General features: G+C 74.6%; 210 protein-coding genes and 3 riboswitches (2 of these 213 only partly in view). Of the genes, 70 read left to right on the top strand and 140 right to left on the bottom strand.

Annotation, left to right across the window (positions count from 1 at the left end; genetic code table 11):
* Both GXP71_RS12850 and GXP71_RS12855 read right to left on the bottom strand, forming a co-directional pair.
* Window positions 1-700, bottom strand: the 5' portion of a protein-coding gene (locus tag GXP71_RS12850; protein WP_162352964.1) for a C40 family peptidase. It extends 80 nt beyond the left edge of the window; the window shows 700 of its 780 coding nt (coding positions 1-700); its start codon is at window positions 698-700; the stop codon falls past the left edge of the window.
* Between the two features lie 2 nt (window positions 701-702).
* A riboswitch (cyclic di-AMP (ydaO/yuaA leader) is annotated at window positions 703-899 on the bottom strand.
* Window positions 900-1,147: 248 nt separating this feature from the next.
* A complete protein-coding gene (locus GXP71_RS12855; RefSeq protein WP_162352965.1) occupies window positions 1,148-1,849 on the bottom strand; it encodes a metal-dependent transcriptional regulator in 702 nt (233 codons plus the stop codon).
* Window positions 1,850-1,963: 114 nt separating this feature from the next.
* Between GXP71_RS12855 and serC the strand changes: the two genes are divergently transcribed.
* Window positions 1,964-3,109, top strand: a complete 1,146-nt coding sequence (gene serC, locus GXP71_RS12860) for a phosphoserine transaminase (RefSeq protein ID WP_238402406.1) — start codon at window positions 1,964-1,966, stop codon at window positions 3,107-3,109.
* Window positions 3,110-3,310: 201 nt separating this feature from the next.
* On the opposite strand, the gene GXP71_RS12865 is transcribed toward serC, so the two are convergent.
* The 15 genes from GXP71_RS12865 to GXP71_RS12935 form a co-directional block, all read right to left on the bottom strand.
* Window positions 3,311-4,015 carry a peptidase gene (locus tag GXP71_RS12865; protein WP_162352966.1) on the bottom strand — a complete coding sequence of 235 codons (705 nt, stop codon included), beginning with the start codon at window positions 4,013-4,015 and terminating at the stop codon, window positions 3,311-3,313.
* Window positions 4,016-4,167: 152 nt separating this feature from the next.
* Window positions 4,168-6,159, bottom strand: a complete 1,992-nt coding sequence (locus GXP71_RS12870; protein WP_238402407.1) for a DUF4012 domain-containing protein — start codon at window positions 6,157-6,159, stop codon at window positions 4,168-4,170.
* Window positions 6,160-6,423: 264 nt separating this feature from the next.
* Window positions 6,424-7,767 carry an MFS transporter gene (locus tag GXP71_RS12875; RefSeq protein WP_162352967.1) on the bottom strand — a complete coding sequence of 448 codons (1,344 nt, stop codon included), beginning with the start codon at window positions 7,765-7,767 and terminating at the stop codon, window positions 6,424-6,426.
* A complete protein-coding gene (locus tag GXP71_RS12880) occupies window positions 7,764-8,186 on the bottom strand; it encodes a MarR family winged helix-turn-helix transcriptional regulator (protein ID WP_124341120.1) in 423 nt (140 codons plus the stop codon). The genes GXP71_RS12875 and GXP71_RS12880 overlap by 4 nt, the downstream gene beginning before the upstream one ends.
* A 174-nt stretch (window positions 8,187-8,360) precedes the next feature.
* Entirely contained in the window at window positions 8,361-8,972 is a 612-nt protein-coding gene (locus GXP71_RS12885) for a CAP domain-containing protein (RefSeq protein WP_162352968.1), read from the bottom strand.
* Window positions 8,973-9,008: 36 nt separating this feature from the next.
* Entirely contained in the window at window positions 9,009-10,334 is a 1,326-nt protein-coding gene (locus GXP71_RS12890; RefSeq protein WP_162352969.1) for a UDP-glucose/GDP-mannose dehydrogenase family protein, read from the bottom strand.
* Window positions 10,335-10,469: 135 nt separating this feature from the next.
* Window positions 10,470-11,258: a glycosyltransferase gene (locus tag GXP71_RS12895; protein WP_162352970.1), complete on the bottom strand. Its 789-nt coding sequence runs from the start codon at window positions 11,256-11,258 to the stop codon at window positions 10,470-10,472.
* A gap of 19 nt (window positions 11,259-11,277) precedes the next feature.
* Window positions 11,278-12,336, bottom strand: a complete 1,059-nt coding sequence (locus tag GXP71_RS12900; protein WP_162352971.1) for a glycosyltransferase — start codon at window positions 12,334-12,336, stop codon at window positions 11,278-11,280.
* The gene (locus GXP71_RS12905) at window positions 12,333-13,136 is read right to left on the bottom strand and encodes a glycosyltransferase family 2 protein (RefSeq protein WP_162352972.1); all 804 of its coding nucleotides are present in this window, start codon (window positions 13,134-13,136) and stop codon (window positions 12,333-12,335) included. The genes GXP71_RS12900 and GXP71_RS12905 overlap by 4 nt, the downstream gene beginning before the upstream one ends.
* 1 nt (window position 13,137) lies before the next feature.
* Window positions 13,138-14,415, bottom strand: a complete 1,278-nt coding sequence (locus GXP71_RS12910) for an oligosaccharide flippase family protein (RefSeq protein WP_162352973.1) — start codon at window positions 14,413-14,415, stop codon at window positions 13,138-13,140.
* Window positions 14,412-15,824 (bottom strand): O-antigen ligase family protein, encoded by a 1,413-nt coding sequence (locus tag GXP71_RS12915; protein ID WP_162352974.1) that lies wholly within the window; start codon window positions 15,822-15,824, stop codon window positions 14,412-14,414. The genes GXP71_RS12910 and GXP71_RS12915 overlap by 4 nt, the downstream gene beginning before the upstream one ends.
* A complete protein-coding gene (locus GXP71_RS12920) occupies window positions 15,821-16,981 on the bottom strand; it encodes a glycosyltransferase (protein ID WP_162352975.1) in 1,161 nt (386 codons plus the stop codon). Before GXP71_RS12920 ends, GXP71_RS12915 begins: the two co-directional genes overlap by 4 nt.
* On the bottom strand, window positions 16,978-18,114 hold the full coding sequence (locus GXP71_RS12925) for a glycosyltransferase (RefSeq protein WP_162352976.1): 1,137 nt from the start codon (window positions 18,112-18,114) through the stop codon (window positions 16,978-16,980). The genes GXP71_RS12920 and GXP71_RS12925 overlap by 4 nt, the downstream gene beginning before the upstream one ends.
* Entirely contained in the window at window positions 18,111-19,226 is a 1,116-nt protein-coding gene (locus tag GXP71_RS12930) for a glycosyltransferase (RefSeq protein WP_124341130.1), read from the bottom strand. Before GXP71_RS12930 ends, GXP71_RS12925 begins: the two co-directional genes overlap by 4 nt.
* Window positions 19,226-20,731 carry a sugar transferase gene (locus GXP71_RS12935; RefSeq protein WP_162352977.1) on the bottom strand — a complete coding sequence of 502 codons (1,506 nt, stop codon included), beginning with the start codon at window positions 20,729-20,731 and terminating at the stop codon, window positions 19,226-19,228. Before GXP71_RS12935 ends, GXP71_RS12930 begins: the two co-directional genes overlap by 1 nt.
* 265 nt (window positions 20,732-20,996) lie before the next feature.
* On the opposite strand from GXP71_RS12935, the gene GXP71_RS12940 reads away from it, so the two are divergent.
* On the top strand, window positions 20,997-22,568 hold the full coding sequence (locus tag GXP71_RS12940) for a polysaccharide biosynthesis tyrosine autokinase (protein WP_124341132.1): 1,572 nt from the start codon (window positions 20,997-20,999) through the stop codon (window positions 22,566-22,568).
* Window positions 22,569-22,616: 48 nt separating this feature from the next.
* A complete protein-coding gene (locus GXP71_RS12945; RefSeq protein WP_162352978.1) occupies window positions 22,617-23,063 on the top strand; it encodes a serine O-acetyltransferase in 447 nt (148 codons plus the stop codon).
* A 69-nt stretch (window positions 23,064-23,132) separates the two neighbouring features.
* Here GXP71_RS12945 and GXP71_RS12950 read toward each other — a convergent pair whose 3' ends face one another.
* The 3 genes from GXP71_RS12950 to GXP71_RS12960 form a co-directional block, all read right to left on the bottom strand.
* Complete coding sequence (locus tag GXP71_RS12950; protein ID WP_124341134.1) at window positions 23,133-23,651, bottom strand: peptidase; 519 nt, start codon at window positions 23,649-23,651, stop codon at window positions 23,133-23,135.
* 90 nt (window positions 23,652-23,741) lie between these two features.
* Window positions 23,742-25,601, bottom strand: coding sequence for a DUF4012 domain-containing protein (locus GXP71_RS12955; protein WP_162352979.1), 1,860 nt, complete (start codon window positions 25,599-25,601; stop codon window positions 23,742-23,744).
* A 170-nt stretch (window positions 25,602-25,771) separates the two neighbouring features.
* Window positions 25,772-26,296, bottom strand: coding sequence for a peptidase (locus GXP71_RS12960; protein WP_162352980.1), 525 nt, complete (start codon window positions 26,294-26,296; stop codon window positions 25,772-25,774).
* A 127-nt stretch (window positions 26,297-26,423) separates the two neighbouring features.
* Here GXP71_RS12960 and GXP71_RS12965 point away from each other — a divergent pair, with 127 nt between their 5' ends.
* Window positions 26,424-26,888, top strand: a complete 465-nt coding sequence (locus GXP71_RS12965) for a VanZ family protein (RefSeq protein WP_162352981.1) — start codon at window positions 26,424-26,426, stop codon at window positions 26,886-26,888.
* 7 nt (window positions 26,889-26,895) lie between these two features.
* Here GXP71_RS12965 and GXP71_RS12970 read toward each other — a convergent pair whose 3' ends face one another.
* Window positions 26,896-28,395 (bottom strand): NCS2 family permease, encoded by a 1,500-nt coding sequence (locus tag GXP71_RS12970; RefSeq protein WP_162352982.1) that lies wholly within the window; start codon window positions 28,393-28,395, stop codon window positions 26,896-26,898.
* A 134-nt stretch (window positions 28,396-28,529) separates the two neighbouring features.
* On the opposite strand from GXP71_RS12970, the gene GXP71_RS12975 reads away from it, so the two are divergent.
* Together GXP71_RS12975 and GXP71_RS12980 are read left to right on the top strand one after the other, a co-directional pair.
* Window positions 28,530-29,135: a low molecular weight phosphatase family protein gene (locus GXP71_RS12975; protein WP_238402408.1), complete on the top strand. Its 606-nt coding sequence runs from the start codon at window positions 28,530-28,532 to the stop codon at window positions 29,133-29,135.
* A gap of 9 nt (window positions 29,136-29,144) precedes the next feature.
* The gene (locus GXP71_RS12980; RefSeq protein WP_124342394.1) at window positions 29,145-29,402 is read left to right on the top strand and encodes a DUF2530 domain-containing protein; all 258 of its coding nucleotides are present in this window, start codon (window positions 29,145-29,147) and stop codon (window positions 29,400-29,402) included.
* A gap of 6 nt (window positions 29,403-29,408) precedes the next feature.
* Here GXP71_RS12980 and GXP71_RS12985 read toward each other — a convergent pair whose 3' ends face one another.
* The 12 genes from GXP71_RS12985 to GXP71_RS13040 all read right to left on the bottom strand — a co-directional run bounded on the left by GXP71_RS12985 (window position 29,409) and on the right by GXP71_RS13040 (window position 39,208).
* A complete protein-coding gene (locus GXP71_RS12985; protein WP_124342395.1) occupies window positions 29,409-29,897 on the bottom strand; it encodes a hypothetical protein in 489 nt (162 codons plus the stop codon).
* Window positions 29,894-30,256: a response regulator gene (locus tag GXP71_RS12990; protein ID WP_124342396.1), complete on the bottom strand. Its 363-nt coding sequence runs from the start codon at window positions 30,254-30,256 to the stop codon at window positions 29,894-29,896. Before GXP71_RS12990 ends, GXP71_RS12985 begins: the two co-directional genes overlap by 4 nt.
* A 76-nt stretch (window positions 30,257-30,332) precedes the next feature.
* Window positions 30,333-30,800, bottom strand: a complete 468-nt coding sequence (locus GXP71_RS12995) for a chemotaxis protein CheX (protein ID WP_162352984.1) — start codon at window positions 30,798-30,800, stop codon at window positions 30,333-30,335.
* Window positions 30,797-31,180 carry a response regulator gene (locus GXP71_RS13000; protein WP_124342398.1) on the bottom strand — a complete coding sequence of 128 codons (384 nt, stop codon included), beginning with the start codon at window positions 31,178-31,180 and terminating at the stop codon, window positions 30,797-30,799. Before GXP71_RS13000 ends, GXP71_RS12995 begins: the two co-directional genes overlap by 4 nt.
* Window positions 31,177-32,115 carry a protein-glutamate O-methyltransferase CheR gene (locus GXP71_RS13005; RefSeq protein ID WP_162352985.1) on the bottom strand — a complete coding sequence of 313 codons (939 nt, stop codon included), beginning with the start codon at window positions 32,113-32,115 and terminating at the stop codon, window positions 31,177-31,179. The genes GXP71_RS13000 and GXP71_RS13005 overlap by 4 nt, the downstream gene beginning before the upstream one ends.
* On the bottom strand, window positions 32,112-33,239 hold the full coding sequence (gene cheB, locus GXP71_RS13010; protein ID WP_162352986.1) for a chemotaxis-specific protein-glutamate methyltransferase CheB: 1,128 nt from the start codon (window positions 33,237-33,239) through the stop codon (window positions 32,112-32,114). Before cheB ends, GXP71_RS13005 begins: the two co-directional genes overlap by 4 nt.
* Window positions 33,236-33,655 carry a hypothetical protein gene (locus tag GXP71_RS13015; RefSeq protein WP_124342401.1) on the bottom strand — a complete coding sequence of 140 codons (420 nt, stop codon included), beginning with the start codon at window positions 33,653-33,655 and terminating at the stop codon, window positions 33,236-33,238. The genes cheB and GXP71_RS13015 overlap by 4 nt, the downstream gene beginning before the upstream one ends.
* 56 nt (window positions 33,656-33,711) lie before the next feature.
* Window positions 33,712-35,334 (bottom strand): methyl-accepting chemotaxis protein, encoded by a 1,623-nt coding sequence (locus tag GXP71_RS13020; protein WP_162352987.1) that lies wholly within the window; start codon window positions 35,332-35,334, stop codon window positions 33,712-33,714.
* Window positions 35,335-35,429: 95 nt separating this feature from the next.
* The gene (locus GXP71_RS13025; RefSeq protein ID WP_162352988.1) at window positions 35,430-35,849 is read right to left on the bottom strand and encodes a chemotaxis protein CheW; all 420 of its coding nucleotides are present in this window, start codon (window positions 35,847-35,849) and stop codon (window positions 35,430-35,432) included.
* Window positions 35,846-38,353 (bottom strand): chemotaxis protein CheA, encoded by a 2,508-nt coding sequence (locus GXP71_RS13030; RefSeq protein ID WP_162352989.1) that lies wholly within the window; start codon window positions 38,351-38,353, stop codon window positions 35,846-35,848. The genes GXP71_RS13025 and GXP71_RS13030 overlap by 4 nt, the downstream gene beginning before the upstream one ends.
* 48 nt (window positions 38,354-38,401) lie before the next feature.
* Entirely contained in the window at window positions 38,402-38,743 is a 342-nt protein-coding gene (gene csrA, locus GXP71_RS13035) for a carbon storage regulator CsrA (RefSeq protein WP_162352990.1), read from the bottom strand.
* 51 nt (window positions 38,744-38,794) lie between these two features.
* Window positions 38,795-39,208, bottom strand: coding sequence for a PLD nuclease N-terminal domain-containing protein (locus tag GXP71_RS13040; RefSeq protein ID WP_162352991.1), 414 nt, complete (start codon window positions 39,206-39,208; stop codon window positions 38,795-38,797).
* A gap of 241 nt (window positions 39,209-39,449) precedes the next feature.
* Between GXP71_RS13040 and GXP71_RS13045 the strand changes: the two genes are divergently transcribed.
* Window positions 39,450-42,899: a hypothetical protein gene (locus tag GXP71_RS13045; RefSeq protein ID WP_162352992.1), complete on the top strand. Its 3,450-nt coding sequence runs from the start codon at window positions 39,450-39,452 to the stop codon at window positions 42,897-42,899.
* 53 nt (window positions 42,900-42,952) lie between these two features.
* On the opposite strand, the gene GXP71_RS13050 is transcribed toward GXP71_RS13045, so the two are convergent.
* On the bottom strand, window positions 42,953-44,422 hold the full coding sequence (locus GXP71_RS13050) for an MFS transporter (RefSeq protein WP_162352993.1): 1,470 nt from the start codon (window positions 44,420-44,422) through the stop codon (window positions 42,953-42,955).
* A 377-nt stretch (window positions 44,423-44,799) separates the two neighbouring features.
* On the opposite strand from GXP71_RS13050, the gene GXP71_RS13055 reads away from it, so the two are divergent.
* Entirely contained in the window at window positions 44,800-46,017 is a 1,218-nt protein-coding gene (locus GXP71_RS13055; protein WP_238402409.1) for a PP2C family protein-serine/threonine phosphatase, read from the top strand.
* Between the two features lie 78 nt (window positions 46,018-46,095).
* Here GXP71_RS13055 and GXP71_RS13060 read toward each other — a convergent pair whose 3' ends face one another.
* From GXP71_RS13060 to purL, 22 genes are all read right to left on the bottom strand, one after another.
* Window positions 46,096-47,703, bottom strand: a complete 1,608-nt coding sequence (locus tag GXP71_RS13060) for a methyl-accepting chemotaxis protein (RefSeq protein ID WP_162352994.1) — start codon at window positions 47,701-47,703, stop codon at window positions 46,096-46,098.
* 151 nt (window positions 47,704-47,854) lie between these two features.
* Window positions 47,855-48,946, bottom strand: a complete 1,092-nt coding sequence (locus GXP71_RS13065; protein ID WP_162352995.1) for an acyl-CoA desaturase — start codon at window positions 48,944-48,946, stop codon at window positions 47,855-47,857.
* Between the two features lie 6 nt (window positions 48,947-48,952).
* Window positions 48,953-49,408 carry a hypothetical protein gene (locus GXP71_RS13070; RefSeq protein WP_124341201.1) on the bottom strand — a complete coding sequence of 152 codons (456 nt, stop codon included), beginning with the start codon at window positions 49,406-49,408 and terminating at the stop codon, window positions 48,953-48,955.
* 55 nt (window positions 49,409-49,463) lie between these two features.
* Window positions 49,464-49,838, bottom strand: a complete 375-nt coding sequence (locus tag GXP71_RS13075) for a lipopolysaccharide assembly LapA domain-containing protein (protein WP_162352996.1) — start codon at window positions 49,836-49,838, stop codon at window positions 49,464-49,466.
* 161 nt (window positions 49,839-49,999) lie between these two features.
* Window positions 50,000-51,220 (bottom strand): hypothetical protein, encoded by a 1,221-nt coding sequence (locus GXP71_RS13080; RefSeq protein ID WP_162352997.1) that lies wholly within the window; start codon window positions 51,218-51,220, stop codon window positions 50,000-50,002.
* On the bottom strand, window positions 51,198-53,255 hold the full coding sequence (gene flhA / locus GXP71_RS13085) for a flagellar biosynthesis protein FlhA (RefSeq protein WP_124343329.1): 2,058 nt from the start codon (window positions 53,253-53,255) through the stop codon (window positions 51,198-51,200). Before flhA ends, GXP71_RS13080 begins: the two co-directional genes overlap by 23 nt.
* Window positions 53,252-54,421: a flagellar biosynthesis protein FlhB gene (locus tag GXP71_RS13090; RefSeq protein WP_162354347.1), complete on the bottom strand. Its 1,170-nt coding sequence runs from the start codon at window positions 54,419-54,421 to the stop codon at window positions 53,252-53,254. The genes flhA and GXP71_RS13090 overlap by 4 nt, the downstream gene beginning before the upstream one ends.
* A gap of 47 nt (window positions 54,422-54,468) precedes the next feature.
* Window positions 54,469-55,230 carry a flagellar biosynthetic protein FliR gene (gene fliR, locus GXP71_RS13095; RefSeq protein WP_162354348.1) on the bottom strand — a complete coding sequence of 254 codons (762 nt, stop codon included), beginning with the start codon at window positions 55,228-55,230 and terminating at the stop codon, window positions 54,469-54,471.
* A 10-nt stretch (window positions 55,231-55,240) separates the two neighbouring features.
* Complete coding sequence (fliQ, locus tag GXP71_RS13100; protein ID WP_124343582.1) at window positions 55,241-55,513, bottom strand: flagellar biosynthesis protein FliQ; 273 nt, start codon at window positions 55,511-55,513, stop codon at window positions 55,241-55,243.
* Window positions 55,513-56,262 (bottom strand): flagellar type III secretion system pore protein FliP, encoded by a 750-nt coding sequence (gene fliP / locus GXP71_RS13105; RefSeq protein WP_162352998.1) that lies wholly within the window; start codon window positions 56,260-56,262, stop codon window positions 55,513-55,515. Before fliP ends, fliQ begins: the two co-directional genes overlap by 1 nt.
* Window positions 56,259-56,744 carry a flagellar biosynthetic protein FliO gene (locus GXP71_RS13110; protein ID WP_162352999.1) on the bottom strand — a complete coding sequence of 162 codons (486 nt, stop codon included), beginning with the start codon at window positions 56,742-56,744 and terminating at the stop codon, window positions 56,259-56,261. The genes fliP and GXP71_RS13110 overlap by 4 nt, the downstream gene beginning before the upstream one ends.
* A complete protein-coding gene (gene fliN, locus GXP71_RS13115) occupies window positions 56,744-57,451 on the bottom strand; it encodes a flagellar motor switch protein FliN (RefSeq protein ID WP_162353000.1) in 708 nt (235 codons plus the stop codon). Before fliN ends, GXP71_RS13110 begins: the two co-directional genes overlap by 1 nt.
* Complete coding sequence (locus GXP71_RS13120) at window positions 57,448-58,377, bottom strand: flagellar motor switch protein FliM (RefSeq protein ID WP_124343578.1); 930 nt, start codon at window positions 58,375-58,377, stop codon at window positions 57,448-57,450. Before GXP71_RS13120 ends, fliN begins: the two co-directional genes overlap by 4 nt.
* Window positions 58,378-58,511: 134 nt before the next feature.
* Complete coding sequence (locus GXP71_RS13125; RefSeq protein ID WP_162353001.1) at window positions 58,512-59,024, bottom strand: flagellar basal body-associated FliL family protein; 513 nt, start codon at window positions 59,022-59,024, stop codon at window positions 58,512-58,514.
* Window position 59,025: 1 nt separating this feature from the next.
* Entirely contained in the window at window positions 59,026-59,922 is an 897-nt protein-coding gene (locus GXP71_RS13130; RefSeq protein WP_162353002.1) for a flagellar motor protein MotB, read from the bottom strand.
* Window positions 59,919-60,704, bottom strand: a complete 786-nt coding sequence (locus GXP71_RS13135; RefSeq protein WP_124343575.1) for a motility protein A — start codon at window positions 60,702-60,704, stop codon at window positions 59,919-59,921. The genes GXP71_RS13130 and GXP71_RS13135 overlap by 4 nt, the downstream gene beginning before the upstream one ends.
* Window positions 60,704-60,964, bottom strand: coding sequence for a flagellar FlbD family protein (locus tag GXP71_RS13140; RefSeq protein ID WP_370520941.1), 261 nt, complete (start codon window positions 60,962-60,964; stop codon window positions 60,704-60,706). Before GXP71_RS13140 ends, GXP71_RS13135 begins: the two co-directional genes overlap by 1 nt.
* Window positions 60,965-61,207: 243 nt before the next feature.
* Window positions 61,208-62,290 (bottom strand): ribosome small subunit-dependent GTPase A, encoded by a 1,083-nt coding sequence (gene rsgA / locus GXP71_RS13145; protein WP_162353003.1) that lies wholly within the window; start codon window positions 62,288-62,290, stop codon window positions 61,208-61,210.
* 149 nt (window positions 62,291-62,439) lie between these two features.
* A complete protein-coding gene (gene gdhA, locus GXP71_RS13150) occupies window positions 62,440-63,774 on the bottom strand; it encodes an NADP-specific glutamate dehydrogenase (protein ID WP_162353004.1) in 1,335 nt (444 codons plus the stop codon).
* Between the two features lie 10 nt (window positions 63,775-63,784).
* Window positions 63,785-64,789 (bottom strand): MvdC/MvdD family ATP grasp protein, encoded by a 1,005-nt coding sequence (locus GXP71_RS13155; RefSeq protein ID WP_162353005.1) that lies wholly within the window; start codon window positions 64,787-64,789, stop codon window positions 63,785-63,787.
* A 10-nt stretch (window positions 64,790-64,799) separates the two neighbouring features.
* Window positions 64,800-66,347 carry a serine protease gene (locus GXP71_RS13160; RefSeq protein WP_162353006.1) on the bottom strand — a complete coding sequence of 516 codons (1,548 nt, stop codon included), beginning with the start codon at window positions 66,345-66,347 and terminating at the stop codon, window positions 64,800-64,802.
* Between the two features lie 376 nt (window positions 66,348-66,723).
* A complete protein-coding gene (purL, locus tag GXP71_RS13165; protein ID WP_162353007.1) occupies window positions 66,724-69,099 on the bottom strand; it encodes a phosphoribosylformylglycinamidine synthase subunit PurL in 2,376 nt (791 codons plus the stop codon).
* Between the two features lie 258 nt (window positions 69,100-69,357).
* Between purL and GXP71_RS13170 the strand changes: the two genes are divergently transcribed.
* Entirely contained in the window at window positions 69,358-70,077 is a 720-nt protein-coding gene (locus GXP71_RS13170; RefSeq protein ID WP_162353008.1) for a hypothetical protein, read from the top strand.
* 83 nt (window positions 70,078-70,160) lie between these two features.
* Here the strand turns inward: GXP71_RS13170 and GXP71_RS13175 are convergent, their stop codons facing one another.
* Window positions 70,161-72,362 (bottom strand): SpoIIE family protein phosphatase, encoded by a 2,202-nt coding sequence (locus GXP71_RS13175; RefSeq protein ID WP_238402411.1) that lies wholly within the window; start codon window positions 72,360-72,362, stop codon window positions 70,161-70,163.
* Between the two features lie 111 nt (window positions 72,363-72,473).
* Between GXP71_RS13175 and GXP71_RS13180 the strand changes: the two genes are divergently transcribed.
* The 3 genes from GXP71_RS13180 (at window position 72,474) to GXP71_RS13190 (ending at window position 75,066) form a co-directional block, all read left to right on the top strand.
* A complete protein-coding gene (locus GXP71_RS13180; RefSeq protein ID WP_202924248.1) occupies window positions 72,474-73,238 on the top strand; it encodes a DUF2599 domain-containing protein in 765 nt (254 codons plus the stop codon).
* Window positions 73,239-73,294: 56 nt separating this feature from the next.
* Window positions 73,295-74,227 (top strand): aldo/keto reductase, encoded by a 933-nt coding sequence (locus tag GXP71_RS13185; protein WP_162353009.1) that lies wholly within the window; start codon window positions 73,295-73,297, stop codon window positions 74,225-74,227.
* A 173-nt stretch (window positions 74,228-74,400) separates the two neighbouring features.
* Complete coding sequence (locus GXP71_RS13190) at window positions 74,401-75,066, top strand: pentapeptide repeat-containing protein (protein ID WP_162353010.1); 666 nt, start codon at window positions 74,401-74,403, stop codon at window positions 75,064-75,066.
* Window positions 75,067-75,214: 148 nt separating this feature from the next.
* Here the strand turns inward: GXP71_RS13190 and GXP71_RS13195 are convergent, their stop codons facing one another.
* On the bottom strand, window positions 75,215-77,296 hold the full coding sequence (locus GXP71_RS13195) for an acyl-CoA dehydrogenase (RefSeq protein WP_162353011.1): 2,082 nt from the start codon (window positions 77,294-77,296) through the stop codon (window positions 75,215-75,217).
* On the bottom strand, window positions 77,293-78,159 hold the full coding sequence (locus GXP71_RS13200) for a TetR/AcrR family transcriptional regulator (RefSeq protein WP_162353012.1): 867 nt from the start codon (window positions 78,157-78,159) through the stop codon (window positions 77,293-77,295). The genes GXP71_RS13195 and GXP71_RS13200 overlap by 4 nt, the downstream gene beginning before the upstream one ends.
* A gap of 114 nt (window positions 78,160-78,273) precedes the next feature.
* On the opposite strand from GXP71_RS13200, the gene GXP71_RS13205 reads away from it, so the two are divergent.
* From GXP71_RS13205 to GXP71_RS13215, 3 genes are read left to right on the top strand one after another with little or no spacing between them, the layout of a single operon-like run.
* Entirely contained in the window at window positions 78,274-79,608 is a 1,335-nt protein-coding gene (locus tag GXP71_RS13205) for an acetyl-CoA C-acetyltransferase (protein WP_162353013.1), read from the top strand.
* Between the two features lie 2 nt (window positions 79,609-79,610).
* A complete protein-coding gene (locus tag GXP71_RS13210) occupies window positions 79,611-80,990 on the top strand; it encodes a 3-oxoacyl-ACP reductase (RefSeq protein ID WP_162353014.1) in 1,380 nt (459 codons plus the stop codon).
* Window positions 80,987-81,868, top strand: coding sequence for a MaoC/PaaZ C-terminal domain-containing protein (locus GXP71_RS13215; protein WP_162353015.1), 882 nt, complete (start codon window positions 80,987-80,989; stop codon window positions 81,866-81,868). Before GXP71_RS13210 ends, GXP71_RS13215 begins: the two co-directional genes overlap by 4 nt.
* A gap of 48 nt (window positions 81,869-81,916) precedes the next feature.
* Here the strand turns inward: GXP71_RS13215 and GXP71_RS13220 are convergent, their stop codons facing one another.
* From GXP71_RS13220 to GXP71_RS13245, 6 genes are all read right to left on the bottom strand, one after another.
* Window positions 81,917-82,192: a hypothetical protein gene (locus GXP71_RS13220; protein ID WP_124342333.1), complete on the bottom strand. Its 276-nt coding sequence runs from the start codon at window positions 82,190-82,192 to the stop codon at window positions 81,917-81,919.
* Between the two features lie 201 nt (window positions 82,193-82,393).
* On the bottom strand, window positions 82,394-83,314 hold the full coding sequence (locus GXP71_RS13225) for a nuclease-related domain-containing protein (protein ID WP_238402412.1): 921 nt from the start codon (window positions 83,312-83,314) through the stop codon (window positions 82,394-82,396).
* A gap of 44 nt (window positions 83,315-83,358) precedes the next feature.
* Entirely contained in the window at window positions 83,359-84,006 is a 648-nt protein-coding gene (locus GXP71_RS13230; RefSeq protein WP_162353016.1) for a pyridoxal 5'-phosphate synthase, read from the bottom strand.
* 52 nt (window positions 84,007-84,058) lie between these two features.
* The gene (locus tag GXP71_RS13235) at window positions 84,059-84,907 is read right to left on the bottom strand and encodes a hypothetical protein (protein ID WP_162353017.1); all 849 of its coding nucleotides are present in this window, start codon (window positions 84,905-84,907) and stop codon (window positions 84,059-84,061) included.
* Window positions 84,908-84,947: 40 nt separating this feature from the next.
* Window positions 84,948-86,633 carry a bifunctional lysylphosphatidylglycerol flippase/synthetase MprF gene (locus GXP71_RS13240; RefSeq protein WP_162353018.1) on the bottom strand — a complete coding sequence of 562 codons (1,686 nt, stop codon included), beginning with the start codon at window positions 86,631-86,633 and terminating at the stop codon, window positions 84,948-84,950.
* A gap of 69 nt (window positions 86,634-86,702) precedes the next feature.
* Window positions 86,703-87,290, bottom strand: coding sequence for a GNAT family N-acetyltransferase (locus GXP71_RS13245; RefSeq protein WP_162353019.1), 588 nt, complete (start codon window positions 87,288-87,290; stop codon window positions 86,703-86,705).
* A gap of 36 nt (window positions 87,291-87,326) precedes the next feature.
* Between GXP71_RS13245 and GXP71_RS13250 the strand changes: the two genes are divergently transcribed.
* Window positions 87,327-87,917 carry a pentapeptide repeat-containing protein gene (locus tag GXP71_RS13250; protein ID WP_162353020.1) on the top strand — a complete coding sequence of 197 codons (591 nt, stop codon included), beginning with the start codon at window positions 87,327-87,329 and terminating at the stop codon, window positions 87,915-87,917.
* A 91-nt stretch (window positions 87,918-88,008) separates the two neighbouring features.
* On the opposite strand, the gene GXP71_RS13255 is transcribed toward GXP71_RS13250, so the two are convergent.
* On the bottom strand, window positions 88,009-89,424 hold the full coding sequence (locus GXP71_RS13255) for an aminotransferase class V-fold PLP-dependent enzyme (RefSeq protein ID WP_162353021.1): 1,416 nt from the start codon (window positions 89,422-89,424) through the stop codon (window positions 88,009-88,011).
* A gap of 41 nt (window positions 89,425-89,465) precedes the next feature.
* Window positions 89,466-89,580, bottom strand: a riboswitch (SAM riboswitch).
* A 120-nt stretch (window positions 89,581-89,700) separates the two neighbouring features.
* Window positions 89,701-89,795: riboswitch (SAM riboswitch) on the top strand.
* A 6-nt stretch (window positions 89,796-89,801) separates the two neighbouring features.
* Between GXP71_RS13255 and GXP71_RS13260 the strand changes: the two genes are divergently transcribed.
* Window positions 89,802-90,215, top strand: a complete 414-nt coding sequence (locus GXP71_RS13260; protein WP_162353022.1) for a rhodanese-like domain-containing protein — start codon at window positions 89,802-89,804, stop codon at window positions 90,213-90,215.
* Window positions 90,216-90,238: 23 nt separating this feature from the next.
* Entirely contained in the window at window positions 90,239-91,483 is a 1,245-nt protein-coding gene (locus GXP71_RS13265) for an O-succinylhomoserine sulfhydrylase (protein ID WP_370521015.1), read from the top strand.
* A 32-nt stretch (window positions 91,484-91,515) separates the two neighbouring features.
* Here the strand turns inward: GXP71_RS13265 and GXP71_RS13270 are convergent, their stop codons facing one another.
* Both GXP71_RS13270 and GXP71_RS13275 read right to left on the bottom strand, forming a co-directional pair.
* Window positions 91,516-91,914 carry a PIN domain-containing protein gene (locus GXP71_RS13270; protein WP_162353024.1) on the bottom strand — a complete coding sequence of 133 codons (399 nt, stop codon included), beginning with the start codon at window positions 91,912-91,914 and terminating at the stop codon, window positions 91,516-91,518.
* Complete coding sequence (locus tag GXP71_RS13275; protein WP_124342324.1) at window positions 91,899-92,153, bottom strand: type II toxin-antitoxin system Phd/YefM family antitoxin; 255 nt, start codon at window positions 92,151-92,153, stop codon at window positions 91,899-91,901. The genes GXP71_RS13270 and GXP71_RS13275 overlap by 16 nt, the downstream gene beginning before the upstream one ends.
* Before the next feature lie 105 nt (window positions 92,154-92,258).
* Between GXP71_RS13275 and GXP71_RS13280 the strand changes: the two genes are divergently transcribed.
* The gene (locus tag GXP71_RS13280) at window positions 92,259-92,714 is read left to right on the top strand and encodes a hypothetical protein (RefSeq protein ID WP_124342323.1); all 456 of its coding nucleotides are present in this window, start codon (window positions 92,259-92,261) and stop codon (window positions 92,712-92,714) included.
* A gap of 33 nt (window positions 92,715-92,747) precedes the next feature.
* On the opposite strand, the gene GXP71_RS13285 is transcribed toward GXP71_RS13280, so the two are convergent.
* The 3 genes from GXP71_RS13285 to GXP71_RS13295 form a co-directional block, all read right to left on the bottom strand.
* Entirely contained in the window at window positions 92,748-93,089 is a 342-nt protein-coding gene (locus GXP71_RS13285) for an ankyrin repeat domain-containing protein (protein WP_200829668.1), read from the bottom strand.
* A 64-nt stretch (window positions 93,090-93,153) separates the two neighbouring features.
* Window positions 93,154-94,800, bottom strand: coding sequence for an ABC-F family ATP-binding cassette domain-containing protein (locus tag GXP71_RS13290; protein ID WP_162353025.1), 1,647 nt, complete (start codon window positions 94,798-94,800; stop codon window positions 93,154-93,156).
* A 38-nt stretch (window positions 94,801-94,838) separates the two neighbouring features.
* Window positions 94,839-95,702, bottom strand: a complete 864-nt coding sequence (locus GXP71_RS13295) for a TetR/AcrR family transcriptional regulator (RefSeq protein WP_162353026.1) — start codon at window positions 95,700-95,702, stop codon at window positions 94,839-94,841.
* Between the two features lie 93 nt (window positions 95,703-95,795).
* Here GXP71_RS13295 and GXP71_RS13300 point away from each other — a divergent pair, with 93 nt between their 5' ends.
* The 6 genes from GXP71_RS13300 (at window position 95,796) to GXP71_RS13325 (ending at window position 102,099) form a co-directional block, all read left to right on the top strand.
* A complete protein-coding gene (locus GXP71_RS13300; RefSeq protein WP_238402413.1) occupies window positions 95,796-96,869 on the top strand; it encodes an ATP-binding cassette domain-containing protein in 1,074 nt (357 codons plus the stop codon).
* A complete protein-coding gene (locus GXP71_RS13305; protein WP_162353027.1) occupies window positions 96,866-97,696 on the top strand; it encodes an ABC transporter permease in 831 nt (276 codons plus the stop codon). The genes GXP71_RS13300 and GXP71_RS13305 overlap by 4 nt, the downstream gene beginning before the upstream one ends.
* A 147-nt stretch (window positions 97,697-97,843) precedes the next feature.
* Window positions 97,844-98,806: an NAD(P)-dependent oxidoreductase gene (locus GXP71_RS13310; RefSeq protein WP_162353028.1), complete on the top strand. Its 963-nt coding sequence runs from the start codon at window positions 97,844-97,846 to the stop codon at window positions 98,804-98,806.
* Window positions 98,799-100,094 (top strand): glycosyltransferase family 2 protein, encoded by a 1,296-nt coding sequence (locus GXP71_RS13315; protein WP_162353029.1) that lies wholly within the window; start codon window positions 98,799-98,801, stop codon window positions 100,092-100,094. The genes GXP71_RS13310 and GXP71_RS13315 overlap by 8 nt, the downstream gene beginning before the upstream one ends.
* Window positions 100,091-100,837: a hypothetical protein gene (locus GXP71_RS13320; protein WP_162353030.1), complete on the top strand. Its 747-nt coding sequence runs from the start codon at window positions 100,091-100,093 to the stop codon at window positions 100,835-100,837. Before GXP71_RS13315 ends, GXP71_RS13320 begins: the two co-directional genes overlap by 4 nt.
* On the top strand, window positions 100,834-102,099 hold the full coding sequence (locus tag GXP71_RS13325) for a glycosyltransferase (RefSeq protein WP_162353031.1): 1,266 nt from the start codon (window positions 100,834-100,836) through the stop codon (window positions 102,097-102,099). Before GXP71_RS13320 ends, GXP71_RS13325 begins: the two co-directional genes overlap by 4 nt.
* 108 nt (window positions 102,100-102,207) lie before the next feature.
* Here GXP71_RS13325 and GXP71_RS13330 read toward each other — a convergent pair whose 3' ends face one another.
* The 3 genes from GXP71_RS13330 to GXP71_RS13340 all read right to left on the bottom strand — a co-directional run bounded on the left by GXP71_RS13330 (window position 102,208) and on the right by GXP71_RS13340 (window position 105,437).
* Window positions 102,208-103,491: a F390 synthetase-related protein gene (locus GXP71_RS13330; protein ID WP_162353032.1), complete on the bottom strand. Its 1,284-nt coding sequence runs from the start codon at window positions 103,489-103,491 to the stop codon at window positions 102,208-102,210.
* An 88-nt stretch (window positions 103,492-103,579) separates the two neighbouring features.
* Window positions 103,580-104,416: an MBL fold metallo-hydrolase gene (locus tag GXP71_RS13335; protein WP_162353033.1), complete on the bottom strand. Its 837-nt coding sequence runs from the start codon at window positions 104,414-104,416 to the stop codon at window positions 103,580-103,582.
* A gap of 4 nt (window positions 104,417-104,420) precedes the next feature.
* A complete protein-coding gene (locus GXP71_RS13340) occupies window positions 104,421-105,437 on the bottom strand; it encodes a 3-oxoacyl-[acyl-carrier-protein] synthase III C-terminal domain-containing protein (protein WP_162353034.1) in 1,017 nt (338 codons plus the stop codon).
* A gap of 126 nt (window positions 105,438-105,563) precedes the next feature.
* Between GXP71_RS13340 and GXP71_RS13345 the strand changes: the two genes are divergently transcribed.
* On the top strand, window positions 105,564-105,932 hold the full coding sequence (locus GXP71_RS13345; RefSeq protein WP_162353035.1) for a cupin domain-containing protein: 369 nt from the start codon (window positions 105,564-105,566) through the stop codon (window positions 105,930-105,932).
* Between the two features lie 78 nt (window positions 105,933-106,010).
* A complete protein-coding gene (locus tag GXP71_RS13350; RefSeq protein WP_162353036.1) occupies window positions 106,011-106,544 on the top strand; it encodes a phosphoribosyltransferase family protein in 534 nt (177 codons plus the stop codon).
* A 23-nt stretch (window positions 106,545-106,567) separates the two neighbouring features.
* Here the strand turns inward: GXP71_RS13350 and GXP71_RS13355 are convergent, their stop codons facing one another.
* The 9 genes from GXP71_RS13355 to GXP71_RS13395 all read right to left on the bottom strand — a co-directional run bounded on the left by GXP71_RS13355 (window position 106,568) and on the right by GXP71_RS13395 (window position 114,110).
* Window positions 106,568-107,206: a hypothetical protein gene (locus GXP71_RS13355; protein ID WP_162353037.1), complete on the bottom strand. Its 639-nt coding sequence runs from the start codon at window positions 107,204-107,206 to the stop codon at window positions 106,568-106,570.
* Between the two features lie 178 nt (window positions 107,207-107,384).
* Window positions 107,385-108,113, bottom strand: coding sequence for a DUF72 domain-containing protein (locus GXP71_RS13360; protein ID WP_162353038.1), 729 nt, complete (start codon window positions 108,111-108,113; stop codon window positions 107,385-107,387).
* 19 nt (window positions 108,114-108,132) lie between these two features.
* Complete coding sequence (locus GXP71_RS13365; RefSeq protein WP_162353039.1) at window positions 108,133-109,140, bottom strand: GNAT family N-acetyltransferase; 1,008 nt, start codon at window positions 109,138-109,140, stop codon at window positions 108,133-108,135.
* Window positions 109,140-109,835 (bottom strand): phosphoribosylformylglycinamidine synthase subunit PurQ, encoded by a 696-nt coding sequence (gene purQ, locus GXP71_RS13370; protein WP_162353040.1) that lies wholly within the window; start codon window positions 109,833-109,835, stop codon window positions 109,140-109,142. Before purQ ends, GXP71_RS13365 begins: the two co-directional genes overlap by 1 nt.
* The gene (purS, locus tag GXP71_RS13375; protein WP_162353041.1) at window positions 109,832-110,101 is read right to left on the bottom strand and encodes a phosphoribosylformylglycinamidine synthase subunit PurS; all 270 of its coding nucleotides are present in this window, start codon (window positions 110,099-110,101) and stop codon (window positions 109,832-109,834) included. Before purS ends, purQ begins: the two co-directional genes overlap by 4 nt.
* Window positions 110,102-110,295: 194 nt before the next feature.
* Window positions 110,296-111,531: a hypothetical protein gene (locus GXP71_RS13380; RefSeq protein ID WP_162353042.1), complete on the bottom strand. Its 1,236-nt coding sequence runs from the start codon at window positions 111,529-111,531 to the stop codon at window positions 110,296-110,298.
* Window positions 111,528-112,070: a hypothetical protein gene (locus GXP71_RS13385; RefSeq protein WP_162353043.1), complete on the bottom strand. Its 543-nt coding sequence runs from the start codon at window positions 112,068-112,070 to the stop codon at window positions 111,528-111,530. The genes GXP71_RS13380 and GXP71_RS13385 overlap by 4 nt, the downstream gene beginning before the upstream one ends.
* Window positions 112,070-112,417, bottom strand: coding sequence for a PadR family transcriptional regulator (locus GXP71_RS13390; protein WP_202924249.1), 348 nt, complete (start codon window positions 112,415-112,417; stop codon window positions 112,070-112,072). Before GXP71_RS13390 ends, GXP71_RS13385 begins: the two co-directional genes overlap by 1 nt.
* A gap of 208 nt (window positions 112,418-112,625) precedes the next feature.
* The gene (locus tag GXP71_RS13395) at window positions 112,626-114,110 is read right to left on the bottom strand and encodes an amidohydrolase (RefSeq protein ID WP_162353044.1); all 1,485 of its coding nucleotides are present in this window, start codon (window positions 114,108-114,110) and stop codon (window positions 112,626-112,628) included.
* A 56-nt stretch (window positions 114,111-114,166) separates the two neighbouring features.
* Here GXP71_RS13395 and GXP71_RS13400 point away from each other — a divergent pair, with 56 nt between their 5' ends.
* Window positions 114,167-115,033: a DNA/RNA non-specific endonuclease gene (locus tag GXP71_RS13400; protein WP_162353045.1), complete on the top strand. Its 867-nt coding sequence runs from the start codon at window positions 114,167-114,169 to the stop codon at window positions 115,031-115,033.
* Between the two features lie 123 nt (window positions 115,034-115,156).
* Here the strand turns inward: GXP71_RS13400 and GXP71_RS13405 are convergent, their stop codons facing one another.
* The 5 genes from GXP71_RS13405 to GXP71_RS13425 form a co-directional block, all read right to left on the bottom strand.
* Window positions 115,157-116,008, bottom strand: a complete 852-nt coding sequence (locus GXP71_RS13405; protein WP_238402414.1) for an ABC transporter ATP-binding protein — start codon at window positions 116,006-116,008, stop codon at window positions 115,157-115,159.
* Complete coding sequence (locus GXP71_RS13410; protein ID WP_162353046.1) at window positions 116,005-117,057, bottom strand: iron chelate uptake ABC transporter family permease subunit; 1,053 nt, start codon at window positions 117,055-117,057, stop codon at window positions 116,005-116,007. The genes GXP71_RS13405 and GXP71_RS13410 overlap by 4 nt, the downstream gene beginning before the upstream one ends.
* A complete protein-coding gene (locus GXP71_RS13415; RefSeq protein ID WP_162353047.1) occupies window positions 117,057-118,100 on the bottom strand; it encodes an iron ABC transporter permease in 1,044 nt (347 codons plus the stop codon). The genes GXP71_RS13410 and GXP71_RS13415 overlap by 1 nt, the downstream gene beginning before the upstream one ends.
* A 106-nt stretch (window positions 118,101-118,206) precedes the next feature.
* Window positions 118,207-119,238: an ABC transporter substrate-binding protein gene (locus tag GXP71_RS13420; RefSeq protein WP_162353048.1), complete on the bottom strand. Its 1,032-nt coding sequence runs from the start codon at window positions 119,236-119,238 to the stop codon at window positions 118,207-118,209.
* 169 nt (window positions 119,239-119,407) lie between these two features.
* Complete coding sequence (locus GXP71_RS13425; protein WP_238402415.1) at window positions 119,408-120,340, bottom strand: phosphoribosylaminoimidazolesuccinocarboxamide synthase; 933 nt, start codon at window positions 120,338-120,340, stop codon at window positions 119,408-119,410.
* Window positions 120,341-120,434: 94 nt separating this feature from the next.
* Between GXP71_RS13425 and GXP71_RS13430 the strand changes: the two genes are divergently transcribed.
* The gene (locus GXP71_RS13430; protein WP_162353049.1) at window positions 120,435-121,853 is read left to right on the top strand and encodes an ATP-binding protein; all 1,419 of its coding nucleotides are present in this window, start codon (window positions 120,435-120,437) and stop codon (window positions 121,851-121,853) included.
* A gap of 55 nt (window positions 121,854-121,908) precedes the next feature.
* Here the strand turns inward: GXP71_RS13430 and GXP71_RS13435 are convergent, their stop codons facing one another.
* From GXP71_RS13435 to GXP71_RS13445, 3 genes are all read right to left on the bottom strand, one after another.
* The gene (locus GXP71_RS13435) at window positions 121,909-122,583 is read right to left on the bottom strand and encodes a DUF5701 family protein (RefSeq protein WP_162353050.1); all 675 of its coding nucleotides are present in this window, start codon (window positions 122,581-122,583) and stop codon (window positions 121,909-121,911) included.
* Between the two features lie 48 nt (window positions 122,584-122,631).
* Window positions 122,632-123,927, bottom strand: a complete 1,296-nt coding sequence (purD, locus tag GXP71_RS13440) for a phosphoribosylamine--glycine ligase (protein ID WP_162353051.1) — start codon at window positions 123,925-123,927, stop codon at window positions 122,632-122,634.
* A gap of 190 nt (window positions 123,928-124,117) precedes the next feature.
* Window positions 124,118-124,738, bottom strand: coding sequence for a helix-turn-helix domain-containing protein (locus GXP71_RS13445; protein WP_162353052.1), 621 nt, complete (start codon window positions 124,736-124,738; stop codon window positions 124,118-124,120).
* A 77-nt stretch (window positions 124,739-124,815) separates the two neighbouring features.
* Here GXP71_RS13445 and GXP71_RS13450 point away from each other — a divergent pair, with 77 nt between their 5' ends.
* Entirely contained in the window at window positions 124,816-126,288 is a 1,473-nt protein-coding gene (locus tag GXP71_RS13450; RefSeq protein WP_238402416.1) for an MFS transporter, read from the top strand.
* Window positions 126,289-126,382: 94 nt separating this feature from the next.
* Here the strand turns inward: GXP71_RS13450 and GXP71_RS13455 are convergent, their stop codons facing one another.
* Together GXP71_RS13455 and GXP71_RS13460 are read right to left on the bottom strand one after the other, a co-directional pair.
* A complete protein-coding gene (locus GXP71_RS13455) occupies window positions 126,383-127,669 on the bottom strand; it encodes an adenylosuccinate synthase (RefSeq protein WP_162353053.1) in 1,287 nt (428 codons plus the stop codon).
* Window positions 127,670-127,849: 180 nt separating this feature from the next.
* On the bottom strand, window positions 127,850-128,278 hold the full coding sequence (locus tag GXP71_RS13460) for a DUF3151 domain-containing protein (RefSeq protein ID WP_162353054.1): 429 nt from the start codon (window positions 128,276-128,278) through the stop codon (window positions 127,850-127,852).
* Window positions 128,279-128,470: 192 nt separating this feature from the next.
* On the opposite strand from GXP71_RS13460, the gene GXP71_RS13465 reads away from it, so the two are divergent.
* Window positions 128,471-128,836 (top strand): STAS domain-containing protein, encoded by a 366-nt coding sequence (locus GXP71_RS13465; protein WP_162353055.1) that lies wholly within the window; start codon window positions 128,471-128,473, stop codon window positions 128,834-128,836.
* Between the two features lie 109 nt (window positions 128,837-128,945).
* Here the strand turns inward: GXP71_RS13465 and GXP71_RS13470 are convergent, their stop codons facing one another.
* Window positions 128,946-131,102, bottom strand: a complete 2,157-nt coding sequence (locus GXP71_RS13470) for a SpoIIE family protein phosphatase (RefSeq protein WP_370520942.1) — start codon at window positions 131,100-131,102, stop codon at window positions 128,946-128,948.
* A gap of 86 nt (window positions 131,103-131,188) precedes the next feature.
* Here GXP71_RS13470 and GXP71_RS13475 point away from each other — a divergent pair, with 86 nt between their 5' ends.
* Window positions 131,189-131,626, top strand: a complete 438-nt coding sequence (locus GXP71_RS13475) for an STAS domain-containing protein (RefSeq protein WP_162353056.1) — start codon at window positions 131,189-131,191, stop codon at window positions 131,624-131,626.
* A gap of 106 nt (window positions 131,627-131,732) precedes the next feature.
* Here GXP71_RS13475 and fbaA read toward each other — a convergent pair whose 3' ends face one another.
* A complete protein-coding gene (gene fbaA, locus GXP71_RS13480; protein ID WP_162353057.1) occupies window positions 131,733-132,752 on the bottom strand; it encodes a class II fructose-bisphosphate aldolase in 1,020 nt (339 codons plus the stop codon).
* A gap of 155 nt (window positions 132,753-132,907) precedes the next feature.
* Here fbaA and GXP71_RS13485 point away from each other — a divergent pair, with 155 nt between their 5' ends.
* Window positions 132,908-133,504, top strand: a complete 597-nt coding sequence (locus GXP71_RS13485; RefSeq protein ID WP_162353058.1) for a hypothetical protein — start codon at window positions 132,908-132,910, stop codon at window positions 133,502-133,504.
* An 82-nt stretch (window positions 133,505-133,586) separates the two neighbouring features.
* Here GXP71_RS13485 and GXP71_RS13490 read toward each other — a convergent pair whose 3' ends face one another.
* From GXP71_RS13490 to GXP71_RS13525, 8 genes are all read right to left on the bottom strand, one after another.
* Window positions 133,587-134,291, bottom strand: coding sequence for a TrmH family RNA methyltransferase (locus GXP71_RS13490; RefSeq protein ID WP_162353059.1), 705 nt, complete (start codon window positions 134,289-134,291; stop codon window positions 133,587-133,589).
* Complete coding sequence (locus tag GXP71_RS13495; protein WP_162353060.1) at window positions 134,288-134,878, bottom strand: GNAT family N-acetyltransferase; 591 nt, start codon at window positions 134,876-134,878, stop codon at window positions 134,288-134,290. Before GXP71_RS13495 ends, GXP71_RS13490 begins: the two co-directional genes overlap by 4 nt.
* The gene (locus tag GXP71_RS13500) at window positions 134,875-135,729 is read right to left on the bottom strand and encodes an SDR family oxidoreductase (protein ID WP_162353061.1); all 855 of its coding nucleotides are present in this window, start codon (window positions 135,727-135,729) and stop codon (window positions 134,875-134,877) included. The genes GXP71_RS13495 and GXP71_RS13500 overlap by 4 nt, the downstream gene beginning before the upstream one ends.
* A gap of 146 nt (window positions 135,730-135,875) precedes the next feature.
* The gene (locus tag GXP71_RS13505) at window positions 135,876-137,417 is read right to left on the bottom strand and encodes an alpha-N-arabinofuranosidase (protein ID WP_162353062.1); all 1,542 of its coding nucleotides are present in this window, start codon (window positions 137,415-137,417) and stop codon (window positions 135,876-135,878) included.
* Window positions 137,418-137,500: 83 nt separating this feature from the next.
* On the bottom strand, window positions 137,501-138,448 hold the full coding sequence (locus tag GXP71_RS13510) for a carbohydrate ABC transporter permease (protein ID WP_124343359.1): 948 nt from the start codon (window positions 138,446-138,448) through the stop codon (window positions 137,501-137,503).
* Window positions 138,445-139,395 carry a carbohydrate ABC transporter permease gene (locus tag GXP71_RS13515; protein WP_124343360.1) on the bottom strand — a complete coding sequence of 317 codons (951 nt, stop codon included), beginning with the start codon at window positions 139,393-139,395 and terminating at the stop codon, window positions 138,445-138,447. The genes GXP71_RS13510 and GXP71_RS13515 overlap by 4 nt, the downstream gene beginning before the upstream one ends.
* A gap of 48 nt (window positions 139,396-139,443) precedes the next feature.
* The gene (locus GXP71_RS13520) at window positions 139,444-140,733 is read right to left on the bottom strand and encodes an extracellular solute-binding protein (RefSeq protein ID WP_238402754.1); all 1,290 of its coding nucleotides are present in this window, start codon (window positions 140,731-140,733) and stop codon (window positions 139,444-139,446) included.
* A gap of 299 nt (window positions 140,734-141,032) precedes the next feature.
* Window positions 141,033-142,046 (bottom strand): LacI family DNA-binding transcriptional regulator, encoded by a 1,014-nt coding sequence (locus tag GXP71_RS13525; RefSeq protein WP_124343362.1) that lies wholly within the window; start codon window positions 142,044-142,046, stop codon window positions 141,033-141,035.
* A gap of 122 nt (window positions 142,047-142,168) precedes the next feature.
* Between GXP71_RS13525 and GXP71_RS13530 the strand changes: the two genes are divergently transcribed.
* Together GXP71_RS13530 and GXP71_RS13535 are read left to right on the top strand one after the other, a co-directional pair.
* Window positions 142,169-142,930 (top strand): VTT domain-containing protein, encoded by a 762-nt coding sequence (locus GXP71_RS13530; protein WP_162353064.1) that lies wholly within the window; start codon window positions 142,169-142,171, stop codon window positions 142,928-142,930.
* The gene (locus GXP71_RS13535) at window positions 142,927-143,700 is read left to right on the top strand and encodes an HAD-IIA family hydrolase (protein ID WP_202924250.1); all 774 of its coding nucleotides are present in this window, start codon (window positions 142,927-142,929) and stop codon (window positions 143,698-143,700) included. Before GXP71_RS13530 ends, GXP71_RS13535 begins: the two co-directional genes overlap by 4 nt.
* Before the next feature lie 36 nt (window positions 143,701-143,736).
* On the opposite strand, the gene GXP71_RS13540 is transcribed toward GXP71_RS13535, so the two are convergent.
* Window positions 143,737-144,048 carry a hypothetical protein gene (locus tag GXP71_RS13540; protein WP_162353065.1) on the bottom strand — a complete coding sequence of 104 codons (312 nt, stop codon included), beginning with the start codon at window positions 144,046-144,048 and terminating at the stop codon, window positions 143,737-143,739.
* 259 nt (window positions 144,049-144,307) lie between these two features.
* Between GXP71_RS13540 and GXP71_RS13545 the strand changes: the two genes are divergently transcribed.
* Window positions 144,308-145,117: a YwiC-like family protein gene (locus GXP71_RS13545; protein WP_162353066.1), complete on the top strand. Its 810-nt coding sequence runs from the start codon at window positions 144,308-144,310 to the stop codon at window positions 145,115-145,117.
* A 54-nt stretch (window positions 145,118-145,171) separates the two neighbouring features.
* On the opposite strand, the gene pyrE is transcribed toward GXP71_RS13545, so the two are convergent.
* The gene (gene pyrE, locus GXP71_RS13550) at window positions 145,172-145,747 is read right to left on the bottom strand and encodes an orotate phosphoribosyltransferase (RefSeq protein WP_162353067.1); all 576 of its coding nucleotides are present in this window, start codon (window positions 145,745-145,747) and stop codon (window positions 145,172-145,174) included.
* A 146-nt stretch (window positions 145,748-145,893) separates the two neighbouring features.
* Window positions 145,894-146,688, bottom strand: coding sequence for an SDR family oxidoreductase (locus GXP71_RS13555; RefSeq protein WP_162353068.1), 795 nt, complete (start codon window positions 146,686-146,688; stop codon window positions 145,894-145,896).
* Window positions 146,689-146,891: 203 nt separating this feature from the next.
* Here GXP71_RS13555 and recQ point away from each other — a divergent pair, with 203 nt between their 5' ends.
* Window positions 146,892-148,967 (top strand): DNA helicase RecQ, encoded by a 2,076-nt coding sequence (recQ, locus tag GXP71_RS13560; RefSeq protein WP_370521016.1) that lies wholly within the window; start codon window positions 146,892-146,894, stop codon window positions 148,965-148,967.
* A gap of 14 nt (window positions 148,968-148,981) precedes the next feature.
* On the opposite strand, the gene GXP71_RS13565 is transcribed toward recQ, so the two are convergent.
* Both GXP71_RS13565 and GXP71_RS13570 read right to left on the bottom strand, forming a co-directional pair.
* Complete coding sequence (locus tag GXP71_RS13565; RefSeq protein WP_162353070.1) at window positions 148,982-150,250, bottom strand: hypothetical protein; 1,269 nt, start codon at window positions 150,248-150,250, stop codon at window positions 148,982-148,984.
* Between the two features lie 126 nt (window positions 150,251-150,376).
* A complete protein-coding gene (locus tag GXP71_RS13570) occupies window positions 150,377-151,135 on the bottom strand; it encodes a hypothetical protein (RefSeq protein ID WP_162353071.1) in 759 nt (252 codons plus the stop codon).
* Window positions 151,136-151,299: 164 nt separating this feature from the next.
* On the opposite strand from GXP71_RS13570, the gene GXP71_RS13575 reads away from it, so the two are divergent.
* Complete coding sequence (locus tag GXP71_RS13575; RefSeq protein ID WP_162353072.1) at window positions 151,300-151,830, top strand: TM2 domain-containing protein; 531 nt, start codon at window positions 151,300-151,302, stop codon at window positions 151,828-151,830.
* An 88-nt stretch (window positions 151,831-151,918) separates the two neighbouring features.
* On the opposite strand, the gene GXP71_RS13580 is transcribed toward GXP71_RS13575, so the two are convergent.
* A complete protein-coding gene (locus GXP71_RS13580; protein ID WP_162353073.1) occupies window positions 151,919-152,944 on the bottom strand; it encodes a LacI family DNA-binding transcriptional regulator in 1,026 nt (341 codons plus the stop codon).
* Window positions 152,945-153,136: 192 nt separating this feature from the next.
* Here GXP71_RS13580 and manD point away from each other — a divergent pair, with 192 nt between their 5' ends.
* The 3 genes from manD to GXP71_RS13595 are packed head-to-tail and all read left to right on the top strand — an operon-like array spanning window position 153,137 to window position 157,252.
* On the top strand, window positions 153,137-154,498 hold the full coding sequence (gene manD / locus GXP71_RS13585; RefSeq protein ID WP_238402417.1) for a D-mannonate dehydratase ManD: 1,362 nt from the start codon (window positions 153,137-153,139) through the stop codon (window positions 154,496-154,498).
* A 42-nt stretch (window positions 154,499-154,540) separates the two neighbouring features.
* Window positions 154,541-156,622, top strand: coding sequence for an alpha-glucuronidase (locus GXP71_RS13590; RefSeq protein WP_238402418.1), 2,082 nt, complete (start codon window positions 154,541-154,543; stop codon window positions 156,620-156,622).
* A gap of 48 nt (window positions 156,623-156,670) precedes the next feature.
* Window positions 156,671-157,252 (top strand): hypothetical protein, encoded by a 582-nt coding sequence (locus tag GXP71_RS13595; protein ID WP_162353074.1) that lies wholly within the window; start codon window positions 156,671-156,673, stop codon window positions 157,250-157,252.
* A gap of 56 nt (window positions 157,253-157,308) precedes the next feature.
* Here the strand turns inward: GXP71_RS13595 and GXP71_RS13600 are convergent, their stop codons facing one another.
* From GXP71_RS13600 to GXP71_RS13635, 8 genes are all read right to left on the bottom strand, one after another.
* Complete coding sequence (locus GXP71_RS13600) at window positions 157,309-157,578, bottom strand: type II toxin-antitoxin system Phd/YefM family antitoxin (protein ID WP_162353075.1); 270 nt, start codon at window positions 157,576-157,578, stop codon at window positions 157,309-157,311.
* Between the two features lie 51 nt (window positions 157,579-157,629).
* Window positions 157,630-158,331, bottom strand: a complete 702-nt coding sequence (locus tag GXP71_RS13605; protein ID WP_162353076.1) for a DUF624 domain-containing protein — start codon at window positions 158,329-158,331, stop codon at window positions 157,630-157,632.
* A 5-nt stretch (window positions 158,332-158,336) separates the two neighbouring features.
* Window positions 158,337-160,010: a xylan 1,4-beta-xylosidase gene (locus tag GXP71_RS13610; protein WP_162353077.1), complete on the bottom strand. Its 1,674-nt coding sequence runs from the start codon at window positions 160,008-160,010 to the stop codon at window positions 158,337-158,339.
* Window positions 160,007-162,064 (bottom strand): beta-galactosidase, encoded by a 2,058-nt coding sequence (locus tag GXP71_RS13615; RefSeq protein ID WP_370520943.1) that lies wholly within the window; start codon window positions 162,062-162,064, stop codon window positions 160,007-160,009. Before GXP71_RS13615 ends, GXP71_RS13610 begins: the two co-directional genes overlap by 4 nt.
* 97 nt (window positions 162,065-162,161) lie before the next feature.
* Window positions 162,162-163,829, bottom strand: a complete 1,668-nt coding sequence (locus GXP71_RS13620) for an extracellular solute-binding protein (RefSeq protein WP_162353079.1) — start codon at window positions 163,827-163,829, stop codon at window positions 162,162-162,164.
* 75 nt (window positions 163,830-163,904) lie between these two features.
* Window positions 163,905-164,834 (bottom strand): carbohydrate ABC transporter permease, encoded by a 930-nt coding sequence (locus GXP71_RS13625; RefSeq protein WP_162353080.1) that lies wholly within the window; start codon window positions 164,832-164,834, stop codon window positions 163,905-163,907.
* Window positions 164,828-165,910, bottom strand: coding sequence for a sugar ABC transporter permease (locus GXP71_RS13630; protein WP_162353081.1), 1,083 nt, complete (start codon window positions 165,908-165,910; stop codon window positions 164,828-164,830). The genes GXP71_RS13625 and GXP71_RS13630 overlap by 7 nt, the downstream gene beginning before the upstream one ends.
* Window positions 165,907-168,246, bottom strand: a complete 2,340-nt coding sequence (locus GXP71_RS13635) for a glycoside hydrolase family 3 N-terminal domain-containing protein (protein ID WP_162353082.1) — start codon at window positions 168,244-168,246, stop codon at window positions 165,907-165,909. Before GXP71_RS13635 ends, GXP71_RS13630 begins: the two co-directional genes overlap by 4 nt.
* Before the next feature lie 236 nt (window positions 168,247-168,482).
* Here GXP71_RS13635 and GXP71_RS13640 point away from each other — a divergent pair, with 236 nt between their 5' ends.
* Together GXP71_RS13640 and GXP71_RS13645 are read left to right on the top strand one after the other, a co-directional pair.
* The gene (locus GXP71_RS13640; RefSeq protein ID WP_162353083.1) at window positions 168,483-169,553 is read left to right on the top strand and encodes a LacI family DNA-binding transcriptional regulator; all 1,071 of its coding nucleotides are present in this window, start codon (window positions 168,483-168,485) and stop codon (window positions 169,551-169,553) included.
* Between the two features lie 131 nt (window positions 169,554-169,684).
* On the top strand, window positions 169,685-170,665 hold the full coding sequence (locus tag GXP71_RS13645; RefSeq protein ID WP_162353084.1) for an acetylxylan esterase: 981 nt from the start codon (window positions 169,685-169,687) through the stop codon (window positions 170,663-170,665).
* A 265-nt stretch (window positions 170,666-170,930) separates the two neighbouring features.
* On the opposite strand, the gene GXP71_RS13650 is transcribed toward GXP71_RS13645, so the two are convergent.
* Window positions 170,931-171,674 (bottom strand): alpha/beta fold hydrolase, encoded by a 744-nt coding sequence (locus tag GXP71_RS13650; protein ID WP_162353085.1) that lies wholly within the window; start codon window positions 171,672-171,674, stop codon window positions 170,931-170,933.
* On the bottom strand, window positions 171,671-172,708 hold the full coding sequence (gene mgrA / locus GXP71_RS13655; RefSeq protein ID WP_162353086.1) for an L-glyceraldehyde 3-phosphate reductase: 1,038 nt from the start codon (window positions 172,706-172,708) through the stop codon (window positions 171,671-171,673). Before mgrA ends, GXP71_RS13650 begins: the two co-directional genes overlap by 4 nt.
* Before the next feature lie 103 nt (window positions 172,709-172,811).
* Here mgrA and GXP71_RS13660 point away from each other — a divergent pair, with 103 nt between their 5' ends.
* Window positions 172,812-173,276: a tRNA (cytidine(34)-2'-O)-methyltransferase gene (locus GXP71_RS13660; protein WP_162353087.1), complete on the top strand. Its 465-nt coding sequence runs from the start codon at window positions 172,812-172,814 to the stop codon at window positions 173,274-173,276.
* 121 nt (window positions 173,277-173,397) lie between these two features.
* Here the strand turns inward: GXP71_RS13660 and GXP71_RS13665 are convergent, their stop codons facing one another.
* Complete coding sequence (locus GXP71_RS13665) at window positions 173,398-174,432, bottom strand: diguanylate cyclase domain-containing protein (RefSeq protein WP_162353088.1); 1,035 nt, start codon at window positions 174,430-174,432, stop codon at window positions 173,398-173,400.
* A gap of 185 nt (window positions 174,433-174,617) precedes the next feature.
* Here GXP71_RS13665 and GXP71_RS13670 point away from each other — a divergent pair, with 185 nt between their 5' ends.
* The 3 genes from GXP71_RS13670 (at window position 174,618) to GXP71_RS13680 (ending at window position 178,238) form a co-directional block, all read left to right on the top strand.
* On the top strand, window positions 174,618-176,423 hold the full coding sequence (locus tag GXP71_RS13670; protein WP_162353089.1) for a gamma-glutamyltransferase family protein: 1,806 nt from the start codon (window positions 174,618-174,620) through the stop codon (window positions 176,421-176,423).
* 188 nt (window positions 176,424-176,611) lie between these two features.
* Window positions 176,612-177,481 (top strand): amidohydrolase, encoded by an 870-nt coding sequence (locus GXP71_RS13675; RefSeq protein WP_162353090.1) that lies wholly within the window; start codon window positions 176,612-176,614, stop codon window positions 177,479-177,481.
* A 43-nt stretch (window positions 177,482-177,524) separates the two neighbouring features.
* Complete coding sequence (locus tag GXP71_RS13680) at window positions 177,525-178,238, top strand: FadR/GntR family transcriptional regulator (RefSeq protein ID WP_162353091.1); 714 nt, start codon at window positions 177,525-177,527, stop codon at window positions 178,236-178,238.
* Between the two features lie 177 nt (window positions 178,239-178,415).
* Here GXP71_RS13680 and GXP71_RS13685 read toward each other — a convergent pair whose 3' ends face one another.
* A complete protein-coding gene (locus GXP71_RS13685; RefSeq protein WP_162353092.1) occupies window positions 178,416-179,438 on the bottom strand; it encodes a LacI family DNA-binding transcriptional regulator in 1,023 nt (340 codons plus the stop codon).
* Window positions 179,439-179,577: 139 nt separating this feature from the next.
* Between GXP71_RS13685 and GXP71_RS13690 the strand changes: the two genes are divergently transcribed.
* Complete coding sequence (locus GXP71_RS13690; protein ID WP_162353093.1) at window positions 179,578-181,287, top strand: UxaA family hydrolase; 1,710 nt, start codon at window positions 179,578-179,580, stop codon at window positions 181,285-181,287.
* A gap of 411 nt (window positions 181,288-181,698) precedes the next feature.
* Here GXP71_RS13690 and GXP71_RS13695 read toward each other — a convergent pair whose 3' ends face one another.
* From GXP71_RS13695 to uxaC, 3 genes are all read right to left on the bottom strand, one after another.
* Window positions 181,699-182,802 (bottom strand): sugar kinase, encoded by a 1,104-nt coding sequence (locus tag GXP71_RS13695; protein WP_162353094.1) that lies wholly within the window; start codon window positions 182,800-182,802, stop codon window positions 181,699-181,701.
* 138 nt (window positions 182,803-182,940) lie between these two features.
* The gene (gene eda, locus GXP71_RS13700) at window positions 182,941-183,579 is read right to left on the bottom strand and encodes a bifunctional 4-hydroxy-2-oxoglutarate aldolase/2-dehydro-3-deoxy-phosphogluconate aldolase (RefSeq protein ID WP_162353095.1); all 639 of its coding nucleotides are present in this window, start codon (window positions 183,577-183,579) and stop codon (window positions 182,941-182,943) included.
* On the bottom strand, window positions 183,576-185,090 hold the full coding sequence (uxaC, locus tag GXP71_RS13705; RefSeq protein ID WP_238402419.1) for a glucuronate isomerase: 1,515 nt from the start codon (window positions 185,088-185,090) through the stop codon (window positions 183,576-183,578). Before uxaC ends, eda begins: the two co-directional genes overlap by 4 nt.
* 205 nt (window positions 185,091-185,295) lie before the next feature.
* Between uxaC and GXP71_RS13710 the strand changes: the two genes are divergently transcribed.
* The 4 genes from GXP71_RS13710 to GXP71_RS13725 all read left to right on the top strand — a co-directional run bounded on the left by GXP71_RS13710 (window position 185,296) and on the right by GXP71_RS13725 (window position 190,909).
* On the top strand, window positions 185,296-186,501 hold the full coding sequence (locus GXP71_RS13710; protein ID WP_162353096.1) for a LacI family DNA-binding transcriptional regulator: 1,206 nt from the start codon (window positions 185,296-185,298) through the stop codon (window positions 186,499-186,501).
* A complete protein-coding gene (locus GXP71_RS13715; protein WP_162353097.1) occupies window positions 186,498-188,012 on the top strand; it encodes a mannitol dehydrogenase family protein in 1,515 nt (504 codons plus the stop codon). The genes GXP71_RS13710 and GXP71_RS13715 overlap by 4 nt, the downstream gene beginning before the upstream one ends.
* Before the next feature lie 771 nt (window positions 188,013-188,783).
* Window positions 188,784-189,947 (top strand): Gfo/Idh/MocA family protein, encoded by a 1,164-nt coding sequence (locus tag GXP71_RS13720; protein WP_162353098.1) that lies wholly within the window; start codon window positions 188,784-188,786, stop codon window positions 189,945-189,947.
* A 65-nt stretch (window positions 189,948-190,012) separates the two neighbouring features.
* Window positions 190,013-190,909 (top strand): sugar phosphate isomerase/epimerase, encoded by an 897-nt coding sequence (locus tag GXP71_RS13725; RefSeq protein WP_162354361.1) that lies wholly within the window; start codon window positions 190,013-190,015, stop codon window positions 190,907-190,909.
* A 359-nt stretch (window positions 190,910-191,268) separates the two neighbouring features.
* Here the strand turns inward: GXP71_RS13725 and GXP71_RS13730 are convergent, their stop codons facing one another.
* The 3 genes from GXP71_RS13730 to GXP71_RS13740 form a co-directional block, all read right to left on the bottom strand.
* Window positions 191,269-192,576 (bottom strand): SGNH/GDSL hydrolase family protein, encoded by a 1,308-nt coding sequence (locus tag GXP71_RS13730; protein ID WP_162353099.1) that lies wholly within the window; start codon window positions 192,574-192,576, stop codon window positions 191,269-191,271.
* Window positions 192,576-194,789 (bottom strand): FAD-binding protein, encoded by a 2,214-nt coding sequence (locus GXP71_RS13735; protein ID WP_162353100.1) that lies wholly within the window; start codon window positions 194,787-194,789, stop codon window positions 192,576-192,578. Before GXP71_RS13735 ends, GXP71_RS13730 begins: the two co-directional genes overlap by 1 nt.
* Before the next feature lie 230 nt (window positions 194,790-195,019).
* Window positions 195,020-195,814, bottom strand: a complete 795-nt coding sequence (locus tag GXP71_RS13740) for a 3-ketoacyl-ACP reductase (protein ID WP_162353101.1) — start codon at window positions 195,812-195,814, stop codon at window positions 195,020-195,022.
* 214 nt (window positions 195,815-196,028) lie between these two features.
* Here GXP71_RS13740 and GXP71_RS13745 point away from each other — a divergent pair, with 214 nt between their 5' ends.
* Window positions 196,029-197,072, top strand: coding sequence for an AEC family transporter (locus GXP71_RS13745; protein ID WP_162353102.1), 1,044 nt, complete (start codon window positions 196,029-196,031; stop codon window positions 197,070-197,072).
* Window positions 197,073-197,155: 83 nt separating this feature from the next.
* Here the strand turns inward: GXP71_RS13745 and GXP71_RS13750 are convergent, their stop codons facing one another.
* From GXP71_RS13750 to GXP71_RS13770, 5 genes are all read right to left on the bottom strand, one after another.
* Window positions 197,156-197,542, bottom strand: coding sequence for a YciI family protein (locus GXP71_RS13750; RefSeq protein WP_162353103.1), 387 nt, complete (start codon window positions 197,540-197,542; stop codon window positions 197,156-197,158).
* Window positions 197,543-197,655: 113 nt separating this feature from the next.
* Window positions 197,656-199,215 (bottom strand): rhamnulokinase family protein, encoded by a 1,560-nt coding sequence (locus tag GXP71_RS13755; RefSeq protein ID WP_162353104.1) that lies wholly within the window; start codon window positions 199,213-199,215, stop codon window positions 197,656-197,658.
* On the bottom strand, window positions 199,212-201,269 hold the full coding sequence (locus GXP71_RS13760) for a bifunctional aldolase/short-chain dehydrogenase (RefSeq protein ID WP_162353105.1): 2,058 nt from the start codon (window positions 201,267-201,269) through the stop codon (window positions 199,212-199,214). Before GXP71_RS13760 ends, GXP71_RS13755 begins: the two co-directional genes overlap by 4 nt.
* Window positions 201,270-201,272: 3 nt before the next feature.
* Window positions 201,273-202,451 (bottom strand): L-rhamnose isomerase, encoded by a 1,179-nt coding sequence (gene rhaI / locus GXP71_RS13765; protein WP_162353106.1) that lies wholly within the window; start codon window positions 202,449-202,451, stop codon window positions 201,273-201,275.
* The gene (locus GXP71_RS13770) at window positions 202,448-202,897 is read right to left on the bottom strand and encodes an L-rhamnose mutarotase (RefSeq protein ID WP_124341428.1); all 450 of its coding nucleotides are present in this window, start codon (window positions 202,895-202,897) and stop codon (window positions 202,448-202,450) included. The genes rhaI and GXP71_RS13770 overlap by 4 nt, the downstream gene beginning before the upstream one ends.
* Window positions 202,898-203,134: 237 nt before the next feature.
* On the opposite strand from GXP71_RS13770, the gene GXP71_RS13775 reads away from it, so the two are divergent.
* The 8 genes from GXP71_RS13775 to GXP71_RS13810 all read left to right on the top strand — a co-directional run bounded on the left by GXP71_RS13775 (window position 203,135) and on the right by GXP71_RS13810 (window position 211,357).
* On the top strand, window positions 203,135-204,178 hold the full coding sequence (locus GXP71_RS13775) for a LacI family DNA-binding transcriptional regulator (RefSeq protein WP_162353107.1): 1,044 nt from the start codon (window positions 203,135-203,137) through the stop codon (window positions 204,176-204,178).
* A gap of 73 nt (window positions 204,179-204,251) precedes the next feature.
* On the top strand, window positions 204,252-205,394 hold the full coding sequence (locus GXP71_RS13780) for a Gfo/Idh/MocA family protein (protein WP_162353108.1): 1,143 nt from the start codon (window positions 204,252-204,254) through the stop codon (window positions 205,392-205,394).
* The gene (locus tag GXP71_RS13785) at window positions 205,391-205,543 is read left to right on the top strand and encodes a hypothetical protein (RefSeq protein WP_162353109.1); all 153 of its coding nucleotides are present in this window, start codon (window positions 205,391-205,393) and stop codon (window positions 205,541-205,543) included. Before GXP71_RS13780 ends, GXP71_RS13785 begins: the two co-directional genes overlap by 4 nt.
* A 70-nt stretch (window positions 205,544-205,613) precedes the next feature.
* Window positions 205,614-207,611: a beta-galactosidase gene (locus tag GXP71_RS13790; protein ID WP_162353110.1), complete on the top strand. Its 1,998-nt coding sequence runs from the start codon at window positions 205,614-205,616 to the stop codon at window positions 207,609-207,611.
* 183 nt (window positions 207,612-207,794) lie between these two features.
* On the top strand, window positions 207,795-208,208 hold the full coding sequence (locus tag GXP71_RS13795) for a hypothetical protein (protein ID WP_162353111.1): 414 nt from the start codon (window positions 207,795-207,797) through the stop codon (window positions 208,206-208,208).
* Window positions 208,209-208,310: 102 nt separating this feature from the next.
* Entirely contained in the window at window positions 208,311-208,973 is a 663-nt protein-coding gene (locus tag GXP71_RS13800; protein WP_162353112.1) for a GNAT family N-acetyltransferase, read from the top strand.
* A 229-nt stretch (window positions 208,974-209,202) separates the two neighbouring features.
* Window positions 209,203-209,493 carry a hypothetical protein gene (locus GXP71_RS13805; RefSeq protein WP_162353113.1) on the top strand — a complete coding sequence of 97 codons (291 nt, stop codon included), beginning with the start codon at window positions 209,203-209,205 and terminating at the stop codon, window positions 209,491-209,493.
* A gap of 163 nt (window positions 209,494-209,656) precedes the next feature.
* Window positions 209,657-211,357 (top strand): bifunctional 3'-5' exonuclease/DNA polymerase, encoded by a 1,701-nt coding sequence (locus GXP71_RS13810; RefSeq protein ID WP_162353114.1) that lies wholly within the window; start codon window positions 209,657-209,659, stop codon window positions 211,355-211,357.
* Between the two features lie 3 nt (window positions 211,358-211,360).
* Here the strand turns inward: GXP71_RS13810 and GXP71_RS13815 are convergent, their stop codons facing one another.
* Window positions 211,361-212,011, bottom strand: a complete 651-nt coding sequence (locus GXP71_RS13815; RefSeq protein WP_162353115.1) for a hypothetical protein — start codon at window positions 212,009-212,011, stop codon at window positions 211,361-211,363.
* A 60-nt stretch (window positions 212,012-212,071) separates the two neighbouring features.
* Between GXP71_RS13815 and GXP71_RS13820 the strand changes: the two genes are divergently transcribed.
* Complete coding sequence (locus GXP71_RS13820) at window positions 212,072-212,932, top strand: hypothetical protein (RefSeq protein ID WP_162353116.1); 861 nt, start codon at window positions 212,072-212,074, stop codon at window positions 212,930-212,932.
* Window positions 212,929-213,309: a GntR family transcriptional regulator gene (locus GXP71_RS13825; RefSeq protein ID WP_162353117.1), complete on the top strand. Its 381-nt coding sequence runs from the start codon at window positions 212,929-212,931 to the stop codon at window positions 213,307-213,309. Before GXP71_RS13820 ends, GXP71_RS13825 begins: the two co-directional genes overlap by 4 nt.
* Window positions 213,310-213,318: 9 nt before the next feature.
* Here GXP71_RS13825 and GXP71_RS13830 read toward each other — a convergent pair whose 3' ends face one another.
* A complete protein-coding gene (locus GXP71_RS13830; RefSeq protein ID WP_162353118.1) occupies window positions 213,319-213,903 on the bottom strand; it encodes a helix-turn-helix domain-containing protein in 585 nt (194 codons plus the stop codon).
* Between the two features lie 181 nt (window positions 213,904-214,084).
* Here GXP71_RS13830 and GXP71_RS20660 point away from each other — a divergent pair, with 181 nt between their 5' ends.
* Together GXP71_RS20660 and GXP71_RS13840 are read left to right on the top strand one after the other, a co-directional pair.
* A complete protein-coding gene (locus GXP71_RS20660) occupies window positions 214,085-215,887 on the top strand; it encodes a bifunctional NAD(P)/FAD-dependent oxidoreductase/class I SAM-dependent methyltransferase (RefSeq protein ID WP_162353119.1) in 1,803 nt (600 codons plus the stop codon).
* A gap of 215 nt (window positions 215,888-216,102) precedes the next feature.
* Window positions 216,103-216,732, top strand: coding sequence for a hypothetical protein (locus GXP71_RS13840; protein WP_162353120.1), 630 nt, complete (start codon window positions 216,103-216,105; stop codon window positions 216,730-216,732).
* On the opposite strand, the gene GXP71_RS13845 is transcribed toward GXP71_RS13840, so the two are convergent.
* The 5 genes from GXP71_RS13845 to GXP71_RS13865 all read right to left on the bottom strand — a co-directional run bounded on the left by GXP71_RS13845 (window position 216,702) and on the right by GXP71_RS13865 (window position 222,564).
* Window positions 216,702-217,316 carry a GNAT family N-acetyltransferase gene (locus tag GXP71_RS13845; protein WP_162353121.1) on the bottom strand — a complete coding sequence of 205 codons (615 nt, stop codon included), beginning with the start codon at window positions 217,314-217,316 and terminating at the stop codon, window positions 216,702-216,704. The genes GXP71_RS13840 and GXP71_RS13845 overlap by 31 nt on opposite strands.
* 111 nt (window positions 217,317-217,427) lie before the next feature.
* Window positions 217,428-219,098, bottom strand: a complete 1,671-nt coding sequence (locus GXP71_RS13850; protein WP_162353122.1) for a CHAP domain-containing protein — start codon at window positions 219,096-219,098, stop codon at window positions 217,428-217,430.
* Window positions 219,099-219,245: 147 nt separating this feature from the next.
* Complete coding sequence (locus GXP71_RS13855) at window positions 219,246-219,974, bottom strand: cupin domain-containing protein (RefSeq protein WP_162353123.1); 729 nt, start codon at window positions 219,972-219,974, stop codon at window positions 219,246-219,248.
* Window positions 219,971-221,098 (bottom strand): PmoA family protein, encoded by a 1,128-nt coding sequence (locus GXP71_RS13860; protein ID WP_162353124.1) that lies wholly within the window; start codon window positions 221,096-221,098, stop codon window positions 219,971-219,973. Before GXP71_RS13860 ends, GXP71_RS13855 begins: the two co-directional genes overlap by 4 nt.
* Window positions 221,095-222,564: a Gfo/Idh/MocA family protein gene (locus GXP71_RS13865; RefSeq protein ID WP_162353125.1), complete on the bottom strand. Its 1,470-nt coding sequence runs from the start codon at window positions 222,562-222,564 to the stop codon at window positions 221,095-221,097. Before GXP71_RS13865 ends, GXP71_RS13860 begins: the two co-directional genes overlap by 4 nt.
* A gap of 303 nt (window positions 222,565-222,867) precedes the next feature.
* On the opposite strand from GXP71_RS13865, the gene GXP71_RS13870 reads away from it, so the two are divergent.
* The 5 genes from GXP71_RS13870 to GXP71_RS13890 all read left to right on the top strand — a co-directional run bounded on the left by GXP71_RS13870 (window position 222,868) and on the right by GXP71_RS13890 (window position 228,370).
* Entirely contained in the window at window positions 222,868-224,391 is a 1,524-nt protein-coding gene (locus tag GXP71_RS13870; protein ID WP_162353126.1) for an alpha-N-arabinofuranosidase, read from the top strand.
* A gap of 359 nt (window positions 224,392-224,750) precedes the next feature.
* A complete protein-coding gene (locus GXP71_RS13875; protein ID WP_162353127.1) occupies window positions 224,751-225,830 on the top strand; it encodes a hypothetical protein in 1,080 nt (359 codons plus the stop codon).
* 84 nt (window positions 225,831-225,914) lie between these two features.
* Window positions 225,915-227,039, top strand: coding sequence for an FtsX-like permease family protein (locus GXP71_RS13880; protein WP_162353128.1), 1,125 nt, complete (start codon window positions 225,915-225,917; stop codon window positions 227,037-227,039).
* Window positions 227,036-227,734, top strand: a complete 699-nt coding sequence (locus GXP71_RS13885; protein WP_162353129.1) for an ABC transporter ATP-binding protein — start codon at window positions 227,036-227,038, stop codon at window positions 227,732-227,734. The genes GXP71_RS13880 and GXP71_RS13885 overlap by 4 nt, the downstream gene beginning before the upstream one ends.
* A gap of 18 nt (window positions 227,735-227,752) precedes the next feature.
* Window positions 227,753-228,370, top strand: coding sequence for a TetR/AcrR family transcriptional regulator (locus GXP71_RS13890; RefSeq protein ID WP_162353130.1), 618 nt, complete (start codon window positions 227,753-227,755; stop codon window positions 228,368-228,370).
* Window positions 228,371-228,373: 3 nt separating this feature from the next.
* Here GXP71_RS13890 and GXP71_RS13895 read toward each other — a convergent pair whose 3' ends face one another.
* Window positions 228,374-228,806: the 3' end of a helix-turn-helix domain-containing protein gene (locus tag GXP71_RS13895; protein ID WP_162353131.1), read on the bottom strand. 518 nt of this gene lie beyond the right edge of the window; 433 of the gene's 951 nt are visible here — the last part of the coding sequence; its start codon lies off the right edge, out of view; the stop codon is at window positions 228,374-228,376.

Here is a 228,806-nt window from a genome sequence, read left to right on the forward strand (position 1 = left end):
TCTGCTGGTTTCCACCGGCGTAGATCGAGATGTGACCGGGGCTCCAGATGAGGTCGCCCGGCTGCGCCTGGTCGCGGGAGATGACCGTGGCCGCGGCCTTGATGCCCGACGACGTGCGCGGCAGGGAGACGCCGAGCTGCGCGTAGACGTAGGACACGAAGCCCGAGCAGTCGAAGCCCGCGGGCGACGAGCCGCCGGAGACGTACGGGACACCCACGTAGCGGGCGGCGATCTCGAGGACCGCGTTGCCGGCGACCGACTGCGGGATCGGCGCGTTGGTCGCGGCCTTCGCCGTCGTGGTCGTGGCGGCACGGTCGGCGGTGCGCGACGTCGTGGTCGCAGTGGCGCGACGCGTCTCCGGCGGAGGCGTCGGCTTGACGGCCGTGACGGTCGGGGCGTCGAAGGTCCACGCGGCCTCGGCCGGGGAGCTCACGACGGGGGACGTGTTGAGCACGGCGCGCGCGGACGCGGTCAGTGCTGCGGTGTCGACGGAGTTCAGTGCGCCGGCGGCCGAGTCGGACGTGGCGCCCGCGGGCGCGGCGCCGATCATCGTCACGACGAGGCCGGAGGACGCGGCGACGACGGCCGTACGACGGCCGACGGTGCCCATCTGCTCCGAGGCGGCCGAAGCAAGCTCGGTCAGGGGCGTCGAGGGACGACGCGCAGACCGGTGCCGGGCGCGAGTGGTGCTCACGGTCACTAGGTGCCTCTCCTGTCGCCTGCGAGGTGAGCTGTCGGGTTCGGGTGGGAGAACACCCGGCGTCGGTGGCGGTCCTGCTGCCACCTCGGCTTCACCCCAAGGTCACCGTCTCCGGTGGACCACAAAACGTGGGTCCCCCGCCCCTGCCGGCGGTTCGTACGGACCTCGGGGCGGCGGCAGGGTTAGGCGTTCCGCTCGAGGGCTTCGCGGAGGAGGGTTCCTTGAAGCAGGTCGAACGTACAGGACCGCTCCGGCGATTGTCACGTTCCGATCACGAAGAGAAACGTCCGAAGTTGGACGGCCGTCCGGCGCGCCGGAGCGACACGCCGGGGCCACCTGGGAAGACGGCCTCCGACGCGTGGGAGCGCGCACACGGGCAGGTGGCCCATCTCACCCGGTCCGGTGAACGGCGCGTGCCACGCCCGACGGGCGCGTGTCGAGCAGGGGTCAGCGGACGCCGACGAAGATGTGCCGCGCGACGTCGTCGGGGAGGTCGAGGACCGTCGCCGAGCCCGGCACCGCGACGGTGACGACGCCGTCGCCCCGCTCGACGTCGATCTCGCTGCCCGGGCGCACCCCGGCGTCGGCCAGCCGGCTCAGCAGCTCGACGTCCACCTGCAGCGGCTCGGCGATGCGCGCGACGACCGCCCGGCCGCCGTCCTGGCCCACGGCCGGCGAGATCGCCGTCAGCGGCGTCACGCCGTCGAGGAACTCCTCGCGCGTGACCTCCTCGCCGATCTCGGCGAGGCCCGGGATGGGGTTGCCGTACGGGTCGTAGTGCGGGTGGTCGAGCAGCGACGCGAGGCGCTTCTCGACGCGCTCGCTCATCACGTGCTCCCAGCGGCACGCCTCCTCGTGGACGTACGGCCACTCCAGCCCGATGACGTCCGTGAGCAGCCGCTCGGCGAGCCGGTGCTTGCGCATCACGCGCACGGCCTTCGCCTGCCCCTCGGGCGTGAGCTCGAGGTGGCGGTCGCCCGTCACGACCACGAGGCCGTCGCGCTCCATGCGCGCCACCGTCTGCGAGACCGTCGGACCCGAGTGACCCAGACGCTCCGCGATGCGCGCCCGCAGGGGCGTGCGGCCTTCCTCGGTGAGCTCGTAGATCGTCTTGAGGTACATCTCCGTCGTGTCGATCAGGTCGCTCACCGCTACGCCTCCACCATCAGTCCGTGCCTCGGCGGGTGCTCACCGCCCGGACGCTGGGGACAGGTTAGTTGGTCGGTCCGACCGTCCGGGGTCGTGACCGCCTATCCTCGGGCCGTGCCCGCCGTTCCTGACGCCCCGCCCGCGGTGACGATCCCCGCGCACCTCCTGCCGCGCGACGGCCGGTTCGGCTCCGGGCCGTCGAAGATCCGCCCCGAGCAGCTCGACGCGCTCGCCCGGACGCGCTCGACGATCCTCGGCACCTCGCACCGGCAGGCGCCCGTCCGGGCCGTCGTCCGTCGCGTGCGCGAGGGCGTCGCCGCGCTGTTCGGGCTGCCCGACGGGTACGAGGTCGTGCTCGGCAACGGCGGCTCGACCGCGTTCTGGGACGTCGCGACGCTGTGCCTCGTCGAGCGCCGCAGCGCGCACGCGTCGTTCGGCGAGTTCGGCGCCAAGTTCGCCACCGCGGCGGCGCGGGCACCGTTCCTCGACGAGCCCGTCGTCACGAGCGTCGCCCCCGGCCAGGTGGCCGTGCCCGCGTTCGCCGACGACGTCGACGTGTACGCGTGGCCCCACAACGAGACGTCGACCGGTGTCGCCGCCCCCGTGCGCCGCGTGCCGGGCTCGCGCGAGCAGGGCGCGCTCGTCGTCGTCGACGGCACGTCCGGTGCGGGCGGCCTCGCGGTCGACGTCGCGCAGACCGACGCCTACTACTTCGCGCCGCAGAAGTCGTTCGCGTCTGACGGCGGGCTGTGGCTCGCGTGCCTCTCCCCTGCGGCCGTCGAGCGGGCCGCACGGATCGAGCAGGGCGACCGCTGGGTCCCGGAGTTCCTGTCCCTGACCACGGCCGTCACGAACTCGCGGCTCGACCAGACCCTCAACACGCCCGCGATCGCCACGCTCCTGCTGCTCGCCGACCAGCTCGAGTGGATCCTCGACCAGGGCGGGCTCGCGTGGGCCGCGGCGCGGACGGCGACCTCGGCCGGGCACCTCTACGGATGGGCGGAGTCGCGCGACTGGGCGACCCCGTTCGTCGCCGACCCGGAGGCGCGGTCGTCGGTCGTCGGCACGATCGACCTCGACCCCGAGGTCGAGGCCGCGACGGTCGCGAAGGTCCTGCGGGCGCACGGCGTCGTCGACGTCGAGCCGTACCGCAAGCTCGGCCGCAACCAGCTGCGCGTCGCGATGTACCCGGCCGTCGACCCCGAGGACGTCCTCGCGCTCACCGCGTGCGTCGACCACGTCGTCGAGCAGCTGTCCTGACGCCACCGCCGGCCACCGGCACCACGACGGCTCGCGAGAGCCACCGGCACACCGACGCGCGATGCCGGACGCCACGCACGCACGACCGCGACGCCCGACGGGCACCCGGACGCACGACGAGGCCCGCCCCGCGCGAAGCGGAGCGGGCCTCGTCGTCGACGGCCCCGGGACCGGTCCCCTCCGACCGGTCCCGGTGTCGCGTCAGGCCGCCTCGTGCCGGCGGCGGACCAGCGTCACGGCGGTGACGGCACCCGCGCCCACGACCAGCAGGCCGGCACCGGCCCACAGCAGCGGCGCGGTGTTGCTGCCCGTGGCGGACAGGACCTGGTTCGAGGCCAGGACCGCCTCGCCGGGCGGGTTCGTCGCGCAGTTCGGGCTCGACGGCGGGTAGGCGACCGTCGTCGTCATCTCCGGGTTGACGGCGAAGTTCACGCTCACCGACGGGCGGACCCAGTCGAACTCGTCGCCCTCGACCCACGAGCCGTCGGCGGCCTGCGACCAGCCCGGCCAGTCCGCGCCCTTGCCGTCGGCACCGACGACCGCACCCGGCCACAGCACCGTGCCGGACAGCGGCAGGCCGGACTGCACGACGTCAGGTCCCGTCGGGTTGATCCACGTGATGGTGACGGTCGTGTTCGGCGTGCCGTTGGGGACGACCGCGTACCGCAGCTTCGGCACGTCGTTGTCGCAGATCGGCGTCAGCACCGACACCGTCAGGTCGCACGGCAGCGGCGCGCCGTACTCGTCGGTGGCGCCCTCGCAGCCGTACTGCGGGCCGGACGGCTGCTGCGTCGGCGCGGAGGGAGCCTGCGACGGCGAGACCGCCGCCTGGGCCACGGCGGGGACGCCCAGGGCGGCGGCCGCCACCAGCAGCGCGGTGGCACATGCCCGGATGACCTTGCTCATGACCTTGCTCCTCGATGGGCAGAACGGACATTTCGTGCCCATCCTCCCCCGCGCCTCGCGCCTGCACCCAGGGGCGGATCGGGTGATTTCGGACAATCACCCGCTCGCGCGCCCCCAGGGGGCCCGCGGTCACCCGCGCGGGTGAGGACCGCTCAGCCGGCGGCGGTGGGGCAGGTCGCCGAGACGCTGCCGGGGCTGGTCAGGGTGGGTGTGGTCCACACGTCGACGCGACCGTCGCGCACGGGGACGTCGAACCGGTACGTCGCACGCCCGCCGGGGTCCAGGCGCGAACCCACGACGGTGACCGGCCGGTCCCCGACCGTCGCCGACTTCCCGCCGACGACGCCCTGGTCGGTCGTCAGGCCCTGCGGTGCGGCGCCGACCGGGCCGTACAGCGTGATGCTCGTCGCGAGCGACCCGACGGGGACCACCCCGCTCGTGCCCGTGACGTTCTCGGGGAACGTCGCGACGTCGGCCGGGGGGTCGTACGCCAGGTCGAGGCGGACCGTCGCCGACGGGTCCGCACCCGTGCAGCGCAGGTCCTCGACCGTCAGGGACGGGCGCAGGTAGTAGTCGAGCTTCCCGGCGGTGCTGTCGTTGAGGAAGACGCCGGCGGCGTCGTCGAACGGGCCCGACAGGAAGGCGCCGCCGAGCGTCGTCGCGACCAGGTGCTCCTGCTCCGCGGGGTGCGCCGACCACACGCGGATCCGCCCCTCCGCACCCGCGTCAGCCGCCGCCTCGACCAGGCCGCGCACGTCGCCGCCGCCCGACCCGAGCGCACCGAAGATCGTCGACGCGACGTCCGCGAAGAACGCGTCGGCCGCGTGCAGGTCGGGGTAGCGCAGGTACGCGTCGTGCAGCAGCGTCGCGAGCAGCGTGTCCGCGTCGAGCGGCGTCCCGCCGGGCTCCGTCACCGGCCCCACCTCGCGCAGCAGCGCCGCGACCGCGACCGGGTCCGTCGCGACGACACCGTCGACGGTCCCCCCGACGTCCCGCTGCCAGCGTGCGGCGAGGAGCTCCGCCGACCGCGGGAAGTCCGGCGTCATCACCGCGTTCTGCACGTACCGGCCCAGGCCTGTGCCCTCGACCGCGAGCTCCGCCTCCGAGAGCGGCAGCACCGGCTCCGCGAGGCCCTTGAGCTCGTCGGTGCTGCGCTGGTCGACGAGCGACAGCGCGCCGTCGTCCGCCCGCACCACCGCGAGGCTGCCGACGATCCCGCCGGCCGTCCGCAGCTCCGCGCTGTTGAGCGCCGCGACCAGGTACGTGCGCGGGCCGTCGGCACCGAGCATCGGGGGCAGCATCGTCGCGGCCTGCGCGCCCGCGTCGAGCGCGCCCGCGACCTGCGCGAGACCGTCGCGCGCCTCCTCGACCGGGCTCACCAGCGGACCGACCAGGTCCGCCGTGTCGATGCCCGCGACGTCGGCCGACGCGGCGCGCGCGACCGCTGCCGCGTCGACCAGCTCCGGTGCCGCCGCGACGAACGGCTCGAGGTCGATGCGCCCGTCCGCGCCGCGGATGCTCGTGCCGTCGCCCAGCAGGTCCGTGACGGTCGTCGCCGCCGGGAGCGCGTCCGTCGACACGTCGTCGAGCGCGGCCGCGACCGTGCTCACGGCCGCGAGCTGCGGCCCGACGCGCGGCAGGTGCTCCGCGAGCCGCCACACCGGGTCCGACGACGACGCGTGCGCGCGACCGGTCGCGTCCTGGATCTGGGGCAGCGCGGCGGCGAGGGTCTGCGTGTCGCCGTCGTCGAGCGCGCGCCGCACGTCCGCGACCGCGGCCTTCGCGTCGGTGAGCGCGTTCACCGTCTGGACCGCGCGGAACGCCAGCCAGCCCGCGACCAGCAGGGCGACGGCGAGCAGGACGACGAGCACGACGACGACACGTCCGACGACGCGGCGGCGACGACGCGCCTTGTCCGGACCCACGGGCGGGGTCGACGCACCCTCGGGTGCGGGCGGTTCGGCCGGAGGGGCAGTGCCGGCGGGCGACGCGGTGGCGTCGGGGTCCGGAGCCGTCTCGGCGGCCTGCGCGGCCGGGGCGTCGGGGTGCGCGGCGGCGGCGTCCGTGTGCGCCACGGTGGCGTCGGTCCCCTCGGCCGCGGTCCCCTCCGGACCGGGGCCTGGGGCGCCGACGTGCGTGCTCACCGGGCGATCGTGACATGCCGGACGAACCGCCCGACACGGGCTCCGGCGGGATTCACCCGGCCGCCCGGTGCGCGCCCGTCGACCGGGTGGACCGGGGGTCACCCGCCTGCCCGCGCCGCGGTCGACGGCCGCCCGTGCGGTCGGTGCCGTCTGGGCGTGCTCGTCCACGACGGGACGACGCCCGCACGCGACTCCGCGCCCGCGCTGCCCTGGCGGCGCGGCGGCCGAGGGCCGGAGGGGCTGACGGCACGCGGCCGCCCGCCGTCAGGCGACCGACCGCGAGTTCGTCGCGTCGTCGGCGCCCAGGCGCAGCGCGGTCTCGGACCGGTGCTCCGGTGCCTCGTCGTCCGGGACCGGGTGCAGGACCTGCAGGTGCGGGCGGGCACGGAGGCGGTAGCGCACCTGCACGTGCCACGCACGACGCGCCCACAGGGCCGCGCCCGTCGCGACGAGCAGCGCCGTGATCGAGCCGATCCCGACGGACCAGCGCGGACCGAACGTCTCACCGATCCAGCCGACGATCGGCGACCCGACGGGCGTCGCGCCGAGGAACACCATCATGTAGAGCGCCATGACGCGGCCACGGACGGCGGGGTCGGTGCTCAGCTGGATGGTCGCGTTGGCGGCGGTCATCATCGTGAGCGAGGCGAGGCCGACGGGGATCGCCGAGATCGCGTACGTGAGGTACGTCGGCATGAGCGCCATGACGCCCGTCGCGATCCCGAACGCGAACGCGGCGCCGATGACGAGCCGCACGCGCGGCCGCTCGCGTCGCGCCGCGAGCAGCGCACCGGTCAGGGACCCGATCGCGAGGACCGAGCCGAGGATGCCGTACTCCCCCGCGCCCCGGCCGAACTCGGTGCGCGCCATCATCGCGGACGTCATCTGGAAGTTGAGGCCGAACGTCGAGATCACGCAGACGACGACCATGATCACGAGGATGTCGCTGCGGCCCCGCACGTAGCGGATGCCCTCGCGGATCTGGCCCTTGGCCCGCGGCACCGTCGGCATGGGGCGCAGCTCGCTCCGGCGCATGCGGGTCAGCGAGAAGATCGTCGCGGCGAACGTCACCGCGTTGATCACGAACACCCAGCCGGTGCCGACGAACGCGATGAGCAGACCGGCCACGCCGGGCCCGATCAGGCGTGCGGCGTTGAAGGACGCGCTGTTGAGGCCGACGGCGTTGGAGAGCTGGCTGGTTGGGACGAGCTCGGCGACGAACGTCTGGCGCACCGGCCCGTCGATCGCGGCGACGACCCCCAGCAGACCCGCGAAGACGTAGACGTGCCACAGCTCGGCGTGCCCGGACAGCACGAGCGCACCGAGCCCGGCCGCGAGGACACCCTGGCCGACCTGCGTGGCGATGAGGAGCTTGCGGCGGTCGACGCGGTCGGCCAGCAGGCCGGCCCACGCGGACAGGAACAGCACGGGCGCGAACTGCAGGGCCGTGGTGATCCCGACCGCGACGCCGGACTCGTCGGACAGCTGGGTCAGGACCAGCCAGTCCTGGGCGACGCGCTGCATCCAGGTGCCCACGTTCGCCACCAGGGCCCCCGCGAACCACAACCGGTAGTTGCGGTGCTGGAGCGAGGAGAACGTGGGACTCATGAGGCGGCGATCCTCCGCAGGAGCTCGGCGGCGTCGGCGAGGAGCTGCCGCTCCTCCTTGGTCATGCCCTTGAGGCGTTCGGTCAGCCAGGCGTCCCGGCGACGTCGCGTCTCGACGACCTCGGCCTTGCCGGCCTCCGTGAGGGTGACCACGACCTGGCGCCCGTCCGTCGGGTGCTCGGCCTTCTGCACGAGCCCGAGCTCGACGAGGCCGTTGACCGTGCGGGTCATGCTGGGCGGCTGGATGCGCTCGGCCTCGGCGAGCTGGCCGGGCGTCATCGGGCCGTCCTTGGCCAACCAGGCGAGCACGGTGAACTGGGGGTCCGTCAGCCCTTGGGCGCCGCGCTCGGCGCGGATGCGCCGCGACGCCCGACCGACGGCGATGCGGAGCTCTCCGGCGAGAGCGGGGGCGGTGGGCATGATGATTACTCTAACTCATTACCTTGCGTAATGAGTGGTGGCGTGGGGCACGTTCGCGGAGGACGAACGGGGACGTCGTGGGACGAGCCGGGCACGCGTCAGCGACGCGGACCTGCGTGGACCGGGCACCCGGCCGCATCGCGAGGTGGGACGGGGCGGGCGGCACCGGCCGCGTCAGCCCAGGAACACCTGCGAGCACGTGAGGGAGTCGTCGGCCTCGCGCGCGCACGCGATCCCCACCGACGCCAGGTCGGGATCCAGCAGGTTCGCGCGGTGGCCGGGCGACGCGAGCCAGGCGTCGACGACGTCCTGCGCGGGCGCCGCCCCCCGGCTCAGGTTCTCGGCCGCGACCGGCACCGCGCACGTTGCCATGACGTCGTCCATCGGGGCATGCGTCAGCTCGTCGGCACCCACCAGCGCGGTCGCACGTGCGAGCCCTTGCTCGGCGGCACACTCCGACCACACGAGCACCGGCAGGCCCTCGTCGACCCGGGCCACGTTCGTGCCCGCGAGGAGCCGCTGCGCGTACGACCCCGGCTCCTCGTCCGCCGACCAGGGCGCGCGGGGATCGGCCGAGACCGGAGGCGCAGCCGGCGCCGTCGACATCGTCGGCTTCCCCGTGGCCCCGTCGCCGGGGCGCGTCGCGAACCAGGACACCACCGTCACGACCGCCAGCAGCAGGCCGAGGGCGACCAGCACCCAGCCCCACCGCGCCGACGTCGAGGCGGGCGCGGGCCGGTCGTCGGACCGACCCATCGCCCCACCCGTCGTCGGACCACCCGTCACCGGGTCACCGTAACGGCCCCCTGGACCGCGGGACCGTCAGGGGCGGCCGAGCGCCCGGTACGTCCACCCCGCCGCGCGCCAGCGCGCCGGGTCGAGCACGTTACGGCCGTCCAGGATGCGCTTGTGCGCGACCACGGTGGCCAGCTCGTCCGGGTCCAGGTCCCGGTACTCCTGCCACTCGGTCGCCAGCAGCACCACGTCCGCGTCGACCGCCGCCTCGAGCGCCGTCGCCGCGAACTTCATCTCCGGCCACTTCGCCTGCGCGTTGCCGACCGCCTGCGGGTCCGTCAGCGTCACGTGCGCGCCCTGCAGCTGCATCTGCGCCGCGACCGACAGGGCCGGCGAGTCACGCACGTCGTCACTGTCCGGCTTGAACGACGCCCCGAGCACCGCGACCCGGCGACCCACGATCGAGCCGTGGCACACCTCGCGCGCCAGGTCCACGACGCGCACCCGGCGCCGCATGTTGATCGAGTCGACCTCGCGCAGGAACGTCAGCGCGTCGCTCACGCCCAGCTCGCCCGCACGCGCCATGAACGCCCGGATGTCCTTCGGCAGGCAGCCGCCGCCGAAACCCAGGCCCGCGTTGAGGAAGCGGCGGCCGATGCGCGCGTCGTACCCGATCGCGTCCGCCAGGCGCGTCACGTCCGCACCCGTCGCCTCGCACAGCTCCGCCATCGCGTTGATGAACGAGATCTTCGTCGCGAGGAACGAGTTCGCCGCGACCTTCACCAGCTGCGCCGTCGCGTAGTCCGTCACCACCAGCGGCGTGCGGTCCGCGAGCGGAGTCGCGTACACCTCGTCGAGCAGCGCCTTCGCCGCGTCGCCCGCCGCCGTCGGGACCCCCTCGTCGTCCGTCGGCAGGCCGTAGACCAGGCGGTCCGGGTGCAGCGTGTCCTTGACCGCGAAGCCCTCGCGCAGGAACTCCGGGTTCCACACCAGCGTCGCGCCCGTGCCGTCGAGGCGGTCCGCGAGGTTCTCCGCCGTGCCGACGGGGACCGTCGACTTGCCCGCCACGACGTCGCCGCCCGACAGGTACGGCTTGAGCGCCTCGAACGCCGACTCCACGTACGACAGGTCCGCCCGGAACTCGCCGTGCACCTGCGGCGTCCCCACGCACAGGAAGTGCACCTGCGCACCCGCCGCGTCGGCCATGTCGGTGCTGAAGCTCAGCCGCCCGGTGGCCTTCGTCTCCTTCAGCAGCTCCGGCAGGCCCGGCTCGAAGAACGGCGCCTCGCCCGCCTCGAGCGCCGCGACCTTCCGCGGGTCGACGTCGATGCCGATGACCTCGTGACCGAGCTTGGCCATGCAGGCAGCGTGGACGGCACCGAGGTAGCCGCAGCCGATGACGGAGATGCGCATAGGAGTCCCCCTGGAAGAACGACGGTGTGTCACGCCACGCTAGCGTCGCCGTCGGCGCGCTGCCGCCGCCAGACGGGTGGAACACCGGCCATAACGGGTGAAACAGGCAGGTCGGGACATCCCGTACGGCGGAGCTCAGCGCAGGACGACATCTTCCCGGACCGTCGCAGCGCCGCGCAGACGCACAACCCGACGGAGCCCGTTGCCGACCTGGCGGGCGCTCTCGCGCCGCGGCACCATCTCCGGGTCGCGCACGACGCGGACCGCGGAACGCGTCGCCGCCAGCACGAACCCGGCCCACCCGTGCCGCTTGAGCACGAGCTGGCACCGCCCGACCTCACGCTCGGCGACGGCCCACCGGCGGCCCACGCCGGCCGAGCTCCCGCCCCCCGCGGTCACGGCGACGAGGTCGTCGACGCGCCCCGTCCGTCCACCCGTCGCGCGGATCCGCCCGGTGAGGTCGTCCTCCTCGGCGAACATGAAGAAGCGCTCGTCGAACCCGCCGACCGAGCGGAACACGTCCGTCCGGACGACGAGGCACGCGCCCGGCAGCGTCGCGGCGGCGACGGGTGCGGAGACGCGCCCGGGACGGCCGCCCGACCGCGAGGCCGCGAGCCGCGGCGCGACGCAGGCGAAGCCGTGCCGTCCGGCCGTCTCGCAGAGCGCGACCAGTGCGTTCGCGTCCACGTCCACGTCCGGGTTGACGAACGCGACCCAGGGCGTCTCGCACCCGGCCGCGCCACGGTTCGACGCCGTGCCGTAACCGACGTTCTGCACGACGGCGAGGAACCGGGCACCGGCCGTCCCGGCCACGCGCGCGGACTCCTCCCAGTCGGCCGAGCCCGAGTCGACGACGACCACGGGGAGCGAGGGAGCGAGCCGCGCGAGGAACGCGGGCAGGACCGCCGCGGACTCGTGGGCCACGGTCACCACGGTGACCACCTCAGCGGGCCGCACGAGTCCTCCCTCGACGGCCGCCCGCAGCGGCCGCGAGCACGGACCACGCGGCGCGGCCGACCTCGTCCCAGTCCGTCAGGGTCACGTGCGCCCGGTTCCAGTCGCTCAGGGCGCGCCGGACCCCGGCGTCCCCGACGACCGCCCGCAACGCCCCCGCGAGGTCGCCGATCGACGACGGGTCGACCGTCGCGTGCTCCGGTGCGCCCGCGAAGACGCGGCCCAGGTTGCCGGCCCGCCCGACGACGGTCGGTGCCCCCGCTGCCGCGAGGTCGAGCGCCGGGATGCACAGGCCCTCGTAGAACGACGGCTGCACGTACGCCGTGCACCCCTCCAGCAAGCGCGCGTACTCGTCGTCGGCGAGTCCCGCGACGCACTCCACGGCGACCTCCGGTCCGAGGCCGGCCAGCGCCCGCCGGATCCCCTCCGTCGCCTCCCCCGCGCGGCCGCACAGCACGAGACGCACGCCGGCGGGGCGAGCCTCGCCCCAGGCACGAACCAGGCGTTCCAGGTTCTTGTGCGGTTCCTGCACCGCGACGCAGAGCACGTACGGGTCGTCCTCGTGGGGCTGCCAGCGGACGGGGTGGAGCGCACCGAGGGGCAGGGCACGCAGCGCGACCCTCGACCGGGCGGCCACGACCTCGTCGACCGTGAACTCGGAGACCGCCAGCCCGCGCCGCGACCACCGCGCCGACCTGTCCGCGGCCCGCACCGGCCACGACGACCGGTACATCGCCCGCGCCCGCAGGAAGCCCACGTCGTGGAACACCGGGACGACGGGCACCGGACTGAGCAGCGGCCGCGCCTGCCGCGGCACGAGCACGACGTCGCTGCGCGTCGCGAGCGCCGCACGCGGCAGCTGGAGGTGCATGAAGCCAGGACCGGCGACGTCGACGTCGTAAGCCGGTCCGCGACCCGCCACGAGCAGCTCCTGCCCCGGGCCGGCGGTGGCGCGCAGCGCGTCGACGAGGCCCACGGCGACGTCCCGCACGCCCGAGTGCCCGGGGGCGAGCAGACGACCGTCGACCAGCACGCGCAGACCGCTCACCGAGCATCGCCCCGCACCACACCGGCCAGGCGCTCCCGGACGTCGGCCAGCAGCGCTGCGCCCGCACCAGGCACACCCATCCAGCGCCGGGCGTACCGCCGTCGGCTCCGGCGGTTCGCCTGCCGGAGGACGGCGGCCGTCGGTCGACCGTGCCCCTGGTCGTGCTCGGCCACGACTCCGCCGTCGATCGCGACGCCCCACCCGGCGGCGCGCGCCCGACGGCAGAGGTCGACGTCCTCGTAGTAGAGGAAGTAGCGCTCGTCGAACCCTCCGAGCGCCTCGAAGGCCGAGCGGCGCCACAGCATGAGCGCGCCGCACAGCCAGTCGGCGTCGACGAGGCCACCCGCGTGGTCGACGTCGTGCGCCCGCCCGCGCGCGACGTCCCACAGCCCGGGGAAGCTGCGGGCGCTGCTCACCGGTGACCCGTCGGGCCTGCGCAGGTCCGCCCCGACGCACGCGAGGTCGGGGCGGCCCTCCAGGGTCGAGACGAGCCGGTGGAGCCCGTCCGGCGGGACGGCGGCGTCGGGGTTCAGCACCAGCAGGTACGCGGCGCGGTCCTCGGGGTGGCGCGCCGCCAGGTTCACGGCGCGCCCGAAGCCGAGGTTCACGCCGGCGTCGACGACCGCGACCCTGCCGGGAAGGGCCAGCGACCGCGCCACGTCGGCGCTCCCGTCCGACGAGAGGTTGTCGACCACCGTCACGCTCGCCACCAGAGCGCCGCAGCGCCGCAGGGACGCGGCGAGGCTCGGCAGGTGCCCAGCGGAGTCGTGGGTCACGACCACCACGTCGACGTCGGCCACGTCAGCTCTCCCTCAAGGCGGCGATCGACCGGCGCGACGGCACGACGAACGACAGGACCGGCGCCCGGGTGACGTGCCGCCGCGCGAGATGGACGAGCACGCTCCAGCTCACCAGGTTGCCCGCGAGGTTCGCGAGGGCCGCCGCCACGATCCCGTACACCGGGTACGCCACGAGGACCAGCACCACGGTCACGACGAGGGCGAGCGCCTCACCGACGAGCGGAGCCCCTGGTCGTCCCACCGCGATGAGGCTCTGCGTCAGGACGATCACGGCGCCGAGCGGCGCCTGCGCGAGCAGCAGGACCGTCATCGCCCCCTGCGCCGGCAGGAAGTCGGCACCGAGCACGAGCGGGATCAGCAGCGGCAGCGCCGCTGCGACCACCCCACCCGCGACCAGGAGCAGCCCGAGCACCGCGGTCGACGCCCCCGGCACGATGTCGCGCTCTCCCCGGACGATCCGGTTCCGCAGCGGGATCGCGATCGACACCGAGACGCCGTTGAGCGTCGCGGCGAGCGTCGTCGCGACGGCGTAGAGCCCGAGGTCGTAGGACGTGGCCAGCACCGACAGGAGCAGCAGGTCGATCCGCTGGTTGAGGAGCGCGACGCTGCCCGCGGGCCAGCCGCGCAGACCGAACCGGACCGCGGCGACCGCCTCGGCGATCGTGGCCCGCCCCGTCGGGAGGGCCCCGCCGAGGACCCCCGGCAGCAGGCTCCCGAGCAGCGTCGTCGCGATGAGCAGCAAACCGACCGACAGCGGGGACGGGCCGACCGCGATGAGCACGACGAGGCCTGCGACCATGACCAGCTGCGGCAGGAACCGCGCGAGGACCACACCGCGCCAGGCCCCGTGCCCCGCGGCCACCGCGCTCGTGCACGACCCGTAGACGACCACCGGCGAGACCGCGGCGTACACGATCAGCAGCACCCGGGACACGGTGCCGGGGTCGGTCTGGAACCCCACGAAGAACAGGTAGGGCAGCGCGCAGACGAGACCGCTCACGAGGGCGAGAACTCCGGAGACCGACGCGAGCACCCGCCGGTCGGCCCCCTGCGCGGACCGGCGGCCGAAGTAGTCCGGCAGTCCGAAGCCCATGAGGATCGCGATGACGGTCGCCGGGGCGATCGCCACCGCGATCTCGCCGCGACCGGTCGGTCCCAGTGCCCGCGCCTGCAACGCAGCCGAGACGAGACCCAGGCCGACGCCGACGAGGTTGGCGACGACGAGCCGCGCGTCCGCGCGTGCCGTCAGCCGCCGTGCGACCTCGACGAGCACGCTCACGAGGTCGTCCGCGGTCGGTTGCCGTACGCCGCGGTCGCCACGTACAGGGCGAGCACGGCACCCATCCCGTTGACCGTCCACCACCACGGCACGGTCAGGCTGACGACGAGGACGGCGACGCACGCCCCCGCGAGCGCACGGCCGACCTCCCCCCCACGGCGGAACGCCCTCAGCGCTGCACGCAGGAGCGGGACGACGAACAGGACGACGCCGACGAGTCCCGTCTTGAGCGCGATCGTCAGGTACACGTCGTGCGAGTCCCGCTTGACCGAGTTGACGAACTCGCCGGCGAACGCGAGCTCCGTGCCGACACCCGGCCCGACGAGCGTCGTCAGGGGCGTCTCGGTGATGGCCGCCGTCATCGTCTGGATCTCGGAGAGCCGGTACTGGCCCGACACCTGCTCGCTCCGCTGGGCGAGGTCGTACCGACCGCCCGGGTCGAGCACGCCGCTGACCAGGGCGAGCGCGACGAGCAGCAGCACGGCGGCGCCGAGCCGCACGCCGAGGCTCGCCTTGTTCCAGCCGGCGAGGAGCGTCGCGCCGACACCTGCCGCGACGGCGAGGATCATGCTGAGGGTCTGCGACACGAAGAGCTCGAGACCGAGGAGCGCGACCAGCGCGGGGCGGGCGCGGCCCGCGACGCGGCGCGAGAGCAGCAGGACGACGGCGGCCATCACGACGACGATCTCCGCACCCGGACGCACGTCGCGCGCCGCCGCGCCCGAGAGGTTCACCACGGGGAGCTCGCCCGGGCCGACCATCCCCGACCGCAGCGCGACGGCGCCGACGGCGGCGATGACGGACGCGAGCGCGGCGAGCGCGACCAGCCCGCGGACGACCACGAGGGCGCCGCGGCGTCGCACGACGACGGCGAGGGGCACGAGCAGGAGGAACGCCTCGAGGAGGCGCAGGTCGACGAGCGCGGCGGAGCCGACGGCCGCGGTGCCGACCTCGGGCAGCGCCGCTCGGGCGACGAGCCACACGGGCCAGGCGAGCACCCACAGCCAGTCCGCCGACGTGAGCACCGTGGGCGCGACGTCCACCGTCCCGGTGAGCGTGCGGGGGCGCCCGTCCGGCCAGACGGCGACCACGAGGGCCGCGACGACCGTGAGCAGCACCGCGGCGTCCACGTCGGTCAGGACGAGGCCGCCGAGCTCGACGTTCACGAGCTCCGCACCGGGCCGGACCAGCAGCACCCACCCCAGCGACGCCACGAGCACGGGCCACGGGAAGGCGACCGTGAGGGCGAGCGCGGCGAGTATCCCGCCGAGCAGCGGCGACCTCACGGCGACAGCGCCCACGACGAGCGCGACGAGGCAGGCGGCGACGGTGACCAGCGTCGCCGTGGCCGTCGGACGGGTGCCGGCAGGGCGCACGGGGGCACGCAGGGGCGCGACGCGCAGGCTCATCGCGCACCTCCGGCGTGGACGAGACCGTCGAGCGCCCGGGCGTACGCAGCGCCGACGTGGTCGCGCGTGAGCGCCGCCGGCAGGTACGGGGCCCGGCCACGCGTGGTCGCTGCGCGCCACCCGGCGGCGAGGGCGTCGACGCTGGCCGCGACGACGGTGGCCCCCGCGGCGAGCTCGGCGGGCGCCTGCGCATGACGTGTGGCGACCACCGGGACACCGACGGCGGCGGCCTCGAGGAGGACGACCGGTGCACCCTCGGTGCGGAGGCTCGGGACGAGCAGGACGTCGGCGACCCGGAGCAGCGCGGCCACGGTGCCGCGCGGGACGGCACCGACGAACGTGACACGGCCGTCCAGCCCTCGCGCGCGGACGAGCGCGCGGAGCCGGTCGGCGTCGGGGCCGTCGCCCGCGACGACGAGGCGGTGGTCGCTCGGCAGCACGCCGAGCGCGCCGATCGCGAGGTCGACGCCCTTCTGCTCGTGGAGACGTCCGACGTAGAGGCCCGTCCGTCCGCCGTCGCGAGCACCGACCTGCTCGGCGACCGCGGCGACGTCGTCCGGGGCCGAGTCGAGCGCCCGGGGGTCGACGCCGTTGTGCAGCGTGGTCACGCGTCGCGGGTCGAGCCGGTAGGGAGCGCGCAGCAGCGCGTCGCGCAACGCGTCGGACACGGGCCACACGGCGTCTGCGCGCCGGACGAACAGCCGACGGCTCGGGAACCGGAGGACGTGCAGCGGCACCTTGAGCAGCTCGCGGCGGGTGCGCGCGCGCAGGCTGCTCGCGAGCTCGGTCCCGGTCGTGCCGTGGACCTGGACCGCCATCGGCGGCCGGCGGCGACGCAGCACGAGAGCGCCGCCTGCGTCGCCCACGCTCACGACGGCGTCCGGCTGCCACCGCGTCCAGGGACCGCTGCGGGACGACTCCCACCACCACCGCCACGAGTACCGCCCACCCGTCCGACCGGCGGTCCACACGACGGCCGCCTCCGACGTGCCGCCGCCGGGCGTGGTGAGCAGCGCGACGTCGTGCCCCGCCTCGCGTGCGGCGCGCAGGAGCTCGTCGAGGACGCGCTCCATCCCGCCGCTCCCGGGGTGGCCGGACGTGCTGCGGCACACGAAGAGCACGCGACCACCGCGACCGTCCGCGCGGCGCGCGCTCACGCGCCGAACCCGTCGACGAGCGCGACGGCGTCCGCGACGCGTGCGGTCCACGAGTGGCTTGCCGCTGCCGCCCGCCGGTCGGCGAGCACGACGGGGTCCGGGACGCCGCTCGCGGCGACCGCAGCGGCCCCGAAGCGGGACGCCTCGACGAGACTCAGCCCCGGCGCCGTCGTCTCCCGGAGGCTCGCGAGGGGCGTCGACACGACGGCCAGGCCGGCGGCGAGGTACTCGTACACCTTCAGGGGGAAGACGCCGGCGGTGTAGTCGTTCAGCGCGTAGGGCACGAGACCGACCGTGCAGCCGGCCACGACCTCGGCGAGCCGGTCGGGTGGCAGGTTGCCGACCGTGGTGACGCGGGGGTGGGACAGCAGTACCCCGACCCGGCCGTCGCGGCCCGCACCGTCGATCTCGTGCGGCCCGGCGAGCACGAGCTCGAGCCCGCGGTCGACGACGTCGAGGAGCAGGCCGACGTCCACCTTCGTCGGCGTGAGGTTCCCGGCGAAGACGGCTCGCGGCCGCCGCGGCACGGCGGCACCGGCGAAAAGCTCGACGTCGGCGACGTTCTCCCACAGCAGCACGTCGTCGCGCCCCTGCGCCCGGAGGTGTGCCGCGACGCCCGTGCTGCTCGCGACGACCCGGTCGGCCACGCGCAGGAGGTGGCGCTCCGCGTCGAGCAGCGCGGCAGCGGGGACGCGCGGCTGGGTGTGCAGGAGGTCCACCGAGTGGTAGACCACGTGCCGCGCACGATGCTCGAGCCCGTACGTCATCGGCGAGAACGTCCACAGCACGCCCTCGTCGAGCCCCGGCAGGTCGAGCCGCCTCACCAGCTGCGCGTTCAGTCGGCGTGCCGCAGCCGCCCCGTGGAACGGCACGACGCGGGGGCTGACGACGCGCAGCCGGTCGGGCCGGGACGGCGCCGTCCTCTGCCCGCCGCCCCGGCGCCCCGCGGCTCGCCGCGCGACGCGGCGGAGGTCGGCACCGCTGACGGTCGGCGCGCGCAGCCCGAACGACTCGACGTAGGTCACGTCCGCGTGGCGCGCGAGGCCGACGGCGAGGTGCTGCTTGTTGGTCCAGACCGCGCTGTCGAAGTCGGCCGTGGAGAGCACGACGACCGGTGGGGTCCCGAGCGTCACGCCACGGCTCCCGCCGTCGACGCGAACGCACGCACGGCGTCGAGGAAGCGCGCGCGGTCGAACGCTTCGGCGCGGGCCGCCGGTGCGTCCCCGCGCATCGTCGTCGCCTGCTCGACCGCCTGCGCGAGCGCGACGGCGTCGTCGAGGTCGACGGTCCGGCCGGTCACACCGTCCACGACCGTCTCCGTGACCCCGCCGACGTGGCCGCCGACGACCGCCGCACCCGCCGCCATCGCCTCGACGGGCATGATCCCGAAGTCCTCGACGGCCGGGAACACGTAGACGGCGCACGCCTGGTAGAGCGCGAACAGGAGCTCGTCGGACGGCGCGTCGACGAACGTGACGGGGACGCGCGCGGTCGCCGCGAGCGCGCCGAGCCGGGCACGCTCGGGCCCGCTCCCCGCGATCACCACGGGTCGTCCGGACGCCTCGCCGGCCCGCACGACCAGGTCGAGCCGCTTGTAGGGGACGAGCCGCGAGGCGCCCAGCACGAACCCGTCGGGCAGGCCGTCCAGGACCTGCCGCTCGGCACCGGTGACGCGGTCGGCCCACACGGGCACGGAGCGGATCCGCGCGACGTCGACCGGCGGGTGCACCACGGTCGCGTCCGTCTCCCACGCCCGGCGCACACGCTCGGCGACGAACCGGCTGTTCGCGGCGACGGCGGTGATCTCCCTGGCGCGGGCACGGTCGAGCGCGCGCAGCGGGGTGCCGGCCACCCGGGCGGCGGCCCCGGCGCCCCGGGCGTCGAGGTCCGGCTCCCACAGGTAGCGGGCGGGACTGTGGACGTAGACGAGCTTCGCGAAGTCCTGCGGCTGGCCGCGGAACGACACGTGGTGGGCGAACGCGTGCGAGCTCACGAGCGCCCAGTCGTACTCGCCTCGGCGGCCGCGCCAGGCGGCCGGCATCGCCGCGAGCGCGAGCGCCTTGCGGCGCCGCAGCGGCGTGCGGGCGAGCCACGTCTCGTCGAGCTGTCGGCCGGGGTAGCGGCCCGGGACGTCGTTCCAGAGGCACAGCAGGTCGGCGGCGGGGAACGCCTCGACCAGCGCGTCGAAGACGTTCTCGGACCCGCCGGTGCGCGCGAGCCACTCGTGGACGAGCACCCCGCCCATCAGTACGCCCCGCTCCGCGCGACGACGACCTTGACGGTGCGGGCGAGGATCAGCAGGTCGGTGAAGAGCGTCCAGTTCTCGACGTAGGAGACGTCGGCGCGCAGCCCGGCCTCGGCGCTGAGGTCGGAGCGCCCGGACACCTGCCACAGGCCGGTGAGGCCGGGCTTCACGAGGAGCCGGCGGTGCGCCGTGCGGTCATACTGGGCGACCTCCTCGGCGATCTGCGGGCGCGGGCCGACGAGGCTCATGTCGCCACGCAGGACGTTGAACAGCTGGGGCAGCTCGTCGAGGGAGAAGCGGCGCAGGACGCGACCGACGCGGGTGACGCGCGGGTCGTTCTTCGGCTTGTAGAACAAGGCGATGCCGGTGACGCCCTCGGCGGCGAGGACGTCGGACAGACGCTCGTGCGCGTCGGCGACCATCGAGCGGAACTTGTACATGCGGAACCGCCGGCCGTCCTTGCCGATGCGTTCCTGCGCGTACAGCACGGGGCCGCGACTCGTGGTGGCGACGAGGACGGCCAGGACGAGGAGCAGCGGCGAGAGCACGACGACCAGCGCGGCGGCGCCGACCCAGTCGACGACGGTCTTGGCGATGTACTTGGCACCGGTGAACCGCGGCTCGTCGACGTACATCAACGGAAGACCGGACACCGGCTGCATGATCACCCGAGGCCCGGCGACGTCGACCAGGGACAGGGTGAGCGCGAGGTCGACGTGCGACCCCTCGAGGTCCCAGCCGAGCTGCCGCACCGCCTCCGAGGTGATCGCGTCGGAGCCGGTCACGGCGACGGCGGACGCGTGCGTGGCGACGGCCACGCGGGCGGCGTCGCCCAACGAGCCGAGGACCGGGACGCCGGCGACGGTCTCGCCGGAGGCGACCTCACCGGACGGGACGCACACGCCGAGGACGGTGTACCCGGCACGCGGGCTGCGGTGGAGCTCCTCGATGAGCCGCGCGACCTTCTCGCGGTGGCCGATGACCACGACGCCCGACTGCATGCGGCCCGCGTCGCGGCGGCGGTGCAGCCACTGCCGCCACCCGTAGCGGCCGACGAGGATGAGGACGAGCCCGAGCGGCGCCGCGATCGCCAGGTAGCCGCGGCCGATGTCCATCTTCAGCAGGTAGGCGACGATCGCCACGACGGCGAACAGGCGCCAGGTGGCACCGAACACGCGGGCGTACTCGACGGGGCCGGTGCCGATGATGCGGCGGTCGCGGGACCGGACGACGGCGAGGGCGGCGAGCCAGGCGGCGGTGAGGACGCCGGAGACGGTGAGGTAGGACGGCGAGTACTCGCCGGAGACGAGCGTGGTGCCGCCGATGTCGAACCGGACGACGTACGCGACGCCGACGGCGAAGACGACCGCGAACGCGTCCGTGATCGTGAGGCGGGCGACGTACCAGGGCCACCAGGGGGTGGTCGCGCCCGCGGGCGCGTCGACCTCGACGACACCCGGACGGTCGTTGGCCCGGTCGGGTCCGACGGCGCGCGTCTCGACCACCGTTCCCCCCGTCTGCGGTGGACTTCACTAACCGCAGCATGCTACCTGTGGCACGGCGTTCCGGATCCGGACGAAGAATGACGAGCCGGACATCCGAGGGCACGACGGCGGCATTTTCCCGGGGATTCCACCCGCGCGCACGTGCGGGCCTCACGGTCGACGGCGGGGGGCTGGGCACCGACTGGCGTGGCGGTCGGCGAATGCATGTCCGTGAGAGAATTGCGCGCCGCGGGTCCGCCCCGCGCACCAAAGGGGAGGCATTTCGTTGGAGCTCCAGGACTATCTGCGCGTCCTGCGCAAGCGGTGGGTCTCGATCGTCGCGATCACGGCCCTGTGCGCGCTGGGCGCGGTCGGGGCGTCGCTGGCGATGACGCCGGTCTACCAGGCGACGACGCAGCTCTACGTCTCCGTGCAGGGCGGCGCGTCCACGTCGGACCTCCTCCAGGGGGCGAACTTCACGCGACAGCAGGTGACGTCGTACGCGCAGCTCGTGAACAGCCCGAGCGTGCTGGGGCCGGTCATCGACGACATGGGCCTCGACGTGCGCGCGGAGTCCCTCGCGGGCCGGGTGCAGGCGGACTCGCCGCTCAACACCTCCCTCATCAACGTGACGGTGACGGACGAGAACCCGGCCGTCGCCGCGGCGACGGCGGACGCGATCGCCGGCCAGTTCAAGGACGTCATCGGCGAGCTCGAGACGCCCGCCGACGGCGGCCCGTCGGCGGTCAAGGTCTCGGTCGTGCGCGAGGCGACGGCACCGACGGACCCGTCGTCGCCGAACCTCAAGCTCAACCTGGCGCTCGGCCTGCTCGTCGGCCTGGCGCTCGGCGTCGGCATCGCGGTGCTGCGCGAGGTCCTGGACACGCGCGTGCGCACCGAGGACGACATCGCGCGCGTCACCGAGACGTCGGTCATCGGCACGATCCCCTACGACGAGGACGCGCCGAAGCACCCCCTGATCGTGCAGTCGAGCCCGCACAGCCACCGGGCCGAGGCCTTCCGCCGGGTCCGCACGAACCTGCAGTTCCTCGACGTGGCGGACCGGCCGCGGTCGATCGTCATCACGTCGTCGCTGCCCGGCGAGGGCAAGTCGACGACGTCGATCAACGTGGCGATCACGCTCGCGGACGCGGGCACCCGCGTGGTCCTGGTCGACGCGGACCTGCGCCGCCCGGCGGTGGCCCGCTACATGGGCCTCGAGGGCGGCGTGGGCCTCACGACGGCGCTCATCGGCCGTGCGGACGTCACGGACGTCATCCAGCCGTGGGGCAACGGCAACCTGCACGTCCTGCCCGCGGGCCAGGTCCCGCCGAACCCGAGCGAGCTGCTCGGGTCGCAGGCGATGGCGCAGCTGCTCGCCACGCTGACGTCGCGCTACGACGTCGTGCTGCTCGACACCGCGCCGCTGCTGCCGGTGACGGACGCCGCGATCCTGGCGAAGCTCACCGGCGGCGCGCTGCTCGTCGCGGGCTCGGACAAGCTGCACCGCAACCAGCTGGCCGAGTCGCTGTCGTCGCTCGAGACGGTCGGCGCCCGCGTGCTCGGCATCGTGCTCAACCGCCAGCGCCGCAAGGCCGGCGAGCAGTACACGTACTACGACTACTCGCCGACGCCCGCGGTCGACGGGCGCGCGCGCAACGGGCGCCGCCGCAAGGCGCGCTCCGGCCCGTCGGCCCCGGCGACGACCCCGACGCCCGCGACGACCACGGGCGCGGTCCCGGTGTCGACGAACACCGGGTCGATCTGGCCGGGCGACGCGCTCAGCGAGTCCCGCCTGCGCGGCGCCGCGCCGACCCAGCCGCAGCCGCAGCACCAGCGCGGCGGTCCGCGCGCCTGAGCGCGCCGACCGTCGCGGCGCGACCGGCGTCTCCCTAGGATCGAGCGCGTGGAAGCCGTCGAGATGCTGGTCCGCCTCCGGCTGAGGCCGGGCATCGGACGCGTCGCCAACGCCGCGCTCCACGTGCTGGGCGTGGACTTCCCGGCGAGCGTCCGCGTCGGTCCGGGTCTGGCTCTGCCGCACGGCGCCGTCGGACTGGTCGTGCACGAGGACACCGTCATCGGCGCGAACGTGAAGATCTACCAGGGCGTCACCATCGGGCGGTCGGACACGCACCTGACGGGCGCCCGAGCGGACGGCGGCCGGGTGGTCGTCGAGGACGACGTCGTCATCGGTGCGGGGGCCGTGGTGCTCTTCCGCTCAGGCTCGACGACGACCATCGGCCGCGGCGCGGTCGTCGGCGCGAACGCCGTCGTCCTCCGCTCCGTCCCCCCGGGCGAGATCTGGGCGGGAAACCCGGCGCGACCGACTCGGCGGACCGGGCCGTCGTCGTAGCGGCTCGCACGACGCGAAGGCCCCCGCCGGGATCCGGCGGGGGCCTTCGTCGTGCAGGAGCAGTGCGCGTCAGGCGCGGACCTCGGAGCGACGACGGGCGAGGACGATCGCACCGGCGCCGACGGCGAGCAGCGCGCCCGCACCCGCGGCGATCGGCAGCGCGTTCGAGCCGGTCGAGCTGAGGGCCGCGGGCGTCCCTGCGGCGGCACCGGCGACGGTGACGGCCTGCGTCGACAGGACGGCGCCCGACGCGGCGTCGGTGACGACGAGCGAGAAGGTGCCGGGCTGCGCGAGAGTGACGGAGAAGACGGCGTTGCCGGCGGCGTCGGTCAGCTTGCTGAACGACTTGGTGCCGGCGATCTTCACGGAGTCGGCCGGGACCGACTCGGGCGTCGTGACGGTCAGCGTGACGTTGGTCTTCGCGGGGCCCTTGACGGTGACCTTGAAGGCCTCGCCGGCGGCGGGCGTCGAGTCGGAGACCGTGCCCTTGTCCTGGTAGTTCTCGGCGCCGTAGCCGAAGGCGGCGGACGGCGCGAGGACGAGGGCTGCGGCGGCGGCAGCGGTGACGAGCGCGCGACGGGTCTTCATGGAGCTCCCCCAGCATGGGACGGACGACAATGGCACGGAAATGACCTTTTCGGACGTTTCGCCGCCTGTGACCCTGGAAATGGGTCTGCGTCACCGTACCGATTCGCTGGAGCAACCGGAAGCGACGATCGTCGGCCCGGAACCGCTGGCCAAGGGCGTGGAACGCACCACGACGTCGCCCGTCGAGGACTTTCCGGTGACGATCTCGAGATCGAGCGTCCCGGATTGTCCGGGTGCGAGAGTGAATGTCCTCGCGACGACCCCGAGCTCGTCGTGCACCTGCGCGAGCACCCCCGACTCCTCGGAATTCACCCGCACCGTCTCGACGAATCCCCCGGACGGCGCATACACGAGGACGTTGGTCGTCACCTCGCCGGGCGGGACGACGCGGTCGGGCCCGACGACGTACTCCGGGAGCGTCGCGGCGTCGGCGGGCGCGGTGGACGTGAGCGTCACGGTGAGGTCGACGACCTGGGACCCGTCGGGCCGGCACTGCGCGACCTCACCCGTGACGTCGAGGTCGAGGTAGTAGCCCATCTTCGCCTGCGTGCCGTCGTTGAGGTAGACGCCGACGACGGACGAGTCGTCGCCGCCACGACCGCGCAGCGCGCCCGCGAGGACGGTCGGCGCGAGCAGCTCCTGCTCCTCGGCGTGCGCGGACCACAGCATGAGCCGGCCCTCGCGCGCGGCCTGCGCGAGCGCGTCGACGACCGCCCCCGCGTCGCCCTGGCCCCCCGCGACGGCACCGAAGACGGTCGCCGCGGTCGACGCGAAGAACGCGTCCTGGTCGGCCGGGTCCTCGAACCTCAGGTAGACGCCGTTGAGCAGCTCCGCGACGGCGTTGTCGCGCGACAGCGTGCTGCCGTCGGCCAGCCCGACGGGGCCGGTCGCCTCGAGGACGAGCGCGAGCGCACCGGGGTCCACGGACAGCACCCCGTCGACCTCGCCGCCGACCTGCTGCTGCCAGATCGCGCGCGCGAGCGCGGCGGACCGCGGGAAGTCCGGTGTGAACGTGACGTCGCGCATGTCGGTGCCGACGAGCGGGCTGAACAGCGCGTCCTCGGCGTCGCTCAGCGGCAGCGCGGGCTCGGTCAGGCCGGACAGGTCGCCGCCGCGCCGCTGGTCGACGACGTCGAGCCGCCCGTCCTGCGCGCGCAGCACGAGGACCGTGCCGGGGATGCCGCCGGTCGCCCGGGGCTCGGCGTTGTTCTGCACGAGCACGAGGTAGGTGCGCGGCTCGGCGGACCCGAGCATCGTGGGGAGCAGGGTCGCGGCGCGCGCGGCGGTCGCGGTGGTCGCCGCGACGTCGTCGACCTGCGCGCGCAGCTCGTCGACCGGCCCGGCGAGCTGGCCGACGAGCCGGGAGGTGTCGATCGCGTCGAGCTGCTGGACGGCGGCCTGCACGGCGAGGTCGGCCCCCACGACCTGCGGCGCGGCCCTGCGCAGCGGGTCGAGGTCCACCTGGCCGTCGACGGGCGCGAGCGCCGCGGGGTCGACGAGCGCGACGGCGTCGACGAGCGGCGGCAGGCCGTGCTGCGCGAGGTTGTCGACGACGTCGGCGACGACCTGCACGGCGCCCGTCTGGTCACCCACCCACGGCAGCGCACCGGCGAGGGACCACACCGGGCCGCGCGTGCGGGCGTGCGCGGTCGCAGCGTCCTCCTGGAGCCGGGTGACGGTCGCGCGAGCGGCCTCGACGTCGCCGCCGGTGGCCTGCTCCTGCAGCACGACGACCTCGCCACGCGCGTCGAGGAGCGCGGCGCGGGCCGCGAGGACGTCGGCGACGAGCCAACCGACGGCGACCAGCCCGAGGAGCACGACCGCGCCGACGGCACCCAGCACGGCGCGCCGGTCCAGCACGAGCCGCCGACGCCACCGCGGCTCGGCGGGCGCCTCCTGCTCCGGCACGACCTGCGTGGACCAGGCGTCGCCCCAGTCCGGATGTGTCACGCAGGTCCTTCCGCTCGGCTCGGGTCACGCTCCTGCCGCGCGGACGACCGCCCGGCGGCGCGCTCGATGGTAACCGCGCGGGCTGTGCACCCGGGCTCCTCGCCGCGGGCGTCCGACGGGCGCCGCGGCGCCGGGCGCGGTCTGCGCGGCCGGCGCGCGCGGCGCTCGGGTCAGCGGGTCGTGGCGCGGTGCCGGGCGAGCAGCAGCGCGCCTGCACCGACGACGAGCAGCGTCACGCCGCCGAGCACGTACGGCAGCGCGTCGGCGCCGGTCGAGCTCAGCGTGCCGCCCGTCCCGGCCGGAGTGACCGCGAGCACCTCGGTCGCGATGACCGCACCCGTGGCCGCGTCGACGGCGGTCAGCGTGTAGGTGCCGGCCTGCGCGAGCGTCACGGTGAACGTCACGGACCCGGCGGCGTCGGTCGTCTTGGTGAGCGACTTGGTGCCGGCGATCGTGATCGCGCTGTCCGGGACCGACGCCGGCGCCGTGATCGTGAGCGTCACGGGTGTGCTCGGCGTGTGCTGGATGGTGAAGCTGAACGACTGCCCGGGCGCGGGCGTCGGGTCGGACACGGTCGCGACCACGCTCGGCGCGCGGTAGCCGTCGTCGCTCGGTGCTGCGGTCGCTGCGCTCCCCGCGGACAGGAGCAGGCCGCCCGCGACGAGCGCAGCGGCGATGTGGCGTCGAACGAACATGTGAGCCCCCTCGGCTTCCCCCAGGCCGTCGGTGCCGCGCACGGACACGGCACCCGGTCCGACGGTACAACTGCCTCGGGCATCTGGAAACCGCTGGCACGACCGGCGTCACGGCTACCGTGACGAGGTGACGTCCTCCCCCGCCACCCGCCGCCGTGCCCTCGTGGCGGTGCTGGTCGTCTACCTGGCGGGCGTCGCGCGCCTCACCCTGTGGCCCGAGCCGGCACCGGACGCCACGTTCGGCCTCGTCAGGACCGTGCTCGCGTGGTTGCAGGAGCGCGGCTTCCCGGTGACGTACGCCGCGACGGAGGCGGTCGCGAACGTCGTGCTGTTCGTGCCGTTCGGCCTGCTGGTCGGCGTCCTGCTGAGGCGCGCGTGGTGGGCGGTGGCGCTGGGCGCCGCGACGTCGGCGGCGATCGAGCTCGCGCAGCGCGCGTTCCTCCCGTCGCGCGTCCCCACCGTCCAGGACGTCGTCATGAACACCCTGGGCGCGGCCCTGGGTGTCGCGGCGCTGCTCGTCGCCCGCCGCGTCGCGCGGAGACGGACGGGCCGGGCCCTCCCGGAGGAGGACCCGGCCCGAACCACCGGCTGAGAGGACCTCAGACGCCGAGCGCGTCCTTGATCGGGCCGAGCAGGAAGTACACGACGAACAGCGCGGCGGCGCCCCACATGAGCGGGTGCACGACACGGGCCTTGCCGAGCGCGAGCTTGATGACGACGAACGCGATGACGCCCGCGCCCATGCCGACGGTGATCGAGTAGGCGAACGGCATGAGGACGATGGTGAGGAACGCGGGGATCGCGACCTCCCAGTTCTTCCAGTCGATGCCGCTGATCTGCATGACCATGAGGAAGCCGACGACGACGAGCGCCGGGGTGGCGGCCTCGAACGGGATGACGTCGACGAGCGGTGCGAGGAACGTCGCGAGCAGGAACGCGACACCGGTCGTGATCGCGGCGAGGCCGGTGCGGGCACCGTCGCCGACGCCCGCGGCGGACTCGATGTACGAGGTGTTGGACGAGACCGAGCCCGCACCACCGGCGGCCGCGGCGAGCGAGTCGACGATGAGGATCTGCTTGGTGCGCGGCGGGTTGCCGTCCTTGTCGAGCAGCCCGGCCTCGCCGCCGATCGCGACCATCGTGCCCATCGTGTCGAAGAAGTCGGCGAGCAGCAGCGAGAAGACCAGCAGGATCACCGCGACCGCGCCGATGCGCTCGAACGAGCCGAACAGCGAGAACTGGCCAAGCAGCGAGAAGTCGGGGGTCGCGACGACCTGGTCGGGGATCGCGGGGGTGTTGAGCTTCCAGCCGCCGGGGTTGCTGCCGTCGGGCTTCGCGGCGCCGACCTTCGTGATCGCCTCGACGACGATCGACAGGATCGTGGCGGTCGCGATGGCGATGAGGATCGCGCCCTTGACCTTGCGGACCATGAGCACGATCGCGGTGATGAGGCCGACCGAGAACACGAGCAGCGGCCACGAGCCGAGCGAGCCGGCGATGCCGAGCTCGACGGGCGTCGCGAGGCTCGACGGGATGCGCACGAAGCCGGAGTCGACGAGGCCGATGAACGCGATGAACAGGCCGATGCCGACGGAGATCGCGGTCTTGAGCTCGACGGGGACGGCGCGGAACACGGCCTCGCGGAACCCGGTCAGCACGAGCACGAGGATGATGAGGCCCTCGAGCACGACGATGCCCATCGCGTCCGGCCAGGTCATGCCGGGCAGGAACGCGATCGAGTAGGTGACGACCGCGTTGAGGCCGAGGCCCGCGGCGAGCGCGAGCGGGAAGTTCGCGACGGCGCCCATGAGGATCGACATGACGCCCGCGACCAGGGCGGTGGTCGCCGCGACGGCGGCGAGGTTCGGGGCGTCGCCGCCGCCGAGAAACGCGCCGTTGCCGCCGTCCGACGGGACGGTGCCGATGATGAGCGGGTTGAGCACGATGATGTAGCTCATCGTGAAGAAGGTGACGAGACCGCCGCGGATCTCCGTGCCGATCGTCGAGCCGCGCTCGGTGATCTTGAAGTAGCGGTCGACCGCGTTGCGAGGTGGCGCAGGAGTCTCGTCCTGCGCGACGGGGGCGGAGGGGGAAGCCATGCGCAGATCGTAGGAGAACGATCGCGTCCGCATGCTGGTTCCCACCGTCCGCAACATGAACGTCACACAGTGACGAGCGCGACGCCCGCCCGGCGGTACCGGACGGCGCACCCCCGCCGGGCATCATGGTCGCCGTGACCGTCGACCCCGCCGCGCCCGTGCGCGTGCTCACCGTCTGCACCGGCAACATCTGCCGCTCCCCCGCCGTCGAGCGCCTGCTCGCCGCGGGTGCGGGCGGCGCGTTCCGGGGCGACGTGGCCGCCGGCGGGATCGAGGTCGGCTCGGCCGGCACGCGCGCGGTCGTCGGGTCCGCGATGAGCCCGCAGATGGCGGCGCTGGTCGCAAGCCGCGGGCTGGTCGCCGACCGGTTCGTCGCGCGGCAGCTCGACGCGGCCGCGGTCCGCGAGGCCGACGTCGTGCTCGCGCTCACCCGCAGCCACCGGTCCGCGGTCGTCGAGCTCGTGCCCGCAGCCGTGCGCCGCACGTACACGCTGCGCGAGCTCGCCCGGCTCGCCCCGCTCGTGGACCCGGCCGACCTCGCCGCGGCGGGCCCGACACCCGCCGAGCGGCTGCGGGCGCTCGCCACCCTCGCCGCCGCGCAGCGCGGCCGCGTGCACGCGACGCCCGACGAGGACGACGTCGTCGACCCGATCGGCCAGTCGGACGCGCTCTACGCGCGCGTGTTCGACCAGATGGCGCAGGCCGTGGACGTGATCGTCGGCACCCTGCGCCGGTCGTAGGCTTCGCCCGTGCCGTCGCTCCTCGACCGGCTGCTGCGCCCCGAGCGCACGCCGCCCCCGCCCGTGCAGGTGGACCTCGCGCACGTGCTCCTCGTCGGAACCGGCGTGTGGGTGGCCGGGCTCGTCGTCTGCGCGGTCCTCGGCTGGACCGGTGCGACCGACTGGGTCCCGACCGTGGTCTGCGCGACGGGCGTCGTCATCGGCCTGGGCGCGCTCGCGTGGGCCCGGAGGCGGCGACCGCAGCCGGGCACCGCCCCCGAGCGCTGACCGTCGTCACACGACGACCAGCGAGAACCCTCCGCGGCCGTACCCGGCGACGTCGACCTCGAGGTCGCACCGCCGCATGAACGCCGGCACGTGCCGCGCGACGTCCGCGGGCAGCGGGTGACCCGGCTCGTAGACGACGTCGAGGCGGACGTGCGGCGCCCCCTCCGCGTTGAGCAGCGAGCCCAGCACGTTGAGGATCTCGCTCGCGTTCTCGAGCAGGCCCGCGGGCAGCCCGCCGTGGTTCACGGCCTGCTGCGCCATCTTCACCGGGACCAGCCCGAGCGCCCCGCCGAGGTACGCGGCGGCGGGGACGTCGAGCAGGATCAGCGCGGCGACCTGCTGCGTGTCGTCGAGGTACACGCCGACCAGGCACCCGTCACCCTTCGCCGGGTCCTGGCTCGTCGCACCCGTGAGCACGTCGACCTCGCGGCCGACGAGGTTCTCGAGCAGGTCGCGGACCTCGACGGCACCGGCCAGCGGGGTCTGCGCGCTCATGCCAGCACCGGCTCGATGACCTCGCGGAACGACTCCGCGGTGAACGGCTTCGCGATGAGGAACAGCGCGCCGGCGGCGTCCGCGGTGGCCCGCATCTCGGGCGAGCCCTCGGACGTGACGAACCCGAACGGCGTCTCGAAGCCCTCGGCGCGCAGCGCCTCCAGCAGCTCGATGCCGGACACGTTCGGCATGTTCCAGTCCGACAGGACGACGTCGGGCTCGTCGGCGCGGACGGCCGCGAGGGCTTCCGCACCGTCGGACGCCTCGCGCACGTCCCAGTCGTAACCCGCCTGCCGGAGCGTGCGGATCACGATCTGGCGCATGACGCGGCTGTCGTCGACGACGAGGACGCGGATCATGATCGGTTCCTTCCTTCGGTGCGGCGCCGCGGGACGGTCGGCGCGGCGGTCGTGCCAGGGACGGTGGGGACGGGGCTCACTGCCCGGCCCCGGTCAGGAGCACCCAGAGCTCCACGACGATCGGGCGGCCGCGCCACGACAGCGCGAGCTCCTGCACGCGCAGCGCGCCCTCGAGCAGCGGGACGGTGTCGGCGACCGCGGGCAGACCGAGCTTGGCGGCGTCGGGCATGAGGGCCTTGATGTTGCCGCCGACGACGTTGGCGAGCTCGCCGAACGCGTCGACGAGGTCCTCGTGCGAGACCTCCTCGTCGGCCGGCAGGCCGAGCAGCGCGCGGGCCAGGTCGTGCGCCGTCGCGGTCGCGGTCGTGAGGACCGCACGCCCGCTCAGCTCGCCGAACAGGTCGACCCACGCGTGCACGGGCTCCTCGACGGCGGGCGTCTCGCCCTCCCAGGCGTTCAGGTGCCCGTCCTCGCCGTCGATCATCGACGCGAACACGTCACGGGCGATGAGCAGGACCTGGTCGGTCGCGACGTCGGTGCTCATGCGGTCTCCTCCACGGGGACGAGGCCGAGCAGGTCGAGCTTCGCCCGCAGCTCCTCGGCGGTGAACGGCTTGATCAGGTACTCGTGCGCGCCTGCCGCGAGCGCGCGCACGATCTGGGACTGCTCGGCCTCGGTCGTGACCATCATGAGCGTCACGCCGCGCCACTCGCGGTTCTTGCGGACGTGCGTGACCAGCTCGAGCCCGTCCATGACGGGCATGTTCCAGTCGACGGTGACGAGGTCCACGGCACCCTCCTGCTGGAGGGCGTCGAGGGCCTCCTGGCCGTCGGCGGCCTGGGTCGTCGAGAACCCGAGCCCTTCCAGGACGTTCGCGACGATGCGGCGCATCGTCCGCGAGTCGTCGACCACGAGTGCTCTCATCGGCTCTCTCCTCGGACGCTGTCGGACAGCGGGACGGCGGCGACGCGCGCGGACGGCACGACACCGAGGGGGGCTATCGGGGCGGGCGCGAACGACCGCAGGGTGGGCGTGAGCAGGCTCGGCACGGCGGCCGCCCGGTAGACCGCGCCGCGCTCGACAGGCACCCGCTCCCAGCCGTCGTCGAGGCCGATCGTCGTCTCGGCGGCGCCCAGGACGAGGAACCCGCCGGGGCGCATCGCCGCGAGGACGCGGTCGAGCACGGCCTGCTTGACGGGCAGGTCGAAGTAGATGAGGACGTTGCGCAGGAACACCACGTCGAAGCCGCCGCCGAACGGCGGCGCGTCGAGCAGGTTGTGCCGCAGGAACGTCACCTGCCGACGGAGGTGGTCCCGCACGCGCCAGCCGGTGCCGTCGGCCTCGAAGTGCCGGACGAGCATCGGGGTCGGCAGGCCGCGGTTGGTCTCGAGCCGCGAGTAGACGCCCTGCGACGCGCGGTCGAGCACGGTCGCGTTGATGTCGGTCGCGACGATCTCGACGGCCGTGTCCGGCACCGCGTCGGCGAGCGTCATCGCGATCGAGTACGGCTCCTGCCCGGTCGAGCAGGCCGCCGACCACACCCGCAGCCGCGGCAGGCTGCCGCCCTCGCCGCGCAGCGCGGGCACGACGTGCTCGGTGAGCGCGCGGAACGGCGCGCCGTCCCGGAAGAACGACGTCTCGTTGGTCGTGAGGGCGTCGACGACCGCGCGGACGTCGGCCTCACGCTCGGCGGCGCGCAGCTCGCGCACGTACGTCTCGACGCGCGCGTGCCCGGCCCGCTGCGCGAGCGGCTGGAGCCGGGACTCCACGAGGTACTCCTTGCCCGCGTCGAGGTTGATGCCGGCGCGTCGTGCCACCAGCTCCGCGACGTAGGCGAAGGCGTCGGGGGCGAGGCTCATCGGTGCGCTCCGGTGGGTTCGGCGGTGGCGTGGCTGAGGACGTCCTCCACGGCCGCGGGGATCTGGTCGACGGGCAGCACGCGGTGCGCGAGCCCGGCGGTGGCGACGGCTCCGGGCATGCCCCAGACGACGCTCGACGGCTGGTCCTGCACCAGCACGGTGCCGCCCGCGCCGACCACGTCGACGCAGCCCTGGCGACCGTCGACGCCCATGCCGGTGAGGACGACGCCGAGCAGCTCGCCGCGCACGGCGCGCACGGCGGAGCGGAACAGGACGTCGGCCGCGGGGCGGCAGAAGTTGATCGGCGGCGAGTCGTCGAGCGCGGTGCGCAGCATGCCGGTGCGGGTGTCGACGCCGAGGTGCCGGTCGCCGGGGGCGATGTACACGTGCCCGGCCTCGAGCGGCTCGTCGTCGCCGGCCTCGACGACCGTCGCGGGCCCGACGCGGTCGAGCCGCGCCGCGAGCTGCCGCGTGAACACGGGCGGCATGTGCTGCACGACGAGGACGGGGACGGGAGGCGGCACGGTGAGCCCGCGCAGGACGCGCGTGAGCGCGTCGGGGCCGCCGGTCGAGGCGGCGACGACGACGAGCTGCACGGGATGCGTCAGCGGCATCGGCCGCGTGACGGGGGCGGCACCGGGTGCGGGCGGCGCGACGGGCTCGGCGACCGGCGCGGCGTGCACCTGCCGTGCGGGCACCTCGACGACGTCCTCGGTGCGCGGGACGAGCGCGACGATCCGCGGGATCAGGTCGTGCGCGACGCGCGCGAGCGCCTCGTGCACCGACGCGGTGCCCGTGGGCTTCGTGACGTAGTCGGTGGCGCCCGCGGCGAGCGCGTCGAGCGTGGCCGTCGCGCCGCGCTCGGTGAGCGTGGAGAACATGATGATCGGCATGCGGTAGCCCTGCGCCCGCAGCGCCGCGACCGTCTCGATGCCGTCCATCTCCGGCATCTCGACGTCCATCGTCACGAGGTCGGGCTGGAGCTGCTCGACCTTCGCGAGCGCGAGCCGGCCGTTCGCCGCGATGCCGACGACCTCGATGCGCCGGTCCTGCCCGAGCACGTCGCTCACGATGCGCCGCACGACGACCGAGTCGTCGACGACGAGCACCCGGATCCGGCTCACGCGGCGCCGCCGAGCTGCGCCTCGACGCTCGTCACGACGTCGGCCTCGTACGGGACGACGACCACGCCGCGCAGGCGGGCCTGCTGGAGGACGTCGTCGAGCGTGCCCTCGGCCACCGCGACCGCGACGACCGCGTCGGCGCCGCCGTCGACGAGCAGGCGGACCTGCGCGACCTGCGTCGCCGAGTCGGGCGCGTAGTGCACGCGCACGCCGTACCCGAGCTGGGCGAGGCGCTGCACGAGCACGTCGCCCTCCACGGCCCAGCCGGTCGCCGGCAGCGTCACGCCGACGAGGCGCGTCGACTGCCACCGGGCGAGCGCGTCGCCGCTGACCTCGCCGCCACCTGTCTGGTGGGCGAACGCGGCCGCCACGGCGAGCGCCATGACGGACGCCGCCCATGCCTTGCGTCGCGACATCCCTGTCTCCTTCGTGCCGGCGGGCCGTCCCTGGCCCGGCGGTGGTGCACCTTCGGTCAGAAGGTGAACATCGACACCCGCTCGCGCAGGTCGGCGGACATGCGGGCCAGCTCGGTGACGGACCCGCCCATCTGGCTGAGCACCTCCGAGCTCGTGGCGGCGGACGTGGCGACACCGGTGATGTTCGCGGCGATCTCGCCGGAACCGGTGGCGGCCTCGGCCACGCCGCGGGACATCTCGTTGGTCGTCGCGGTCTGCTCCTCGACGGCCGACGCGATGGTCAGCTGGTAGTCGTTGATCGACGCGATGATCGTCCCGATCTCCCCGATCGCGGCGACGGCACCCGTGGTGTCGGCCTGGATCGCCTCGACGCGGCGCGCGATGTCCTCCGTCGCCTTGGCCGTCTCGGACGCGAGCTCCTTGACCTCACCCGCGACGACGGCGAAGCCCTTGCCGGCCTCCCCGGCACGCGCGGCCTCGATGGTCGCGTTGAGCGCGAGCAGGTTCGTCTGCTCGGCGATCGACGTGATGAGCTTGACGACCTTGCCGATCTCCTGGCTCGACGAGCCGAGGCGGGACACCGAGTCGTTCGCGCTCGCCGCGGCGCCCGTGGCGGCCTGCGCCACCTTGGTCGCCTCGGTCGCGTTCTGCGCGATCTCCCGGATCGACGCGCCCATCTGCTCGGCACCGGCGGCGACGGCCTGCACGTTGCGCGACACCTGCGCGGCCGCGGCCGCGACGACGCCCGCCTGCGCGCTGGTCTCGTCCGACCCGGCGGCGACCTGGCTCGACGACGCGGAGAGCTGCTCGGCCGCGACGGCGACCTCGTCCGCCGTGTGCTTGACCTCGGTGAGCGTCTCGCGGACGCCGGCCTGCGCACGGCCGAGGGCCTCGCGCATCTGCCCCATCTCGTCGCGCGACGTGCCCGGGACGGTCCGCGTGAAGTCGCCGACGGCCATGCCGTTGAGCGCGCGGCACATGTCCCACACGCTCTTGCGGATGCCCGACGCCGTCTTGAAGCCGAGGAACATCGAGATCGCGAGGCCCGCGAACAGGCTGATGCCGAGGATGTAGCCGGCCATGTCGACGCGGTCCTGCGCGGCCTCCGCGGTCGCGGTGACCTCCGCCGCCATCGTCTTCTCGACCTCGTCGAACTTCAGCACGAAGTCGTCGATCGCGGGCTGGCTCACGGTGTCGGAGATCGACGAGTACGCGTCGGCGTCGTCCGCGAGCGCAGCGGGGACGACCTTCTCGTCCCGCAGCACGACCCACTTCTGGTACGACTCGACGAAGCCCGGCCAGGCCGCGTTGCCGTCGGCGCCGCTCGACTTCGCGAACGCCTCGATGGCCTCGGCCATGTCCATGTCGTTGCGCCGCTGCAGCTCGACCCAGCCCTTGCGGATCACCGGGTTCTTCACCGCGGCGATCTGGGCGACGATGAGGCGCGCGTTGTGCTGGCCGTCGTCGACCGAGCGCGACAGCGCGGCCACCTCGGTGGCGACGACGTCGACGTCCCGCAGGTCCTGGGCGGCACGCTGGAGGGCGACGTAGGCGAAGGCGCCCGAGCCGAGGGCGACGAACGCCACGAGGCCGAGCAGCAGCATCATCTTCGTCTGGATGCCCAGGTTGCCCAGGCTCATGCGCCGGCGCGGGCCGCCGTCGCGGGAGGTCTTGCTCATCGGTGCTCCTTGTCAGGGCTTCGTCGCCGTCGTCCGTCAAGATCGGCCGCGGCGGCGGTGCTGTGAGGGGTCGGGGCGACTTCCCCCCGCGCGGCTCAGGCCGCGGAGGCCGCCTCGTCGACGTCGAGGACGAGCAGCAGCCGGTCCTCGAGCGTGCAGGCCGACCGGATGAGCGGCCGCAGGTCCGGGTCGAGCGTCTCCGGCGGCACGCCGACGTCGTCGACGGGCACGTCGAGGACGTCGCCGATCTCGTCGACGAGCAGGCTCACGGGCTCGCCGTCCACCTGGACGACGACCATCATCGGCTCGGCGTCCTGCGCGAGCCCCGGCAGGCCGAGCCGCGGCCGCAGGTCGACCGTGACGACGACCTGCCCGCGCAGGTTGACGACCCCCGCGATCCCGGGCGGCGCGAGGGGGACGCGCGTGCGGGCGTGCGCGCGCAGCGCCTCCTGGACGCGCAGCACGTCGACCCCGTACAGGTCGTCGCCGATGGTGAACGTCACGTAGCGGTTCACGCGGCACCCTCCAGCAGGTCGTCGGACTCGAAGTCGTGGTCCGCGGCGAGCAGCGCGGCGGGCAGGTCGAGCAGCTCGGTGACGCGCCCGTGCACGACGGTCGAGCCGACGAGGCCCGCGGCGTCGATGTCGGAGTGCTCGGCGTGGTCCTCGACGATGTCGACGATGTCCTCGACGACCAGCGCGGCGCTGCGCGACCCGCGCTCGTAGACGACGAGCAGCAGCTCGTCGCGGTCCTCGGGCGTCGCACCGACCAGGCTGTCGACGCGCGCGAGCGGCAGGATCGAGCCGCGGTACTGCACGACCTCGCGGTCGCCGACCGTCTCGACCTCGTCCGAGCGCACGTGCTCGAGCCGCGCGACGCCGGCGAGCGGCATCGCGACGAGACGGCCCTCGCCGATCCGTGCGACGAGCAGCTGCTCGGTCTCGTGCGCCTCCTCGACCGCGGCCGAGGCGTGGCCCACCGACGCGTGCTCGTGCTCGCGCGGCATCGCCTCGCGGGCGATCGACTGCATGTCGAGGATCAGCGCGACGCGCCCGTCGCCGAGCACGGTCGTGCCCGCGTAGGTGCTCACGGACTTGAGCTGCGCCGCGAGCGGCGTCACGACGATCTCCTCGGTCGCGAGCACGCGGTCGACGAGCAGGCCGAAGCGGTTGTCGTCCGCCTGCACCACGACGATGACCCCGGGCCGGGACCCGGCGGGCTCGCCGTCGGACAGCCCGAGCACGTCGTGCAGCGGCACGAGCGGCAGGAGCTCGCCGCGCAGCCGGTAGACGGGCGCCTCGTGCACGTGCTCGACGGACTGCTCGGCGCGGTCGTCGAGCGCGACGAGCTCGAGCACGTGGACCTGCGGCACCGCGTACACGTCGCCGTCGCACTCGACGGACAGCGACGGCATGATCGCGAGCGTCAGCGGGATGCGCAGGCGCCACGACGTGCCCACGCCGACCGTGGACTCGACGTCCACGGTGCCGCCGACCGCCTCGATGCGCGTGCGCACGACGTCCATCCCGACGCCCCGGCCCGACACGTTGGTGACCGCCGCGGCCGTCGAGAAGCCGGGCAGGAACAGCAGCCCGAGCATCTCGGCCTGGCCGAGCTGCGCGACCTGCTCGGGCGTGCGCAGCCCCTTGCGGACCGCCGACTCGGCGACCTTCTGCGGGTCGATGCCGCGCCCGTCGTCGCGGACCTCGACGACGACCTGGCCACCCGCGTGGAACGCGCGCAGCTCGAGCGTGCCGTGCGACGGCTTGCCCGCGGCGACACGCTCGCCGGGCGGCTCGATGCCGTGGTCGACGGCGTTGCGCACGAGGTGCGTCAGCGGGTCCTTGACGGCCTCGAGCAGGCTGCGGTCGAGCTCCGTGTCGCCGCCGACGAGCTCGAGGCGCACCTCGCGCCCGCACGTCGCGGCGAGGTCGCGCACGACGCGCGGCATCTTCGCCCAGACGTTCTCGATGGGCTGCATGCGCGTGCGCATGACGCCGTCCTGCAGCTCGGACGCGATGAGGTTGAGCTGCTGCGCCGACCGCGTGAGGTCGACGTCCTGCGACTCGGCCGCGAGGCGCGTGAGCCGGTTGCGGACCAGCACGAGCTCGCCGACCTGCCGCATGAGGCGGTCGAGCAGCTCGACGTCGATGCGCACCGACGACTCGCTCGCGCCGCGCAGCGTGCCGACCTCCTCGAGGGGCGCGGCCGCGGGGGCCATCGTCGGCTGGTACTCGTGCCCGCTCGACAGGTCGGCGAGCGCCGCGGCGGCGAGCGCCTGCACGGCGGCCGCCTCGAGCGCCTCGTCGGCGGCCCGCTGGGCGGCCGGGTCGACGTGCGGGGTGGGCAGCACCGGCGCGGGTGCGTCACCGGGCGGCGTGCCGTCGGCGGGGCCGGACGCTGCCGCGCCGTCCTTCGGGACGCGCGTGACGATCTGCTTGATCGCCGGGACCTTGTCCGGCGCGGCCGTCGCCGGGGCCTCGGTCGCGTGCTCGGCGGTCACGGCGGCGACGGCCGCGGCGACCGGCTCGGCGTTCTCGTCGGCGGGGGCCTCGCGCGGGTGGGGCACGTCGGCCGTGCTCTCGGCGGCCGCGGGCGCGGTCGCCGTGGCCGGCGGTGCCTGCGCGGCGGTCCGTCCCTCCTGCACGGCGACGATCGCCTCGACGACCACGTCGACGTCCACGTCGCCCTCGCCACCGGTGCGCTCGATCGCGTCGAGCAGCAGCCGGACGGTGTCGACCGTGCGCAGCAGCACGTCGGTGGTCACCTGGTCCATCTGGCGGCGACCGTCGCGCAGCTCGACGAGCAGGTTCTCGCCCGCGTGCGTGACGCGCTCCAGGCGCGAGAACGCGAGGAACCCGCTCGTCCCCTTGATGGTGTGGATCGTCCGGAAGACGCTGCTGAGCAGCGGCCTGTCGCCCGGGTTCTCCTCGAGCTCCACGAGGTCCCGGTCCAGCTGGTCGAGGTTCTCGTAGCTCTCGACCAGGAACTCGCGGACGATCTCGTCGATGTCCTCCACGCGTGCCTCCCCACCGGGAGGCATTCGGCGCCGGCCCGGCGCCCAACCTCATCGGCCGGTGGAGGTCCCTGCTGAGGGATCCGCGGGGGTCGCGCCGGTGGGGGGTGCGTCGGTCGGCGCGGAGGCCGCCGTGCCGGGGCCTGTGCCGGGCCCGGCGGGCGTGGCGGGCGGCTGGAGGCGGCGCAGCGCGGCCGCGGTGCTGTCGTCGGCCTTCGCGGCCTCGGCGTTGGCCGCGGTGAGGGCCTCGAGGACCTCGGCACGGTGGACGCGCACGTCGCGGGGGGCGTCGATGCCCAGACGCACGCCGTCGCTGCGGACCTCGATCACGGTGACGACGATGTCGTCCCCGATGACGAGACGCTCACCGACGCGTCTGCTGAGCACGAGCATGCGAGCGACCCTACCGTCCGCACGCGGCGGCGCCCGCGCGCCACGAGCGAGTCACGCGTTCGACGAGCCGCTCGTCCCGCCGTCGGGCTCGGAGAGCCGCTGCTCGCGGTCGCGCAGCTGCGCCTCCCAGTCCCGCAGCATCTGCTCGTGCTTGTTGTCGGACTCGCGGTCGCGGCGCAGGCGGTCGAGGAACTCGGGGTCGTCGTCGGGCGCGCGACGGGGCCTCTCGTACTCGGGGAAGCCCGCGGTCCCGGTGGACGGCCACGGCACCTGGCGGCGGCGGTCGTCCTTGGGGCGGCCCGCGACGAGCCAGGCGACGCCGCCCGCGACGGGCAGGATGACGATGAGGATGAGCCAGCCCGTCCGGGACAGGTTCCGGATACGACCTTCGTCGGACTGGATGCAGTCGATGAGGCAGTAGACGAGCAGCCCGATCTCGACCACGAACGGCAGGTAGCGGAGCACGACCCCTCCTCCGGTGCCGCAGGCCCCGCGCCTCGGCGGACGCAGGCTAGCGGAGCGCGGGACGCTCGCGGGCGCGTTCGGGTGACGGACCTGCACCGATGCTCGCATCGGGCGCCGAAGGGCCGTTGCCTTCCGCGTTGACACGTGTCACTGTAGGGGAGCGCTTCCACGGCCGCACCGACGCGGCCCGTCCGGTCGTCGACCGGTCGACCCGCGCCCCGGCACGAAGGACGATCAGGACATGGCGTCGCAGACCCTCACGCCCGCACGCACCGACGAGCCCGGCGACGCGCTCGCGACGAGCGGACCCGTGGACCTCGACGGCAGGCGGTTCTACCGGATCGCGTCGTACTCCGACCTCCCCCCGTTCTTCATGACGCTCGTCGGCGCGAGCGACCTCTGGCTGTTCGTCTCCAGCACCGGCGGCGTCACCGCCGGGCGCGAGCACGCCGACCGCGCGCTGTTCGCGTACGCCACGGACGACAAGGTCGCCGCGGGCGCCGGTCGCACGGGCGGGCTCACGCTGCTGCGCGTCGAGACTCCCGACGGCACGCGGGCGTGGCAGCCGTTCGCGGAGCGCCGCCCCGACGACCCGGCCGTCGAGCGGCACCTGTACAAGGACTACCTCGGCACGACGCTCGTCTTCGAGGAGACCCGCCCCGACGTCGGCGTGCGCGCCCGCGTCACGTGGCGGACGAGCGCGCGGTACGGGGTCGTGCGCGAGGTCGCGCTCACCGCGGTGGGCGGCGCGCCCGTGCACGCCCGCGTGCTCGACGGGTTCGTCGACCTGCTGCCCGCCGGCGTGACCGTGCAGACGCAGTCGGAGTTCAGCAGCCTGCTCGACGCCTACAAGCGCACCGAGGTCGACGCCGCGACGGGACTCGGGCTCGTCTACCTGAACTCGACGCTCACCGACAAGAGCGACCCGAGCGAGTCGCTCGCGGCGACGGTCGCGTGGCAGGTCGGGCTCGCCCCGGTCGCGCACCTCACGTCGACCCGGCAGGTCGCCGCGTTCGCCGACGGCCGCGCGGTCACCTCCGAGCCCGAGGTCCGCGGCGAGAAGGGCGCGTACCTGGTCGTCGCCGAGGTCGCGCTCGCGCCCGGCGAGACCCGGCGGTGGAGCGTCGTCGCGGACGTCGACCAGAGCGCCGCGGACGTGGTCCGGCTCCAGGGCGAGCTCGCCGACCACCCCGCCGCGGCCGCCGCGCTCGAGGCCGACGTCGCCGCGACGCGCGACCGGCTCGACCACCTCGTCGGCACCGCCGACGCCGCGCAGGTCACGGGCGACGAGCTAGCGTCGGCCCACCACGCCGCGAACGTCCTCTTCAACGTGATGCGCGGTGGCGTCTTCGTCGACGGCTACCGCGTGCCCGGCGAGGACCTGCGCGCGTTCGTCGCCCAGCGCTCGCCGCGCACCGCCGCGCGGCAGGCCGCCTGGCTCGACGCGCTCCCCGCGACCGCCGACCTCGACGCGCTGCTGGAACGCGCCGACGCGACCGGTGACCCCGACCTGCTGCGGCTCGTGCGCGAGTACCTGCCGCTCACGTTCAGCCGCCGCCACGGCGACCCGAGCCGCCCGTGGAACAAGTTCCAGATCGCGCTCACCGACGCCCAGGGCCGCACGCGCGTCGACTTCCAGGGCAACTGGCGCGACATCTTCCAGAACTGGGAGGCGCTGGCCTGGTCGTTCCCGGGCTACGTCGAGTCGATGGTCGCGGTGTTCCTCGACGCGACCACCGCCGACGGCTACAACCCGTACCGGATCTCGCGCTCGGGCATCGACTGGGAGGTCCCCGAGCCGTCGAACCCGTGGGCGAACATCGGCTACTGGAGCGACCACCAGATCGTCTACCTGGTGAAGCTGCTCGAGACGTCGCGGCGCTTCCACCCCGGCCGGCTCGACGCGCTCGTCGACCGCGCGCTGTTCACGCACGCCGACGTGCCGTACCGGATCGCCTCCTACGAGCAGACGGTCGTGGAGCCGATCGAGACGATCGCGTTCGACACGGCCGCCGAGGAGCGCGTGCAGCAGCGGGTGCGGACCGAGGGCGCCGACGGCCGGCTCGTGCACGGCGCCGACGGCGACCTCGTGCGCGTGTCGCTCGGCGAGAAGCTGCTGCTGCTCGTGCTCGCGAAGGTCGTCAACCTCGTGCCCGACGGCGGCATCTGGATGAACACCCAGCGCCCCGAGTGGAACGACGCGAACAACGCGCTCGTCGGCAAGGGGCTGTCCGTCGTGACGCTCGCCTACCTGCGTCGCGGGCTCACGCTCGCCCGCGACCTGCTCGACCGCGACCTCACGGTCACCGAGGAGCTCGCGGGGCTGCTCGCCGACGTGACCACCGCGCTCGACGCGCACACCGCGGCGGCCGACGGCGGGTTCGACGACGCGGGCCGACGCGCCGTCATGGACGCGCTCGGCGCCGCGGGCACCGCGTACCGCGAGCGCGTGTACGCCGGCTTCGGCGGCGCGCACCGGACGGTCGGCGCGGCCGACGTGCGGGCGTTCCTCGACGTCGCGCAGCGGTACGTCGACGCGGGGCTGCGCGCGAACCGTCGGCCCGACGGGCTGTTCCACTCCTACAACCTGCTCGACCTGCGCGGCGGCGTCGCGCGCGTCGGGCACCTGCAGGAGATGCTCGAGGGCCAGGTCGCGGTGCTGTCGTCGGGGCTGCTCACGCCCGCGGAGGCGCTCGGCCTCGTGCACGCGCTGCGCCGCAGCGCCCTGTACCGAGCGGACCAGCACTCCTACCAGCTCTACCCCGACCGCGAGCTGCCGACGTTCCTCGCGCGCAACACGATCACCCCCGCCCAGGCCGCGGGCGCGCCGCTGCTCGACGCGCTCGTCGCCGCGGGCGACACGACGCTCGTGCTGCGCGACGTGCGCGGCACGCACCGGTTCGCGCCGGGCCTGCACAACGCGCGGGACGTCGTCGCGGCCCTCGACGCGCTGTCCGCGGGCGCGCCCGGCGTGGCACCGCAGCAGGTCACCGACGGCCGCGCCGCGGTCCTCGACGTGTTCGAGCAGGTGTTCCGGCACGCCGAGTTCACGGGCCGGTCCGGGTCGTTCTTCGCGTACGAGGGGCTCGGCAGCATCTACTGGCACATGGTCTCGAAGCTGCTGCTCGCGGTGCAGGAGAACCACGAGCGGGCGGTCACCGAGAGCCTCGACGCGGCGGTCGTGCAGGGCCTGGCCGACGCGTACGAGGACGTCCGGCTGGGCCTCGGCTACTGCAAGTCGCCCGAGGTCTACGGCGCCTTCCCCGTCGACCCGTACTCCCACACGCCCGCCGGCCACGGCGCGCGCCAGCCGGGCATGACCGGGCAGGTCAAGGAGGAGGTCCTCACGCGGCTCGGCGAGCTAGGCCTGCGGGTCGAGGACGGCCGCGTCGTCGTCCGGCCCGTGCTGCTGCGCGCCGACGAGTGGACGACCGCACCGACGACGTTCCGCTTCCACGACGTCGCGCAGGCCGAGCAGACCCTCACGCTCGACGCCGGGTCGCTCGCGTTCACGTTCTGCCAGGTGCCGGTCGTCTACCGGCGCGGGTCGACGCTGCGGGTCGAGGCGACGCTGGCCGACGGCACGCGCGTGCCCGGCACCGACGGGGTGCTCGACGCCGACGTGAGCGGCCGGCTCTTCGCCCGGACCGGCGACGTCGTGCGCGTCGACGTCGAGGTCCCGACCACCTGACGGCACGGCCGGCGCCGCGACCCCGGCTCGTCCCGGCGTCGCGGCACGGGTCGTCAGGTGCGCGCGGCGGCCCCGTCGTCGGCCGACGTCGCGTCGTCGTGCCGCTCGGTCGGCGGCACCCCGACGCGCGGCGCGACGACCGCGGCGAGCACCGACAGCGCGACGGTCAGCCCGAAGGCCACGGCGAAGCCCGTCGTCCCGACGACGTCCTCACCCCCGCCCGTGCCGTGCCCACCCGCCGCCGACGACCCGGAGACGAGCGCGAACAGCACGCCGCTCACCGCGAGGGCGAGCGCGGCGCCCACCGCGTCGGCGATCGACAGCGCGGAGCTGTTGCGGCCCTGGGTCCCGGGGCCGGAGTAGCCGAGCAGCAGCACGTTGAGCCGCGACGACGCGAGCCCCATGCCGGCCCCGGCGAGCGTCCACGTCGTGACGAGCACCGCCGGGTGCAGCCCGGCCGCGGCCGTGAGCCACGCGCCGACGGTCGCGGCGACCACCAGGACGGTCCCGATGCGCACGGCGTCGCGGCTCAGGAGCCGCTGGCCGAGCCGCCCCTGCACGGCGGACATGCCGGACCACGCGAGCGCCGCGGTCGTGAGCGCGAGCCCGCTCGCGGCGGGTCCCCAGCCGTCGCGCGCGGCGAGCAGGTAGGGCACGTACGCCTGCGCGCCGAAGAACGCGCCGGACACCAGGAGACGTGTCGCCAGGACGCTCGGCAGGCCGGGCCGCGCGCGCAGCGACCCCGCCGGCAGGAGGGGCCGGACCGCGACGAGCGCGCCCACGCCCGCGACGGCGGCGAGCACCGCGGACGGCACGGCGGACAGCTCGACCGCGAGGTTGAGCGCGAGGACCGCGACGGCGACGACGACCGCGAGCAGCACCCGGACCCGCGCCTCGGCGGGGCTCACGTCGGACCCGCTCTCGGGCGGGCCCAGCGGTCGCAGCGTGCGCAGCAGGGGCAGGCTCGTCGGCACGACCAGCACGGCGACGGCGAGGAACACCCACCGCCACCCGGCGGTCTCCGCGATCACGCCCGCGACCGCCGGCCCGACCAGCGACGGCAGGACCCACGCGGCGGAGAACCAGGCGAAGGCCCGCGGGTGCAGCACCGGCGGGTACGCACGCGCGAGCGTGACGATGAGCGTGACGTTGACGGCGCCGCCGCCGAGGCCCTGCGCGAGCCGGCCGGCGACGAGCATCGGCATCGAGGCCGCGAGCCCGGCGACCACGAGCCCGACGACGAAGAGGACCGCGCCTGCGAGGAAGGGGCGGAACGGGCCGCTGCGGTCCGACCACGACCCGGCGACGACCATCCCGACGACGCCCGTCGCGAGCGGCCCGGCGAACGCGAACGCGTAGAGCGCGTGGCCGTCGAGCACGTCCGCGACGCGCGGCATGACGGTGGTGACGGCGAACGACTCGAACGCGACGAGGACGACCAGGGTCACGAGCGCCGCGGTCGTCGTGCGCCGCTCGCGCCAGAGCGCGTCGGTGGTGCGGGGGCGGTCGTCGGGCGGTGTCACCTGGCGACCCTAGCCCGCGGATCCGTTGCCGCGGGAAACGCATTTCCGCGCCGCGAGCCGTCCCGACCAGAGGGCCGGACGCCCCGTCCGGACGAGCAGTCCGGACATGCGGAAGGGCGGCCGGTACGCGACCGGCCGCCCTCCGCGAGGTGCGCACCGCATGACGCCTCTCGGCGCGTGGCCGCTCGTGGCGGCGAAGGGTAGAGCCCGGGGGTCATGGGCGGTGCGACACCCTCCACAACGGAGCGGCCCGGTCGGTCATTCCCGGCGTCCCGGACCTGCGGGGCGTGGCGGTGTCACGCGCCGCGGCGGCGTCGCGCCGACGGCGGCAGCACGCAGCGGGAGCGGCCGCACCCCCACGGACCTAGCGTGGCCCGATGACCGACGACCGCGACGCCCGCACCCTGGCCGCGCTCCGGGGCTTCCTCGACGAGGTCCACCTGGCGACGCCCGACGGGGTCGCGGAGGCCGCGAACCACGCGGCCGGTGAGCTCGGCTGGACCGCGCGGCTCTGGGTCGTCGACTACGAGCAGCGTCTCCTGGTCCCGATGCCGGCGCCGTCGCTGCCCGACGCGGACGCCGTCCCGATCACGGGGACGCTCGCGGGCCGCGCGTTCCAGCACGTCCAGCCGGTGCCGGCGTCCGGGGATCCGCTCACGCTGTGGGTGCCGCTCCTCGACGGCGTGCACCGGTTCGGCGTCGTCCAGCTCACGATGCCCGCGGGCACCGACGTCGACGACCCGCGCACGCAGGAGCGGTACGAGCTGCTGTGCCACCTGGTCGGCCACATGATCGCGGCCAAGAACCCGTACGGCGACTCGCTCGACATGCTCGCGCGCCGCCGTCCGCGGGCGGTCGCGACCGAGCTGCTCGCCGACCTGCTGCCGCCGCTCACGTTCGGCGCCGAGGGCCTCGTCGTCTCCGGCATCCTCGAGCCCTGCTACGACGTCGCCGCGGACGCGTTCGACTACGGCGTCGTCGACGGCACCGCGCACCTCGGCATCTTCGACGCGACCGGGCACGACCTGTCCGGCACGCTCGTCGCGGCCGTCGCCGTCGCGGCCTTCCGCAACAGCCGTCGCGAGCGCCGCACGCTCGCCGGCACCGCGGCGGCGATCGACGACGTCGTCCGTGACCAGTGGCGCGGTGCGCTCTTCGCGTCGGGCGTGCTCGCCGAGCTCGACCTCACGACCGGGCGCCTGCGCTACGTCAACGCGGGGCACCCCGTGCCGCTGCTCATGCGCGACGGCAAGGTGGTCAAGCGGCTCGAGGGCGGTCGACGCATCGTGCTCGGCCTCGGCGACGGGCAGATCGACGTCGCCGAGGAGAGGCTCGAGCCCGGCGACTGGGTCGTCTTCCACACCGACGGCGTCACCGAGGCGCGGGACGCCGACGGCACGTTCTACGGCGTCGAGCGGCTCACCGACCAGCTGCGCCGCTCCGCGGCGGCCGGCCACAGCGCGCCCGAGACGCTGCGTCGCGTCGTGCACGAGGTGCTCGACCACCAGCACGGGCAGCTGCAGGACGACGCGACGCTGCTCGTCGCGCAGTGGGCGACCCGCAAGGAGGAGGCGCTGCGCGCAGCACCGCGCTGAGCCCTCGCGCGCGGTCGGGCGGGGACCGGTCAGGCCCCCGCCCGGCGCAGCGCGACGTGTCGTGCCGGTCCGTCGTCGTCAGACGGTGAAACGCCCCACCAGCGCGTCGAGGCGCACGGAGTTGCGCGCGACCTCGTCCGCCGAGCCGCGGATCTGGTCGATGTGCCCGGCCGTGTACTGCGCGTTCTCGGCCATCGCGCGGACGTTGTCGGCGATCGTCGTGACGCCCAGAGCCGCGTCGGCGATGTTGGAGGTCATCTCCGACGTCGTGACGCTCTGCTCCTCGACGGCTCCCGCGATGCTGCTCTGGTGGTCGTTGACCTGGCCGATGACGTCGGTCGTCGTCGAGATCGCGGCGACCGCGTGCGCGACGTCGGACTGGATCTGCGTGATCCGGCCCGTGATCTCCTCGGTGGCCTTCGCGGTCTGCTGCGCGAGCTCCTTGACCTCGCCCGCGACGACCGCGAACCCCTTGCCCGACTCGCCCGCCCGTGCGGCCTCGATCGTCGCGTTGAGCGCCAGCAGGTTCGTCTGCTCGGCGATCGTGTTGATGAGCGCGACGACGCCGCCGATCGCGGCGGACGACTCGCCCAGGCGCCCGATGGTCGTGTTGGCGTCGTCCGTGCTGGTCACCGCGGTGTGGCCGGCGGTGTTCGCCTCGGCGGCGCTGCGCGCGATCTCCTGGATGGACGCGCCCATCTGCTCGCCCGCCACGGCGATGGTCTGGACGTTCGACGACACCTGCTCGGCGGCCGCCGCGGCGGAGGCGGCCTGCTGCGCGGCCTGCGTCGACTGCCGGGTCATCTCCCCCGTGATCGCCGACAGCTCCTGCGCCGCGGCGGACGAGGTGGCCGCGGTCTCGCCGATCTGGCGGACGAGCGCGGCGATGTTCGCGACGAAGCGGTTGAACACGCGGGCGAGGTCCCCGACCTCGTCGTCGCGCGCGCTGCTCACCTGCTGCGTGAGGTCGCCGTCGCCGTCCGCGATCTCCGTGAGCCGGGCGGTGAGGTCGCGGATCGGGCGCGTGATGCTGCGTGTGAGGAGGGCCGCGAGGACGACGACCAGTGCGACCGCGAGCGCCGAGCCGCCGACGATCACGACCTCGGTGGCGAGGGCTGCCCGGTCCGCCTCGGCGTCCCGGACGGTGAGGAGGGCCTCCTCGGCGCCGCCGATCTGGTCGAGCACGCCGCGGATCTGGTCCATGACGGCCTTGCCCGCGTCCGACATCACGATCTCCTGCGCGGCCTCGAAGCCGTCGGCGTCGCGGACGTCGATCGTCTGCTGCATCTCGTCGAGCTTCGCGGCGACCAGCGGCTCGAGCTCCTCGAGCCGTGCCTGCTGCGCAGGGTTGTCGGCCGTGAGGCTGCGCACCTCGGCGAGGTGCTCGCCGACCGCGGTCCGCGCGGCGGTGTAGGGCTCGAGGTAGGAGTCCGCACCCGTGATGAGGTACCCGCGCTGGCCCGTCTCGGCGTCCTTGAGCGACGACAGGATCGCGTTGTTCGCGCGGATGACGTCGTGGGTGTGGTCGACCCACGTGCTGCTGTCGACCAGCGCCCGGGTGTTGAGGAACGACACGACGCCGACGCCGATCATGAGGACGAGGGTGGCGACGAAGCCGGCGACGAGCCGGCGGCCGATGCTCCAGCGCCAGCGGCGCGGGCGGGTGGGGTGGGACTGGCCGGACACGATCACTGCTCCTGGGTCGGGGGGTGCACCCCTCCCTTCGGCCGCTGGTAGATCGATTCAAGTGGTCGCCCGGAGAATCTGTCGCGCGACCGGGACGCGTCGCACCCGCCCCACCGTGCCGTCGTCGGCGGGGGCAGCGGCAGGGGCCTGGCTACCGCGCGGACCGCAGCTCAGCGGCGAGCGGGCACTGGAAAGGGTCGCGCGCGGCGAGCCCGACGGCGTTCAGGTGCCGGACGACGATCCCGTAGGACTGCAGCAGGGTCGTCTCCGTGTACGGCACCCGGTGCTCGGCGCAGAACGCCCGCACGAGGGGCTGGACGCGCCGCAGGTTCGGGCTCGGCATGCTCGGGAACAGGTGGTGCTCGGTCTGGTAGTTGAGCCCGCCCATGAACAGGTCGGTCATGCGGCCGCCCCGGACGTTGCGGCTCATGAGCACCTGCCGGCGCAGGAAGTCGATCCGGGCGTCGCGGGGCACGAGCGGCATGCCCTTGTGGTTGGGCGCGAACACGGCCCCCATGTAGAGCCCGAACAGCCCGAGCTGGACGCCGAGGAACGCGAACGCCATCCCGACGGGCAGCAGCCAGAACACGAGCGCGAGGTAGCCGCCGAGGCGGAGCGTCACGAACGCGATCTCGACCGGCCGCCGCTTCACGGGCGCGCGGCCGAAGATCGTCTTCACGCCCGAGATGTGCAGGTTGAGCCCCTCGAGCAGCAGCAGCGGGAAGAACAACCAGCCCTGCCGCTGCGTCAGCCAGCCTGTGAGGCCCGTCCGGGGGGCCTTGAGGTCCTCGGTGTGGAAGACGATGACGTCGGTCGCGATGTCGGGGTCCGCGCCGATCTGGTTCGGCTTGGCGTGGTGGCGCGAGTGCTTGTGCTGCCACCAGCCGTAGCTCATCCCGGCAAACAGGTTCGCGATGACGAGGCTCGACCAGTCGTTCCACCGCCCGGACTCGAAGATCTGCCGGTGCGCGGCGTCGTGCCCCAGGAACATGACCTGGCCGAGCAGGACCGCGACGAGCGCGGCGATGACGAGCTGCCACCACGACGGCCCGACGACGACGAACGCGGTGAACGTCAGCGCCAGCAGCGCCGTCAGCACGAGGAACCGCACCCAGTAGTAGGCGTGTCGGCGACGCATGAGCCCGGTCTCCTGGACGGCCTTGCTCAGCGTCGTGAACTCGCTGACCTGGCGCTCGCGCGCGGACGGGGTGCGCGTGGTCGTGGCGAGCACGGGGGTGTCCACGGCGGCCTACTCGAAGCGGATCGTCGAGACGGCGGCGTGGGTCGCGTCGGACCGCCGTCGTTCCTCGACCACGCGGGCGTCGGCCGCGACGGCACGCTCGTCGCTCGCGGCGCGGAGCTCGCCGCCCAGGTCCCGCAGCATGGCGGCCAGCGCGGCGGCGAGGCCGTCACGGAGCTGGTCGAGGTTGGTGTTCTCGACGAGCAGGCGACGGTCGGAGACGGCGAGCCGGAGCGGCGGGCCGGTCGCACCGATCTGCTCGGCGAGCCGGCGCGCGGTCGCGGGGTCCTCGATGCGGGCGCGCTCGTCCCGGCCGACCTGGCGGGAGAACACGACCGGCACGGTGTACGTGGCGGGCTCGTCGGCGGTGCCGAGCTCGGCGGGGAGGCCGGACTCGAGGATCGAGAGCAGGTGCAGGTCGCCCGTCGAGGCGTCGGGTGCGTGCGGCTGGATGGCGGTGGTCATGATCGACCCCTTCGAGAAGACGAGGAAGGCGGTGGGGGGAGCCGCCCGGGAGGGTTCAGCGCGTCGGCGGCGTGGTGTGCCGGTCGGAACGGATGCGGCGACGCAGCTGGCCGATGCGCAGGGCACCGACGACGAGCGCCACGACACCGACGCCGAGGCCGGCGATGACGAGCACCAGCGCGAGGGGCGCGCTGCCGGCCATGCCGAGGAAGGCGACCTCGACGGGCGCGGTGTTCTGCATCATGAACACGACGAGTGCGACGAGGACGAGGGCGCCGACGCAGACCCCGAACCAGGCGGCGCTGGTGCGGCTGCGGACGGGCTTGCGCGCCCGAGCGCCGGGAACGGTGCGAGAGGGCCGGTCACCCAGCGGGAGCGGATGCTCGAGGTCGCTGGTGAAACGGGGCGTGGAGTTGCTCTGGACGGGCATGACGCCCTCCTTGGTGGTCCAAGGAGGGCGGGTCCTCGGCTGAGAGCCGGTTCATCCTGAGACTGCTTCGATCGTACGCCTGTTCGGTCACCCCGGCCTCCTGAACCGGCGTCGGGGGCGTCCCGCGGCCGACGACCGCGCGCTCGACCGGTCCGCGCGGCTCAGTCCCAGCGCGCCCGGTCGCCGAGGGCCTGGCTGAGCGCCGCGGCCCACGCGACCGGCGTCGCGGGGACGCCGTCGATCCACGCGACGGGCACGCCGACGGCCAGGGCGGCACCTGGCTCGGCGGTGTCCAGCAGGCCGCGCATCGCAACCGCGTCGACCCGGGGCGTGACCGACCGCAGCCAGCGGCGGGCGTCGGCGGTGCGCGTGCGCGCGTCGAGCACGGCCCACACGTGGTCGGCCTCGCACGCGGCGAGCAGCGAGCGTGCGAGCTCGCGGTCCTCGGGGTCGGCGCCGACCGTCAGCGCGACGACCCACGGGTGATCGGCGGACGGCGCGCCGGTCCGCCAGGCGGCGACCTGCTCGGCGCTCGACATCCGGCCGGGCGTGCGGCCACGCCCCCGACCACCCCGACCGGTGGGCGCCCCGGCGAGGCGCACGGCCTCGGCGGGCAGCCGCAGGCGTTCGGCGAGCAGCGCGGCGGCCGCGTCGGCGTCGTCGTCGGCACCGAGCACGACGAGCACGGACCCGGCCGTGCGCGGAGGCTGCGGCGCGGGCGGGACGTCCGCCAGGACGCCGGACAGCGTCACGTGCTCGCGGTCGAGCAGCGCGGCCGGCACACCGATCTCGGCGAGCGCGGCCCGCAGGTCGTGAGCGGCAGCGGGAGCCGGCGACGCGGCGGGCGCCACGACGGGGAACGTCACGGGCACGACGTCGACGGGCTCGCGCGGCGTCGGCACCTCGACGACGGGCTCGGCGACGGCGACGCGCGGGGTGACCGCCTGGAGCGCGCGGGCGGCGGGCGGGGCGGCCAGCCCCGGGTCGGGCAGCGGGTCGGCGGTCACCGCGCGCACCTGCTCGAGCACGTGTGCGAACGACGCCGCGTCGGGCTCGTCGTCGGAGCCCGCCCCCGCGCGCCCCGCTGCGACGCCGGCAGCCTCGGCCACCGCACCCCCGACCTCGTCCGCCTCGTCGGCCGCGGCCAGCAGCGCAGGCAGCCCGCCCGCGGGCACGGCGCGCAGCGCGGCGGGCCGGGCCTCCGGCGGCGGCGGCGGCACGTCGACGGTGATCTCGTACCGCTCGCGCGCGAAGAACCCGCCGATGCCGCCGCTGCGGACGCGCTCGGCGCGCACGACGCGTGCCTGCGGCCCGAACTCGGCGCGCACGTGCGCCATGAGCTCGGCGAGGCTGGTGCCCTCAAGCAGCAATCGCGTGGTCACCGCGCACCACCCCCACGGTCTCGACGGTCAGCCCGCCACCGGTCACCTCGGCGTAGGACAGGACGGGCAGGCGCGGCAGGCCGAGCGCGACGAGCCGGCGCAGCGCGGGCCGCACGACGGGCGCGCACACGAGCACGACCGCCCGCCCGTCGGCCTCGGCCTCGGCGACGGCCGCGCGGAGCTGGTGCAGCACGGACTCGACGCGCGACGGGTCGACGAGCAGCTGCGTGCCGCCGTCGCCGGGCCGCAGCGACTCGACGAGCTGCTGCTCGAGGCCGGGGTCGAGCGTGAGGACGCGCAGCGTGCCGTCCTGCGCGTGCTGCGCCGCGAGCGCGGGGCCGAGCGCGGCGCGCGCGGCCTCCACGAGCCCCTCGGGGTCGGTCGACAGCTTGGCGCGCAGCGCGAGCGCCTCGTAGATGCGGCCCAGGTCGCGGATCGGGACCTCCTCGGTGAGCAGGCCCTGCAGGACCCGCTGGACCTCGCCGAGCGACAGCAGCGACGGGACGAGCTCCTCGACGACCGACGGGTTGACCTTCTTGACCGACTCGGTGAGGACGCGGACGTCCTCGCGGCCGAGCAGGCGCGCAGCGTTCTGCGTGATGAGCGCACCGAGGTGCGTGATGAGCACGGACACCCGGTCGACGACGGTCGCGCCGGACATCTCGGCGGCGTGCCGCAGCTCGGACGGCACCCACTTGCCGGGCAGGCCGAACACGGGCTCGTGCACGACCGTCCCGGGCAGGGCACCGAGGTCGTCGCCGAGCGCGAGCATCGACCCGGCGGGCGCCTGCCCGCGGCCGACCTCCACGCCGGCGATCTTCACGACGTAGGTGGCCCGCGGCAGGTCGACCGAGTCCCGGGTCCGCACGGGCGGCACGACGATGCCGAGCTCCATCGCGGTCTTGCGGCGCAGGCCGCGCACGCGCGCGAGCAGGTCCTGGTCCGGGCCGGAGCCGACGAGGTCGACCAGGTCGGGCGCGAGCAGGATCTCGAGCGTGTGCACGCGCATGTCCTCGATGAGCTGCTCGGGGGTGTCCGTGGGCGGCGCGGTCACGGACGCGGCGGGCTTCGTGAGCGCCGCGGCGGCCTCGCGGGCCTCGCGCGCCTTGACCCGCTGCGCGACGAGCAGGAGCGTCGCGCCGACGAGCATGAACGGCAGCTTCGGCATGCCCGGCAGGAGCGCGAGCGCGATCGCCCCGCTGCCCGCGATGAGCAGCGCGGTGCGCGACTGGCCGAGCTGCTTGGCGGCGGCCGTGCCCATGTCGCCCTCGGCGGTCGCGCGGGTGACGACGATGCCGGTGGACACCGACAGCAGCAGCGCGGGGATCTGCGTGACGAGGCCGTCGCCGATGGTCAGCAGGCTGAACCGCTGCAGCGCGTCCCCCGCGGACATGCCCATCTGCACCATGCCGATGACGAAGCCGCCGACGAGGTTGATGACCGTGATGACGATGCCCGCGATCGCGTCGCCCTTGACGAACTTCGAGCCACCGTCCATGGCGCCGTAGAAGTCGGCCTCGGCAGCCACGTCGGCGCGGCGGCGGCGCGCCTCGTCCTCGTCGATGAGGCCCGAGTTGAGGTCGGCGTCGATGGCCATCTGCTTGCCGGGCATCGCGTCGAGCGTGAACCGCGCGCCGACCTCGGCGACGCGGCCCGCACCGTTCGTGATGACCGCGAACTGGATGACCACGAGGATCAGGAAGATCACGAGGCCGATGACGAGCGACCCGCCGATGACGAAGTGCCCGAACGCCTCGATGACCTGGCCCGCGTAGCCGTCGCGGAGCACGAGCCGCGTCGACGCCACGTTGAGGCCGAGCCGGAACAGCGTGAACACCAGGATCAGCGACGGGAAGACGGAGAAGTCGAGCGGCCGCTTGACGTACATCGAGGTCAGCAGGATGACGAGCGACGCGGTGATGTTGACGGCGATCAGCACGTCGAGCAGCGCGGCGGGCAGCGGCACGACGAGCAGCAGCACGATGCCGACGACGCCGGCGGGCACCGCCATGGGCGCGATGGACCGGGACTTCATCGGGTGGTCTCCTGACCGGTGGAGGTCTCAGCGGGGTCGGTGGGGGCGGCGGGCCGGCGGCCGGCGCGTGCGGCGTCGCGCACGGCGGCCCGCGCGGCCGCGCGGTGGTCGGTGGTGTCGTCCGCCGGCAGCGTCGAGCCGCCGGGGACGCGGTGCTGACCCGAGCCGGCGCCGCGGCGCCGCAGGGCCATGACGAACGCGAGCACGCGGGCCACGGCGGTGAACAGGTGCGCGGGGATCTCCTGGCCGAGCTCGCACGCGGCGTGCAGCGCACGCGCGAGCGGGACGTCCTCGACCATCGGGACCTGCGCGTCGGACGCGGCGGACCGGATGCGCGCGGCGACCGCGCCGGCACCCTTCGCGACGACGCGCGGGGCGCCCGTGCCCGGCTCGTAGCGCAGCGCGACGGCGACGTGCGTCGGGTTGACGAGCACGACGTCGGCGTTCGCGACCTCGGCCATCATGCGGTTGCGGCTCATCTGCAGCTGCTTCGAGCGGATCGCGCCCTTGAGCATCGGGTCCCCCTCCGTCCGCTTGTGCTCCTCCTTGACCTCACGGAGCGTCATGCGGGTCTGCTTGCGGTTGCGGCGGAAGACGACGGCGACGTCGGCGATCGCGAGGATCACGCCGGCGGCGATGCCGGTCCGCAGGAGCGTCGAGGTGCCGTCGGAGGCGATGCCGAGCAGGTGCGACAGGGGCAGCCGGCCGGACGCGAGGAGCGTCGGCACGAGCGCCTGCAGCGCGACCAGCAGGACGAGCGCGACCGCGGCCGTCTTGAGCAGCGTCTTGGTGCCCTGCCACCACGCCTGCCCGCCGACGAGCCGGGACGCGATGCCCTTGGGCTTGAGGTGCTCGGCGTGCAGGCGCAGGCGGTGCAGGTGGATGCCGCCCTGCGCGGCGCTCACGGCGATCGCGGTGATGACGCCGACGACGAACAGCGGCGCGAGCGTCGTGACGACCGTCATGAGCGCGTCGCCGAGCACCTGCACGACGTCGGTGCCGTCGGGGTCCGCAGCCGCGTCGCGCACCATGGCGAGCTGCCCGATCGCGGCCGCCCTGCCGTTGTCGAGCACGAGCGGCAGCACCGCGGCGGCGGCGCCGAGGCCGACCCACGCGGCGAGGTCCTGCGACCGGCCGAGGCCGCCCTTGCGGCGGACCTCCTTCATCCGCTGCGGGGTGGCCTTCTCGGTCCTGTCCTGCCCGTCGTCGCCGCTCACGGGATCACCACCCCCAGCATCTGCTCGACGGAACGCCCCGTCAGGGCCTCCATCACGGTCGGCAGGGCCAGGAACGCGAGCGAGCCGAAGACGAGCGTGAGCAAGATCTTCAGCGGGAAGCCCATCGCGAACGCGTTGAGCGCGGGCGCGACGCGCGTGAGCAGCCCGAGGCCGACGTCGGCGAGGAACAGCACGACGATGAGCGGCCCGGCGATCTGCAGCGCCGCGAGGAACATCTGCGTGAGGCCGTCGGTGAGGGTGTGCCCGAGCGCGGCGGGGTCGAGCATCGCGCCCAGCGGCAGCGCGTCGAACGTCCGGACCAGCCCGGCGAGGACCACCTGGTACCCGTCGGACGCGAACAGCAGCACCATCGCGGTCATCTGGTACAGCCGCCCGAACGGGCCGCCGCTGGTCTGGCTCATCGGGTCGTACGCGGTCGCGAGCTGGAAGCCGCCGAACAGGTCGACCAGCGACCCGGCCGACTGCACCGCGGAGAAGACGAGCGAGACGAGAAACCCGAGCGCGGCGCCGATGACGGCCTGGCCGACGAGCGACCCGACGAACGCGGGCGTCGTGTCGGACGGCAGCGGGTCGAGCCGCGGCGACACGGCGAGCGCGATCCCGAGCGCGAGCGCGACCTTGATCGTGGCCGGCACGGCACGCTGCGAGAACGGCGGTGCGATCACGAGGAACGCGGCGACCCGCACGCTCGCGAGCATCGTCGTCTCCACCGCCCCGACGGGCAGGGCGATGCTGATCGGGTCCACGTCAGCCGCCGACGAGCGCGGGGATGCGGTCGAACAGCTCGTGCGTGAAGGTGACGAGCTCGGAGATCATCCAGTGCCCGCACACGACGAGCGCGATCGCGGCGGCGATCGCCTTGGGCACGAAGCTGAGCGTCACCTCCTGGATCTGCGTCACCGACTGCAGCAGGGAGATGACGAAGCCGACGACGAGCGCCGTGACGAGCACGGGTGCGGCGAGCTTGGCGGCGAGGACGAGCGCGTCGACGCCGACGTCGAGGACCGCGGTGGTGTCCATCAGCCGCTCCCCACGTAGGAGCCCACGAGGGACGTGACCACCAGCCCCCAGCCGTCCACGAGGACGAACAGCAGGATCTTGAACGGCAGGGAGATCATCACGGGCGGCAGCATCATCATGCCCATCGACATGAGCGACGCCGAGACCACCAGGTCGATGACCAGGAACGGCACGAAGATGACGAAGCCCATGATGAACGCGGACCGCAGCTCGGAGAGCAGGAACGCGGGGGCGAGCGTCGTGAACGGCACGTCCTGCGGCGACGCCGGGTTCTCCTGCTGCGCGGCGCGGGTCAGCAGCGCGAGGTCCTGCTCGCGCGTGTGGCCCAGCATGAACTCGCGCAGCGGCCCGGAGCCCGCGTCGACGGCCTGCGAGAACGTCAACGACCCGTCGAGGTAGGGCTGGACCCCGATCGCGTTCACGTCGCTCACGGTCGGCGCCATGATGAACAGCGAGAGGAACAGCGCGAGCCCCGCGAGGACCTGGTTGGGCGGCACGCCCTGCAGGCCGAGAGCGTTACGGGTGAACGACAGGACGACGAAGATCTTCGTGAAGCTCGTCGTCATGAGCAGCAGCGCGGGCGCGACCGACAGCAGCGTGATCGCGAGCAGCACCACGATCGAGCTGCTGGGCGTCCCGTTGACGCCGTTGACCGCGACGGTGACGGTGTCGCCCACCGCGGGCGCGTCGGGCGCCGTCGGCGGCGTCGGGGCGAACCAGGTGACGGCGAGCGTGGTGAGCGTGCTCATCGGCGCACCGTGCGGTCCTGCAGCGTCCGCACGGCCTGCCGCCACGTCGCGGGGTCGAGCACCGAGCCGTGCAGCGCGCCGTGCTTGACGTCGCCCAGCGGCAGGTCGACCGGCGGGCGCGCGTCGCCCGCGGGGCGCGGGCGCGGCACGTCGGCGTCGACGACCTTCTTCGCGACGGGCGCGGGCTTGGTGGGCGCCGCCGCGGGCGGGGTGTGCACCTCGACGACGGGCGCGAGCTCGGTGAGGAACGTGACCTGCTGCTCGCCGTACCCGACGAGCAGGCGGCGCGACCCGACGGCCACGACCGCGACACCGGCGTGCCGGCCGACGGACTGCCGGCCGACGACCTGGACCTGCGGCTCCTTGGAGCGCGCGCTGCCCGCGGCACGCCCCGCCCCCCACCGGCGGCCGACCCACCACACGAGGCCGACGACGGCCGCGAGCGACAGGACGACGCGCAGGAGCAGCATGACGGAGTCCATCAGTCGTCCGAGCCGCCCGCGTCCGTGCCGGCCACGATCTCCGTGACGCGGATGCCGTACACCTCGTCGACCACGACGACCTCGCCGCGCGCGACGAGGCGCCCGTTGACGAGCACGTCGGCCGGGCTGCCCGCGGTGCGGTCGAGCTCGAGCACCGCACCGGGCGCGAGGTCGAGGACCTGCTTGACGGACAGGCGCGTGCGCCCGATCTCCGCGGTGAGCGTCATCTCGACGTCGTAGAGCATGCGCAGGTTCGTCCGCGGCGTCGGGACCTGCGACGTCGTGGGTCCCGCGACCTTGGCGCTGCGCACGCGCACCGCGAACCACGCGGCGGGCGCGGCACCCTCGGCGGCGAGCGCGAACACCTCCGCGTCCTCCGCGAGCACCTCCGCGACCGGAGCGGGCCGCACGGTCTCGAGGACGCCCGCACCGAGCGTGCGCGACGCCGCCTCCAGCGCGGGACGCAGCGCGTCCGCGAGCTCGAGCGGCACGCTCGACGACGCGACGGCCTCGGTCACCGCGTCGCCCGCGACAAGCACGAGCTCGGCGCTCGGCGAGCCGACGAACGACGCGACGAGTGCCGTCGCCCCCGCCGGGACGTCCCGGTGCGAGCCGCCCACCGCGGCGAGCGGCAGCGCCGAGGGCACCAGGGCGGCCGCGGCGTCGGCGGCGGTCTGGCCCGTGAGGGCGTCGGTGGTCTGGGTCATGCGGGGATCTCCTCGACGGTGACGACCTGGCAGGCCAGTCGGGGCCCGTGGGTGCCGGCGGCGCCACGGGCGAGCACGATCCCGTCGACGACCACGTCCAACGGGTCGGTCGACGGGTGGGACAGGGGCAGCACGTCGCCGACGGCGAGGTCGAGGACGTCGCGCGGGTGCACGGTGACGGGCCGGAAGCGGACGGCGACGTCCACGGGGACGCCGTGCACGGCCCGCTCGAGGTCGCCCTGCGCGGTCGCGACGGCGCGCTGCTCCTCGTCGGAGCGGGCGTCGCTGCCCTCGGACGAGCGCAGCGCGCCCAGCAGCAGGTCGGACGGCAGCATGAGCGTCATGCGGTCCTCGCGGTCGCCCACGCGCAGCAGGAACGCGGCGACGAGGACGGTCTCCTGCGCGGCGACGACCTGCACGAACTGCGGGTTGTACTGCACGGAGCGCAGAGTCGCGGACATCGACGTGAGGCCCGCGAACGCGTAGTCGAGGTCGCCGATCGCGTGCTGCAGGACGTCCTTGACGAGGGTCCACTCGATCTCGGTGAGCTCGCGGCCCTCGCGCTCGTCGCCGCGGCCGTCGCCGCCGAACAGGTAGTCGATCCAGACGAGGGCGGCACCGACGGGCATCTGCAGGACGGCGGGCTGGCGGCTCGGCTCGAGCGTGCACAGGACCATCGCCGTGGGCGACGGCAGGCCGCCCGCGTACTCGTCGTAGGTCCGCAGCTCCAGGTCCTCGAACGTCACCTGGCTGACGACGCGCAGGCGCGCGGTGAGCTGGGTCGCGAACTGCCGGGCGAGCCGCTGGAACGCCATCTCGAGGTGGCGCGCGTGCTCCCGGGCGAGGGTGAGCGGTCGACGGAAGTCGTACGGCTCGGGCTCGGCGGTGCGCACCCGACGGGCGGGCTGCGGCGCAAGGGGTGTCACGACCGCCCTATCGGCGGGCGCGCAGGGGTGCTGAGCGAAACCCCTGACTTCATCCCCTCCGTCGCCTCGTGCGACGGACTGCGGGGCGGTGCGGGCACCCTCCGTGGTGCCCTGGGTCGCCGGCTGCGGCCGGCCTACTGCGTGACGTAGTTCGTCAGGTAGACGTCCATCACCTCGCCCTCGTACGCCTCGACGAGCGCGTGCGCGAGCTGCTCCTTGAGCGCCGCGCGGCTGGTCGGGTCGGAGATCTCGGCGACCGACCGGCCCGAGAACAGCTCGATGGCCAGGTCGAGCGCGCGCGCCGGGTCGGGCGACTCGTGCGCGTCCTTGGTCAGCTGCAGCGCGAGGCCCAGCCGCAGGTAGTGCCCGTCGGCCAGGTTGAGGCTGATCGGCTCGACCTGCACGACCTCACCGGCCTCGGGCGCGGGCTCCTCGGCGGGGGCGCCGTCGCCCTGGAAGAACAGGAACCACGCGGCGGCCGCCGCGGCGAGGACCACGACCACGGCTCCGATGACCAGGAGCTTCTTCGACGGCAGGCGCCGCTTCTTCGGCTCGGGCTCGGGCGCCGGCGCGGGGGCCGCGGACGCGTTCCCGCCGATCTTGGCGCCGATCTTCGGGCCCGAGATGACCCGCTGCTCGATGGGCACGTCAGCCTCCCTGGGTCAGTGACGGCAGCAGCGCGCGGACCTGCTCGGGCGCGTTGCTGAGGACGACGAGGTCGACGCGGCGGTTGGCCGCGAGCGCCTCCGGGCTGTCACCCGCGACGAGCGGGCGCGTGTCGCCGAACCCGACGGCCATGATCCGGCCGCCCGGCATGCCGTCGACCTCGACGAGGTGCCGCAGCACCTGGGTGGCCCGGTCGGACGACAGCTCCCAGTTGGTCGCGTACCGCCCGGAGACCGGGATGACGTTGGCGTGCCCCTCGACGGAGATGTTCTCGCCGATGCCGACGAGCAGCGGCGCCGCGACGTCCAGCACGCGGTTCGCGGTGTCCGTGAGCTCGGCGCGCGCGGGGGCGAAGAACACGTCGTCGGCGACGAGGCCCAGCACGAGGCCGCGCTCGTCGATCCGCATGCGCACCGCGCTGTCCAGCCCGTTCGCGGCGAGCGCCTGCATGATGCGCGCCTCGAGGTCCTGCAGGTGCGCCGCCTCGGCCTGCGCGGCCGCGAGGACCGCGGGGTCGACGGACTCCTGCGGCGTCTGCGTGGTGGGGGTCATCGGGTCGGCGGCCTGCAGGCCGAGCCCGCTGTCCGCGCTCACCATGCCCGCGGAGCCGTCGGCGGGGGTCGTGTCCTTGTGCACGGTCGCGCCGTCGAGGTTCCCCGACGTGCCGTCGAGCACCGACGGCGACGTCGTGGTGTCCATGAACCCGGCCGCGAGCGAGTCGCGCAGCGCGATGTACTTCTCCTGGTCCACCTGGCTGATCGCGAACAGCACGATGAACAGCGCCATGAGGACCGTGATCATGTCGGAGTAGCTCACGAGCCAGCGCTCGTGGTTGACGTGCTCCTCCTCGACGTGGCGCCGCGGCCGCCGCCCGCTCATGCGGCCCTCGACTTCGCCTTGGCGTCCTTGCCCTCGGGCACGTCGGGCAGGAGGCTGCGCAGGCGCTCGCCGACGAGGCGCGGGTTCGCGCCCGCCTGGACCGACAGCAGCCCTTCGAGCGTCATCTCCATCTGCGTGCACTCCAGGTCGGAGATGCGGCGGATGCGCGTGCCCAGCGGGAGCCACACGACGTTGGCCGAGAGGATGCCCCACAGGGTCGCGACGAACGCGGCGGCGATCGAGTGCCCCAGCGACGCCGGGTCGGCCAGGTTCTCGAGCACGTGCACGAGCGAGACGACCGTGCCGATGATGCCGATGGTGGGCGCGTAGCCGCCCATGTCCTGGAAGTACTTGGCGTGCGCACGCTCACGGGTGCGCTTCGTGGCGATCTTGTCCTCGAGGATCATGCGCAGGTCCTCGGGGTCGGTGCCGTCGATCGCGGCCTGCAGCCCGGCACGCAGGAACTGGTCGTCGATCGTGCGCGCGGCGTCCTCGAGCGCGAGGAGGCCCTCGCGCCGGGCCCGGTCCGCGAGGCTCACGAGCGTGTCGACGGTCTCCGACGGGTCGGGGATGCCGCTGCGCAGTGCGCGCGGGACGGCCGCGAACGACTCCTTCGCGTCGCGCAGGGTGTGCCCCGCGAGGCCCACGCCGATCGTGCCGACCCACACCAGCAGCAGCGGCGCGGGCAGCATGACGGACATGGGGTCCGCGCCCTCGAGGATCATCGCCCCGAAGATCGCGACGAGGGCGACGACGATCCCGATGATGCCTGCCGGGTCCATCACACGCTCCTCGGTCGCAGCGGCACCGCCGGCGCGATCGGCGCCTGCGTGGTCCGGTCGTCGTCCTCGAGGTCGGGGACGAGCCCGATGTGCGGCGACGACTGGATCTCGCGCGCCCGGGCGAGGATCGAGGCGCGGTGCTCGTTGATGCGGTCGATGACCTCGGGCAGCGACTCGGTGACGATGTACTTCGTCCCGTCGATGAGCGTGAGGATGGTGTCCGGCGCAGAGTCGATGCGCTGGACGAGGTCGGGGTTCACCCCGATCTGTCCTCCGTTGAGGCGCGTCACGACGATCACTGCGGCACCCGTCCCTGGTCACCTGGTCCTGCAGGCGGCTGTCGCCGCCCCGGGCCCGTCCGTGGGCCCTGTGCTCATCTGATCGGTCGGGCTCCGCGAGGTGTGAGGGTTTGCGCGCGATCCGTCGCGATCGCCCTGGTCAGCACCGGTCGCCGGCCGGTCGGGCGCCGGTGCCGCGCGGTCGCGCGTCGGTCGTGCGCCCCGTCAGGACCGGGGACGGCCCGGGCCGCGCATCCCGCGCTGGTACTCCTTGGTGACCTTCTTCCACCGCGCACGCTCCTCGGCGGCGAGGCGCGCGTCGACGCGGCGCGCCTGGTACGCGGCCTCGCGCTCGAGGCGCCGGTAGGAGTCGAGCCGCCGGGGCGCCAGGTCGCCGGACTCGAGCGCCGCACGGACCGCGCAGCCGGGCTCCTGCTCGTGTCGGCAGTCGGAGAACCGGCAGGCGGCCGCGAGCTCCGCGACGTCGGAGAACGTGGCGTCGAGCGCGTCGGCGTCGGCCACCACGCCGACGCCGCGGATCCCGGGGGTGTCGACGAGCATCGCACCGTCGGCCAGCGGGACGAGCTCGCGGTGCGTCGTGGTGTGCCGGCCCTTGCCGTCCGAGCGGCGGTCGCCGACGTCCATGACCGGCCGTCCGGCCAGGGCGTTGACCAGCGTCGACTTGCCCGCACCCGACGGACCGACGACGACGAGCGTGTGCCCGGGTCGGACGACGTCCTGCCGGAGCGCGTCCAGCCCACGCCCGTCCTGCGCCGACACGGCGTGCACGTCGACCGCGAGCGCGACGCGCGCGACGTCGGCGGCCATGCCGTCGGGGTCGGGCACCAGGTCCGCCTTGGTGAGCACGACGACGGGTCGGGCGCCCGACCGCCAGGCCAGCGTGAGGAGCCGCTCGACGCGGCCCAGGTCGGGGTCCGGGTCGAGGTGCTCGACGACGAGGACCGCGTCGACGTTCGCGGCGAGCGCCTGGGTGCGGGAGGTCTCGCCCGCGGTGTCGCGCACGAGCGCGGTGGTCCGCGGCAGCATCGTCGCGACGCGCGGGCCGTCGGGGGTCTCGTCGAGGAGCAGCCAGTCCCCCACCGTCGGGGGTGTGCGGCCCTCGTCGCCGGCGACGCAGCCGTCGCGGTCGAGGGGCACGCGCCGCGGCTCGTCGGGCGCGTCGACGGCGCCGGGCGGGCGCTCGTCGAGGGGTACGAGCGCCTGCGCGGGCAGCACGAGGACCGCGCCCCGGTCGGCGCGGACCACGCGCACCGCCCCCGCGGGGACCGTGTCCGGTTCGGTCGTCATCGGGCCGACGGTAGGCGCGCCCGCGACGGGCGGGCCACGGATTTGGCGGCCGGGGACCGCCCGCGCACCGTCCGACGTCCGGCTCCGACGTCCGGCTCCGCCGACCGGCCGCGGTCGGCCGTGCCGTCGACCGGTCCGGGGACCTGCGGTCAGACCACGCCGAGGGCGAGCATCGCGTCGGCGACCTTGGTGAACCCCGCGATGTTCGCACCCGCCACGTAGCTGCCGGGCTGGCCGTACTCGTCGGCCGTCGCGAGGCACCGGTCGTGGATGCCGTGCATGATCCCCGCGAGGCGCTGCTCGGTGTAGTCGAACGTCCACGCGTCGCGGCTGGCGTTCTGCTGCATCTCGAGCGCGGACGTCGCGACACCGCCCGCGTTGGCCGCCTTGCCGGGCGCGAACAGCACGCCGGCCTCGGTGAGCAGCGCGACGGCGGCGGGCGTCGTGGGCATGTTGGCGCCCTCGGACACCGCGAGGACGCCGGAGCGCACGAGCGCGGCGGCGTCGTCCTCGTCGAGCTCGTTCTGCGTCGCGCACGGCAGCGCGACCTCGGCGCCGACCTCCCAGACGCGGCGGCCGGGCACGAACGTCGCGCCGCGACGCTCGGCGTAGACGGACACGGGCAGGCGCTCGGCCTCGCGGACCTGCTGGAGCAGCGGGAGGTCGATGCCGCGCTCGTCGAGCACGTACCCGGTCGAGTCGGAGCACCCGACGACGTGCCCGCCGAGCTGCTGCGCCTTCTGGATCGCGTACTGGGCGACGTTCCCGGCGCCCGACACGACGACGCGGCGGCCGTCGAACGACTGGCCGCGGGTGCCGAGCATGCGCTCGGCGAACAGGACCGTGCCGTAGCCGGTGGCCTCGGTGCGGACCAGGGAGCCGCCCCACGACAGGCCCTTGCCTGTGAGGACGCCGGCCTCCCAGCGGTTGGTGATCCGCTTGTACTGGCCGAACAGGTAGCCGATCTCCCGGCCGCCGACACCGATGTCGCCCGCGGGCACGTCGGTGTGCTCGCCGAGGTGGCGGTACAGCTCGGTCATGAAGGACTGGCAGAACCGCATGACCTCGCCCTGGCTGCGGCCGCGCGGGTCGAAGTCCGAGCCGCCCTTGCCGCCGCCGATGGGCATGCCGGTGAGCGAGTTCTTGAAGACCTGCTCGAAGCCCAGGAACTTGACGATGCCGAGGTAGACCGACGGGTGGAACCGCAGGCCGCCCTTGAACGGGCCGAGCGCCGAGTTGTACTCGACGCGGAAGCCGCGGTTGATCCGGACGCGGCCCTCGTCGTCGACCCACGGCACGCGGAAGATGATCTGCCGCTCGGGCTCGCACAGGCGCTCGAGGACGGCGGCGTCGACGTACTGCGGGTTCTTGCGCAGGACCGGCTCGAGGCTCTCGAACACCTCGCGCACGGCCTGGTGGAACTCGCGCTCCCCGGGGTTGCGTCGCAGGACCTGGTCGAGGATGTCGGCGAGCTGCTCCTTCATGGGGTCATGGTCACACGGCGGCACCGGTGCGTGAGGCAACCGTCTCACCGGCTCCGGCACGGGCTCCGGTGCGGGCGTCGAGGCGGACCAGCAGGTCGGCCAGGGCCGCGGAGATCGGCAGCCCGGTCGCGAGCTCGACGAACAGCCACTGCCCCGCCGGGTTCACCTCGAGGAACACGTGCTCACCGTCGGGTGCGACGCGGAAGTCGGCCGCGCCGTACCGCAGGCCCAGCGTCGCGACGAGGTCGACCAGCCGGCGCTCGACGTCGTCGGGCAGCCGGTGGGTGCTGATCGGCGCGTTCATCGTGTCGATCCGGAAGTCGAACTCGTACGCCGACCGGTCCGCGCGGATCTCCGCCGCGAAGACCTGGCCGTCGACGACGGTCGCCCGCACGTCACGGCCACCCGGGACGAGCTCCTGGAAGATCACCGGCGCGAACCTCACCGCGTCGATCATCTCGACGTCCTCCGCGCGGACCGGCCGGGTCTCGCGCCAGGTGCGCGGCGTCGCGGAGAACGACTTGTAGACGACGCCGGACGGCTCCGAGCCGACGAAGTCGCGCGCCTGCGCCGGGTCGTTCGTCATGCACGTGCGCGGGACGCGCAGGCCCAGGCGGGCGGCGAGCTGGAGCTGCCGCATCTTGCGCGACGCCACCTCGTCGCGGTCCGGGTCGTTGACCCACTCCGCGTCCATGCAGGCCCACAGGCCCGCGACCATCGCGGCGCACTCGCCGTGCGCGAAGCCGCGGTCGTGCGGGCGCGTCACCTCGTCGTGCAGGACGAACGGCTGCGGGCGACGCCACCACACGGCGCCGACGTCCGCGAGGTCGAGCGTGCCGTCGGTGTCCGCCCACGTGCCCGTCCACGTCCCGTCGGGACGCTGGCGGGTCGTGAGCGCGGCCGACGTGGGCACGCGTGACGTGTCGAGCAGCCGGTGCCCGGCACCTCGCTGGTCGAGGTGCCGGGCCACGGTCTGCGTGTGCAGGTCGCCCGCGTGGGAGACGATGCCGATCACGACGGCCTCGTCAGCCGTCCGCCTCGCCCGCCAGGGTCGCGTAGAGCGCCTGGAGCGAGCCGAGGACCTGCGTCTGGGTGGCGATGAGCGCCTCGAGCTCGGCGAGCACCGCGGCGAGGACCGTGTCACCGGCCTCGTCCTGACCGAGCGAGATGTACGGCCCGGCCTGCACGAACGGCCGCTGCCCGCCGACGAGGCCGCCTGTCAGCCCCGGGTTCACGACCGTCCCGCCGGGGTTGAGGATGCCGACGTCCGCCGCGAACAGCGTGCCCGGCTGGTCCGCCGCGCCCGAGTCGATCGCGACCGGCGTGCCCGCGTCGAGCGCGATGTGCGTGTCGCGGTTGAGCGACGTGAGGTTGTCCCGCTGGACGGGTGTGGCGAGGTCCTGCGCGAGCGGCGTGCCGAGGTGGTCCTGCAGCGTCGCGGTGCCGACGTCCGTGGCGTGCGTCGTCGCGAGGTCCTGGGACAGCGGCGTCCCGATGAGGTCCTGGATCTTCGGCGTCGCCGTGTCGGCGGCGATCGTGGTCGCGACGTCCTGGGCGATCGGGGTGCCGATCACGTCCTGGAAGCCCGTGTCCGTCGACGCGGCGGTGTCGGCCGACAGCAGCGTGCCGGTGACGTCGCTCGCGAGCGGGGTCGACAGGTCGAGGCCGAGGCCCGTGCTCGAGCTCGGCGTGAGGCCCTGCAACGTGGGCGACGCCGCGACGATCGCCGCGATCGCGACGCCCGAGTTGCTGCCGCCGGACGCCGTGCACCCGCCGTTGGTGTGCACGCCGACGACGCGTCCCGACGGGGAGTGCAGGATGCCCGAGCCCGAGTTGCCGCCGAGCGTGTCGATGTCGGCGTAGCGGATCGTGTTCGCGGTGACCTGCGTGGCCGGCCCCGCCTCGATGCGCTTCGGCGCCCCGACGGGGTGCCCGATGATCGCGAGCATGTCGCCGACCGCGGGGTTCGCGGTGCCGAACTCGGACCAGCCGTACGTGTGGCCGGGGTTGCCGGCGACGCGGAACAGCGCCATGTCGAGCCCGCCGAGCCGGTACTCGACGAGCTGCGTGATCGCGAACGACTGCTCGGCCTGGAGCGTGCCGCCCGCGTCGACCTGGTAGTTGAGGTTCACGTGCATGGCCTGCGCGGCCTGCTGCGGCGACAGCGGCGTGCTCGTGCCGTTCTGCCGCGGGATGGTCCAGCCGTTCGGGTCCGGGTCGAACAGGTGGCCGCACGTGAGGACGAGGTCGGGGCCGATGAGCGTGCCGGTCCCCCACCGCACGCCGTTGACGTTGCCCGGGTTGGTGAACGTCGCCGCCAGGTCGCTGTTCCACTGCACCTGCACGACGGGCCGCTCGTGGGCGTTGACGAACGCGACGGTCACGCCGAGCGTGCCGTCGTACTGCTCGACCTCCTGCGAGTCGTCCGTCGCGCCGCAGATGGACCGCAGCACCTCGGCGTACGGCACGCGCTCCCCGCCTCCGCGGGTCTCCTGCCCCGGCAGGTCCTCGAGGTTCGGCGGGTACAACCCGTCGCCGCCGAGGTCGGCCGGCTGCTTCTTCTTCGCTGGCATGGCCGTGCTCCTTCAGGTCGGCGACAGTCCCCCTGCCGCGCCACCGAGGAAGGAGCGCGTCGCCGCTCCCCGGATACCCGGTGAGCCCGGGGGACGCCTCGCGGTCGAAACGATTCGGGGGCGGGTCGTCCGGTTTCATGGACCCGCGCACACCCCGCGCGCGGACGGCACGCCTCCCGGTGCAGCGGCGTGCCGTCCGCACCTGCTCGCGGCCCGCGGCAGACGACGCGGCGCGACCCCGACGGGCCGCCACCGACGGTCGTCGCGGCGCACCAGGGCGTCCCGTCCGGACCGCAGCACGCACGACGACGCCCGCGCCGCACGAGGCGGACGCGGGCGTCGGGTGCTGCGGGGCCGGGACGGCCGTCGCGGCGGGTCAGCCGAAATACTGCGGGAGCGTCGCCGACCACGCCGCGCGGGCCTCGGCGAGCGGCAGCGTGAACAGGCCGCGCACCTCGACCGCCGGGGCGTGCTCGTGGTCCGCGTCGTCGACCGGCGTCCCGGCACCCGGGGTGCAGGTCTCGGCGGTCTCGCCGAGCCGCAGCGCGGGGACGCCGCGGGCGGTGCACAGGTCGAGCAGGCGCACCTCCTCCGAGCGCGGCACCGCGACGAGCACGCGCCCCTGCGACTCGGCGAACAGCGCCTCGAACGGCGTCACGCCGTCCCGCTCGCACAGGCCGTCCAGGTCGACCTGCACGCCCGTGCCGTAGCGCAGGCTCGACTCGACGAGCGCGATCGCGAGGCCGCCCTCCGACAGGTCGTGCGCGGAGTCGACCAGGTCGTCGCGGGCCGCGGCCACGAGGACCTGCGCCAGGCGCCGCTCCGCGGCCAGGTCCACGCGCGGCGGGGTGCCGCCGAGGTGCTGGTGCACGACGTCGGCCCAGGCCGACCCGTCGAGCTCCGCGCGCGTCTCGCCGAGGAGGTAGACGGCCTGGCCGGGCGTCGTCCAGCCCGATGGGACCGCGTCGGCGACGTCGTCGAGCACACCGAGCACGCCGACGACGGGCGTCGGGTGGATGGCCGAGTCGATCTTCCCGGGCTCGCCCGTGCCGTTGTAGAGCGAGACGTTGCCGCCCGTGACCGGCACCTCGAGCTTCTGGCACGCGTCCGCGAGGCCGCGGATCGCCTCGACGAGCTGCCACATCGAGTCGGGGTGCTCGGGGCTGCCGAAGTTGAGGCAGTCCGTCACGGCCAGCGGGCGGGCGCCCGTCGTCGCGACGTTGCGGTACGCCTCCGCGAGCGCGAGCTGCGCGCCCGTGTACGGGTCGAGCTTGCCGTAGCGGCCGTTCGCGTCGGTCGCGAGCGCGACGCCCAGGCCGGTGGACTCGTCGACCCGGATCACGCCCGAGTCGTCGGGCTGCGCGAGCGCGGTGTTGCCCTGCACGAAGCGGTCGTACTGGTTCGTGACCCACGACTTGTCCGCGAGGTTCGGGCTCGCGAGCAGGCGCAGGACCGTCTGGCGCAGGTCCGCGGCGGTCGACGGGCGGGCGAACCGCGACTCGTCGGCGATCGAGTCGGCGTTGAGCGCGTCCTGCCACGCGGGGCGCGCGTACGGGCGGTCGTAGACCGGTCCCTCGTGCGCGACGGTCTTCGGGTCGACGTCGACGATGCGCTGGCCGTGGTGGTCGATCGTCAGGCGGCCCGTGCCCGTGACCTCGCCGATCACGGCGGTCTCGACGTCCCACTTGCCGGTGATCGCCAGGAACGCGTCGAGCTTGTCGGGCGCGACGACCGCCATCATGCGCTCCTGCGACTCCGACATGAGGATCTCGCCGGCCGTGAGCGTGGGGTCGCGCAGCAGGACCTTCTCGAGGTCGACGTGCATGCCGCCGTCGCCGTTCGACGCGAGCTCGCTCGTCGCGCACGAGATGCCGGCCGCACCCAGGTCCTGGATGCCCTCGACGACCTGGGCCGCGTAGAGCTCGAGGCAGCACTCGATGAGCACCTTCTCCATGAACGGGTCGCCGACCTGCACGCTCGGGCGCTTCGACGGCTTGGTGTCGTCGAACGTCTCCGACGCGAGGATCGACGCGCCGCCGATGCCGTCGCCGCCCGTCCTGGCGCCGAAGAGCACGACCTTGTTGCCCGCACCGGACGCGTTGGCCAGGTGGATGTCCTCGTGCCGCAGCACGCCCAGGCACAGCGCGTTGACGAGCGGGTTGCCCTGGTAGGACGCGTCGAAGACGAGCTCGCCACCGATGTTCGGCAGCCCGAGGCTGTTGCCGTAGCCGCCGACGCCCGCGACCACGCCGTGCACGACGCGCGCGGTGTCCGGGTGGTCGACCGCGCCGAACCGCAGCTGGTCCATGACCGCGACCGGGCGCGCACCCATCGAGATGATGTCGCGGACGATCCCGCCGACGCCCGTGGCCGCACCCTGGTAGGGCTCGACGTAGGACGGGTGGTTGTGCGACTCGACCTTGAACGTGACGGCCCAGCCGTCGCCGATGTCGACGACGCCCGCGTTCTCGCCGATGCCGACGAGCAGGTGCTCCTTCATCGCCGGCGTCGTCTTGTCGCCGAACTGGCGCAGGTGCGTCTTGGAGGACTTGTAGGAGCAGTGCTCCGACCACATCACGGAGTACATCGCGAGCTCGGCGGCCGTGGGACGGCGGCCGAGGATGTCGCGGATCCGCTGGTACTCGTCCGGCTTGAGCCCGAGCTCGGCGAACGGCTGCTCCTGGTCGGGCGTCGCGGCGGCGTGCTCGACGGTGTCGGTCGTGGGCGCGGTGCGGGGGGATGCGGTGGTCATCGATTCCCTCGGTGGGGGCGCGGACGGCGGCGGGACGCCGGACCGCGGCGGGGTCGGCAGACGGGGACCAGGGTACCCGCGGCCGGACGGCGGGCCGGTGGGCGTCCAGGCGCGGCGAGGCGGGCACCGACGCGGCGCGGCGCACGCCCCTGACGTGCAGGTTCTCACCGGACTCTCATCGCCCGGTTCGTCCGTGATGTCCGGATCCCGCCTAGGGTCGTGCCCGCACGCCGTCCGAACCGATCCGCCCGAGGTCCGATGCTCCGCCGCGCCGCCGTCGTCGTCCCGCTGTCCTGCCTGCTGCTCGCGGGCAGCGCGGCCGCTGCGTCCGCCGGCGGCTCGGACGACCCGACGCCCTACACCGTGACCGCCGACGGGCTCACCCTGCCCGGCGGCCGCACGTTCGTGGAGCACGACCACGTCAACGTCCGGTACGTCGTCGACGGCCAGTCGCTCACCGCGCAGCTCCACGTCCAGGCCGCGACCGCGCAGGGGGCGTTCGCGGGCCGGACCGGGTTCGCGTGGACCGAGCTCGGCCTGCCCGACACGTACTGCGTCACGTGGGTCGAGGTCAGCGGGTACAACGAGCACTTCGGCGAGGGCGGTCAGCGGCCGGCGTGCACCGACGCCCCGACGACCGCCGAGCCGGTCGAGCCGATCCCGGCCGCGCCGGCCGGACCGCCCGCGGCCCCCGCGCCCGCCCCGGCGCCGAGCTCGAGCGGGACGCCCGCCCCGACGCCGAGCCCGACCGTGAGCGGTGCGGCGCTCGTCGCGACCCCAGGCCCGACGTCGTCCGCGTCCGTCGTGCGGTCCGAGGTCCTGAGCGCCGGTGCCGGGTCGGACGGCGCGCTGGCCCTCACCGGCAGCAGCCTGCTCGTGCCCGTCCTCGGCGTCGGCACGGCCGCCCTCGCCGCGGGCGTCGTGCTGCGGTCGGTCCACCGCCGCGGGCGGCGAGCCCGCCCCGCGCACCGCCTCTAGGTCGGCACCCGCGCCCACCCCGCGCCGCCGTCCGGGGGCGCGCGACGCACGCCCTCGGCGGACCCGGCCGGCGCCTCGCGCGGTCAGGCGGCCGTGGCCTGCGTGCCGGCGTGCGGCCGGACGTGCACCGCCAGGACGGCGACGTCGTCCTCGGCGTGGCCGTCGAGCATGCGCCCGACCAGCTCGTCGACGCCGCGACCCAGGCCGTCCTCGTCGTCGAGGGACACGCCCGCGAGCGTCTGCGTGAGGACCGCGCACAGCCGGGCCACCCCGTGCGACAGGTGCTCACCGCGCCGTTCGACGAGCCCGTCGGTGTAGAGCAGCAGGACGCTGCCCGGCGCGAGCAGCACCTCGTGCTCGGCACGCTCGGTTCCCCGGCCGACCCCGAGCAGCAGCTCGTGGCGGCCCACCTCGAGCGCGCGGGCGACCCCGTCGGGCGCCACGACGACGAGCGGCAGGTGGCCCGCGCTGGACCAGGACAGCCGCCGTGCACCCGCGTCGTCCGACGCGCCCGCGGGGTCGACGCGCGCGACGACCGCGGTCGCCATCGTGTCGACGCGCAGGCCCTGCATCGCCTCGTCGAGGTCGCGCAGGATGGTCGCCGGGGCGGCCCCGGACGTGTACCCGATGCCGCGCAGCAGCGTGCGGACCTGGCTCATCGCCGCCGCGGCCTGCGTGTCGTGCCCGATGACGTCGCCGACCGCGAGCACCGTCGAGCCGTCGCGCTGGAGGAAGGCGTCGTACCAGTCGCCGCCGACCTGCGCGGCCTTCGACGCGGGCAGGTACCGGACCACGACGTGCAGCCCCTCGGGCTGGACGGGCGCGGAGAGCAGGGCGCGCTGCAGCGACTCCGCCATCTGCCGCTGCTCCTCGTAGAGCCGCGCGTTGTCGAGCGCGAGCCCCGCACGGTCGGCGAGCTGCACGAGCATCGCGAGGTCGTCGGCCGTGAGGTCGCGCCGGCCCGCGTCGAGGAACAGCGTCATCGCACCGACCGTGCGGCCGCGGGCGCGCAGCGGGATCGCGTACGCGTTCTGCGGCGCGAGCTCGCCCAGCACGGCCCGGGCCTCGCCCACGGTGAGGACCTCGGAGATCGCGCGCGTCGCGTCGGGGACGGCGACGACCTCCCCGGTGCGCAGCGCCTGGTACAGGTACGACGACGGGTCGAGGGAGTTCAGCCGGAGCTGCGCGTACCGCGCGACGGTCTCGCGGCTCGCGGGGTCGCCGTGCCACGACGCGATGTCGCGCAGGTGGCGCTGGTCGCTCGAGAGCGTGATGAGGCACCACGACGCGAGGCTCGGCACCAGGTGGCGGGCCAGCCGCGCGACGGCGTCCTCGGTGTCGAGCGTCGAGGCGAGGTCGTCGCCCACCTCCGCGAGCAGCCGCAGCCGCGCCTGGCCGACCTCCGCGCGCTGGCGCGCCCACTCCGCGGCCCGCCGTTCGGCCTCGGCCCGGTCGCGGGCGCGTCGCGCCTCGTCCTGGGACCGGCGACGCTCGGTGCAGTCGGAGAAGTAGACCGACAGACCGTCGGTTCCGGGCCACGCGCGCACCTCGTACCAGCGGTCCAGCGGCGCCGGGTAGTAGGCCTCGAACGTGCGCGGCTCGCCGCTGCGGACCGCACCCCGGTAGTTCTCCTCGAACGCCGACCCGAGCGCGTCGGGGAACAGCTCCCAGACGACGCGGCCGACCAGCTCCGCGCGTGGACGGGCCAGCAGGACCTCGGCCTCGGCGTTGACGTAGGTGAACCGCCATGCGTCGTCGAGCAGGAAGAACGCGGCGGACATCGTCTCGAGCACGCGCGAGATGCGGGCGTCGGCGTCGCGCCGGTCGGTCGTGTCGTACGCCGCGCCGAGGACGCGCACGGCCGAGCCGTCGGGCCCCCGGAGCGCCTTGCCGCGGGCCTGCACCCACCGCACCGTCCCGTCGGGACGCACGACCCGGTACTCGGCGGCGTACTCGGCGCACGCGGCGATCGCGGCGCGCAGCGCCTCGTGCACCCGCCCGACGTCGTCGGGGTGCAGCATCGTCGCGAAGTGCTCGATCGTGCCGTCGAACTGCTCGCGCGGGACGCCGAAGAGGGCGTGCAGCTGGTCGTCCCACTCGAGCCGACCGGTCACGAGGTCCCAGTCGAAGCCGCCGACCTCCCCCGCCGTCACGGCGAGCTGCCAGCGCATGCGCTCACCCTCGAGCGCGCGGGCGACCGCCTCGACGCCGTCCGGGTGGACGACGCCGTCACGGCAGTCGACGGACGCCACGGGGGCGTCGTCGTCGGCGTCTCGGACGGGCACGGGCCCCCCTGGGCGGGCAGGTCGGTGCCGCGCGTCCGGACACCAGTCCGGTCAGCATAGGACGCCACAGGGTCGTGACCGGTGGTGACGCCGCGCTGCTAGCGTCCGGCCATGCGCCGCGCCACCCCGTCCGCCGCCGTCGCGGCCGGTGTCGCGCTGCTCCTGACGCTGGTCGCGTGCGGTCCGCGAGGCGCGGACGACGCGACGGCGAGCCCGCCCTCGTCGACCTCCCCGACGGACGCGGTGTCGCCCGATCGGACGCCGTCCGCGCCGGCCGTGCCCGACGCCGCGACGGTCCGCATGCAGGGCGTCCCGCTCGTCTCCGGGGCGGTGACCCTGACGCTCCTGACCGTGGCCCCGGCGACCGTGACGGTCGCCCCCGACGCCGACGGGAGCGCACGCGCGACCTCCTCGCCCGGCACCGTGCACGTCGCCGCACCCGCGGGCTGGTCGCTCACGGTGCTGACCGACGGGTCCGTGCTCGTGGCCGACGCCGCCGGGGTGCCGGTGGGTGGTCTGTCGGGCGGTGCGGCGGTGGCCGTCGCGCCGGACCTCGTGCGGGTGGACGGCACCACCGGGGCCGACCTGTGGCTCGCGTCCGCCACGGTCGCCGCGCTCTCCTGGGGCGACCGGGAGGGCGGCGAGTCGCTCGGCGTCACACCCACGGCCTGGGCGCGTGCGTCGGGCCTGGCCGCGCAGGACCTCACGTGGGCGCAGCTCGTCGCGCAGGAGCCCCGCGCCGACGCCCCGACGATGCACGACCAGCTGCTCTGCCACATGCTCGGCGCCCCCGACAAGGCGCAGTGGAACCTCGAGCCGTGGCGGCCCGACGTCGACGCGTTCACGATGATCGCCGCGCGCTGCAACCCGGAGTAGGACAGGACGCGCGCAGGGGTTGCGTTCGAGCGCGCTCGAAGCGGCACGGTGTCGTCATGACCGATCTGCGACTGGCACTGGGCACCATCCCCCTCGGCACCACGGTGGACGAGCGGGACTCGTTCGCCCTCCTCGACCGGTTCGTCGAGCTCGGCGGCATCCGGCTCGACACGGCCGACAACTACCCGTTCTGGCAGGACGGCTGCACGGGCGACGAGAGCGAGGCGACCATCGGCCGCTGGCTCGCCGCGCGCGGCAACCGCGACGCCGTCGTCCTCTCGACGAAGGTCGGCGCACGTCCCCGCACGCCGGGCGACCGGACGCTCGACGACGTCGAGGGCCTGTCCGCCGCCGCGATCCGGGCGGCCGTCGAGGGGTCGTTGAAGCGCCTCGGCACCGACCGGATCGACGTGTACTGGGCGCACGTCGAGGACCGCGCGGTCCCTCTGGAGGAGACCGTCGGCGCGTTCGGCGCGCTCGTCGCCGACGGCACCGTCGGGGTCCTCGGCGCGAGCAACCACGCCACGTGGCGCCTCGAGCGGGCGCGCCGCACCGCGCGCGACCTGGGCGTCGCGCCGTTCACGCAGGTGCAGCTCCGGCACACCTACCTGCAGCCGCGACCGGGCGTCCGGCTGCCCGAGGGCGGGCACACGCTCGCGACCCCGGAGACGTTCGACTACCTCGCCGCCGAGGGCGACCTGACGCTCTGGGCCTACAACACCCTGATGTTCGGTGCGTACACGCGGCCCGACAAGCCGATGCAGGAGCTGTTCGAGCACCCCGGCACGACCGCGCGGCTCGCGGTCCTCCACGACGTCGCGCGCGAGCTCGGGGTCTCGGCGAACCAGGTCGTGATCGCGTGGCTCGTCGCGAACGGCGTCGTGCCGATCGTGGGCGCGACGCGCGTCGAGCAGGTCGAGGAGGCGGTCGCGGGCGCGCGCCTGACGCTCGACGACGACCTCGTCGCCCGGCTGGACGCCCCGGCCTGACCGTCCGTCCCGCCGGGACGCGCGCCCGCGGACGTCGCCGCCCGACCTCGTCGGGCACCGCCTCCGTCGCCGCCCGACCGCCGCTCCCGCGTCCAGCCCGCGGGAACGCCCTGTCCGCGCACCCGGACCACCCGCCATGCTCGGGTGGTCCGGGTTCCGGCGGAGGGAGGCCCGTGACCGAGACGCTGGCCGCGCGCCTGGAGGCGCACCGGGCCTGGCTGCGCACGTCGGGGGCCGAGGGCGCGCGCCTCGACCTCGGCTCGGACCCGTCGCCGCCGGACCTCGCCGGGGCCGACCTGCGGGGCGCGGACCTCGCCGACGCGGACCTGTTCGGCGTGGACCTGCAGCGCACGGACCTGCGGGGCGCCAACCTGTCGGGCGCGCTGCTCGCGGGTGCCGACCTGCGCGGTGCCGACCTCACGCGCGCCCGCCTCGGCAAGGCCGACCTGTCGGGCGTGTGCGCGATCGGCGCGCGCCTCCACCGGACGTGGCTCGTCCGCACCGACCTGACGGGCTCCGACCTCACCGACGCGGACCTCAGCGGCTCGTACCTGGTCCGGACCGACCTGGGCGGCGCGGACCTGCGCGGCGCCGACCTGTCCGACGCGGACCTGCACGTCGTGCTCGTCGACGGCTCGACGTGGGGCGGCACGACCGTCCAGGGCGCCGCGGGCAGCGTCGGACCTGCCGACGGCGTCGTCGACCTCGCGGCCGACGGCGGCACGGTCCACCGCACGGTTCCCGAGCTCGTCGTCCTGCTGGCGACGGACGGCGCGACGCTGTCGACGGTCACGGACGAGCCGGGCGCACCACCGGCCTGGCGCGGCAGCATCGCCTGAGCCTGCCGGGAGGGACGCGGCGCGCCGACGACCCACGACCGACCTGCGGCTCGCGACCTCCGTCCACGGCGTCCCGGCCGCGCCGGGCACACGAACGGGCCCCGGGCTGCGCCTCCACCGCGCGCCCGGGGCCCGTCGTCGTGCCGGGTCAGCGGGTGTGCTTCTCCGGGATCGGGGCGTCGCCCGACGCGCGCTGCGCGCGGTACCAGGCGCGGGCCTCGTCCTGACGCTCCTGCTCGGCACCCGACGCGATGGGCGCGCGCAGGTGCGCCTGCTCGAAGCCGAACGCGTCGACGAGGTCCTGCGCGTGCGGGCGCAGGCGCGACACCAGCCGGTCGATGTACGACGTGACGGTCCGCGCACGGCCGGCCGACAGCCGCCCGTTGACGAGGTACCAGGCGAGGTGCCGCTCGACGAGCGTGAGCCCGAACAGGTCGCGCACCCAGGTGAGGACCTGCTTGGTGCCGGGGTCGTCGACGCGCGCGAGGGCGGCGGTGAACGACTCCCACTGGACGAGCTCGGCGTGCGCCCGCGCGGCCTCGACGATCGCGTGCTGCTGGCTGTTGAACAGCGCGGCGGACGTCGCGGCGTCGGCCTTCTGCGCCGGACGCAGGGCCTGCGCGATCTCGGCGACCATCGTCTCGACCCGGTCGACGAGCAGCGCCCGCTGGGTATCGGTCTCGCGGAGCTGACCGGCGCTGCGGCGGACGTCGCCGACGTCGGCGATCGTCTGGATCGCGCGGTGCAGCGGCGTGCGGAACCTTGCGGCGTCGGACGCGCGCTCCGCGACGAGCTGCGCGACCTTGACGGCGTCGAGGTGCTTGAAGCCCTGGGCGTAGTCCGTGAGGAGCCGCTTGCCCACCAGCTGGTAGAGGACGGTGTTGTCGCCCTCGAACGTCACGTACACGTCCATGTCGGCGCGCAGGCTGGTGAGCCGGTTCTCGGTGAGGAACCCGGCGCCGCCGCACGCCTCGCGGCACGTCTGGAGGGTCTTGAGAGCGAGCCAGGTCGACGTCGGCTTGAGCGCGGCGGCGAGCGTCTCGAGGTCCTCGCGCGTCTCCGGGGTGTCGTTGCGACCCGAGAAGACGTCGTCGAACGCGGCGAGCAGGTCCTCGTGCGCGAACCCGGCGGCGTACGTCTCGGCGAGCAGCGGCAGGAGGCGGCGCTGGTGCTCGGCGTAGTCGAGCAGGACGACCTCGTCGTTACCCGCGCCGGCGAACTGGCGGCGCTGGTTGCCGTAGGTGATCGCGATCGTCAGGCCGAGGCGCGACGCGGTGACGGCGGCGCCGTCGAGGGACACGCGCCCCTGGACGAGCGTGCCGAGCATCGTGAAGAACCGGCGCCCCGGGCTCGCGATGGGCGACGAGTACGTGCCGTCGGCGTCGACGTCGCCGTAGCGGTTGAGCAGGTTGACGCGCGGGACGCGCACGTGGTCGAACCACAGCCGGCCGTTGTCGATGCCGTTGAGCCCGCCCTTGAGGCCGTCGTCCTCGCCGCCGACGCCCGGCAGGAACTCCATGGTCTGCGGGTCGCGGATCGGGACGTAGAACGCGTGCACGCCGTGGTCGACGCGCGGCTTGCCGGCGGGCGACGTGATGAGCCGGGCGAACACGACGGCCGCGGTGCCGTGCTGGCCCGCGTTGCCGAGGTAGTCCTTCCACGCCGCCCGGAACGGCGTGTGGATGACGAACTCCTCGGTCTCGACGTCGTACGTCGCGGTCGTGCCGATCGCCGCGACGTCGGAACCGTGCCCCGTCTCGGTCATCGCGAACGCGCCCGGCACCGCGACGGACAGCGCGTCGGCGAGGAACTGGTCGTGGCTGCGCTCGGTGCCCAGGTGGTAGATCGCCGAGGCGAACAGCCCCCACTGCACGCCGGACTTGATCTGCAGCGACGGATCGGCGTGCCCGAGCTCCTCGAACCGCGCGAGGAACCCGCCGTGGTCCTCCGCGCCGCCGAACCGCACGGGGAACGACCGGTGCACGTCGCCCTCGGCGGCGAGCAGCCGCAGCTGGCCGAGCACCCGGTCGCGGTGCTCGGCCAGCGGCAGGCCCTCGATGCGGTGGAACCGCTCGTCGGCCATGAGCCGGCGCGCGCCCAGTCGCAGCTCGGGGTAGTGCCCGAGCAGCAGGTGCGCGAGGTGCTCGACGTCCAGGCGGACGTCGGCGTCGAGCCGGGGGTCGCCCTGCTCGGTCTCCGCCGGGGTCGGGCGGGGGGTGGTCGTCGTCATCGGGACTCCTCCGGGTCTGCGGGGTGCGTCGCGTCAGGGTGGGGTGCGTCGGGTCGGGTGCGGTCGCGGGCGAGCAGGCCGACGGGTCCGGCCCAGAGCCAGGCGGCGACCTGGGCGGTGAGGGCCTCGCGGTCGGGGGCGCCGGGCTGGTCGCGGTGCGCGAGCCACCACTCCCCCGCGCCGCGGACGAAGCCGACGGCGCCGGCGGCCCACGCCTCGGCGAGCGCCACACGCGCGGCCTCGTCGTCGTCGGCGGGGGCGGCCTCGTCAGGGGCGGCCTCGGGCCGGCGGGCGGTGCGGCGGCCGTCAGGCTGCTCCTGCGTGAGCCCGCGCGCGAAGGGGGCGGCGACGAGCGCGGTGACGGAGTCGAGGAAGTGGCCGAGCGGGCCGCCGGACTCGACGGACCCGTCGCGCGTCACGAACGCGTAGACGTTCGGCGAGGACTCGATCATCTCGAGGTAGACCGCGACCATCGCCCGCAGGCCCTCGCGCGGCGTCGGCGAGACGCGCAGGACGCCTTCGAGCGCACCCTGGATCTGCAGCACGACGGCCTCGGCGACCGCGATCTGCAGGCCGGTCTTGTCGGTGAAGTAGCGGTAGACGATCGACTTCGAGGTGCCGGCCGCTGCCGCGATCTCCTCCATCGACACGTCCGGGCCGTGGTGGTGGACGGTGCGGCGGGCGATGCGGACGAGCTCGGCGCGGCGGGCCTCGCGGTGGTCGGCCCAGCGGGTCGAGCGGCCGTCGACGGGCAGGTCGTGCGCGTCGGGCAGGGCACGGTCGGCCGGCGGCGGGCTTCCGGCGTCGGGGCGCAGGAGCGTGGGTGGCGTCGTCGTCGACGGCCCTCGTGTGATGGGGCTCACGAAACCGAAGGTATCAGGTACTGTGGGTTTCGGACACCACTTCGGGACGTAGGTCCCTCGCGCACCGGCACGAGGGCCGTCCGAGCTCGAGCGACGACGCGAGAGGAACCAGCCGTGGCACCCTCCCCCCGCACGACCCCCACCGAGGCGCCGACCACCCGGCGCGCCCTGGTGCTGGGCGGCAACCGGATCCCGTTCGCCCGCGCCGGCGGGAAGTACGCCCACGCGAGCAACCAGGACATGCTCACCGCCGCGCTCGACGGGCTCGTCGCGCGCTACGGGCTGCAGGGCGAGCGCATCGGCGAGGTCGCCGCCGGCGCGGTGCTCAAGCACTCGCGCGACTTCAACCTCACCCGTGAGGCCGTGCTCGGCTCCGCGCTCGCGCCGACGACACCCGCGTACGACGTGCAGCAGGCCTGCGCGACCGGGCTCGAGTCCGTCGTCGGGCTCGCCAACAAGATCCGGCTCGGCCAGCTCGACTCCGGCATCGCGGGCGGCGTCGACACGACGTCCGACGCGCCCATCGCCGTGAGCGACCGGCTGCGCCGCACGCTGCTCGACCTGTCCCGCGCGCGGTCCGTCGGCCAGCGTCTCGCCGTCGCGTCGCGCATCCGCCCGAAGGACCTCGCGCCCGCCGCACCCCGCACCGACGAGCCGCGCACCGGCCTGTCGATGGGCGAGCACCAGGCTCTGACGACCGCGCAGTGGGGCATCACGCGCGAGGCGCAGGACGAGATCGCGTTCGCGTCGCACCAGCGGCTCGCCGCGGCGTGGGCCGACGGGTTCTTCGACGACCTCGTCACGCCGTTCCGCGGGCAGACCACCGACGGCAACCTGCGCGCCGACACCTCGCTCGAGAAGCTCGCGACGCTCAAGCCCGTGTTCGGGCTCGGGCTCGACACGCCCGCGACGATGACGGCCGGCAACTCCACTCCGCTCACCGACGGCGCGTCGACCGTCCTGCTCGGCTCCGACGAGTGGGCTGCCGCGCACGACCTCACGCCCCTCGCCGTCGTCGTCGACGCCGAGGCCGCCGCGGTCGACTTCGTGCACGGCGTCGACGGGCTGCTCATGGCCCCCGTCTTCGCGGTCCCGCGGCTGCTGGCCCGCAACGGCCTGACGCTCGACGACCTCGACTACGTCGAGATCCACGAGGCGTTCGCGTCGACGGTCCTCACGACGCTCGCGGCGTGGGAGTCCGAGCAGTTCGGCAAGGAGCGCCTGGGCCTCGACGGGGCGTTCGGGTCCGTGGACCGGGCACGGCTCAACGTGCACGGGTCGTCGCTGGCCGCGGGCCACCCGTTCGCCGCCACAGGCGGACGGATCGTCGCCACGATCAGCAAGGAGCTGCACCGGCGCAAGCAGGCCGAAGGGCGCCCGGTGCGGGCGCTCGTGTCGGTGTGCGCGGCCGGCGGGCTCGGCCTCACCGCGATCCTCGAGGCGGCGTGACCATGACCGACACCTACCTCAACCTCGTCAACAGCGGCGTCACGAAGAAGATCGCGAAGCAGCTCGGCCTCCCCCAGCCGACGCCGCTGCGCCGCCACCGCCCCGGCGCCCCGCTCGTCGACGGACCCGTCCTCGTGCTCGGCCGCGACGGTGACGGCGACGCGCTCGCCGCGGTGCTGTCCGGGCCCGCGGGCGGCGCTCCCGGCGCGACGGTCCTCGACGGCTGGGACCTCGAGGTGCACCGGCACGCCCACCCCGACACCCGCTACGCGGCCGTCGTCCTCGTCCTCACGGGCGTGACCCACCCCGACCAGCTCGCCGAGCCCGTGCTCGCGGCGGCCGGCACCCTCAAGGGGCTCGCGCGCGGCGGTCGGGTCGTCACCGTCTCGCGCGAGGCGGGCGTCGACGACGCCCCCGCCCTCGCGGCGGCCCGGCAGGGCGTCGACGGGCTGCTGCGGTCGCTCGCCAAGGAGCTGCGCGGCGGCGCGACCGGCAACGGCGTCGTGCTGCGCGAGGGCGTGCCCGTGACCGCGCCCTCGGTGCTCGGTGCGCTGCGGTTCTTCCTGTCCGCCCGGTCCGCGTTCGTCGACGGGCAGCTGCTGACGGTCGCCTCCGACGCGGGCGCGCTGCCGGCGTCGTGGGAGACGCCGCTCGACGGGCGCGTCGCGGTCGTGACCGGTGCCGCGCGCGGCATCGGCAAGGCGATCGCGCAGACGCTGGCCCGGGACGGCGCGACCGTCGTCGCGGTCGACGTCCCCGCTGCGGGCGAGCAGCTCGCGGCCGTCGCCAACGAGATCCACGGCACTGCGCTCCAGCTCGACGTCACCGCCGACGACGCGGGCGCGCGCATCCTCGCGCACGCCCTCCAGCGGCACGGGCGGCTCGACGTCGTCGTGCACAACGCCGGGATCACGCGCGACAAGCTGCTCGCCAACATGACCCCCGACAAGTGGGAGTCCGTGCTGGGCGTGAACATCGCGAGCCAGCTGCGGATCAACGAGGCGCTGCTCACGTCGGGCGACTTCACCGACGCGCCGCGGATCGTGTCGCTCGCGTCGACGTCGGGCATCGCGGGCAACCGCGGGCAGACCAACTACGCGGCGTCGAAGGGTGGCGTCATCGGCATGGTCCGCGCGACCGCACCGCTGCTCGTCCCCTTCGGCGGCACCGCCAACGCGGTGGCGCCCGGCTTCATCGAGACCGAGATGACCGCGCGCATCCCCGCCGTCACGCGGCAGGTCGCCCGACGGCTCAACTCGCTCCAGCAGGGCGGGCTCCCCGTCGACGTCGCCGAGGCCGTCGCGTTCCTCGCGTCGCCCGCGGCCGGCGGGGTCGTCGGCGAGACGCTGCGCGTCTGCGGGCAGAACCTGGTGGGCCGGTGACGACGGTCGTCCTGCCCGCCGTCCCCTCCCTCGGCGGGCTCTACGCGCGCGGCGCGGCGGCGACCGGCCGACTGGCCGTGGCACGTCGCGTCGGCCGCGCGCCGACCGACCTGCCCGACGTGGTGCACGAGGTGCGCGGCGTGCGCGCCGACGCCGACCACATGACGGAGTACCAGCACCTCGTCGGGGAGTCCGCGTCCGACCGGCTGCCCGCCGGGTTCGTGCACGTCCTCGCGTTCCCCGTCGCGTTCGCCGTCATGGTGCGGCCCGACTTCCCGCTGCCGCTGCTCGGGCTCGTGCACGTCGCGAACCGGGTCACGCAGCACGCGCCCGTCGGACTCGGTGATGCGCTCGACGTCCGCGCCTGGGCCGAAGGGCTGCGGCCGCACCGGGCCGGCACGACCGTCGACCTCGTCGCGGAGGTCCGCGTCGGCGACGCGCTCGTCTGGCGGGGTGTCTCGACGTACCTCGCGAAGGGCGTGCGGCTCGCGGGCCGACCGACCGACGAGGGGGCGCGGTCCGACTTCGTCGCGCCGCAGCCGACCGGGCGCTGGAGGCTCGCCGCCGACACCGGCCGCCGCTACGCGGCCGTGTCCGGCGACCACAACCCGATCCACCTGTCCGCGGTTTCGGCCAAGGCCCTCGGGTTCCCGCGGGCCATCGCGCACGGCATGTACACCGCGGCCCGCGCGCTGGCCGACGTCGGCGCGTCGCGCGGCGACGCGTTCACGTGGTCCGTCGAGTTCGCGAAGCCCGCGCTGCTGCCCGGGACGGTCACCGTCCGCGTCGCACCCGACGGTGACCGCTCCACCACGTTCGCCGGCTGGGACGCCCGCACCGGCAAGCCGTACCTCACGGGCACGGTCGTCCCGCTCTGACCTCGTCCGCTGCGCGGCCGGGCGGCCCGTGAGGCGTCGCCCGGTCCGTCAGTGGTCGACGTCCTCGCCGAGGTCCGAGCGCAGCGGCGTCGACTCGTCGAGGATCCGCTCCAGCCGGCGCGCGCACCGCAGCCGGACCAGGCCGACGAACGCGAGCGTCATCGCGACCGTCACGACCGCGCCCTTCCCCGTGACCGACGGGACGCGCGCGAGCGCCATCACCGCCGGCAGGCACATGACCAGCGCGGCGTAGCCGACCATCCAGTGCCGGTCACGACGCAGGGACAGCTCACCTCGCAGGCTCAGGTGCGGTTCGCGGTTCATGCCTGATCCATCGGCGGCCAGGACCGTGGCTGTGAGTGCTCTCGCGGGTGAGTCGCCCGGGCGGCCGACGCCGGTCGCTCAGGGGCGACGCGGTCGATGTCCCGACCCCTCGCGGTGGTGGAGCACCCGCAGCGTCGCGTCGATGTCGAAGGCCCCGCACGAGCAGTGGCGGCCGATCGGCGGCGAAGCAGTCGCGGGCGGCTAGGCGACCGGGAACGCCGCGGCGAGACCGCGGTGCAGGCGGTCGATCTGCTCGTCGGTCAGGGGACCGTCACGGTTGAGCAGCTGGGCGAGCTTCTTGGGCCAGAGGACGTCGACGTCGTCGAGCGCGAACGCCCCGCCGATGAGCGGCCAGTCGGCGTCGACGAAGCACAGCTGACCCCGCACCCGCACGTCGGGCTGGACCTCCGCGAGCGCCGTGCGGACCAGGTCGACCTGCTTCTGCACGCCGGTGAGGAGCTTGGTGCAGTCCCGGCCGCCGACGGTCAGCGTCGCGGTGCGCGGACGGAGGATGCCGCCCTGCACGCGCAGGTCCGGCCGACCTTTGTACCGCTTGGCGTCGATCACGTACACGCCCGTCGGCGCCACCGCGATGTGGTCGATGTTCGCGCGCGTCCGCGGGATCCGGCGGTCGTGCAGCACGCGCACGCGCTCGTTCGCCCACGTGTCGAGGCTCCGCGCGACGACCCGCTCGCCCGCCGCGCCGGAGCTCCACGCGCGCGTGCTCTGCGGGTCGTCGGACAGCGCCAGGATCAGCCCGCCGAGACGCGGGTGCGCCGCACGCACGCGCTGCTCCCGCTGGGCGGCACGCCGCTCGAACTCGCGTGCGGCCGAGGCGCCGGCACGCCCGATCTCCACGACCGCCGCGGTCGCGTCGGCCGCCGGGGATGCGCCGACCGGTGGTGCGTCGGCCGTTGGGACCGGGTCGAGCACCGGCGTCGCGTCGGCGTTCGGGGATGCGTCGACCGAGTGGTCGCGACACTCGATGCAGCGGACGGACTTCGTCGACCGCTCGTAGACCGCGACAGTGCCCGCGTCCAGGCGGCAACCGCACAGCCGGCAGTCACCGGCGTAGCGCAGCCGCATCGTCTTGTCGCCGGTCCCGCTCGCCTGCGTGCTCACACGGCTCCATCGGCACGTCCCGGCCGGCGGATGACCTGTCGGCCTCACGGCTGGAGGCGGGTGGACTCCCACGTCGTGCCGGTGCGGACGTACTGGAGGCGGCGGTGGAGGCGGTCGGGGCTGCCGTACCAGAGCTCGACGGCGTCGGGGACGAAGCGGTAGGCGACCCAGTCGGCCGGCCGCTCGACGGGTCCGTCCGCGGCCGCGAGCCGCGCGGCATCGGCGCGCAGGCCGGGCTCCGAGGTCAGCGGGCGGCTCTGCCGGGAAGCGGCTGTCGCGGCCTGCGCGTCGCGCGTCCGCCGGGCGAACAGGGCGTCGGCGACGTCGTCGGGCAGGACCTCGACCGACCCGGTGACGTTGACCTGCTGGAGCGTCTCGCGCCAGTACACGGTGAGGGCGGCGCGCGGTCGGGCGGCGAGGTGCCGGCCCTTGCGGCTCGTCGTCGAGCTGCCGAAGACCAGGCCGTGCTCGTCGACGGTCTTGAGCAGGACGGTGCGGGTCCGCGGGTCGCCGTGCTCGTCGACCGTGGCCAGGGTGGCGGCGAACGGCTCGCGCAGGCCTCGCTCGCGCGCGGCGTCGAACCACGCGCGCACCAGGGGCATCGGCTCGTGAGGCGGGTCGTCGAACTCCGGGAGGACGAGCGTCGTGTCGCCCGACAGCGTCGCGTCGCGGGGCTCCTGCGCTTGGTTCATGCGCTCACCCAAGCACAGGGCGACGAGGCCCGGCTCGCGGTGGCGCGGGCGTCTACCCGGACCGCGCAGGCGTGCGGACGGCGTCGTCGCCTGGTGCGTCGCCCGACTCGGCGGCCGCGTTGGCGGGGCTCGTCGCGAGCGCCACGCACCCGGCGAGCGCGACGGCGAGCGCGGCCGCGGCGGGGACGGCCCACCCGTCGCGCACGAAGTCGCCGAGGACCGTCAGGCCGACGACGCCGGGGACCACGACCTCGATGACCGAGACGATCGCGGCGGCCGTCCCGACGGACCCACGCTCGAGCGCGCGGAGGTACGCGAGGGCGCCCGCGACGCCGCCGACGACGATCGGGATCGCGAGCGGCTGCAGGACGGTGTCGAGCAGGTCGCCGTCGGCGTGCGCGGCGCGCGCCCCGATCGCGGCGATCGAGTAGCCGAGGCCGCCCAGGACGGCGAGCAGCACGGGAGGTCCGGACCGGTAGACCGCGAGGGTGGCGACCGCGACGACGCCTGCGGCGGCGATCGTCAGGCCGACGAACCCGTCGGGCGGGTGGACCGCGGGCTGCTCACCCCCGGCGGCGGCGACCACGACGAGCGCGGCGACGACCGCGACGACGGCGGCGACGTCGAGCCGGCGCATCGTCGCGTGCAGGACGACCCGCGCGAGCAGCACGACGACCACGAGGGACGCCGCGATCACGGCCTGCACGACGAACAGCGGCAGGTGGTCGAGCGCCGCCAGGGAGAGCAGCCAGGCAAGGCCGTCGAGGACGAACGCCGCGACGACGAGCGGCTGCAGGACGGCGCCGAGCCCGCGCGCCCGGCGAGCGCCGACCGCCTGCATGATCGTGCTGACGCCGTAGCCGACCGACGACGCGATCGCGGCGAGCAGGGACCCGATCACGCCCGCCGCCTCGCGCGCGGTCCGGACGCGCGCCCGCCGGTCACGTCGGCTGTCCCACGTTGCCGAGGAAGCGCCCGATCACCGGGATCTCGGTGACCCCCTCCGCACCGGCCATGACGACGGCCTGCGTCGCGACGTACTCGACCGAGTCGAGGATCGTGTAGCGCGGCACCCAGCCCGGGTCGAACTTCTCGTTGAACTGCCCGAGCGTCGCCATCTGCGTGCCCTGCGAGAGCCGCTGCAGGACCGGTCGCGTGAGCTGGTCGAGGCGCGAGCCGCCGCCCTCCTCGTTCTCGAGGACCTCGCGCAGCACCGCGAAGTTGAGCCCCAGGCCGGTGTGGCCGCGCGCCTTGAGCTCACCGATGGTGTGCACGATGTTCGTGTCGATCAGCCCGTTGGGCAGGCCGTCGACGTCGAGGCGGCGGCGCATGACGTCGAGGGACCAGCCGCCGATCGCGGGCGCGGGCACCCACTGGCAGAACGCGTCGACACGCCCCGCGGGCGTCTGCGTCACCGACATGAGCAGCCCGGTGTCCGCCGGGTCGAACAGTCGCGACAGGGTCATCGAGAAGCCGCGCTCGGTCTCGCCGCGACGCGACTCATCGCTCATCGCCTCGATCTGCGCGCGCAGGTGCGGCTCCATCGCCGCCGGGTCGTGGAACGTCGTCGTGTACCCCGCGCGCTCGACGCGTCCGACGGCCTGCCGCAGCGACTTGTGCGACCCGCCCGCGGTCGTGAACGTCGTGCAGTCGACGATCGCCTCGTCGCCCAGGTAGACGACGCGCAGACCCGCGGCCTCGTAGACGCCGAGCCAGTCCTGCCCCGCGCCGATCACGGCGACGGACCAGCCGTAGTCCTCGGTGTAGTCGAGGAACTCCGCCCACGTCTGCTCGCGCTCCTCGGGCGGCCCGATCGGGTCGGGCGACACGAGCGCGACACCGCCGCGCACCGAGTGCGCGACCACCGAGCGCCCGACGAAGAACCAGTCCTTGTCGTCGCGCAGCGCGAAGTAGTCGAGCGTGCCCGTGCCCCACCGCTGCACGATCGCGCGGGCGCGCTCGCGCTCGTCGGCGTGGTCCGCCGCGCTGAGCCGCCGCGGGCGTCGCGGCGACGTGAGCGTCCACAGCAGCGTCAGCAGGAACGCGAGCTCGAGCACGAACTCGACCGGGCTGAGGATGCGCGCGAGCCGCTCGATCTCGTCCGTGCCCGGGTCCCGTACCAGCACCCACACGACGAGCCCGACCGTCGTGACCACGACGAAGACCACCGCGAAGACCACGAGCAGCACCGCACGCCGCACGTCCCGCCGGTTCGGCAGGACCGGGAAGCACGCGCCCTGCGTCGCCAGCCACACGGTGCCGACGACGACGGCGGCCGCGGCGAGCACGTCCGGACCGCGCACGAGGTGCAGCACCGCCGACGCGACGAGCAGCCCGAGCGTGAGGATCCAGGACAGCCGGTGGCCGCGCCGCAGCCCGCGGGCGGTGAACAGCAGGACGATCGACACGGTGATGAGCGCCGGGCGGGCCGACGCCGCGCCGGCGTCGGGGACGATGTCGTCGAACAGCGCCAGGTCGCGCCAGACCCCGCGCAGCAGGCTCGAGACGAGCCCGACCACGGCCAGGACCCAGACGGCCCGCGACGCGAGCACGCGCACGTGGACACGACGCCGCTGCTCGTCGAGGGCGGATCGGTCGACTCGCGGGAGGAGCACGCTGCCCGGCATGCGCCCCAGTCTGCCGGGGGTGACCGTCGGCGCACCCCTCGCGCGGGGTGATCCGTCCGTCGTGCGGCGTCAGACGTCCGGCGTCGTCCCCGCCAGCCGCGCGAGCAGGCCGGCGCGGACCGCGGGCCACTCGTCGGGCAGGATCGAGAAGTACGCGGAGTCGCCGCGCGTGCCGTCGGGGGCGAGGCGGTGGCTGCGCAGCACCCCCTCGGGAACCGCGCCGAGCCGACGGATCGCGCCGACCGAGCGCGTGTTGCGGGTGTCGGCACGGAACGCGACGCGCTGCATGCCCCACGTCTCGAACGCGTGCGTGAGCATCAGCAGCTTGCAGGCCGGGTTGTTCGACGTCCCCCACCAGCGCGGCGCGTAGTAGGTGTGCCCGATCTCGACGCGCAGGACGTGGAGGTCCAGGTCGTAGAACGACGTGCTGCCCCGCACCTCGCCCGTCGCCGCGTCCAGCACGCCGAACGCGACCCGCCCGGGCGTCGCCCGCGCGCGGTCCACCTCAGCACGCCAGCCGTCGAGCCCGGCGGGCAGCGGGGACGACATGCCCGCCCACACCCGGTCGTCGACGAAAGCGGCGAGCGCCTCCGCGTGGGTGTCGTCGAGCGGGACGAGCCGAGCACCGTGGCCTTCGAGCGTGACGTCGTGGAGCACAGCGGAAGCCTCGCACGGTCTGGCAGGGTGGCGACCATGGTCTTCTTGGAGCGCGACGGCGACCTGGACGCCCTCGACCTGGTCGGCGAGGACCTCGACGGGCAGGACGGGTCCCACTCCCGGATCCTCGAGTGCACCTTCACGGACTGCTCGCTCGACGGTGCGCGCCTGGACGGCACGCGCGCGTCGGACACCGCCTGGACGCGCGTGCGGGCCGGGTCGCTGTCCGCGGTGTCGACGACCTGGCTCGACTGCCGGTGGGAGGGCGCGCGGCTCGGTGCGGTCGAGGCGCACGGGTCGGAGTGGACCCGCGTCGAGCTGCACGGGGGCAAGGTCGACTACCTCAACCTGCGCGACGCGACGCTCACCGACGTGCGGCTGGTCGGCGTCATGGTCGACGAGCTCGACCTGGCCCGGGTGAAGGCGCGCAAGGTCGTCCTCGACGACTGCCGTGTCCGGCGTCTCGACGTGTCCGGCGCGCGGCTCGAGGACGTCGACCTGCGCGGAGTCGTCGGGCTCGAGCGCATCGACGGCCTCGACGGGCTGCGCGGCGCGCGCATCACGCAGGACCAGCTGCTCGACCTCGCCCCGCTCGTCGCCGAGCACCTGGGCATCGTCGTCGGCTGATCACGCGCCCGTCCCCCGCGGGCCGGGCCCCCTCGGCGCGCGCGACCGACGCGGCCTGACGACGAGCGGGCGCCGAGCCGTCGCGGGCGAGTCAGTCGTCGAGGGCCGGACCGCAGGCGGCGGCCGCGGTGGCGGCGAGGGCGTCGAGGCCGTGCACCTGCACGAGCGGGCGGGTGTCGTCGACGACGGTCCAGCAGGCGTCGACGACGTCGTACCGGGCGGTCGGGCCGTCGGCGAGGTAGCGGCGCAGCGCGTCGACGAGGCGGTCGACGGCCTCGCTCGTCGTGCCGACGCCGACGGACGCGCGGATCGCGCCGCCGGACGCGCCGAGGTGCGCGAGCAGCGGGTGCGCGCAGAACCGGCCGTCGCGGACGCCGATGCCGTGCTCGGCGGACAGGTAGGCGGCGACGAGGCCCGGGTCGTGGCCGGGGACCGTGAACGTGAGGACGCCGACGGGGTCGGCGGAGTCGGGCCAGATGCGCGCGACCTCGACGCCGTCGATCGTGCCCAGGCCGTCGACCAGGCGGGCGCGGAGCGCCTCCTCGTGCGCGAGCAGCGCGCCGGCGGGCAGGGCGGCGAGCCGGTCGCACGCCTCCGCGAGCGCGATCGCGCCGATGACGTTGGGCGACCCGGCCTCGTGCCGCGCGGGGGCGGGCTGCCAGACGGTCCGGTCGGCGCGCACGTCGCGCACGGCGCCGCCACCGGCCAGGTAGGGCGTGCCGGTGTCGAGCCAGTCGCGGCGACCGACGAGCGCGCCCGCGCCGAAGGGCGCGTACGTCTTGTGGCCGGAGAACGCGACGTAGTCGGCGCCGGTGCGGGCGAGCGAGAAGCCGCGGTGCGGGACGAGCTGCGCGCCGTCGACCGCCACGCGCGTGCCCTCGGCGTGCGCGAGCGCGACGACCTCCTCGATCGGCAGGGACTCGCCGGTCACGTTGGACGCGCCCGTGATCGTGAGCAGCGCGTACGGCTGGGTCGCGAGCTCGGCGCGCAGGGCGTCGAGGGTCTCGGCGACCGTCCGCGCGATCGGCAGGATCGTCGTGGTGTTGCCGTGCCGCTGCGACGACTGCACCCACGGCAGCAGGTTGGCGTGGTGCTCGACGTCGAGGACGAGGACCTTGCCACCGGCGGGGACGACACCCGCGAGCAGGTTGAGCGAGTCGGTCGTGTTGCGGGTGATGATCGCGACGTCGTCGGGGCGCGCGTCGACGAACCGCGCGATGCTCTGCCGGGACGACTCGTAGAGGGCCGTCGACACCTGCGACAGGTACCCCGCGCCGCGGTGCACGGACGCGTACAGCGGCAGGACCTCGGTGACGCGCGCGGCGACGGACTCGAGCGCGGGGGCGCTCGCGGCGTAGTCGAGGTTGGCGTAGACCCGCTGGGTGCCGTCGACGAGCGGGACGGTGGTGTCGCCACCGACGACGGGGAGGAGCGCAGCGACGGGCTCGCGGGTCGACACCGGGGCGCCGACCTCGGCACAGGACGTGGTCTCGGCGATGACGGACATGGTGCTCCTCACGGGTCCGTGGGACCCGGCACCGACGGCCAGCCCCGCGCTTGCCGTCCGCCGGTCGGCGGTCGGCCTGGTCGTCACCCGGGGCACCCCACCGCGGAGGAGGGTTGCCGGCCAGCGAGCCGGGGCTTCGCGCTGGCGCTCATGACCTGACGACGAGGGTTCCGCCGGGCGCCGGGGTGTGTCAACGGGAGGCCTCCGGCGTCTCGGATGGCGGGACGGCTTGTCCACTCCTTGGCGCGGCGGCCGTCGGCGCGCGTAGCATCGCCGCAACCATCCAGAGCGGCCGAGAGATCTGGCTCGACGACGCCGCAGCAACCCCCCGGTCCGCCGGGCGAGGGTGCTACCGCCAGGACCGATGGAGGATCGCGATGCCGTACGCCGGTGACCTGACCCCGCAGCAGGCGTGGGACCTGCTCACGAACGACGAGCGCGCGCTGCTCGTCGACGTGCGCACCGACGCCGAGTGGCGTCTGATCGGCGTCCCTGACGCCACCGGGATCGGCGGCCGTGCCGCGCTCGTCGAGTGGACGACCCCGCAGGGCCTCAACCCGCGATTCGTCGACGAGCTCGCCGAGGCCGGCCTGACGCCCGGCGACGAGCGGCCCGTCGTCTTCCTGTGCCGCTCCGGGGTCCGCTCGGTCGCCGCCGCGCAAGCCGCGACCGCCGCCGGGTTCGGCCCGGCCTACAACGTGCTGCGAGGGTTCGAGGGCGACGTCGGCCCCGACGGTCAGCGCGGGCACGTCGGGTGGCGTGCCGAGGGTCTGCCGTGGACGACGCTGTGACCGCCGACCGCGTGCCGGGCCGCGTGCCCGGTCCCGGCGACTGGGACGACCGCTCCGTCGACCGCTCGACGCTGCGGCCCGACACGCTCGCCGTCCGCGGCGGGCTCGTGCGGTCCGAGTTCCAGGAGATGTCCGAGGGCCTCTTCCTCACCCAGGGGTACGTGTACGACTCCGCCGCGCAGGCCGAGTCCGCGTTCGCGGGCGACGTCGACCGGTTCCTCTACTCCCGCTACTCCAACCCGACGGTGTCGACGTTCGAGGAGCGCCTGCGCCTGCTCGACGGCGCCGAGGCCGCCTACGCGACCGCGACCGGCATGTCCGCCGTCTTCACCGCCCTGGCCGCGCTCGTGCAGCAGGGCTCGCGCATCGTGTCCGCCCGCGCGCTCTTCGGGTCGAGCGTCGTGATCTTCGACGAGATCCTCGCGAAGTGGGGCGTGCGCACCGACTACGTCGACGGGCACGTCCTGTCGCAGTGGGAGGAGGCGCTCTCGACGCCCGCCGACGTCGTGTTCTTCGAGACGCCGTCCAACCCCATGCAGGACCTCGTCGACATCGCCGCCGTGTCCCGGCTCGCGCACGCCGCCGGTGCGACCGTCGTCGTCGACAACGTCTTCGCGACGCCCGTCCTGTCCCGGCCGCTCGACCTCGGCGCCGACGTCGTCGTCTACTCCGCGACCAAGCACATCGACGGCCAGGGCCGCGTGCTCGGCGGCGCGATCCTCGGCTCGACCGAGTACGTCCGCGGGCCCGTCCAGACCCTCATCCGCAACACCGGCCCGTCGCTGTCCCCGTTCAACGCGTGGGTGCTGCTCAAGGGCCTCGAGACGATGTCGCTGCGCGTGCGCCACCAGGCCGCGTCCGCCCTGACGCTCTCCGGCTGGCTCGAGCAGCACCCCGCGATCGCGTCCGTCCGCTACCCGTTCCTGCCGTCGCACCCGCAGCACGACCTCGCGCGCGCGCAGCAGACCGGCGGCGGCACGGTCGTCACGCTCAACCTGCGCGTCCCCGAGGGCGCGACGCCCGACGTCGCGAAGAAGACGACGTTCGCGTTCCTCGACGCGCTGCGGATCATCGACCTGTCGAACAACCTCGGCGACACCAAGTCGATCGTCACGCACCCCGCCACGACGACGCACCGCAAGCTCGGACCCGAGGGCCGCGCCGCCGTCGGGATCGCCGAGTCGACCGTCCGCCTGTCCGTCGGGCTCGAGGACGTCGAGGACCTCCGCGACGACCTCACCCAGGCCCTGGACGTCGCGGCCGGCTGAGCGCGGCTCCGAGCGGGGCGACGGCGCGACCGTCAGAGACTGACGAACTCCACACCCGGCAGGTCGGCGAACCGGGCGCGCGCGTCCCGGGACGCGAGGACCCGGCCGGTGTGCGCGGCGTGGGCCGCGATGATCAGGTCGTGCGCGCCGCGGCGGACGCCGGTGCGGCGCACGTGCGCGAGCAGGCGCGCGTGCTGCGTCGCCGTGTGCTCGGTGTAGTCGAGCACGGTGACGTTCTCCAGCACCGCGTCGAGGACGCGCGCGCGGTCGGCCGCTCGGGCCGCGGTGTCGGCGAGCTCGATGCCGGTGCGGAACTCGGCCACGGTCACCGCCGCGATCGCGAGGTCGTCCTCGTCGAGGACGGTCGTGTCGAACGCGCGGCGCTCGTAGGCGATGAGGGTCGTGGTGTCGAGGATCAGTCGCCGACCCACGGGTCCGTCTCGCTGGTCAGCAGTGCGGTCGCCTCCGCGATGTCGGCCTCGAACGCGTCGTCGAGCCGGGGCACCCTGTCGAGCGCCGCGCGCAGGCTCCGACCTGTGCCGGCGGGGACGGGAGCGATGCGCGCGATCGTCCGGTTGCCGCGCGTCACCATGACCGTCTCCCCCCGCTCGACGGCGTCGAGGAGGTCGGAGAAGCCCCGTGAGGCTTCGGTCGCGGTGAGGATGCGCACGCGCTCACGCTAGCATCGAATCAGATTCTCTGATCGATCCGGACGTCGCAGCCCGACGTCCGACCGCCGTTCAAGCACGCCCCCTGGACTGCCGATGACCTGCGCATGCGCACTCCGCGGCCGGTGTTCATCGTCTCGCTCGCCGTCGTCGCCGTCGGCGCGGTTGTGGCCGTGACCGTACCCGGGGTCCTGCGGGCCGTCGACGGGCACCTCCGGGCGGAGGCCGTCGAGCGCGGGGCCGCGCTGCCCATGCCCGACGGCGCCGTCGAGCAGACCGGGTGCCACGTCGACGACCTCGTCGCGTGCTGGGGCGTCGACCGGGCCGTCGCCGACGTCGCCGCCGACCTCGCCGCCGGGCTCGGCGCCACCGACGGCGGCACGCTCGAGCAGGACTGCTCGGCGACCCTCGTGGCGCCCGACCTCGAGTCCGACGCGTGCCACGTGTTCCTGCGCCTCGAACGAGGCCACGGGGTGTTCGCGTTCGTCGACCCGACGGTCGACCTCGACGAGGATGGCGCCTCCGTCGTGACGGGCGCCTCGGTGTCGCTCAGCGCCTGGTGACGAGCCGGGTCGCGCATCGGGGAGGTCGAGCCGTCAGAGCTCGGGGGTGCGGTGTCCGCCCTCGTCGACGCGCACGAACGCCTCCATGACCGCGACGGCGAGCCAGTGCCCGCGGAGCCGTGCCGTGTGCAGCGCCGAACCGGCTCCGCCGGGAGCGGGTGAGGCGAGCGGGTCCGCGCCGCGCGCGAGGAGGTAGGCCGTCAGGTCCACGTGGAGCGGCTCGCCGGTCTGGGTGTGCGCGTCGATCTCGACGTCGACCGCGTGCTGGAGCAGGGTCAGGCCGCCGTGGACCTCCTCGACGTCCGCGCCCTCGTCCAGGAGCGTCCGCAGGCGCGGGAGGTCCTCGTGCTCGACGGCGTCGTGCGCAGGTGTCATGGCGGACATCCCACCAGGTCCGCGTGCGCCGTGGAGCGTCCTCGGCAAGGCGCGCTCGGCCCGGTCAGTCCGGTGCGACCTCGGTGACGCGGCCGTCCTCGACGTGCCAGCGACGCGTCAGGCGGACGGTCTCGAGCATGCGGCGGTCGTGCGTGACCAGCAGGACCGTGCCGTCGAACGACTCCATGGCCTGCTCGAGCTGCTCGATCGCGGGCAGGTCGAGGTGGTTGGTCGGCTCGTCGAGCACGAGCAGGTTGACCCCGCGGGCCTGGAGGAGCGCGAGCGCGGCGCGCGTGCGCTCGCCGGGGGACAACGAGTCGGCCGGGCGGCCGACCTGGTGTCCCGCGAGGCCGAACTTGGCGAGCAGCGTCCGCACGTCGGCGGTCGTCCAGTCGGGGACCTCGCGCGCGAACGCGTCGCCGACGGGCGCGTCGCCCTCGAACGCGGCGCGCGCCTGGTCGACCTCGCCGACGAGGACGCCCGGGCCGAGCGCCGCGCTCCCCTCGTCGGGCGCGACCCGGCCCAGGAGCAGGGCGAGGAGCGTCGACTTCCCCGAGCCGTTGGGCCCGGTCACCGCCACGCGGTCCTGCCAGTCGAGCTGCACGTCGACCGGTCCGAGCGTGAAGTCGCCGCGTCGCACGACCGCTGCCCGGGCCGTCGCCACGACCGCGCCCGACCGGGGTGCCGCGGCGATGCTCATGCGGAGCTGCCACTCCTTGCGCGGCTCCTCGACGACCTCCAGGCGCTCGATCATCCGGTCCGTCTGGCGCGCCTTCGCGGCCTGCTTCTCCGACGTCTCGCCGCGGTGGTGCTTGACGTTCTTGTCGTTGTCGGTGGCCTTGCGGCGGGCGTTGCGCACGCCCTTCTCCATCCACGCGCGCTGCGTGCGGGCCCGCGCCTGGAGCGCGTCGCGCCGGGTCGCGTAGTCCTCGAAGGCCTCTCTCGCCTGGCGGCGGGCGGTCGACCGCTCGTCGAGGTACGCGTCGTAGGAGCCGCCGTAGGTCGCGACGCGCTGGAGGCTGCGGTCGATCTCGACGACCCGCGTCACGGTCCGCGCGAGGAACTCGCGGTCGTGGCTCACGACGACGACGGGTGCCTGCACGCGGTCGACGAACTCCTCGAGCCGGTGCAGGCCGTCGGTGTCGAGGTCGTTGGTCGGCTCGTCGAGCAGGTACAGGTCGAACCGCGACAGCAGCAGCGCCGCGAGGCCGACGCGCGCCGCCTGCCCGCCCGAGAGCGCGGTCATCGGCAGGTCCAGGTCGACGGTCAGTCCGAGGTCGTCCGCGACGACGCCGAGCCGCGCGTCGAGGTCCGCACCACCGAGCGACATCCACCGCTCGAGCGCCTCGGTGAACCGGTCGTCCGCGCCGGGCTCCTCGGCCGCGAGCGCGTGCGACGCGTCGTCCATCTCGGTCTGCGCGGCGGCGACGCCGGTGCGCCGCTCGAGGAACGTGCGGACCGTCTCGTCGTCCTTGCGCTCGACCTCCTGCACCAGGTAGCCGACCTGCGCGGTCGGCGGCGACAGGCTGACCGTCCCGGACTCCGGCGCGCGGCTGCCCGCGAGGATGCGCAGCAGCGTCGTCTTGCCTGCGCCGTTCGGCCCGACGAGCCCGACGACGTCCCCGGGCGCGACGACGAGGTCCAGGCCGGAGAACAGCTCGCGGTCGCCGAAGGCGGCGGACACCGCGCGGGCCTGCAGGGTCGCACTCATGCGCCCATCCTCCCCGACCTCGACGGCCCGGTCCGACGTCAGCGGGCGGCGTCGACGAGCACCGCGATGCCGTCGAGGAGCCGGGCGAGGCCGAACTCGAACGCGCGGTGCGGGTCGTACGCCGCCTGGTTCGCCTCGCCGGCGACCGGTCCGACGCGCGCCACGGTCGGGTAGGCGTCGGCGTCGAAGACCTGGTCGACGTAGGGGGCGGTCGCCTCCCACCACTGCTCCTCGCTGATGCCGGTCAGCTGCTCGGCCTGCGCACGGTCGAGCACGCCGCGTGCGGCCCCGCCGACGAACCCGTTCACGAGCGTGACGACCGCGTCCATCGTGACCTCGTCGAGGCCCGTGCCGTCGACCGCGCGGAGCTCGACCTCGTACTTCGCCATGACGTTCGGGCCGAGCGGCGGGCGGCCCATCGCCGCGACCTGGAGCAGCCAGGGGTGACGCGCGAAGACCGCCCAGTTCGCGCGGGCGACGGCCTCGAGGCGGTCGCGCCACGCGGGCGCCTCGACGGCTGCCGGGTCGGCGCGACCCGGCGCGGGAGCCGGTGCCGGTGCGACGGCGGGTGCGACGGCGGGTGCGACGGCGGGTGCGGCGAGACCGCCGAGCGCGTCGACGACCTCGCCGAGCACCGCGTCGACCATGAGGTCGACCAGCTCGCCCTTGCCCGGGACCCACGTGTAGAGGGTCATGGCGCCCACGCCGAGCTCGGTCGCGACGCGGCGCATCGACAGTGCGCCGAGCCCCTCGGCGTCCGCGAGCGCCACGGCGGTCGCGACGACGCGGTCCACGGACAGCCCGGCGGCGGCACCGCGGCCGCGCGGGGCGGCGGGCTCGGCGGTGCGCCAGAGCAGGGCCATGCTGCGGGCCGGGTCGCCGGTCCCGGTGTGCTCGGTCATGACCTCATCCTCCCTGCCGGGAACAGGTGGGGACGTCCGCGCGTTCTTGTCGTACGCTGTACGATAAGCGCTCCCGCCCGAGGAGGACCACTCATGCCCACGTCCACCGGATCCCCGACCACCCGCGCGGCCGGTCCCGCCGCGACCGCTGAGCCCGTCATGCCCGCCGTCCGCGTGCGCGGGCTCACCCGCCGCTACGGCGGCACCACCGTGCTCGACGGGCTCGACCTCGACGTCGAGCACGGCACCGTCCACGCCCTGCTCGGGCCCAACGGCGCCGGCAAGACGACCACCGTCCGGATCGTCTCGACGCTGCTCGACCCGCACGGCGGCACCGCGCACGTCGCCGGGTACGACGTCGTCCGCGACGCCGCGCGGGCGCGCCGCCGGCTCGGCCTCGTCGGCCAGCACGCCGCCGTCGACGAGATCCTCGGCGGGCGCGACAACCTCGTGATGTTCGGCCGCCTCTCGCACCTCCCCACGCGCGACGCCCGGCGCCGCGCCGACGAGCTGCTCGACCGGTTCGACCTCGCCGACGCCGCCGACCGGCCCGTCGGCACCTACTCCGGCGGCATGCGCCGACGGCTCGACCTGGCCGCCGGGCTCGTGCTGGACCCCCAGGTGCTGCTGCTCGACGAGCCGACCACCGGCCTCGACCCGGGCGGCCGGCGCGAGGTGTGGCAGGCCGTGCGCGAGCTCGTCGCCGGCGGGACCGCGGTGCTGCTCACCACCCAGTACCTCGAGGAGGTCGACCAGCTCGCGTCGCAGGTGAGCGTGCTCGCGCACGGCAGGCTCGTCGCCCGCGGCACGCCCGACGAGCTCAAGGCGTCCATCGGTCAGGACCGGCTCGACGTCGTCGTCCGCTCCGAGGCCGACCTGCCGGCCGCGCGGGCGGCGCTCGACGCCGTCGGCACCGACGTCGAGACGGACGTCGCCACCCGACGGGTCACCGCCACGGTCGTCGACCGGGTCGCGGCGCTCACGCGCGTCGTCCGCACGCTCGACGACGCACGCGTCCCCGTCGACGACGTCGCCCTGCGACGGCCGACCCTCGACGAGGCGTTCCTGCACCTCACCGGCGTTCCCGCCGACGCCCCGGCCGGGACGTCCGCCCGGTCCGCCTCCGACTCCCCCGCCGCCGCGACCGCCGAGGAGGCCTCCCGATGACCGTGACCACCACCCGAGCGCGCACCGCCCCACCCGTCCCGTCGGGCGGACCGTCGTGGGCGCTGCGCGACGCCTGGACCGTGACCCTGCGCGACCTCGGCCACTGGCGACGCCAGCCGTGGGACCTGCTGATCGGGCTCGCGTTCCCGCTGCTCCTGCTGCTCATGTTCGGGTACCTGCTCGGCGGCGCGATCGACGTCCCCGGCGGCTACATCGAGTTCCTGTTCCCCGGCATGCTGGCCGTCACGATGGCCTTCGGCCTCGAGTCGACCATGACCGCCGTCGCGACCGACGTGCAGCGCGGCGTGACCGACCGGTTCCGGTCCCTGCCGATGTCCCGGGGCGCGGTGCTGCTCGGCCGCGCGATCGCCGACATGCTCTCGTCGGTCGTCGGGCTGCTCGTCCTGCTCCTCGGCGGGCTGGCCGTCGGGTGGCGGTGGCACGAAGGGCTCGGGAACGCGCTCGTCGCGCTCGGCCTGCTGCTCCTGCTGCGGTTCGCGTTCTTGTGGCTCGGCATCTGGCTCGGGCTGCTGTTCCGCGGGCAGGGCGGCGTCACGGCCGTGCAGATCCTCGTCTGGCCGTTCGCGTTCCTGTCGAACGCGTTCGTCCCGATCTCGACGATGCCCGGGTGGCTCGAGGCGCTGTCGGCGTGGAACCCGATCACCGCGACGATCGCTGCGACGCGCGACCTGTTCGGCAACCCCACGGTCGCGAGCACCGGCTGGGCCTCGGAGCACGCGCTGCTGCTCGCGGTCGTCTGGCCCGTCGTGCTGGTCGCCGTGTTCGGCGTGCTCTCCGTGCGCCGGTGGACGCGCCTCGGCCGCTGACGGGCCGGTCGTGACCGGGTGGTGCGTCGTGCGTGCGCGGCGCACCACCCGGTGGTCGTGACTCCGGATCCGCCGCCGACGCTCCCGCGGGGACACGCCTGTGGAGGACCGGACTGCCGACGTCGTGACCGCCGTATCCTCCACGGCATGCGTCTCCTGCTCACCGGTTCCAACGGCTTCCTGGGGACGCGGATCGTCGCCGACGCGCACGCGCGCGGCTGGGACGTCGTCGGGCTCGGGCGGTCGGCCACCGCGACCAACGACGTCGACACCTACGTCCGGCACGACCTGTCCCGCCCGCTGCCCGACGACGCCGTCCCCGGGCCCGTCGACGCGGTCGTGCACTGCGCCGCGCTCGCGTCCCCCTGGGCACCCCCGCGCGCGTTCGTCGCGGCGAACGTCGACGCGACCCGCCACGTCGCGCGGTGGGCCGCCGACCACGGTGCGCCACCGCTCGTGCACGTCTCGTCGTCGTCCGTGCTCTACCGCGACGAGGACCAGCACGACCTCACCGAGGACAGCCCCGTCCCGCCCGACGACGAGCTGCTCAACGCGTACGCGCGCACCAAGCGGATCTCCGAGCGCGTCGTCGCCGGCTACCCCGGCCCGCACGTCGTCGTGCGACCGCGCGCCGTGTTCGGCGTCGGCGACACCGTCCTCCTGCCCCGGATCCTGCGGCTCGCCCAGGGCGGGCTGCTGCCCGTGCTCGAGCGTCGCGACGGGCCGCCCGTGCGCACCGACCTCACCGACGTCCACACCGCCGCGCACTACGTGAACGAGGCCGTGGAGCGCGGCGCCACCGGGCTCTACCACCTGACGAACGCCGAGCCCGTCGACCTGTACCCGTTCCTGCTCGGCATCCTCGCGCGGCTCGGCGCCCGGCCGCGGACCGTCCACGTCCCGCCGTCGGTCGTCCGTGGGCTCGCGGGCGCCGGGGAGCAGGTGTCGGCCACGCTGCTCGGCTGGCGCGAGCCACCGATCACGCGGTTCGGGGTGTCCGTGCTCTCGCGGTCCAAGACGTTCGACATGACGCGGACGCTGCGCGACCTCGGCGCCCCCGCGGTGTCGCTCGACGAGAGCGTCGACCGGCTCGTGCGCGCGCATGGGTGAGGCCGCGCTCGTCGTCGCGGCCCTCCTCCTGGTGATCACCGCCGTCCGGGGCAGCCTCGCCGCCGTCGCGATCGTCGCGCCCGCCCGTGCCGCATCCCCGCAGGACCTCGCCGACGTCACCGTCCTCGTCGCCGTCCGCTCCGGCGACCCGCTGCTGCCCGACGTCCTCGCGTCCTCCGTCCGGACCCTCGCGCCCGCACGGGTCCTGCTCCTGGTCGACGACGACGACACGGCCGGACGGGCCGCCGCGACCGCCGCCGCGCGGGCCACTGGCGCGACGGCTGCCGTCCTGGTCGACGCCGCCGCCGCGACCGCTGCCACCTGGCGGCCCGCGGCCCGGGAGGTCGCCGACGAGGTCGGTGCCGTGCGAGGCGAGGGCACGCGACGCCCGCACGTCGAGGTCGTCGTGTGCCCGCCACCGGGACCCGGCGTCAACCCCAAGGTCCACAAGCTCGCGCTGGCCGACGTGCGGAGCCGCACGGTCGTCCTGCTGGACGACGACACCGCCCTCCCCGCCGGCGGACTCGCGCGGCTCGTCGGGGCGCTCGGCGCCGCCGACCTCGCGACCGGCGTCCCCGTCTACCGCGAGCAGGGCGGGCTCTGGTCCCGGCTGCTCGCCGCGTTCGTCAACGGCTCGGCGCTCGTGACCTACCTGCCGCTCGCGCAGGTCGGACCTCCCGTCAGCGTCAACGGCATGGTCGTGGCGCTCCGGCGCGACCGGCTCGAAGGCGTCGGCGGGTTCGCCGCGCTCGCGACCGCCACGTGCGACGACTACGCGCTCGCCCGGCTGTTCCGCGCGCACGGCCTACGGATCGTCCAGACCTCGCAGCCCGCGATCGTCGCGACGACCGTCCCGACCGCGGCCGCCTACCTGCGGACCGTGCGGCGCTGGCTCCTCTTCGCGGGCGAGGTCGTCCGGCGTGACCTCTCGGCGCGGCTCCTGCTGCTCGTCCTCGTCCCGACGGCCCTGCCGCTCGTCGCGGTCGTGCTGGCCGTCGCCTCCGGCTCCCTCGCCGCCGTCGGCGCCGGGGTCGCAGCCCTCGCCGTCCCCGCGCTCGTCACCCGCGCGCTGCGCCTGCGGGTGATGGCCGCCGTGCCACCTGACGCTGCCTCGGCCGACCACATGGCGTCGCCGATCCACACCACCTCGCCCGGGTGGCTGGGCGTGCTGCTCGAGCCGGTCGCCGCCGTGCTCGCGCCGCTCCAGGCCGTCGCGGCGCAGCTCGGTCCCCGCACGGTGACGTGGCGCGGCCGGCGCGTGCGCGTCGGGATCGGGACCGCGCCGTGAGGTGGCTCGACGCGCACGCGTCGGCCCACGCGCTGGCCGACGTCGTCGACGCCCGCGTCGCATGGCTCACGGGTCAGAGCTCGTGGACGCACTCCGCCCTCTCACCCGCCCAGGACGCGATGCTCGACGCCCTCGCCGTCGACGGCTGGACGCCCGTGCGCGTCGGCTTCCCGTGGACCGACCGTGCCGTCGCGCCCTACCGTGCCGCTCCGCTCGTCCTCGCGTCGGTCCGGAACGCCGCCCAGTGGTCCGCGGCCCGGCCGGGCACCGCGTTCACGCGCGAGACCGCCCGGCACCTGCAGCGGCTGCTCGACGGGACGCGTCGGGACCTCCTGCTCCTCTGCGGCAGCACGGGTGCGCGGATGGCGGCCGCCGCGGCGCCCCTGGTCGGCGTACCCGACGGGCTGCGCGTGCACGTCGTCGGCCTCGGGCCGGTCGGCGCCTTACCGCGGCCGGGCGGCGGGTGGACGGTGCACGCCGTCCGCGGCTCCGCCGACCTGCTCAGCCGGTGGGGCCACCGCGGCCCGGTCGACGTCACCGTGCCCGGCGGGCACCTCGCGGCGGCGACGTCACCCGCGGCGATCGCCGCGGTGACCAGACTCGTCGGTCCTCCACGCGGCAGCGGCCCCCAGGCCCCGCCCACCGCCGACATCGCGGTGGCCCGCCCCGTCGGCGAACCCGGTCGCGTCCGGCCGTCCGCGTTCGCCAGACGTGCCGACGCACGACCGCGGAGCACGTCGTGACCGCACGGCTGCTGCTCGTCGCCCCGCCGTTCGCCGGGCACCTCAACCCGCTGGTCACGCTCGGTCGCGGCCTGCGGGACCGCGGGTTCGACGTCCGCTTCGCGACGGGCGCGACGAAGACCGACCTGCTGCGGGAGCACGGGTTCGCCGCCGACGCGCTCCTGCCGGACGACCCGCACGTGTTCGACCGGATCGCCGACACGAACGGCCCGGTCCGGTCGAACCCCCTGCTGCTCACGCGCCAGCTCGCGGCGAACCTGCGGCTGCTCCCCCGCGCCCGCACCGAGATCGACGCCCTGGTCCGGCGCGATCGACCCGACGCCGTGCTCGCCGACTTCACGGCGCCGGTCGCGGGCATGGTCGCGCTCGACCACGGCCTGCCCTGGCTCACGACCATGCCGACCCCCTTCGCGCTCGAGACGCGCACGGGTACGCCGTCCTACTGCGGCGGCTGGGGGCCGGCGCGGCACGCCGGCCACCGCGTCCGGGACGCCGCGGGCCGGGCCGCGACCCGCGTGACCAAGCGGGCGATGCAGCGGGCCCTCGCACCCGCGTTCCGCGCCGCCGGCACGGGCGTCTACCGGGCCGACGGGTCGGAGGCCGCGTACTCGCCGACCCACGTCCTCGGGCTCGGGATGACCGAGCTCGAGCTCGACCGCGACTGGCCGGCGGCGTTCCGCATGGTCGGACCGGTCACCGGCACCCCGGAGCGGGGACCCGCGCCGCGGCTCCCCCACGGCCCGCGCGTGCTCGTCACGCTCGGCACGCACCTGCCGTGGGCCAAGGACCGGCTCGTCGAGGAAGCCCGGGCGCTGGCGCACGGCCTGCCCGGGCACGCGGTCGTCGTGAGCCTGGGCGACGCCGCCCGACTCTCCCCCGACCCGCTCGTCGTCGACGGGCGGGTGCACGTCTACGCCCACCTTCCCTACGACGACGTCCTCCCCGGGTGCGCGGCCGTCGTGCACCACGGCGGCGCGGGGATCACGTACAGCGCGGTCCGCGCCGGGGTCCCCGCGGTCGTGTGCCCGCAGGACTACGACCAGTTCGACTTCGCCGCGCGCATCGTCGCGGCCGGCGCGGGCGTGCGCGTGCGCCGCCTGGAGGGTCGCCGCGTCGCCGAGGCCGTGCGCTCGGTGCTCGCCTCCGACCGCTCGCGGCTGGACGCGCTCGCCACCGCGGCCACCACGTACGACCCCGTCGCCGGGGTCGCCGACGCGATCGACGACGCACTCGAGGGCCATCGGTCCCCGGACGGTGGCTGACGCCCGTCCCTCGCGACACGCCACGCTCGGCGGCCCGCGGAGGTCGAGGCGACGCTCCGAGCGCGCGCCCGAGAAGGCGGCCGGGTCTCGACCCGGGCGCCGGACTGGTCACCGCGGGCCCGCGAGGACGGCGGGGTCGCGCCGGACGCGCCGGCGTTTGACGAGCGGGTCCCGCGGCTCGACCTCGCCGGGCACGACCGACGGCACGGCCAGCCCGGCGTCGGCGAGCGCGCGCTCGAGCGAGCGTCGGGCGGCGTCGAAGGCGGTCGCGGGCTCGACGGCGAGCCGCAGCGCGTCGGCCGCCGTCTGGTCGACCCGGAAGTCGTCGACCTCGGGCACCGCGAGCACCGCGGCCCGCACGAAGTCGGGGTGGAACGACCCGAGGGCCGACCCCGCCCCGCCGCTCCGCCGCAGCCAGAGGACGTCGTCGGACCGGCCGACGATCTCGCGGACCGCGAGCATCGGGGAGCCGCACGGGCAGGGGTCCTCGTCGGGCACCAGCACGTCCCCGACCCGGCGCCGCAGCACGGCCTGGCTGCTGCGGAACAGGTCGGTCACGACCGGCACGAACCGACCGTCGCCGACGTCCTCCCGCTCGACGACGACGAGGTCCTCCGCGAGGTGCAGCCGGCCGTGAGCGCAGCTCGCCCCGAGGAACCCCTCGGCGGCCTGGTAGACCTGGTCGACCCGCACGCCGAGCCCGTCCTCGACGGCGGCCGCGTCGTGCGGGTCGAGCACCTCCGCGACCGACAGCACCCTCTGCGGTCGCAGCCCGAGTCCCGCACGGGCGACCGCGACCAGCACGGACGGCGGCGCGACGAGCACGGTCGGGTCGGCCGCGCGGATCTCGTCGAGCAGGCGGTCCTCGTCGAGCGCGAGGTCGACGAACCGGAAGCTCACGCGTCCGCCGTCGACGCTCTCGTAGAGCGGCCCGCCCGCGCGCAGGACGAGCGTGACGCGGGCCCCGGCGAGGAGACCGTCGGGGAGGGTGCGGGCCAGGACCTCGCCCGCCCACCGGTCGCGCTCGGCGGCGGACGTGAGGAACGCGGTCTGCCGGCCCGTCGTCCCGGAGGACAGGCCGACGGAGAGCCCGCGCAGGGTCGTGCCGAAGTCGCGACCCCGTTCGGCGGAACGGGCCGCCGCGAGGCACTCGTCGAGGCCGACGCCCCGCACGTTGAGGTTGGCGAACCGCGCGAGCACGTCCGTCTTGTCGACGACCGGCAGGTCGGCGAGCGCGCGCGGCGTCGTCCCCGCGTAGAACGCGTACCGGCGCGGGGCGAGCCGAAGCACCCGGCGCAGGTGCCGGTCCTGCCACGCCTCGAGCGCGGCCCGGTCGGCGAACGTCCGCCGCCGCGCCCGCGTGTAGTGCCACACGACCCGTGCCCGGCTCACGGCTGCCGCTCCGGGACGCGCCGGCCTGCGGACGTGTCCGCCGGCGCGCCACGAACAGGGTGCGGGGCACGGGCGGCGTGCGGCCGGCTCACGTCGTCAGCTCCGCGCGGGCCTCGGCGATCGCGGCCTCGTCGTGCGCGGGCAGCACGATCAGGTCGGGCCGCCGCTCCGCCAGGCGGTGCAGGACGTCGATGGTCCGCGTGTACCGAGGCCAGTCGGCGGACAGCAGCCGGACGACGGGCGCGGGCAGCTCGCGGTGCGTCACGGCGCGACGGTCCCAGGCGGCGTCGCCGATGAGCAGCACGTCGCGCGTGGCCGTCCGCACGAGGACGCCGAGGTGGCCGGTGGCGTGCCCGGGCAGCGGCACGACCACGACCGTCCCGTCACCGAGCAGGTCACGCGCGCCGCCCAGCGGCTCGAGGTCCGCGCCGTCCGCACGTGGGAGCGTCATCGGGTCGAGGAGGCGGTCGGCCAGGTCGTCGGGGAGCAGCACCGGGGCCAGTCCGCGGCGGAGACGGCCGAACCCCCGGACGCGCGCGATCTCGTCGACGGCCCGCCGCGCCACCACGACGCGTGCGGACGGGAAGTCGCGCAGCCCGCCGACGTGGTCGGCGTGCAGGTGCGTGACGACGACATGGGTCACCTCGGCGGCGTCGATCCCGCGCGCGGCGAGCTGCGCGACCGCCGACTCGTCCGGTCCGACGTGCACCGGCAGCAGCCCGCCGTAGACGCGGTCGATCCCGTGCGAGAGCGCCTCGACGACGCGCGGCGCGTACCCGGTGTCGACCAGCACGACGCCGCCGGCGTGCCGCACGACCCCGACCAGCGCGGGGAACCGGACCGGTGCGCGGCCGGCTCCGCGGCGCGCGACGCCCGCGCTGTGCGTGGTGTGCCCGGCCTCCAGCAGCGTCAGCTCGACGGTCATCTCGTCAGTACCGCAGCATCGTGGCCGACAGGGCAAGGCCCGCGCCGGTGCCGAGCAGCAGCGCCGTCCCGCCACGTCGCAGCCGGCCCGACGTCACGGCGTGGTGCAGGGCCGTGGGCACCGACGCGGACACCTGGTTGCCGTGGTCGGCGAGGATGTCGACGACCGCGTCCGGCTGCACCCCGACGCGTTCGCGCAGGTAGCGCAGGCCCACGGCGCTCGCCTGGTGGGGCACGACGACGTCCACCTCGGCGACGCCGAGCCCCGCTCGCCGCTCGAGCTCCCGGAGGAAGCCGGGCAGGTGCCGGGCGACCTGCCGCAGCAGCGCGGCGCCGTCCATGCGGAACAGGTAGGCCGACGGGTCGTCGGGCGGGGTCGTCACGTTGAAGCGCGTCCCACCCGCGTCGATCCGGCAGGCGGACCGGGCGTCCGGCCACACCCCCGACACGCTCGCGAGCACCGCGGACCCGTCCTCCGCCGCGGCCGGACCCACGACGACCGCGGCCGCACCGTCACCGAACAGTGCCGACCCCTCGACCTCGCGGTGGTCGAGCCCCTTCGACGCGATCTCGGTCGCCACGACCGCGACGCGCTCCCACCGTCCGACGGCGACGGCAGCCGACGCGAGGTCGAGCGCGGAGAGGAATCCGACGCACGAGGCGTTCACGTCGAGGGCCGCGACCCGCCCGCCCGGGACACCGAGGTGGGCCGCGGTGAGGACCGCGGTCGTCGGCATCGGCTGCTCGGGGGCGACGGCCGACACGACCACCGCGTCGAGGTCCCCGACGTCGAGCCCGGCTGCGTCGAGCGCCTGCCGCACCGCCGCCGCCGCCATCACCGACGACGTCTCCTCCGCCGACGCCCAGCGCCGCGAGCGCACCCCGGACCGCGCCTCCGACGTGCCCGCGTCGCGCCCGTGCGCGGTGTCCAGCTCGGACGAGAGGACGACGCGGGAGGGGCGGTGGGCACCTGTCCCCAGCACCCGGACGGGCAGGGACGGGACGGCGCTCTGGCGTGGCACGCGGGCCAGGATGCCACGCGACCCGGGCCCGGCCCGCCGTTCCTCCCCAGGCCCGCCCGAGTCGTCCGGCGCCGTCCCGAACGTCGACCCGAGCGCCGCGGGAGGCCGTGGCCCTACCGTCGTGCCATGACGCACGACGGGGTCCGCAACGTCCGCTCCGCGCTCGGCGGCCTCCCGGCGCCCTATCAGCCGCACCGCCTCGCCACGGTCAACGACCACGACGTCAAGGTCGTGACGCTCGACGGCGAGTTCGTCTGGCACACCCACCCCGACACCGACGAGCTCTTCCTCGTGGTGGCGGGCCGGCTCACCATCCAGCTCCGTGACGGCGACGTCGACCTCGGCCCCGACGACGTGTTCGTCGTCCCCCGCGGCGTCGAGCACTGCCCGCTCGCGCACGGCGAGGTCCGGGCCGTCCTGATCGAGCGTGTCGGCACGACCAACACGGGCGACGCGGGCGGCCACCGCACCCGACCCCTGCGCGAGCTCGACTGAGACGACCGATGCGCCTGCACGCCCGACCCGGCACCAGACGTCCGCGCCGAAACCGCTCGACACGGCCCTACGGTCGCCGTGACCACCTCCGCCCTACGCGCCACCTTCCGGTGGCGCGGTGACCGTACCGACCCGACGTCGTACGCCGACGTCTCGGGCTGGTGGCGTGATCCCGCCGTCCTGGCCGCACTCGGTCCGGCACTCGCTGCCCTCGCCGGCGCGCCGGTCACCGCTGTCGTGGGTCCGCCGTCGCGCGGCTCGATGCTCGGGGTGCTGACGGCGCTGCACCTCGGCGCCGGCTTCGTCGAGCTCCGCAAGGACGCAGTGCCCAGCGCTGACAGCGACGCCTGGTGGCAGGTCACCACGCGTCCGGACTACCGGGACCGCCACCTCACCCTCGGTGTGCGCCGAGGGCTCCTGCGCAGCGGCGACCGGGTCCTCTTCGTCGACGACTGGATCGACACCGGCGCGCAGGCGCTCGCCTGCCGGGAGCTCGTCCGACTCAGCGGCGCGACGTGGGTCGGCGCCGCGGTGGTCGTCGACGGGTGCGCCGAGCCGTCGCTGCGCCGAGCGCTCGGCCTGCGCAGCCTCCTGCACCTGCGCGACCTCTGAGGGCGGGCCGGGCGGCGCGGTCGTCAGGCGGCCGTCGGGGTCGACGTGGCCAGGCGGTCCGCGTGCTCGCGGGAGCAGCCGACGAGCGCGAGGACGACGGCATCGACACCGGTGGCCGCGACGAGGGCGGCGGCGTCCGCGCGCACCCGGTCCGGGGTGCCGACGAGCCACGTCGACGAGGGTCGCCAGGCGAGCCCGGAGAACGCCTCGGCGTAGGACAGGTTCGCGCGTCGGCGGGCGGCGTCGGTCTCGTCGTCGGCGACCACGGTCTCGACCTCCAGCACGACACGGACGTCACCGCGCTGACGCCCGGTCGCGAGGAGGTGGCCTTCGAGCACCGCGACGAGCACGTCGACCGCCGTCGGCGTCGCGAGCGTGGGCGAGTAGCGGATGCGGACGGTGTCGGCCGAGGCGGCGGACCGCAGGAGCGTGACGTCGTCGAGCGCGGCGCTCGCGACGACGACCTCGACGCCCGGTGGGCGGGTCGCGGCGGAGGTGGCTTCGACGGTCGTGCGCCCCGCCCGGTCGACGGCGACGCGCTCGACGACCGGTGCGGCCTCGGCGGTAGCGACGCCTGCGCGGATGGGCACGTCGGCGGGTCGGTGCGGGCGGGCGACGGTGAGGGCGTGCGGCGCGCGGGTGCGCGCAAAGAGCTGAGTCACGGGAGGAGGTCCTCGGGTCGTACGGGGTGCGCGGCGAGGGCCGTCGGGCCACGGGCGCGCGAGGTCGTCAGCTCAGCGACAACACACCCGGGACGAGGACATGCGGGCAGGCTAACCGCAGCCTGTCGCCGCGCACCACCCCTGTCCGGGACCCGGTCACATGGCGAGAAGGCCCCGCTCAGGCGCCGAGGATCCACCGCAGCGTCCGGGCGTTGCGCACCGCGTTCCCGTCGCCGTCGTTGTTGAAGTAGACGAGCACGTCACGGCCCTGCGCGTCCCACTCCCGCACGCGGTCCGCCCACCAGCGCAGGTCGTCGTCGGAGTACGAGCCGCCGTAGAGCCACCGGTGGTCGGGCCCGTGCAGCCGCACGTACACGAAGGGCGCCGTCGCGCGGAGCACGCACGGCAGCCCCGCGCCGCTCATCACGCACGACGCGGCGCCGTGCCGCTCGAGGATCGCGAAGACGTCATCGTGCTGCCACGACGGGTGCCGGAGCTCGACGGCGACCCGCACCCACCACGGCAGCGACCCGAGGAACCAGTCGAGGCGGGCGTCGTCGCGCTGCTGGTCGGGCGGCAGCTGGACGAGCAGGACCTCGCGCCGGTCGCGCAGCGCGTGCCACGAGCGGGCGATCCGCTCGGACCACACCTCGGGCGCGTACAGCCGCTTCGCGTGCGTGAGCCCTCGTGACGCCTTGACGGACATCGTGAAGCCGTCGGGCAGTCGGCGGTTCCACGACGCGAACGTCGCGTCGCGGGGCCAGCGGTAGAACGACGCGTTGAGCTCGACGGTGCCGAACTCCTGCACGTACCGCGCGAGCCGGTCGTGCGGCGGCATGCCCGGCGGGTAGAGCACGCCCTCCCAGTGGTCGTACGACCAGCCGGACGTCCCGACGCGGATCGTCACGGTGCCGCCGGTGACGCCGTCAGAGCGTCTTCGCGAAGCAGAGGGACAGCAGGTCGCCGACGTACGGGCCGTACGGTGCGATCGGCCGGTAGCCCTCGTCGACGTAGAGGCGGACCGCCTCCGGCTGGCGGACGCCGGTCTGCAGGAGCAGCGACGTCATGCCGGCCACGCGGGCCTCGGCCTCGAGCGCGCGCATGAGCGTCCGCGCGAGGCCGGCGCCGCGGGCGTCGTCGTCGACGAAGAGCTTCTTGACCTCGCCCGAGCCCTCCGGGTAGCCGTCGCGCGGACCGCGCAGCGCGACGTGGCCGGCGGGCTCGCCGTCGAGCAGCGCGAGCAGCACGACCACGACGCCGACGCCCTGCGCCGCGTCGTCACCGTCGAAGCCGCCCGCGGCGTCCCAGATCGGCTGCAGCTCGGGGTACCGCCAGCCGTTGAACCGGTGCATCGCGCGGCGCAGCTCGAGCGCGCGCGGGTCGTCCCACGCGGTCCGCTCGACCGTGACACGCCCCTCGTAGCGCGGACCCCGCTCGGCCTGCGGCACCGGGACGAGGTACTTCGCGAAGCAGCGCGAGTCCACGACACCGACGTACTCGCCGTAGTTCTCGATCGGGAAGAAGCCGGCCCGCAGGTAGAGGCCGATCGCCTCGGGCTGCAGGGGGCCCGTCTCCAGGACGAGGCAGCGCACGTCCTGCGTCGACGCGAGCCGCTCGAGCTCGGTGAGGATGAGGCGCGAGTAGCCGCGGCCGCGGTGCTCCGGCACGACGTACATGCGCTTGACCTCGGCGGTCTGCGGCTCGAGGTCGTCGTACACCGCGTCGACGTCGCGCAGGGCGCCGATCGCGACCGGCTCGCCGTCCGCGTGCAGCAGCACCACGCCGACGATGTCGTCGCCCGACATCTCGTGGCCGATGTCGTCCTCGCCGTACCGCGCGCGCAGCTCGGCCTGCTGGGCGTCGCGCAGCCGCACCACGTCCGGGTGGTCCCAGGCGACGACGTCGACCGTGACGGCCGGGGCGTCCGCCGTCATCAGCCGACGAGCGCCTTGAGCACCGACGTGAAGAACCGCAGCCCGTCCGTGCCCGTGCGCGGACCCTGCGCGCCGTCCGGCCCGAAGCCCGCCTCGACCGCGTGCTCCGGGTGCGGCATGAGCCCGACGACGTTGCCCGCCGCGTTGCTGATGCCCGCGATGCCGCGCCGCGACCCGTTCGGGTTCCAGCCCTCGTAGCGGAAGACGACGCGGCCCTCGCCCTCGAGCTCGTCGAGCGTGCGCTCGTCGGCGACGTACTGGCCGTCCTGGTTCTTCAGGGGGATCGTGATGTGCTCGCCCTGCGCGTAGTCGCTGGTCCACGCCGTGTCGGTGCGCTCGACCGACAGCACCTGCTCGCGGCAGACGAAGTGCAGGTGGTCGTTCTTGATCATCGAGCCGGGCAGCAGGTGCGCCTCGGTGAGGACCTGGAAGCCGTTGCAGATGCCCAGCACCGGCAGGCCCTGGTGGGCGGCGTCGACGATCTCGCCCATCACGGGCGCGAAGCGGCTGATCGCGCCCGCACGCAGGTAGTCGCCGTAGGAGAAGCCACCGGGCAGGACGACCGCGTCGACCCCGTGCAGGTCGGCGTCGGCGTGCCACAGCGCGACGGGCTCGCCGCCGGCCAGCCGGACCGCGCGCGCCGCGTCGCGGTCGTCGAGCGTGCCGGGGAAGGTGACGACGCCGATGCGGCTCATCGGGCCGCGACCTCGGCGTCCGTGTCCTCGTACACCGCGACGACGTCCTCGATGACCGGGTTCGACAGGACCTGCTCACCCGCGGCGCGGGCTGCGGCGAGGATCTCCTCCGTCACCGGCCCGTCGACCTCGAGCTCGAACCGCTTGCCCTGGCGGACCGACGAGAACTGCGCGAAGCCCAGGCGCGGCAGCGCGCCCGCGACCGCCTTGCCCTGCGGGTCGAGGATCTCGGGCTTCGGCATGACGTCGACGACGACTCGTCCCACGGGGGTGCTCCCTGAGTTCGCGGCGGTGGGGATCGCGGCGAGTCTACCGACCGGCGACGCCGCGCCCGGTCGGCGTCCGACAGGCGACCGGTCTGGCCAGCGCGCGACAGGCGACCGGTGCGGCGCAGGACCCCGCCCGACCAGGCCCGTCGACCGCGGGACGTGCGAGCACGGGCGGTGCCGCGGGCGCCGGGTCAGACGAGCCCGGGCTGCGGCTCGTCGATGCGCGGCGGCCGACCGCGCAGCGCGACCGCCCACAGATCGACGGCCGCCATGTCCGGGCGGTGCGCGGTGCGGTGCGCGGCGCGCAGGAGGACGAGCAGCACGGGCAGCGTCGTGACGCAGACCGGCGCGGTGACGGCCGAGAACGTCAGGACGCCGATCTCGACGACCTCCCAGACCGCCGACGCGACGATCGCCGCCACGACGACGGCGACGCCGACGGGCGCCGTCCGGACGAGCGGCACGACCTCGCGCCACGGCTGCTCCGGCAGCGACGGCAGGACACGCCGCAGGCGTCGCCACGCCCCGAGCGCCAGGAGACCGCCGACGACGCAGGACGCCGCGAGCGTGACCAGCCACCCCGTCGGCGACGTGCGGGGCATCGTGACGCTCTCCGCGCACGCGACCACCGGCAGTCCGTCGGTCGGGCACGACACCCACGTCACGACGGACGGGACGAGCCAACCGGCGACGGACCACGCGACCGCGCCGACGCCGACGACCACCAGCGCCGCCACGGTCGACGGCACCGCCGCGACCCGCCGCCGCGGCAGCACGACCACGGGCAGCCGGGTCCCCGGCTCAGGGCCGCGGGACGCGACGAACCGCTGCGTCATCCAGCGGCGCGTCCGCTCCCCGTTCGTCAGGAGCACGAGGACGCCGTACAGCGCGACGCCCGGCGCGACGAGGGCGACGACCGACCGGGGGTCGTCGCGGACGCCGGGGACCGCGAGCAGCAGGAGGGCCGGGGTGCACCCGCGCAGCCAGCGCATGACGCGAAACCTCCGGGCGGCGACCGTGTCCCGCAGCCAGTCGCCGTAGCGCGCCGAGGGCGGGGTGTCGAAGACCCAGAAGGCGAGCCGCGCGGCCGGCGGCGGTCCGGTGCGCCACCGTGTGCGCAGACCGCCGACGACGAGCCCCGCCGCAGTCCGGGTGTCGACGCGGGTGGCCGACGGCTCCGCGAGGTCCGCGAGGACGTCGACGAGCTCGGCACCGTGCCGCGTGCGCCACGACGGCGGGTAGGCGAGCAGCCAGCGCTGCGCCGAGCGCACGAACGTCGTGGCACGCGCCTCGGGGTGCAGGGCTGCGGGGTGATCGGGCGTGGCCGACGTGCCGGCCGCCGCGCCGCCGACACCTGCGTCGGGGCCGTCCGTGGCGTCGGGGCCGTCGGTGCCGCCGGAGCTGGCAACCGGAGGCTGTGCGCTCACCGCGTACCCCCGTCCGGCGGGTCGAGCCGCACGTACGGGCCGAAGCGGCCGACGTCGCCCGCGACGGCCGGCCGGCGCGGGTCCTCGCGGCGCAGCATCCGCCGCGTCGCGCGGACGGCCTCGGACAGCACCATCACGACGGAGCCGAAGAGCACTGCCTCCCACGACAACCACCCGACGGCTGCCACGCCCCACGCCACGAGGCCGACGACGAGCACCTGCGCGAGTGCAGCACGGGCGTGGAACCACCGCCCGGTGACGTCGTCCTCGAGCCAGGCGGCGTGCTCGGGGCCGGGCAGCCGGCCACGGAACCGGAAGGTGAGGAACGTCCGCAGCGGCGGTCGCGTGCGGCGGCGGGTGGACCAGCCACCCCGGACCAGGCCCAGGGCGGTGCGCAGGTCGACCCGGCGGGCGTCGGCCGTCAGGTCGGCGAGCAGCGCGACGGCCTCGTCCGCGCGCTCGCGGCGCCAGCGGGGCGGGTAGGCGCGCAGCCAGCGTCGGGCGGAGCGCTCGAAGGCCCTCTCGACCGTGCGGTCCATCAGGCGCCGCCCAGCAGAGGGCGCGGGCGGACGGGGGCGGCGAGGACGCGCTGCGCGCGACGGGCGAGGCCGGCGAGGCGCGCGGTCTCGGCGGTGAGCACCTCGCGTCCGTCGGGCGTCAAGCGGTAGTAGCGCCGGACGCGTCCGTCGACGACGACCTCGCCCGACGCCTCCGCGTAGCCGGCGTCGACGAGCCGGTCGAGCACGCCGTAGAGCGTGCCGGCGCCCAGGCGGACGGTGCCGTCCGACAGCGTGCGCACCTCCTGCACGACGCCGTAACCGTGCCGCGGCTCGTCGGCGAGCGCGAGCATGACGAGATACGCCTGCTCGGTCATCCGGAACGTCATGCCCGATATATATCGCGCGACGACCTGTCTGAGCCATCCCCCGGACGGGCGAAGTCGCAGGTCACGCACGCATGACGGGCGCGGCGCGCGGCCGAGCGAGCAGCACGACGACATCGCCCCTCGCCGCGCAGCGGGACCGTGCCGGGCGACCAGGGCGACGTGGCACGGCACCCGAGCCGACGAGGTCCCGTCCGGACCCGGTCTCGCGTCAGAGGGTGAGGTACGTCCAGCCGCCCGCGACGAGCGTGCCGGCGACGGGCATGTCGCGGAGGGCGCCCGCCGCCCCGCCCCGGGCGACCGGGTCGTCGTCGAGCAGCACGAGGTCGGCCGGGTCGCCGACCTGGAGGCCGAGCGGCCGCCCGTCGACGGAGGCCGCGAGCGCCGTCAGCAGGTCGAGCCGCTGCTCCTGGTGCCACGCGTCGCGGCCGTCGCGCGACCGCCAGACGGCGGCGTCGACCGCGACCCACGGGTCGAGCGGCGCGACGGGCGCGTCGGACCCGAGCGTGAGCGTGACGCCCGCGGCGTGCAGTGCGGCGAGCGGGAAGGCGCGGCGCGTGCGGCCGGCCCAGTGGTGGTCGGCGACGTCCCGGTCGTCCATCGCGTGCTCGGGCTGGACGCTCGCGACGACACCGAGCTCGGCGAACCGCTGGACGTCGTCGTCGTCGAGGAGCTGTGCGTGCTCGACGGACCCGGCCGCGCCGGACGCGGCGAACGCGTCGAGCGCGAGCGCGTTGGCGGCGTCGCCGATCGCGTGGACCGCGCACCGGAGGCCGTGCGACCGCGCGTACGTCATGAGGGGGACGAGGCGCTCGGGCGGGACGGACAGCACGCCGCGGTCGGACGTGCCGGGGTAGGGGTCGTGGCAGTAGGCGGTGCGCGTGTTGAGCGAGCCGTCGGTGATGACCTTGAGCGGTCCCTGCTCGACGAGCCCGGCGACGCGGTCGCCCGTGTGCAGGTCGTCGCGCACGACGCGGTCGAGGTGCTCCTCCCAGACACCGGCGCGGACCCGCAGCACGCCGGGCCGGGCGGCGGTGCGGCGGCGCCAGACGTCGAGGTTGTCGGCGATCTCCAGGTCGACCACCCCGACCACTCCACGAGCGGCCGCCGCCAGCGCGGCGTCGTGGACCGCCGCGTCGGCGACGTCGTCGGGCACGTGGTCGACCGCGCCCTGCAGCGGCATCCAGTCGCCCTCGCGCAGCAGCCCGCCGTCGTGCGCGCCGACGCCGAGCATCCGCAGCCCGGCGGTGGACAGCCACGCGCAGTGCAGGTCGCCCGAGACGAGCACGACGGGCACCTCACCGACGGCGGCGTCGAGCAGCGCGGTCGTGGGGTCGTCCGGCCAGAGGCCGTCGCGGAACCCGAACCCGACGAGCGGAGCCCCGGGCGCCGGCGGTGCTGTGTCGAGCCGCGCGCGCACGAGCGCGACCGCCTCCGCCGCCGACGCCGCGCGGGACACGTCGAGCCGCTGCCGCGCGAGCGCCCACTGGGTCAGGTGCACGTGGGCGTCCCACAGGCCGGGCAGCACGTGACGACCGTCGAGCTCGACGACCTCGACGCGCGGCCCGGCCGCGTCGCGGAGGTCCGGACCGAGCGCGGCGACGCGCCCGTCGCGCAGCAGGACGTCGACCGGGCCCGCGTGACCGACCCGGCGCCCCGCACGCAGGAGCAGAGGGTGATTTGTCGCGATTGTCATGTCCCGAGCGCCGAGCCCGCCGCTACCGTCGTCATGTGAGCACCGTAGGGGGCGGCATGGATCACGCAGGGTACGACCCGTTCTTCCTCGGCCCTCCGTTGCCGCTGCCGGTCACGCCGCGGCCCACGGAGGACCTCCCGTCGACGCACTTCACCGTGCTCTTCGACGAGCACCACAAGCTCGCGGCGGCGACCGCGGTCAACATCGACGGCAGCCAGCTGCTCGACCTGCCGCGCAACGACCGGTGGGAGCTCGACCCGCGCGTGCCGGCCGACCGGCAGGCCGGGCCCGACGTCTACCGGGCCAACCGCCTCGACCGCGGGCACCTCGTGCGCCGCGCCGACCCCGTCTGGGGCGCTCCGGACGTCGCGCAGCAGGCCAACGTCGACACCTTCCGGTACACGAACGCCGCGCCGCAGGTCGACGACTTCAACCAGGGCAAGCAGCTGTGGGTCGGCCTCGAGGACCACGTGCTCGAGTACGCGGAGACGTGGCGGCAGCGGGTCAGCGTCTTCACCGGTCCCGTGCTGCGCGACGACGACCCCGTGTACCGGGGCGTCGGTGTGCCGCGGCACTTCTGGAAGGTCGCCGTGTGGGCGTCGCCCGACCCCGACGCGCCGTCCGCGGGAGTGCCCGACGACAGGGCCCCGAAGCTGAAGCTCGCGGCCGCGGGGTTCCTCGTGGACCAGTCGCCGCTGCTCGCGGGCCTCGACCTCGACGAGGCGCAGCGCGCGGCGCGGGACGTCGACGCTCCCCCGCCGCTCGGGCCCTTCCGCACGTTCCAGGTGCCGGTGTCGACGATCGAGGAGCTCACCGGGCTCGACCTCGGCCCGGCCGTCGACGCGGACGTCCTGCCGCCGACGCGGGCGCTCGGCGAGCAGGCGTGGGTCACGCTGACGGAGCCGTCGGACATCGTCGTCTGAGGCGGGACATCCGTCGGCGGCCCGTCGTCCGCAGAAGCGAGCCCCTTGGCGGCTCGTCGTCCGCAGACGCGAGCCCCTTGGCGGCTGTCGTCCGCAGACGCGAGCCGTCGGGGCCTGTCGTCCTCAGACGCGCGACGCAGCCCCGCGCAACGGCACGACCATCGGCGTGCCGGTCTCGGGGTCCGGCACGACGCGGCACGCGAGCCCGAAGACCTCACGCACGCGCTCGGCGGTGACGACGTCCGCGGGTGCGCCCTGCGCGACGACGCGTCCGTCCCGCATCGCGACGAGGTGCGTCGCGTAGCGGGCGGCCTGGTTGAGGTCGTGCAGGACGGCGACGAGGGTGCGCCCCTCCTCGTGCAGGCGTGCGCACAGGTCCATGACCTCGACCTGGTGCGCGATGTCGAGGTACGTCGTCGGCTCGTCGAGCAGCAGCAGGTCGGTCTCCTGCGCGAGCGCCATCGCGAGCCACACGCGCTGCCGCTGACCGCCGGAGAGGTCGGAGACGTACCGGTCGCGCAGGTCCGCGACCTCGGTGGCGTCGAGCGCGGCAGCGACGGCACGCGCGTCGGCGGGCGACCACTGCCGCAGGATCCCCTGGTGCGGGTACCGGCCGCGCGCGACGAGGTCCCCGACGGTGATCGCCTCGGGTGCGACGGGGCTCTGCGGGAGCAGCGCGAGCCGGCGGGCGACGTCCTTGCCGCGCATCTTCTCGACGGGCTGCCCCTCGAGCAGCACCTCGCCGGCGCGCGGCTTGAGGGTGCGGGCGAGCGCGCGGAGCAGCGTCGACTTGCCGCACCCGTTGGGGCCGATGATGACGGTGAACGAGGCGCGCGGGATCGCGACGGACAGGTCGCGCGCGACGACGAGCTGGTCGTAGGCGAGCGTGAGGTCGCGCGCTTCCAGCGGCGACGCGGGGGTGGCCGGGCCGGTGGCGTCGCCGGTGGTTCCGGGCGCTGGGCGGGCGGTGCTCATGCGGCGCTCCTCCTCCACTCGCGCACCAGCAGGAACGCGAGGTAGACGCCGCCGAGGGCGGCCGTGACGACACCGACCGGGAGCTGCTGCCCGGGGACGGCGTACTGCGCGATCAGGTCGGCGACGACCAGCACAGCCGCCCCCGTGCAGGCCGCGGCGGCGATCCCGGGCCCGGTCGAGCGTGTCAGGCGACGCGTGATCTGCGGGGCGGTGAGTGCGACGAACGCGATCGGCCCGCACACGCTGACGGCGGCACCGGTCGCGAGCACGCCCACGACGACGGCCGCGGTGCGCACGGTCGACGGTCGGACGCCGACGGCGGTCGCGGCCTCGTCGCCCATCTCGACGACCTGGAGGGCGCGGGTCAGCACGAGCGCGAGCGGCAGGAGCACGAGCAGCGCGCCGCCGACGACGGCCGCGTCGGTCCAGGTCCGCGCGAGCAGCGACCCGTTGATCCAGATCGCGACCTCCTGCGCGTCCTCCCGGTTGCTGCGCGCGAGCGCGAGCTGGACGAACGCGAGCGCCATCGCGCCGACGGCGATGCCGGTGACGACCATGCGGTGCGGTGCGGCGAACCCGCGCCCGGTGCCGAGCCACACGGCGACGACGGCGACGACCGCGCCGATGACGGCACCGACCGGCACGGGGACGACGCCCGGCCACACGAGCGCGGCGGCCACGGCCCCCGCCGCGGCGCCGGACCCGAGGCCGATGACGTCGGGGCTGCCGAGCGGGTTGCGGGTGACGGACTGGAACAGCGCACCGGCGACGGCGAACGCGGCACCGGCGGCCGCGGCGACGGTGAGGCGCGGGAGCGCCTTGGTGAACAGCGCCCACTGCTGGATCTTCGTGCCGTCGCCCGCGAGCACGGTCGGCAGCTCGGCGAGCGGGATGCCGAGCCGACCGGCACTGACGGTCACGAGCGCGGCCACGACGGCCACGACCAGGGCAGCGACGCCCACGACGACCGGCCGCACGCGCCAGCGCAGCGAGACACCCCGCTCGGCAGACCCGAGACGCAGCACGCGCGGCGGTCGACCCTGGAGCATCACAGCCCCATCCGGCCGCGCCGCACCGCGGCGATGAGGAACGGCGCTCCGACGAACGCCGTGACGGCCCCGACCATGAGCTCGCCCGGCCGCGCGACGACCCGCCCGACGACGTCGGACACGAGCAGCAGCACCGGCCCGAGCAGCGCGCAGTACGGCAGCAGCCAGCGGTGGTCGGACCCGGTGAACGAGCGGACGACGTGCGGCACCGCGAGCCCGACGAACGCGATCGGGCCGACCGCGGCGACGGCGGCGGCGCACAGCAGCGTCGCGGCAGCACCGCCGAGCAGGCGCGTGCGGCCGGCGTGCAGCCCGAGCGACGTCGCCGACTCGTCGCCGAGCGCGAGCGCGTTGAGCGGCCGCGCGAGCAGCGCGCACAGCACGAGCCCGACGACGACGAACGGCAGGACCTGCGCGACGAGCCCGGGCGGACGCCCGGCGAGCGACCCGACGACCCACACGCGGTAGGAGTCGAACACGAGCGGCTGGGTGAGCGAGACGGCCTCGACGAGCGCGACGAGCACCGCCGACACGGCCGCTCCCGCGAGGACCAGCCGGACCGGGGTCGCGCGCCGCCCGCCCGACCCGATGAGGTAGACCGCGACGGCCGCGAGCAGCGCGCCCGGGATCGCGGTCCACACCGAACGCCCCGCCGCCGGGCCGAGCACGAGGATGCCGAGGACGACGGACGCCGACGCGCCCGCGTTGACGCCGAGCAGCCCGGGGTCGCCCAGCGGGTTGCGTGTGAGCCCCTGGATGACGACACCCGCGACCGCGAGCGCCGCGCCGACGAGCACCCCGAGCTGCGTGCGGTCGACGCGCGACGCGACGACGCTCGACGTGTACGAGTCGTCGGGGTGCAGCAGCGCGGACCAGACGTCGCCGAGCGGGACGGACTTCGCGCCGACGGCCAGGCTGAGCCCGACGGCGAGCGCGAGCAGCGCGAGCGCGCCCACGATCCCGGCGGTGAGCACGAGCGCGCGCGAGCCCCGCGCGCGCACCGGGTGCGCGTGCGGGGCTCGGGGAGCGGCGACGGTGCTCATGGGTGCACGGTACGGAACGGGTCACGCGGCGGCGGCGCAGGCCGACGGGTGACGTCCCGCGGGCGCCCGCCCGGCGCCGCGTAGGCGACCGGAAGGGCGGTCCCGGTCAGACCTTCTCGGCGCCCGCGGCGATGAGCGGCAGGTACGCGTCGAGCGCCCACGGCAGCGACAGCGGCGTGGCGGTCGTGACGGCCATGCCGAGCGAGCGGTCGAGCATCGGCACGTAGGCACCGGCGGCGAACGCGGGGATCTGCGCGAACAGCGGCTGCGCCTCGGTCGCGGCCTGCTCGGCCTCGTCCCCGAACCACGTGAACAGCAGCTGGACGTCGTCGAGCTGGTCCGCGTTCTCCAGGCCGAGGCTCGACGTGAACGTGTTCGGCGACGGCTCGAGGTCCGCGACCGACGGGGCGAGCTCGAGGCCGAGGTCGGTGAGCAGGTCGACGCGCGGGTCGCCCGGCAGGTACACGTCGAGGCTGCCCGGCGTGCCGGCGTAGACGTACGCGAACGAGATCCCGGCGAGCTCGGGGTTCGCGAGCGCGGCCTCGTCGATCGCGTCCTGCCGCGTCTGCAGCAGCGGTGCGGCCTGCTCGGGGACGCCGAGGGCGGTCGCGATGATCTCGACCTGCTCCTCGATGGTCGTCTGCCACGCCTCCTTCGGGTACGCCACGACGGGCACGACCTCGGAGAGCTGGTCGAAGACGTCCTGCTCGAGGCCCGACTGCGGCGCGAGCACCAGGTCGGGCTCGAGAGCGACGATCGCGTCGACGTCGAGCGGGTACGCGGCGATCGCCTCGGGCAGCTCGGCGTCGCGCTCCTCGATCGCCTCGCGGAACCACGGGTGGTAGCCGTCCTCGTCGCCGCCCCACGTGTCGGCCTCGATGCCCACGGGCACGGTGCCGAGCGAGAGGGCGATGTCGTCCGCACCCCAGCCGAGGGTCACGACGCGCTCGGGCTTCTGCTCGATGACGGCCTCGCCGAGCGCCGACTCGATGGTCACGGGGAACGTCGTCCCGTCGCTCTCGGTGCTGCCGGGCTCGGGGGTGGCGGCGTCGTCGTCGGTCGAGCCGGCGCACGCGGCGAGCGCGAGGGTCAGCGCGGTCGCGACGACGGCGACGGCGGAGCGGCGCAGGTGGCGCACGGGGGGACTCCCATCGGTGAGGGGCGGGCCGACGCGGTCATCCCGTCACGGCCGGCGGATGAGGCAAGCCTAACCTCGCCTTCGACCTCGCTGGCAGGACCCGGATGTCGCCCTGCTCACACCGGCCGGCGCGCCCCGGTCGCCCGGGCGCGAGCCCGACGACCACCGCTCAGAGCGGCAGCGGCGACCCCGTCAGACGCTCGAACGCCTCGAGGTACCGGTCGCGCGTGCGCTCGACGACGTCGGCCGGCAGGACCGGCGGCGGCACGTCGGACCCGCGGTCCCACCCGGACGCGGGCGACGTCAGCCAGTCCCGGACGAACTGCTTGTCGAAGCTCGGCTGCGCGCGGCCCGGCTCCCACGCGTCGGCCGGCCAGAACCGCGACGAGTCCGGCGTGAGCACCTCGTCGCCCAGCGTGACCGCGCCCGTCGTCGGGTCGGTGCCGAACTCGAGCTTGGTGTCCGCGAGGATCACGCCCCGCTCGCGCGCGACGGCCTCGGCCCGCGCGTAGACGGCGAGCGTGAGGGTGCGCAGCGTCGTCGCGGCCTCCTCGCCGACCTGTGCGACGACCGCCGAGAACGGCACGTTCTCGTCGTGGTCGCCGAGCTCCGCCTTCGTCGCGGGCGTGAAGATCGGCTCCGGCAACCGCGACCCGTCGACCAGGCCGGCCGGCAGCGGGATGCCCGTGACCTCGCCCGACGCGCGGTACTCGGCCAGCCCCGAACCCGTCAGGTAGCCGCGCGCGACGCACTCCACGGGGAACATCGACAGGCGACGGCACACCATCGCGCGGCCCGCGACGGCCTCCGGCACGTCCGTCGAGACGACGTGGTTCGGCACGAGGTCGGCCAGCTGCTCGAACCACCACAGGCTGAGCTGCGTCAGCACGACGCCCTTGCCCGGGATCCCCGGCGACAGCACGTGGTCGTACGCCGAGACGCGGTCGCTCGCGACGACCAGCACGACGTCGCCGTGCTCCGCGGTGATCGCCGCACCCGCGGCGGACTCGTCGGGGACGTACAGGTCCCGCACCTTGCCGGAGTACGTGTGCGCCCACCCGGGGAGCGCGACGGACGGTTCGGGCACGACGGCGGTGGTCACCGGCCTAGTGTGACGTGCGCGGCACCGACGCCGTGCACGAGTCCACCAGACGAGGCCACCGTCGTGGCCACCTGCACGGCAGGAGATCCGCGCGATGCCCGACGACCGGCTGGACGACTTCCTCCGCGCGTTCCGCACCCTCGCCGACGCCGCCCAGGCCGCGACCGCGCAGCCGACCGACAAGATCACGCCGCTCGTGCCGGTCCTGCGCGAGCACCTCGGTCGCGACCCGCGCGGGCTGCCGGTGCTGACCGAGGTCGTCCCGTTCCTGCGCCGCGTCGACGCGGACGTCGCCGTCGCGGCCGTGGTCGAGGCGCACGGCGGCGGGCGGCTGCTCGGCGTCGGCGGCGGCGAGCAGCGCATGCACTCGTCGCTCTCGGAGATCCTCAACACCGCCGGCCAGTGGGCGGCGCACTTCCCCGTCGGCGCGGTGGACTACGAGCGCACCGCGACCGGCCCGGACAGCGAGCGGCGCGTGGTGGCCTTCGGGCTGACCCTGCTCCGCGTCGACGACGAGCCCGTCGTCCTCGCCCAACGCCTCACGAGCCCTCGGCACGAGGGCCAGGGCACGATCGAGGTGCTGTGCGCCGACGACGACCTCGCGGGCGCGCTGCTCGCCGAGATCCGCACGGCGATGACCGAGCGGTCGGTGCTGCGCGGGCAGGTCGTCACGTTCCAGGGCTCGCCGTACCAGCCGGGCGCGGGCGGCGTGACGTTCGTGCGGCGGGAGACCGTGCCGCGGGCCGACGTCGTCCTGCCCGACGGGACCCTCGACCGCGTCGAGCGCCAGGTCCTCGCGGTCGCCCGGCACCGCGACACCCTGCGCGACGCGGGCCAGCACCTCAAGCGCGGCGTCCTGCTCTACGGGCCGCCCGGGACGGGCAAGACGCACACCGTCCGGCACCTCGTCGGCGCCGCCGACGGCACGACCGTGATCCTGCTGGCCGGGCCGTCGCTCGCGCTCGTGTCGCTCGCGGCCGAGACCGCCCGGGCCCTGCAGCCGGCGATCGTCGTCCTCGAGGACTGCGACCTGGTCGCCGAGGACCGCTCCTTCAGCCACGGACCGCAGCCGCTGCTGTTCGAGGTCCTCGACGCGCTCGACGGGCTCGCGTCCGACGCCGACGTGACGTTCCTGCTCACGACGAACCGCGCCGACCTGCTCGAGCGCGCGCTCTCGCAGCGACCCGGCCGCGTCGACCTCGCCGTCGAGATCCCGCTGCCCGACGACGACGCACGCCGTCGCCTGTTCGCGCTCTACACGCGCGGGCTCCCCTTCGGCGACGGCGCCCTCGACCGTGCGACCGCCCGCACCTCGGGGGTGACCGCGTCGTTCGTCAAGGAGGCCGCCCGGCGGGCGGTGCTGCTGGCCGCCGAAGCGGGGCGCCCGGTGGGCGACGACGACCTCGACGCCGCCGTCGACGAGATGCTCCAGGACTCCGAGCGGGTCACGCGCTCGCTCCTGGGCGCAGCACCCGAGAGCTTCGACGACCCGCTCGGCGCGGGCGCGTCCTGACCCGACCCTCCCGAGCCCTGAGCGTCCCGCGCCGTGACCGGCTCGGGCCCGGGCGTCAGCCGTCGAGCGGCACGGCGAGCCGGTCGACCCCCGACGCGAAGCCGAGCCACGTGTGCCGGTTGCGCCACCAGCACCATCCGACCTTCGGCGCTCCCCGACGCTCTCGCCCGTCACGGCCGGTGCCGAGCGAGATCCAGACGGCGGGCGTGCGCGCGTCGTACGCGCCGTCCGCCTTGCGCAGGCGCGAGCCGATCGTCATGTAGCAGAAGTTCCGCTCGACGACCTCCGGCACCTGCAGCGCCCAGTGCAGCCCTTCGGTGAGCAGCAGCGGCGAGCGGCCGCGCGCGGCGAGCTCGGGCAGCGCCTCCTCGGGCGACCAGTTCCCGAGGTCGTCCCCGCGGTCCGGCGCGGTCACGACGTAGACGGGCGACGGCGGGACGTCGAGCCCGTCGGTCGGCGCGAACGCGTCGACGTCGGTCATGTCCTCGACGACGAAGCCCGCCCGGTCGCCCAGCCGCAGCAGCGGCGTGAGCACGGAGGCGGGGACCAGGCCGCGGTCGACCACGAGGAGCCCCGGCGCGTCGACCGCCTGGACCGCGTCGTGCACGCGCGCCGCGTCGAGCCCGGCGGCGTCGAGCACGCCGAGCGCCACGAGCCGCTCGACCTGCGCGGCGAGCGGCGGGAGCGCGGGCGGACCGGAGGTCTCGGGGCGTGGTGCCGTCGCCGTCATCGTGCGTCCCTCCGTCGTGCGGTCGTCGTCGAGCGCGCCGAAGACGCGTCAGAGCCCGGCGGCGACGGCGGCGATGTCGGTCCGGTGGTGGGACCCGTCCAGCTCGATCTGCGCGACGCCCGCGTACGCGGCCGCGCGGGCGGCGGCCAGGTCGGCGCCGACGCCCACGACCGACAGCACGCGGCCGCCGTTCGACACGAGGTGCGCGCCGTCGACCTCGGAGTCGTCGTCGGCCGCCGGGTTCTGCCGGAGCGCCGTGCCCGCGTGCAGGACGTGCACGCCCGGGAGCGCCTCGGCGTCCTCGACTCCCGTGATCGGGTCACCGCCGCGGACCGTGCCCGGGTAGCCGTGCGACGCGACGACGACCGTCACGGCCGCCTCGTCACGCCACTCCAGCGGCGGCAGGTCGGCGAGGGTGCCCGTCGCCGCCGCGAGCAGCACGCCCGCGAGCGGCGTCGCGAGGCGGGCCAGGACGACCTGCGTCTCCGGGTCGCCGAAGCGCGCGTTGAACTCGACGACGCGCGTGCCCTTCGACGTGAGCGCGAGGCCGCAGTAGAGGACGCCGACGAACGGGGTGCCGCGGCGGGCCATCTCGTCGACCGTGGGGCGCGCGACGAGGTCCAGGACCTCGTCGACCAGGCCGTCGGGCGCCCACGGCAGCGGCGAGTACGCACCCATGCCGCCCGTGTTGGGCCCGGCGTCGCCGTCGAGCGCGCGCTTGAAGTCCTGCGCGGGGACCAGCGGGACGACCGTCGCACCGTCGGACAGCACGAACAGCGACACCTCGGGACCGTCGAGGTACTCCTCGACGACGACCCGGCCGCCCTCCTTCTCGACGCACGCGCGCCCGTGCTCGAGCGCGACCGCACGGTCGTCGGTCACGACGACGCCCTTGCCCGCGGCGAGGCCGTCCTCCTTGACGACGTACGGGGCACCGAACGCGTCGAGCGCGGCGGCGACCTCCTCGACCGTCGACGCGACGCGCGGCTCGGCGGTCGGCACACCCGCGGCGGCCATGACGTCCTTCGCGAACGCCTTCGACCCCTCGAGACGCGCGGCCTCGGCCGACGGGCCGAACACCGGGATCCCGGCCGCACGGACGGCGTCGGCGACACCCGCCACGAGCGGCGCCTCCGGGCCGACGACGACGAGGTCCGCGGCGAGCTCCGTCGCGAGCGCCGCGACGGCCGCGCCGTCGAGCTGGTCGACCGCGTGCAGCGTGGCGAGCGCCCCGATGCCGGGGTTGCCAGGCGCGGCGTGCAGCGCGGTCACGGCCGGGTCGAGGGACAGCGCGCGGACGAGGGCGTGCTCACGGGCACCGGTGCCGACGACGAGGATCTTCACGGGCGCCGAGCCTACCGAGCCGCCCACGCGAGCCCACGACCCGTCCGACGACCGGTCGCCCCCGCTCCGCTTCCCGCCGTCGACCCGGGTCTGGGTACCGCTTCGGCGTCGGCACCGGTGCTCAGCACCGGGTCGGCGGAGGGTCAGCGGTCGACGACCGGCGTCGGCAGGCGGCGGGTCAGGCGGTCGGCTACTCCGGGTCGTCGGCGGGGAGCGGGAGTCCGTCGAGGTAGATCCGGTAGCGACGACGGCCCTCGGTCTCGCCCGCGGCCTTGCGCGCCCTGGCCGCCTGGACGTGCTCCTCGATGACGTGCTGCACGGCGGCGATGACGTCGTGCGCCTCGGCAGGCGTGAGGTCGGTCGTGATGCGGTCGTTGATCTGCGCGTCGTCCCACTCGGGCTCGCGCGGGCCGGTCATCCAGCGGGTCAGCACGTCGGCACGGTCGGCGACGACCGACTGCAGCATGAGCCGCGCCGCGGGGGCCGTCGCCGGGTCCTCGAGCATCGCGCGGCCGTCGATGCTGAAGCCGACGGGCTTCCACCACCGCTCGCGGCCGCCGGTGTGCTCGGGGTCGTCCTCGACGAACCCGTACCGCTCGAGCTGGCGCAGGTGGTAGCTCGTCTGGCCGCTGCTCTCCCCCAGCAGCCGCCCGAGCCGGCTCGCGGTCGACGGCCCGACCTCGCCCAGCAGGTTGTACATCGCGATCCGCAGCGGGTGCGCGAGGGCCTTGAGCGCCTCGGGCGTGATCGGACGCTCGGCGAAGACGGACAGGGGCGCGTCGGCGTCGTCGGGGGTCTTGCGCTCGGCCATGTGCAGAGATACCTTTGCAAAGTTTTCTCTGCAAAGAACTCTTTGCAGAACTTCCTCTTCGATCCTAGGGGCGCACGATGAGCACGCCGCACTCCCCCGCCGCATCCGCACCCGTCGAGCCGCCTGCCGAGCCGCTGGGTCGCCGGTTCACCGCCGCCCTCGGCGCGACGGGCGCCGCGAACCTCGCCGACGGCGTCCTCGGCATGGGCGTCCCCCTCGTCGCCCTCACGCTGACCCGCTCGCCCGGGCAGATCGCGCTCATCACCGCCGCCGCGTGGCTGCCCTGGCTGCTGCTCGGGCTCGTCGCGGGCGTCCTCGTCGACCGGCAGGACCGTCGCGTCGTGCAGATCGTCGCCATGTCCGTCCGCGCCGCGGTGCTCGCCAGCGCCGTCGCCCTCATCGCGACCGACCGCCTCACCATGACGGCGCTCGTCGTGATCGCCCTCGTCTACGGCGCGACCGAGGTGTTCGCCGACCTCGCCGCCGGAGCGCTCGTGCCCGACCTCGTGCCCCGCGCGCGGCTCGGCGCCGCCAACGGCCGCACGCTCGCCGTCCAGACCGTCACCAACTCGTTCGTCGGCGCCCCGATCGCCGGCGCCGTCCTCACCCTCGGGACCGGCTGGGTGTTCGGCGTCCCCGCCGCGCTGGCCGTCGCCGCCGCCGTGCTGCTGTGGCGGGGCATCCCCGGCCGATACCGCCACGAGCGGACCGAGCCCAAGCGCGCGGGCCGCGAGGTCGTCGAGGGCATCTCGTTCCTCGCGAAGCACCGCGTCCTCGGCCCGCTCCTGCTGTCCGGCTCGCTCATGAACATGGCCAGCACCGGCTACTTCGCGGTCTTCGTCCTCTGGGCCGTCGGCCCCGGCTCGGAGCTCGGGATGCGCGCCGAGCACTACACGCTGCTCGCGGCCACGCTCGCCGTCGGAGCCGTCGGCGGGTCGTTCGTCGCCGAGGCCCTCACCCGACGGGTCGGCGAGGTCCGCCTCATGCTCGGGTGCTGGCTCGCCAACAGCCTGCTGCTGATCGTCCCCGTCCTCGTGCGCAGCGTCGGCGCCGTCGCGGTCACGCTGTTCCTGCTCGGCTTCACGAACACGATCGGCAACGTCATCTCGATGTCGATGCGCCAGCGGATCGTGCCCGCGACCATGCTGGGCCGCGTCGGCGGCGCCGGCCGCACCCTCGGCTACGGCCTCATGCCCGTCGGTGCGCTGCTCGCCGGGTTCGTCGCCGAGACCTGGGGCCTGGAGGCCGTGTTCGTCGGCGGCACCGCGGTCGCAATCCTCGCGACCCTCGGCTCGATGGCCGTCGTCCGCCAGCGCATGGTCGACGAGGCCGAGGCCGCCGTGCTCGCCGCCGCCGGCCCCCGCGACGAGGACGACGCCCCGCACGACGACACCCCGTCCGACGCCGACAACACCTCCGCGACGACGCGCGACGACGCTCGAACAACGGCCGGGGACGGCGAGACCGTCGCCGCGGCCCCCACGCCCGACGAGCCCGCCCGCACGGACGGTGGGCCCGGCACCCGGTCCCTCGTGGAGGCCACCGCCTGACCCCGAGGACACCGACGGCACCCGGCCACGGGAAGGGGCGGGTGCGGCGTGCGTGCTGCGGCCGGCCGCGAGGACGCGCGCCGGCGGGCGGAGGTCAGGCCAGGAGGTCGTGGCGGATGATCGTCGCCTCGCGGCCCGGGCCGACGCCGATGGACGAGATGCGGGTGCCGCTGATCTCCTCCAGGCGCAGCACGTAGCGCTGCGCAGCGGCGGGCAGGTCGTCGAACTCGCGGGCTCCGGTGATGTCCTCGGTCCAGCCGTCGAGGTACTCGTAGACGGGCTTCGCGTGGTGGAAGTCCGACTGGTCGGCGGGCATCTCGTCGTGCCGTGTGCCGTCGACGTCGTACGCGACGGCGACCGGGATGCGGTCCTTGCCGGTGAGCACGTCGAGCTTGGTGAGCACCAGGTCGGTGAGGCCGTTGACGCGCGCCGCGTACCGGACGACGACCGCGTCGTACCAGCCGGTGCGCCGCGGGCGGCCCGTCGTGGTGCCGAACTCGCCGCCGGTCTGGCGCAGCCACTCGCCGTCGTCGTCGAGCAGCTCGGTCGGGAAGGGCCCCTCGCCGACGCGCGTCGTGTAGGCCTTCGCGACGGCGACGACGCGGTCGATGCGGGTCGGGCCGACGCCCGAGCCGGTGCACGCGCCGCCCGCGGTCGCCGAGGACGACGTCACGAACGGGTAGGTGCCGTGGTCGATGTCGAGCATCGTGGCCTGACCGGCCTCGAACACGAGCGTCTTGCCGGCGTCGAGCGCCTGGTTGAGCACGAGCGGGGTGTCCGCGACGTACGGGCGGACGCGGTCGGCGAAGCGCAGCAGGTCCTCGACGGTCTCGTCGACCGTGATCGCGCGGCGGTTGTAGACCTTCACCAGCAGGTGGTTCTTCTGGTCGAGGGCGCCCTCGACCTTCTGCCGCAGGATCTTCTCGTCGAACAGGTCCTGCACGCGGACACCCACGCGGTTGATCTTGTCCGCGTACGTGGGGCCGATGCCGCGCCCCGTGGTGCCGATGCGGCGCGAGCCGAGGAACCGCTCGGTGACCTTGTCGAGCGTGCGGTTGTAGGGCGCGATGACGTGCGCGGCCGACGACACGAGCAGCCGGGAGGTGTCGACCCCGCGGGCCTCGAGCGCCTCGATCTCCTGGAAGAGCACCTCGAGGTCGATGACGACGCCGTTGCCGATGACGGGGACGACACCGGGCGACAGGATGCCGGAGGGCAGCAGGTGCAGCGCGTACTTCTCGCCCCCGACGACGACCGTGTGGCCGGCGTTGTTGCCGCCGTTGAACTTCACCACGTAGTCGATGCGCGAGCCGAGCTGGTCGGTCGCCTTGCCCTTGCCCTCGTCGCCCCACTGGGCGCCGAGCACCACCACTGCAGGCATCTGTCACCACTCCTACCTGCCTGCGATGCGGGGACGCACGGCGGAGACCGACCGAGAAGGCGCGGCGCTTGCACGTGGACCCGGGCACGGGCGGCAGTGACCCGGTACCTCCGAGAGGGTACCGGACGGTCAAGGAACGGTCATGGCCGAGCCCTCGTCCCGACCGTGCCCGCGGGCGGCTCAGCGCAGACCGGCGACCTCCTCGGCCGACGTCCCCGAGTCCACCAGGAACTGCTCGCAGCGCTGCGCCTCGTCGGTCTCGCCGAGAGCCTCGGCAGCCTCGGCGAGCGCGAGCAGCGCGCGCAGGAACCCCTGGTTCGGGGCGTGGTCGGCCGGCACCGGACCGCGACCGCGCCACCCCGCGCGCCGCAGCGCGTCGAGGCCACGGTGGTAGCCGGTCCGCGCGTACGCGTAGGCCGCGACGGGGTCGCCCTCGTCGGCGAGCGCCCGCTCCGCGAGCAGCGCCCACACGAGCGACGACGCGGGGGCGACGGCGACGACGTCGCGCGGCGACGAGCCCGCCGCGAGGGCGGCGCGCGCGTCCCCGTCGGGGCCGTCGGCGGGCAGGTGCGTCGGGGCGGGTCCGTCGAGGAGGTTCTCGTGGCTCATGGGCCCAGTCTCTCCCCGACAGGTCGGCGGCGTGGTCCCTCCGGGGGACATCTGCGCGCACAGCAGGCGATCCGGGCACCCGTCCAGGTGGCGCGGATGCGCAGGCGTGGGAGCGCAACTACAGTCGACCCGCCGGACCCCCTCCGGCGCCCCGCAGGAGCTGGGTGGCCCCCCCGAACCCGGTGGATGTCCATGATCGAGATCTCCACGTCGTCGACGACGACCACGCTCGTCATCGCCGGCGACCTCGACCTCGCGGAACGCGACCAGTTCCCCGAGGTGGCCGCCCGTGTCGTCGGCCTCCGCCGCCAGCTGCTCGTGATCGACATGTGCGGCGTGACGTTCATGGACTCGACGGGGGCCGCGTTCCTCATCTCGCTGGCCGACGCGAGCCGCAAGCGCGGCGGGGCGACGGTGCTGCGCGGCGCGGACTCGCGCGACCTCTTCGTCATCGAGATCTGCGGCGCGACCGAGCTGTTCCGCATCGACCCGGACCACCGGTGCGCGCACGGCACCGAGCAGGACGTCGTCCAGCCCGACGGTGCACCCGCGCACTGACGCCTCAGCGACCCGCCGGCGCACCCGCGCGCTGACGCCTCAGCGACCCGCCGGCGCACCCGCGCGCTGACGCCTCAGCGCCCCGCCGGTGCACCCGCGCGCTGACGCCTCAGCGACCCACCTCCGGCAGGCTCCCCGGCCGCACCTTCGCCCACACCAGCTTGCCGCCGCGCGACTGACGCCAGCCCCAGTCGGCGAGCCGCTCGACGATCTGCATGCCGAACCCGCCGACGCGCCCCGGGTGCCCGTCGGTCGACACCGGCGGCGCCGGGTTGCCGTCCTCGACCTCGATGCGCAGGCCGTCGCCCGTGTCGTAGAGCTGCAGCGACACGTGCCCGAACCCGTGCAGCACGGCGTTCGCGACGAGCTCGGACACGACCAGCTCGGCGTTCGCCGCGTCGGGGATCTCCCACGCCTGGCACGTGCGCACGACGGCGTGCCGCGCCCGCCCGATCGACGACGGCTCGTTCGGCAGCGACCAGCGCCGACGCCGCGGGCTGCGCGCACGCTCGAGGTGGTCGCGCGGGTCGGGGACGCGCACGACGACGACCGCGACGTCGTCCTCCGGGTGGTCCGCGAGCCGCGAGAGCAGCTCCTCGCCGATGCCCGCCGCGTCGCGCGCCGTGATCCGCGACGCGACACCCGCGAGCGCCGCCAGGCCCTCCCGGAGCCCGCGGTCGCGCCGCTCGATGAGGCCGTCGGTGTAGTAGACGAGGACGTCGCCCTCGACGAGGTCGAGCGTGCTCGTGCTCCGGACCCCGTTGCCGAACCCGATGAGCGCACCGCCCGCGTCCCGCAGCTCGGTCGCGACGCCGTCGCGCACGTGCAGCACCGGCAGGTGGCCCGCGCGCGACCACTCGAGCCGCCAGCCCTGCTCGCGGCGGGTCAGCGTCGACAGGACCAGACCGGCCGAGCGCGGGATCCGCATGCCCGTGACGAGCTGGTCGACGCGTTCCAGCACCGGCCCGGGCGTCGTGATGTCGAACGTGTAGGAGCGCACGACCGAGCGCAGCTGGCCCATCGCGGCGGCCGCCTCGACGTCGTGCCCCACGACGTCCCCGATGACGACGCCCGCGACGTCCGGGGAGATCTGCAGCACGTCGTACCAGTCGCCGCCGACCTGCACGTTCTCCGAGTTCGGCGCGTAGTACGTCCACACGTCGAGCCCGTCGACCTCGGCCTGCTCGGGCAGCATCGCGCGCTGCAGCGTCTCGGCCAGGCGGTGCTCGCGGTCGTACAGGCGCGCGTTGTCGAGCACGAGGCCGACGCGGCGCGCGGTGAGCTCGAGGATCGTCATCGTCGCCGGCTCGATCGCGCGCAGACCGCCCTCGTCGCGCGGGACGACCGCCATGAGCCCGAGCACGCGTCGACGGCCCGGCACGGGGAAGACGACGGCCCGGCCGCCCGACGGCGCAGGCTGCCCGTCCGTGGGGTGCTGGGCGTCGGCGCTGACGTGCTGCGCGAGCCACTCCGAGGCGCTGCCGCACGCGTACACGGCGTCGAGCGCGAGGTCGACGGGCCGGTCGCGCTCGCCGTCGAGCAGCAGCTGCACGACGTCCGGGGCGTCGGGCCGCGGGCCGCGCGTGGCCGTGCGGAACGCGTCGCCGCGGTGACCGCGACCCGGCCCGCCGTCGATGCCGTCCGCGGCCCGCAGCCCGCGGTCGTTGAGGAAGAAGCCCGCCCAGCCCACGACGGCGTGCCGCAGGACCATCGCGATCTCGCGCAGCGCGTGCGGGTCGTCGACGTCCATGAGCAGGTCCGAGACCTGGGCGATGAGCCCGAGGCTGCGGCGCTCACGGCGCTCGGCCTCGACGAGCGCGGCCTGCTCGGCGTCGTGCGACAGCTGCTCGGTCATGTCCTGGAACGCTGCGACCCAGTACTCCGGCTCGTCGTCCGCGCCCGGCACGGGTGAGAGGTGCACCTGGCAGACGAAGCGCGTGCCGTCGCCGCGGTCGAGCTCGAAGGTCGGCGAGAACGGCTGCCGGGCGAGCAGGGCCTCTGCGAGCTGCATCGCCCGCACCGGGTCCCGCGCCAGCTCCGTGCGGATCGTCGGCTCTCGCTCGTGCGCGCCCTCCAGCCCGTAGCCGACCGCCCGCTCGAACGCGTCGTTCACCCAGACCGCCGTCAGCACGGCGTCCCGTGACTCGAAGAGCCCCATCGGCACGACCGTCGCCGCGAGCGCGCGTGCGTGCAGGTCGAGGGTCCCCGACGGCCCCGAGGCGGGCAGACCGCCCGACATCGGATCCGCGTGGGAGTTGACCACCACCACCTCCGATCGTCTAGCGTGCCGAACGGGCGGGTCGTCGAGGCAGTCGACGGCGCGCCTTCGAGGCCGGCACCAGAAGGAGCACTGTGCGCGACGGTAACAGCAGCAACCCGGACGAGTCGGCGACGCCCGACGACGTGGCCGGTCGCGTCGTGGGTGAACCCGGTGCGGTCCACGTGATCGTCGGCACCGACCGCACCCGCATCGTGCTCTCGGGCGAGGTCGACGCCGACCTCGGACCGGAGCTGCAGGAGGCGACCACCGAGGCCGAGCAGGTCGGTCTGCCCATCGAGGTCGACGCCCACCACGTGACGTTCATGGACTCGTCGGGCGTCGCGTTCCTCGCGCGCCTGTCGATCCGCAGCCAGCACCGCGTGCGTCTGCTGCGTGTCCCGCCGACCGTGCGCTTCCTCCTCGAGGTCACGCGCATCGGCGAGCTGCTCGACGTGGTCGAGGGCACCGACGACGCGGCGTTCCAGCCGGTCGGCGACGCCCCGGCGACGAACGGGCCGACGACCTCCTGACGACGGCCCGCCGGCGCGCGTCGGCGGCGCCGACCGCCCGTGAGGCCCCGGACGTGACGACGGGCCCCGACCACCGCGGTGGTCGGGGCCCGTCGTCGTCAGTGCGTCAGAGCTTGTGACCCGCCGAGCGGAGCTGCTGCGCCGCCTCGACGATGCGCTGCGCCATGCCCGCCTCGGCGAGCTTGCCCCACGCGCGGGGGTCGTACGCCTTCTTGTTGCCGACCTCGCCGTCGACCTTCAGGACGCCGTCGTAGTTCTTGAAGAAGTGGTCGGCGACCGGACGGCTGAACGCGTACTGCGTGTCCGTGTCGATGTTCATCTTGATGACGCCGTTGTCGACCGCCTCGGCGATCTCCTCGGCCGTCGAGCCCGAGCCACCGTGGAACACCAGGTCGAACGGCGAGTCCTTGCCGACCTCGGCGCCGACGGCCCTCTGGATCTCCGCGAGGATCGACGGGCGCAGCTTGACCGCACCCGGCTTGTAGACGCCGTGCACGTTGCCGAAGGTGAGGGCCGTCAGGTAGCGGCCCTTCTCGCCGACGCCGAGCGCGCGGACCGTCGCGAGACCGTCCTCCGCCGTCGTGTAGAGCTTCTCGTTGATCTCGGCCTCGTGGCCGTCCTCCTCGCCGCCGACGACACCGACCTCGATCTCGAGAATCGTGCGGGCCGCCTGCGAGAGCTCGAGGAGCTCCGCCGCGATGACGAGGTTCTCGTCCAGCGGGATGTCCGAGCCGTCGAACATGTGCGACTGGAACGTCGGGTTCTCGCCACGCTTGACCTGCTCGGCCTCCAGCGCGAGCAGCGGGCGGACCCACGAGTCGAGGTTCTTCTTGACGCAGTGGTCGGTGTGGAGGGCGACGGTGATGCCGTAGCCCTTCGCGACCTCGGTCGCGTACGCGGCGAGCGCGATCGAGCCGGCGACGCGGTCCTTGACCGTCGCGCCCGACGCGTACTCCGCGCCGCCGACGGAGACCTGGAGGATGCCGTCCGACTCGGCCTCCGCGAAGCCCTGCAGCGCGGCGGTGACGGTCTGGGACGACGTGACGTTCACGGCCGGGTAGGCGAACTTGCCCGCCTTCGCCCGGTCGATCATCTCGGCGTAGACCTCGGGGGTGGCGATGGCCATCTGCAGCACTCCTGCGTTCGTAGGGCGGTGTCGCCCACAGTTTGCCACCGTTCGGCAAAGGGCCGGTCGGGACGTCCTTCCCACGGGACGGCGAGATCAGGCGCTAGCCGGGCCGCGCGCTCAAGTCGGCGGTCGCGCGTGCCGACCGGCTCGTCGTGACCACGTCCCGGACCTCGCGCCCCGCCCGTGCCGCCCGTGCCGCCCTCGTGGCGGCCCTCGCCCTCCCGATGCTCGCCGCGTGCGCGTTCGTCGTCCCGCTGTCCACCGACCAGGCGGCGCCTGCCGACCGAGGAGCCCCCGCCGACCGCGCCGCCCGCGCCCACCGCGGGGCCCCCGCCGACCCGTGCGCCCCGGAGGTCGCCCCGCCCGGGTCGTCGCCCGCGGCCGTCGCGTACCTCGCGGCGGCCGAGGCCACGTCGGCCGACCGCATGGCGCTCTCGGACCGCATCGAGTCGCAGGGCCGGAAGCTGTACGACGTGGACCTCGCGACCGAGGTCGCGATCGACGAGCGGTTCCTGGTCGACCTCCGGGCGATCACCTTCCCGCCCGAGGTCCGGCCCGAGGCCGACGCGTTCGAGGCGGCGCTCGTCGCGTACCTCGACTTCGTCCGGACCGCGGCCGCGCAGCCGGGCTACTACGGCGAGCACCCCGACGTCGCGACCGCGGTCAACAACGCGCGGGGGTCCGCGGGCTCCGCGCTGCGTGACGCCCTCGACCTGCCGCCGAACGGCTGCGTCGTCAACCGCCCCTGAGGTCGCACGTCTGGCGCTCGCGCGCACGCACGTCGTGCGGTCCCGTGCGTGCCCGGGCTCGCCGGCACCGGCGGCTCACCCGTCAGGCCGCCGGTCGCGGGCCCGCGTGCTGCGCGACCCACGCGTGCATCGCGATCGCGGCGGCCGCTCCCGCGTTGATCGAGCGCGTCGAGCCGAACTGGGCGATGTGCAGGACGTCCTGCGCGGCCGCACGCGCGGCGTCGGACAGCCCCACCGACTCCTGACCGAACAGGAGCACGCACGCGCGCGGCAGCGGGTAGCCCTCGAGCGGGACGGAGCCGGGGAGGTTGTCGACGCCGAGCACGGGCAGGGCCGTGCCGTCGCGCCCCGCGGTGGACGCCCACGCGAGCAGGTCGTCGACCGTCGGGTGGTGGCGGACGTGCTGGTAGCGGTCGGTCACCATCGCGCCGCGACGGTTCCAGCGGCGGCGGCCCACGACGTGCACCTCGGCCGCCAGGAACGCGTTCGCGGTGCGGACGACCGAGCCGATGTTGAGGTCGTGCTGCCAGTTCTCGATCGCGACGTGGAACGAGTGGCGGCGCGTGTCGAGGTCCGCGACGACGGCCTCGACCGTCCAGTAGCGGTACCGGTCGACGACGTTGCGCCGGTCGCCGTGCGCGAGCAGCTCGGGGTCGTAGCGGGGGTCGACGTCGCCCGTCGCCGGATCGCGCGGCCACGCGTCCGGTCCGCCGGGCCAGGGCCCGACGCCGACGTCCGCCGGCAGGTCCGGCGCGCGGTCGTCGTCCGGGTGGCGGTGGGGCGTCACGCGTCGCCCGAGTCCGACGCGACGCCCGCGGCCGCGGCCGCGGGCGACCGGTCCACGGCGGTCAGGCGGTACCGACGGCACGGCACGTCGACGCTCACACCCGGGGCGACCTCGACACGGTGGTCGAACGGGCCCTCGTCGGCCCAGCCCTGACGCTCGTAGAAGCGGCGGGCGCGTGCGTTGCCCGGGACGACCGCGAGCCAGGGGTGGGCATGGCCGGCCTCGGCGGCGACGCGGGCCGCGTCGGCGAGCAGCGCCGCCGCGACACCGGTCCCTCGTGCGCTCGCGTCGACGTACACCTGGTCCACCTGGTCGCCGATCGTGGTGGCGAACCCCACGACGTCCCCGCCCAGCACCGCCACGCGGGTGTGGGGCACGAGGCCCGGGGCACGGTCGACGAACGACTGCGGGGTGCGGTGCCGGCTCAGCTCCGCGGGGACGTGCCCGTCGTGGCCGTCGTGCCACCCGGCCGACCAGATCCGCGCCAGCCGGACCGCGTCGTCCGGGACCGCGTCGCGGAGCCTGACCGGGTCGGGCTCGCCGCCCGGGAGCGCGTCGTGGAGCGGGTCGTGCGGGCCGTGGCTCATGCGCCGGCCGTCCGGGCCAGCCACTCGTCGTACGTGACACGGCCGTAGCGGGCGTCGGGGGCGGTCGCGTCGCCGGACGAGAAGAACGCACCGTAGCCGGGGACCGGGAGGCCCACCGGGACGCGCCGGCTGCGGTGCGCGGCGGCCCAGCGGCGTGCGAGGTCGGCACCGTCGAGCTCCTCGGGGCCGGCCACGGTGACCGTCCGCCGACCGGGCTCGCCCTCGTCGCGGGCCTCCCCGTCGAGCGGGGCGTCGAGCGCCGCGGACACGTCGAGGAGCGCCCGCGCGACGTCGGTCACGTCGATCGGCTGGAGGCGCGCGCCGCGCAGGTACGGCACGGTGCCGACGCGGCTGAGCGCACCCGCGAGCGTCGGGCGGCCGAAGAACCGGTCGAAGAAGTCGTGGAACTGCGCGGCGCGCACGAGCGTCGTCGGGACCGCGCTCGCCTGGTAGACGCGCTCCTGCGCGACCTTGGTGCGGTAGTAGCCGATCGCGGTGCCGCGGTCGACGTTGACGATCGACAGCTCGACGGCGAGGCCGACGCCCGCGTCGCGGGCCGCGAGCGCGATCGACGCGGCACCGGCCGTCAGGACCTTCGCGGCGGCGGGCGTCTCCCCGTTGACGGTGTCGATCACGACGTCGGCACCGTCGAACGCGGCGCCGAGCCGTTCGGGGGCGTCGGCCGCGACGGCGTCGGCGGCCACGTACTCGGCCCCGACGACCTGCCGCGTCGCCGGCGGGACGTGCCGCGACACGGACCGCACGCGGTGCCCGCGCCGGAGCGCCTCCTCGACGACGGCCCGCCCCGCGAGCCCCGTCCCTCCCACGACCACGACCGTCCGCTGCGTCATGCCCCGATCATGCCGCTGCCCTCCCCCGCCGACGACCAGCGAGCTCGTCACACCGCGCCGAGCTCGTCAGCCTCGACCGGCGAACCCGGCGCGGACCGACGGGCTCGGCGCGGTGGGCGGTGGCGAGGCCGGGCCGTGACGCGGTGTCAGGCTTTCGTCACCTCGAGCTCGACGACCGCCCACGACAGGGCGGGCAGGCGGACGGTCGCCGTCGAGCCGTCGACCTGGACGTCGTCGAGGGGCACGAGGCCGACCGCGTCGGGGCGGTCCTGCGTGCTCGCGGTGAACCGGTCGCCGCCCTCGGGGATCGTCAGCACCTCGGCGCGGGTCACGCGCGCACCCGTCCAGCCGCGCAGGTCGACGGTGACGTCGGCGGCCGCGTCGAGGCCCCGGTGCGCGAGGAACAGCGCGACGCGCCCGTGCTCCTCGTCCCACGTGGCGGAGGCGTCGACGAGGTCGGTGTCGCCGAACTTCCCCGCGTCGTACCGGTCGGAGGTCGCCGCAACCCGCAGGATCTGCCCGTGGGCCAGCGCCGACATCCGCGCGAACGGCCAGAAGATCGACTGCCGCCACGCGGGCCCACCGGGCTCGGACCGGATGGGCGCGATGACGTTGACGAGCTGCGCCTGGTTGGCGACCTTGACGCGGTCGCCGTGCCGCAGGAGCGAGTTCAGGAACGTGCCGACGACGACGGCGTCGGTGACGTCGTACTCGTCCTCGATGATGCGCGGGTGCTCGCGCCAGACGCCCTCGCGCTCGATGACGTGCGGCTGGTCGGGGGTGTCCTTCCCGCGCTGGTACCAGACGTTCCACTCGTCGAACGAGAGGTTGATGCGCTTGGTGTGCTTCCCGGCGGCCCGCACGGCGTCGGCGGTCGCGACCACCGACTCGATGAAGTGGTCCATGTCGACGGCCGACGCGAGGAAGGACGCGTGGTCGCCCTCGTCCTCCTGGTAGTAGGCGTGCAGCGAGACGTAGTCGACGTACTCGTACGCGTGCCGCAGGACGGTCTGCTCCCACGTGCCGAAGGTCGGCATGCCGGAGTTCGACGACCCGCACGCGACGAGCTCGATCGTCGGGTCGACCAGGCGCATCGCCTTGGCGGTCTCCTGCGCGATCCGGCCGTACTCCTCGGGCGTCTTGGCGCCCATCTGCCACGGGCCGTCCATCTCGTTCCCGAGGCACCACAGCCGGATGTCGAAGGGTTCCGGGTGCCCGTTCGCGGCGCGCAGGTCGGACAGCGCGGTGCCGCCGGGATGGTTGGCGTACTCGACGAGCTGACGCGCCGCCTCGACGCCGCGCGTGCCGAGGTTGACGGCCTCCATGACCTCGACGCCCGCGACGCGCGCCCAGTCGACGAACTCGTGCAGCCCGAACGCGTTGGTCTCGACGGTGTGCCACGCGCCGTCGAGCCGCCGCGGGCGCTGGTCGACGGGCCCGACGCCGTCCTCCCACCGGTAGCCGGACACGAAGTTGCCGCCGGGGTACCGGACGACGCTCACGCCCATCTCGCGGACGAGGTCGAGCACGTCGGTGCGGAACCCGTGCTCGTCGGCCGCGGGGTGCCCGGGCTCGTAGATGCCCGTGTAGACGCACCGGCCCATGTGCTCGACGAACGAGCCGAAGATCCGGCGGGGCACCTCCCCGACGGTGAAGTCGCGGTCGAGGACGAGTCGTGCCTGGGTCATGGGTCTCCTCAGGGTGCTGCGGGTGGTGCGCGGTGCGGGGAGGGCGGCGGCCCGGCGGGTGGTCCGGGCCGCCGCCGGGGACGTCACTGACCGCCGAAGCCGGTGGTCGAGAAGCCCTTGATGATCTGCCGCTGGAAGAACAGGAAGACGACGATCAGCGGCAGCGCGGCGAGCACGGCGGACGACATCGTCTGCGCGTACTGCAGCCCGTACGCGCTCTTCACGGTCTGCAGGCCGACGGGCAGGGTCATCAGCGAGGCGTCGCTCGTGATGATGAACGGCCACAGGAAGTTGTTCCACGCGCCGATGAACACGATGATCGACACGGCCGCGAGGATGGGTCGCGACAGCGGCAGCACGACCGACCAGAACACCCGGAGGCGTCCGGCGCCGTCGATCCGGGCGGCGTCCTCGAGCTCGACGGGCACCTGCTCGAAGAACTTCTTGAGGACGAACACCATGGCCGGGTGCACGACCTGCGGGAGGATGATCGCCCAGTACGTGTCGACGAGGTTGAGCGTGAGCATCTCGTAGAACAGCGGGACGATCAGCACCGGCGGCGGCACGATGATCGACGCGATGATCAGCCAGAACAGCCACCGGCGGCCGCGGAAGTCGATGCGGGCGAGCGCGTAGGCGGCCAGCGACGACACGGTCAGCGTGATGACCGTGATCGCCACGGCCGTGACCAGGCTGTTCCACGTCCAGAGCGGGATGTTCCCCTCGCGGAGCACGCTCGCGTACGCGTCGGTGGTGAACCCGTCGGACGGGAACCACGAGACGGGCGTGGCGGCCGCGGCGGTCTCGGACTTGAACGACGTGAACACGGCCCACAGGAACGGCAGCAGCCAGAACACGGCGAGGACGACGAGCGTGACGATCGCGAGGATCCGGCCCGGGCTGGCGAAGTGCTCGCCGACACGCAGGCCCGCGGCGTGCGCGAATCTGCCCTGCGGGCGGCGACGACGACCGCCGGCGACGGCGGCTCCGGCGGCTCCGGCGTTCGGCTGCGGGGCGACGGTGGTGGTCATCGGGCGCTCCTGCGGAAGGTGAACGGGACCTGCGCGAGCGACACGATGATGATGACCGCGAAGAAGATGTACGCGATCGACGACGCGTAGCCGAACCGGTACCCGGTGAAGCCGGACTCGAAGATGTACTGGACGACGGGCCGCGTCACACCGCCCGGACCGCCCTGGGTCATGATGTAGATCTGGTCGAACACCTTGAGCGACGCCAGGATCTGCAGGATGACGATGAGCGCCGTGGTCGGGCCGAGCTGCGGGATCGTGATCGACCAGAGCTGCCGCCAGCGGCCGGCGCCGTCGAGCGCGGACGCCTCGTACTGCTGCTCGGGGATGTTCTGCAGCGCCGTCAGGTAGAGCAGGAAGTTGAACCCGACGGTCCACCACAGCGTCTCGACGACGACCGCGAGCATGGCCCACCGCGTGTCCTGCAACCAGGCCTGTCCCTCGACGCCGAGGGCGCCGAGCATGTAGTTCACGAGGCCGAGCTGGGGGTTGTACATCCAGATCCAGAACTGCGCGGCCACGGTGGACGCGAGCAGGAACGGCATGAAGAACGACAGCCGCCACAGCCACTGGCCGGGCAGCCCCTGGAACACGAGCAGCGCCATGACGAGCGCGACGAGCACGAGCGGCACCGTCGAGAGGACGGTGAACCACAGCGTGTTGAGCATCGAGCGCCACATGATCGGGTCGCGCAGGGCCTCGGCGTAGTTGTCGAAGCCGAGGAACGCGCCGCCGGCGCCGGTGATCGACTCGCCGGTGAACGACAGGTAGAAGCCGTGGATGAGCGGCCAGATCAGGAACATCGCGAAGACGACGACGAACGGCGCGACGAACAGCCAGCCGATGCGGGTGTCGCGCGATCGTGGGGTGCGGGTGGTGGATCGGTCGGACGTCGACGTGCCGGTACGGCTACGTCCGGCGCCGACGTCTACAGCGGCAGAGGACACGATCGGACTCCTTCGTCGGATCGGGCGGTCAGGTCGGCAGGAAAGGCGTCAGACCGGGTTCGGCTTCGAGAGCTGGACGTCGACGCGTCGCACGAAGGCGCCGAAGCCCTCCGCCGGGTCCGCGCCGTCGAGGTACACGTTCTGCACGGTCTCCAGGAAGTAGCTCTGGAAGTCGCTGCCGGAGCCCGTGAACCACGCCTCGGGGTCGTAGTTGAGGATCTCGGCCGCGGGTGCGTAGTGCGCCTGCGGGACGAGGTCCTGGTACTCGGGGCTCTGCACGACCGGCTGGAAGGCGGGGATGTGCCCGGCCTCGGCCCACGCGAACGAGCTCTGCAGGATGTCCGCGACGAACCGGTAGGTCGCGCGCCGCTGCTCGGGGTCCGGGTCGGACTGGTGGGGCAGCGTGAACGCGTGCGAGTCCGCGTACGCGGCGGGCGTGCCGAACAGCGTCGGGATCGGCATCGCGTCGAACGGGATGCCGGCGTTCTTGGCCGTCGGCAGCTCCCAGACGCCGGTGAAGAACATCCCGCTCTCCCCCGACATGAACTCCGCGACCGCGGTGCCGTAGTCGCCGTCGGGGGCGCAGATCGTGCCGTCGAGCAGCGTCTGGATGTACTCGAGCGACTCGACCGCGGCGTCGGTGTCGACCTCCGCGCGGGTGCCCGACAGGTCGAACTCGGCGTCGTGCTGCTTGTAGAGCGTGTAGAACAGCCGCCACATCTGGGCACCGTCGCCGAGGTACCCGTACGACAGCCCGTGCTTGCCGGTGACGCCCTGCATGGCGCGCGCGACCTCGAGGAACTGGTCGGCGTCCTCGATGGGGGCGAGCTGGCCGTCGGACCCGAGCACGCCCGCCTGCTCGGCGATGTCGGTGTTGTAGAACATCACGAACGGGTGCGAGTCGAGCGCGATCGAGAACTGCGTCCCGTCGAGCCCGCCCTTCTCCCAGACGCGCGGGAGGAAGTCCTGCTCGGTGACGTCGAACTCGGCGAGCAGGTCGAGGTCCCACGGGTCGAGCAGGCCACCCGGGGCGTACCCGGCGATGCGCGACGCGTGCATGATCGCGGTGTCCGGGGCGCGCCCGCCGACGCTCGCCATCGCGAGCTTGGTGTAGTACGGCGCACCCCACGCGAGGACGGTCTGCGTCGCGTGGTACCCGTGGTCGAGGGCGTTCACGTCCTCGACCAGGCCGGCCATGTTGATGCCGTCGCCGCCGGACAGCAGGTGCCAGAACGCGAGCTCGCGGACGCCGTCGGCGGCGGCGGTCGGGGACGCGCAGCCCGCGAGCGACCCCGCGGCCGCGACGCCGCCGATCGCCGCGAGCGAGCCGAGCAGCATCTGCCGGCGGGTGAGGCCGGTCAGGCCCGAGGACGGGCCGGAGCGGCCCGGGACGACGAACCCGGCGCGGTCGAGCGCGGGGGTGGAGGGGTTCGGGCCGCGCGGGGGCCCGTGGCGATCGGTCATGCCGTCACTCCTTCGTGAGACACGTGTCGAGGTCCCGCCACCGTCGGCTCGCGGACGGTTCGACGCCGTCCCCGGGGTTGGCCGTGGCAGGACCAGTCGTGAGCATTACATCGTTGAAACGGGTCGGCAAGAGGGACGCCACGCCGCCAACCGGACAGATCGCCGGGACCGGCTCAGGAGCGCGTCGTGCTCGCGCGGACGACCACGCGGTGCGGGACGGTGAGGCGCCGCGGTGCGCGGTGCGGGTCGTCGATGCGGTCGCGCAGCAGGTCGAGCGCCGTCGCCGCGAACGCGCGCAGGTCGAACGAGACCGTCGTCAGCGGGGGCACCGCGTACCGGCTCGGCTCGACGTCGTCGAACCCCGCGACCGCCACGTCGTCGGGCACGCGCAGCCCTCGCTCCCACAGCACGTGCACGACCGCGAGCGCCATCGAGTCGGTGAAGCAGAAGAACGCCTCGGGCGGCGGGTGCTCGTCGAGGAACGCCCGCACCGCGTCACGCGCCTCGTCGGCCGTCCAGCGCGGCGTGGCGATCTCGAGCACGGGGTCGTGCGCCACACCCGCGGCCGCGAGCGCCTGGCGGTAGCCCTCGGTCCGCTGCCGGGCAGCCGCCGTCTCGGCGTCGCCCGGGACCCCGACGACGGCGATGCGCCGCACGCCCGTCGCGAGCAGGTGCTCGGTCATGTCGCGCGCCCCCGCGACGCTGTCGACGCCCACCTGGTCCGTCCGGTCCTGCTCGACCTCGCCGATCAGGACCGTGGGCGGCAGCGGACCCCGCGCGACGTGCTCGTCGACGACCGACTCGGCCAGCGACACCGGGTTGAGGACGAGCCCGTCGACGAGGTGCGACCGGGCCCGGGACAGGAGCGCCTGCTCGCGGTGCGGCTCCGCGGCCGTCTCCTCGATCTGCACGCTCCACCCGCGCGCGTGCCCCTCCTCGACGAAGTGGTGCGCGACCTCCGCCGAGTACGCGGTCGAGAGGTCCGGGAGCGCGAGCGCGATCAGCCCGTACCGACCGTTGCGCAGGCCCCGGGCGCCCAGGTTCGGCACGTAGTCGAGCTCCGCGAGCGCCTCCTCGACGCGGGCCCGCGTCTCCGGCCGGACGAACGCGGTGCCGTTGATGACGTTCGACACCGTCTTCGGGGACACCCCGGCGCGCAGCGCGACGTCCTTCACGGTGGACCGCATCGCCGCCCTCTCCTCGACCGCCGGTGGGCGCCCATTGTCCCGACGACGACGAGCCGCGGTCCACACCGTTCCCACACAGGGACGCACGTCGGGGCCACGGGCGGGCACGTACCCTGGACGTCATGCTGACGACGACCCTCGGGGCCGCACTGCACGCCGCCGGCCCCGTCGCCACGCTCGGGCCGGACTTCCTCGACCCCGACCACATGATCTCGTCGTTCGGGACCGCGGTCGTCATCGGCATCGTCGCCGTCATCTTCGTCGAGACCGGGCTGCTGTTCCCCATCCTGCCCGGCGACTCGCTGCTCTTCACCGCGGGCGCGCTGGTCGCGCAGGACCTGTTCCCGGTGCACATCAACATCTGGATGCTGTGCGGGCTGCTGTTCCTCGCGGCGTTCCTCGGCGACCAGACCGCCTTCTTCATCGGCCGGCGGCTCGGCCCGCGCGTCTTCAACAAGCCCGACTCGCGCTTCTTCAAGAAGAAGTACATCGACCAGACGTACGCGTACTTCGACAAGTACGGCGGCCGGACGATCATCGTCGCGCGCTTCGTCCCCATCGTGCGCACGTACGCGCCCGTCGCCGCGGGCGTCGGCAACATGCGCTACCGCCACTTCGTCACCTACAACGCCGTCGGCGCGCTCCTGTGGGGCGTGGGCGTGACGATGCTCGGCTACCTGCTCGGCAACATCCCGTTCGTCAAGGACAACATCGAGGGCCTGCTCGTCCTCATCGTCCTGCTGTCGGTCGTGCCGATGGGCATCGAGCTGCTGCGCGCGCGCCGCCACCGCGACGACGCGCCGCTCGACGCCGACGGTCGCGACACCCGCTACGACGAGCAGTCCGAGCGCGAGGCCGTCGAGCGCAAGGTGTTCGGCGAGTGACGCGGGAGATCCGCTCCTGGCTGTCCGACATGGACGGCGTCCTCGTGCACGAGGGCACCGCCCTGCCGGGCGCCGCCGAGTTCGTCACGGCCCTGCGGGACGGCGACCGCCCCTTCCTGGTCCTCACCAACAACTCGATCTTCACGCCGCGCGACCTCGCCGCCCGCCTGCGGGCCAGCGGGATCGACGTCCCCGAGCGCGCCATCTGGACGTCCGCGCTCGCGACCGCGCAGTTCCTCACCGACCAGATGCCCGGCGGCTCCGCGTACACGATCGGCGAGGCCGGCCTCACGACCGCCCTGTACGAGGCCGGCTACACCCTCACGTCGTCGGACCCGGACTTCGTGGTGCTCGGCGAGACGCGCACCTACTCGTTCGAGGCGATCACGCAGGCCATCCGGCTCATCCAGGGCGGCGCGCGGTTCATCGCGACCAACCCCGACGTCACCGGACCGTCCGCGGAGGGCGACCTGCCCGCGACCGGTGCCGTCGCCGCGATGATCTCCGCCGCGACCGGCCGCCAGCCGTACTTCGTCGGCAAGCCCAACCCGATGATGATCCGGTCCGCGCTCAACCGGATCGACGCGCACTCCGAGACGACCGTCATGGTCGGCGACCGCATGGACACCGACGTCGTCGCCGGGATCGAGGCCGGGCTGCGGACCATCCTCGTGCTGTCCGGGTCGACGCGCCGCGAGGACGTCGAGCGCTTCCCGTTCCGCCCGAGCGAGATCGCCGACTCCGTCCAGGACCTCGTCGACCGCGTCTGACGTCGTCCCCGGAGGCAGCAGCTCGACCGGGCGGTGTCACCCGGCGTCAGGCGCCTCCCCGCGCGCGACGGGGTCGTCCGCCCACGCGCGCGCCAGACAGACGCCGAACGCAGTGCCGACCGCCAGCCCGGCCGTGAGGGCCGGTCCCGGCAGCACCCCGATGTCCGCCGCCCAGACCCCCAGCCAGATCGCGACAAGGACGTTGGCCGCGCCCCAGAGCACGTTGACGGGCGCCGACGCGGGCGACGCCCAGGGCACCTTGTGGCGGCCGCCGGTCAAGCCCTTCGTGAGGTGCGGGAGGGAGTTGAGCGCGAATCCGCCGGCGAGGGCGGCGACCAGGTACCCCATGGCGCGAGCATGCCACCGCACCGACCGGCGAGCCGCCGACGGAGACCGTCGACGTCGCGCGCACCCCGTCCCACGCGGCTGCCCCCGCCGCGCGACGGTGCCGTCGACCGATGCGTCCCTCGGGGCTCGTCAGACCGTCGCGGCCGTCCCGGCGCCGCTCGCGACGTCGGGGACGCACGGGCGGCCCCGGACCGTCGCCCGGCACCTCGGGGGGCCTAGGTCCCGTCGCACGGCGTGACCGACGGGGCATGCTCGCCGCATGCCGACGACCGCCCCGCACCGTGCCGGCACCGTCCGTCGCCGCCGCGGGCCGGGTTGGGTGCCGCAGCAGCACGGGGCGTGGGCGATGCTCGTCGTCCCCCTCGTGGTCGGCACCGTGCTCGCAGGGCCGACCTGGCGGCACGCGCTGCTGCTGGTCGCCTGGCTGGTCGCGTTCCTCGCGTACAACGCCGCCGGGCTGTGGCTCAAGGCGTCGCGCCGCCCGCGGTACCGGCCGCCGGTCGGAGCGTACGGCGTCGCGACGGCGGTGCTCGGCGGGCTCCTGCTGGCTGTGACGCCGTCGCTGCTGTGGTGGGCGCCCGTGTTCGGCGTGCTTCTCGCAGTGAGCCTCGTGTGCTCGGCCCGGCGCGCCGACCGGTCCTGGCTCAACGACGGCGTGACCGTCGTCGCGGCGATGCTCATGACGGTCGTGGCCGCAGGCCTCGGCTCGCCCGGGCCGCTGCCCGGCGCCGGCGACCCGCGGGCGTGGGCGGCCACGGGGCTGCTCGCCGCCTACTTCCTCGGCACGGTGCCGTACGTGAAGTCGCTCATCCGCGACCGCGGCGACCGCACCGTGCTCGCGGTCTCCGTCGGTTACCACTCGGCCCTCGTGGCCGGGGCGCTCGTGGCCGCCGGCGTGGCCGCGCCCCGCGTCGCCGGCGCAGCGGTCTGCCTGCTCGTCGGGCTCGGGCTGCTCGTCCGCGCGGTCCTGGTGCCCCGCCGTCGCCCGTGGCCGTCGGCGAAGGCGATCGGGGTCGGCGAGGTGGTCGCGACGGTCGTCGTGACAGCCGCGACGCTCGCCGTGGTCTGAGCGCGGTCCCGCCGACACGGACGAGCGGCCCGGTGGCCGCTCCCGTGCCGTCCGTCAGGCGAGGCCGAGGTCCGCGAGCGTGAAGAGGGCGTGGTACGGGACGCCGAGCGCCTCGATCTTCGCCTGCGCGCCCGTCGCGCGGTCGACGATCACCGCGACGCCCAGCACCTCGGCACCCGCCTCGCGCGCGGCCTCGACGGCCGCGATGGGCGAGCCGCCGGTCGTGGACGTGTCCTCGAGGACGACCACGCGGCGGCCGGTGATGTCCGGACCCTCGATGCGGCGCTGCATGCCGTGGGCCTTCGCCTCCTTGCGGACGACGAACGCGTCGAGGTCCTGCCCGCGCGACGCGGCCGCGTGCAGGAGGGACGTCGCGACCGGGTCGGCGCCGAGGGTGAGGCCGCCGACCGCGTCGATCTCGGCCGTGCCGAGCCCGACCTCCTCGAGCAGGTCGAGCATGAGGTGGCCGATCAGCGGGGCCGCGCGGTGGTGCAGCGTGACGCGGCGCAGGTCGACGTAATAGTCGGCCTCGCGGCCCGACGACAGCGTGACCTTCCCGTGCACGACCGCGAGGTCCTGGATGAGGGCGAGCAGCTGCTCGCGGGGCGTCGGCGAGAGGTCGTGGGTCACGGCCCCCAAGGCTAGACCGTGGGCCGTGGACGGACGCCGCCGTCTCGTCCGTCAGGCGGCGGTCGCCCGGGTGCCGTGGTCGTCCCCGTCCGACGGGGACGTGCAGCGACGGCCCCGTCGGCGTCCGGGTGCCGCGGTGGCCCGCCTCAGGCGTCGGCGTCGGCGTCCGCCGGGGCGTCGTCGATCGCGCGGCGGTAGCGGCCGATCGCACGGATCGCGGAGCGCGGGGCGATGCGGGCCAACGCCGACATCGTGCGGTAGCGCGCGCTCGGGGTCGAGATCACGACGCCGCGGCGCACGTCGGCCAGGGCCGTCGCGACGACGTCCTCGGCGTTCAGCCAGACGATCTCGGGGTACTGGCTCATGTCGATGCGGCCGCGCTCGTGGAACTCGGTGTGCGTGAAGCCGGGGTTCACGACGGTCGCGGTGACGCCGGTGCCCTTCAGCTCGACCGCGAGGCCCTCGGTGAAGGACTGCACCCACGCCTTGTGCGCCGAGTACGTGCCCGACGCCATGAGCGCCGCGACCGACCCGACGTTGAGGATCGCGCCACGACCGCGCGCGACCATCGCCTCGGCGGCCGCGTGCGAGAGGACCAGGACCGCGCGGACCATGACGTCGAGCGCCGTGAGCTCGCGCTCGAGGTCGCCGCCGACGAACTCCTGGTTGAGGCCGAAGCCGGCGTTGTTCACCAGCAGGCCGACGGGGCTCTCGTCGCTGCGCAGCCGGTCCGCCACGCGGGCGACGTCGTCGGACCTCGTGAGGTCGGCGACCAGCACCTCCGCGCGGATGCCCGCAGCGGCCTCGAGCTGGGCGGCGAGACGCGTGAGGCGCTCCTCGTCGCGGGCGACGAGGACGACGTCGTGCTTGGCGGTGGCGAGCTGCCAGGCGAACTCCAGGCCGAGACCGGCGCTGGCGCCCGTGACGAGTGCGGTTCCCATGCGGCCACCCTACGGACCGTCCGGGCCCTGTCGCAGCGCTTCGGCGAGCCGTCCCCAGCCCGGCCCTGCCCTCCGGTGTCCACGGCTCGCCCGGGCGGGTCCGCGGTGTGGGCCGGGGCTCGTAGGGTGGGCGGGTGCCCGCCGGACCCGCCCGACCCAGCTCCCGTGCCGTCGCGTCGGCGGCGTGGACGGACGACGTCCCGCTGCCCGACGAGCCGCCCTTCGACCCCGCGTACGACGAGCCGCCGTACGACGCGGCGTTCGACGAGCCGCCGTTCGACCCGGCGTACGACGCGGCACCGCCGGACCGGCCCTCCGGGAGCAGCCGTGCTGCGCGCGGCGCGTCGGCGGGCCGGTCCGACGACGCGGACCGGAGGGCCCGCGACGAGGCTGCGCACGGTGCACCCGTCCCGGGCCGCACGCGTCCGCGCGCCGTCCCGGAGCCCGACGACGGCCCGCGCCCGACGCCGCAGGAGGTCCTCCAGCGCGTCTGGGGGTACGACGCGTTCCGCGGCGACCAGGCGGAGATCATCGACACCGTCGTGGCCGGCGGGGACGCGCTCGTCCTCATGCCGACCGGCGGCGGCAAGTCGCTCTGCTACCAGGTGCCCGCGCTCGTGCGGCCCGGCACGGGCGTCGTCGTGTCGCCGCTCATCGCGCTCATGCAGGACCAGGTCGACGCGCTGTCCGCGCTCGGCGTGCGCGCCGGGTTCCTCAACTCGACGCAGCAGCCGCACGAGCGGCGGGCCGTCGAGCAGGCGTTCCTCGACGGCGAGCTCGACCTGCTCTACCTCGCGCCCGAGCGGCTGCGCGTGCCGGACACGATCGACCTGCTCGACCAGGGCCGCATCGCGCTGTTCGCGATCGACGAGGCGCACTGCGTCTCGCAGTGGGGGCACGACTTCCGCCCCGACTACCTGCAGCTGTCGATGGTGCACGAGCGCTGGCCCGACGTGCCGCGCATCGCCCTGACCGCGACCGCGACGGCCGCCACGCACGCCGAGATCGCGCAGCGCCTGCAGCTCGAGGACGCCCGGCACTTCGTCGCGAGCTTCGACCGGCCCAACATCCAGTACCGGATCGCCCCCAAGGACAACCCGCGCGCCCAGCTGCTCGACCTGCTGCGCACCGAGCACGCCGGCGACGCGGGGATCGTCTACTGCCTGTCGCGCAACTCCGTCGAGCAGACCGCCGAGCACCTCGTCGCGAACGGCGTCCCGGCGCTCCCGTACCACGCGGGTCTCGACCGACTGGTCCGGGCACGCAACCAGGCGCGCTTCCTGCGCGAGGACGGGCTGGTCATGGTCGCGACCATCGCGTTCGGCATGGGCATCGACAAGCCGGACGTGCGGTTCGTCGCGCACCTCGACCTGCCGAAGTCCGTCGAGGGCTACTACCAGGAGACCGGCCGCGCCGGACGCGACGGGCTGCCGTCGACCGCGTGGCTCGCGTACGGGCTCGCCGACGTCGTCCAGCAGCGGCGCATGATCGACACCTCCGACGGCGACGCCGCGCACCGCCGCCGCCTCACGCAGCACCTCGACGCGATGCTCGCGCTCTGCGAGACGGTGTCGTGCCGCCGTGTGCAGCTGCTCAACTACTTCGGCCAGACGTCCGAGCCGTGCGGCAACTGCGACACGTGCCTGACTCCGCCCGAGTCGTGGGACGGCACCGTCGCCGCGCAGAAGCTCCTGTCGACGATCGTGCGGCTCGACCAGCGCAACCAGCGGTACGGCGTCGGGCACCTCGTCGACATCCTGCGCGGCAAGACGACCCCCCGCGTCCAGCAGCTCGGGCACTCCTCGCTCAGCACGTTCGGACTCGGCACCGACCTGTCCGACGGCGAGTGGCGCGGCGTGGTCCGCCAGCTCCTCGCGCTCGAGCTGCTCGCCGTCGACTCCGACGGCTACGGCACGCTGCGGCTCGCGCCCGCGTCGGCCGAGGTGCTGCGCGGCGACCGCGAGGTCCGCCTGCGGCGCGAGCCCGAGCGCACCGGCCGGTCGCGCGGCGGCTCGTCGAGCCGTGACCGCCGCGCCACCGTGGCGGCCGACCTGAGCGACGACGCCGCCGAGCGGTTCGAACGGCTGCGGGCCTGGCGCGCCGGTGCCGCGAAGGAGCAGGGCGTGCCCGCGTACGTCGTGTTCCACGACGCGACGCTCCGGGAGATCGCGACGCAGCAGCCGGCCAGCGTCGAGGCGCTCGGGACGATCAGCGGCGTCGGCGCGACCAAGCTCGACCGCTACGGCGAGGGCGTCCTCGCGGCGCTCGCCGCGCAGTAGCCCGGGCCGCGTCGTCAGCCGTGCGCGGTGCCCCCGCGGACGAGGTGGTACTGCCGGTCGACCTTCCCCAGGCTGACGAGGTCGATGCCGCCGCCCGGCGGGAACGCGGTGAGCACGGCGGACAGCATCAGGACGAGCCACGGGTCGGTGATGGCCGCACCCGTGACCGGCACGGCGTCGAACTGGCCGTTGGGCGTGGAGATCTGCAGGACCCCGCCCACCACGGCGCACGCGGCCGGGGCGGCCGGGTCGACGGCCACGACGTGGGTGAGCGCCTGTGCCGCGAGATGGAGCTGCGCGGTTCCCCGTGCGTACGCGTCCAGCGCCGTGATGTCGGCGTCGACCAGGTGGGGGTTGCCCCAGAGGGCGTACCCGACGGCGGTGCGGCCCGTGGCGTGCGCCGGCATCGGGATCCCGTCGGCCTGCGCCAGGATGCCTGGGGACGGTGCGGCGCCGGTGCGGTCGACCGCCACGAGGTGCTGGAGCAGGTTCTCGGAGTGGATCCGGGCGTGCGTGATGATGCTGACCGCGCGCGCGAGCTGGCTCGCGACCGCCGGCACGGGCGCGCCGCCGCCGCCGGCCGCGGCGCCTGCGCCGGCGTCGGGGTTGCCGATCTGGAGCGCGCTCCGTGTGCCGTCGAGGAACCGGATCGCGAAGTCGAAGTGCGGGGCGTTGAACACCCGCTGCGGGCCCGTCATCACGCGGAACGCGGTGCCGCCGTACGCGAGGTCGATCACTGCGGCCCGCGCGCCGTGCGCCGACTCGTGCGCGAGCGTCATGGCGAGCTCGGCCGCGTCGTCGTGCTCGACCGTGTCCGGCAGCGTGATGGTCTGCGAGGCCGCGTGGGTCTCGGCGTCCCGGCCGAACCGGGCGAGCCAGCCGCTGACCTTGACCTTCGTGCGGTCCCGCGACCACAGGTCGAGGACTCCGAGCATCTCCTCGTACACGGCGGTGGCCTCGGCCACCTGAGCGAGGCCGAACACGCGTCGGATGAGCTGCGGCCGCGCGAGCACCCGCATGATGCCGACCTGGGCGACTGCGGCGGCCGCCTTGACGACGTCGTGCTGCGCGGCGGTCGCCAGCGTGATCTGCGGGAGGTGCGCGGTCCCGGCGCGCTGCACCGTGGGCGGCGACAGCAGGCCCGCGGTCGCGCGGTTGCCGACAGTTCGCTGCAGGCCGAGCGCGGACGTCGCGGTGGCCGCGGCCGGGCGTCTGCCCTGCGCAGGTCCGCGCGGCTGGTCCGCGGCCGGCGTCCTCGGGCGGGCGGCTTCTCCGTACGGCATGTGTCCCCCTCCACCCGCCGTCTCCGACCAGGGTGCACCCCGACGGCGGTCCGCGACAGCCGTGGGGCTCACGCGGTCCGGGAGCCGCCCCGCGACCCGGCCCGCCGCGCCGACCGGCGCCGGCGGTCACGCGAGGTCGACGTACACGTCCAGCGCACCGGCCGGTGCGAGACCGAGGCCGGCGAGCGTCACGGTCTCCTCCTCGGTGTCCGGGTGCGCCAGCGCGACGCGCGCGCCTGCGGTGAACGCGCCGCGCAGCAGCCACGCCCCGACCGCTGCGAGCACCGCCCGGTCCGGCACGTCCGGCAGGTCCGGCACGGCGGCGAGGCCGGAGAGGTACGCCGCGGGACCGGCGTGCCCGTCCGAGCGCAGCACGTAGCCGGTCGCGACCGGCGCACCGTCGAGGGACGCGAGCGCCACCGTCACGGGGCCAGGCGCGTGCAGGTGCGGCTCGATCCACGCGGACTCGAGCGCGGGGTCGCCGTCGAAGGCGGCGGCGTCGACGGCGACGACGGTCGACAGGTCGTTGGGACCCGCGACGCGGACCTGCAGCCCCGGCACCGCCGGGGCGTCGACCGGCCCGGCGTCGCGCAGGACGAGGTGCTTGCGGAACAGGAAGGTGCCGTGCGGCCACGCAGAGCCGGCGGGGACGCGGACGCCCCACGGGACGGCGAGCGGCTCGTACCAGGCGCGCAGGGCCGCGACGTCCACCAGGGCGGGGTCGGTCACGTCGCCGTTGTTCCACTGCGGGTGCGGCAGACCGCTCGCCATGAGGCGGACGCCGGGCGCGGCACCCGTCGCGCCGCCGCGACCGGTGCGGAGCAGACCGTGCTGCTCCCAGGCGTCGGCGTGCACCGTGCGGGCGAGGAGGGCGTGCGGTTCCACGGCTCGATCGTGCCTCGACGGGGTGGGGGCGCGCGGCCGACGCGCGAGACGACGGCGCGTACCGGTGCGCGCAGCAGCCGCGGGGCCCTAGCGTTGCGCCCGGTGCGCCGCTGCGGCGTCGCACCTGATGAGAGGCCCATCAGCACGCACGAACGGAGCCATGGATGTCGACGACCCCGCCCGAGGGCACCGGACCGGCCGAGCCGGTCGACCCGACGAGCACCCCCGCGCACGACCTGTCCAAGCCCCAGCCGCCCGCTGCCCCGCCGGCGCCCGCGTACGGCAGTCCCGCCTACGGTGCGCCTGGGTACGGGGCCCAGCCCGCGTACGGTGCGCCCGCCGAGTCCTCCAAGTCGTTCGTCGCGACGTGGCTGCTCGCGTGGTTCCTCGGCGTGCTCGGCGTCGACCGCTTCTACCTGGGCAAGGTGGGCACGGGCATCCTCAAGCTCGTGACCTGCGGCGGTCTGGGCATCTGGGCGCTGGTCGACCTGATCCTGACGCTCGCGGGTGTCCAGCGGGACAAGGCGGGCCTCCCGCTCGCCGGGTACCAGCAGCACAAGAAGCTGGCGTGGATCATCACCGCGATCGGCTTCGTCATCGGCCTCTTCGGGAGCGCCGCGAACCAGGCGACGATCGTCGACCAGCTCGACACGTCGTCGGCGGTCGTCGTCGTGGTGCAGGACGCCGCGCTCTGATCGCGCTGACGCTCGGCTGACGGGGTGCTGCTGCGGCAGCACCCCGTCGTCGTCCCGGAGGGGGCGTGCGGGAGGGCGGGTGAGCGGGTCAGGACGTGGCGCGTGCGGGGCCCGTCGTGCCGCGCACGACGAGGTGCGTCGGCAGCAGGTCGACCGTCGGCGGGATGCCGTCGTCGCCGGCGCGACCGTCGAGGCGCCGGGGCCGGTCGATGCGCGCGAGCAGGAGGTCGGCGGCGCGCTGACCGGCGCGCTCGAGCGGCGCGGCGACGGTCGTGAGGCCGGGTCGGACCAGGTCGGCGCCGAACACGTCGTCGCACCCGACGACGCTGAGGTCGCCGGGCACGTCGAGCCCGCGTGCGGTGAGGCGGTCGAGGATCCCGAACGCGAGCAGGTCGTTGAACGCGAGCACCCCGGTGACACCCGCGCCGCACGCGGCATCCGCTGCGGCGGCACCGGCCTCGCGCTGCGGGGCGTAGGGACCGAGGACGACGAGCTCGACGCCGAGACGCCGGGCGGCAGGACGCAGCGCCGCGCGACGGTGACGGTCCGACCAGGACGTGCGCGGGCCGGACGCGTAGGCGACGCGGCGGTGGCCCAGGGAGGCGAGGTGCTCGAGCGCCTGGACGGCGCCGCCGGGCGTGTCGAGCACGATGCCGTCGCCGTCGACGGGGCGGTTGATCGTCACGAGCGGCATGTCACGGGCCCACCGGGCGAGCGTCGAGTCCTCGAGCCGGGGGGCAGCGAGGATCGCGCCGTCGGCGGACGAGCGGATCATGCGCAGCGCGCGCTCCTCCGCGGGGACCGACTCCTCGGTGTCGACGAGGACGTGCGTGTAGCCGTCGACGCGCAGGCGCGACTGCACGCCGCGCACGATGCCGAAGAAGAACGGGTTGGTGACGTCGGGCAGCACGAGCGCGACGGTGCCGGTGCGACCCGAGCTGAGGGCACGCCCGGACGCGCTGGGGACGTAGCCGAGCTCCTCGGCGGCGGCCCGCACGCGCGCGGCGGTGTCCTCGGTGATGCGGCCGGGTCGCGTGAGGGCGCGCGACGCGGTGGAGACCGCGACGCCCGCCGCGTCGGCGACGTCGCGGAGGGTGGGCCGGGTGCCCGGCATCGATGGTCTCCTCTCGGCCGCGGGTCGTCCGGTCGTCGTCGTCCGGCCTCCTGCGGCGGTGTCCATGCTGGTCCACGCGGTGCCCGGTTGGCAATATCTGGCAAGCGATTGCCGCATCGCGACGACGGTGTCTAGGCTCGACGACGGAACGGACCGCACGCGGCGAGGGCGCCGCGCACGACGGGAGCACCGATGACGCCGCAGCACCCCGAACCCACGACCGACTCCGCCGCGAGCCCGACGACCGGCGCCGCCGACCCTCGCGACGTGACCACCCCCGCACCCGCCCCCGCGGACGGAGCCCGCCCCGCGACCCGTCCGTCGGGCAGCGCGATCCGGTCGGCGGAGGTGCTCGTCAGCAGCCCGGACCGCAACTTCGTCACGCTTCGGGTCACGACCGAGGACGGCGTGGTCGGTCTCGGCGACGCGACGCTCAACGGGCGCGAGCTGTCGGTCGTCTCCTACCTCCAGGACCACGTCGTGCCGCTGCTGATCGGCCGCGACGCGCACCGCATCGAGGACACGTGGCAGTTCCTCTACCGGTCGGCGTACTGGCGGCGGGGGCCCGTGACGATGGCGGCGATCGCGGCGGTCGACGTCGCGCTGTGGGACATCAAGGCCCGCTACGCGGGCATGCCGCTGTACCAGCTGCTCGGCGGTGCGAGCCGGACGGGGATCATGGCGTACGGGCACGCGTCGGGCCGCGACCTGCCCGAGCTGTTCGACTCGATCCGCCATCACCAGGAGCTGGGCTTCCGCTCGATCCGCGTGCAGACGTCCGTGCCGGGCATCGACGCGGTGTACGGGGTCGCGGCGCAGCCGAGCAGCGGCGGCCGGTACGACTACGAGCCCGCGCAGCGCGCTCCGCTGCCCGCCGAGGAGGACTGGGACACCCGCGCCTACCTGCGGCACGTCCCGCGGGTCTTCGAGGCGGTCCGGAACGAGTTCGGGCCCGAGCTGCCGCTGCTGCACGACGGCCACCACCGCATGACCCCGATCCAGGCGGCGCGGCTCGGCAAGGACCTCGAGCCGTTCGACCTGTTCTGGCTCGAGGACTGCACGCCGGCCGAGAACCAGGAGGCGCTGCGGCTCGTGCGGCAGCACACCACCACCCCGCTCGCGATCGGCGAGGTCTTCAACACCGTCTGGGACTACCAGACGATCATCCGCGAGCAGCTCATCGACTACGTGCGGTCCGCCGTCACGCACACCGGCGGGATCACCGCGCTGCGCCGGATCCTCGACTTCGCCGCGCAGTACCAGATCAAGTCCGGCATCCACGGCCCGACGGACATCTCCCCCGTCGGCATGGCCGCCGCGCTGCACCTCGACCTCGCGATCCACAACTTCGGCATCCAGGAGTACATGCAGCACGGCAGCCGCACCGACGAGGTGTTCCGGCAGTCGTTCACGTTCACCGACGGGTTCCTGCACCCCGGCGACCAGCCCGGCCTGGGCGTCGTCTACGACGACGAGGTCGCCGACCGCTTCCCGTACCAGCCGGCGTACCTGCCGTTCAACCGGCTCAAGGACGGCACCGTCCACGACTGGTGACGCGCCCCGCGCCGACCGGAACCGCACCACGGAAGGACCCGCGTGACCCGCACCGACGCCCACCCCATGTGGCTGCCCGACGAGGCGCTGCGTCCGCTCGGCGAGCGCCGCGTGCTCGTCGCCGTCGGACCCGACGACCCGGTCGGCGCGACCGTCGTGGCCGAGGTCCGCGCCGCGACCGCACGGTGGGGCGGGTCGCTCACGGTCGCCTCGCCCGACGCGTCGCTGCCGGTCGAGGAGGCGCGCGGGCACGACGTCGTGCTCGCGCTCGTGCAGCCGTCGACGCCGACGACCGCGTCCGACGCCCCCGTCCGCACGCTCACCGCCGACGTGCCGACCGCGTCTGGGTCGTTCGGCGTCCTGCGCGAGGGAGCGACGACGACGGTCCTGGGGCTCGACCCGGTGGGCCTGCTGTACGGGCTCCACCACCTCGTCCGGGCGGGCGCGGGGACGTTCGACGGCGAGGCCGCGCTGACCTGGCACGCGCCGGTGAACGAGCTCCGGATGCTCGACCACTGGGACAACGTCGACGTCCACCCCGTGATGGGCCAGGTCGAGCGCGGCTACGCGGGCGGGTCGATCTTCTACGCCGACGGTCGCGTCCGCGACGACCTGTCCCGCGTCGCTGCCTACGCGCGGCTGCTCGGGTCGGTCGGCATCAACGCGGTGTCGATCAACAACGTCAACGTGCACCGCACCGAGGCGCGCCTGCTCACGAACGGCCTGCCCGACGTCGCGCGCATCGCGGCCCTGTTCCGCCCGCACGGCATCCGCGTGCACCTGTCGGTGTCGTTCGCGGCGCCCATGACGGTCGGCGGCCTGCCCACGTCGGACCCGCTCGACGCCGACGTGCAGGCGTGGTGGGCGGCGCGCGTCGCCGACGTCTACGACGCGGTCCCCGACTTCGGCGGGTTCGTCGTCAAGGCGGACTCGGAGGGCCAGCCCGGCCCGTTCGCGTACGGCCGCGACCACGCCGACGGCGCGAACCTGCTGGCCCGGGCGCTCAAGCCGTTCGGCGGCACGGTGTTCTGGCGCGCGTTCGTCTACGACCACCGGCAGGACTGGCGCGACCGGTCGACGGACCGCGCCCGCGCCGCGCACGACCACTTCTCCCCGCTCGACGGGCGGTTCGACGACAACGTCGTGCTCCAGGTGAAGTACGGGCCGATGGACTTCCAGACGCGCGAGCCCGTCTCCCCCGTGATCGCCGCGATGCCGCGCACGCGCCTCGCCGTCGAGCTCCAGGTCACGCAGGAGTACACCGGCCAGCAGAAGCACGCCGTGTGGCTGGGGCCGCAGTGGTCGGAGATCCTGCGCTTCCGGCCGTGGGGGGACGGCGGCCGGACCGTCGCGGACGTCGCGGCGGGGACCGCCGGGCCGCCCGACGCCCGTCGCGCCGGGCTGGTCGCCGTGTCGAACGTCGGCGACGACGCGTTCTGGACCGGCCACCCGCTCGCGCAGGCCAACCTCTACACGTTCGCGCGGCTCGCGTGGGACCCGTCGGCCGACCCGCAGGCGCTGCTCGACGAGTGGATCGGGCTCACCTTCCCGGACGCCGACCCTGTCGTGCGCGAGACCCTGCACCGCGTCCTCGACGACTCGTGGCGCACGTACGAGGACTACACCGCCCCGCTCGGCGTCGGGTTCATGGTCCGCCCCGGCCACCACTACGGCCCGGACGTCGACGGGTACGAGTACACGCCGTGGGGCACGTACCACTTCGCCGACCGCGACGGCATCGGCGTCGACCGCACGCGCGCGACCGGCACGGGGTTCACCGGGCAGTTCCCGGAGCCGTGGCGGGACGTGTACGAGGACGTCACGACGTGCCCCGACGAGCTGCTGCTCTTCTTCCACCACGTGCCGTGGTCGCACGTGCTGCACAGCGGCGTCTCGGTCGCCCAGCACGTGTACGACACCCACTGGGACGGCGCCGCCCGCACGGTCGAGAACGCCGCCGCGTGGGACGCGGTCGTGGGTCAGGTCCCCGCCGACCTGCACGCACGCGTCGGCGAGCGGCTCGCCGAGCAGGTCCGCAGCGCGCACGAGTGGCGCGACCAGCTCCGCACGTACGTCTTCCGCCACAGCGGCATCCCGGACGCGACCGGCCGAACGGTGTACTGACCCGGTATCCACGAGCCGCGCCGGCGAGGTGGCGAGGAGACTGGCCGGATGCCTCGCCTCACCGATGCCGAGCTCCGCGCGACTCTGGCCGCCGCCGTCCGCGAGCGCACCGCCGTGCGGGTCACGCGGCGCATCCGGAAGGCTGCCTCGATCGACGGCTACGTCGTCGACGTCGGACGCGCGTGGCTGCTGGTCGCGGTGCTCGGCGACGACATCCGCCTCGACGGGTGGACCGCGGTCCGGTTGTCCGACGTCCGCCGAGTGCGTGAGCGGGTCGACGAGAGCGCCGCGTTCTACCGCGCCGCTCTCACGGCCCGCGGCGAGTGGCCCCCCGGCCCGCCCTCCTCGACGGGATCGCTGGATCTCGACGACGTCGGCGGGCTCGTGCGGACCGCCGGGGCTGCGGCTCCGCTCGTGACGATCCACGTCGAGGAGGACGACCCGTCGGTCTGCTTTGTCGGCCGGCCCGAGCGCGTCGGTCCGAAGAACCTGCGGCTGCGGGAGATCACCCCGGGCGCCACGTGGGACGACACGACCACGCGATGGCGCTTGCGCGACCTCACGCGGGTCGACGTGGGCGGCGGGTACGAGGACGCGCTCGCGCTCGTGGGCGGCGCGCCGCCGGCCTGAGCACGGGCCGGCTCGCGTCTCGAACGCCGACCTGATCGGGCCGTTCGTTGTGGGCTTCAGCCCTCTCGCGCGACGTCCCGCTCGAACGGGTCATCCACCGCGGAGTCGACCATTGCGAGGTCAGCGACGACGTCAGGATCGCCCACGGCGGGGAACAGAGCGGCGAGGTCGGCGACCGGGCGCCAGGTCGGACGCACCTCGGTGTGCGGGACGAGGTCCGCCACGGGACGGCCGTGCGGGGTGACGACGACACGCTCGCCCTGGGCGACGCGACGCAGCACGACAGACGCGTCCCGCCTGAGCTCCCCCACGCCGATCGTCGTCATGGAGCCAGGTGTAGCACCGAGTACCGCTCACCGGCAGCCCTGCGTCTTCAGTCAGGTGGTGAAGCGCGTGGTCGCGTCGGTGATCACCGGGGTGGCGTTGCGGACCAGGAGAGCGACCAGCGGGGACGCGAGCAGGACGAGGAGCCAGTCGGTGGCGAGCAGCGCGATGCCGACGGCGACGACGACGAGCGCGAGCACCCCGAGGCCGCTGACGGGCTTCGCGGCGAGGTAGTGCGCGGAGAGCCGGGCGACGTCGCGCGTGCGGAACGCGAACAGCGACGACAGGACGATCGCGTTGCCCGCCCACACGACGACCGCGACGGCGATCACGAGCGAGATGGTCGCGAACGCCCCGCCCGAGCCGCCCAGCGCGCCCGCGCCCGCGACGTTGACCGCGAGCACGGTCAGGACGGCGAGCGTCGGCACCCACCACCGCAGCACGTCGCGCCAGTTCAGCCGGTACCCGCGCCAGTAGTGCCGCGCCGGTGACAGGTCGCGGTCGCCGGGCGGTGTCGTGAGCCAGTCGCGCCACGCGAAGACCGCGGCGGCGAGCGACGGGCCGAGCGGCACGGCGGCGAGCGCGAACAGCGGCGCGTTGCCAGGGCTGCGGTCGAGCAGCACGAACGCCAGGAGGGTCGGCAGCGACGTGAGGACGAGCAGGCCCTCGACGACGACCGCCCAGTAGACCGCGGCGGACCCGCGGGAGAACGGTCCGCGGCCGACCTCGGAGAACCGCTCGGCGTCCGCGCCCACGGCGCTCACCCGGCCGGGCCGTCGTCGGGCGTACGCGGTGTCGGCAGCGCCGGGTCGCCCACGTCGACGTGCGCGCGCGCTCCGCTGAGGAGCGCGACCGCACGGCCCGTCCCCGGCGGGTCGGCGACCAGCCGGTCGTCGTCGACACCGAGCAGCCGGCGGTCGTCGAGGCCCTCGTGGAACGTCTCGACGACCGGCGTGACCTCGACGAACGTCACCTCGTGGCGCGCGAGGGACAGGTCGAGCGAGACCCGACCGGCGACGACCGGGTAGGCCGCGTGCGCCGACGACGGGCGGGCGAGGTCGCGCAGCACGTCGACCTGCCGCTCCGTCGGGGAGAACGGGCGGCCGAGCTCGCGCCACGCGGCGAACGCGTTGCCCTCGTTCTCGTTGACGCGCTCGCGCACGACGAAGGCGGTCGCCGGGCCGTCCCCGTCGTCCGCTGCCCCCGCGACGCCCCCGACCGGCACCGAGAGCCGCAGCTCGTGCCGCTCGTCGGCGGGCGCTCCGTCGGTGCCGCCGACCGGTTGCCAGGCGAGCACGGTGACGCGCCCGCCGTCGTCGACGCACACCAGGTGGTCGTCGCCGCGCGCGAGCACGTGCCGACCCATCCGGGCCAGGAACGCGAACAGGTGGTAGGTGGGCTTGGGGACCTGGCGGTGCGTGAGCAGCCCGAACCCGCCGTGGAAGAACGAGGTGGGGATCCACGCCTCCTCGAAGACGTCGCTGAACGTCCAGTAGGAGAACGAGTCGACGTGGTCACCGCCCCCCACCATGACGGGCGCGAGGTAGGCCGCGTTGTACGCGGTGTCGTGGATCGGGTTGTCCGGGCAGTACGAGGTGTTGAACTCCGTGACGTGCACGGGCAGGTCCGCGAGCGGGTTCCCGGCGAGCAGGCGGCGCGGGGTCGCGAACTGGTCGAGCAGGTCCTGCGGCGGCTTGAGCGTCTGGTAGCTGCCGAACGGGACGTGCTGCGCGGGGCCGGACGCGTACGCGTGCACGCTGAGGAAGTCGCACGGCACGTCGCGGCCGGTCACGAAGTCGGCGAAGGGCTGCCACCACTCGTCGGCCCCGGGCGAGATCGCGGGCCCGCCGACCTGGAGCGACGCGTCGACGTCCTTGATCGCGCGGGCCGTGACCTCGTAGAGCCGCAGGTACGCGTCCTGGTCGGCGTCCTTCCAGAACTGCACGAGGTTCGGCTCGTTCCACACCTCGATCGGCCACTGCCGCACCTCGTCGATGCCGTAGCGGTCGACGAGGTGGCGCACGAGCGTCGTCACCAGGTCGGTCCACCCGGACCACGACGACGGCGGCGTGATGTTGCCCTTCCACCAGAAGACGGTGTCGTCCCCCGACGCGAGCGCCGACGGCATGAACCCGAGCTCGACGAAGGGCTTGATGCCGAGCGCGAGGAACGCGTCGTGGACCTGGTCGACGTAGGTGAACGAGTGCCGGAGCCCGGACCGGTCGCCGACCGACCAGGGGCGCAGCACCCCCATGTCGTCCGACAGCAGCCCGTGCCCGCGGATGTGCCGGAACCCGATGTCACGCTGCACCATCGCCAGGGACTCGCGGTAGTCGGCGCGCAGCGCGAGGTTGAGCCGGCCGGTGCCGACGCAGTGCCGCCACGCCTCGGGCAGCGGTCCGAGCGGGGTGGCCGGGACGACGACACGGGTCACGGGGTCTCCTGGAGGACGAGCACGTCGGCGGGCGCGAGGGTCAGGGTGTCGCCGCGGCGCACGACGCGACCGGTGAGGGCGTCCCTGCCCTCGACCTCGGACGTCACCGTGAGCGGCGTGCTCCCATGGTGCAGCACGAAGCGGTACCGGGTGCCGTCGGGCTGGGCGCGGTCGACGACCTCGAGCGCGGGCTCGTCGGCGTGCGGGCCCATGAGCCCGTGCTGGTCGAGCACGTGCCGCAGGACGCGCGCGACGCCGTCGTCGTCGAGGCCGGTCCCGACGTGCCAGGCGGCGCCCTCGCCGCGCGCGGCACGCGTGACCGCGGGCGTGCCCGCGTAGAAGTCGGCGCCGTACGTGCCGACGACCTCGGTGCCGTCGTGCGGGACGAGGAGCTCGAAGACGAGCGTCGCCGGGTGGGTCGTGGAGCCGTTCCAGTCGATCGCGCCGTCGGTGCCGGGACCGCCGAGGCGCAGCGTGACGGGGTTCGCGACGTCGGGCGCGGCGGAGTCGGTCTCCTCGACGCGGACGCCGAGCAGGCCGTCGAGCGGCGGCTCGCCGAGGAACGCGTTGGTGTCCTCGTCGACGCGGCCGCCGTAGAACGTCGTGACGAGCGACCCGCCGCGGTGCACGAACGCGGTGAGCCGCTCGACGACGTCGCCCTTGAGCAGGTGCAGCAGCGGCGCGACGACGACGTCGTACGCCGCCAGGTCCGCGGTCACGGGCACGACGTCGACGGCGGCGTTCGCCGCCCACAGGGCTCGGTGGTACTGGAGCAGCGTCTGGACGTAGGAGACGTGCCGGTTGTAGCCGTCGGTCATCTCGACCGCCCACCACGAGTCCCAGTCGAGCAGCAGCGCGACGCGCGCGGGCGTGCGCGCACCGAGCACGCCGCCACCCAGGGTGCGCAGCGACGCGCCCAGGGCCGACGCCTCGCGGAACACGCGCGTGTCCGTGCGCCCGGAGTGGTCGATCACCGCGCCGTGGTACTTCTCGCACGCGCCCCTCGACTGGCGGAGCTGGAAGAACAGCGTCGCGTCGGCGCCGTGCGCGACCGACTGCCACGTCCACAGCGCGAGCACGCCGGGCCGCTTCACGGGGTTGACGTCGCGCGACGCGGTGATCGACGGCGTCTGCTCCATGACCCAGATCGGCGCACCGCCGCCGACCCCGCGCATCGCGGCGTGCGTCGCGGCCATGCGGGCGGCCGTGCGCAGCGGGGTGTCCGCGGGTGGGTAGTTGTCCCACGTCACGAGGTCGAGGTGCGGCGCCCAGCGGTGGTAGTCGACCGGCTGGTACAGGCCCATGAAGTTCGTCGTGACGGGCGTCGTCGCGTCGTGCGCGCGGATCGCGGCCTTCTCCGCGACGAACCCGCCCAGCAGGGCGTCCGACATGAAGCGGCGGTAGTCGAGCGTCGTGCCCTGGAACGCCGTGTGGTGCGGCCCGCGCCAGTGCTCGGACAGCATCGTCGGCGGCTGGATCTCGTCCCAGTCGGTGTAGGTGTGCGACCAGAACGTCGCGTTCCACGCGTCGTTGAGCCGGTCGAGCGTCCCGTACCGCGTGCGCAGCCAGTCGCGGAACCCCGCCGCGCACAGGTCGCAGTAGCACGCGCCGCCGTACTCGTTGCCGACGTGCCACGCGACGACCGCGGGGTGGCCCGCGTACCGCTGCGCGAGCTGCGACGCGAGCTCCACCGACAGCCGGCGGAAGTCCGGCGACGACGGGCAGTGGTTGTGCCGCTGCCCGTACACGTGCCGCCGGCCCTCGAAGTCGACCCGGCAGGCGTCCGGGTAGGCGCGTGCGAGCCACGGCGGCATCGCGCCCGACGGCGTCGCGAGCACGACCTCCCGCCCGGCCTGCGCCGCGCGGTCCACGATCGCGTCGAGCGTCGAGAAGTCGTACCGGTCCTCCGCGGGCTGCAGGTGCGCCCACGCGAACACGCCGACCGTGACGGTCGTGATGCCGGCCTCGTCGAACGCGCGGTGGTCGTCCTCCCACACGTCCTTCGGCCACTGCTCGGGGTTGTAGTCGCCGCCGTAGCGGACCTGGGTGCTCACGATCGACACGTCTCCCGGGGAACGGGGTGGAACAGGTGCGACACCGCCCGGCCGGCCCGCGCGCTGGGACGCGGGACCGACCGGGCGGCGAGGTGCGTCAGCCCTTCGCGGCCAGCGCCTGGTTGTAGGTGTCGACGTACTGGTCGACGTTGAGGCCCTTGAGCTCGGTCATCCACGCGTCCCACTCGGACATCGGGCGGCTGCCCAGGATGAACGCGGCCGTGTTCTGCAGCACCGAGTCGTTGAGGGCGGACTGCCAGAGCGTGACCTGCTCCTGCTGCATCTCGTCGAGGGGCGCGGTCGGCGCGAGCGGCAGCTCCTCCTTGTCCGCCATCGACGCGATGAACTCGCGCGTCGTGTCGGTCTGCATCGAGCCGATCAGCTCGTCGGTCGAGCCGTTCGCGAACATGAACGCACCGTTGCTGAACCCGAAGTCGGCGTTGAGCTTCTTGGTGCCGGCCGGGTTGAGGCCGTTCCAGTCGACGTCCGCGGCCAGCGTGCGGGTGTCGCCGTCCTTCGTGTACGTCGTGCCCTCGACGCCCCACTGCGAGAACTCGATGCCCTCGTCCGAGTAGTACAGCCAGTCGATCCACTGCAGCAGCGCGAGGAAGTGCGGGGAGTCCTTCGCGGCCGACGACAGCATGAAGCCGGACGCGATGCGCGAGCCCGAGGCGACGTTGTCACCGGCCGGGCCGGCGGGGACGCGGATGAGCTTGACCTCGGCGGACGTGTTGCCCGCGTCGGTGAACGTCTTGCGGTACGTCGTGACCTCCTGCGTGTTGCCGGAGATCGCGAGCGACTGGCCCGAGCCGAACTTCTGGATCGCGGTGTCGTCGTCCTGCGTCAGCGACTCGGGGTCGAGCAGGCCGTCCTCGACCAGGCTCGCGAAGTACTCGACGAGCTCCTTGTAGCCGTCGGTCGTCGGCGCGTAGACGAACTTCTCCTCGTCCTCGTCGAACCACAGACCCTGTCCGAAGCCCCAGCCGGCGATCGTGTCGAAGTTCGGCGCGGCGATGTTGAGCGTCGCGCCCAGCGGGCTGTTGTTCGTCGTCGACCAGCGGTCCGACATCGGCCACACGCCCGGGTTCGCCGCCTTGAGCTTCTCGAGGGCGTCGCGGAAGTCGTCCCAGGTCTCGGGGTCCTCGGTGAGGCCCGCCGCGTCCCACAGGTCCTTGCGGACCGCGATCGAGTACTGCGGCTGCGGCGACTCGTACAGCCCGGGGAGCATGTAGTACTTGCCGTCGGCCTGCTCGAGCGAGTCGAGGTAGTCCTGCATCCCCCACTCCTCGATCTTCTGCTGGAAGTTCGGCATGTACTCCACGTAGTCCGACAACGGCAGGATCGCGCCGCCCGACACGAACTGCGTCTCCTGGCCCTTGTACGTCACCGGGATGAACTCGGGGGCGTCGCCCGAGGAGATGATGAGCGACTTCTTCTGGTCCCAGTCGGACAGCGGCGCGCTCGTGATGTCGAACGTGACCTTGTGCTTGTCCTTCATCTCCGAGAAGAACAGCCAGTCCTCGTCGAGCGGGTAGTTCGGGTGGTCGCGGTAGAGCAGCCCGAACTCGACGGGCTCGGTGGCGACGAACTCCGTGCCGGCCGCGAAGTCCTCCATGGCGCCGACGCGGTTCGCCTCCGGGATGCCGACGTCGCCGCCGGTCTCCTCGGCCGTCGCACCGTCGCCGGACGAGCACGCCGCCGTCAGGGCGAGGGCGAGGACCGCGACCGACGCCGCGGCCCCTGCGCGCTTTCGTGCTGACCTCATGATTCTCCTTTTCGTGGAACTCCGTCGTCCTGCACGGGAGGGGATGGGGAAATGCGGTGCGTCAGCCAGGAGGCGTCACTGCTTGACCGCGCCGAGCATCACGCCCGACACGAAGTACCTCTGGATGAAGGGGTAGAGGCAGATGATCGGCAGCACGGTGAGGAGCATCGTCACGGACTGCACGTTCGCCGCGATCTGCGTGAGGCTGTCCGTCGAGCCGCCCTGGATCGACGTCCCCGACGTCACGCCCGCGAGCAGGTTCCGCAGGTACATCGTCACCGGGTAGAGCTTCGGGTCGTCGATGTAGAGGAAGGCCGCGAACCAGGCGTTCCAGAACGACACCGCGTAGAACAGCAGCATCGTCGCGACGACCGCCTTGGACAGCGGGAGGACGACGCGGAAGAAGATCCCGTACGTCGTCATGCCGTCGATCGCGGCCGCTTCCTCGAGCTCGCTGGGGAAGTTCTCGAAGAACGACTTCATCACCAGCAGGTTGAACACGCTGATCGCGTTCGGGAGCACGATCGCCCAGATCGTGTTGCGCATCCCGAGCTCGCTGATGAGCACGTAGTTCGGGATGAGCCCGCCGTTGAAGAACATGGTCGCGACGGCCACGCCGATGAAGAACTTGCGGCCCTTGAGGTTCCGCCGCGACAACGCGTACGCGTAGGTCGTCGTGAGCGCCATCGCGATCGTCGTGGCGACCACCGTGTAGACGACCGTGTTCCGGTAGTTGCGCCAGAACATGTCGTCGCCCATGACGACGCCGAACGTCGTGAGGTTGAACCCGCGCGGCACCAGGTTCACCTGGCCCGAGTTGATGTAGCCCTCGGACGAGAACGCCTGCGCGACGATGTTGACGAACGGGTACAGGACCAGCGCGCAGACGACGATCAGCAGCGCCGCGTTGACGAACCGGAACGACCGGTACGCGCGGGAGTCCTTGATGACGCGGGGCTTGGTGCGCACGCCCGCCCCCGGCTTCGACAGGTCGGTGGTCACCACAGGCTCGCCCCTACGGTCTTGCGCGAGATCGCGTTGGCGGACAGGACGAGCGTCACGCCGATGATCGCCTCGAACAGGCCGATCGCGGTGGCGTAGGAGACGCTGTTCGAGACGATGCCGACGCGGTACAGGTACGTCGAGATGACGTCGGCCGTCGAGTAGATGAGGGGGTTCTGCAGCAGCAGGATCTTCTCGAAGCCGACCGCCATGAACGTGCCGACGTTGAGGATGAGCAGCACGATCATCGTCGGGCGGATGCCCGGCAGCGTGATGTGCCAGGTCTGCTGCCAGCGGTTGGCGCCGTCGATCCGGGCCGCCTCGTAGAGCTGGTCGTCGATCGTCGTGAGCGCCGCGAGGTAGAGGATCGTGCCCCACCCGACGGTCTGCCAGACCTCCGAGCTCAGGTAGATCGTCCGGAACCAGGACGCCTCCTGCATGAAGGTGATCGTGTCCCCGCCCAGCGCGGTGATGATCTGGTTGATCGTCCCGTTCACCGCGGTGAGCTGGAACACCACGCCCGCGACGATGACGACCGACATGAAGTGCGGCAGGTACGAGATCGTCTGCACCGACCGCTTGAAGTGCCGCGAGCGGACCTCGTTGAGCATGAGCGCCAGCAGGATCGGCAGCGGGAAGACGATCACCAGCGTGAGCAGACCCAGCACGACCGTGTTGGTGAACGCGTGCCAGAACTGCTGGTCGTTGACGAACATCCGGACGTAGTAGAGGCCGACCCACTCGTCGCCGAAGATGCTCGACCCGGGCCGGAAGCGCCGGAACGCGACGACGTTGCCGAGGATCGGCAGGTACCGGAACACCAGCAGGAAGACGAGCGGCAGGACGAGGAACGTGTACAGCCGCCAGTCCCGCTTCAGCGCCTGCCGCCAGGTGGTGCGGCTGGGCCGGACGACGGTGCCACCCGGGGTCGTGAACGTCTGCGCGCGGCGAGGGCGACGCGGCTTCCGGGGTGCGGGGCTGCCCGCGGGGGGCGGGGCGTTGTCGGCGACGCCGAGGGGCGGCGGCGCCCCGGGGGTCGTCGCGACGCCCGCGACCACGGGCTCCTGGACGCTGCTCATGCGGTCACCACCTCCGGTGCGTCGGCGCCGGTGCGCACGGCCACCTCGGTGACGAGGCGGCGGGTGTGGTCGACGGTCCGCAGCGGGCCGTCGAGGCGCGCGGTCAGGGTGGCGTGGTGGTCGGCGCTCGAGCGCGAGACCCGCAGCTCGACGTCGCCCGGCTCGACGACCCGTCGCCCGTCGGCCCCGGTGAACGCGGTGACGTCGGCCGGGACGGTGAACGTCACGCGGGCCCGCTCGCCGGGTGCGAGGTCGACGCGGGCGTAGCCGACGAGGCGCACGACGGGCCGGGTCACCTGGGCGACCGGGTCGTGCAGGTAGAGCTGCACGACGTCGGCGCCGGCCACCTCGCCCGTGTTCGTCACGTCGACCTCGACGACGGCCTCGCCGTCGACCGGCCAGGCATCGCCCGTCGCGAGGCGGGCGTCCCAGTCGAACGACGTGTACGACAGGCCGTGACCGAACGGGAACGCGTGGGTCGGGTCGATGTTCGAGACCTGCGTGCGGCGGCCCAGCGGCGGCGACAGGTACGTGCCCGGCTGGCCCGACGCGTCGGCGGGGAGGCTCACGGGCAGACGGCCCGACGGGTTCGTCGCGCCGGTCAGGACCTCCGCGAGCGCCTGCCCGCCGCGCTGCCCGGGGAAGAACGCCTGCACGACGGCGGCGGCGCGGGTGGCGAGGTCGCCGAGCGCGTACGGGCGGCCGGTGAGCAGGACCAGGACGACCGGCGTACCGGTGTCGAGCAGCGCGCGGACGAGGTCGGCCTGGACACCCGGGAGGTGCAGGTCGGTCGCGTCGCACCCCTCCCCCGACGTGCCGCGGCCGAAGAGCCCGGCGCGGTCGCCGACCACCGCGACCACGACGTCGGCGGCCTCCGCCTGCGCGACCGCCTCGGCGAACCCGCTGCGGTCCGGGTCGGTGACGTCGCAGCCGCGCGCGGTCGTCGTCGTGACGCCCGCGGTCCGCAGGCCGTCGAGGACCGTGGGGATGTCGAGGCCGATCGCGTGGTCGGGGTGGTGCACGCCGACGTGCGCGGGGAACGAGTAGCAGCCGAGCATCGCGTACGGGTCGTCGGCGAGCGGTCCGACGACGGCGACGCGCTGCCCGGTGCGCAGCGGGAGGGCCGCGCGCGGGTTGGTGAGCAGGACGACCGCCTCACGGGCCAGGCGCAGCGCCACGTCCTGGCTCTCGGCGTCGTCGAACGTCAGGGAGTCGACGTCCGCCGGCAGCGGCTGCCAGCCGTCGTCGAGCAGCCCGAGCTCGACCTTCTGCCGCAGCACGCGGCGCAGCGCACGGTCGACGAGCACCTCGTCGACGTCGCCGCGGGCCAGGGCCTCGCGCAGCGGGCGGCCGTAGCAGTGCACGCTCGGCAGCTCGACGTCGACGCCCGCACTCAGGGCGAGAGCCGCGGCATGGCCGTCGTCGGCGGCGATCCCGTGCAGCGTGTGCAGGAACCGGACGCCGTAGTAGTCGGCGACGAGCGTGCCGTCGAAGCCCCACGTGTCCCGCAGGAGCGTCGTGAGCAGCCACGCGTCCGCCGCGGACGGGACGCCGTCGAGCTCGGCGTACGAGTGCATGACCGACCGGGCGCCGCCGTCGCGGACCGCCATCTCGAACGGCGGCAGGATCACGTCGGCCAGCTCGCGCCGCCCGATCGAGACGGGGGCGAGGTTGCGGCCGGCGCGGCTGGCCGAGTACCCGGCGAAGTGCTTGAGCGTCGCGACGACGCCGGACTGCTCCAGCCCGCGCACGTAGGCCGTGCCGACCGTGCCCACGAGGTACGGGTCCTCGCCGATCGTCTCCTCCGTGCGCCCCCAGCGGTAGTCGCGCGTGACGTCGAGGACGGGCGCGAGACCCTGGTGCACGCCCGCGGCCCGCATGCTCGCGCCGATCCGCGCAGCCATCGCCTCGACGAGCGCGGGGTCGAACGTCGCGCCCCACGACAGCGGCGCCGGGTACGCGGTCGCCTGCCAGGCCGCGAATCCCGTGAGGCACTCCTCGTGCACGAGCGCCGGGATGCCGAACTGGTTGGCGGCGACGACCTGCTCCTGCGAGGCCGCGAGGCTGCGGGCACCGGCGACGGGGTCGACCGGCGCGGAGCCGAACGGTCGGGTGAGCTGCCCGAGTCCGTCGGCGATGACCTGGTCCCAGGAGAGGTCCCCCGTCATGTCGGCCTGGTGCGGCGCGACGCCCCCGCCCGACGCGTCGGCCCCGACCCAGAGCCCGACGAGCTGCGACACCTTCTCGTCGACCGTCATCGCCGCCACGAGGGCGGCGGCGCGCTCGCCAGGGCTGCGCGTCGTGTCCCGCCAGGGGGCCTGTGCTGCGTCCGTCATCGGGTCGGTTCCCTCCCGCGCCCACGTCGTCGTGAGCATTCGCAACTATCGCCACCGTTGGCGAAAGGTCGACGCCTCGGAAACTAGACACTCCCGACAACGGCTGTCAATCGTTTGCCAAAACTTGCCAGGACCGTCGCGCTTCACCCGTCCGGCGTGACGGACGGCGTCGGAATGTGCCGTTCGCGGTGCTACGTTCGGACGCGATACTTGCGGTTCGCGGGAAGGTTGCGAGGATGACCAGCACGGATGCCGCAGGGGCGGCCGAGGGCGCCGACGGTCCCGCCTCCACCGCGGGAGGCACGGCCACCATCGCGCTCATCGCCGCCGAGGCCGGTGTCTCGGTCCCGACCGTCTCGAAGGTCCTCAACGGCCGCACCGACGTCGCCGCCGTGACGCGCGCCCGCGTCGAGGAGGTCATCGACCGGTACCAGTACCGGCGCCGGCGCGGCCGCACCTCGACCGGTCCCGGCCTCATCGACCTCGTCTTCCACGAGCTCGACTCCGCGTGGGCCACCCAGATCATCAAGGGCGTCGAGGAGGTCGCCGGACCCGCACGCGTCGGCGTCGTGCTGTCCGAGCTCGGCGGCGCGCACCGCCCGCGGCAGGAGTGGCTCGACGACGTACTCGCACGCCGCCCGCGCGGCGTCATCCTCGTGCTGTCCGACCTCGACCCCGCGCAGCGGCGCCAGCTCGAGACCCGGTCCATCCCGTTCGTCGTCGTCGACACCGCGGGCGAGCAGCCGCCCGGCGTCCCCGTCGTCGGCTCCGCCAACTGGGCCGGCGGCCTCGCCGCGACGCGTCACCTGCTCGGGCTCGGCCACCGCCGCGTCGCCGTCATCTCCGGACCCGTCGACGTGCTCTGCTCCCGCGCACGCATCGACGGCTACCGGTCCGCGCTCGACGAGGCCGGCATCGCGACCGACCCGGCGCTCATCCGCTACGGGGACTTCTTCGTCAACGGCGGCTACCGGCACGGGCTCGAGCTGCTGTCCCGTCCCGACCGCCCCACCGCGATCTTCGCCGGGTCCGACTTCCAGGCGCTCGGCGTCATGCGCGCTGCGCGCGAGCTCGGCCTGCGCGTTCCCGAGGACGTGTCGATCGTCGGGTTCGACGACCTGCCCGTCACCGAGTGGCTCGGCCCGGCGCTCACGACCGTCCACCAGCCGCTGCACGAGATGGCCGCGACCGCGACCCGCCTCGTGCTCGCCCTGGCCCGCGGCGAGACGCCCACCAACCAGCGCATCGACCTCGCCACCGAGCTCGTCGTGCGCGAGAGCACCGCCCCGCCGCCCGTCGCCGTCTGACGCCGCGCGGGTCCGCCCGTCCTTCCCGCGCGCACCGACGACCGCGGCGGTCGCGCGTCGGCCGCCGTCCCGCACCGACCACCACGCCCGACGAACCGTCGCGACGACGCGACCCGAACCGGAGGACCGCCGTGGCCCTGTTCGACCTCCCGCTCGCCGAGCTGCGCACCTACCGTCCCGACGTCACCGAGCCCGACGACCTCGACGCCTTCTGGTCGGCCACGCTCGCCGAGGCGCGCACGCACGACACGCCCGTCACCGCGACGCGCGTCGACACGGGGCTCACGCTCGTCGACACCTGGGACGTCACGTTCCCCGGCTTCGGCGGCCACCCCGTGCGCGCCTGGTACACGCGGCCCGCGGGCGTCGACAGCGACCTCCCGGCGGTCGTCGAGTACCTCGGGTACGGGCGCGGTCGCGGCGAGCCGATCGAGCGGCTGACCTGGGCCAACGCCGGGTACGCGCACCTGCTCATGGACTCGCGCGGCCAGGGCGGCCAGTACGGCAACGGCGGCGACACCCCCGACCCCGTCGGGTCGGAGCCCGCCGCGCCCGGCTTCGTCACGCGCGGCATCCGCTCGCCGCACACCGCCTACTACCGGCGGCTCTACACCGACGCCGTGCGCGCGGTCGACGCCGTGCGCACCCTGCCCGGGGTCGACGCGACCCGCGTCGCGGCGCTCGGCAACAGCCAGGGCGGCGGCATCGCGATCGCCGTCGCGGGGCTCGTCACCGACCTGACCGCGGTCGCCGCGAGCGCGCCGTTCCTGTGCCACGTGCAGCGCGCTATCGGGCTGGTCGACACCGAGCCGTACGCCGAGATCGTGCGCTACCTCGCCGTGCACCGCGACGCTGAAGACGCGGTGCTGCGGACCCTGTCGTACCTCGACGGCGTGCACCTGGCCCGCCGCGCCCGCGCCGCCGCGCTGTTCGGGACGGGCCTGCGCGACACCGTCTGCCCGCCGTCGACCGCGTTCGCCGCGTTCAACGCCTGGGCCGACGGCGACCCGTCGGTGCCGCGCGACATCGCCGTCTACCCGTTCAACCACCACGAGAACGGCGACGCGGTCCAGCACCGCCGCATCCTGACCTGGTTCGCGACCCACCTCTGACGGTCCGACGCCGTCCCGACCCGCGAGGACCGTCAGGACGACGACGGCCAGAACCGCTGTCGACCACCAGGACCGTCGAACCCCGTCGGGACCGCCGGAGCGCCCCTGATGTCGTGCTCGCCCCGTGAAACGGCGACGGGACGGCTTCAGGCGCACCTCGAACGCGCCATCACGGCCGTGTGAGGTGCCTCAGACGCACGTGATGGCGCGTTCGAGGACACGGGACTGTCGTCCGGCCCGGCCGCGGGCGGCGCGAGGTCCGGCGTCAGGACGACGCGAGGACCGTGTCCAGGGTGCGGAGGAACGCCGAGCGGGCGTCGCGGTGGACGCTGTGCCCGGTGCCGGGGAGGTTGACGATCGTCAGGCGGGCGGCGTCGGGTCCGGCCTCGGCGACGGCCGCGAGGGCGCGCGCGACGAGCGACGGGCCCACGATCGTGCGGTCGGGGGCGCCCGTGACGAGCGTGACCGGGATGCCCGACGCCGTGATCTCGCCGACGGACGCGGGCCAGTCACGCTCGGCCCACCGGTGCGGCACCGCAGCCAGCTGCGGGTGCAGGCCCGCGCGGGACGCCGCCCAGGGGGCGCGCTCGTCCTCGGGCCAGGTCGGGTCGTCGCGGCGCGACTGCGCCACCAGCTCCTCGACGGGCGTGTGCCGCGCCGCGACGGCGTCGGCCAGCCACTCGGGCGGGACGTCGCCGGCGGTCCACGCGGGGTCGACGAGCACGACGGACGCGACCAGGTCCGGCGCGACGAGCGCGACCTCCTGCGCGATCAGCCCACCCATCGAGTGCCCCACGACGACCGCCCGCTCGGTGCCGAGCTCGGACCGCAGCGTCGCGACGACGTCCGCGCCGAGCGCGCTGATCGCGAAGACGTCGGGCAGCGGCCGGCCGCCGTGCCCGAGCGCGGTCGGCGTGAGCACCTGTCGGTCGCGGACGTGCGCGACCACGCCCGGCCAGCAGTCGCCGGAGTCCGAGAGCCCGTGCAGCAGGACGAGCGGGGCGCTCACCGGCCGGTGCCGTCGACGGCGTGCGGCTCGATCGCGGCGATCTCGTCGTCGGTCAGCGGCGGCGCGGACAGCGCGGCGACGTTGTCCTCGAGCTGCGCGACCGACGACGCCCCGACGAGCGCGGACGTGATGCGCGAGTCCCGCAGCACCCACGTGAGGGCGAGCTGCGCGAGCGACTGCCCGCGGCCGGCGGCGATGTCGTTCAGCGCCCGCGCGCGCGTCAGGTACGTCTCGGACAGCGCCGACGGCTTCAGGAAGTGGCCGACGGCGGCGCGCGAGTCGGACGGCACGTCGCCGGACAGGTAGCGACCGGTCAGCAGGCCCTGCGCGAGCGGCGAGAAGACGATCGTGCCGATGCCGAGGTCGCCGACGACGTCGAGCAGCGACTCCGACTCCCCCTCGGCGACGTTCTCGACGTGCCGGTTGAACATCGAGTACGACGGCTGGTGGATGAGCAGCGGCGTGCCCAGGTCGGCGAGCACGCGCTGCGCGGTGCGCGTCTGGGACGGCGAGTAGTTGGAGATGCCCGCGTACAGCGCCTTGCCGCTGGTCACCGCGGTGTGCAGCGCACCCATCGTCTCCTCGACCGGGACGCTCGGGTCGGGGCGGTGCGAGTAGAAGACGTCGACGTAGTCGAGCCCGAGCCGCGCGAGCGACTGGTCGAGCGACGCGAGCAGGTACTTGCGCGAGCCGCCGTCGCCGTACGGGCCGGGCCACATGTCGTAGCCGGCCTTGGAGGAGATGACGAGCTCGTCGCGGTACGGCTTGAGGTCGCGCTGCAGGACCCGGCCGAAGTTCGCCTCGGCCGAGCCGTAGGGCGGGCCGTAGTTGTTCGCGAGGTCGAAGTGCGTGATGCCGAGGTCGAACGCGCGGCGCAGGACGGCCCGCTGCGTCTCGAGCGGCGTCGTGTCGCCGAAGTTGTGCCACAGGCCGAGCGACAGCGCGGGCAGGTCGAGGCCGCTGTGCCCGGTGCGACGGTAGGTCATGGCGTCGTAGCGCTCGTCCGCGGCGCGGTAGACGGGCTCGGTGGGCATCGCGGGGCGTCCTCTCGGCGGTGGGAGCGTGCGTCGCCACGCTAGCCGCCCGCACGCCGGTCGGCCGAATCGATCCGACCGGGCCCCCGCCTAGGATCGGCGCGTGCTGCACGTCGTGTTCTTCGAGCCCCGCATCCCCGGGAACACCGGCAACGCGATCCGCATGGCCGCGGGCACGGGCGCGACGTTGCACCTCGTCGAGCCGCTCGGGTTCGACCTGTCCGAGGCGCGGCTCAAGCGGGCGGGTCTCGACTACCACGACCTCGCGCACGTGGTCGTGCACGCGTCCTTCGACGCCCTGCTCGACGCCCTGCCGGACGCCCGGGTCCTCGCCTTCACGACGCAGGCGACCACGGCCTTCGCCGACGTGAGCTACCGCGACGGCGACGCGCTGCTCTTCGGCCCGGAGCCGACGGGCCTGCCCGCCGACGTGCTCGCGCACGACCGCGTCGACGTGCAGCTCCGGATCCCGATGCTGCCGGGGCGGCGTTCGATGAACCTGTCGAACGCCGCCGCCGTCGCCACCTACGAGGCATGGCGCCAGCTCGGCTTCCCGGGAGGCGCCTGACGGGAGTGCGGGCAAGGCCCCGGAGGGCCGCCGACGTCCGTGCGCCGGCGACCGTCCGCCGCCGCCGCACGCGCGTCGTCGGCCGGTGCGCGTCGGGCCGCTCCCGGGCGGCGCGCCGACGTCAGAGGTCGACGACCTCGACGAGCTCGTCGCCCCCGAGCAGCGACCGGACCTCGGGGAGACCTGACGCGCGCAGCCGCCAGCGGTCCTTCGCCTCGCCGAGCCGGCGCTGCGCGAGCCGCAGGAGCTCGTCGGGCGTCCCGCCGCCGGGCTCGGACCAGACGACGACCGCGTGCAGCGAGGGCCAGTCCGCCGCGTCGATGCCCGACGCGGGGACGGCGAGCCGCTCGACGAGCTGCTGCCGCAGGCCGTCGGCGACCTGCGCGGCGTGCTGCTCGTCGCGCGCGTGGAGCGTCGCGGCGAGCGCGAGCTCGTCGCCACCGATGCGGGCTGCGTCGGACCGGACGGGGGCGATCCCGCGCAGCCGGGCGCCGAGCGCGGCGAGGACCACGTCGGCGAACGCGAACCCGCGCGTCACGTTGAGGTGCCGGAAGCCCCGCACGTCGAGCAGCACGAGCACGACGCGACCCGCGGTGCCGTGCAGGTCCGCGCACCGTTCCGCGAGCCGGTGCTGGAGCATCGCGCGGTGCTCGAGGCCCGTGAGCGAGTCGTGCAGCGACCGGACGGCGAGCAGCGTCGACAGCGCGTGCACGAGGTCGGACGTGCTCGCGACCGCCCACACGTCGCCCGCGACGATCACGTCGTCGTAGCGGCGCTCGTCGTGCCGCTCCATCGCGCGGACCGCCACCTCGGAGACCGGTGCGGACGGCGGCGCGACGAGCGGGGCCCAGTCCGCGATCTCGCCGGTCTCGCGACGCGCGTGCACGGCGCGCCCGAAGCCGAGGCGGCCGGTCATCGCGGCGGTGAACCGGGTGCGGGTGACGAGGCCGATGCGGACGGGGTCGTCGGGGTCGCGGACCGCGACGGTCGTGACGTGGGGCGACCGGAAGAGGACCTCGAGGCGCGCGATCGGCATGTCGGCGTCGACCACGTCGACGGCACGCGCGAGCTCCTTCACGGTCGCGGCGGCGGTGGTCCGGTAGTCACCGAGGGCGTGCTGGAGCCGGTCGGCGAGAAGCGTCAGGTCGTCGTCCACCCGGGCATCATTCTCGCAGGTCAGCCGGCAGAACGGACAGGTCGTCCGAAGTTCACGGACCGTTCGCCGCGGGCTCGGCCAGGGTTCATCGCGCCGGGCGGACCGCTGCGCCGACCGGGGCGACGCGGCCCGCGGCGGCACCGCCCGGTGCGGCGACGACCGCGCACGTGGGAGACGATCGGTCGATGTTCACCACGCGCCCCGAGCTCACCGGGACCTTCGGCATGGTCGCATCGACGCACTGGCTCGCGAGCGGTGTCGGGATGCGGGTGCTCGAGGCCGGCGGGAACGCGTTCGACGCGGCCGTCGCCGCGGGGTTCGTCGTCAGCGTGGTCGAGCCGCACCTGTGCGGTCCCGGAGGTGACGCGCCGATCATCGGGCACCGCGCGTCCGACGGGCACACGTTCGTCGTCTGCGGCCAGGGCACCGCACCCGCGGGCGCGACGATCGACGCCTACCGCGACCTCGGCCTCGACCTCGTGCCCGGCACGGGCCACCTCGCGGCCGTCGTCCCGGGCGCGTTCGGCGCCTGGCTCGACCTCCTGGCGCGCTACGGGACCATGACGCTCGAGGACGTCCTGGCCCCCGCGGCCGGGTACGCGCGTGACGGCTTCCCGCTGCTGCCGACGGCTGCCCGAACCGTCGAGACGGTGCGGGACCTGTTCGCCGAGCACTGGCCGACGTCGGCCGCGGTCTACCTGCCGGGCGGTGCTCTGCCCGCGGCCGGCGCGCGGTTCGCGAACCCCGTCCTCGCGGACACGTTCGACCGGATCCTGGCCGAGGCGCGTTCCGCGGGGACGGACCGCGAGGCGCAGATCGAGGCGGGGCGGCGCGCGTTCTACGAGGGGTTCGTCGCGGAGGCCGTCGACGCGTTCGTGACCGGGACACCCGTGCAGGACTCGTCGGGCCGTGCGCACACCGGGTTCCTCACGGCCGACGACCTCGCCGGGTGGCGCGCGACCGAGGAGCCGACGGTGACCCTGCGGTTCGCGGACCGGACGATCCACAAGACCGCCGCGTGGGGGCAGGGGCCGGTCCTGCTGCAGCAGCTCGCGATGCTCGACGCGCTCGACGTGGGGCCGCTCGTCCGCGCCGCGTCCGGCGAGGCGCCGCCGTCGGGTGCCGTGGCGGAGCTCGTGCACACCGTCGTCGAGGTCGCGAAGCTCGCGTTCGCCGACCGCGAGGCCTGGTACGGGGACGCGCCCGACGTCCCGCTCGGGACGCTCCTGTCGGCGGCGTACGCGGCGGACCGGGCACGGCTCGTCGGGCCGGACGCTGCGGACGGCTTGCGTCCCGGGCGGCCCGACGACCGCGACCCGGTGCTGTCACACGTCCTGCAGCGGATCGAGCAGCCCGCCGCCGTCGCGGGCGTCGGCGAGCCGACCGTCTCGACGAGCGGGGTCACCACGGGCGACACCTGCCACGTCGACGTCGTCGACCGGTGGGGCAACCGCGTGTCCGCGACGCCGTCGGGCGGCTGGCTGCAGTCGAGCCCGGTCGTGCCCGGGCTGGGCTTCCCGCTGCCGACACGCGCGCAGATGTTCTGGCTCACGCCGGGCCTGCCGGGTTCGCTCGCGCCGGGACGCCGCCCGCGCACGACCCTCAGCCCGGGCCTCGTGCTCCACGACGACGGCACCGGCTTCGCGTTCGGCACCCCCGGCGGCGACCAGCAGGACCAGTGGACCGTGCCGTTCCTGCTGCGGCACCTGCTCGGCGGGCTCGACCTGCAGGCCGCGATCGACGCACCGTCCTGGCACTCGTCGCACGTCCCCGAGTCGTTCTACCCGCGCACGCACGTCGCCCGCGGGCTCGTCGCCGAGTCGCGCCTGGGCGCCGACGCGCTCGCCGCGCTCGCCGGCAAGGGGCACGCCGTTCAGGATGCCGGGCCGTGGTCGCTCGGCCGGATCAGCGCCGCCGGCGTGCGCGCGGACGGGTTCCTCGTGGCCGCCGCCAACCCGCGCGGCATGCAGGGGTACGCGGTCGGCCGCTGACACGGGCGTACCGGTGCACCGGAGGTCCGACGTCTGGCGCGGTCGAGCCGCTCCGCTGTGCGTCGGCTGTGCGCGAGCTGCACAAGTCGTCCGATGTCTGGGGCGGAGCAGGGCTGGTTGATGAGGGTTGCATGAGGATCTCCATGCGTACGGCGGCAAGAGGTCGGACCACTGCTAGCGTCCGAGCCATGCACGATGTCGTGGATGCTCATCTTCAGGTGTGGAACCCCGACGCCGTCCACTACCCCTGGATGACCGGGGATGTCGCCGCCGTCGAGCGCCCCTTCCGGGTCCCGGACGTCGAGTACGACCTGGCCGACGAAGGCGTCGGGAAGGTCGTCCTCGTGCAGGCCGCGGACAACCGGGCGGACTCCGAGCTCATGCTCTTCCAGGCCCTCTCGTGCCCCCGCGTCGCCGGGGTCGTCGCGTGGGTGCCGCTCACCCAGCCCGAGGACGCCGCCGCACAGCTCGACGCGTGGCGCATGGAGCCCGTCGTCGGTGTCGGCCACCGCGTCCACGAGGAGCCCGACCCGGCGTGGCTGCTGCAGCCCACCGTCGACGAGTCCCTCGGGCTGCTCGCCGAACGCCGCCTCACGCTCGACCTGCCCGCGCACACGCCGACCCTGCTCGGCCACGTCGCGACGCTCGCCGAGAACCACCCCAAGCTCACGTTCGTGATCCAGCACCTCGGCGCACCGCCGCTCGCCGCGCTCCGGCACGGTGAGCGCGACGCGTGGACCCACTGGTCCGCGATGCTCGGCGCCGTCGCCCAGCACCCCAACGTCGTCGCCAAGCTCTCGGGCCTCGGCGCCGCCGCCGGGCCCGGCTGGACGCCCGAGCACCTGCAGCCCGCCGTCGACCGCGCGCTCGACCTGTTCGGGCCCGACCGGCTCATGCTCGGCTCCAACTGGCCGTACGCGCTCGTCGACGGCGACTCCTACGGGCGCGTCTGGCACGGGCTCCGCAGCACCATCGACCAGCTGCCCGGCGACGCCCGCGACCTGATCCTCGGCGGGACGGCCAACCGCGTCTACGGCCTCCCGCTGGACGACCTCTGACCGACCGCGCCCGCGACGGCGCGCCACACGGAATACTGCAGACGTGTCCCGATCCGAGGATGTCGTCGACGGCATCAAGCAGATGATCCTGGACGGCCTGCTCGGGCCGGGTGACCGCCTGCCCGCGGAGAAGGAGCTCGCCGGCACGCTCGGCGTCTCCCGCGGATCCCTGCGTGAGGGCGTCCGCGCCCTCGGCACCCTCGGGATCCTCGACTCCCGGCACGGCGACGGCACCTACGTCACGACGCTCGACCCGGCCCGGCTGCTCGCGCCCGTCTCGTTCGTCGCCGACCTCCAGCACGACGCCGAGTTCCACGCCGTCCGCCGCCTCCTCGAGACCGAGGCCGCCGGGCTCGCCGCCCTGCACATCGACGACGAGGACGTGCAGCTCGCGCGCGCCGCGCTCGACGAGTCCGCGCGCGCCCTGTCCGCCGACCCCCTCGACCACGAGCGGCTCGCCGCCGCCGACGTCGCGTTCCACGCCGTCATCGCCAGCGCGTCCGGCAACTCCGTGCTCGCCGCGCTCATCGACGGCATCGCCGGACGCACCTCTCGACGCCGGCGCTCCCCGCACGACGACGGGCTCGAGGACCGCACCTTCGTCGAGCACGAGGCGATCCTCGCCGCGATCGTCGCGCGCGACCCCGACCGCGCACGGCTGCGCATGGCCACGCACCTGCTGAGCCTCGAGGACGCGCTCACCGGGTCAGACGTCGCGACCGCCGACGCCGTCGCGGAGCCCGTCAGCGCTCGCTGACGGGTGGACGGGCGCGTGCGACGCCGGTCACCGCACCGCGACCGCGTCGATCGTCGGCGGTGACGACGTCACGAGCGGGCGTGCGCGTCGTCGGCGGTGACGACGTCGCGAGCGGGCGTGCGCGTCGTCGGCGGTGACGACGTCGCGAGCGGGCGTGCGCGCCTCGCGGTCCGACCCTCAGCGCGGGGGCGTCGAGTCGCGCAGCACGACCTGTGTCGGGACGTGCGTGAGGCGGGGCTCGTCCGACGGCTCGGCGAGCGCGAGCTCGGTGGCCGCGATGCCGATGTCGACGAGCGGGATGCGGACCGTCGTCAGCGGCGGGACGACGTCGCGCAGCGTCGAGATGTCGTCGAAGCCGGCCAGCGCCACGTCGCGCGGGACCTCGACGCCCGCGTCCCGCGCCGCCGCGAGCGCGCCGAGCGCCATGACGTCGTTCACCGCGAACACGACCTCGGGCAGGTCACCGCCGCGCAGCAGCGCCCGCATCGCGTCCTCGCCACCCTCGTGCGTGAAGGCGCTCGCGATCACCGACTCCGCCGCGACCTCGACACCGAGCTCCGCGAGCGCGCCGACGAACGCCTCGCGCCGCTCGCGGGCGGTGAGGTGCCCGTCAGGGCCGCCGAGGACCGCGAACGACCGGTAGCCGCGCTCGTGCAACGCGCGGGCCAGGTCCGCCGCACCCTGCGCGTTCGCGACGACCACCGCGTCGACGCCGAGCACCGGCTGGCCGATGACCGCCGCCGAACCGCCGACCGCGCGGTAGTCGGCCAGCGCGTCGCGCAGCTCGCCCGTCGTCTCGGGGTCGTCGAGGCGCCCGCCCGCGATGACGATCGCGCGCGCCCGCTGGCGCTTGAGCAGGTCGACGAGCCCGGCCTCGCGGCTCGGGTCGTGCTGCGTGCTCGCGAGCGTGACCTGCAGGCCTGCACGGTCCGCGGCGCGCGTGACGCCCGCCGCGATCGAGGAGAAGTAGGGGTCGGCGATGTCGTGGACGACGAGGCCGAGCGACGTCGTCCGGCCCCGGGCCATCGCCTGGGCGTTCGCGTCGGGGGTGTAGCGGAGCTTCGCGGCGGCGGCGAGCACCCGGTCGCGGAGGTCGGCGCGGACCGTGCGGTTCGCGCTGCCGTTGATGGCGCGCGACGCGGTCGCCAACGACACGCCCGCCTCGCGCGCGACGTCGCTCAGAGTCACCGATCCCGCCATGGTCGCAAGGGTAGGGGCTCGCCGTGTCACAGCGGTGGCACAGTCCGGCACGGGATGGGCCGACGCTGATCAGCGGGCTGCTCGGCGTGGTGGGAAAGCGGTATCCTGGGGATCTTCCTCCTCGAAGGGGCTCTCGACGATGACGGCCACCACCGCTCTAGCCGACGCCGTGCTCGTGCTGCGGCCCGACGACCACGTCGGCGTCGCCACCCGCGACCTGCAGGACGGCACCGTCCTCACCCTCGGGTCCGCCGACGGACCCGGCACCGTCCTCGCCGCGCCCGCCAGCGCGCCGGCGGACCCGCCCGCGAGCACTTTCGGCGACGCCACGGTGCCCGCAGTCGGCGACGGCCACGACTCCGCCCCCGCGGGCGCTGCCGCCGCCGCTCCCCCTGCCGCTGCCGCTGCCGGTGCCGGTGCGGTCCTCGTGGTCCGGCAGAGCGTGCCTCGCGGGCACAAGCTCGCGCTCCGACCCGTCGCCGCCGGCGAGCAGGTACGGAAGTACGGCCAGTCCATCGGGCGCGCCACGCGCGACATCGCCGTCGGCGACCACGTGCACACGCACAACCTCGGCATGGACGACGAGGACCGCGAGTACGAGTTCGGCACCGCCCGCGTCAGCTCGCCCACGCCCGCCGGGCCCGCGCGCACGTTCGACGGGTACCGCCGGGCCGACGGTCGCTGGGGCACCCGCAACTACGTCGGCATCGTCACGTCCGTGAACTGCTCCGCGTCCACCGCCCGGCTCGTCGCGGACCAGTTCCGCGGCCGCGCGCTCGACGCGTTCCCGCACGTCGACGGGGTCGTCGCCCTCACCCATGACACCGGCTGCGGCCTCGTCCCCACGTCCGAGGGTGCTCAGATCACGCGGCGCACCCTGCGGGGGTACGCCGACCACCCCAACATCGCCGCGCTGCTCGTCCTCGGCCTCGGCTGCGAGATGCTGCCCGCCCAGTCGCTGCTCGACGGTCTCGACCTGCCCGCCGACAAGCCCGTCCGCACCCTCGTCATCCAGGAGAACGGTGGCATCCGCGCCACCGTCCGAGCCGGCGTCGCCGCCATCGAGGAGATGCTCCCGGCGATCGACGCGCTGCGCCGCTCCCCCGCCCCCGTGTCCGAGCTCGTGCTCGGCCTCAACTGCGGCGGGTCCGACGGCTACTCCGGCATCACCGCCAACCCCGCGCTGGGGTACGCGTCCGACCTGCTCGTCGCCAGCGGCGGCACGTCGATCCTCGCCGAGACGCCCGAGGTGTTCGGTGCCGAGCACCTGCTGCTGCGACGCGCCGTGTCCCGCGACGTCGGCCAGAAGCTGCTCGACCGCATCGACTGGTGGAAGCAGTACACCGCGGCCGGCGGCGGCACCCTCGACAACAACCCGTCGCCCGGCAACAAGGCCGGCGGGCTCACGACGATCCTCGAGAAGTCGCTCGGCGCCGTCGCCAAGGGCGGCACCGCCGAGCTCGCGGCCGTGTACGAGTACGCCGAGCCCGTTCGCGCCCGCGGGTTCACCTTCATGGACACGCCCGGCTACGACCCGGTGTCCGTGACCGGCATCGTCGCCGGCGGCGCGACCGTCGTCGTCTTCACGACCGGGCGCGGGTCCGTGCTCGGCTGCAAGCCGACACCCTCCATCAAGGTCGCGACCAACACCGCGACCTACCTGCGGATGCGCGAGGACATGGACCTCAACGCCGGGCGGATCGTCGACGGCACCGCGACCGTCGCGTCCGTCGGCGAGGAGCTGTTCGACCTGATCGTCGAGGTCGCCTCCGGTCGGCAGACCGTCTCCGAGGAGCTCGACCTGGGCGCCGACGAGTTCGTCCCCTGGCAGCTCGGCGCCGTCACCTGACCCGCCGGCGCCGTCACCACACTGTCGGCGCCGTCACCAGACCGTCGGCCGCGTCACCGACCCTCGGCGCCGTCACCACATCGCCGGCCCCGTCACCGACCCTCGGCGCCGTCACCACACCGCCGGCCCCGTCACCGACCCTCGGCGCCGTCACCACACCGTCGGCCGCGTCACCGACCCTCGGCGCCGTCACCACACCGCCGGCCCCGTCACCGACCCTCGGCGCCGTCACCAGACGGCGGCGCGGTCAGGTGGCCGCCTGTGCGTCGCGGGCGACGCTCAGGCCCCGCATGCGCGACGACGCCCCGCCCGGTGGGACCCGGGCGGGGCGTGCGCTCCGGGCGTGGTCTGCCGGTGCGAGGCGTGTGGTCGGCGGGCCAGGCGTGCGGTCAGCCGGTGCGAGGCGTGTGGTCAGCGGTCGACGCGGGCGCCGCCACCACCGGCGAGCTTGAGCACCTCGGCCTTCGTCACCATCGTCGTGTCGCCGGGCGTCGTCATGGCGAGCGCGCCGTGCGCGGCGCCGTACTCGACGGCCGTCGCGAGCCCGTCGCCGGCGATGAGTCCGTACGCCAGCCCGGACGCGAACGAGTCGCCGCCGCCGACGCGGTCGAGGATCTCGAGCCGCTCACGGTGGGTCGCACGGACGACACCGGTCTCCCGCGACCAGGCGAGCGCGCCCCAGTCGTTGACCGACGCGCTGCGGACCGTGCGCAGGGTCGTCGCGATGACCTTGAAGTTGGGGTACGCCTCGGCGACACGATCGATCATCGCGGCGAACGACCCGATCTCGAGCTCGCTGAGGTTCTCGTCGACGCCCTCGACCTCGAACCCCAGCGAGGCGGTGAAGTCCTCCTCGTTGCCGATCATCACGTCGATGAACGGGGCGATCGCACGGTTGACCTCCTGCGCCCTGGCCTGGCCGCCGATCGCCTTCCAGAGGCTCGGCCGGTAGTTGAGGTCGTAGGAGACGACCGTCCCGTGCTTGCGCGCGACCGTGACGGCCTCGATGACGGTCTCGGCGGCGCTGTCCGAGAGCGCGGCGAAGATCCCGCCGGTGTGGAACCACCGGACACCCAGGTCGCCGAACAGGTGCTCCCAGTCGATGTCGCCGGGCGCTAGCTGTGCGGCCGCGGTGTGCCCGCGGTCGCTCACACCCACGGCGCCGCGGACCCCGAAGCCTCGCTCGGTGAAGTTGAGGCCGTTGCGCACCGCGCGCCCGACGCCGTCGTACGGGACCCACGTGACGAACGACGTGTCCAGCCCGCCGGTGAGGATGCAGTCCTCGACGAGTCGGCCGACCTCGTTGTCGGCGAGGGCCGTGACGATCGCCGTGCGCAGCCCGAAGGCGCGTCGCAGCCCGCGCGCGACGTTGTACTCACCGCCGCCCTCCCACACGCGGAACGACCGCGTCGTGCGGATGCGGCCCTCTCCCGGGTCGAGGCGCAGCATGACCTCCCCGAGCGACACCGCGTCGTAGCGCGTCTCCTCGGCCGGGCGGATCACCAGGTCGGACATCGGTCAGCTCCTCGTGCTGTCGTGCCATCCGGAGGGACGGCGGTCGGACGGTCGTCCTGCGGGCCGTGAGGAACCGGCTGCCGGACGGTCAGGACGGGTGGTGGACGGGAGACGGCGGGTCGTGCCGAGAGGCGCTGGTCACGACCCCGTCGTCGCGAGGGCGACGGCTGCAGCGGTCAGCGCGCGGATGCCGTCGAGGTCGCCCGCGTTGACGAGATCCTTCGGCACCATCCAGGAGCCGCCGACGGCACGGACGGTCGGCAGCGCGAGGTACTCGGCGAGGTTGCCGGGGCCGATGCCGCCGGTGGGCACGAAGCCGACGCCACCGAACGGGGCGGCGAGCGCGGCGACGGCCGCGGCTCCGCCCGACGAGCCGGCGGGGAAGAACTTGACGGTCGACACGCCGACCTCGAGCGCGGCCATGACCTCGGTCGCGGTGACCGCCCCGGGGAGCGCGAGCACACCGTGCTCGTGGCACCGCTCGACGACGGCGCGGCTCGTCCCTGGCGAGACGACGAACTGCGCGCCTGCGGCGACCGCCTGGTCGACCTGCGCGACGGTGAGGACGGTCCCCGCGCCCACGAGCACGTCGCCGCGCGCGCTCATCGCGCGGATCGCGTCGGGAGCGGCGGCGGTCCGGAAGGTCACCTCGGCGACCGGCAGCCCGCCGGCCACGAGCGCCTTCGCGAGCGGGTCGGCGTGCGCCGCGTCGTCCAGGACGACCACGGGTACGAGGCGGTGCGCCCCGAGACGGTCGAGGATGTCGGTGTCGCTCACGCGTGCTCCTTCGCAGCGGTGGCCATGTCCGGCTCCGACGGGAAAGCGTTTCCCGTCCTCGGAGCAGCATACGCCTCTCGAGGGATCCGGTAGGCCAGGTCGACCGCGGACTCGATCGCCTCGTCGAGGTCCAGTCGGTGCTCGGCCACGAGCCGGGCGAGGAAGCCGGCGTCGATCCGACGGGCGAGGTCGTGCCGCGCGGGGATCGAGCAGAACGCGCGGGTGTCGTCCACGAAGCCGGTCGTGTTGTAGAGCCCGGCGGTGTCCGTGACCGCCTCCCGGTACCGCCGCATGCCGTCCGGGGTGTCGAGGAACCACCACGGCGCACCCAGCCGGACCGCGGGGTAGACGCCCGCCAGCGGTGCCAGCTCACGGCTGAAGGTGTCCTCGTCCACCGTGAACAGCACGAGCCGCAGGTTCGGGTGGTGCCCGAACGACTCGAGCAGCGGGCGCAGGGCGTGCACGTACTCGGTCGGCACAGGGATGTCGTAGCCGACGTCCGGTCCGCGCGCCGCGAACACCGCCGGGTCGTGGTCACGCAGCACCCCCGGGTGCAGCTGCATGACGAGCCCGTCCTCGGTGGACATGCGCGCCATCTCGAACAGCATGTGGCCCGAGAACGCCGCCGCGTCCCGCTCCTCGACCCGACCCCGCAACGCGTCGGCGACGATCCTCTCCGCGACCGAGTCGTCGAGCGGCACGGCGTCGGCGGACAGGTGCCCGTGGTCCGTCGCTCGGGCGCCGGCCGCGACGAAGGCCCGTCGACGCTCCTCGAGCGCCGACACCAGGTCCCGGTAGCTCCCGATGGTCGTGCCCGTCACCACGCCCAGCCGCTCGACGTCGGCACGCCAGCCCGGGCGCGCGACGTGCAGCAGGGCGTCGGGCCGGAAGGTCGGTACGACCCGGTCGCCCCAGCCCTCGGCCGCCAGCGCGGCGTGGTCGGGCAGCGTCGACGTCGCGGGGTCCGTCGTCGCCAGGATCTCGATCCCGAAGCGTTCGAACAGCGCCCTCGGGCGGTAGGCCGGGTCCGAGAGCCGCTCCACGAGGTGGTCGTAGACGCGGTCGGCCGAGTCGGCCGAGAGGCGCTCCCGCACGCCGAGCACGTCCACGAGCACGTGCTCCATCCAGTACCGCGTGGGAGTGCCGCGGAACAGGTGCCAGTGCGACGCGAACGCTCGCCAGACGACCCGCGGGTCCGTCTCGACCGGACGCCCGTCGAGGCGCGGGACGCCCAGGGCGTCGTGCGGGACCCCCTGCGACACGAGCATGCGGACCAGGTAGTGGTCGGGGACGACGAGCAGCGCGGCAGGATCGGGGAACGGCTCGTCGCGCGCGAGGAGGCCGGCGTCGACATGGCCGTGCATCGAGACGATCGGCAGCCGCAACGTGTGGTCGACGATCTCCCGCGCAATGGGACGGACGACGGGGTCGCTCGGCAGAGCACGGTCGGGATGAAGCGTCCAGTCGGCGTGCGCCATCGGTGCGACCTCCTCGTCGAGCCGGTCGCGCATCGGTGCGATGTCATGAACGGCGTGCAATCGGTTTCATCGCTGAGCCAAGCAGGTGGACGCACGATTCGCAAGAGCCGTCCGCACACGCGTTCGAATCGTGGGACCGGGTTGTCCCGTGGATCACGAACGTGCTGCAATCGTATTCATCGCTGCGGCATCGACGCGTCGTCGTCGACCGAGCGGTGCGACCGGGAGGAGAGCACCTGTGGTGGTGACGCTGCGCGACGTCGCGCGCCTGGCCGGGGTGTCCCCTGCCACGGCCTCCCGCGCGCTGAGCGCCCCCGACCTCGTCGCGCCCGAGCGCCGCGAACAGGTGCAGCGCGCCGCCCGCGAGCTCGGGTACCGGCCCAACCGAGCGGCGCGCGAGCTCATCACCGGTCGTACCGGGAACCTCTGCCTCGTCGTGCCCGACCTCGAGAACCCATTCTTCGCCGCCGTCGCCAAGGGGGTGCAGGCGCGCGCCCGGTCGCTCGGCCACGCCGTCTTCGTCGCGGACGCCGAGGAGGACCCGCGCTTGGAGTCCGAGCTGGTCGCGCACCTCGGCGGCCAGGTGGACGGCGCGATCCTCTGCTCACCGCGGATGGCCGACGCCGACCTGGACCGCCTCGCCGACGACGTCCCGCTCGTCCTGGTCAACCGCGAGCACGGCACCCTGCCCTCCGTCGTGATCGACAACGCCGACGGTGTCCGACAAGCCGTCACGCACCTGCACGCGCTCGGCCACCGGCGCATCGCGTACGCCGGCGGACCGACCGACTCGTGGTCGGACACCCGGCGCCGGCACGGGCTGCGGGACGTCTCGCACGGCCTGAGCGACGTCGAGGTGGTCGACCTCGGCCATTTCGCCCCGGTGTTCGCGGGCGGCGTCGCCGCGGCCGACCTCGTCGCGGCGAGCGGTGCGACCGCGGTCCTCGCGCACAACGACCTGGTCGCGCTCGGCATCCTGAACAGGCTCCAGGCGCGCGGACTGCGCGTGCCGGAGGACGTCTCCGTCGTCGGCTACGACGACATCCCCGCCGCGACGCTCGTGTCCCCCGCGCTCACGACGGTGACCGTGCCCTTCGCGCGCCTCGGTCGCGAGTCGGTCGACCTGCTCGTCGCGAGCGGCCTGCGCGCCGGGCGGCAGACGCCCGCCGAGCGCGCGATCGCCGAGGCCGTCGCGGCGGCGACCGGCACCACCGGCCGCACACGTCCGGCCGAGGCGCCGAGCGCCGCCGCCGCGTCCCGGCGCGTGGCGCCCACGACACCGACCACGTCCGCGACCGACCCGACCGCCTCGGACGGGACGACGACCGGCACGACGACCGACACGACGACCGACGCCTCCCCCGTCCGCCTGCAGGTCGCGCTCGTGGTCCGCAGCTCGACCAGCACCGCACCCCACCCGCCGACCACGGAGAGCGACCGATGACGCCCCGCCTGAGCCGCACGACGCTGTCCGGCGCCGACCTGTCCGCCGCCGGGCCGGCCGGCTCCAACCCGGTCCGCGGTCCCGCCGTCGACCCCGCCTCGACGACGATCGGCCTGGTGCACCTCGGGCTCGGCGCGTTCCACCGCGCGCACCAGGCGGTGTACACGGAGGACGCGGCGGCCGCCTCGGGCGCCTCGGGCTGGGGGATCCTCGGCGTCACGCAGCGCAGCGCGCGGGTGGCGGACCAGCTCACGCCGCAGGACGGGCTGTACGGCGTGCTCACCAAAGGCTCGGACGAGACGTCCCTGCGCATCATCGGCTCTCTGCGCGACGTCGCCTTCCCGGGCACGCGCACCCCCCACGTCGTCCGTACGATCGCGGCCCCCACCACGCACGTCGTCACGTTGACCGTCACGGAGAAGGGCTACCGCCGCGCTGCGGACGGCCGGCCCGACCTCGCCGACCCCGATCTCGCCGCCGACGTCGACGCGCTCGCCGCCGAGCTCGCGGGCGCCGCGCCCGAGCGACCGGCGCGGTCCCCGATCGGGCTGCTCGTCCGCGGGCTCGCACAGCGCCACCGTGCCGACGCCGGGCCGATGACCGTCGTCTGCTGCGACAACCTCGCCGAGAACGGCCCGGTCGTCGCCGACCTCGTGCACGCGATCCTCGCGGCAGTCCCGGGAGGAGACCGGCTGGCCGCGTGGGTGGCGACGTCCGTGGCGTTCCCCTCGACGATGGTCGACCGCATCGTCCCGGCGACGACCGATCAGCACCGGGCCGAGGCCGTCCGCCTGACCGGCCTCGAGGATCAGGGGCTCGTCGTCGGCGAGCCGTTCTCGCAGTGGGTCGTGGAGGACTCGTTCGCCGGCGACCGACCGGCCTGGGAGCTCGCCGGCGCCACGCTCACGTCCGACGTCGCGCCGTACGAGCGCGCCAAGCTGCGGGTGCTCAACGCGTCGCACTCCACGCTCGCCTACCTCGGGGCGCTGCGGGGCTACGAGACGATCGCCCAGGCCGTCGCCGACCCGACGCTCGAGGCGGTCGTCCGTTCTCTCGTCGACGAGGACGTCCTGCCGACGCTCCAGGCACCCGACGGGCTCGACCTGGCGCAGTACCGCGAGGACGTGCTCACACGGTTCGCCAACCCGAACACCGGCCACACGACGGTGCAGGTCGCGATGGACGGTTCGGCAAAGCTGCCGCAGCGGCTCCTGGGCACGGTGCGCGACCGGCTCGCCGCGGGTGCGGTCCCGACGGCCGCTGCGGCGACGCTTGCCGCCTGGATGTCGTACGTGCACGCGACGACGCAGACAGGCCTCGAGGTCGCGGGCCGGCGTGTCACGCTCGACGACCCGCTGGCGGGCGTGCTCGCGTCGGCTGCGGCTGGACCGCTCGACGGGCTGCCCGGACGGTTGCTGGCCGTGCGGCAGGTCTTCGGCGACGACCTCGCCGAGTCCGAGGTGCTCCGCCGGGAGGTGCAGGCGCACCTGCGCACGCTCTCCGTCGTCTGACACCGAGGAGCGGGTCCGCAACGCGAGGCGCCGGGTCGGCACGCTCGCTCTCGTCCGACATCAGGACCGGGTCGACGACGCAGAGCGGCGGTCGGGACGATCGCCGTCGTCTGACACCGGGCGCCGGGTCGACGACGCGAGGCGGCAGGTCAGCACGCTCGCCGTCGTCTGACACCCGGGGGTCGGGTCGACGACGCGAGGCGGCAGGTCAGCGTCAGCGCGCTCGCCGTCGTCTGACACCGGGGGCCGGGTCGACGACGCGAGGCGGCAGGTCAGCGTCAGCGCGCTCGCCGTCGTCTGACACCGGGGGCCGGGTCGACGACGCGAGGCGGCAGGTCAGCACGCTCGCCGTCGTCTGGCACCGGGGGCCGGGTCGACGACGCGAGGCGGCGGGTCGGCCCGCTCGCTCTCGTCCGACATCAGCGACCGGGTCGGCGATGCGAAGTGGCGGGTCGGCATGCTCGCCGTCGCCCGTCCCAGGAGCAGATCCTCACCTGGGGCGCAGGGGTGGGAGCGCCCGCGTCGTCTGCGGGGCAGACAGGTCGGCGCCCGAACCGGCCGGCTCACACCCGGCCGTCCGCCCCGCGAGCTCCACCGCCGGAGTACCGGGCCCGGGTCGCTCGACGTCAGCCTCGCCATCGGCCTCGCCGGGCGGCGGGCGGGTCGGGTACTCCGGCGTCCGGTCGGCACTTGACTCCGCCAGGTCCTGCGCTACGCTGGAAAGCGCATTCCCCTCCGACCGACAACGCGGTCCTGAACCTCGGAGCGACCATGACGTCCCGCACCCTGCGCATCGCCATGAACGGCATCACCGGCCGCATGGGCTACCGGCAGCACCTCGTCCGCTCGATCCTGCCGATCCGCGACCAGGGCGGCGTGACGCTCGAGGACGGGACGCGCCTGCAGGTCGAGCCGATCCTCGTCGGCCGGAACGCCGACAAGGTCAAGGAGCTCGCGGCGCTGCACGGTGTCGAGCACTGGACGACCGATGCCGACGCCGTGATCGACGACCCGACGGTGGACGTCTACTTCGACGCACAGGTCACGTCGCGTCGCTACGCGGCTCTGACGGCCGCGATGAAGGCCGGCAAGCACATCTTCACCGAGAAGCCGACGGCGGAGACCCTCGAGGAGGCCATCGACCTCGCGCGGCTGCGCGAGTCGACGGGCGTCACCGCGGGCGTCGTGCACGACAAGCTCTACCTGCCGGGCCTGGTGAAGCTGCGCCGACTCGTGGACGAGGGCTTCTTCGGCCGGATCCTGTCGCTGCGCGGCGAGTTCGGCTACTGGGTCTTCGAGGGCGACGTGCAGGAGGCGCAGCGGCCGAGCTGGAACTACCGCAAGGAGGACGGCGGCGGCATCGTCGTCGACATGTTCTGCCACTGGAACTACGTGCTCGAGGGGATCCTCGGGCAGGTCCGGACGGTGAACGCGCAGGCCGTCACGCACATCCCGACACGCTGGGACGAGCAGGGCCGCGAGTACGCGGCGACCGCCGACGACGCGGCGTACGGGATCTTCGAGATCGAGACGCCGGCCGGCGACCCGGTGATCGCGCAGATCAACTCGTCGTGGGCGGTCCGCGTGTTCCGTGACGAGCTGGTCGAGTTCCAGGTCGACGGCACGCACGGCTCGGCCGTCGCGGGGCTGCGCAACTGCGTCGCGCAGCAGCGCGCGCACACGCCCAAGCCGGTGTGGAACCCCGACCTGCCGGTGACCGAGCCGTTCCGCGACCAGTGGCTCGAGGTCCCGGCGAACGCGGACCTCGACAACGGGTTCAAGCTGCAGTGGGAGGAGTTCCTCCGCGACGTGGCGGCGGGCCGGACCCACCGGTTCGACCTGCTGTCGGCGGCACGTGGCGTCCAGCTCGCGGAGCTCGGGCTCCGGTCGTCGGCGGAGGGGCGCCGGCTCCCGGTCCCCGAGATCTCGCTGTGACGACCGGGCTCGCGGCGGAGGGCGCGGCCGTGGCCGCGGGGGCGCAGGACGTCCGCGCCGACGCCGTGCCCGGTGACCTCTCGCGCCTGTCGCTGAACACCGCCACGACGAAGCACTGGACGCTGCGCGAGGCCGTCGACGGCGCCGTGCGCGCGGGCCTGTCGTCGATCGGGCCGTGGCGTGACCGCGTGCAGGAGGTCGGCGCCGTCGAGGCGGCGCGGATCATCGAGGACGCCGGCCTGCGCGTGTCGTCGCTGTGCCGCGGGGGCTTCCTCACGACGGACGACGACGCGGCCGCGCAGGCGGCGCTCGACGACAACCGCCGGGCGATCGTCGAGGCGGCGACGCTCGGCACGCGCGAGCTCGTCATGGTCGTCGGCGGGCTGCCGGCGGCGAGCGGGCCGGGCGCACCGGCGCTGCCCTACCCCGCCGGAGGCGACGCCGACCCCGCCCGTGACCTCGTCGCCGCCCGCCAGCGCGTCGCCGACCGGATCGGCGAGCTCGCACCGTTCGCCGCGGGCCACGGCGTGCGGCTCGTGCTCGAGCCGCTGCACCCGATCTTCGCGGCGGACCGCGCGGTCGTCTCGACGCTGGGCCAGGCGCTCGACATCGCGGAGCCGTTCCCGGCCGAGGTCGTGGGCGTCGTCGTCGACACGTACCACGTGTGGTGGGACCCGGACCTGGAGCGCCAGATCGCCCGGGCGGGCGCGGCGGGCAGGATCGCGGGCTACCAGGTGTGCGACTGGATCCTCCCGCTCGCGTCCGACCCGCTGCTCTCGCGCGGGCACGTCGGCGACGGGTACGTGGACTTCGCCACGATCACCCGCTGGGTCCGCGACGCGGGCTACACCGGGGACGTCGAGGTGGAGATCTTCAACGAGTCCGTGTGGTCCGCGCCGGGCGACCAGACGCTCGCCACCATGGCCGAGCGGTACGTCCGGCACGTGCTGCCGCACCTGTGACGCGGTCCGCTCGGACGGTCCAGCAGGCCGCCCGAGCGGACCTTCGTCGCAGGATGCGGGGTCGCGTCACCTGCCGATCCGGGTGACGTGACGACGACGGCGGTGCGCCAGGGGAGGGGTCCCTCCGGCGCACCGCCGTCGTCGCGTCCGGCAGCGCTCGTCAGACGGCGGTCGCGTGGCGGACTCATGGCGCGACACGCCACCGTCCGGCACGGCCGGCGAGCGGAGTGCGGCCCGACGGCCGTCCGGCGATCGGGACCACGCGGCCACACGTCCGGCGATCAGGACCACGCGGCCACACGTCCGGCGATCAGGACCACGCGGCCGCACGCCGAACGTCTGGGGCGCCGACGTCGGCGTCAGGCCCGGGATGCGCCGCCCGCGTACCCCAGCAGCCCGCGCAGGACGTCCGCGAACCGCTCCCCCACGAGCCGCTGCGCGGCGGCGTCAGGGTGGAGCAGGTCGGCCATCGGCAGCGCGTCCCAGTCGGCGTCCCCGTACAGGTCGAGGCCGTCGACGAGGTGCAGCGCCGCGTCGCCGGCGGCCCGCCGTGACGCGACGACCTCCGCGAGCGCGGCGCGGATCACGCGCAGCGTCAGGCGTCCGTCCGCGACCTCCCCGGGCCGCCCGCGCGTCGCGAAGACGGGAGCACCCGGAGGCGACGCGGGGTCGATGAACGTCGGGCCCGGGGTGTCCTCGACGAGCGGGCAGAGCAGCGGCGAGACGACGACGAGCGGCGTCGTCGGGTGCCCGTCGCGGATCGTGTCGAGGAAGCCGTGCACGGCCGGCACGATGGCCCGGAGCCGCATCGCGTCGTGGTTGACGACGTTGATGCCGAGCTTGACGGAGATGACGTCCGCGGGCGCGTCGCGCAGCGTGCGGGCGACGAACGGGTCGAGCACCGCGTTGCCGGACATGCCGAGGTTGACGAGGTCGAGGCCGGTCGCGCGCGCGGCGACCACGGGCCACGTGCCCGTCGGCCGGTCGGCGGCGGCGCCGTGGCTGATGGACGAGCCGTGGTGCACCCAGCGCCGGCCTCGCGCGCGGGACGGCGCGAGCACAGGCGCGTCGGCGTGCAGGGCGACGAGACGCACGACCTCGCCGTACGGCAGCCACACCTCGACGTCGCGCACGACGCCCGACGCCCCGTGGGGCCCGGCGTCCGCGAGCACGGCCGTCCCGGCACGCGCACGCGCACCCGCACCTGCGCCCGCGCCCGCCTCGAGGGCGGTCGCGACGAGGGCGAGGTCGACCGACGCCGTCGGGCCGGGACGCTCGACGGTCGTGCCCTGGTGCGGCTCGAGCTCGACGACACCGCCCCCGGCGGCGACCCCACCACCGTCCGGCTGGGAGACGAGCACCCCGTCGACGACCACGTCGAACGGCTGGGGCGCACCGGGCGGCTGCGGGCCGACGGCGACGCGGAGCACGTCGACGTCGAGGCGCAGCCGGGTGGCGGCGGTGCGCAGGCGGAGCCGGACGCCCGCGGGCTGCTCGTCGCACAGCGCGACGAACCGGTCGGGGAACTGCGCGCGCGTCCACGCGGGCAGCCGGTGCGGCAGCAGGCCGCGTTCGGTGGTCTCGAGCCAGGCGGCGCCGCGGATCTCGACGCGCTCGTCGGGCAGCGGCACCACGACGCGCAGCGGGGCGACCGTCGCCGTCGACATCAGTAGACGTTCCCGTGCGCGCGAAACTCGCGCCACACGTTCTCGAAGAAGTCGTCGTCCTCGGGGATGGGCCGCCGCGGTCGCCAGCGGAAGACCGGCAGGCCCGCGGGGTCGTCGGACTTCCGCTCGACCACGGGCGACCAGTCCACGCCCGGCGTCTCGGACGCGGGCGGCACCCAGCCGGTCTCCTGGACGACGTCGTCGAGGGCGCCCCCGTCGAGGCGGAACCGGAACACGTCGGGCAGGTCGAGCTCGGCGTCGGCGGTCGGGCCGTACCCGACGTGCGGCAGCGTGCCCTCGGGGTCGCTGTAGAGGACGGAGCCGCGGGACCGCCCGCCGTGGGCGACGTAGTCGGCCATCGCGGAGAGGTAGACGTAGGCGCTCGTCAGGATGTCGCGGACCAGGAACGTGCGGTTCACCGAGCGTCGCGACGTGGCGTCCGCCGTGACCAGGTCGGAGTACGCCGCCAGCCACTCGTGCACCTGCACCAGCGCCTCGTGGATCGACGCGGCCGACCGCACCGGCCCGGCCTTGGCGCTCATCAGCACCTGGACGTCGCGCAGCAGGTCGCCGGTGTTGTCGGGCACGCCCGCCGCGGCCCGCGCCGAGGCCCGCGCGACGAGGTCGAGCGCGCCGTCGAGCACCGGCCCCGCCGCCGCGGCGAAGTCCGCGACCTCCACGGGGTCGACCGACCGGCGTGCCGCGATGAACTGCGCCGCGCGGGTCGCGCCGACCTGGCCGCTGTTGAGCGCCGCGCCGCCGGGCCGGTAGACGCCGTGCGCCCCGCCCGCCTCGCCGACGGGGAAGAAGCCGGTGACGTTGGACTGCCACCACGCGTCGACGACGAGCCCGCCGTTGTTGTGCTGCGCGCAGACGTCGACCTCGAGCAGGTCGGTCTCGAGGTCCACGTACGGGTTCTTCTGCAGGTAGAACTGGTAGGCGGGCTCGTTCATGCGGCGCAGGCGCTCGACGGGCGTGCCGAACAGGACGCCGGCGCGGTCGAGGTACTCGTACGCCTCGGGCGAGAGCGCGCTCGGGTCGAACACGTCCTGGACGGGGTTGCGGCGGAAGTCGAGGAACACGCGCCGCCCGCGCAGGACGGTCTCGCGGTAGACGAGCAGGTCGATCAGCGACGACCCGTCGAGCGCCTTCCGGATGTCGAAGGGCCACTGATAGCCCTTGAGGAAGACGAGCGACATGAGCCGGCCGTAGTCGCCGATCGCCTCCGTGAGGAACTCGCGCTCGTCGCCACCGTCGGCGTCGGTCGACACGAACCGCGGGACGACCTGCATGTACGTGCCGGAGACGTTCCACCGCGGGTGCGTCGACGCGAGCCCGAACTGCCACTCGGTGAGGTTCTTGCCGTGCACGCCCGCGCGGTACGCGGCCCCCGACGCACCCCACTGGCCGTTCGGGAAGACGCGGGTCGCGTACATGCCGGCAGGTCCGCCGGTCGCGTAGACGATGTTGGTGCAGCGGAACAGCAGGAACGGCGACCGCGCGCCGTCGTGCGGGACGTCGGTGCGCAGGACGAGCAGGCCGACGACCTCGGTCTCGCGCTCGACGGCCGTGGGGGCGCCGTCCACGGGGACACCGCCGGCGGGCCCCGCGTCGCCCGACGCCGGACCCGGCGCACCGACCGCCGCCGACGGCGCACCCACCGGGCGCACCACGACGTCCACCACGCGGCACTCGTCGAAGATCCGCGTGCCGTTGCGGTGCACCTTCTTCTCGAGCTGCTCGACCATCGACCGGCTCGTGTAGGGCCCGACGGACGTGGCCCGGCGGCGAGGGTCGTGGTCGGTCTTGTAGCCGATGAACTCCCCGAACCGGTTCTGCGGGAACGGCACGCCCAGGTCGCACAGCCGCAGGAACCCGCGCGCGGACAGCGCGGCCTCGGCGAGCGCGTTGTCGCCGTCCATCGCCCCGCCCGAGTACAGGGTCTCCGCCATCTCCCGCACGGAGTCGCCGTCGCCGCCGGACAGCGTGAGCTTGTAGTAGGTCTGCTTGTCGGAGCCGGCGTTGCGGGACGCGCCCGCGTTGACCTTGTCGGCGACCATGACGACGTCGTCGTGGCCGAGCTCCCACAGCCGGTCGGCGGCGCTGAACCCGGCGGAGCCGGTGCCGACGACGACGGTCCGCGCGGTGACGACGGGCACGTCGTGGCCGCCGATGCGCACGGTCTCGGGCTCGTGGCGGGTGGTGTCGCTCATCGCTGCGTCCTCGTCGTCGGGGTGCTCGTGGTGCTGGTCGTGCTCGTCGTGCTGGTCGTGCTCGTCCTGCTGGTCGCGCTCGCCGTGCTGGTCGTGCTCGCCGTGCTGCTCGCGCTCGCCGTGCTGCTCGCGCTCGCCGTGCTGGTCGCGCTCGCCGTGCTGGTCGCGCTCGCCGTGCGGTGCGCGCCGGGTGTCCGGGCCGTCCCGGGCGGCGGCGTCACCGGGACCGGTCAGAGGACCGGGATGTGCATGCCGCCGTCGACGTGGAAGACCTCACCGGTCGAGTACGGCGTCTGGCCGGACGCGAGGACCGCGACGGCGCCGGCGACGTCGGCGGGACGCCCCCAGCGGGCGATCGGGGCGAGCCCGCCCTCGAACAGCGCGTCGTACTTCGACGAGACGCCCGCGGTCATGTCGGTCGCGATGACGCCGGGCCGCACCTCGTAGACGACGATCCCCTCGGGTGCGAGGCGCGCCGCGTAGAGCTGCGTGGCCATCGCGACGCCCGCCTTGGAGACGCAGTAGTCGCCGCGGTTGGTCGAGACGGTCGTCGCGGACACGGACGACACGTTGACGACCGTCGCGACGGGGCCGGCGGGCGGCTCGGGGAGCGCGTCGAGCGGGCCGCGGAGCTCGATGACGCGGTTCGCGAACGTCTGCGTGAGGAAGTACGGGCCGCGCAGGTTGATGCCGAGGACGCGGTCGAACGACTCGGCGCCGGCCTCGAGGAGGTCGGCACGGACGGTCGGGGCGACGCCCGCGTTGTTGACGAGCAGGTCGAGCCGGCCCCACGCGTCGACGGCGTCGTCGACGTAGCGCCGGTGGTCGTCGAGGTCGGCGACGGACCCGCGGACGTAGCGCACGCGGTCGTCGGCGCCGGCGGTCTCGCGGAGCTCGGCGAGGACGTCGGTCGGCTCCTCGCGCGTCGCGAGGATGGACACGGCGTACCCGTCGGCGAGCAGCCGCCGCGTGATCCCGAGGCCGATGCCCCTGTTCCCCCCGGTCACCAGTGCGACTGCCGGCATCGTTGCCTTCTCCTGTCGAGTCGGTGCTCACCCCGGGCGGGCACCGCTGCCGGAGCGGCGGTGCGGACCTGCGCGGGGCCGTGCGGGCGGACCCGTCGTCGGGTGCCGCCGACGTCGATCGTGACACGGCGGACCCCGTCGAGGCAAGCGCTTTCCGGCTGCCGGACGGCCGTGACAGGATGGACGACGTGCACCTCACGAGCGACCGGACCTGATGGGCGCCGTCCTCACCGCGCTCGGCACGCTCACCGCCGTCGTCGTCGCCGGCTGGGTGCTCGGCCGGCTCCGCATCCTCGGCCCGCACGCGTCCGCGGTGCTCGCACGCCTCGTCTTCACCGTCGCGACCCCCGCCCTGCTGCTCGTGAGCATCGGGCGCACCGACCTGCACGTCCTCGCGTCCCGCGCCGCGCTCGCCACCTGGACCAGCACGGCCGCCGTCGCGGTCGTCGCCGCGCTCGTCCTGCGGTTCGCGCTGCGCCGCGACGCCGGCGACGTCACCATCGGGACGCTCGCGTCGTCGTACGTCAACGCCGGGAACCTCGGCCTCGCGCTCGCCGTCTTCCTGCTCGGCGACCCCGTCGCCGCCGTCCCGACGCTGCTCTTCCAGCTCCTCGTGCTCGCGCCGATCGCGTTCACCGTCCTCGACGCCCACCGCGACGGCACCGGTGCGACCTCACCGCAGCCCGCGGCGTCCTCCGGGTCCGCCACGCGCCCCGCCGACGACACCCCGCGCGACCTCGCACCCGACGACGGGACGGCCCCCTCCCCGGCGACGGGACCGCGTCGTGCGGCCGCCGCGCTCCGCGCGACCCTGCGGCGCACGCTGACCAACCCGATCATCGTCGGCACCCTGACGGGCCTCGTCCTGGCCGCGCTCCCGTGGGAGCTGCCCGACGTCGTCTACGGGCCCTTCGAGCTCGTCGGCGCGACCGCCGCGCCGCTCGCGCTGCTCACGTTCGGCATGTCTCTCGCTGTCCCGGCCGCCGACCGCGAGCGCGCGCCACGCGCCGACCTCACGCTCGCCGTCGTCCTCCGGTCCGTCGTGCACCCCGTCCTGGCGGCGCTCGTCGCGACCGCGTTCGGGCTGCACGGGGAGGCACGGCTCGCCGTCGTCGCGATGGCCGCGCTGCCGACCGCGCAGAACGTGCTCGTCTACGCGATCCAGTACGGCCGCGGCCAGGCGCTCGCGCGCGACGCGGGGCTGGTGACGACGCTGCTCGCGCTGCCCGTCCTGCTCGTCGTCACCGCACTCCTGTAGGACGCCCCTCAGAGGCCGGTCCGCGGGTCAGGGGTGCGCGGCGTGAACCGCCCCGGTGACCGACGGCGTCGGCGAGGGCTGCCTCAGGCCGGGAGGCTCGCGTCGGCTGCGGCGACGTCGGCGGAGTGGTCGACGAAGCCGCGGATCTCGACGCCCTCGGACAGCGTCTCGGCGAGCAGCGCCGCGAGGTCGCGCACGTCGTCGGTGTCGACGAGGTAGTACCCGCCGACCTGCTCGACGAGCTCGGTGTACGGGCCATCGCTCACGGTGCCCGTGCCGTCGACGCTGCGCCGCACGACGAGCGCGCTGCCCGGGTGCGTGAGCTCCTCGCCGCCGACGATGACGTGCCCGCGCGCCGGGGCCAGCCGGGCGAGCGCCGCGTGCCGGGCGCTGTTGCGCTCGACGTCGTCGTCGGTCCACGCGTCCCACGTCGCCTGGTCACCACGGAGCATCACGAGGTAGCGGGCCATGTCAGTCCTCCTCACCGGGGCACCCACTGTGCCCACGCACCCCCATGACGCGCGACCCCCACGCCGCTCGACACGATCGCACGGAGCAGCGGACGCGAGTCACGCCCCGCTCGTCAGACGAAGGCGCGCGCCTCGGCCGCCGACCACTGGGCGGCACCGGGCATGCCGGGGCCACCGGGCTCGTACCGGCGCAGGTCCAGGCCGCGGGCGCCGACGGCGCGCAGGTCGGCGAGCGAACCGGGCAGGACCCCGGCGGCGCGGGCCTGGACGAGCACGTTGCCGAGCGCGGCACCCTCGACGGGACCGGCGACGACGGGCAGGCCGGTCGCGTCGGCGGTGAGGCGGCACAGCAGCTCGTTGCGGACGCCCCCGCCGACGACGTGCACGACCTGCACGTCGCGACCGGACAGCTCGACGGCCTGCCGCACGGCGCGCCGGTACGCGAGCGCGAGCGAGTCGAGGACGCAGCGGACGACCTCGCCCTGCGTCTGCGGCGGGGTCTGGCCGGTCCGGGCCGCGGCGGCCGCGAGGCGCGCGGGCATGTCACCGGGCGGCAGGAAGTCGGGGGCGTCGATGTCGACGACCGTCGTGAGCGGCGGGACCTGCGCGGCGGCGGCGAGCAGGTCGGGCAGGTCGGCGGGCAGTCCCGCCTCGTTCCAGACGCGCAGCGCCTCCTGCAGGACCCAGAGCCCCATGACGTTCTTGAGGTAGCGGACGGTGCCGTCGACGCCGGCCTCGTTGGTGAAGTTGGCGGCGCGCGACGCCTCGGTGAGCACGGGCGCGTCGAGCTCGAGCCCGACGAGCGACCACGTGCCGCACGAGACGTACGCGAAGTCGGGTCGGGTCGCGGGCACGGCGACGACGGCCGACGCGGTGTCGTGCGAGCCGACGGTCCACACGGGCAGCGGCGCGTGGTGGCCGACGTCGGCGCGGACGTCGTCGCGGACGTGGCCGAGCAGGACACCCGGGTCGCGCAGCGGCGGCAGCAGGCGCGTGTCGATGCCGAGCCGGTCGGCGACGTCGAGCGCCCAGGTGCGGGTCGTCGCGTCGAGCAGCCCGGTCGTCGACGCGTTGGTGACCTCGGCGACCGGGACGCCCGTGAGCCAGGCGCCGAGCAGGTCCGGCACGAGCAGCGCCTGCCGGGCGGCCGCGAGCGCGGCGGTGCCCTGCGCGGCGACGAGCTGGAAGACGGTGTTGAACGGCTGCACCTGCAGGCCCGTGCGTGCGTAGAGCTCGGCGGCGGGGACGGTCGCGAAGACCTTGGCGGGGACACCGTCGGTGCGCGCGTCGCGGTAGTGCACGGGGTTGCCGAGCAGCCGCCCGTCGGCGTCGATCAGGCCGTGGTCGACGGCCCACGAGTCGATGCCGACGCCCGACAGCGTGCCGACCTCGCGCGTCGCCGCGCGCAGCCCGTCGAGCACCCCGCGGTAGAGGTGCAGCACGTCCCAGAAGAGCGTCGCCTCCCGGGTCGTCGCGCCCGGTCCGTCGGTGTCCGCGCCCCCGGTCGACGAGCCGGGTGCGCCGCCCGCCACCGCGGGGACCCGGATGGGACCGTTGGGGAACCGGTTGACCTCGTGCAGCGCGGCTCGCGGTCCGTCGACCCCGTCGACGACCCGTCCGACGATGACCCGCCCGGACGACGCCCCGAGGTCGACGGCCGCGAACGCGCTCATCGCAGGAAGGCTGCGGCGACGCCGGAGTCGACGGGGACGTGCAGGCCCGTCGTCTGGACGAGGTCGGGCCCGGTGAGCGCGAACACCGCGGCGGCGACGTGCTCGGGCAGGACCTCCCGCTTGAGCAGCGTGCGCTGCGCGTAGTAGGCGCCCAGCTCGGACTCCGGCACGCCGTAGACGGCGGCCCGCTGCGCACCCCACCCGCCGGCGAAGATGCCGGACCCGCGGACGACGCCGTCGGGGTTGACGCCGTTGACGCGGATGCCGTGCTCGCCGAGCTCGGCGGCGAGCAGCCGGACCTGGTGGGCCTGGTCGGCCTTGGTCGCCGAGTAGGCGATGTTGTTCGGGCCGGCGAACAGCGAGTTCTTCGACGCGATGTAGACGATGTCACCGCCGAGGCCCTGCGCGATCATGGCGCGCGCCGCCTCGCGGGCGACGAGGAACGAGCCGCGGGCCATGACGTCGTGCTGCAGGTCCCAGTCGCGGACGGTGGTCTCCAGCAGCGGCTTCGAGATCGACAGCCCGGCGTTGTTGACGACGAGGTCGACGCCGCCGAACGCCAGCACGGTCTCGCGGACGAGCGCGGCGACGGCCTCCTCGGACGTCACGTCGGCCTCGACGGCGACGGCGCGGTCCGGGCCGCCGAGCGCGTCCGCGACCTCCTGCGCGCCGGCGAGGTGGATGTCCGCGATCACGACGCACGCGCCCTCGGCCGCGAGCCGCTCGGCGATGGCCCGCCCGATGCCCGACCCGGCACCCGTCACGAGCGCGACCCGCGTCGCGAGCGGCTTGGGCGCCGGCATGCGCTGGAGCTTGGCCTCCTCGAGCGCCCAGTACTCGATGCGGAACTTCTCGGACTCGTCGATCGGCTGGTACGTCGAGATCGCCTCGGCGCCGCGCATGACGTTGATCGCGTTGACGTAGAACTCGCCCGCGACGCGCGCCGTCTGCTTGTCCTTGCCGAACGAGAACATCCCGACGCCGGGGACCAGCACGATCGCGGGGTCGGCGCCGCGGATCGCCGGGCTGTCCGGCGTGGCGTGGCGGTCGTAGTACGCCTGGTAGTCGCGCCGGTACTCGTCGTGCAGCTCGCGCAGGCGGGCGATCACGTCCTCGACGGGGGCGGTCGCCGGCAGGTCGACCACGAGCGGCGACACCTTGGTCCGCAGGAAGTGGTCGGGGCACGACGTCCCGAGCGCGGCCAGCGGCGCGAGCTTCTCCCGCGACAGGAAGTCGAGCACGACGTCGGAGTCGGTGAAGTGGCCGACCTGCGGGCGGTCGGCGGACGCGAGGCCGCGGATCACGGGCGCGAGGGCGGCGGCCCGCGCACGGCGCTCGTCGACCGGCAGCGCCTCGAAGCCCGGCACGACCGCGCCGAACGGGTGCCCGCCCTCGGCGGCCACCGCGCGCGTGCGCTCCTCGATGTACGCCTCGGCGGAGCGGATGATCTCGAGCGACCGCTGCTCGGCCTCGGCCGAGGTGTCGCCCCACGCGGTGATGCCGTGCCCGCCGAGCACGCAGCCGATGGCCTGCGGGTTCTTCTCCTTGATCTCGGCGATGTCGAGGCCGAGCTGGAACCCGGGCCGACGCCACGGCACCCACACGACGGAGTCGCCGAAGATCTCGTGCGTGAGCTCCTCGCCGTCGGCGGCGGTGGCGATCGCGATGCCCGCGTCGGGGTGCAGGTGGTCGACGTGCGTCGCGTCGACGAGCCCGTGCATCGCGGTGTCGATCGACGGTGCGGCGCCGCCCTTGCCGTGCAGGCAGTAGTCGAACGCGGCGACCATCTCGTCCTCGCGGTCGACGCCCGGGTACACGTCGACGAGGGCGCGCAGCCGGTCGAGCCGCAGCACGGCGAGGTGCTGAGCGGTCAGCGTGCCGAGGTCACCGCCCGAGCCCTTGACCCAGAGCAGCTCGACGTCCTGGCCGGTGACGGGGTCGGTCGCGACCCCCTTGGCGGACGTGTTGCCGCCCGCGTAGTTGGTGACGCGCGGGTCGGAGCCCAGGCGGTTGGAGCGGGCGATCAGGTCGGCCGCGGCCGTCGTCTCGGTCATCGGTCAGGCTCCCCATCCGGCCTGCGTGCCACCGACACGCTCGGCGACGATCGTCTCGGCGTACCCCGACCGCGCGTAGGCGGCCAGGGGCTCAGGGTCGAGTCCCTGCTCGGCGCGCAGCTCGGCGAGCAGCGGCCGCACGTCGGTGTTGTACGCGTCCATGAGGACGCCGTTGGCCACGAGCACGTCGCCGGCCGTCTGTGCGGCGAGCAGCGCGGACCGGTCGACGAGCAGCGCCTTGGCCGTCGCCTCCTGCACGTTCATGACGGACCGGATCTGGCCCGGGATCTTCGGCTCGATGTTGTGGCACTGGTCGAGCATGAAGTTGACGCCGCTGTCGGGCGCGAGCGCCCCGGCCTGCACGATCTCGTGCATGATCCGGAACAGCTGGAACGGGTCCGCGGCGCCGACCATGAGGTCGTCGTCGGCGTAGAACCGGCTGTTGAAGTCGAACGCCCCGAGCCGACCCGCGCGCAGCAGCTGCGCGACGATGAACTCGATGTTGGTGCCCGGCGCGTGGTGCCCGGTGTCGAGCACGACCATCGCCCGGTCGCCGAGCGCGAGGCAGTGCAGCAGCGACGTGCCCCAGTCGGGGATGTCCATCGAGTAGAACGCGGGCTCGAAGAACTTGTACTCGAGGATCAGCCGGTGCTGCGGGTCGAGCGCCGCGTAGATCTCCTGCAGGCCCTCGGCGAGACGGTCCTGCCGCGCGCGGATCGAGTCCTGGCCCGGGTAGTTGAGGCCGTCGGGCAGCCAGAGCTTGAGGTCCTGCGACCCCGTCGCGCGCATGACGTCGATGCACTGCAGGTGGTGCCGCACCGCCTTGGCGCGCACGGCCGCGTCCGGGTGCGTCAGCGAGCCGAGCATGTAGTCGTCGTCCTGGAACAGGTTCGAGTTGATCGCGCCGATCGTCACGCCGAGGTCCTTGGCGTGCCGCGCGAGCGCGTCGTAGTCGTCGACGAGGTCCCACGGGATGTGCAGGCTGACGCGCGGCGCGACGCCCGTGTACCGGTGCACCTGGGCGGCGTCGGCGATCTTCTCGAACGGGTCGCGCGGGACGCCCTGCTGGGCGAACACCTTGAACCGCGTGCCGGAGTTGCCGAACGCCCACGAGGGCAGCTCGATCGTCTGCTGGGCGAGGGCGCCGCGCGCGGCGGCGAGGGCCTCGGGGGTGGGGCTCATGCGAGGTCCTCCAGTCGGGCGGGGTCGGTCGTGGTGGGGCGGGGCGCGGCGTCGTCGGCGGCGCGGTCCGGGTCGGCGTGCGGCGAGCGCGCGGTCGACGGCGTCGTCGGGAGCCCGGCGGCGCGCAGCTGGTCCTCGAGGTGGAAGACCTCGTCGAGCACCTGGAACCCCTCGTCGGGGTTGCCGTCGTCGACGAAGAACGCGGCCATCTCGGCCTGCCAGCGCGGGTTGACGGCGGTGCGCGTCATCGCCTCCTGCGCGGCGGCGTAGTCGTCGGTCTCGAGGTGCCCGACGAGGAGCCCGTCGGGCGCCAGGTACAGGGAGTAGTCGCGCCACCCGGTGTCGCGGAGCGCCTCGAGCATCTCCGGCCACACGGCGGCGTGCCGTGCGCGGTACTCGTCGAGGCGGTCCGGGCGGACCCGGGAGACGAAGCAGACTCGCGTCACGGCCTGCCTCCGATCGTCGCGTCGTTGAAACGATTCATCGCGTAGCACTCTAGGAACGGGCCGTCCCGGGCGTCAACCCTTCCGGGCACATCGGTTCGGGAAGCCCTTTCCCGACGCAGCGTACTGCGCTCGCCCCGACCTGCGGCGCGCCGGGAGACCGCCGACCGGTCGTGCCGACGGTCGGCCCGTGGCCGCCGATACCATCGGGGCGCGAGGACGCAGAGCGGAGGACCACGGATGGCCACCACGACCCGGGGGCGAGCGGAACGCCGCCCGTCGATCACCGACGTCGCCAAGCGCGCGGGCGTGAGCGTCGGCACCGTGTCGAACGTCCTCAACCGTCCCGACCAGGTCACCCCGGCCACGCGCGACCGCGTGCAGGCCGCGATCGACGAGCTGCAGTTCGTCCGCAACGCGTCCGCGCGTCAGCTGCGGGCCGGGACGATCCAGACCGTCGGCGCGATCGTCCTCGACATCGCCAACCCGTTCTTCACCGAGGTCGCGCGCGGCGTCGAGGACCGGCTCGCGGCCGAGGACTACACGCTCATGCTGTCGTCGTCGGACGAGGACCCCGAGCGCGAGTCGCGCTACCTGCGGCTGTTCGAGGAGCACGGCGTGCAGGGCGTCATGGTGACGCCGTCGGCCGGGTCGATCGACGCGCTGCTCGCGGCGCGCGACCGCGGCGTCGACGTCGTCCTGCTCGACGCGACGTCGCCGTTCGACGACATCTCGTCGGTCGCGGTCGACGACGTCCGCGGCGCGGCCCTCGCGATCGAGCACCTCGTCGCGCTCGGGCACCGGCGCATCGCGTTCGTCAACGGCCCGCTGAGCATCCGCCAGTGCGCCGATCGCCGCGCGGGCGTGCTGCAGGCGCTGCACGCGGCCGGGCTGGACCCCGAACGGGCGCTGGTCGAGGTCACCATCGGGTCGCTCAACGCGGACGGCGGCGAGGAGGGCGTCGCGCGGGTGCTCGACCAGTCCGACCGGCCGACCGCGGTCTTCTGCGTCAACGACCTCGCGGCGCTCGGCGTGCTGCGCGGCCTGCGGGCGCGCGACGTCGCCGTGCCGGCGGAGATGGCCGTCGTCGGGTACGACGACGTGACGTTCGCGTCGATGCTCACCGTGCCGCTGACGTCGGTCCGGCAGCCGACGCACCAGCTCGGCTGGACCGCCGCCGACCTGCTGCTGCGCCAGCGCACCGAGGGCGAGCGGTTCCAGCACCAGCGCGTGCAGTTCCAGCCGGAGCTGGTCGTGCGGGGCTCGTCCGACCCGAACGCCTGACCGCCTCCCCTGGACAGGAGGCAAGCGCTTCCCCGTACAGTGAGACGATTCAATCCGTCGCAAAGGAGCGCACGTGACCGACTCGACCTCCGCGCCCGACGCCGTCCTGCGCGTCGCGATCGTCGGCACCGGCGCCATCGCGCACGCCCACCAGCAGGTCCTCGACGCCGACCCGGGCGCGGCCGTCGTCGCCGTCGCGGACCCGAACCCCGAGGTCCGGGACGTCTTCGCGGACCGGTACGGGATCGCCGGCCGGTACGGCTCGCTCGACGAGCTGCTCGCCGCCGAGGCCGTCGACGTCGTCCACCTGTGCACCCCGCCCGGCCTGCACCGCGACCAGGCGGTCACCGCGCTGCGCGCCGGTGCGCACGTCGTCTGCGAGAAGCCGCCCGTCCTGTCGCTCGCCGACCTCGACGCCGTCCTCGACGTCGCGCGCGCGGCCGGGCGCGAGTACGCGGTCGTGTTCCAGCAGCGCACCGGCACCGCCGTCGGGCACGTGCAGCGGCTGCTCGCCGACGGAGCGCTCGGCCGGCCGCTCGTCGGCGTCTGCCACACGCTCTGGTACCGCCGGCAGGAGGACTACTACGCCGTGCCGTGGCGCGGCAGGTGGGCGACCGAGGGCGGCGGGCCGCTGCTCGGGCTCGGCATCCACCAGCTCGACCTGCTCGCGTTCCTGCTCGGCGACTGGGCGGAGGTCGACGCGCGCGCGTTCCGGCTGGACCGCGACCTCGAGACCGAGGACACGTCGACGGCGGTCGTGCGGTTCGCGAACGGCGCGGTCGTGTCGGTCCTCACGACCGCGCTCGCGCCCCGCCAGACGAGCTACGTGCGCGTGGACACCACGCTCGGCACCGTCGAGGTCGAGCACCTGTACGGCCACGACGCCCGGTCGTGGCGGCTCACGCCCGCCCCGGCCGTGACCGGCGGCCCCGCCGAGCCCGCGCCGGACTCCTGGACCCTGCCCGTCGACGACGAGCCCAGCGGCCACACTCCCCTGCTGCGTGCCGTCTACGACGCGTTCCGCACCGGCGCACCGTTGCCGCCCGTCGCCGCCGACCCCGCCCGGTCGCTCGAGCTCGTCACCGCGATCTACGCGTCCGCCGCGCTGGGACGGCCCGTGACGAAGGCCGACCTCGCACCCGGGAGCGAGCTGCGCGGCGGCTTCCTGCACGGGATCGAGGACCTGCGGCCGGTCGCGGCGGGGACGGACACGTGAGCGGAGGCGTCACCGCCGGCGACACCCCCGCGACCCGGCGGGCGGTCGTGCAGGTCGCGGTGGCGCGCCTCGTCGACAGTCGTCTGGTGTGCGACCGCGACGAGCCCGTCGACCTCGACCTGCGCCGCGTCGCGCCCACCCTGGCCTGAACCTGCTCCCGACCCGCCCGACACCGCTCGACCCTGCACCCCGACCGCACCACCCTCGCGAGGTACTCCCATGACGAACCCCTGGCCGCTCGGCGTCGACGGCATCGCCTACGGCGGCGACTACAACCCGGAGCAGTGGCCGCTCGCGACCCGCGTCGAGGACGTCGAGCTCATGCAGCAGGCGGGCGTGACGCTCGTGAGCGTCGGCATCTTCTCGTGGGCGCAGCTCGAGCCGCGGCCGGGCGAGTACGACTTCGGGTGGCTCGACGACATCCTCGACCGGCTGGCCGCCGCGGGGATCAAGGTCGCGCTGGCCACCGCCACCGCCAGCCCGCCGCCGTGGCTGACCCGCAAGCACCCCGAGCTGCTGCCCGAGCTGGCGGACGGCACGGTGCTGCACCCGGGCGGCCGGCAGGCGTACCGGGTGTCCGCGCCGCTGTGGCGCGAGTACGCGGTCGCGATGACGCGGCGCATGGCGGAGCGGTACCGCGAGCACCCCGCACTCGCGCTGTGGCACGTCGACAACGAGCTCGGCTGCCACGTCCCGCACGACTTCTCCGACGACGCGGCCGCCGCGTTCCGCCGCTGGCTCGAGTCGCGGTACGGGACGGTCGAGGCGCTCAACGCGGCGTGGGGCACGGCGTTCTGGTCGCAGCGGTACGACTCCTTCGACGAGGTGCTGCCCCCGCGCTCCGCGCCGACGTACCCGAACCCGACGCAGCAGCTCGACTTCGCGCGCTACTCCTCCGACGAGCTGCTCGTGCACTACCGCGCGCTGCGCGACGTGCTCCGGGAGGTCACGCCGCACGTGCCGACGACGACGAACCTCATGCTGTCGACGGGCACGAAGTGGATGGACTACTTCTCCTGGGCCGGCGACCTCGACCTGGTCGCGAACGACCACTACACCCGCGCGCACGACCCGCTCGCGCACGTCGAGCTCGCGCTGAGCGCCGACCTCACGCGCGGCGTCGCGGGCGGCGACCCGTGGGTGCTCATGGAGCACTCCACGTCGGCCGTGAACTGGCAGCCGCGCAACCGCACCAAGCGGCCGGGCGAGATGCTGCGGCACTCGCTGTCGCACGTCGCGCACGGCGCCGACGCGGTCATGTACTTCCAGTGGCGGCAGTCGGCGGCGGGCGCCGAGAAGTACCACTCGGCGATGCTGCCGCACGCGGGGACGGACACCGACGTGTGGCGCTCGACCGTCGAGCTCGGCGAGGCGTTGAAGGCGATCGGCGAGATCAAGGGCTCGCGCGTGCGCTCCGACGTCGCGATCGTCTGGGACTACCCGTCCTGGTGGGGCGTCGAGCTCGACTCGCACCCGTCGACCGACGTCACCTACCCCGACCGCGTGCTCGCGCATTACCGGGCGCTGTGGGAGCGGCACGTGAGCGTCGACGTCGTGCCGCCGTCGGCGGACCTGTCGCGCTACCGGCTGGTCGTCGTCCCGACGCTCTACGTGACGTCCGACGCGGACGCCGCGAACATCGCGGCCGCGGCCGCCGCGGGCGCGACCGTGCTGGTCACGTACTTCTCGGGGATCGTCGACGAGCACGACCACGTGCGGCTCGGCGGCTACCCGGGCGCGTTCCACGACCTGCTGGGCGTCCGGACCGAGGAGTTCTGGGCCCTGCAGGAGGGCGAGACGCTGACGCTCGACGACGGGTCCACCGCCGACGTGTGGTCGGAGAAGATCCACCCGGCCGACGGGACCGAGGTCGTGCGCACGTTCGTCGACGGCGACCTCGCGGGCGGTCCCGCGGTCACCCGTCGAGCGGTGGGCGACGGGTCCGCCTGGTACCTGGCGACGCGCCTCGACGACGCGGCGCTCGGGACGCTGACCGAGACGCTGCTGGTCGAGGCCGGCGTCGAGCCCGTGCTCGCCGGGGTGCCCGCGGGCGTCGAGGTCGCCCGCCGGCAGGCCGGCGACGGCCGCTCGTGGCTGTTCGTGCTCAACCACACCGACGTGCCCGTCGACCTGCCGCCGGGTGAGGTGCTGGCCGGCCGGACGTCCGACGGCCAGGTGCACGCGGGTGGGTACGCGGTGCTGCGCGAACAGGTGTAGCCGGCCGACCGGCGACCGCTCTCCCGCGGATTTCCGGCCCACGGGCGCGGCTGCACCCCTACCATCACCGCCACGGGCCGACGGGGGCCCGTGGCGGCTGAGGGGACGCGCATGGTCGGCAACGGTGCGGGGACTGCGGCACGCGACAGGTCGGCGCGCCCACGCGGTCGGAGTCGCGGGGTCGTGATCGGCGTCGTCGCGGGGGTGGTGGTCGCGATCGCCGCCGTCGTCGTCCTGGTGGTCCTGCCCATGACCCGCACGCCCGACCCCGGCGCGCTGCTGGCCGAGCAGGGCGTGACCGACGCGACGCTCGCCCGGGGGGCGGGCACGGGCCGCGCCCGGGTCGTGGTGAGCCCGCAGGACCGGCCCGCGACCGGCGTGACCGTGACCGTGTCGTGCACGGGACGCGACGTCGCGCGCGTGTACCTCGACGGCACGTGGGAGGGCGGCGTCCCCTGCGGCGGCGACCCGCGGACCGTGGCCGGCGGTGACGTCACGGTCGGCGACGCGGTCGACCTCGGCGTCGAGCACGTGGTCGAGGTCGAGGCAGCACCCGGCGCCGTGATCGCCGTCACGGTGGCCACCGCGGGCGGCTGACCTGCGCCAGGACTCCACGTCTGACTTTTCACCCGCTGGTGTGACCCACGAGCCGGACGATCCGGTTGCAACTGGACGCTTGTCCCGGTGAGGATGCGCCACATGGCAGCGACCCCGTCCGAGCCGCCTGCCTCACGGCCGGCACCCCCTGACGTCGTCGAGCCGCTCACGCGCGCCGACCTCCCCGCCGCCGCTGCCGTCCTGGCCGCGGCGCTCGCCGACGACCCCGGTTTCCGGCACCTGTTCCCCGTGGACTCGCGACGCGAGTCCGAGCTGCGCGCGCTCTACCGGATGACACTCTCGGACGCCCTGCGCTACGGCCTCACCTACGTGACGAAGCTCGACGGCGTCGTCACCGGCGCGGTCGCGCTGTACGCGCCCGGCGGCTACCCCATGACGGCGGCCCGGTGGTGGCGGCAGGCGTTCCGCATCGCCGCGATCGCGCTGCGCACCCGCGAGCACTCGTTCGGTCTGATCAAGTTCGGCGACCTCACGGCGGAGGGTGTCCCGGCGGACGCCTGGTACGTCGAGGCGCTCGGCGTCCGGCCCGACCTGCAGCGAGCGGGCCGCGGCAAGCTGCTCATGGCGCGCGTGTTCGCGGACATCGACGCGGGCGAGGCGCCTGGCTACCTCGAGACCACCAAGCCGCTCAACGTCACCTACTACTCCGCGCTCGGGTACGCGGAGACGAGCGCGCGCGTCGCCCTGGCGCCCGAGGGGCCGTGGATCATCCCCATGGCGCGCCACCCGCGCAAGGCCGCCTGACCGCCTGGCCCGGCCCCATCACCCGACCACTAGGTCAAATTCAGGCCAAGCAAACCCTTCCCTCCGGAAAAGACAGCGTGGGATTCTGCCCTCGTCACACCCCGCACCGGGTGCCAGCGCCCGGGGACGCGGGGACCGTCCGCCCGGTCCGCCGGGCCTGTTCGGCGAGGGGTGCGCGATGGCTCTGTTCGGTGGGTGGCGACGCAAGGACCGGTCCACGGAGGCAGCCATGACGGCGGCCGTCATCCTGCCGGTCGTCGACGGCGGTGCGGCGCCCGGCGGCACCCCCGACCCCGTGGTGCCCCCCGCACCCGACGTGACGCCCGCCGCGCACGGCGGCGGGTGGTTCAGCGGCTGGTTCCACGGGTGGGGCGACGGCGGTGGGCACGGAGGACACGGCCACGGCGGGTACGACGGCGGCGGGTCCAGCGGGTTCGACGGCGGCGGGGGGTTCGGCGGCGGCGGGTTCGACGGCGGCGGCTTCGGCGGCGGGGGCGACGGCGGGGGCGGCGGGTTCTGACGCGACGCCCCGGGTGCCGGTAGGTCCTGCGCTCAGGCGCCCGGTGCGGTCATCGGGCGCCTGGTCCCGTCCGCGGACGCACGGCACGGTCTGTCGGCGCACGGCGCGGTCCGCGGGCGCACGGCGCGCGCCGCCGTGTCGGTGGCGGGCCCGACAATGGCACGTGCCCTACGTGCTGATCGCCGACGACCCGGACCGGGCCGGCGGCGTGCTCCTGCGGCACGCGTCGGACGACGGCGAGCCGGCCCCCGACGCCGAGCGCGTCGCCGCCCGCGACCTCCCGGCGACGGTCGCGCGGTACGAGACGGACCGCCCCCGCTGGGTGTGGGACGACACCGCACGCCGCTACCCGCCCTTGCTGCGCGCGGGCGTCCGCGTCGAGCGCTGCCACGACCTGCGCCTGTGCCACGCGATCCTGCGCGGCAGCGCGTACGCGAGCGGCTCGGACCTGGCCCGTGCCCCGCGGGGGCCGTGGGACGGGCGCCGGCCGGAGGAGCCGCCGCCCGCCGAGCCGGACCTGCTCGACGAGCTGACGCTGCTCGACGACCCCGGTGCCCCGGCGGCGGCACCGGTCGACGCCGACGACGTCCCGCTCGACGTCGCCGACGAGCTCGCGCGACAGCTGGGCGCGGTCGCGGGCTCGACACACCCGGGCCGCCTGCGTCTGCTGCTCGCCGCGGAGTCGACGGGTGCGCTGATCGCTCAGGAGATGCGGCACGACGGCATGCCGTGGGACACCGCGGTGCACGACGCGCTGCTCACCGACCTGCTGGGCCCGCGCCCGCGGGGCGGCCGGCCGGCGCGCCTCGAGGCGCTGGTCGAGCAGATCCGGGGGCACCTGGTCCAGCCGACGCTCAACCCCGACTCGCAGCCGGACCTGCTGCGCGGCCTGCGGCTCGCCGGGTTCGACGTGCAGTCGACGTCGAAGTGGGAGATCCGCGCGCTCGACCACCCCGTGCGCGAGCCGCTCCTCGAGTACAAGTCGCTCTCGCGCCTGCTCTCGGCGAACGGCTGGGCGTGGATGGACACGTGGATCCACGACGGCCGCTTCCGGCCCGAGTACGTGCCGGGCGGTGTCGTCTCGGGCCGATGGGCGACGAACGGCGGGGGTGCGCTCCAGCTCCCCGCGGCGATCCGGGCGGCGGTGCGGGCGGACGACGGCTGGCGGCTGGTCGTCGCGGACGCGTCCCAGCTCGAGCCGCGCGTGCTCGCGGCCATGTCCGGCGACGCCGCGATGGCGGCCGCGGGTCGGCAGGCGGACCTGTACCAGGGCGTGGTCGACGCGGGCACGGTCGCGACGCGCTCGGACGCGAAGTACGCGATGCTCGGCGCGATCTACGGCGCGACGACGGGGGCCAGCGCGGCCCTCATGCCGCAGCTCACGCGTGCGTACCCGCGCGCGGTCGCGCTCGTCGAGGCCGCGGCGCGGGCGGGCGAGCGCGGCGAGGTCGTGACGACGTGGCTCGGCCGCTCGTCCCCCGCACCGGACGCGGCCTGGCAGGCGGAGCTCACGGCCGCGTCGGCCGAGGGTGCGGCGGCGGAGGACGTGCGAGCGGTGCGTCGGCGGGCGCGGGACTGGGGTCGGTTCACGCGGAACTTCGTCGTGCAGGGCACCGCGGCGGAGTGGGCGCTGTGCTGGATGGCGGCGCTGCGGCGCCGGCTGCGCGAGGTCGACGGGCGGCCGCACCTCGTGTTCTTCCTGCACGACGAGGTCATGGTGCACTCCCCTGCCGCGGTCGCCGACGAGGTCGCCGAGGCCGTGCGGGCGGCGGCCGTGGAGGCGGGCCGCCTGCTGTTCGGCGCGACGCCCGTGGACTTCGCGCTGAACGTGTCCGTGGTCGAGAGCTACGACCGCGCGAAGTGAGGCTCAGGCGGCGTCGCAGTCCTCGACGAACGTGGGCGCCGCGAGGGCCGGGAGGTGCTCGGTGACGGGGCCGACGAGGGTCCGCAGCCGGACCTCCGGACCGTCGACGAGGCGCTGCACGGCCGCGCAGTCCGCGACGTCCCAGAGGACGACGAGCGAGGAACCCGCGTCCTGCGGCACCGGGGCGGGCAGCGGCACGGCGTCCGCGAACGGCTCGCCGGGGACCGGGACGGGTCCGTCCTCGACGAAGATCGCGTCCGTCGACGAGCCGCCCCCGGTCTGCGCCGTCGCCGGTGCGACCCAGGCGCCGAGCACGCGGGCGCCGGGCACGTCGCCGACCGACTCGACCGTCAGGCGACCGACGCCGCCCGGCACGAGGTCGACGCCGACGAGCACCCGGTCCGCGTCGAGCGCGCGCGCGGCGCCACCGGCCGCACCGCTCGGGTCGACGACCGAGGGCCGCGCCCCGGCCGAGACCCACCCGCCGACGAGCACCGCGACGACGAGCGCGCCGACCGCGAGCGCCGCGCTGCGGCGAGGCCGCGGGACGAGCCCGTCGACGTCGGGGTCGTCGGCGACGGCGAGCGGGCCGTCGAGGTCGCCGGCGACGGCGAGCGGTTCATCGGGGTCCGTCGTGGTGCCGTCCGCGATCATTGGCCTAATGTACTATGCCAATGGGCCAGACGGTGGCTCGTCGACGCACAGGAGGACGCGATGGCGACGCTCACGGGACTCGTGGCGCTCCTCCTGGTCGGCGGGCTCGTCGTCGTGCTCGTGACGGTCGCGCGCAGCCGCCCGTCCGCCGCCGACCTCGCATGGCTCACCGGGAACCCCGACCCGCCGCACGACGAGGCCGAGGTCGTGTCCCGCTACCTGCGGCGGCACCGCACGGACCGCGTCGTCGGCGCCCTCACCGGCGTGTGCCTCGCGGTCGTCGTCGGGATCCGCTGGTACGGCACGCTCGTCGTCGGGGTCGGCGGACGCAGCCCTCTGGCCGACCCGTTGTTCCTCGGTCTCACGGGCGTCGTCGTCGGCGCGCTCGCCGCGGAGTCCTTCCGGCTGCCCCGCCCGCAGGGACCCGTCCGCGCCTCCCTCGTCCCGCGCGCCGACGGAGCGGGTGCCGGGCACGTCCGCGCGGCCCGTGTGACGGCGGCCGTCGCGACCCTGCTCACCAGCGCCGACCTCGTGCACGCCGCGCTCGCCCGCGACGACGTGGCCGCGGCGACCGGCACCGCGGTCACGTTGCTGCTCGGCCTCGCGGTCGTGGCGCTCGCCGAGCTCACGCGCGCGCGGGTCGTGGGCCGCCGACGGCCCGTGCTGTCCGCGCGCGCCACGCGGCTCGACGAGCGGCTGCGCGCGTTCGCGACCGGCTCGGTCGCCCACCTGGAGCTCGCCGCTGCCGTGCTCACCGCCGCCTGGGTCGTGTCCGCGACCTCCCTGCTGCCCGACGACGCGGACTGGCTGGGCGTCGTCGCGGTCGTCACGGGCCTCGTGGTCGCCGTCGTCCAGCTGCGCGCCGCCCGCCCGCGACCGCCGCGCGCACCGCGCCTCTCGGGCAGCGTCGTCGCCGCATGATCGTCCAGGTCGACCCCGGCTCGCCCGTCCCCGTCTTCGAGCAGCTGCGCGCGCAGGTCGAGCGGCTCGTCGCGTCGGGTGCGCTCGCACCCGGCAGCCGCCTGCCGACCATCCGTCACCTCGCCGCGGACCTGGGGATCGCCCGCGGCACCGTCCAGCGGGTGTACGACGAGCTCGCGCGCGACGGCTGGGTGCGGACCGCCGGCCGCCACGGGACCGTCGTCGCCGACCGCGTGCCTGCGCCTGCCGACCCCGCGGCGCTGCCGCAGGCCGCCGACCGGCTGGCCCTCGTCGCCCGCCAGCTCGGCATCGACGCGCGCGACGTCCACGCGGCGCTCGACGCGGCCCTCGCCCGGACGGGCACCGCGCGCACCTGACGAGTGCGCTCAGGAGCGGCGCTGCTGCGCGCGGACGTGCAGGCGCTCGCCCTGCGGGCCGAACAGGGTCAGGAGCTCGACCGGGTCGGGGCCGCGGTTGAGGATCGCGTGCGGCGTGCGGGTGTCGAACTCGGCGACCTCTCCCGGCCCGAGCGTGAGGTCGTGCTCGCCGAGCAGCAGCCGCAGCCGGCCGGACAGGACGTAGAGCCACTCCCAGCCTTCGTGGACCTTGAGCTCGGGGTCGACGGACGACGCCCCGGGCGGGATGACGACCTTGTACGCGCGCAGCCCGCCCGGCCGGCGGGTCAGCGGGACGAACGTGCGGTCGTGCCGCTGGAACGGGCGCGCGTACACGCGCGGATCGCCGGTCGCGGGGGCGTCGACGAGCTCGTCGAGCGGCACCTGGTACTCGCGGGCGAGAGGGAGCAGGAGCTCGAGCGTCGGACGCCGCCCGCCGGACTCGAGGCGGGAGAGCGTCGAGACCGAGACGCCGGTCGCGTCGGCGACCTGCGCGAGCGTGAGGCCGCGCTCGGAGCGCAGCGCGCGCAGCCGGGCGCCGACCGCGTCGAGCGCGGCGTCGATGTCGTCGGCCATGGTCCTCACCTCTCCGGGAGAAGTCGGTCGGCGACGGGCGGACGCCTTGGGCCGCTGTTGCCGGAACAGCAACGGATGTTGCCATCCCATCGTCGCACGGCGCACAGTCGTCGACAGGCCGCCCTGCGTCGGGTGCGGCGACGAGCGCGGGCCGTGACGGCCCGAGGGACGAGGAGCGGACATGGACGAGCGGTACGACGTCGTGGTCGTCGGCGGGGGCACCGCCGGGCTGAGCGGCGCGCTCATGCTGGGGCGCGCACGCCGGTCGGTGCTGGTGGTCGACGCGGGCGAGCCGCGCAACGCGCCTGCGGCGCACGCGCACGGGATGCTCACGCGCGACGGGACCCCGCCGCTCGAGCTGCTGGCCGCCGGCCGCGCCGAGGTCGCGCGGTACGGCGTGCACGTCGAGCCCGGTGAGGTGCGGGCCGTGCACCAGGAGGGCGGCACGTTCACGGTCGAGCTCGCCGACGGCCGCTCCGTCGTCGCGCGCGCCGTGCTCTCCGCGACCGGGCTCCGCGACGAGCTCCCCGACGTGGCCGGCGTCGCCGAGCGCTGGGGCACCGACGTGCTGCACTGCCCCTACTGCCACGGCTGGGAGGTGCGCGACCGGGCCGTCGTGATCGTCGGGACCAACCCGATGGCCGCGCACGCCGCCCTGCTGTGGCGGCAGTGGACGTCCGACGTCACGCTCGTCCGGCACACCGCGCCCGCGCTCGCACCCGACGACGTCGAACGGCTCACGGCGACGGGCGTGCGGCTCGTCGACGACCGTGCGACCGCCGTCGACGGCCCGTCCGGCGACCTCACCGTCCGGCTCGGGTCCGGCGCGACCCTGCCCGCCGGAGCTGTCGTGGTCGGTACGCGCGTGGTCGCCCGCGCCGAGCACCTCGCACCCCTCGGCCTGCACCCCGTCCCGCTCCTCGTCGACGGGCACGAGATCGGCCGCGCCGTCCCCGCCGACCCCTTCGGCGCGACGACCCTGCCCGGCGTGTGGGTCGCGGGCAACGTGACCGACCTGCGCGCGACCGTCGTCGTCTCCGCGGCGGCCGGCGCGACCGCGGGCGCGCAGGTCAACGCGTGGCTGGTGATGCAGGACGCGGAGGCGGCCGTCGCTCGCGCTGCCACCGGCGACCGCGAGCGTCACGGGGAGAAGGCCGGCGTCGACGGGACGGCCGTGACGGACGACGCGTCCAGCGATGTGCACGGTGACGGTCCCCCGCACGGTGATGCCGGTGCGAGCGGCGACGGACACGCAGGCGGAGACGGCCGTGAGCATCGGCACGGGCCCGCGCACGGGCACGGCGACGACGGCGGACGGCACGTCGACCCGACGCACGGCATCGAGCTGCCCGACGAGCTCGCCGGGATGTTCGCGCCGGAGTTCTGGGAGGAGCGCTACGCCGGCGCCCGGCAGTGGTCCGGCCGCCCCAACGGCACGCTCGTCGACGAGGTCGGCGACCTGCCCCCGGGGCGCGCGCTGGACATCGCCGCGGGCGAGGGCGGTGACGCCGTCTGGCTCGCGCAGCGCGGGTGGCACGTCACCGCGACCGACTGGGCCGCCGGCGGGCTCGCGCGCGGCGAGGCGACCGCGGCGGAGCACGGCGTCGAGGACCGCGTGACGTGGCGGCAGGCCGACATCACGTCCGACGACGGCTGGGACGACGCACCGTACGACCTCGTCACGTCGCACTACCTCCACCTGCCGCCCGCGCAGCGGCCCGCGGCGGTCGCGCGCATGGCGGCGCTCGTGGGGCCGGGCGGCACGCTGCTCGTCGTCGGGCACCACGCGGCGGACCTCGGCACCACGATGCGGCGCCCGCACGTCCCGGAGCTGTTCGCCGACGCCGACGAGGTCGCGGCGCTGCTCGACCCCGCGCAGTGGGAGGTCGTCACCGCCGAGGCCCGGCCGCGCGACGCGGTCGACCCCGAGGGCCGGCCCGTCGTCCTGCACGACGCGATCCTCCGCGCGCGCCGCCGCTCCTGACGCGCGCGACGGGTGGACGGCGACCTCCCGGCCCGCCCGGCGCCACCACGGCGACGGGCACCGCCCGTCTCGACCCGTCCCCCACGCCCGTCCCCGGCGACGTCCGCGCGGCGCGACCGTCGCCCGGCGGGCCGGCGCCCCACCGCGCGGTGACCCGCCCGGCGTCGTAGCGTCACCCCGACATCGGACGGGCCGCGGCCCTGGGCGGAGGCGACGTGACGCGCGAGGACCAGACGGTGCGACCGCCGGTGCGCGACCTGCTGCGGGGCCCCGGCGGCGTCGTGCGGGTCCTCGCGCTCGTCAGCGTCGTGGTCGCGCTCGTGACGCTCGGCCCGGTCGACGCGGCGCTGCTCGTGCTCGTCGTCGGCGGTGTGGCGCTGCCTCCGCTCGGCGGGGTGCCGCCGTGGCTCGACGCGGCGTACGGCGTGGGGCTGCTCGCGTCGGCGTGGGCGGGCGTGCTCGGGCTCTACGAGGCGGTGGCCTGGCTCGACGTCGTCATGCACCTGGTCGTCACGGGCCTGGTCGCGGCGGTCGCGCACCTGCTGCTCGCGGTGCGCACGGGTGCGGTGGTCGACCCGCGCGGCGCGCGCGCCGAGGGTCGCGGTGCGGCGTCCGTGCTGGTCACGGCCGCTCTCGGCACCACCCTGAGCGTCGCGTGGGAGATCGGCGAGTACCTCGGCCACACGTACCTCGACCCGACGATCTACGTCGCGTACGGCGACACGATCGGCGACATGGTCATGGGTGCGCTCGGGTCGACGATCGCCGGTGCGGTGCTCGTGCGGCGTGGCGGCAGAGCACCGGCGCGGCCCGCTCAGCCGACCCGTGCGGCCGGCTCCACGTAGGTCGTCATGACGCAGTTGCCCTGACCCTTGGGGCGGTCGTACGTGAAGCCGAGCTGCTCGTACATCGTGCGCGTCGCGTTGTAGAGGAACGACGCCGACGTCTTCTTCCCGGGCGGCAGGTCGTGCGGGTACGACTCGACGAGCCCGCCGCCGGCGTCGGCGATCAGCGCGAGCGCGCCGCGCACCGCGACCGACGCCATGCCGCTGCGCCGGTGGTCGCGGTCCACGAACAGGCACGTGATCCGGAAGTCCGGCCGTCGCACGGCCTCCCGCTCCCACTGCTTGCGGTGGTGGATGTTCGCGACCTCGTCGACGGGCCCGTACTGCGCCCATGCGACCGCCGCGTCACCGTCGAGCACGAGGGCCGCGTGCGCGCGACCGGCCAGGACGAGCTGCCGCTTGAACTCGCGGTGCCCGACCGCGCGGCGCTCCTCCGTCGGGTCGGGGTACAGGTGGAAGTACGTGCACCAGCACCCGCCCCACACGCCGTTGTGCTTCTCCGCGAGGTCGGCGAACAGGTCCCACGTGTCCGGACCGAGCGGCACGACCCGGTAACCGTCGACCACGATCTCTGACACGTTCACCCCCGCGACCGTAGGGAGGTCCCCGCACGGTGGCAACACCCTCGCGGAGCGACGGGGGCCGAGCGCCCGTGGGCCGGCCCGCCACCTCGGCGGACCGGCCCACGGAAGCGATCAGGCTCCTGCGTCGGGGAAGGTCGCGAGCCAGGCAGACGGGACGTTCCACCACGCCGGCCGCGACATCGCGGCGTACTCCTCCGGCGTGAGGTGCCGCTTGACGCCGTCGACGACCTCGTAGACGGCCGTCGTCGAGACGTCTCTCAGGATCCACCGGCCCACCGGCCGCTCGGCCGACGCGCGGGCGACGAGCTCGCTCGGCACGTCGAGGAAGGCCGGACGGCCCAGCGCCGCGTACTCCTCGGGTGCCAGGTGATACCGCGCGCCACCGACCACCTGGTACACGGCCGTCGACTGCCGGTCCCGGAGCACCCACTGGCCCGCCGGGGCACCGTCGGACAGGCGCGCGACGAGCGCCGAGGGCACGTCCTGGAACGACGGTCGACCGAGGGCTGCGTACTCGGTCGCCGACAGGTAGACCTTCGCGCCGCCGACGACCTGGTAGACCGCCGTGGTCGCTCGGTCGCGCAGGAACCATGCACCGCTCGGGGCGCCGTCGGAGATCCTTGCGGCGAACTTGGCGGGGATGTCGACCCACCGCGGGCTGCCGAGACTGACGTAGTCGTCGGGCGTGAGGTGCGTCTTGACGCCGCCGAGCACCTGGTAGACGGCGCCCGTCGTCACGTCGCGCACGTAGCGCACGCCCTCAGGTGCCGCGCTGTCGGCGCGGTCGACGAAGCCGGGCGGCACGTTGATCGCCCGGGGGCGTCCGAGCTGCGCGTACTCGCCGGCGTCGAGCCAGTAGGCCGCCCCGCCGACGATCTGGAAGATGGCGCCGTCCTCAGGCGTGCGCAGGAAGGTGTTGTCGGCGGGCATGGAGCCGTACCCGTCGAGAGCCCCCGCGGGGACGTCGCGGAACGCCGGCCGTCCGAGTGCGGCGTACTCGTCGGCCGAGATGTGGTACTTGGCTCCACCGGCGATCACGTAGACCGCGGTGTCGGGAGTGCGGACGAGGTCGCCGTCAGAGATGACCGGTGCGGCTGGCGGTGTGGGCGCCGCGGGAGGAGTCGCGACGGTCGGCGCGCCGCCGACATGGATGAAGTCCGCTCCGGCGAAGCCGTTGGTCCCGCGGACGTATACCGCCCGCCGAGCACCCCCCTTGCCGCTGTCGTACTTGGCCTCGGACGTCGCGAACCAGCTGACCGAGCCGTCGGCTGCGCGACCGACGTGTTCGACGTAGCCGACGTGATTCCCGTACCCGACGCCGTCCCACTGCACCACGTCACCACGCTGCGGGTTCTTGTCGACGGCGGACCGTCGCGCCCCGGCCTGCGCTGCGTTGTCCCAGTTCTCGGCGTTGTAGGTGCCGACACCGTCGGATGCCTTCGTGTCGAAGAACGACGCAGCGCCGGAGCTCTTCGCGCGCCACGCCGCATAGTGCGTGCAGTTGCCGCTGAAGGGCTGGAAGGTCGCACCGCCCCAGGTGACGTTCTGCCCGAGCGCGTAGCCGAAGCGGCCGAGGCAGCGGCTCACGCTCCCGCTGCCGTCACCCTCGCAGGCCCAGGATTCCCCCGGCTGGAGAAGTCCCGCAGCGACGAGCTCGGCGGTCTGGGACGCCGTCACGGACTGCCCGACGGCGACCGCCGACTGGGGTGCCACCGCGATCGCCGCGACCAGCACGGCTCCGACGAGCGCGAGCCTCCTGATGGTCGGTCTGAGAGTCTTCACCGGGTCCTCCGTGTGGTCGTCCGACGTGAGCTCGTCGAACCTAGGGGACCGTTTCGTCCCTTTGGGCCGGTTCTGCGCAGGCGTCACTCGACTGCCACCCCAACGCCCTCTCACGCGACCGCACCGCCACCTCCAGGCTGGTGCCCGCTAGCCGAGCGGCCAGGTCTGCAGGCGGCCGCACATGCCGTACCGGCGGGGCGCCGGGTCGGGACGCGCCTCGCGCACGCGCGCCGACGCGAGGTGCCCGGCAGCCCCACGGACCAGCCCTTCGAGCGCGCGGGCGGTGCCGTCGGTCTCGTGCAGCACGGTCCGGGTCCAGCGGTCCTGCCAGTGCGGGACGTACGGGCGGACCAGGCGCGCGGCGGCCTCGTGGAGCGGTCGGAGCGCCTGCGCCGGGCCGAGGCGGCGGACGTCGTCGAGCAGCTCGGCGTACCCCTCGAGGGCCAGGTCGCGACGTCGTCGCGCGGCGGCGGCGAGCTCGTCGTCGGACGCTCCCGGCCCCGGCAGCAGCGCGGCGGCCCGGTACGCGGCCGGGTCGGCGAGCACGTCCGGGGGGAAGGTGAGGACCGCGTCCCCGGCCTCCGGCAGCCCCGCGTTGCCCATGACGACGAGCACCTCGAGGTCGCCGTCGTTGACCGCGCGGTGCACGACGCCCGGGTCGAAGCGCACGACGTCGCCCGCGGCGAGGCGGTGCTCGACGAACCCGTCCGGCCCGAGGGTGTGCACCGCACCGGTGCCGCCGAGCAGGACGTACGCCTCCGCGGACGCGGTGTGCAGGTGCGGCGACCCGGACCCCGCGCGCCCGACGCCGTCGGGGGCGGGCCAGTCGTAGACGCGCAGGTGGCTGACGGAGACGCCGCCGGGCAGGAGGCTCACGACGACCCGACCGCCGTGCCCGCCGCGAGGTCGCTCGTCGCACCGCCGACCGAGGCAGCCGGGAGGCCGCTCGTCGTCGCCGCGCGTCCCGCCGGCCCGGCGTCCGGAACGTCGAGGACCGACGTGCCCAGCGCGGCGAGCGCACCCGCCCGCTCGACGTCCGACGCACCGTCGGCGACGACGACCGCGTACCGGAACGTCACCGTGCCACCGGGCCCGAAGGGCACCTCGGCCGAGAAGAACGGCGCCGGGTTGAGGCACCCGAACTGCTCGACGCGTGCGAACCACTGCGGCCCGGCACCGTCGGCCTCGCCGGTGCCGTCGACCATGACGACGGTCGACGCGCGACCCACGTCGTCGTGCCGCCCGACGAGCCCGAGCCACGGCTGGAGCGTGCCGCGCAGCTCCTCACCGCCGGTCCCGTCGGGCGCCACGAGGACGCCGTCCGTGAACGACCGCGGACCGCGCCAGAACAGCCCGCCGTAGCCGGCGTTCTCGCGCCCCCGGGTGGTCGGTGAGCCGATCGTGAGGTCGTGCGCGGACACGTTCGTCATCGTCGTGGCGAACGTGAGGACCCACGCGTCGGGCCGGTCGGCGGGCACGACGAACCCGAGCGCGCGGACCTCGTCGACGACGTGCTCACCGGCCTGCGTGTGCCACGCGAGGGTGTGCGCGAGGTCGACGCGGTCGGCGCCCACGGCGAGGACGCGCAGCTCCTGGTGGTCCATCGACCCGTCGTTGTCGAGCTGCACGTAGCCCTGCCCGTGCACGTACGTCGGGCCGCCCCAGAAGTTGTGCTCGCCCACGACGGGCAGCGACCAGGACACGCCCTTGTGCCAGACGTGGTCCCACGGGCGGAACGCGGACACCAGGTCGCCGCCGCGCGTGCGGAGCGGGTGCACGTACGGGCGCGGGCTCTCGAGCTGCGCGTCGTCGGGGACGTAGACGTAGCGCGCGAGCGTGGTGCCCGCCGCGGTGACGTCGACGGCGCGGCCGACGTCGTGCAGCGCGCCGACCGCGGGGCGCTCGTCGAGCCGCGGCAGCCGCGTGGTCCCCGTCCCCGTCCCCGTCGCGACCGGCACCCCCGACGCACCCGGCCGGACGCCGTCGACGGACCCGGTCATGCCGTGACCTCGTGCGGTGCGCGAGCCAGGTCGACGCCCAGGTCCAGGTCGTCGACGCGCACGGGCAGCCCGGTGACGAGCGACTGGTTGGCGGCGATCCCGACGGCGACCGCGCGCAGCCCGTCGAGGTACCCGGCGGGCCGGCCGAGCGCGTCCTGCGAGACGCGCAGGTGCCGCCGGAACACGTCCTTGAGCAGGATCGCGTCGCCGCCGCCGTGCCCGCCGATCCCCGCGGGGATGTCGTACGCGACGGGCGCCTCCCAGTGCCGCTGCACGAGCAGCCGCTCACCCTCGGGCCGCAGCCCGCCGGCGGCGATCCCCTCGGGCGTCGCGGACGGGTCGAGGACGACCTTGCCGTCGTCCCCGACGAGCACGGCGCCGCGCTCGACGACCTCGAGCTCCGCGCGCCCTTCGGTGCCGTTGACCGTGACCCGGTACCCCTCCCACGGGCTGTGCGCGTTGAGCGAGTACGCGAGCGTCGCGCCCGAGCGGTAGTCGACGACGAGCGCCATGTTGTCCTCGATCGTGATGCCGGGACCGAAGACGTCCTGGTCGCGCAGGTAGCCGTCGTGGTGCTCGGCGTCCAGGTAGAGCGCCTTGAGCCGCGGGTCGTCGTTGAGGTCGAGCGCGAACGGGTCGCCGGTGGTGCCGGTGCCGCGCGACGGGCGCGGGGCGAGGCCCCGGGCGGCGGCGTTGCGCTCGCCGTAGAACTTGAGGCCGCCCGACGCGTAGACGCGCGACGGGACGTCGTCGAGCCACCAGTTGACGAGGTCGAAGTGGTGGCTCGACTTGTGCACCAGGAGGCCGCCCGAGCTCTTCTTGTCGCGGTGCCAGCGGCGGAAGTAGTCGGCGCCGTGCACGGTGTCGAGCGCCCACTCGAAGTGCACGCTCGTGACCTCGCCGATCTGGCCGGACTGGATCACCTGCCGCAGCGACGAGTTCCGGGGGGCGTAGCGGTAGTTGAACGTCATGACGACGTCGCGGCCGGTGTCGGCGACGGCGCCCGTGATGCGGCGGCAACCTGCGCGGTCGGTGGTCAGGGGCTTCTCGACGACGACGTCGGCGCCCGCGGAGAGCGCGCGGGCGACGAGGTCGGCGTGCGTGTGGTCCGGGGCCGCGACGACGACGGTGTCGACGCGCTGCTCCTCGATCATCTTCTCGAGGCCCTCGGGCGTGTACCGCGGCAGGCCGGCAGGCCCGTCGTGGCCGGTCGCGCGGCCGACCTCGGCGTCGTAGTAGTCGATGCGGCCGGGGTTCGGGTCGAGCCACGCGACGAGGGTCGCGACGTCGGCGTGCTCGCCGGTGATCGCGGCGACGTACATGCCCGCACGGTGCCCGGTGCCGGCCACCGCGAACCTGCGCTGCTCTCCGGGCGGTGCGGGCGCGAAGTCCGGGACGACTCCCTGCGACGCGACGGTGCTGGCGCTGGAGGCGGGACGGGGGGCGGTGGGGTTCTGGTCGACCACGAAGATCCTCTGCTCTCGGTGCGACGTCGCACCGGTGTCGGGAAAGCGCGTTCCGTGGTTCCTAGCCTAGGTCGGCACGCGGACGGGCGCCAGGGTCTGGGACGATCGTCGAATCGATCCGCGGCATGGTCCGGGACGATCGGTCGAATCGATCCGCGACAAGGTCTGGGACGATCGTCGAATCGATCCGTTCCGGTCGCGAGCGGGGACTTCCTCCGCACGCCCGGCGCGGGTTAGGCTCGGTTCTACAACGTTGCACGAAGCGCCCGACGCCGCCGCCGGGCACCACACCAGGAGAGCCCGATGTCCCAGCGCGCCACCGTCCTGCTCCACCCCGACTTCCGCGTCGGGCCGATCGACCGCCGCGTCTTCGGCTCGTTCGTCGAGCACCTCGGCCGCGCGGTCTACACCGGCATCTACGAGCCCGGTCACGCCACCGCCGACGAGCACGGCTTCCGCCGCGACGTCGCCGACCTCACGCACGAGCTCGGCGTCACCATGGCTCGCTACCCCGGCGGCAACTTCGTGTCCAACTACAACTGGGAGGACGGCGTCGGCCCCGTCGAGGAGCGCAAGCCCTTCATCGACCTCGCCTGGCGCACGATCGAGCCCAACACCATCGGCACCGACGAGTTCCTCCAGTGGGCCGAGCGCGAGGGCATCGAGCCGATGATGGCCGTCAACCTCGGCACCCGCGGGGTCGCCGCCGCCGCTGCGCTCGTCGAGTACTGCAACGGCGAGGCCGGCTCACGCTGGGCCGACCTGCGCATCGCGAACGGCCGCGAGAAGCCCTACGGCGTGCGCCTGTGGTGCCTCGGCAACGAGATGGACGGCCCGTGGCAGATCGGCCACAAGACCGCCGACGAGTACGGCAAGCTCGCCGCCGAGGCCGGCAAGGCCATGAAGCTCGTCGACCCGACCATCGAGCTCGTCGCGTGCGGCTCGTCGTCCATGCAGATGGACACGTTCGGCGAGTGGGAGCGGACCGTCCTCGAGCACACGTGGGACGTCGTCGACCACATCTCGATGCACGCGTACTACGAGGAGCTCGACGGCGACCGCGCGTCGTTCCTCGGCTCCGGCACCGCGATGGACCGGTTCATCCGCCGCGTCGTCGCGTCCGCCGACGCCGTCGGCGCCCGCCGCCGCTCCGACAAGCAGATCACCATCTCGTTCGACGAGTGGAACGTCTGGTACCTGCAGTCGCGCTTCGTCGGCGAGAAGAACCTCCCGCTCCAGCGGGACGCCCCGCGCATCATCGAGGACGTCTACTCCGCGCTCGACGCCGTCGTCGTCGGCGACCTGCTCGTCACGCTGCTCAACCACGCCGACCGCGTGCCCGTCGCGTGCCTCGCGCAGCTCGTCAACGTCATCGCACCGATCATGACCGAGCCCGACGGCCCCGCCTGGCGCCAGCCGACGTTCGCGCCCTTCGCGACGACCGCCCGCCTGGCCCGCGGCACCGCGCTCGACCTGCGCGTCACCGCCCCGACCGTCACGACCGCCCAGCACGGCGACGTGCCGGTCGTCACCGCCGCCGCGACGCTCGACGGCACCGAGGGCGCCGTGTTCCTGGTCAACCGGTCCGCCGAGCCCGTCGAGGTCGAGCTCTCGCACCCCGGCGTCACCATCACGCTCGACCGCGGCGTGCAGGTCACCGCGGACCACGAGGCCGCCGTCGAGGGCCCCGACCACGCCGCCCGGGTCATCGCCGAGCACGTCTCCGAGGTCGACGCCCCGGTCACGTCCGCGGAGGCCGGCCGGACGGTCCTCACCCTCGCCCCCGAGTCGTGGCTGGCCCTCCCCACCACCCTCACCCGGCTCTGACCCACTGGGCAGCCGTCGCCGCCCGGACCGTCGGCCCGCTGACCGGCACGCCGGCGGTCCTGCCCGTCCGGACGACGAGACCGACACGAGGCCCCGAGACTGCGACCACCACGTCGCCGTCTCGGGGCCTTGCCTCTCTCCCGCGAGAGCCCCCCGTCGCGACCCATCCCTCACCGAGTTCGTCAGCTCGCGTCGAGTTCGTCAGCCGTACCCGACGAAGTCGGGACCGGGTGACGAACTCGGCGTCGCCCGACGACCGCCGGGGTCGTCGGCGGCGTGCGCGTGGCGGGAGGGAGCGGGAGCATCGGTGCGAAGGCTCGCCGAGGCACGTCGACGGGCAGACGCGGGAGGTGCGTCCGATGGCAGGACCCGTCCGGCGACCCGCGGACCCGCGCGGGAGCGGCGCGCCCGAGCCGGCCGTCCGCGCCGAGCGTGCCGCACGCGAGGACGACGAGCCGCAGCCCCCGGTCGACGAAGAGGACCTCCCGGGCGACATCCCCGTCGTCGCCCGCTGGGGCGCCGGGGCGCTCGCCGCGGTCGCGGGCGTCGTGGGCGCGGTCGCGGTCTTCCGGACGGAGAACGGCGTGGGGGCGGCCGCGCTGCTGCTGGTCGCGGTCTTCCTCACGATGACGGCGGTCGACGGACGGTTCCCGCGCCTGCGGATCGGCGACAACGAGGTCGTCTCGAACCTGCGGCGCGCGGTCCGCCAGACCAAGGGCACCGCCGAGCAGGCGAAGCACCGGGCGGACGACGCCACGTACAACAGCACCGAGGTCATGGAGGGGCTCGCCGCGGCGCGCGACGGGCTCCAGGACGCCGAGGCCCGCATCGCCGCCCTCGAGCGGCGCGTCGGCGCCCGTCCGGAGGCCGACACCCCGTCGACGGGCCCGAGCAGCGGCACGCCGGACGTCGCGTTCGACCTCCCGCTCACCCCGTCGAGCGACGACGACAGGGCCGCCCGCCACCCCCGCCCGGGCGCGGGCGCGGGCCAGGGCGCCGGCGAGCAGGCGCTGCCCGACGACCTGCGGGAGCTTGCCGAGCGCTACAAGACCGTGCGCTGGACCATGCCGCGCGGTGCCGACCGCACCCGGGCGATGGAGGACCTCGCGCGCGAGATCGTCCGCGCCGCGAGCGCCTCGACCGTCGACGTGACACCGCTGCTCGGGTCGGACGACCTGGGGCTGCGGCTCGTCGCGGCCTGCAGCCTGTATGCCCGCCCCGACCCCGCCGCCGCGGCGCGCGTCGCCGAGCAGGCGCTGTCCGACCGCAAGCCGTTCAACGAGTACTGGTCGCTCCAGGCGCTGCGACGCTGCCTGGCAGGCAGGTGCGCGTCGCTCACCCCCGACCTGCGGCGCCGGCTCGACGCGCGCGCGGAGGCGATCGGCCGCGGCACGGACCGCGGCCGGGTGATCGACGGCATCCTGCGCGACTGCCCCTGAACCGGCGTCGACCTGCACGTTTGGATCCTGGACCGACGCGCGCCTATGTTACCGACATGATGTCGGCAAGAAGGAGGACGCAGCGTGTTCCTGGCATGGCGTGAGCTCACCTACGGGCGGGCACGGTTCGCGCTGATGGGGTCCGTCGTGGCCCTCATCGGCGTCCTCATGGTGCTGCTGTCGGGCCTCTCGGTGGGCCTGCTCAACGACGGCGTCTCCGGTCTGAAGAAGCTGCCGGTGTCATCCTTCGCGTTCGAGGAGGGCGTCGACAAGACCGCCGCCTTCTCCCGCTCGGTCGTCGACGTCGACGCGGCCGACGCGTGGGCGCAGCAGCCCGGCGTCGACGCCGCGACCCCGTTCGGCAACACGCTCGTCAACACCCGCAGCGACGCCGGCGTCGACCTCGACCTCGCGCTGTTCGGGGTCGAGCGCGACGCCTGGCTGAACCCGACGCCGGCGACCGGCGACGGGCTCGCCGGCGAGGGCCAGATCGTCCTCACCGGCACGCTGCAGGACGAGGGTGTCGCGGTCGGCGACGTGCTCACGGTCGACCAGCTCGGCACGCAGCTCGAGGTCGTCGGGTTCGTCGACGGCCAGCACACGTTCGGCCACGTCGACGTCGGCTACGTCGACCTGCGCACGTGGCAGGAGGTCCGCGCGGGCGTCCGGCCCGGCGAGCCCGCGGCCGAGCACGTGTACCAGGAGGTCACCGCGATCGCCCTCCAGCACGACGACGGCACGACGCCCGGCGACGGCAGCACGGTCGCCGGCACCGTCCCGACGAGCCTGACCGACTCCTTCGACGCCTCCCCCGGCTACACGGCCGAGATGATGACGCTCCAGATGATCCAGTGGTTCCTCTACGCGATCTCGGCGCTCGTCGTTGGCGCGTTCTTCACGGTCGTGACGATCCAGCGCCGCCACGAGCTCGCGGTGCTCCGCGCGATGGGGGCCAGCACGCGCTACCTGCTGCGGGACAGCCTCACGCAGTCCGCGGTGCTCCTCGTCGGCTCGGCCGGGCTGGGCGTGGGCGTCGGCCTGCTGCTCGGCGCGAGCCTTTCCGCGTCCGCGATGCCCTTCGCGCTCGAGGCCGGCCCCGTCCTCGTCGCGACCGCCCTCCTCGTCCTGCTCGGCATGATCGGCGCCGCTGCCGCGGTCGTCCGCGTCGTCCGCGTCGACCCCCTCACGGCACTGGGAGCCCACCGATGACCAGCACGACACCCACCACGACGCGCCACGGTCTGCACCTCGCGGACGTCACCCTCACGTACGGCGACGGCGAGAGCACCGTCACGGCCCTCGACGCCGTCAGCCTGGACGTCGAGCCCGGGGAGCTGCTCGCCGTCGTGGGCCCGTCGGGCTCCGGCAAGTCGAGCCTGCTCGCCGTCGCCGGCGGCCTGATCCCGCCGACCTCCGGCCGGGTCAGCGTCGGCGGTACCGACCTCACGTCGGTCTCGTCGCGCCGGCTCGCCGAGCTGCGCCGCACACACATCGGGTTCGTGTTCCAGAGCGGGAACCTCGTCCCGGCCCTGACGGCGATCGACCAGCTGCGGCTGCCCCTGCACCTCGGTCGCGTCGACGACCCGCGCGACCCGGTCGCCCTCCTCGAGGAGGTCGGGATGACCCACCGCGCCGACCGGCGCCCCGACAAGCTCTCGGGCGGCGAGCGGCAGCGGATCGGCATCGCCCGCGCCCTGGTGACCCGCCCGCGGCTCCTGCTGGTGGACGAGCCCACGGCCGCCCTCGACCGCCACCGCAGCCAGGAGATCGTCGCGCTGCTGGCGCGCGAGGCGCACGACCACGGCGTGGCGACAGTTATGGTGACGCACGACCACGACGTGCTCCACCACTGCGACCGGGTCCTGCAGATGACGGACGGGACGCTCACGAGCGCGTCCGTCTGATCCGTCCAGGAGGTGCACGTGCCGCGCATCAAGGCGGCGACCGTCGCCGAGCACCGCGAGCAGCAGCGTCGCGCGCTGCTCGACGCTGCCCGGGACCTCCTCGCCGAGACGGGCCAGGCGCCGTCCCTCGCGGAGGTCGGCGCACGCGCGGGGCTCGCACGCTCGAGCGTCTACGAGTACGTCCGCTCGCGCGAGGGTCTGCTCGAGGCCGTCGTCGCGGACATCTTCCCCGCGTGGAGCGAGCGGATCGGCACCGCGATCGCCGACGCGTCGTCGCCGGGCGCGAAGGTGTGGGCGTACGTCGAGAGCAACGTCGACTTCTTCACGGGAGCGGAGCAGCGCGTCGCGCGCGCGCTCGGCGCCGTCGTCGACCCGGCCGTGCTGCACGGCCCCCTGCAGGACTTCCACCGCTCCCTGCAGGGGCCGCTGCGGGACGCGCTCCGCGACCTCGGCGAGCCCGACCCGGACGTCACGGCCGACATGGTCGACGCCGTGGTGCTGAGCGGCACGCAGGAGGCCCGCACCCGCCAGCGCCCGAGCACCGACGAGGAGCGCGCCGCGATCCTGGCGTCCCTGCGGCGGCTGCTCGGCCCGTACCTCGGCCTCCCGACCGACAGGAGTGCAGCGGCGCGCTGACCCTCAGCGCCCGCGGAACGACACCCGGTAGGCCTGCGGGCTCAACCGGCGACGCCGGGCGAAGTGGTGGCGCAGGGTGTCCGCGCTGCCGATCCCCGAGCGCTCGGCGACGAGCCCCACGGGCAGGTCCGTCGTCTCCAGCAGCTCCTCCGCGAGCGCGAGCCGCTGCTCCAGGAGCCAGCGGTGCGGCGTCGCCCCCGTGCTCTCGCGGAACCGCCGCACGAACGTCCGCTCGGACATGAGCGCCTGGCCGGCGAGCCGCCGCACGGGCAGGTCCTCGTGCAGGCGCCGGCGCGCCCACTCGAGCACGTCCGCCAGGTCGTCGGCCCGGACGGCGGCGGACGGCGGCTCGATGAACTGCGCCTGCCCGCCGTGGCGGTGGGTGGCGACGACCATGCGGCGCGCGATCGCGTTGGCCACGGCGGCGCCGTGCTCG

The sequence above is a fragment of the Cellulomonas sp. H30R-01 genome, from assembly GCF_010119915.1.
Lineage (GTDB): Bacteria > Actinomycetota > Actinomycetes > Actinomycetales > Cellulomonadaceae > Cellulomonas > Cellulomonas algicola.

Excerpts from the sequence above, each read along its gene's own strand:
- GXP71_RS12865 (WP_162352966.1), bottom strand. The coding sequence starts at position 4,015 with ATGAGCAAGGTCATCCGGGCATGTGCCACCGCGCTGCTGGTGGCGGCC.
- GXP71_RS12875 (WP_162352967.1), bottom strand. The coding sequence starts at position 7,767 with ATGAGTCCCACGTTCTCCTCGCTCCAGCACCGCAACTACCGGTTGTGG.
- GXP71_RS12880 (WP_124341120.1), bottom strand. The coding sequence starts at position 8,186 with ATGCCCACCGCCCCCGCTCTCGCCGGAGAGCTCCGCATCGCCGTCGGT.
- GXP71_RS12890 (WP_162352969.1), bottom strand. The coding sequence starts at position 10,334 with ATGCGCATCTCCGTCATCGGCTGCGGCTACCTCGGTGCCGTCCACGCT.
- GXP71_RS12915 (WP_162352974.1), bottom strand. The coding sequence starts at position 15,824 with ATGAGCCTGCGCGTCGCGCCCCTGCGTGCCCCCGTGCGCCCTGCCGGC.
- GXP71_RS12930 (WP_124341130.1), bottom strand. The coding sequence starts at position 19,226 with ATGGGCGGGGTGCTCGTCCACGAGTGGCTCGCGCGCACCGGCGGGTCC.
- GXP71_RS12950 (WP_124341134.1), bottom strand. The coding sequence starts at position 23,651 with ATGAAGACCCGTCGCGCGCTCGTCACCGCTGCCGCCGCCGCAGCCCTC.
- GXP71_RS12960 (WP_162352980.1), bottom strand. The coding sequence starts at position 26,296 with ATGTTCGTTCGACGCCACATCGCCGCTGCGCTCGTCGCGGGCGGCCTG.
- GXP71_RS12970 (WP_162352982.1), bottom strand. The coding sequence starts at position 28,395 with ATGGCTTCCCCCTCCGCCCCCGTCGCGCAGGACGAGACTCCTGCGCCA.
- GXP71_RS12985 (WP_124342395.1), bottom strand. The coding sequence starts at position 29,897 with ATGAGCGCGCAGACCCCGCTGGCCGGTGCCGTCGAGGTCCGCGACCTG.
- GXP71_RS12990 (WP_124342396.1), bottom strand. The coding sequence starts at position 30,256 with ATGATCCGCGTCCTCGTCGTCGACGACAGCCGCGTCATGCGCCAGATC.
- GXP71_RS12995 (WP_162352984.1), bottom strand. The coding sequence starts at position 30,800 with ATGAGCACCGACGTCGCGACCGACCAGGTCCTGCTCATCGCCCGTGAC.
- GXP71_RS13000 (WP_124342398.1), bottom strand. The coding sequence starts at position 31,180 with ATGAGAGCACTCGTGGTCGACGACTCGCGGACGATGCGCCGCATCGTC.
- GXP71_RS13005 (WP_162352985.1), bottom strand. The coding sequence starts at position 32,115 with ATGAGCCTCGCCCCCGACGCCTTCGCCTACGTCGCGGAGCTGGTGGCA.
- GXP71_RS13015 (WP_124342401.1), bottom strand. The coding sequence starts at position 33,655 with ATGTCGCGACGCAAGGCATGGGCGGCGTCCGTCATGGCGCTCGCCGTG.
- GXP71_RS13020 (WP_162352987.1), bottom strand. The coding sequence starts at position 35,334 with ATGAGCAAGACCTCCCGCGACGGCGGCCCGCGCCGGCGCATGAGCCTG.
- csrA (WP_162352990.1), bottom strand. The coding sequence starts at position 38,743 with ATGCTCGTGCTCAGCAGACGCGTCGGTGAGCGTCTCGTCATCGGGGAC.
- GXP71_RS13045 (WP_162352992.1), top strand. The coding sequence starts at position 39,450 with ATGGCGTCGCAGACCCTCACGCCCGCACGCACCGACGAGCCCGGCGAC.
- GXP71_RS13055 (WP_238402409.1), top strand. The coding sequence starts at position 44,800 with ATGACCGACGACCGCGACGCCCGCACCCTGGCCGCGCTCCGGGGCTTC.
- GXP71_RS13070 (WP_124341201.1), bottom strand. The coding sequence starts at position 49,408 with ATGACCACCGCCATCCAGCCGCACGCACCCGACGCCTCGACGGGCGAC.
- GXP71_RS13075 (WP_162352996.1), bottom strand. The coding sequence starts at position 49,838 with ATGCCCGTCCAGAGCAACTCCACGCCCCGTTTCACCAGCGACCTCGAG.
- flhA (WP_124343329.1), bottom strand. The coding sequence starts at position 53,255 with ATGAAGTCCCGGTCCATCGCGCCCATGGCGGTGCCCGCCGGCGTCGTC.
- GXP71_RS13090 (WP_162354347.1), bottom strand. The coding sequence starts at position 54,421 with ATGAAGGAGGTCCGCCGCAAGGGCGGCCTCGGCCGGTCGCAGGACCTC.
- fliQ (WP_124343582.1), bottom strand. The coding sequence starts at position 55,513 with ATGGACACCACCGCGGTCCTCGACGTCGGCGTCGACGCGCTCGTCCTC.
- fliP (WP_162352998.1), bottom strand. The coding sequence starts at position 56,262 with ATGAGCACGCTCACCACGCTCGCCGTCACCTGGTTCGCCCCGACGCCG.
- GXP71_RS13110 (WP_162352999.1), bottom strand. The coding sequence starts at position 56,744 with ATGGACTCCGTCATGCTGCTCCTGCGCGTCGTCCTGTCGCTCGCGGCC.
- fliN (WP_162353000.1), bottom strand. The coding sequence starts at position 57,451 with ATGACCCAGACCACCGACGCCCTCACGGGCCAGACCGCCGCCGACGCC.
- GXP71_RS13130 (WP_162353002.1), bottom strand. The coding sequence starts at position 59,922 with ATGAGCGGGCGGCGGCCGCGGCGCCACGTCGAGGAGGAGCACGTCAAC.
- GXP71_RS13135 (WP_124343575.1), bottom strand. The coding sequence starts at position 60,704 with ATGGACCCGGCAGGCATCATCGGGATCGTCGTCGCCCTCGTCGCGATC.
- rsgA (WP_162353003.1), bottom strand. The coding sequence starts at position 62,290 with ATGACGACCGAACCGGACACGGTCCCCGCGGGGGCGGTGCGCGTGGTC.
- gdhA (WP_162353004.1), bottom strand. The coding sequence starts at position 63,774 with ATGAAGGAGCAGCTCGCCGACATCCTCGACCAGGTCCTGCGACGCAAC.
- GXP71_RS13160 (WP_162353006.1), bottom strand. The coding sequence starts at position 66,347 with ATGCCAGCGAAGAAGAAGCAGCCGGCCGACCTCGGCGGCGACGGGTTG.
- purL (WP_162353007.1), bottom strand. The coding sequence starts at position 69,099 with ATGACCACCGCATCCCCCCGCACCGCGCCCACGACCGACACCGTCGAG.
- GXP71_RS13170 (WP_162353008.1), top strand. The coding sequence starts at position 69,358 with ATGCTCCGCCGCGCCGCCGTCGTCGTCCCGCTGTCCTGCCTGCTGCTC.
- GXP71_RS13180 (WP_202924248.1), top strand. The coding sequence starts at position 72,474 with ATGCGCCGCGCCACCCCGTCCGCCGCCGTCGCGGCCGGTGTCGCGCTG.
- GXP71_RS13185 (WP_162353009.1), top strand. The coding sequence starts at position 73,295 with ATGACCGATCTGCGACTGGCACTGGGCACCATCCCCCTCGGCACCACG.
- GXP71_RS13195 (WP_162353011.1), bottom strand. The coding sequence starts at position 77,296 with ATGACGACGACCACCCCCCGCCCGACCCCGGCGGAGACCGAGCAGGGC.
- GXP71_RS13210 (WP_162353014.1), top strand. The coding sequence starts at position 79,611 with ATGACCGACACCTACCTCAACCTCGTCAACAGCGGCGTCACGAAGAAG.
- GXP71_RS13220 (WP_124342333.1), bottom strand. The coding sequence starts at position 82,192 with ATGAACCGCGAACCGCACCTGAGCCTGCGAGGTGAGCTGTCCCTGCGT.
- GXP71_RS13230 (WP_162353016.1), bottom strand. The coding sequence starts at position 84,006 with ATGAACCAAGCGCAGGAGCCCCGCGACGCGACGCTGTCGGGCGACACG.
- GXP71_RS13240 (WP_162353018.1), bottom strand. The coding sequence starts at position 86,633 with ATGCCGGGCAGCGTGCTCCTCCCGCGAGTCGACCGATCCGCCCTCGAC.
- GXP71_RS13250 (WP_162353020.1), top strand. The coding sequence starts at position 87,327 with ATGGTCTTCTTGGAGCGCGACGGCGACCTGGACGCCCTCGACCTGGTC.
- GXP71_RS13255 (WP_162353021.1), bottom strand. The coding sequence starts at position 89,424 with ATGTCCGTCATCGCCGAGACCACGTCCTGTGCCGAGGTCGGCGCCCCG.
- GXP71_RS13260 (WP_162353022.1), top strand. The coding sequence starts at position 89,802 with ATGCCGTACGCCGGTGACCTGACCCCGCAGCAGGCGTGGGACCTGCTC.
- GXP71_RS13280 (WP_124342323.1), top strand. The coding sequence starts at position 92,259 with ATGCGCACTCCGCGGCCGGTGTTCATCGTCTCGCTCGCCGTCGTCGCC.
- GXP71_RS13285 (WP_200829668.1), bottom strand. The coding sequence starts at position 93,089 with ATGACACCTGCGCACGACGCCGTCGAGCACGAGGACCTCCCGCGCCTG.
- GXP71_RS13290 (WP_162353025.1), bottom strand. The coding sequence starts at position 94,800 with ATGAGTGCGACCCTGCAGGCCCGCGCGGTGTCCGCCGCCTTCGGCGAC.
- GXP71_RS13295 (WP_162353026.1), bottom strand. The coding sequence starts at position 95,702 with ATGACCGAGCACACCGGGACCGGCGACCCGGCCCGCAGCATGGCCCTG.
- GXP71_RS13300 (WP_238402413.1), top strand. The coding sequence starts at position 95,796 with ATGCCCACGTCCACCGGATCCCCGACCACCCGCGCGGCCGGTCCCGCC.
- GXP71_RS13305 (WP_162353027.1), top strand. The coding sequence starts at position 96,866 with ATGACCGTGACCACCACCCGAGCGCGCACCGCCCCACCCGTCCCGTCG.
- GXP71_RS13310 (WP_162353028.1), top strand. The coding sequence starts at position 97,844 with ATGCGTCTCCTGCTCACCGGTTCCAACGGCTTCCTGGGGACGCGGATC.
- GXP71_RS13315 (WP_162353029.1), top strand. The coding sequence starts at position 98,799 with ATGGGTGAGGCCGCGCTCGTCGTCGCGGCCCTCCTCCTGGTGATCACC.
- GXP71_RS13335 (WP_162353033.1), bottom strand. The coding sequence starts at position 104,416 with ATGACCGTCGAGCTGACGCTGCTGGAGGCCGGGCACACCACGCACAGC.
- GXP71_RS13345 (WP_162353035.1), top strand. The coding sequence starts at position 105,564 with ATGACGCACGACGGGGTCCGCAACGTCCGCTCCGCGCTCGGCGGCCTC.
- GXP71_RS13365 (WP_162353039.1), bottom strand. The coding sequence starts at position 109,140 with ATGACGGCGGACGCCCCGGCCGTCACGGTCGACGTCGTCGCCTGGGAC.
- purQ (WP_162353040.1), bottom strand. The coding sequence starts at position 109,835 with ATGAGCCGCATCGGCGTCGTCACCTTCCCCGGCACGCTCGACGACCGC.
- GXP71_RS13385 (WP_162353043.1), bottom strand. The coding sequence starts at position 112,070 with ATGGACCGCACGGTCGAGAGGGCCTTCGAGCGCTCCGCCCGACGCTGG.
- GXP71_RS13390 (WP_202924249.1), bottom strand. The coding sequence starts at position 112,417 with ATGACGTTCCGGATGACCGAGCAGGCGTATCTCGTCATGCTCGCGCTC.
- GXP71_RS13395 (WP_162353044.1), bottom strand. The coding sequence starts at position 114,110 with ATGACAATCGCGACAAATCACCCTCTGCTCCTGCGTGCGGGGCGCCGG.
- GXP71_RS13400 (WP_162353045.1), top strand. The coding sequence starts at position 114,167 with ATGGATCACGCAGGGTACGACCCGTTCTTCCTCGGCCCTCCGTTGCCG.
- GXP71_RS13405 (WP_238402414.1), bottom strand. The coding sequence starts at position 116,008 with ATGAGCACCGCCCGCCCAGCGCCCGGAACCACCGGCGACGCCACCGGC.
- GXP71_RS13410 (WP_162353046.1), bottom strand. The coding sequence starts at position 117,057 with ATGCTCCAGGGTCGACCGCCGCGCGTGCTGCGTCTCGGGTCTGCCGAG.
- GXP71_RS13415 (WP_162353047.1), bottom strand. The coding sequence starts at position 118,100 with ATGAGCACCGTCGCCGCTCCCCGAGCCCCGCACGCGCACCCGGTGCGC.
- GXP71_RS13430 (WP_162353049.1), top strand. The coding sequence starts at position 120,435 with ATGCCCGACGACCGGCTGGACGACTTCCTCCGCGCGTTCCGCACCCTC.
- GXP71_RS13435 (WP_162353050.1), bottom strand. The coding sequence starts at position 122,583 with ATGACGGCGACGGCACCACGCCCCGAGACCTCCGGTCCGCCCGCGCTC.
- GXP71_RS13445 (WP_162353052.1), bottom strand. The coding sequence starts at position 124,738 with ATGGCCGAGCGCAAGACCCCCGACGACGCCGACGCGCCCCTGTCCGTC.
- GXP71_RS13450 (WP_238402416.1), top strand. The coding sequence starts at position 124,816 with ATGAGCACGCCGCACTCCCCCGCCGCATCCGCACCCGTCGAGCCGCCT.
- GXP71_RS13455 (WP_162353053.1), bottom strand. The coding sequence starts at position 127,669 with ATGCCTGCAGTGGTGGTGCTCGGCGCCCAGTGGGGCGACGAGGGCAAG.
- GXP71_RS13460 (WP_162353054.1), bottom strand. The coding sequence starts at position 128,278 with ATGAGCCACGAGAACCTCCTCGACGGACCCGCCCCGACGCACCTGCCC.
- GXP71_RS13465 (WP_162353055.1), top strand. The coding sequence starts at position 128,471 with ATGATCGAGATCTCCACGTCGTCGACGACGACCACGCTCGTCATCGCC.
- fbaA (WP_162353057.1), bottom strand. The coding sequence starts at position 132,752 with ATGGCCATCGCCACCCCCGAGGTCTACGCCGAGATGATCGACCGGGCG.
- GXP71_RS13495 (WP_162353060.1), bottom strand. The coding sequence starts at position 134,878 with ATGAGCCACGGCCCGCACGACCCGCTCCACGACGCGCTCCCGGGCGGC.
- GXP71_RS13500 (WP_162353061.1), bottom strand. The coding sequence starts at position 135,729 with ATGACGCAGCGGACGGTCGTGGTCGTGGGAGGGACGGGGCTCGCGGGG.
- GXP71_RS13505 (WP_162353062.1), bottom strand. The coding sequence starts at position 137,417 with ATGACCCAGGCACGACTCGTCCTCGACCGCGACTTCACCGTCGGGGAG.
- GXP71_RS13510 (WP_124343359.1), bottom strand. The coding sequence starts at position 138,448 with ATGACCACCACCGTCGCCCCGCAGCCGAACGCCGGAGCCGCCGGAGCC.
- GXP71_RS13520 (WP_238402754.1), bottom strand. The coding sequence starts at position 140,733 with ATGCTGCTCGGCTCGCTCGCGGCGATCGGCGGCGTCGCGGCCGCGGGG.
- GXP71_RS13525 (WP_124343362.1), bottom strand. The coding sequence starts at position 142,046 with ATGCGGTCCACCGTGAAGGACGTCGCGCTGCGCGCCGGGGTGTCCCCG.
- GXP71_RS13530 (WP_162353064.1), top strand. The coding sequence starts at position 142,169 with ATGCTGACGACGACCCTCGGGGCCGCACTGCACGCCGCCGGCCCCGTC.
- GXP71_RS13540 (WP_162353065.1), bottom strand. The coding sequence starts at position 144,048 with ATGGGGTACCTGGTCGCCGCCCTCGCCGGCGGATTCGCGCTCAACTCC.
- GXP71_RS13545 (WP_162353066.1), top strand. The coding sequence starts at position 144,308 with ATGCCGACGACCGCCCCGCACCGTGCCGGCACCGTCCGTCGCCGCCGC.
- GXP71_RS13555 (WP_162353068.1), bottom strand. The coding sequence starts at position 146,688 with ATGGGAACCGCACTCGTCACGGGCGCCAGCGCCGGTCTCGGCCTGGAG.
- GXP71_RS13565 (WP_162353070.1), bottom strand. The coding sequence starts at position 150,250 with ATGCCGTACGGAGAAGCCGCCCGCCCGAGGACGCCGGCCGCGGACCAG.
- GXP71_RS13575 (WP_162353072.1), top strand. The coding sequence starts at position 151,300 with ATGTCGACGACCCCGCCCGAGGGCACCGGACCGGCCGAGCCGGTCGAC.
- GXP71_RS13580 (WP_162353073.1), bottom strand. The coding sequence starts at position 152,944 with ATGCCGGGCACCCGGCCCACCCTCCGCGACGTCGCCGACGCGGCGGGC.
- manD (WP_238402417.1), top strand. The coding sequence starts at position 153,137 with ATGACGCCGCAGCACCCCGAACCCACGACCGACTCCGCCGCGAGCCCG.
- GXP71_RS13595 (WP_162353074.1), top strand. The coding sequence starts at position 156,671 with ATGCCTCGCCTCACCGATGCCGAGCTCCGCGCGACTCTGGCCGCCGCC.
- GXP71_RS13600 (WP_162353075.1), bottom strand. The coding sequence starts at position 157,578 with ATGACGACGATCGGCGTGGGGGAGCTCAGGCGGGACGCGTCTGTCGTG.
- GXP71_RS13620 (WP_162353079.1), bottom strand. The coding sequence starts at position 163,829 with ATGAGGTCAGCACGAAAGCGCGCAGGGGCCGCGGCGTCGGTCGCGGTC.
- GXP71_RS13630 (WP_162353081.1), bottom strand. The coding sequence starts at position 165,910 with ATGAGCAGCGTCCAGGAGCCCGTGGTCGCGGGCGTCGCGACGACCCCC.
- GXP71_RS13635 (WP_162353082.1), bottom strand. The coding sequence starts at position 168,246 with ATGACGGACGCAGCACAGGCCCCCTGGCGGGACACGACGCGCAGCCCT.
- GXP71_RS13640 (WP_162353083.1), top strand. The coding sequence starts at position 168,483 with ATGACCAGCACGGATGCCGCAGGGGCGGCCGAGGGCGCCGACGGTCCC.
- mgrA (WP_162353086.1), bottom strand. The coding sequence starts at position 172,708 with ATGCCCACCGAGCCCGTCTACCGCGCCGCGGACGAGCGCTACGACGCC.
- GXP71_RS13670 (WP_162353089.1), top strand. The coding sequence starts at position 174,618 with ATGTTCACCACGCGCCCCGAGCTCACCGGGACCTTCGGCATGGTCGCA.
- GXP71_RS13675 (WP_162353090.1), top strand. The coding sequence starts at position 176,612 with ATGCACGATGTCGTGGATGCTCATCTTCAGGTGTGGAACCCCGACGCC.
- GXP71_RS13685 (WP_162353092.1), bottom strand. The coding sequence starts at position 179,438 with ATGGCGGGATCGGTGACTCTGAGCGACGTCGCGCGCGAGGCGGGCGTG.
- GXP71_RS13690 (WP_162353093.1), top strand. The coding sequence starts at position 179,578 with ATGACGGCCACCACCGCTCTAGCCGACGCCGTGCTCGTGCTGCGGCCC.
- GXP71_RS13695 (WP_162353094.1), bottom strand. The coding sequence starts at position 182,802 with ATGTCCGACCTGGTGATCCGCCCGGCCGAGGAGACGCGCTACGACGCG.
- uxaC (WP_238402419.1), bottom strand. The coding sequence starts at position 185,090 with ATGCGCGACCGGCTCGACGAGGAGGTCGCACCGATGGCGCACGCCGAC.
- GXP71_RS13715 (WP_162353097.1), top strand. The coding sequence starts at position 186,498 with ATGACGCCCCGCCTGAGCCGCACGACGCTGTCCGGCGCCGACCTGTCC.
- GXP71_RS13720 (WP_162353098.1), top strand. The coding sequence starts at position 188,784 with ATGACGTCCCGCACCCTGCGCATCGCCATGAACGGCATCACCGGCCGC.
- GXP71_RS13730 (WP_162353099.1), bottom strand. The coding sequence starts at position 192,576 with ATGTCGACGGCGACGGTCGCCCCGCTGCGCGTCGTGGTGCCGCTGCCC.
- GXP71_RS13735 (WP_162353100.1), bottom strand. The coding sequence starts at position 194,789 with ATGAGCGACACCACCCGCCACGAGCCCGAGACCGTGCGCATCGGCGGC.
- GXP71_RS13740 (WP_162353101.1), bottom strand. The coding sequence starts at position 195,814 with ATGCCGGCAGTCGCACTGGTGACCGGGGGGAACAGGGGCATCGGCCTC.
- GXP71_RS13745 (WP_162353102.1), top strand. The coding sequence starts at position 196,029 with ATGGGCGCCGTCCTCACCGCGCTCGGCACGCTCACCGCCGTCGTCGTC.
- GXP71_RS13750 (WP_162353103.1), bottom strand. The coding sequence starts at position 197,542 with ATGGCCCGCTACCTCGTGATGCTCCGTGGTGACCAGGCGACGTGGGAC.
- GXP71_RS13755 (WP_162353104.1), bottom strand. The coding sequence starts at position 199,215 with ATGAGCGCGTTCGCGGCCGTCGACCTCGGGGCGTCGTCCGGGCGGGTC.
- GXP71_RS13760 (WP_162353105.1), bottom strand. The coding sequence starts at position 201,269 with ATGACCGAGACGACGGCCGCGGCCGACCTGATCGCCCGCTCCAACCGC.
- rhaI (WP_162353106.1), bottom strand. The coding sequence starts at position 202,451 with ATGAGCCCCACCCCCGAGGCCCTCGCCGCCGCGCGCGGCGCCCTCGCC.
- GXP71_RS13775 (WP_162353107.1), top strand. The coding sequence starts at position 203,135 with ATGGCCACCACGACCCGGGGGCGAGCGGAACGCCGCCCGTCGATCACC.
- GXP71_RS13790 (WP_162353110.1), top strand. The coding sequence starts at position 205,614 with ATGACGAACCCCTGGCCGCTCGGCGTCGACGGCATCGCCTACGGCGGC.
- GXP71_RS13800 (WP_162353112.1), top strand. The coding sequence starts at position 208,311 with ATGGCAGCGACCCCGTCCGAGCCGCCTGCCTCACGGCCGGCACCCCCT.
- GXP71_RS13805 (WP_162353113.1), top strand. The coding sequence starts at position 209,203 with ATGACGGCGGCCGTCATCCTGCCGGTCGTCGACGGCGGTGCGGCGCCC.
- GXP71_RS13815 (WP_162353115.1), bottom strand. The coding sequence starts at position 212,011 with ATGATCGCGGACGGCACCACGACGGACCCCGATGAACCGCTCGCCGTC.
- GXP71_RS13820 (WP_162353116.1), top strand. The coding sequence starts at position 212,072 with ATGGCGACGCTCACGGGACTCGTGGCGCTCCTCCTGGTCGGCGGGCTC.
- GXP71_RS13825 (WP_162353117.1), top strand. The coding sequence starts at position 212,929 with ATGATCGTCCAGGTCGACCCCGGCTCGCCCGTCCCCGTCTTCGAGCAG.
- GXP71_RS13830 (WP_162353118.1), bottom strand. The coding sequence starts at position 213,903 with ATGGCCGACGACATCGACGCCGCGCTCGACGCGGTCGGCGCCCGGCTG.
- GXP71_RS20660 (WP_162353119.1), top strand. The coding sequence starts at position 214,085 with ATGGACGAGCGGTACGACGTCGTGGTCGTCGGCGGGGGCACCGCCGGG.
- GXP71_RS13860 (WP_162353124.1), bottom strand. The coding sequence starts at position 221,098 with ATGACCGGGTCCGTCGACGGCGTCCGGCCGGGTGCGTCGGGGGTGCCG.
- GXP71_RS13870 (WP_162353126.1), top strand. The coding sequence starts at position 222,868 with ATGTCCCAGCGCGCCACCGTCCTGCTCCACCCCGACTTCCGCGTCGGG.
- GXP71_RS13875 (WP_162353127.1), top strand. The coding sequence starts at position 224,751 with ATGGCAGGACCCGTCCGGCGACCCGCGGACCCGCGCGGGAGCGGCGCG.
- GXP71_RS13885 (WP_162353129.1), top strand. The coding sequence starts at position 227,036 with ATGACCAGCACGACACCCACCACGACGCGCCACGGTCTGCACCTCGCG.